The organism is Stenotrophomonas sp. AN71, assembly GCF_050435725.1.
Lineage (GTDB): Bacteria > Pseudomonadota > Gammaproteobacteria > Xanthomonadales > Xanthomonadaceae > Stenotrophomonas.
Genome location: NZ_JBNDKU010000005.1, coordinates 114983 through 297909, shown reverse-complemented (window position 1 = coordinate 297909; position 182927 = coordinate 114983). Strand labels below are relative to the sequence as shown.

At 66.5% G+C, this 182927-nt stretch carries 176 protein-coding genes, 14 tRNA genes and 1 other RNA gene (1 of these 191 cut by a window edge); 98 read left to right on the top strand and 93 right to left on the bottom strand.

Features of this window, described 5'->3' with window-relative positions:
• Window positions 1-271: 271 nt before the first annotated feature.
• A complete protein-coding gene (locus ABH900_RS11055) occupies window positions 272-3028 on the top strand; it encodes a TonB-dependent receptor (RefSeq protein WP_429622889.1) in 2757 nt (918 codons plus the stop codon).
• A gap of 310 nt (window positions 3029-3338) precedes the next feature.
• Here ABH900_RS11055 and ABH900_RS11050 read toward each other — a convergent pair whose 3' ends face one another.
• Window positions 3339-4952, bottom strand: coding sequence for an alpha-glucosidase (locus ABH900_RS11050; protein ID WP_429622888.1), 1614 nt, complete (start codon window positions 4950-4952; stop codon window positions 3339-3341).
• Between the two features lie 213 nt (window positions 4953-5165).
• Here ABH900_RS11050 and ABH900_RS11045 point away from each other — a divergent pair, with 213 nt between their 5' ends.
• Complete coding sequence (locus tag ABH900_RS11045) at window positions 5166-6164, top strand: polyprenyl synthetase family protein (protein ID WP_429622887.1); 999 nt, start codon at window positions 5166-5168, stop codon at window positions 6162-6164.
• Window positions 6165-6268: 104 nt separating this feature from the next.
• Here ABH900_RS11045 and ABH900_RS11040 read toward each other — a convergent pair whose 3' ends face one another.
• A complete protein-coding gene (locus tag ABH900_RS11040; protein ID WP_429622886.1) occupies window positions 6269-7054 on the bottom strand; it encodes a dienelactone hydrolase family protein in 786 nt (261 codons plus the stop codon).
• Between the two features lie 131 nt (window positions 7055-7185).
• Between ABH900_RS11040 and ABH900_RS11035 the strand changes: the two genes are divergently transcribed.
• Window positions 7186-7779: an SMI1/KNR4 family protein gene (locus ABH900_RS11035; protein ID WP_429622885.1), complete on the top strand. Its 594-nt coding sequence runs from the start codon at window positions 7186-7188 to the stop codon at window positions 7777-7779.
• 110 nt (window positions 7780-7889) lie between these two features.
• On the opposite strand, the gene ABH900_RS11030 is transcribed toward ABH900_RS11035, so the two are convergent.
• The 4 genes from ABH900_RS11030 to ABH900_RS11015 form a co-directional block, all read right to left on the bottom strand.
• On the bottom strand, window positions 7890-8423 hold the full coding sequence (locus ABH900_RS11030; protein WP_429622884.1) for a hypothetical protein: 534 nt from the start codon (window positions 8421-8423) through the stop codon (window positions 7890-7892).
• A gap of 127 nt (window positions 8424-8550) precedes the next feature.
• A complete protein-coding gene (gene murD / locus ABH900_RS11025; RefSeq protein ID WP_429622883.1) occupies window positions 8551-9960 on the bottom strand; it encodes a UDP-N-acetylmuramoyl-L-alanine--D-glutamate ligase in 1410 nt (469 codons plus the stop codon).
• Window positions 9941-11293 (bottom strand): UDP-N-acetyl-alpha-D-muramoyl-L-alanyl-L-glutamate epimerase, encoded by a 1353-nt coding sequence (gene murL, locus ABH900_RS11020; protein ID WP_429622882.1) that lies wholly within the window; start codon window positions 11291-11293, stop codon window positions 9941-9943. Before murL ends, murD begins: the two co-directional genes overlap by 20 nt.
• 76 nt (window positions 11294-11369) lie before the next feature.
• Window positions 11370-13964, bottom strand: a complete 2595-nt coding sequence (locus tag ABH900_RS11015) for a bifunctional aspartate kinase/diaminopimelate decarboxylase (RefSeq protein ID WP_429622881.1) — start codon at window positions 13962-13964, stop codon at window positions 11370-11372.
• A 75-nt stretch (window positions 13965-14039) separates the two neighbouring features.
• Between ABH900_RS11015 and ABH900_RS11010 the strand changes: the two genes are divergently transcribed.
• Both ABH900_RS11010 and ABH900_RS11005 read left to right on the top strand, forming a co-directional pair.
• On the top strand, window positions 14040-14912 hold the full coding sequence (locus tag ABH900_RS11010; protein WP_429622880.1) for a PhzF family phenazine biosynthesis protein: 873 nt from the start codon (window positions 14040-14042) through the stop codon (window positions 14910-14912).
• Window positions 14913-15006: 94 nt separating this feature from the next.
• Window positions 15007-15885, top strand: a complete 879-nt coding sequence (locus ABH900_RS11005; RefSeq protein WP_429622879.1) for a PhzF family phenazine biosynthesis protein — start codon at window positions 15007-15009, stop codon at window positions 15883-15885.
• Between the two features lie 89 nt (window positions 15886-15974).
• Here ABH900_RS11005 and ABH900_RS11000 read toward each other — a convergent pair whose 3' ends face one another.
• Window positions 15975-16406 (bottom strand): OsmC family protein, encoded by a 432-nt coding sequence (locus ABH900_RS11000; protein ID WP_049430047.1) that lies wholly within the window; start codon window positions 16404-16406, stop codon window positions 15975-15977.
• Window positions 16407-16778: 372 nt separating this feature from the next.
• Between ABH900_RS11000 and ABH900_RS10995 the strand changes: the two genes are divergently transcribed.
• The 4 genes from ABH900_RS10995 to ABH900_RS10980 all read left to right on the top strand — a co-directional run bounded on the left by ABH900_RS10995 (window position 16779) and on the right by ABH900_RS10980 (window position 19060).
• A complete protein-coding gene (locus ABH900_RS10995; protein ID WP_012510328.1) occupies window positions 16779-17177 on the top strand; it encodes an HU family DNA-binding protein in 399 nt (132 codons plus the stop codon).
• Between the two features lie 296 nt (window positions 17178-17473).
• Window positions 17474-17782 (top strand): DUF3861 family protein, encoded by a 309-nt coding sequence (locus ABH900_RS10990; protein ID WP_429622878.1) that lies wholly within the window; start codon window positions 17474-17476, stop codon window positions 17780-17782.
• A gap of 56 nt (window positions 17783-17838) precedes the next feature.
• A complete protein-coding gene (locus ABH900_RS10985; protein WP_429622877.1) occupies window positions 17839-18381 on the top strand; it encodes a hypothetical protein in 543 nt (180 codons plus the stop codon).
• Between the two features lie 82 nt (window positions 18382-18463).
• A complete protein-coding gene (locus tag ABH900_RS10980; protein WP_429622876.1) occupies window positions 18464-19060 on the top strand; it encodes a DUF1439 domain-containing protein in 597 nt (198 codons plus the stop codon).
• A 46-nt stretch (window positions 19061-19106) separates the two neighbouring features.
• Here the strand turns inward: ABH900_RS10980 and ABH900_RS10975 are convergent, their stop codons facing one another.
• On the bottom strand, window positions 19107-19574 hold the full coding sequence (locus ABH900_RS10975) for an SET domain-containing protein (RefSeq protein ID WP_429622875.1): 468 nt from the start codon (window positions 19572-19574) through the stop codon (window positions 19107-19109).
• A gap of 210 nt (window positions 19575-19784) precedes the next feature.
• Here ABH900_RS10975 and ABH900_RS10970 point away from each other — a divergent pair, with 210 nt between their 5' ends.
• The 18 genes from ABH900_RS10970 (at window position 19785) to ABH900_RS10885 (ending at window position 38646) form a co-directional block, all read left to right on the top strand.
• Entirely contained in the window at window positions 19785-20240 is a 456-nt protein-coding gene (locus tag ABH900_RS10970) for an SUF system Fe-S cluster assembly regulator (RefSeq protein WP_429622874.1), read from the top strand.
• A gap of 17 nt (window positions 20241-20257) precedes the next feature.
• On the top strand, window positions 20258-21733 hold the full coding sequence (gene sufB, locus ABH900_RS10965) for a Fe-S cluster assembly protein SufB (protein ID WP_429622873.1): 1476 nt from the start codon (window positions 20258-20260) through the stop codon (window positions 21731-21733).
• Window positions 21734-21806: 73 nt separating this feature from the next.
• The gene (gene sufC, locus ABH900_RS10960; RefSeq protein WP_429622872.1) at window positions 21807-22571 is read left to right on the top strand and encodes a Fe-S cluster assembly ATPase SufC; all 765 of its coding nucleotides are present in this window, start codon (window positions 21807-21809) and stop codon (window positions 22569-22571) included.
• Window positions 22571-23833 carry a Fe-S cluster assembly protein SufD gene (sufD, locus tag ABH900_RS10955; protein WP_429622871.1) on the top strand — a complete coding sequence of 421 codons (1263 nt, stop codon included), beginning with the start codon at window positions 22571-22573 and terminating at the stop codon, window positions 23831-23833. Before sufC ends, sufD begins: the two co-directional genes overlap by 1 nt.
• Window positions 23830-25086: a cysteine desulfurase gene (locus ABH900_RS10950; RefSeq protein ID WP_429622870.1), complete on the top strand. Its 1257-nt coding sequence runs from the start codon at window positions 23830-23832 to the stop codon at window positions 25084-25086. The genes sufD and ABH900_RS10950 overlap by 4 nt, the downstream gene beginning before the upstream one ends.
• A gap of 96 nt (window positions 25087-25182) precedes the next feature.
• Entirely contained in the window at window positions 25183-25722 is a 540-nt protein-coding gene (locus tag ABH900_RS10945; RefSeq protein WP_429622869.1) for a GNAT family N-acetyltransferase, read from the top strand.
• On the top strand, window positions 25719-26051 hold the full coding sequence (locus tag ABH900_RS10940) for a non-heme iron oxygenase ferredoxin subunit (RefSeq protein ID WP_429622868.1): 333 nt from the start codon (window positions 25719-25721) through the stop codon (window positions 26049-26051). The genes ABH900_RS10945 and ABH900_RS10940 overlap by 4 nt, the downstream gene beginning before the upstream one ends.
• 175 nt (window positions 26052-26226) lie before the next feature.
• Window positions 26227-26631 (top strand): hypothetical protein, encoded by a 405-nt coding sequence (locus ABH900_RS10935; RefSeq protein ID WP_429622867.1) that lies wholly within the window; start codon window positions 26227-26229, stop codon window positions 26629-26631.
• Between the two features lie 144 nt (window positions 26632-26775).
• Window positions 26776-29064: a TonB-dependent receptor gene (locus ABH900_RS10930; protein WP_429622866.1), complete on the top strand. Its 2289-nt coding sequence runs from the start codon at window positions 26776-26778 to the stop codon at window positions 29062-29064.
• A gap of 68 nt (window positions 29065-29132) precedes the next feature.
• Window positions 29133-29852: a tetratricopeptide repeat protein gene (locus ABH900_RS10925; protein WP_429622865.1), complete on the top strand. Its 720-nt coding sequence runs from the start codon at window positions 29133-29135 to the stop codon at window positions 29850-29852.
• 10 nt (window positions 29853-29862) lie between these two features.
• Window positions 29863-30540 (top strand): Fe2+-dependent dioxygenase, encoded by a 678-nt coding sequence (locus ABH900_RS10920; protein ID WP_429622864.1) that lies wholly within the window; start codon window positions 29863-29865, stop codon window positions 30538-30540.
• 164 nt (window positions 30541-30704) lie between these two features.
• Window positions 30705-31103: a hypothetical protein gene (locus ABH900_RS10915; RefSeq protein WP_429622863.1), complete on the top strand. Its 399-nt coding sequence runs from the start codon at window positions 30705-30707 to the stop codon at window positions 31101-31103.
• Between the two features lie 145 nt (window positions 31104-31248).
• Entirely contained in the window at window positions 31249-33669 is a 2421-nt protein-coding gene (locus tag ABH900_RS10910; RefSeq protein WP_429622862.1) for a TonB-dependent receptor domain-containing protein, read from the top strand.
• Window positions 33670-33914: 245 nt separating this feature from the next.
• Entirely contained in the window at window positions 33915-34553 is a 639-nt protein-coding gene (locus ABH900_RS10905) for a PepSY-associated TM helix domain-containing protein (RefSeq protein ID WP_429622861.1), read from the top strand.
• Window positions 34554-34580: 27 nt separating this feature from the next.
• Entirely contained in the window at window positions 34581-35099 is a 519-nt protein-coding gene (locus ABH900_RS10900; RefSeq protein ID WP_429622860.1) for a DUF2271 domain-containing protein, read from the top strand.
• A gap of 121 nt (window positions 35100-35220) precedes the next feature.
• A complete protein-coding gene (locus ABH900_RS10895) occupies window positions 35221-36024 on the top strand; it encodes a DUF4198 domain-containing protein (RefSeq protein ID WP_429622859.1) in 804 nt (267 codons plus the stop codon).
• Between the two features lie 52 nt (window positions 36025-36076).
• On the top strand, window positions 36077-37048 hold the full coding sequence (locus ABH900_RS10890; RefSeq protein ID WP_429622858.1) for an FAD:protein FMN transferase: 972 nt from the start codon (window positions 36077-36079) through the stop codon (window positions 37046-37048).
• Window positions 37045-38646, top strand: coding sequence for a sulfite reductase subunit alpha (locus ABH900_RS10885; RefSeq protein WP_429622857.1), 1602 nt, complete (start codon window positions 37045-37047; stop codon window positions 38644-38646). The genes ABH900_RS10890 and ABH900_RS10885 overlap by 4 nt, the downstream gene beginning before the upstream one ends.
• 219 nt (window positions 38647-38865) lie before the next feature.
• Here ABH900_RS10885 and ABH900_RS10880 read toward each other — a convergent pair whose 3' ends face one another.
• The 4 genes from ABH900_RS10880 to ABH900_RS10865 all read right to left on the bottom strand — a co-directional run bounded on the left by ABH900_RS10880 (window position 38866) and on the right by ABH900_RS10865 (window position 42006).
• Complete coding sequence (locus ABH900_RS10880; RefSeq protein WP_429622856.1) at window positions 38866-39474, bottom strand: HutD/Ves family protein; 609 nt, start codon at window positions 39472-39474, stop codon at window positions 38866-38868.
• A gap of 34 nt (window positions 39475-39508) precedes the next feature.
• On the bottom strand, window positions 39509-40234 hold the full coding sequence (locus tag ABH900_RS10875; RefSeq protein ID WP_429622855.1) for a murein L,D-transpeptidase catalytic domain family protein: 726 nt from the start codon (window positions 40232-40234) through the stop codon (window positions 39509-39511).
• An 18-nt stretch (window positions 40235-40252) separates the two neighbouring features.
• On the bottom strand, window positions 40253-41329 hold the full coding sequence (locus tag ABH900_RS10870; RefSeq protein ID WP_429622854.1) for a L,D-transpeptidase: 1077 nt from the start codon (window positions 41327-41329) through the stop codon (window positions 40253-40255).
• Between the two features lie 350 nt (window positions 41330-41679).
• Window positions 41680-42006, bottom strand: coding sequence for a ComEA family DNA-binding protein (locus tag ABH900_RS10865; RefSeq protein WP_429622853.1), 327 nt, complete (start codon window positions 42004-42006; stop codon window positions 41680-41682).
• 199 nt (window positions 42007-42205) lie between these two features.
• On the opposite strand from ABH900_RS10865, the gene ABH900_RS10860 reads away from it, so the two are divergent.
• The 4 genes from ABH900_RS10860 (at window position 42206) to murU (ending at window position 45835) form a co-directional block, all read left to right on the top strand.
• Complete coding sequence (locus ABH900_RS10860) at window positions 42206-43699, top strand: M20 family metallopeptidase (protein ID WP_429622852.1); 1494 nt, start codon at window positions 42206-42208, stop codon at window positions 43697-43699.
• 69 nt (window positions 43700-43768) lie between these two features.
• Complete coding sequence (locus tag ABH900_RS10855; protein ID WP_429622850.1) at window positions 43769-44038, top strand: GlsB/YeaQ/YmgE family stress response membrane protein; 270 nt, start codon at window positions 43769-43771, stop codon at window positions 44036-44038.
• A 64-nt stretch (window positions 44039-44102) separates the two neighbouring features.
• Window positions 44103-45128 (top strand): aminoglycoside phosphotransferase family protein, encoded by a 1026-nt coding sequence (locus ABH900_RS10850; RefSeq protein WP_429622849.1) that lies wholly within the window; start codon window positions 44103-44105, stop codon window positions 45126-45128.
• Window positions 45125-45835, top strand: a complete 711-nt coding sequence (gene murU, locus ABH900_RS10845) for an N-acetylmuramate alpha-1-phosphate uridylyltransferase MurU (RefSeq protein ID WP_429622848.1) — start codon at window positions 45125-45127, stop codon at window positions 45833-45835. Before ABH900_RS10850 ends, murU begins: the two co-directional genes overlap by 4 nt.
• A 518-nt stretch (window positions 45836-46353) precedes the next feature.
• On the opposite strand, the gene hda is transcribed toward murU, so the two are convergent.
• Genes hda through ABH900_RS10830 form a run of 3 tightly spaced genes read right to left on the bottom strand, consistent with a single transcriptional unit; the run spans window position 46354 to window position 49354 of the window.
• Complete coding sequence (hda, locus tag ABH900_RS10840) at window positions 46354-47061, bottom strand: DnaA regulatory inactivator Hda (protein ID WP_429622847.1); 708 nt, start codon at window positions 47059-47061, stop codon at window positions 46354-46356.
• A complete protein-coding gene (locus tag ABH900_RS10835; RefSeq protein WP_429622846.1) occupies window positions 47061-48230 on the bottom strand; it encodes an AI-2E family transporter in 1170 nt (389 codons plus the stop codon). The genes hda and ABH900_RS10835 overlap by 1 nt, the downstream gene beginning before the upstream one ends.
• Window positions 48227-49354: a DUF2066 domain-containing protein gene (locus ABH900_RS10830; protein ID WP_429622845.1), complete on the bottom strand. Its 1128-nt coding sequence runs from the start codon at window positions 49352-49354 to the stop codon at window positions 48227-48229. The genes ABH900_RS10835 and ABH900_RS10830 overlap by 4 nt, the downstream gene beginning before the upstream one ends.
• A gap of 112 nt (window positions 49355-49466) precedes the next feature.
• Between ABH900_RS10830 and purM the strand changes: the two genes are divergently transcribed.
• The 7 genes from purM to ABH900_RS10795 all read left to right on the top strand — a co-directional run bounded on the left by purM (window position 49467) and on the right by ABH900_RS10795 (window position 54387).
• A complete protein-coding gene (gene purM, locus ABH900_RS10825) occupies window positions 49467-50525 on the top strand; it encodes a phosphoribosylformylglycinamidine cyclo-ligase (RefSeq protein WP_429622844.1) in 1059 nt (352 codons plus the stop codon).
• A 22-nt stretch (window positions 50526-50547) separates the two neighbouring features.
• Window positions 50548-51033, top strand: coding sequence for a hypothetical protein (locus ABH900_RS10820; RefSeq protein ID WP_429622843.1), 486 nt, complete (start codon window positions 50548-50550; stop codon window positions 51031-51033).
• Window positions 51030-51452 carry a hypothetical protein gene (locus ABH900_RS10815; RefSeq protein WP_429622842.1) on the top strand — a complete coding sequence of 141 codons (423 nt, stop codon included), beginning with the start codon at window positions 51030-51032 and terminating at the stop codon, window positions 51450-51452. The genes ABH900_RS10820 and ABH900_RS10815 overlap by 4 nt, the downstream gene beginning before the upstream one ends.
• A gap of 41 nt (window positions 51453-51493) precedes the next feature.
• Entirely contained in the window at window positions 51494-52156 is a 663-nt protein-coding gene (locus ABH900_RS10810) for a DUF2238 domain-containing protein (protein WP_429622841.1), read from the top strand.
• A complete protein-coding gene (purN, locus tag ABH900_RS10805) occupies window positions 52153-52812 on the top strand; it encodes a phosphoribosylglycinamide formyltransferase (RefSeq protein WP_429622840.1) in 660 nt (219 codons plus the stop codon). The genes ABH900_RS10810 and purN overlap by 4 nt, the downstream gene beginning before the upstream one ends.
• 67 nt (window positions 52813-52879) lie before the next feature.
• Window positions 52880-53701: a DUF3108 domain-containing protein gene (locus ABH900_RS10800; RefSeq protein WP_429622839.1), complete on the top strand. Its 822-nt coding sequence runs from the start codon at window positions 52880-52882 to the stop codon at window positions 53699-53701.
• Between the two features lie 2 nt (window positions 53702-53703).
• Window positions 53704-54387, top strand: a complete 684-nt coding sequence (locus ABH900_RS10795; protein ID WP_429622838.1) for a DUF3108 domain-containing protein — start codon at window positions 53704-53706, stop codon at window positions 54385-54387.
• 151 nt (window positions 54388-54538) lie between these two features.
• On the opposite strand, the gene ABH900_RS10790 is transcribed toward ABH900_RS10795, so the two are convergent.
• From ABH900_RS10790 to ABH900_RS10780, 3 genes are read right to left on the bottom strand one after another with little or no spacing between them, the layout of a single operon-like run.
• Window positions 54539-54850 (bottom strand): EF-hand domain-containing protein, encoded by a 312-nt coding sequence (locus tag ABH900_RS10790; RefSeq protein ID WP_429622837.1) that lies wholly within the window; start codon window positions 54848-54850, stop codon window positions 54539-54541.
• Window positions 54847-56118 (bottom strand): UDP-N-acetylglucosamine 1-carboxyvinyltransferase, encoded by a 1272-nt coding sequence (gene murA, locus ABH900_RS10785; protein WP_429622836.1) that lies wholly within the window; start codon window positions 56116-56118, stop codon window positions 54847-54849. The genes ABH900_RS10790 and murA overlap by 4 nt, the downstream gene beginning before the upstream one ends.
• 21 nt (window positions 56119-56139) lie before the next feature.
• Window positions 56140-56370, bottom strand: coding sequence for a BolA family protein (locus tag ABH900_RS10780; protein ID WP_006422849.1), 231 nt, complete (start codon window positions 56368-56370; stop codon window positions 56140-56142).
• A gap of 54 nt (window positions 56371-56424) precedes the next feature.
• Between ABH900_RS10780 and ABH900_RS10775 the strand changes: the two genes are divergently transcribed.
• The 16 genes from ABH900_RS10775 (at window position 56425) to ABH900_RS10700 (ending at window position 69654) form a co-directional block, all read left to right on the top strand.
• Window positions 56425-57426: a KpsF/GutQ family sugar-phosphate isomerase gene (locus ABH900_RS10775; RefSeq protein WP_429622835.1), complete on the top strand. Its 1002-nt coding sequence runs from the start codon at window positions 56425-56427 to the stop codon at window positions 57424-57426.
• Between the two features lie 66 nt (window positions 57427-57492).
• Window positions 57493-58041: a KdsC family phosphatase gene (locus ABH900_RS10770; protein ID WP_429622834.1), complete on the top strand. Its 549-nt coding sequence runs from the start codon at window positions 57493-57495 to the stop codon at window positions 58039-58041.
• Window positions 58038-58613, top strand: coding sequence for an LPS export ABC transporter periplasmic protein LptC (lptC, locus tag ABH900_RS10765; protein WP_429622833.1), 576 nt, complete (start codon window positions 58038-58040; stop codon window positions 58611-58613). Before ABH900_RS10770 ends, lptC begins: the two co-directional genes overlap by 4 nt.
• Before the next feature lie 101 nt (window positions 58614-58714).
• Entirely contained in the window at window positions 58715-59281 is a 567-nt protein-coding gene (lptA, locus tag ABH900_RS10760) for a lipopolysaccharide transport periplasmic protein LptA (RefSeq protein ID WP_429622831.1), read from the top strand.
• Window positions 59281-60000, top strand: a complete 720-nt coding sequence (gene lptB, locus ABH900_RS10755; RefSeq protein WP_429622830.1) for an LPS export ABC transporter ATP-binding protein — start codon at window positions 59281-59283, stop codon at window positions 59998-60000. Before lptA ends, lptB begins: the two co-directional genes overlap by 1 nt.
• A gap of 40 nt (window positions 60001-60040) precedes the next feature.
• Window positions 60041-61462, top strand: coding sequence for an RNA polymerase factor sigma-54 (locus ABH900_RS10750; RefSeq protein WP_429622829.1), 1422 nt, complete (start codon window positions 60041-60043; stop codon window positions 61460-61462).
• 58 nt (window positions 61463-61520) lie between these two features.
• Complete coding sequence (hpf, locus tag ABH900_RS10745; protein ID WP_004147311.1) at window positions 61521-61838, top strand: ribosome hibernation-promoting factor, HPF/YfiA family; 318 nt, start codon at window positions 61521-61523, stop codon at window positions 61836-61838.
• 21 nt (window positions 61839-61859) lie between these two features.
• Window positions 61860-62312, top strand: a complete 453-nt coding sequence (locus tag ABH900_RS10740) for a PTS sugar transporter subunit IIA (protein ID WP_429622828.1) — start codon at window positions 61860-61862, stop codon at window positions 62310-62312.
• Complete coding sequence (hprK, locus tag ABH900_RS10735) at window positions 62309-63259, top strand: HPr(Ser) kinase/phosphatase (RefSeq protein ID WP_004147299.1); 951 nt, start codon at window positions 62309-62311, stop codon at window positions 63257-63259. The genes ABH900_RS10740 and hprK overlap by 4 nt, the downstream gene beginning before the upstream one ends.
• Window positions 63260-63286: 27 nt before the next feature.
• Window positions 63287-64171 carry an RNase adapter RapZ gene (gene rapZ, locus ABH900_RS10730; RefSeq protein WP_429622827.1) on the top strand — a complete coding sequence of 295 codons (885 nt, stop codon included), beginning with the start codon at window positions 63287-63289 and terminating at the stop codon, window positions 64169-64171.
• A 274-nt stretch (window positions 64172-64445) separates the two neighbouring features.
• Window positions 64446-64838, top strand: coding sequence for a PTS sugar transporter subunit IIA (locus tag ABH900_RS10725; protein WP_429622826.1), 393 nt, complete (start codon window positions 64446-64448; stop codon window positions 64836-64838).
• Window positions 64831-65100 (top strand): HPr family phosphocarrier protein, encoded by a 270-nt coding sequence (locus tag ABH900_RS10720; RefSeq protein WP_429622825.1) that lies wholly within the window; start codon window positions 64831-64833, stop codon window positions 65098-65100. The genes ABH900_RS10725 and ABH900_RS10720 overlap by 8 nt, the downstream gene beginning before the upstream one ends.
• A gap of 2 nt (window positions 65101-65102) precedes the next feature.
• Window positions 65103-66872 (top strand): phosphoenolpyruvate--protein phosphotransferase, encoded by a 1770-nt coding sequence (gene ptsP, locus ABH900_RS10715; protein ID WP_429622824.1) that lies wholly within the window; start codon window positions 65103-65105, stop codon window positions 66870-66872.
• A gap of 202 nt (window positions 66873-67074) precedes the next feature.
• On the top strand, window positions 67075-68436 hold the full coding sequence (gene mgtE, locus ABH900_RS10710; RefSeq protein WP_429622823.1) for a magnesium transporter: 1362 nt from the start codon (window positions 67075-67077) through the stop codon (window positions 68434-68436).
• 61 nt (window positions 68437-68497) lie between these two features.
• Window positions 68498-68764, top strand: coding sequence for a hypothetical protein (locus ABH900_RS10705; protein WP_429622822.1), 267 nt, complete (start codon window positions 68498-68500; stop codon window positions 68762-68764).
• Window positions 68765-68835: 71 nt separating this feature from the next.
• The gene (locus tag ABH900_RS10700) at window positions 68836-69654 is read left to right on the top strand and encodes a prolyl oligopeptidase family serine peptidase (protein ID WP_429622821.1); all 819 of its coding nucleotides are present in this window, start codon (window positions 68836-68838) and stop codon (window positions 69652-69654) included.
• A 300-nt stretch (window positions 69655-69954) separates the two neighbouring features.
• Here ABH900_RS10700 and ABH900_RS10695 read toward each other — a convergent pair whose 3' ends face one another.
• From ABH900_RS10695 to ABH900_RS10680, 4 genes are all read right to left on the bottom strand, one after another.
• Window positions 69955-70443, bottom strand: coding sequence for an REP-associated tyrosine transposase (locus ABH900_RS10695; protein ID WP_429622820.1), 489 nt, complete (start codon window positions 70441-70443; stop codon window positions 69955-69957).
• A gap of 175 nt (window positions 70444-70618) precedes the next feature.
• Entirely contained in the window at window positions 70619-71569 is a 951-nt protein-coding gene (locus ABH900_RS10690) for an aspartate carbamoyltransferase catalytic subunit (RefSeq protein WP_429622819.1), read from the bottom strand.
• Between the two features lie 16 nt (window positions 71570-71585).
• Complete coding sequence (ruvX, locus tag ABH900_RS10685; RefSeq protein WP_429622818.1) at window positions 71586-72053, bottom strand: Holliday junction resolvase RuvX; 468 nt, start codon at window positions 72051-72053, stop codon at window positions 71586-71588.
• A complete protein-coding gene (locus ABH900_RS10680; protein ID WP_429622817.1) occupies window positions 72046-72612 on the bottom strand; it encodes a YqgE/AlgH family protein in 567 nt (188 codons plus the stop codon). The genes ruvX and ABH900_RS10680 overlap by 8 nt, the downstream gene beginning before the upstream one ends.
• Before the next feature lie 89 nt (window positions 72613-72701).
• Between ABH900_RS10680 and ABH900_RS10675 the strand changes: the two genes are divergently transcribed.
• Window positions 72702-73247 (top strand): DNA-3-methyladenine glycosylase I, encoded by a 546-nt coding sequence (locus tag ABH900_RS10675; protein WP_429622816.1) that lies wholly within the window; start codon window positions 72702-72704, stop codon window positions 73245-73247.
• An 87-nt stretch (window positions 73248-73334) separates the two neighbouring features.
• On the opposite strand, the gene ABH900_RS10670 is transcribed toward ABH900_RS10675, so the two are convergent.
• The 3 genes from ABH900_RS10670 to ABH900_RS10660 all read right to left on the bottom strand — a co-directional run bounded on the left by ABH900_RS10670 (window position 73335) and on the right by ABH900_RS10660 (window position 74890).
• Window positions 73335-74042 carry a YitT family protein gene (locus ABH900_RS10670; protein WP_429622896.1) on the bottom strand — a complete coding sequence of 236 codons (708 nt, stop codon included), beginning with the start codon at window positions 74040-74042 and terminating at the stop codon, window positions 73335-73337.
• A 92-nt stretch (window positions 74043-74134) separates the two neighbouring features.
• Window positions 74135-74584 carry a GNAT family N-acetyltransferase gene (locus ABH900_RS10665; RefSeq protein WP_429622815.1) on the bottom strand — a complete coding sequence of 150 codons (450 nt, stop codon included), beginning with the start codon at window positions 74582-74584 and terminating at the stop codon, window positions 74135-74137.
• A gap of 96 nt (window positions 74585-74680) precedes the next feature.
• Window positions 74681-74890 carry a DUF4287 domain-containing protein gene (locus ABH900_RS10660; RefSeq protein ID WP_429622814.1) on the bottom strand — a complete coding sequence of 70 codons (210 nt, stop codon included), beginning with the start codon at window positions 74888-74890 and terminating at the stop codon, window positions 74681-74683.
• Window positions 74891-75007: 117 nt separating this feature from the next.
• Between ABH900_RS10660 and ABH900_RS10655 the strand changes: the two genes are divergently transcribed.
• Window positions 75008-75907, top strand: a complete 900-nt coding sequence (locus ABH900_RS10655) for a LysR family transcriptional regulator (RefSeq protein ID WP_429622813.1) — start codon at window positions 75008-75010, stop codon at window positions 75905-75907.
• A gap of 63 nt (window positions 75908-75970) precedes the next feature.
• On the opposite strand, the gene ABH900_RS10650 is transcribed toward ABH900_RS10655, so the two are convergent.
• The 3 genes from ABH900_RS10650 to ABH900_RS10640 all read right to left on the bottom strand — a co-directional run bounded on the left by ABH900_RS10650 (window position 75971) and on the right by ABH900_RS10640 (window position 80109).
• Window positions 75971-76954, bottom strand: a complete 984-nt coding sequence (locus ABH900_RS10650) for an aldo/keto reductase (protein WP_429622812.1) — start codon at window positions 76952-76954, stop codon at window positions 75971-75973.
• Between the two features lie 874 nt (window positions 76955-77828).
• Complete coding sequence (locus ABH900_RS10645) at window positions 77829-78992, bottom strand: PilT/PilU family type 4a pilus ATPase (RefSeq protein ID WP_135272581.1); 1164 nt, start codon at window positions 78990-78992, stop codon at window positions 77829-77831.
• A 79-nt stretch (window positions 78993-79071) separates the two neighbouring features.
• Window positions 79072-80109 (bottom strand): type IV pilus twitching motility protein PilT, encoded by a 1038-nt coding sequence (locus ABH900_RS10640; protein WP_004147099.1) that lies wholly within the window; start codon window positions 80107-80109, stop codon window positions 79072-79074.
• Between the two features lie 87 nt (window positions 80110-80196).
• Here ABH900_RS10640 and ABH900_RS10635 point away from each other — a divergent pair, with 87 nt between their 5' ends.
• Together ABH900_RS10635 and proC are read left to right on the top strand one after the other, a co-directional pair.
• Window positions 80197-80874 (top strand): YggS family pyridoxal phosphate-dependent enzyme, encoded by a 678-nt coding sequence (locus ABH900_RS10635; RefSeq protein ID WP_429622811.1) that lies wholly within the window; start codon window positions 80197-80199, stop codon window positions 80872-80874.
• Between the two features lie 16 nt (window positions 80875-80890).
• The gene (gene proC, locus ABH900_RS10630) at window positions 80891-81712 is read left to right on the top strand and encodes a pyrroline-5-carboxylate reductase (protein ID WP_429622809.1); all 822 of its coding nucleotides are present in this window, start codon (window positions 80891-80893) and stop codon (window positions 81710-81712) included.
• Between the two features lie 59 nt (window positions 81713-81771).
• On the opposite strand, the gene ABH900_RS10625 is transcribed toward proC, so the two are convergent.
• Window positions 81772-82647: a LysR family transcriptional regulator gene (locus ABH900_RS10625; protein ID WP_429622807.1), complete on the bottom strand. Its 876-nt coding sequence runs from the start codon at window positions 82645-82647 to the stop codon at window positions 81772-81774.
• Window positions 82648-82746: 99 nt separating this feature from the next.
• On the opposite strand from ABH900_RS10625, the gene ABH900_RS10620 reads away from it, so the two are divergent.
• Window positions 82747-83349, top strand: coding sequence for a short chain dehydrogenase (locus ABH900_RS10620; RefSeq protein WP_429622806.1), 603 nt, complete (start codon window positions 82747-82749; stop codon window positions 83347-83349).
• 50 nt (window positions 83350-83399) lie between these two features.
• Here the strand turns inward: ABH900_RS10620 and soxR are convergent, their stop codons facing one another.
• Window positions 83400-83834, bottom strand: a complete 435-nt coding sequence (gene soxR / locus ABH900_RS10615) for a redox-sensitive transcriptional activator SoxR (RefSeq protein WP_429622805.1) — start codon at window positions 83832-83834, stop codon at window positions 83400-83402.
• A 29-nt stretch (window positions 83835-83863) separates the two neighbouring features.
• Between soxR and ABH900_RS10610 the strand changes: the two genes are divergently transcribed.
• Entirely contained in the window at window positions 83864-85288 is a 1425-nt protein-coding gene (locus ABH900_RS10610) for an MFS transporter (RefSeq protein ID WP_429622804.1), read from the top strand.
• A gap of 88 nt (window positions 85289-85376) precedes the next feature.
• On the opposite strand, the gene ABH900_RS10605 is transcribed toward ABH900_RS10610, so the two are convergent.
• Both ABH900_RS10605 and ABH900_RS10600 read right to left on the bottom strand, forming a co-directional pair.
• Window positions 85377-87401, bottom strand: coding sequence for an esterase/lipase family protein (locus ABH900_RS10605; RefSeq protein WP_429622803.1), 2025 nt, complete (start codon window positions 87399-87401; stop codon window positions 85377-85379).
• Window positions 87401-88375: a DUF4105 domain-containing protein gene (locus tag ABH900_RS10600; protein ID WP_429622895.1), complete on the bottom strand. Its 975-nt coding sequence runs from the start codon at window positions 88373-88375 to the stop codon at window positions 87401-87403. The genes ABH900_RS10605 and ABH900_RS10600 overlap by 1 nt, the downstream gene beginning before the upstream one ends.
• Window positions 88376-88546: 171 nt before the next feature.
• On the opposite strand from ABH900_RS10600, the gene ABH900_RS10595 reads away from it, so the two are divergent.
• On the top strand, window positions 88547-88951 hold the full coding sequence (locus ABH900_RS10595; RefSeq protein ID WP_429622802.1) for a GFA family protein: 405 nt from the start codon (window positions 88547-88549) through the stop codon (window positions 88949-88951).
• Between the two features lie 324 nt (window positions 88952-89275).
• Here ABH900_RS10595 and ABH900_RS10590 read toward each other — a convergent pair whose 3' ends face one another.
• The 3 genes from ABH900_RS10590 to ABH900_RS10580 form a co-directional block, all read right to left on the bottom strand.
• Window positions 89276-90181: a LysR family transcriptional regulator gene (locus ABH900_RS10590; RefSeq protein WP_429622801.1), complete on the bottom strand. Its 906-nt coding sequence runs from the start codon at window positions 90179-90181 to the stop codon at window positions 89276-89278.
• 11 nt (window positions 90182-90192) lie between these two features.
• Entirely contained in the window at window positions 90193-91074 is an 882-nt protein-coding gene (locus ABH900_RS10585; protein WP_429622800.1) for an SDR family NAD(P)-dependent oxidoreductase, read from the bottom strand.
• Between the two features lie 156 nt (window positions 91075-91230).
• Window positions 91231-92094, bottom strand: a complete 864-nt coding sequence (locus ABH900_RS10580; protein ID WP_429622799.1) for a DMT family transporter — start codon at window positions 92092-92094, stop codon at window positions 91231-91233.
• A gap of 133 nt (window positions 92095-92227) precedes the next feature.
• Here ABH900_RS10580 and ABH900_RS10575 point away from each other — a divergent pair, with 133 nt between their 5' ends.
• The gene (locus ABH900_RS10575) at window positions 92228-93607 is read left to right on the top strand and encodes a PLP-dependent aminotransferase family protein (protein ID WP_429622798.1); all 1380 of its coding nucleotides are present in this window, start codon (window positions 92228-92230) and stop codon (window positions 93605-93607) included.
• Between the two features lie 151 nt (window positions 93608-93758).
• Window positions 93759-94433, top strand: coding sequence for a class I SAM-dependent methyltransferase (locus tag ABH900_RS10570; RefSeq protein ID WP_429622797.1), 675 nt, complete (start codon window positions 93759-93761; stop codon window positions 94431-94433).
• 3 nt (window positions 94434-94436) lie between these two features.
• Here the strand turns inward: ABH900_RS10570 and smqnr are convergent, their stop codons facing one another.
• Window positions 94437-95084, bottom strand: a complete 648-nt coding sequence (smqnr, locus tag ABH900_RS10565) for a SmQnr family pentapeptide repeat protein (protein WP_429622796.1) — start codon at window positions 95082-95084, stop codon at window positions 94437-94439.
• Window positions 95085-95241: 157 nt separating this feature from the next.
• Between smqnr and ABH900_RS10560 the strand changes: the two genes are divergently transcribed.
• Window positions 95242-96018, top strand: a complete 777-nt coding sequence (locus ABH900_RS10560; protein WP_429622795.1) for a DeoR/GlpR family DNA-binding transcription regulator — start codon at window positions 95242-95244, stop codon at window positions 96016-96018.
• A gap of 11 nt (window positions 96019-96029) precedes the next feature.
• A complete protein-coding gene (locus ABH900_RS10555; RefSeq protein ID WP_429622794.1) occupies window positions 96030-97163 on the top strand; it encodes an MFS transporter in 1134 nt (377 codons plus the stop codon).
• A 72-nt stretch (window positions 97164-97235) separates the two neighbouring features.
• Here ABH900_RS10555 and ABH900_RS10550 read toward each other — a convergent pair whose 3' ends face one another.
• From ABH900_RS10550 to ABH900_RS10530, 5 genes are all read right to left on the bottom strand, one after another.
• On the bottom strand, window positions 97236-98516 hold the full coding sequence (locus tag ABH900_RS10550) for an RICIN domain-containing protein (protein WP_429622793.1): 1281 nt from the start codon (window positions 98514-98516) through the stop codon (window positions 97236-97238).
• A gap of 165 nt (window positions 98517-98681) precedes the next feature.
• Window positions 98682-100187 (bottom strand): PepSY domain-containing protein, encoded by a 1506-nt coding sequence (locus ABH900_RS10545; RefSeq protein ID WP_429622792.1) that lies wholly within the window; start codon window positions 100185-100187, stop codon window positions 98682-98684.
• A gap of 11 nt (window positions 100188-100198) precedes the next feature.
• On the bottom strand, window positions 100199-102337 hold the full coding sequence (locus tag ABH900_RS10540; protein WP_429622791.1) for a TonB-dependent receptor: 2139 nt from the start codon (window positions 102335-102337) through the stop codon (window positions 100199-100201).
• Between the two features lie 129 nt (window positions 102338-102466).
• Window positions 102467-102853, bottom strand: a complete 387-nt coding sequence (locus ABH900_RS10535; RefSeq protein WP_429622893.1) for a DUF2946 family protein — start codon at window positions 102851-102853, stop codon at window positions 102467-102469.
• A gap of 207 nt (window positions 102854-103060) precedes the next feature.
• Window positions 103061-103441 (bottom strand): tautomerase family protein, encoded by a 381-nt coding sequence (locus ABH900_RS10530; protein ID WP_429622790.1) that lies wholly within the window; start codon window positions 103439-103441, stop codon window positions 103061-103063.
• A 565-nt stretch (window positions 103442-104006) separates the two neighbouring features.
• On the opposite strand from ABH900_RS10530, the gene ABH900_RS10525 reads away from it, so the two are divergent.
• Window positions 104007-104435, top strand: a complete 429-nt coding sequence (locus ABH900_RS10525; RefSeq protein ID WP_429622789.1) for a hypothetical protein — start codon at window positions 104007-104009, stop codon at window positions 104433-104435.
• A 54-nt stretch (window positions 104436-104489) separates the two neighbouring features.
• Here ABH900_RS10525 and ABH900_RS10520 read toward each other — a convergent pair.
• The 14 genes from ABH900_RS10520 to ABH900_RS10455 all read right to left on the bottom strand — a co-directional run bounded on the left by ABH900_RS10520 (window position 104490) and on the right by ABH900_RS10455 (window position 115852).
• Window positions 104490-104564, bottom strand: a tRNA-Val gene (locus ABH900_RS10520).
• 171 nt (window positions 104565-104735) lie between these two features.
• Window positions 104736-105089, bottom strand: a complete 354-nt coding sequence (locus ABH900_RS10515) for a PilZ domain-containing protein (RefSeq protein ID WP_429622788.1) — start codon at window positions 105087-105089, stop codon at window positions 104736-104738.
• Window positions 105086-106042 (bottom strand): DNA polymerase III subunit delta', encoded by a 957-nt coding sequence (locus ABH900_RS10510; RefSeq protein WP_429622787.1) that lies wholly within the window; start codon window positions 106040-106042, stop codon window positions 105086-105088. The genes ABH900_RS10515 and ABH900_RS10510 overlap by 4 nt, the downstream gene beginning before the upstream one ends.
• Entirely contained in the window at window positions 106039-106704 is a 666-nt protein-coding gene (gene tmk, locus ABH900_RS10505; protein ID WP_429622786.1) for a dTMP kinase, read from the bottom strand. The genes ABH900_RS10510 and tmk overlap by 4 nt, the downstream gene beginning before the upstream one ends.
• Complete coding sequence (gene mltG, locus ABH900_RS10500) at window positions 106701-107762, bottom strand: endolytic transglycosylase MltG (protein ID WP_429622785.1); 1062 nt, start codon at window positions 107760-107762, stop codon at window positions 106701-106703. Before mltG ends, tmk begins: the two co-directional genes overlap by 4 nt.
• 158 nt (window positions 107763-107920) lie before the next feature.
• Entirely contained in the window at window positions 107921-109285 is a 1365-nt protein-coding gene (locus ABH900_RS10495) for an aminodeoxychorismate synthase component I (RefSeq protein WP_429622784.1), read from the bottom strand.
• An 88-nt stretch (window positions 109286-109373) separates the two neighbouring features.
• Window positions 109374-110636, bottom strand: coding sequence for a beta-ketoacyl-ACP synthase II (gene fabF, locus ABH900_RS10490; RefSeq protein WP_429622783.1), 1263 nt, complete (start codon window positions 110634-110636; stop codon window positions 109374-109376).
• A 145-nt stretch (window positions 110637-110781) separates the two neighbouring features.
• On the bottom strand, window positions 110782-111021 hold the full coding sequence (gene acpP, locus ABH900_RS10485; protein WP_429622782.1) for an acyl carrier protein: 240 nt from the start codon (window positions 111019-111021) through the stop codon (window positions 110782-110784).
• Window positions 111022-111173: 152 nt separating this feature from the next.
• Window positions 111174-111917, bottom strand: coding sequence for a 3-oxoacyl-ACP reductase FabG (gene fabG / locus ABH900_RS10480; RefSeq protein ID WP_429622781.1), 744 nt, complete (start codon window positions 111915-111917; stop codon window positions 111174-111176).
• Window positions 111918-111998: 81 nt separating this feature from the next.
• Window positions 111999-112943, bottom strand: coding sequence for an ACP S-malonyltransferase (gene fabD, locus ABH900_RS10475; protein ID WP_429622780.1), 945 nt, complete (start codon window positions 112941-112943; stop codon window positions 111999-112001).
• 168 nt (window positions 112944-113111) lie between these two features.
• On the bottom strand, window positions 113112-113894 hold the full coding sequence (locus tag ABH900_RS10470) for a serine/threonine protein phosphatase (RefSeq protein WP_429622779.1): 783 nt from the start codon (window positions 113892-113894) through the stop codon (window positions 113112-113114).
• A 77-nt stretch (window positions 113895-113971) separates the two neighbouring features.
• A complete protein-coding gene (locus ABH900_RS10465; protein WP_429622778.1) occupies window positions 113972-114949 on the bottom strand; it encodes a beta-ketoacyl-ACP synthase III in 978 nt (325 codons plus the stop codon).
• Between the two features lie 91 nt (window positions 114950-115040).
• Entirely contained in the window at window positions 115041-115235 is a 195-nt protein-coding gene (gene rpmF / locus ABH900_RS10460; RefSeq protein ID WP_004154640.1) for a 50S ribosomal protein L32, read from the bottom strand.
• A gap of 107 nt (window positions 115236-115342) precedes the next feature.
• Window positions 115343-115852 carry a YceD family protein gene (locus tag ABH900_RS10455; RefSeq protein WP_429622777.1) on the bottom strand — a complete coding sequence of 170 codons (510 nt, stop codon included), beginning with the start codon at window positions 115850-115852 and terminating at the stop codon, window positions 115343-115345.
• A 113-nt stretch (window positions 115853-115965) separates the two neighbouring features.
• On the opposite strand from ABH900_RS10455, the gene ABH900_RS10450 reads away from it, so the two are divergent.
• The gene (locus tag ABH900_RS10450) at window positions 115966-116535 is read left to right on the top strand and encodes a Maf family protein (RefSeq protein ID WP_429622776.1); all 570 of its coding nucleotides are present in this window, start codon (window positions 115966-115968) and stop codon (window positions 116533-116535) included.
• Window positions 116536-116555: 20 nt separating this feature from the next.
• Here ABH900_RS10450 and ABH900_RS10445 read toward each other — a convergent pair whose 3' ends face one another.
• Window positions 116556-118391, bottom strand: coding sequence for a glycosyltransferase family 39 protein (locus ABH900_RS10445; RefSeq protein ID WP_429622775.1), 1836 nt, complete (start codon window positions 118389-118391; stop codon window positions 116556-116558).
• A gap of 42 nt (window positions 118392-118433) precedes the next feature.
• Between ABH900_RS10445 and ABH900_RS10440 the strand changes: the two genes are divergently transcribed.
• Genes ABH900_RS10440 through ABH900_RS10425 form a run of 4 tightly spaced genes read left to right on the top strand, consistent with a single transcriptional unit; the run spans window position 118434 to window position 122800 of the window.
• The gene (locus tag ABH900_RS10440; protein WP_429622892.1) at window positions 118434-119387 is read left to right on the top strand and encodes an AAA family ATPase; all 954 of its coding nucleotides are present in this window, start codon (window positions 118434-118436) and stop codon (window positions 119385-119387) included.
• 23 nt (window positions 119388-119410) lie between these two features.
• Window positions 119411-120334, top strand: a complete 924-nt coding sequence (locus tag ABH900_RS10435; protein ID WP_429622891.1) for a DUF58 domain-containing protein — start codon at window positions 119411-119413, stop codon at window positions 120332-120334.
• Complete coding sequence (locus ABH900_RS10430) at window positions 120327-122276, top strand: transglutaminase TgpA family protein (protein WP_429622774.1); 1950 nt, start codon at window positions 120327-120329, stop codon at window positions 122274-122276. The genes ABH900_RS10435 and ABH900_RS10430 overlap by 8 nt, the downstream gene beginning before the upstream one ends.
• The gene (locus ABH900_RS10425) at window positions 122273-122800 is read left to right on the top strand and encodes a Slp family lipoprotein (RefSeq protein WP_008265847.1); all 528 of its coding nucleotides are present in this window, start codon (window positions 122273-122275) and stop codon (window positions 122798-122800) included. The genes ABH900_RS10430 and ABH900_RS10425 overlap by 4 nt, the downstream gene beginning before the upstream one ends.
• Before the next feature lie 116 nt (window positions 122801-122916).
• Here ABH900_RS10425 and ABH900_RS10420 read toward each other — a convergent pair whose 3' ends face one another.
• From ABH900_RS10420 to dnaX, 4 genes are all read right to left on the bottom strand, one after another.
• Window positions 122917-123276 carry a histidine triad nucleotide-binding protein gene (locus ABH900_RS10420; protein WP_429622773.1) on the bottom strand — a complete coding sequence of 120 codons (360 nt, stop codon included), beginning with the start codon at window positions 123274-123276 and terminating at the stop codon, window positions 122917-122919.
• 67 nt (window positions 123277-123343) lie between these two features.
• Window positions 123344-123943 (bottom strand): recombination mediator RecR, encoded by a 600-nt coding sequence (gene recR / locus ABH900_RS10415; protein WP_429622772.1) that lies wholly within the window; start codon window positions 123941-123943, stop codon window positions 123344-123346.
• A gap of 104 nt (window positions 123944-124047) precedes the next feature.
• Complete coding sequence (locus ABH900_RS10410) at window positions 124048-124368, bottom strand: YbaB/EbfC family nucleoid-associated protein (RefSeq protein WP_004154630.1); 321 nt, start codon at window positions 124366-124368, stop codon at window positions 124048-124050.
• A gap of 6 nt (window positions 124369-124374) precedes the next feature.
• The gene (dnaX, locus tag ABH900_RS10405; RefSeq protein ID WP_429622771.1) at window positions 124375-126417 is read right to left on the bottom strand and encodes a DNA polymerase III subunit gamma/tau; all 2043 of its coding nucleotides are present in this window, start codon (window positions 126415-126417) and stop codon (window positions 124375-124377) included.
• A 142-nt stretch (window positions 126418-126559) separates the two neighbouring features.
• Here dnaX and ABH900_RS10400 point away from each other — a divergent pair.
• The 17 genes from ABH900_RS10400 to ABH900_RS10320 all read left to right on the top strand — a co-directional run bounded on the left by ABH900_RS10400 (window position 126560) and on the right by ABH900_RS10320 (window position 140764).
• Window positions 126560-126652, top strand: a tRNA-Ser gene (locus tag ABH900_RS10400).
• 339 nt (window positions 126653-126991) lie between these two features.
• Window positions 126992-127309: a hypothetical protein gene (locus ABH900_RS10395; RefSeq protein ID WP_429622770.1), complete on the top strand. Its 318-nt coding sequence runs from the start codon at window positions 126992-126994 to the stop codon at window positions 127307-127309.
• Window positions 127310-127350: 41 nt separating this feature from the next.
• Complete coding sequence (locus tag ABH900_RS10390) at window positions 127351-128358, top strand: OmpA family protein (protein ID WP_429622769.1); 1008 nt, start codon at window positions 127351-127353, stop codon at window positions 128356-128358.
• A gap of 558 nt (window positions 128359-128916) precedes the next feature.
• Entirely contained in the window at window positions 128917-129189 is a 273-nt protein-coding gene (locus ABH900_RS10385) for a pilus assembly protein (protein WP_100439467.1), read from the top strand.
• 115 nt (window positions 129190-129304) lie between these two features.
• Window positions 129305-130840, top strand: coding sequence for a pilus assembly protein TadG-related protein (locus tag ABH900_RS10380; protein ID WP_429622768.1), 1536 nt, complete (start codon window positions 129305-129307; stop codon window positions 130838-130840).
• Entirely contained in the window at window positions 130837-131622 is a 786-nt protein-coding gene (locus ABH900_RS10375) for a hypothetical protein (RefSeq protein ID WP_429622767.1), read from the top strand. Before ABH900_RS10380 ends, ABH900_RS10375 begins: the two co-directional genes overlap by 4 nt.
• 15 nt (window positions 131623-131637) lie before the next feature.
• A complete protein-coding gene (locus ABH900_RS10370) occupies window positions 131638-132453 on the top strand; it encodes a TadE family protein (protein WP_429622766.1) in 816 nt (271 codons plus the stop codon).
• Complete coding sequence (locus ABH900_RS10365; protein ID WP_429622765.1) at window positions 132437-133105, top strand: hypothetical protein; 669 nt, start codon at window positions 132437-132439, stop codon at window positions 133103-133105. Before ABH900_RS10370 ends, ABH900_RS10365 begins: the two co-directional genes overlap by 17 nt.
• A gap of 10 nt (window positions 133106-133115) precedes the next feature.
• Window positions 133116-133301: a hypothetical protein gene (locus ABH900_RS10360; protein ID WP_429622764.1), complete on the top strand. Its 186-nt coding sequence runs from the start codon at window positions 133116-133118 to the stop codon at window positions 133299-133301.
• Complete coding sequence (gene cpaB, locus ABH900_RS10355) at window positions 133298-134092, top strand: Flp pilus assembly protein CpaB (protein ID WP_429622763.1); 795 nt, start codon at window positions 133298-133300, stop codon at window positions 134090-134092. Before ABH900_RS10360 ends, cpaB begins: the two co-directional genes overlap by 4 nt.
• A complete protein-coding gene (locus ABH900_RS10350) occupies window positions 134079-135575 on the top strand; it encodes a pilus assembly protein N-terminal domain-containing protein (RefSeq protein ID WP_429622762.1) in 1497 nt (498 codons plus the stop codon). Before cpaB ends, ABH900_RS10350 begins: the two co-directional genes overlap by 14 nt.
• A gap of 13 nt (window positions 135576-135588) precedes the next feature.
• Entirely contained in the window at window positions 135589-137319 is a 1731-nt protein-coding gene (locus ABH900_RS10345; RefSeq protein ID WP_429622761.1) for an ATPase, T2SS/T4P/T4SS family, read from the top strand.
• Complete coding sequence (locus ABH900_RS10340) at window positions 137312-138166, top strand: type II secretion system F family protein (RefSeq protein ID WP_429622760.1); 855 nt, start codon at window positions 137312-137314, stop codon at window positions 138164-138166. Before ABH900_RS10345 ends, ABH900_RS10340 begins: the two co-directional genes overlap by 8 nt.
• Complete coding sequence (locus ABH900_RS10335; protein WP_429622759.1) at window positions 138163-139053, top strand: type II secretion system F family protein; 891 nt, start codon at window positions 138163-138165, stop codon at window positions 139051-139053. Before ABH900_RS10340 ends, ABH900_RS10335 begins: the two co-directional genes overlap by 4 nt.
• A gap of 25 nt (window positions 139054-139078) precedes the next feature.
• Window positions 139079-139447 (top strand): DUF192 domain-containing protein, encoded by a 369-nt coding sequence (locus ABH900_RS10330; protein WP_429622758.1) that lies wholly within the window; start codon window positions 139079-139081, stop codon window positions 139445-139447.
• A complete protein-coding gene (locus ABH900_RS10325; RefSeq protein WP_429622757.1) occupies window positions 139444-140130 on the top strand; it encodes a TadE/TadG family type IV pilus assembly protein in 687 nt (228 codons plus the stop codon). The genes ABH900_RS10330 and ABH900_RS10325 overlap by 4 nt, the downstream gene beginning before the upstream one ends.
• Window position 140131: 1 nt before the next feature.
• On the top strand, window positions 140132-140764 hold the full coding sequence (locus ABH900_RS10320; protein WP_429622756.1) for a hypothetical protein: 633 nt from the start codon (window positions 140132-140134) through the stop codon (window positions 140762-140764).
• Window positions 140765-140842: 78 nt separating this feature from the next.
• Here ABH900_RS10320 and ABH900_RS10315 read toward each other — a convergent pair whose 3' ends face one another.
• Together ABH900_RS10315 and ABH900_RS10310 are read right to left on the bottom strand one after the other, a co-directional pair.
• Complete coding sequence (locus ABH900_RS10315) at window positions 140843-151738, bottom strand: autotransporter-associated beta strand repeat-containing protein (protein ID WP_429622755.1); 10896 nt, start codon at window positions 151736-151738, stop codon at window positions 140843-140845.
• 365 nt (window positions 151739-152103) lie between these two features.
• Complete coding sequence (locus ABH900_RS10310; RefSeq protein WP_429622754.1) at window positions 152104-152421, bottom strand: DMT family transporter; 318 nt, start codon at window positions 152419-152421, stop codon at window positions 152104-152106.
• A gap of 300 nt (window positions 152422-152721) precedes the next feature.
• Between ABH900_RS10310 and ffs the strand changes: the two genes are divergently transcribed.
• Window positions 152722-152818, top strand: an RNA gene (ffs, locus tag ABH900_RS10305) — signal recognition particle sRNA small type.
• Window positions 152819-152896: 78 nt separating this feature from the next.
• On the opposite strand, the gene ABH900_RS10300 is transcribed toward ffs, so the two are convergent.
• From ABH900_RS10300 to ABH900_RS10290, 3 genes are read right to left on the bottom strand one after another with little or no spacing between them, the layout of a single operon-like run.
• On the bottom strand, window positions 152897-153286 hold the full coding sequence (locus ABH900_RS10300) for a DUF4440 domain-containing protein (protein ID WP_429622753.1): 390 nt from the start codon (window positions 153284-153286) through the stop codon (window positions 152897-152899).
• Window positions 153283-154050, bottom strand: coding sequence for an MBL fold metallo-hydrolase (locus ABH900_RS10295; protein WP_429622752.1), 768 nt, complete (start codon window positions 154048-154050; stop codon window positions 153283-153285). Before ABH900_RS10295 ends, ABH900_RS10300 begins: the two co-directional genes overlap by 4 nt.
• Complete coding sequence (locus ABH900_RS10290) at window positions 154050-154799, bottom strand: 3-deoxy-D-manno-octulosonic acid kinase (RefSeq protein ID WP_429622890.1); 750 nt, start codon at window positions 154797-154799, stop codon at window positions 154050-154052. Before ABH900_RS10290 ends, ABH900_RS10295 begins: the two co-directional genes overlap by 1 nt.
• Window positions 154800-154819: 20 nt before the next feature.
• Here ABH900_RS10290 and ABH900_RS10285 point away from each other — a divergent pair, with 20 nt between their 5' ends.
• Window positions 154820-155866 carry a glycosyltransferase family 9 protein gene (locus ABH900_RS10285; protein ID WP_429622751.1) on the top strand — a complete coding sequence of 349 codons (1047 nt, stop codon included), beginning with the start codon at window positions 154820-154822 and terminating at the stop codon, window positions 155864-155866.
• A gap of 71 nt (window positions 155867-155937) precedes the next feature.
• Here the strand turns inward: ABH900_RS10285 and ABH900_RS10280 are convergent, their stop codons facing one another.
• Together ABH900_RS10280 and ABH900_RS10275 are read right to left on the bottom strand one after the other, a co-directional pair.
• Window positions 155938-156342 (bottom strand): DUF6165 family protein, encoded by a 405-nt coding sequence (locus tag ABH900_RS10280; RefSeq protein WP_429622750.1) that lies wholly within the window; start codon window positions 156340-156342, stop codon window positions 155938-155940.
• Window positions 156343-156648: 306 nt separating this feature from the next.
• Window positions 156649-156739: transfer RNA gene (locus ABH900_RS10275), tRNA-Ser, on the bottom strand.
• Window positions 156740-156904: 165 nt separating this feature from the next.
• On the opposite strand from ABH900_RS10275, the gene ABH900_RS10270 reads away from it, so the two are divergent.
• On the top strand, window positions 156905-157609 hold the full coding sequence (locus ABH900_RS10270) for a PP2C family protein-serine/threonine phosphatase (RefSeq protein ID WP_429622749.1): 705 nt from the start codon (window positions 156905-156907) through the stop codon (window positions 157607-157609).
• 157 nt (window positions 157610-157766) lie between these two features.
• Here the strand turns inward: ABH900_RS10270 and dnaQ are convergent, their stop codons facing one another.
• From dnaQ to ABH900_RS10255, 3 genes are read right to left on the bottom strand one after another with little or no spacing between them, the layout of a single operon-like run.
• On the bottom strand, window positions 157767-158498 hold the full coding sequence (gene dnaQ / locus ABH900_RS10265) for a DNA polymerase III subunit epsilon (protein ID WP_429622748.1): 732 nt from the start codon (window positions 158496-158498) through the stop codon (window positions 157767-157769).
• Between the two features lie 4 nt (window positions 158499-158502).
• On the bottom strand, window positions 158503-158955 hold the full coding sequence (gene rnhA, locus ABH900_RS10260; protein WP_429622747.1) for a ribonuclease HI: 453 nt from the start codon (window positions 158953-158955) through the stop codon (window positions 158503-158505).
• 12 nt (window positions 158956-158967) lie between these two features.
• The gene (locus tag ABH900_RS10255) at window positions 158968-159612 is read right to left on the bottom strand and encodes a methyltransferase domain-containing protein (protein ID WP_429622746.1); all 645 of its coding nucleotides are present in this window, start codon (window positions 159610-159612) and stop codon (window positions 158968-158970) included.
• Between the two features lie 11 nt (window positions 159613-159623).
• Between ABH900_RS10255 and gloB the strand changes: the two genes are divergently transcribed.
• A complete protein-coding gene (gene gloB / locus ABH900_RS10250; RefSeq protein ID WP_429622745.1) occupies window positions 159624-160388 on the top strand; it encodes a hydroxyacylglutathione hydrolase in 765 nt (254 codons plus the stop codon).
• Complete coding sequence (locus tag ABH900_RS10245; RefSeq protein WP_429622744.1) at window positions 160385-161584, top strand: transglycosylase SLT domain-containing protein; 1200 nt, start codon at window positions 160385-160387, stop codon at window positions 161582-161584. The genes gloB and ABH900_RS10245 overlap by 4 nt, the downstream gene beginning before the upstream one ends.
• Before the next feature lie 169 nt (window positions 161585-161753).
• Here the strand turns inward: ABH900_RS10245 and ABH900_RS10240 are convergent, their stop codons facing one another.
• The 17 genes from ABH900_RS10240 to ABH900_RS10160 all read right to left on the bottom strand — a co-directional run bounded on the left by ABH900_RS10240 (window position 161754) and on the right by ABH900_RS10160 (window position 172475).
• Window positions 161754-163709, bottom strand: coding sequence for a peptidyl-prolyl cis-trans isomerase (locus ABH900_RS10240; protein ID WP_429622743.1), 1956 nt, complete (start codon window positions 163707-163709; stop codon window positions 161754-161756).
• A 177-nt stretch (window positions 163710-163886) separates the two neighbouring features.
• Window positions 163887-163963, bottom strand: a tRNA-Asp gene (locus ABH900_RS10235).
• Window positions 163964-164069: 106 nt separating this feature from the next.
• Window positions 164070-164146: transfer RNA gene (locus ABH900_RS10230), tRNA-Asp, on the bottom strand.
• 87 nt (window positions 164147-164233) lie between these two features.
• Window positions 164234-164310, bottom strand: a tRNA-Asp gene (locus ABH900_RS10225).
• An 84-nt stretch (window positions 164311-164394) separates the two neighbouring features.
• Window positions 164395-164471, bottom strand: a tRNA-Asp gene (locus ABH900_RS10220).
• A 26-nt stretch (window positions 164472-164497) separates the two neighbouring features.
• Window positions 164498-164572, bottom strand: a tRNA-Val gene (locus ABH900_RS10215).
• Window positions 164573-164583: 11 nt separating this feature from the next.
• Window positions 164584-164856 carry an HU family DNA-binding protein gene (locus ABH900_RS10210; RefSeq protein WP_004146343.1) on the bottom strand — a complete coding sequence of 91 codons (273 nt, stop codon included), beginning with the start codon at window positions 164854-164856 and terminating at the stop codon, window positions 164584-164586.
• Between the two features lie 219 nt (window positions 164857-165075).
• The gene (gene lon, locus ABH900_RS10205; protein WP_429622742.1) at window positions 165076-167529 is read right to left on the bottom strand and encodes an endopeptidase La; all 2454 of its coding nucleotides are present in this window, start codon (window positions 167527-167529) and stop codon (window positions 165076-165078) included.
• A gap of 142 nt (window positions 167530-167671) precedes the next feature.
• Entirely contained in the window at window positions 167672-168961 is a 1290-nt protein-coding gene (gene clpX / locus ABH900_RS10200) for an ATP-dependent Clp protease ATP-binding subunit ClpX (protein WP_429622741.1), read from the bottom strand.
• Between the two features lie 126 nt (window positions 168962-169087).
• Window positions 169088-169714: an ATP-dependent Clp endopeptidase proteolytic subunit ClpP gene (gene clpP / locus ABH900_RS10195; protein ID WP_004146318.1), complete on the bottom strand. Its 627-nt coding sequence runs from the start codon at window positions 169712-169714 to the stop codon at window positions 169088-169090.
• Between the two features lie 76 nt (window positions 169715-169790).
• Window positions 169791-171086 carry a trigger factor gene (gene tig, locus ABH900_RS10190; RefSeq protein WP_429622740.1) on the bottom strand — a complete coding sequence of 432 codons (1296 nt, stop codon included), beginning with the start codon at window positions 171084-171086 and terminating at the stop codon, window positions 169791-169793.
• 193 nt (window positions 171087-171279) lie between these two features.
• Window positions 171280-171364: transfer RNA gene (locus tag ABH900_RS10185), tRNA-Leu, on the bottom strand.
• Window positions 171365-171604: 240 nt separating this feature from the next.
• Window positions 171605-171680 (bottom strand) — tRNA-Lys (locus tag ABH900_RS10180).
• A 197-nt stretch (window positions 171681-171877) separates the two neighbouring features.
• Window positions 171878-171953: transfer RNA gene (locus ABH900_RS10175), tRNA-Lys, on the bottom strand.
• 79 nt (window positions 171954-172032) lie between these two features.
• Window positions 172033-172109: transfer RNA gene (locus tag ABH900_RS10170), tRNA-His, on the bottom strand.
• A gap of 173 nt (window positions 172110-172282) precedes the next feature.
• A tRNA-Arg gene (locus ABH900_RS10165) sits at window positions 172283-172359 on the bottom strand.
• Window positions 172360-172398: 39 nt separating this feature from the next.
• A tRNA-Pro gene (locus ABH900_RS10160) sits at window positions 172399-172475 on the bottom strand.
• A gap of 180 nt (window positions 172476-172655) precedes the next feature.
• Here ABH900_RS10160 and ABH900_RS10155 point away from each other — a divergent pair.
• Window positions 172656-173414: a Bax inhibitor-1/YccA family protein gene (locus ABH900_RS10155; protein WP_429622739.1), complete on the top strand. Its 759-nt coding sequence runs from the start codon at window positions 172656-172658 to the stop codon at window positions 173412-173414.
• A gap of 300 nt (window positions 173415-173714) precedes the next feature.
• Complete coding sequence (locus ABH900_RS10150) at window positions 173715-174335, top strand: flavin reductase family protein (RefSeq protein WP_429622738.1); 621 nt, start codon at window positions 173715-173717, stop codon at window positions 174333-174335.
• 3 nt (window positions 174336-174338) lie between these two features.
• On the opposite strand, the gene ABH900_RS10145 is transcribed toward ABH900_RS10150, so the two are convergent.
• From ABH900_RS10145 to grxC, 6 genes are all read right to left on the bottom strand, one after another.
• Window positions 174339-175100: a sulfite exporter TauE/SafE family protein gene (locus ABH900_RS10145; protein WP_429622737.1), complete on the bottom strand. Its 762-nt coding sequence runs from the start codon at window positions 175098-175100 to the stop codon at window positions 174339-174341.
• A 25-nt stretch (window positions 175101-175125) separates the two neighbouring features.
• The gene (locus ABH900_RS10140) at window positions 175126-176034 is read right to left on the bottom strand and encodes a LysR family transcriptional regulator (protein ID WP_429622736.1); all 909 of its coding nucleotides are present in this window, start codon (window positions 176032-176034) and stop codon (window positions 175126-175128) included.
• Between the two features lie 52 nt (window positions 176035-176086).
• The gene (locus tag ABH900_RS10135; protein WP_429622735.1) at window positions 176087-176830 is read right to left on the bottom strand and encodes a cysteine hydrolase family protein; all 744 of its coding nucleotides are present in this window, start codon (window positions 176828-176830) and stop codon (window positions 176087-176089) included.
• A gap of 264 nt (window positions 176831-177094) precedes the next feature.
• Window positions 177095-178099 carry an isocitrate dehydrogenase gene (locus ABH900_RS10130; protein WP_197584860.1) on the bottom strand — a complete coding sequence of 335 codons (1005 nt, stop codon included), beginning with the start codon at window positions 178097-178099 and terminating at the stop codon, window positions 177095-177097.
• 381 nt (window positions 178100-178480) lie between these two features.
• Window positions 178481-178873, bottom strand: a complete 393-nt coding sequence (locus ABH900_RS10125) for a carboxymuconolactone decarboxylase family protein (protein ID WP_164082272.1) — start codon at window positions 178871-178873, stop codon at window positions 178481-178483.
• Window positions 178870-179160, bottom strand: a complete 291-nt coding sequence (grxC, locus tag ABH900_RS10120; protein WP_429622734.1) for a glutaredoxin 3 — start codon at window positions 179158-179160, stop codon at window positions 178870-178872. The genes ABH900_RS10125 and grxC overlap by 4 nt, the downstream gene beginning before the upstream one ends.
• 88 nt (window positions 179161-179248) lie before the next feature.
• Between grxC and ABH900_RS10115 the strand changes: the two genes are divergently transcribed.
• The 3 genes from ABH900_RS10115 to phoR all read left to right on the top strand — a co-directional run.
• On the top strand, window positions 179249-180949 hold the full coding sequence (locus ABH900_RS10115) for a M48 family metalloprotease (protein WP_429622733.1): 1701 nt from the start codon (window positions 179249-179251) through the stop codon (window positions 180947-180949).
• A gap of 116 nt (window positions 180950-181065) precedes the next feature.
• Complete coding sequence (gene phoB, locus ABH900_RS10110) at window positions 181066-181755, top strand: phosphate regulon transcriptional regulator PhoB (protein ID WP_429622732.1); 690 nt, start codon at window positions 181066-181068, stop codon at window positions 181753-181755.
• Window positions 181756-181861: 106 nt separating this feature from the next.
• On the top strand, window positions 181862-182927 hold the 5' portion of the coding sequence (gene phoR / locus ABH900_RS10105; RefSeq protein WP_429622731.1) for a phosphate regulon sensor histidine kinase PhoR. The gene runs 266 nt beyond the window's last position; the window shows 1066 of its 1332 coding nt (coding positions 1-1066); it begins with the start codon at window positions 181862-181864; its stop codon lies off the right edge, out of view.

The window sequence follows — 182927 nt, the reverse complement described above, 5'->3', positions numbered from 1 at the left end:
CAGCGGTTCCCCGCGGCTTTGACCCCCCGGTTGGGGCGGGCGGGGGGCGGCCAACCGGGTGATCGTGATTGCCGGCCAGCGGCCGGCACTGCCACGTGTTGCCTGAAAGCGATTACACCCCTGCAGACGCCATTGAATACGTATGCAGGGTGATTCCCGCGAAGAACGCGCTGCCTACCATAGCGGCGACGACAGCGGCCACCGCGTCGCACGTCTCCGGGCACTCCGGGACGCTCACGAATCGATCTGCAACATTGCCTGGGAGGGGAAAATGTTGAACCACAAGCGCAGTGCGCTGAGTCTCGCGCTGGCCGTTGTGCTGGCACCGACGCTGGCGTCGGCACAGTCCACGCAGAACACCACCACACCGGCCGGCACCGCCGCCACCGACCTGGACACGGTGCAGGTCACCGGCATCCGCCGCGGCATCGAGAGCGCCATTGCAGTCAAGCAGGACGCCACCTCGGTGGTCGAAGCGATCTCCGCCGAAGACATCGGCAAGCTGCCCGACGTCAGCATCGCCGAGTCGATCTCGCGCCTGCCCGGCCTGGCCGCACAGCGCGTGGCCGGCCGCGCGCAGGTGATCAGCGTGCGCGGCCTGTCACCGGACTTCGCCACCACCCTGCTCAATGGCCGCGAAGTGGTCAGCACCGGCGACAACCGTGGCGTCGAGTTCGACCAGTACCCGTCCGAACTGGTCAACGGCGTGACCGTGTACAAGACCCCGGACGCGGCGCTGGTCGGCCAGGGCCTGTCGGGCACCATCGACATGCAGACCGCACGCCCGCTCAGCTTCAGCGAGCGCGTGATCGCGGTCAGCGGCCGCTACCAGAAGAGCTCGCTCGGCAAGGCAGCCAATGTCGATCCGTACGGCAACCGCTTCAGCGCCAGCTATATCGACCAGTTCCTCGACAAGACCCTGGGCATCGCCATCGGCTACGCGCACAGCGACATGCCGATCCAGGAAAACCAGGTCGGCCTGTACGAGCCATGGACCACCGAGCACACCGACAAGGGCGACCGCCCGGGTGTGGGCGCTGGCACCTACTTCTCCGATGGCATCAAGGCGCTGCGCCGCACCGGCAACAACACGCGTGACGGCGTGATGGCCACGATCCAGTTCCGGCCGAACAACAGCTGGACCAGCACCTTCGATGCGTTCCACACCGAAGCCGAGCAGATCGATACCGCCAACCAGTTCGAGCTCAACCTGAGCAACTACAACGGCGGCTACACGCCCGGCCTGCTGGTCCGCAACCCGCAGGTCAATGCCACCGGCTCGTTCACCGGCGGCACCGCCAGCGGCGTGTACCCGCTGGTGCGCGGCATGTACAACAAGCGCAAGGACAAGATCGATGCCTTCGGCTGGAACAACGAGTTCAACTTCAGCGGCGTCAAGCTGGTCGCCGACCTGAACTACTCCAAGGCCACGCGCGACGAGCTGAACCTGGAAAACAACCTGCAGCTGACCCCGATGCCGCAGCTGGATACGATCGGCGTGACGATCCGCCAGGACGGGTTCTCGCAGATCAGCCCGGGACTGAACTACTCCAACCCCGACGCACTGTTCCTGACCAACACCATCTACGGCTCCGGCTATGGCAAGGTGCCGCAGGTGGAAGACCGCCTGAAGGGCGGCAAGCTCGCCGCGACCATCGCCCTGCCCGACGCCATGGCCTCGTGGGCGCCGGATATCGACATCGGCGTGAACTATGCCGACCGCCGCAAGGTGAAGACCCAGTCCGAGGGCAACATCCTGCTCGGCGCGCAGGGCGATGCCAACATCGCCGCGGACCTGCAGTACCGTCCGGTCAATCTCGGCTTCGCCGGGCTGGGCACCATTCCGGCCTGGAACGTGCCGGCCGCCGTGGCCCGCTACATGACCTTCAACCCGGTCGACAACCTGGACTACCTGATTCCCAAGTCGTGGACGGTGCAGGAGAAGATCACCACTGCGTGGGCGCGCCTGAACATCAACACCGATATCGGCGTGGTCGGCGTGCGCGGCAACGTCGGCGTGCAGATGCAGCACACCGACCAGAGCTCGGATTCGCGCTACTGGGACAGCTCGCAGCCGGCCGGCAGCAACGTGCAGCCCTATTCGAACGGGCGCACCTACAACGACTGGCTGCCGAGCCTCAACCTGGCCTTCATGTTCCCGCACCAGCAGACGCTGCGCTTCGCTGTCGCCAAGCAGGTCGCGCGCCCGCGCGTGGACCAGATGCGTGCCGGCCTGGAGTTCGGCGTGGATACGGCCACCGGCAGGCCCGGCGGCAGCGGCGGCAATCCGCTGCTGGATCCGTGGCGGGCCACCGCGCTGGACCTGTCCTATGAGAAGTACTTCGGCGAGAAGGCCTATGTGGCCGCGGCGATCTTCTACAAGGACCTGAAGAGCTACGTCTACACGCAATCGGTGGACAACTACGACTTCACCGCACTGCTGGGCAGCTACGTACCACCGCCGGGCATGACCTCGCCGGTGCTGACCACGGGCACGTTCTCCTCGCCGCAGAACGGCAAGGGCGGCACCCTGAAGGGCCTGGAGCTGACCGCCTCGTTCCCGCTGGACATGCTCACCGAGAGCCTGCGTGGCTTCGGCGTGCAGGCCAGTGCGACGTTCAACGACAGCGACATCAAGATCCTCGACCCGGAAAGCGCCTCCAGCGTGGGTACCGATCCGATCAGCCTGCCGGGCCTGTCCAAGCGCGTGTACAACTTCACCGCCTACTACGAACGCAGCGGCTTTGAAGCACGCGTCAGCCAGCGCCGCCGCTCGGATTTCATCGGCGAGATCGGCAACTTCAACGGCAACCGCAGCCTGCGCTACGTGGTCGGCGAGAACGTGACCGATGCACAGGTCAGCTACACCTTCAGCGACAGCAGCGCGCTGCGCGGACTGACCCTGCTGCTTCAGGGCAGCAACCTGACCAACGAGCCGTACCGCACCTACGCCGGCAGCAAGGACCGTCCGCTGGAGTACATCGAGTGGGGCCGCACCTACATGCTGGGCGTGAACTACAAGTTCTGACCTGCACGGTAGTGCCGGCCGCTGGCCGGCACCCCATCGAAAACCCGCTGCGCAGGCAGCGGGTTTTCTTTTGCGCGAGTGTCGCGACGGCCTCCGGTGGGTCATCGGCAAGGCCCATCCACGCATGGCGTGGATCTACCCGGCGACGCCCCATCAGTAGATCCACGCCATGCGTGGATGCCGATCACCCCCACACGGCCCCGGTAGATCCACGCCGTGCGTGGATGCCCATTCGCCGCAACCGCGCCCACAAAAAAGGGACGGGGCACTTCGGCCCCGTCCCCGCAAGTACCGCCACCGGAGAAAACGGTCAGCTGCGTCGGGCGCAATACACCGCACGCGGCGGCAGCTGGAGTTCATTGCCCTGCACCGTGCCCGCATCCGGGCCCGGCACGGCCACCTGCTGCCAGTTGCCCGGCGGCAGTGGATGGCTCACCGCCTCGGCCGACAGGTTGAAGGCCAGCAGGAGGGTTTCATCTGCAAGCATACGCTCGAACAGCAGCACTGGCTCGGCGCTTTCGATGAATCGGATGCGACCCTGCTGCAGCACCGGCTGGGTCCGGCGCCAGGCCAGGAAGGCGCGGAATGCCGCCAGTACCGACTGCGGATCACCCTCCTGTACGGCCACTGCAGCGGCCCGGTGTTCGGCCGGGATCGGCAGCCAGGGCTGGCCGGCGGTGAACCCGGCCAGCGGCGTGTCGGTCCACGGCAGCGGGGTGCGGCAGCCGTCGCGGCCCTTGAAGTTCGGCCAGAAGGTGATGCCGTAGGGGTCCTGCAGGGCCTCGAACGGTACCTCGGCCTCGGCCAGGCCCAGCTCTTCACCCTGGTACAGGCAGACCGAACCACGCAGCGAACACAGCAGCGCCACCAGCATGCGCGCCAGGCGCGGGTCGGCCGGATGGCCGCCCCAGCGGCTGACCGCCCGCTCCACATCGTGATTGGACACCGCCCAGCACGGCCAGCCTTCGGTCATCGCCGCTTCCAGGCGCGAGACCGTGTCACGGATGTAGGCCGCGCTGTAGTCGTTCACCAGCAGCTCGAAGCTGTAGCCCATGTGCAGGCGGCCATCACGGGTGTACTCGGCGGTGGTGGCCAGCGAGTCCTCCGAGGAGATCTCACCCAGGCTGACCGCGCCCGGGTACTGATCCAGCAGCGCACGCAGGCGCTCCAGGAACGGCAGATTCTCCGGCTGGGTGTTGTTGTAGTAGTGGTACTGGTAGGCGTACGGATTGTCCGCACTGAAGCCGCGCCCCACCCGCTTCTCCGCCGGCTTGGCCGGGTTGTCACGCAGCTGCGCGTCGTGGAAGCAGAAGTTGATCGCATCCAGGCGGAAGCCATCGACACCACGGTCCAGCCAGAAACGCACGTTGTCCAGGGTGGCCTGCTGCACCTCCGGGTGATGGAAGTTCAGATCCGGCTGGTCGACCAGGAAGTTGTGCAGGTAGTACTGCTCACGGCGCGGCTCCCACTGCCACGCGCCGCCGCCGAACAGCGACAGCCAGTTGTTGGGCGGCGTGCCGTCCTCGCGCGGATCGGCCCACACGTACCAGTCAGCCTTCGGATTGGTGCGGTCCTGGCGGCTCTCGCGGAACCAGGCATGCTCGATCGAGGTGTGGCTGAGCACCTGGTCGATCATCACCTTCAGGCCCAGGCCGTGCGCCTTGGCCAGCAAGCCGTCGAAGTCGTCCAGGCTGCCGAACAGCGGGTCGACGTCGCGGTAATCGGCGATGTCATAGCCGAAATCAGCCATCGGCGATTTGAAGAACGGCGAGATCCAGATCGCATCCACGCCCAGCGCGGCGATGTGGTCCAGGCGCTGGATGATGCCCGGCAGATCGCCCACCCCATCGCCGTTGGCGTCGAGGTAGCTGCGCGGGTAGATCTGGTAGATGACGGCTCCGCGCCACCATGGATAGTGCGACATCGACAGCCCCCTCCGGGCGTGCGGGACCCGCCGGAAGCGGGCCGAAAACCAAGTCCCGCAAGCTTAGCGGGGGCCTCACGGGCATGGCGCAGCCTGCATACGTATTCACGCTGGCGGCGGCCGCTGCCGGGCCAGCGCGTCCCGGTCGCCCGCTTTGCGCCCGAATTCACGGCCAGCGCCTATAATCAAAGGTGAGCCTGAAAGCCTGATCGCATGACCATCACCGAAGACACCCGTCCCGCCCTGGGCCTGCCCCAGATCCAGTCGCTTGCCGCGGCCGACATGGCCGCCGTCGACGCCCTGATCCGGCGCCGTCTGTCCTCGGACGTCGTGCTGATCAACCAGATCGCCGACCACATCATTTCCGCCGGTGGCAAGCGCCTGCGGCCGATGCTGGTGATGCTGGCCGGCCACGCGGTCGGCAGCGCCGGCCCGGACCACCACCAGCTGGCGGCGATCATCGAGTTCATCCACACCTCCACCCTGCTGCACGATGACGTGGTGGACGAATCCAGCCTGCGGCGTGGCCGCAGCACTGCCAATGCGCTGTGGGGCAATGCACCAAGCGTGCTGGTCGGCGACTTCCTGTACTCGCGCAGCTTCCAGCTGATGGTCGAGCTGGAGCGCATGTCGGTGATGCAGATCCTGGCCGATGCCACCAACCGCATCGCCGAGGGCGAGGTGCTGCAGCTGCTGCACGTGCACAACCCGGATACCGACGAAGCCGCCTACCTGCGCGTGATCGAGCGCAAGACTGCGGTGCTGTTCGCCGCCGGCACCCGCCTGGGTGCGCTGGCCAGTGGCGTGGACGAAGCGACCCAGCAGGCCCTGTTCGACTACGGCATGCACCTGGGCTTCGCGTTCCAGATCGCCGACGACGTACTGGACTACTCGGCCAACGCCGATGAGCTGGGCAAGAACCTGGGCGACGATCTGGCCGAGGGCAAGGCGACCCTGCCGCTGATCCACGCCATGGCCCACTCCGATGACGCCACCCGCGAGCGCCTGCGCGCCATCGTGCAGGACGGTGATGCCTCGGCGATGCCGGAAGTGCTGGCGGCGATCCGCGCCACCGGCGGCCTGGAATACAGCCGCCGCCGTGCAGAGGAATACGCCGAAGCCGCCGAGCGCGCGCTCGATGGCCTGGCCGACAACGATGCCGTGGCCGCCCTGCGCGGTCTGGCCCGCTACGCGGTGCAGCGCTCGCATTGACGGGTGGAGGTGTGCCGACCAACGGTCGGCGCCCACGAGGCCGGCATTCCGGTAGGTGCCGACCGTTGGTCGGCACACCTTTAGCAGCCGAGCATGGCTCGGCTCTACTTGAACCGCTCCTCGAAGAACTCATCCAGCGCCTTCCACGCCCGCTTGGCCGCGCGTTCGTTGTACTGGCATCCCGGCGGACTGTTGGCATCGCGCTCGGCGAAGCAGTGCACCGCACCGCTGTAGTTGGTGAACTCCCAGTCCACCTTGGCCGCGCTCATTTCCTTCTGGAAACCGGCGATGTCCTCGGCGGTCACGCTCTTGTCGTCGGCACCGTTGAGCACCAGCACCGATGGGTGGGTGCCACCGGCCTGCGCCGGCAGCGGCGAACCCAATCCACCGTGCAGGCTGGCCACACCTGCAAGCGGTGCACCGGCACGGACCAGTTCCAGTACCGTCGTGCCACCGAAACAGAAGCCGACCGCGCCGATCCGGCTGGCATCCAGCGGCACCTTGCCGGCCTGCGCCTTGAGCACATTCACCGCCTCCAGCGCGCGGGCACGCAGCAACGGCCGATCGTTGCGCAGTTTGCTGGCCACTGGCCCGGCCTCGGCGTCGGTCTTGGGCCGCACGCCTTTGCCGTACACATCGGCGACCAGCACCACGTAGTCATCGCCGGCCAGCTGCTTGGCCTTCTCGACGGCCGATTCGTTCACGCCCTTCCAGTTGGGCACCATCACCAGGCCCGGACGCTTGTCATGCCCGCCATCGTCATAGACCAGCACGCCGCTGAAGGTCGTGCCCTGATGCTTCCACTCCACCGGCTGCGTCTTCATCATCGCCCATGCGGGCATCGCCGCCAGCCCCAGTACCATCGCCACGCCGCATCGCCACCTGTTCATGCACCTGCTCCAGAAAAAGGGGACGGAGGGGATTAAGCCGTATTCGCCCCTCTCGCGTCGCATTCTGCATTGGCTGCGTGACGCAGGTGTGGTTGGATACGACTTAATCCCCTCCGTCCCCTTTTTGCCGCATGACTCTTGTTGATCGTTTTCTGTCTGGCCTGATCCCCCGCCTTCCCGCTGATGATGCCCCGCAATGGGCTCACGTCCAGGGCGCCAGCGCCGAAGACCTGCAGCGCCTGCGCACGCAGTGGCCACAGGCGCCGGACAGCCTGGTCGCGCTGCTGTCGCGCGTGGATGGCACGCACTTCCGCGAGTATCCCGCCGGTGAGGTCAGCGTGCTGATGCTGGGTTCGGATGTGGAGGACGGCGGCTATCCGTATTACCTGCGCTCGGTCGCGCAGATCTTCGAGGATCATCAGCAGTGGGACGACAGCATCCGTTCCATCTACGAAGAGTGGCTGGATGACGAACCGGAGATCCTGGGTGAAGGCATCGACGCGGATCTGCCGATGAACCGCCGCCTGTGCTTCTCGCACTGCATGAACAACGGCGGCACTTCGATGTTGTATCTGGATTTTGATCCGGCGCCGGGCGGTACGGTCGGCCAGGTGGTGCGCTATCTGCACGACCCGGACAGCTACGCGGTGATCGCCCCTAGCTTCGATGCGTACCTGCAGGAGCTGATTGATCGCGATTACGCGTTCATCGACGAGGACGGATGAAGGCAGCCGAGCATGCGCTCGGCTCTACAGTAGACCTGCGGCATGCGTTGATGGACGCCGCAGCCTCCGCCCCCCCGGCAGTAGATCCACGCCATGCGTGGATGGCGGGTTCACCCGCGCTCGATCCAATGCAACGTGCCCGGCTCGAGCGCCAGCAGCTCCCCTGCGGCCAGCTGCGCCCGCGACCAGCGACGCTCGGGCGGCACCGGCTGCCGCGCCCCCACCGAACCGTCGTAATCACGCACCAGAAGCCCGATGCGCGCCGCACCCGCGCCCAGCAGGGCATCAATGCGCTGCAGCCATTGGCCGGCGTCGCCCAGGGCTTCATCCCGGCGCACCTGCTGATCCTGCTCATGCCGCGCCAACTGCTCGGCCAGTGCGCGCGCGATCTTGGCCTCGCTCCAGCCCTTCCTCCGCCAGCGCTCGGCATCGCCCTTCCACTCCGGCTCCGCACATGCCGATGCCAGCGCCGTACCGCAGTCGCAGTGGCCTGCGCTCAACCAGGGCTGCCAACCACAGCCGACGGCTGCCTGCAGGCTGGGCGATGCCTGCGCAAACAGGCGCCGGCCGCTGCGCTCCATGATCGCGGCGGCTTCAACATGCGGGAACGACGTGGGCAGGAACAGGGTGATGAACGTGCACATGCAGGTGCCGGATCCGTCCGGGGAATGCACCCATGGTAGATCCACGCCATGCGTGGATGGGTGCACAGGATCCCGCTGGGGTCAGAGCCCTTTCCTGCGGAAAGGGATCCGACCCCGACCCGGCGGATCAGGCGATGCCCAACCCCGGAATCGCGCTGATGCTGTCCGGGTCGAACCCGGCCAGTTCGGCGAAGTGGCGGCCACGGGCCACGTAATCCCGATAGGCACCGAAACTCGGCGCGCCAGGCGACAGCAATACCACCCCACCCTGCGCGCCCAACGCGCGACGCGCCAGCGCCATCGCCTCGGGCAGGTCACCCGCCGCATGCAGGCCGAAGCGGCCGGCGTCGGCCAGCGGCTGCAGCATCGCGTGGATGCGCGGACCGTTACTGCCCATCGTCACGATCTCCACCGGCGGCACATCGTGCGCCATGTGCTGCATGAAGTCGGTCCAGTCCAGGCCGCGATCATGACCGCCCACCAGCAGCGCGATGCGCTGGCCGGCGAAGCATTCCAGCGCCGCCAGGCTGGCATGCGGCGTGGTGCTGATCGAATCATTGATGTAAGTCAGGCCATCGATCACGCCAACCCGCTGCAGGCGATTCGGCAGGGGCCGGAAATCCTGCACCGCCGGTGCCAGCGCCACAGCATCCAGGCCCAAGGCTTCCAGCGCGGCCAGCACCGCGCACAGGTTGCCACGATTGTGGCGGCCCGGCAGCGGCGTGTTGCGGGTATCGAATACGGGCTGCTCGCCGCGATGCACGATGTCAGCGCGCATGTGCCAGCCCCGCGGCTGGTTGAACCAGACCACGTCGCTGTCGGGCAACGACAGCGCGGCCAGGTGCGGATCGGCTGCATTCAATACCGCGATGCGCGGCGCGGCTTCGGTCACCAGCCGCAGCTTGTCTTCGATGTAGCGCCGCTCGCTGCCGTGCCAGTCCAGGTGCTCGGGGAACAGGTTCAGTACCACCGCCACCTGCGGGTGGGCACCACTGCGCGCAACTTCGCCGGTCTGGTAGCTGGACAGCTCCACCGCCCAATAGTCAGGCGCCGGCTGCGGATCCAGCACTTCCAGCAACGGCAGGCCGATGTTGCCGACCAGGCCGGTGCGATGACCGGCCGCACGCAACAGGTGCGCAAGCAGCGCGGTGGTGGTGCTCTTGCCCTTGGTGCCGGTCACGCACACGGTGTCGTGCACGATGCCGTCGTCGGCCGCGTGTTCGGCAAACCACAGCGCGGTGCCACCGATGAAGGTGGTGCCCTGCTCCGCCGCTACCAGCGCGATCGGCTGATAGGGGCTGATGCCGGGCGACTTGATCACCACGTCGAACGCCGCCAGCGCCTCGGCCGAGGGCTCACCACGAACGTCCAGCGCGCCGTGCGTTTCCGCACGCGCTGCCTCGACTTCAGCGGCTGGGCAGAACAGGCTCAGGCCAAGCGATGGCAGGCGCGCGCGCAGCACCACAAATGCGGCACGTCCCTCACGGCCCCAGCCCCACAGCGCAACGCGCTTTCCTTCAAGCTGCGAAATCTTCACGCACCCGTTCCCACAGCGCAGACGGAATACGGTGCTCGCCCTGCAGCTGCAGCAGCGGTGCCAGTTCCAGTTCGGCGGCATCCAGCTGCGGCTGGATCTCGTTGCAGAAGCGCTTCACCAACACGTCTTCCTTCCACTCCGGGCGCTGCGCCAGGGTCGCCATCGCCGCACGCGATTCGCGGCCTTCGCCCACGCATTCGAACGGCTTGTGGTCCTGGAATTCCAGCAGCGCGTCGAAGCCACCGGCCTGCTCGATGTCGTCCAGCAGATTGCGGCCGAAGATGCGCACCAGGCGGGGTTTCGGCATGAACGGGGCCAGGGCCAGGAACACGAAGTGGCACTTCGGGCAGACGCCGCACCAGCGGTTCACCGGGCGCTCGCCAAGGATATGGAAATTGCGGTTGCAGCTGGAGAAATGCGCGTCGTAAAAATCGCTCTTGGCGAATTGCCGGGCTACCGCCAGCTCCGACATCGGCCGCAGCAGCGAGTAGTACAGCAGGTCGGCGGCTACCTGCTTCTGCAGGTACTCACCAAAGGCCTGTTCGAACGCCCAGCCCTTGGACCACTGGTGGTTCACTTCGCCGGTGCCCGGAATCTGGCTGCCGTAGCTGGCCGAACGCTCGTTGGAGAACACGACCTGGTCCACGCCCTGCAGCAGCGCGGCCAACACCATGATCGCCGAGTTCACCGCGGTGACCGGGATATGGCCGTTCCACGCGCCCTGGCGGTTGAGCTCGAACAGTTCCGGCGCCAGCGCGCGGCCCAGATTGAGCGTTGGCAGGCCAGTACGTTCGGCACAGGCACGGATCAGCTGCGAGCCACCAATCCAGGTCACCGTTTCATCCACGCCGGCACGGCGCAGCGCTTCGATGCTGACCAGCGAATCCTTGCCGCCACCGATGGCCACCAGCGCGTGCGGCTGCAGGCCCAGCACCGGTGCCTGCACCGCTTCGCCCTGCACCGGCAGGCGGAAGCGCCCGCGCAGGTTCAGGCCGTTGCGGTAGGCGAACTCGCCCAATCCGTTGAGGTAGACCGTCTCCACCAGCGCCGCCGTCCCGGCATCGATGGCATAGCTGTCGATGCTGACCGTCTCCGGCACGCCGGCCTTGTAGTAGCTGACACCGGCAATCAGGTGCAGCAGCTGCAGCGCGCGCTGCACGGCGGCGGCGCGCGCCTCGTCCAGCATGAACGGGGCGCCCGGCACGGTGACGGTTTCCACCATCTCCGGGCCATCGTCGAAGGCGTAGACCAGCTTGGCCACGCCGGTCTCCGCGGCGAACTCGCAGCGGACGAAGCGGAAGCGGGAAACCTGGTGTTTATCGAAAGCAGTCATGGTGTATCCGGTCAGGCACGGGCCCGCGCAGCTGCGCGGGGCGTGTCGGTGGGCGGGTGCAGGGCGCGCGAGGTGATCACTCGATCACGTCTTCGCGCGGCAGCGCCCGCTGGTTGTAGGTGTTGGCCATCGAGTAGCCGTAGGCGCCGGCATCGGCGATCAGCATCACATCGTCCGGCGCGGTCGACACCGGCAGCTTGCGGCGCTTGCCGAACACATCGCTGGATTCGCAGATCGGGCCGACCACATCGAACGCCGCTTCGGCGTATCCGCCCTGGCGGCTGAGGTTCTCGATGTCATGCCAGGCGTCGTACAGCGCAGGACGCATCAACGCGTTCATGCCGGCATCCAGGCCGACGCGGCGCACGCCGTCCTTCTCCACCACCTGCGTGACATGGGTCAGCAGTACGCCGGACTCGGCCACCAGGTAGCGGCCCGGTTCAATCGCCAGGCGGAACGCCGGATGCAGCGCCTTGACCTCGGCCAGGCCTTCGGCCCATGCGTCCAGGTCGAACGGTTCGTCTTCGGCGCTGTACGGAATCGGCAGGCCGCCGCCGATGTCGATGGTCTGCACGCTGCCGATGCGGCGCGCAAAACCGGCCAGCTCATCGCACATCAGGCGCCAGTGCTGCGCGGTTTCCACGCCGCTGCCCAGGTGTGCGTGCAGGCCGACCACGCGGCTGCCCAGATCGGTGGCCGCACGCACGAACTCATCCACGCGGGCGATCGGCAGGCCGAACTTGGAATCCTTGCCGCCGGTGCGGACCTTGGCATGATGGCCTTCACCACGGCCCAGATCGACGCGCAGCCACAGCTCGCGGTTGCGGAACAGGTCCGGCCAGCGCTGCAGCGCTTCCACGTTGTCGACGGTGACGGTCACGCCCAGCGCGAACGCGGCTTCGTATTCATTGCGCGGGCAGAAGCTGGGAGTGAACAGCACACGCTTGGGCGACAGCTCCGGCAGATGCTGGAACACATGCTTCAGCTCGCCGTGCGACACGCACTCCAGACCGAAACCTTCCGCCTCCAGCAACTGCAGGATGGCCGGGTGGCTGTTGGCCTTGATCGCGTAGTAGCGCTGGTCGATCGGCTTGATCGCGGCCAGCGCGCGGGCGCGGGCACGCACCGTCGGCAGGTGGTAGACGTAGCGCGGCGTACCGGCATCGGCCAGCTGCAGCAGATGCGCCCGCTGGCCACGCCACCACGGCGTACCACGCGGACGCACGGTGCCGGCAATCTCGCGCCAACGCGGGCCGAACACCTCGGTTTCTTCCACCGGCATCGCACCGCTGTCGATCAGCTCGGCATGCAGGATCGGCAGCAGGCCATCGGCATCGGCCTCGTCGATGACGAAGGTCAGGTTCAGGTCGTTGGACGACTGCGAGATCATGTGCACGCGCTCGCGGCCGAAGGTGGCCCACACGTCCGACAGCTTGTGCAGCAGCGAACGCATGCCACGGCCGACCAGCGTGATCGCCGCGCACGGCACGATCACCTTGACCTTGCAGATCTGCGACAGGTCGGCCGACAACGCCGCCAGCACATCGGTGTTGACCAGGTTCTCGGACGGGTCCAGCGACACGGTGACGTTGGTCTCGGCCGAACCGATCAGGTCCACCGACAGCCCATGCTTCTTGAACAGGTTGAACACATCGGCCAGGAAGCCGACCTGCTGCCACATGCCGATGCCTTCCATCGACACCAGCACGATGCCGTTGCGGCGACTGATCGCCTTCACCCCCGGTACCAGTGCGGCACTGCCATCGATGCTGGTACCCGGCAATTCCGGGCGCTCGGTGTCGAGGATGGCCATCGGCACGCCAGCATCACGGCACGGCTTGATCGAGCGCGGATGCAGCACCTTGGCGCCGGTGGTGGCGATTTCCTGCGCTTCGTAATAGTCCAGGCGGGTCAGCAACCGTGCGTCCGGCACGTCGCGCGGATTGGCACTGAACATGCCCGGCACATCGGTCCAGATTTCCACGCGGCTGGCGCCGAGCAGCGCACCGAAGTACGCCGCCGAGGTATCTGAACCACCGCGGCCGAGAATGGCGGTACCGCCATCGGCATGCCGCGAAATGAAGCCCTGGGTGACCAGCAGGCGGGTTGGCTGCGCGCGGAAGCGCTGCATCCATTCCGCGTCGGCACGCCACTGGCAGTTCACCGAAAGCCGCTGTGACCAGTCGCTCTGGTTCGGCTGTGGCGGCATCGCGTCCAGCCACTGGCGCGCATCCATCCAGCCCATGTCCAGGCCCGAAGCACGCAGGTAGGCCGCGCCCAGGGTCGAAGACAGCAGCTCGCCCTGGCCCAGCACTTCGGCCTGCCAGTCCAGCGGACGGGTGGCCGCACGCGCGTCGTCGAGCAGGCCCTGCAGCGCCGCCAGGCGCTCGGCCAGCACCTCGCGGCCCAGGCCCAGTTCCGCCAGGAAGCCCTCGTGGCGTTCGACCAGCGCGGCCACGCGATCGCGGCTGTCCGGCGCACCATCGGCGATCGCGGTGAGTTCGTTGGTGACCCCGGACAGCGCCGAAACCACCACCAGCACGCGCGAGCCGGTCTCTTCCGCACGTTTTTTCGCCAGCTTCCCGATCGTGTCCCAGCGATGACGACGCGACACCGAGGTGCCGCCGAACTTCAGTACGATCCAACGATCGACAAGGGGGGAAGCTGACATGGATTGGCTATGTAGAATGTGGGGAAGCCGCCCTCGGGGGCGGAACCTTTGATTCTAAGCGCAATATCCCCGTAGATGGCCGTCCTCCGTTACCTGCAGCTCGATGTCTTCGCCGCCCGCCCCGGCACCGGCAATCCTCTGGGCGTCGTACTGGACGCCAACCGGCTCTCCAGCAGCCAGATGCAGGCCCTTGCCGCCTGGCTGAACCTGTCCGAGACGGTGTTCTTCCTGCCCCCCAGCGCGCCCGGTGCCGACTACCACATCCGCATTTTCACCCCGACCCGCGAGTTGGCGTTCGCTGGCCATCCCAGCGTTGGCGCGGCCTGGGCGGCGGTGACCTGCGGTCTGGCCACGCCGCGCCACGGCACGCTGCGACAGCAGTGCGCGGCAGGGCTGTTGCCGGTACGGGCCAGCGGCGCGGCCGAGGCGCTGGAGATCCAGCTGGCCAGTCCACCGGCCCGGCAGCTGGCGACGGCGCCGGACGCGGCACCCGACGCGCTGCTGGCGCTGGCCGCCGGCGGGCAGGCACCGGAGCTGTGGGACAACGGCGCACGCTGGTGGCTGCTGCCGCTGCGCGATGCCGCCGCGGTGCGCAGCCTGGTGCCGGACATGGCCGCGCTGGCCGACTGGAGCCTCGCCACCGATGCCACCGGTGTGGCGGTGTTCGCTGACGAGGCCGGCACCGGCCACACCCGTGTGGTGCGCGCGTTCTGCCCCGCCGATGCGCCGAGCGTACCGGAGGACCCGGTCACCGGCAGCGCCAATGCCCTGATCGGCGCCTGGCTGCGCCAGCGCAATGCCCTGCCAGGCAGCGAGGGCTGCTATGTGGCCAGCCAGGGCCGCGAAGTCGGCCGCGATGGCTGCGTGCAGGTACAGGTGGACGCGCAGGGTACGGTGTGGATCGGCGGCCGGGTGCAATGCGTAATCGACGGCAACATTCATTGGTAGTAGCGCCGGGCCGTGCCCGGCAGACGCAGCACACGGACGCCGGGCATGGCGCGGCGCTACCGTATTCCCTCTCGTTTTACGGAGCTCCCCCCCTATGACCACCCGCCGCTTCCTGCAGCTCGATGTGTTCTCCCCGCGCGCCGGCGCCGGCAATCCGCTGGCCGTAGTGCTCGATGCCGAGGGCCTGGATGATGTCAGCATGCAGGCCATCGCCCGCTGGACGCGCCTGCCGGAGACCACCTTCGTGTTCCCGCCGCATGCGCCCGGTGCCAGCTATCGGTTGCGCATGTTCAGCCCACAGAAGGAGGTTCCGTTCGCCGGACACCCCAGCGTCGGCACCGCGCACGCCGTGCTGCAGGCCGGCCTGGCCTCGCCGGTCGACGGCCTGCTGGTGCAGGACGGTGTCGCCGGCACGCTGCCACTGCGGGTCAGCGGAGAGGGGACCGAGCAACGGATCGCCATCCGTACTCCGCGTGCGCAGCTGGCCGAGATCGCCGAGGCTGCCGACCCACGCCTGCAGGCCGCGTTGCAGGGGTGGCCACTGGGCGAGCTGCCACCGGCACGCATGCAGGGCGGCCGTAGCTGGTGGGTGGTGCAGGTGGCTGACGAAGCCGCATTGCGCGCCCTGCGTCCTGATTGGGACGCCGTGGCCGCGCTGGCCGAGTCCACCGACAGCATGGGCGTGTTTGCCTACGCGTTCAGCGATGGCAGCGAAGGTTTCGACCTGGCCGTGCGCGCGTTCGTCGGCAATGGCCGCCGCTTCGAGGACGCCGCTTCCGGTGCCGCCAACGCGGTACTGGCCGCGTGGCTGGACCTGCGCGATGCCCTGCCCCGTGGCCGTGCACCGTTCGAAGTCAGCCAGGGCCGCGAAGTCGGTCACGACGCGCGCCTGACCCTGCTGGTTGATGGGGACGGCGAGGTCTGGTCCGGTGGCCAGGTGCAGACCGTCATCACCGGCAGCATCGATTGGTGAACACCTTGAGGTAGAGCCGGCCGCTGGCCGGCTGCCTCCGTAATCATCAATTCATGCAGTTGCCGGCCAGCGGCCGGCACTACCTTTGCTCAGCCCAGCTCGGCTTCCAGGCTGATCGGCACCGCGCTCAGCGCCTTGGAAACCGGGCAGTTCTGCTTGGCATCATCGGCAATGGCGCGGAATTTCGCCGCGTCGATGCCCGGCACCACCGCCTTCACTTTCAGCCGGATCTGCGACAGCTGCGGGCCACCCTCCAGCGACAGATCGACCTTGGCTTCCGTATCCAGCGAGGTCGGGGTGAAACCGGCTTCGCCCAGCTTGGCCGACAGTGCCATCGTGAAACAACCGGCATGCGCGGCGGCGATCAGCTCTTCCGGGTTGGTGCCCTTTTCGTCGCCGAAACGGCTGTTGAAGCCATAACGGGTCTTGTCCAGCAGGCCACTCTGAGGCGTGCTCAACTGCCCCTTGCCCGACTTCAGATCGCCTTCCCAATGTGCCGTAGCGTGTCGCGAGATTCCCATTGTGCTGCTCCTGCATGGCGGTGATGAACGGTCACCCTGGCATGCCACGCGTTAGCCCTGCGTCGCTCCGCCGCACGCCGGGCATCGGCCCGAACGCCGTAAGCTGGACACTTCCTCACCATCAGACCGCACATTTTCCCCTTGTTTTCAGTGGTTTCGCGAGCTTTCGCGATCTGGCGACCGTGCCTGCCCGGCTCACCTTGGAACCCCCATCCCCCACCGCCAGCCATGTACTGAATCGGCCTGGATATGAAAAAACATGCACTTTCCGCGCTTCGGGCTATTGGCGGCGCCCGAGAGTTGCCCTACATTGCGCTTGCCGACGGGGTTCGGCGCCGACCAAACAACCAACCGTTCACGGAACAGGAAACCATGGCAAAGACCGCTAAGAAGGCTGCCCCGAAGAAGGCAGTAAAGAAAGTCGCGACGAAGGCAGCCGCAAAGCCGGCCGCTCCGAAGCCGATCAAGGAAGTGCTGACCAAGTCGGGCCTGGTTGCGCACATCGCTGAAGCCTCCGGCGTCATCGCCAAGGACGTCCGCGCTGTGCTGGCCTCGCTGGAAAGCGCTGTCGCCTCGTCGGTGCACAAGAAGGGCGCTGGCTCCTTCACCCTGCCGGGCCTGCTGAAGATCTCCACCGTCAATGTGCCGGCCAAGCCGAAGCGCAAGGGCATCAACCCGTTCACCAAGGAAGAGCAGTGGTTCGCTGCCAAGCCGGCCACCACCAAGCTGAAGGTGCGTCCGCTGAAGAAGCTGAAGGACGCCGCGCTGTAAGCGCGCGCCCCAACGCGGATTCCCGACGGGACGGCTCTGGCCGTCCCGTTTTTTTGTGCAGCACGCCCCGGCCGCTTCACGCCCTGTGTGGATGCGCGCCCAACCGTACCCATCGCAACACAGCGTTTCCCGGCCAGCGTTCCGACCCGCACAGGCCCGCAGCCATTGGCAACCAGCCCCGCTCCTGGCCCCGGAACGCACCGGGTGGAACACTGCGTGCAGCGCCGGCCGTCGCCGCCGGCCGCGGCCTTGCCTATGGTGGGCACATCCTCCACAGCTACGGCGAGCACCTCCTCATGGCCAGCCCCTCCACCCGCTACCGCATCTCGGTGACCCCCATCGAAAAGGACGGGGTACAGTGCACCGGGCGCTGCACCATCGAGCTCGAACACCGCGCCAGCCGCGACCTGATGCGCCTGCTGGAAGCTGCCCCGCGCACCGCCGGCCTCAGTGGTGACGAACGCGCCACCCTGGTGATCGCCAGCCAGCTGCTGCGCGATGTCGTGCAGCGCCACGCCGACACCGATGGCCACGCACTGGCGGTGATCGCCGCCCAGGTGCTGCCGGCGCTGGACGCGCTGGAACAACTTCCCTCCTCCCGCTGACACCCGCGCAGTCGATACACTGCCGCACTCAAGGTTGCCTCGGGGAGGAGGCAGACATGCGTAGCGTGCTGTTCCTGATCGCCGCTCTGGTGCTGCCGGGCTGTTCCCGGCCACCGGCACTGCCCGGTACCGCAGGTGCGCCCGCGCCCGCGCCGGGCACAAACGCCGCTTCGTCAGGCACCGATACCGGAACCGATGCCGCGACGCTGCAGGCGACCGATGTGCCACCGCTGCTGGCGGCCGTCGACGACGGCGCTGACCCACCGTCGGTGATGCTCAACCGCTACGTGGCCGCGCTGCTCAACCGCGACCGCAGCGCCAGCGACGCTGCATGGACGATCGCTCCGGGCGACCCGCGGCATGCGGACGACGCCGCGCTGCGCCAGCTGCAGGACCTGCGGACCCTGCGCCTGCACAGCGACACCCCGATCGCCCGCGACGACCTCCAGCCGCCACGGCTGCTGGAAGTCCCTGTGCAGGTCCGTGCGGTCACCGCCAACGGCACGTTCCGCTTCAACGGCTGGTACCGCGTACAGCCCAGCAGTGATGGCCGTGCCTGGCAGATCCAGTCGGCGCAACTGCGCCCAACGCTGGACTGAACCGTTGCAGCGGCATGCACCCACGATTCAGCCTGTACAGCTACTCTTTGAACCATCCATTCCATTGCCAACGGTCACCGCCATGCGCCTGCGTTCCCTGATGACCCGTTTCGCCGCCTCCACCGTGCTGATCGCCGCCGCGATCGGTGCACAGGCAGCGCCCTCCATCTCCGGCCGCGAACTATCGGTGGGTGCCAGCGATGTGCAGCAGTACCTCGATGGCAGCTTCCCGCGCACCCAGGACGCTCTGGGCGGCCTGATCGCGCTGACCATGAGCCACCCGCAGTTGAGCCTTCCGGCCGGCGAACGGTTGAACCTGGGCATGGACGTGGCGCTGGCCACTGCTGGCGGCAATCCGGCCAAGCTGGGTACGGTGAAGCTCAGCAGCGGCCTGCGCTACGACGCGCAGACCCAGGGCTTCCACCTGCAACAGCCGAGCGTGGATGACTTCACCCCGGCCAGCCAGGGCGGCCGCCTCGATTCACGCACCCGTGGCCTGCTCAATGCGTGGTTGAGCGACTACGCCCAGCGCGAACCGATCTACAAGCTGGACCCGGCGGTGGCCGGCGTGCTCGGCGCGCTGCAGGTGCAGTCGGCGCAGGTGAAGAACGGCAAGCTGGTGGTCACCTTCAACCAGAACCTGGGCAACCTGGTGCCCGCCGGGCTGCTGGGCAAGTAAGCCCCTCCAGACACGGTAGCGCCGGGCATGGCCCGGCGCTGCCAGGTCAGCGCTTGGGCTGCAGCATGGTGCCGGTGCACTTGGGCGAACCGCAGCGGCACTCCCAGATCTTCTTCAGCTTGGCCGTGTGGCGTTCGGCCAGCACGATGCCGTAGTTGTAGGTCAGCTCCTCGCCGGCGGCCACATCGCGCAGCGCCTCGATGAACACCTTGTCACCACGGCTGTCGCCGTCTTCGTCTTCCTCGATCACCGCCTCGCAGTTCGGGTCGCAGCTGTGGTTGATCCAGCGCGCGTCGTTGCCCTTGTAGTTGGCATCGATCACCCAGTCATCGTTGAGGGTGAACAGGAAGGTATGGCCGCTCTCCACATCGCCGCTGTCATCGGCATCGACGTCGCCGTGGCTGCGCAGCAGGCCCTTGTACTGGATCACGCGCTCGCCCTGCTTGATCGGGGCCACGGCGAACACGCCGTTGCCATGGATGGCGGACTTGCGGGCTTGGATCTTCTTCGGCATCGGCACGGGCTGTTTGCAGCGGATGGAGCAGGGATTCTCGCCCATTCCGGGTGATTGCGAAAATCACCCTGTTGGCGCAGCATTGCACCCCTCGCAATGGCTCCGGCGTGTGCTCCCCGCCCGGCCCCTGCGCCGGCTGAATGGCCGGGTTGGATGGCGGCGAATAAAAGCGTACAATTTCAGTCCGCTTTAAGAACCGCTCGCATCCCCATGTTGCGTGTCACCAAACTCACCGATTACGCCACCGTCGTGCTGACCGTACTCGCCGCCCGCCCGGGCGAGGTGCTCAGTGCCACCGAGCTGGCCGAATTCACCGGCCTGGAACCGCCCACCGTCAGCAAGGTGCTCAAGCCGCTGGCCCAGGCCGGCCTGGTTGAAGGACTGCGCGGCGTGCGTGGCGGCTACCGCCTGACCCGCCCGGCCATCGAGATCTCGCTGTTCGAAGTGGTCGAAGCGATGGAAGGGCCGCTGGCCCTGACCGAATGCAGCCACGACAACCACCAGTGCGGCATGGCGCCCAAGTGCGGCGCGCGCAGCAGCTGGCGGCTGATCAACGACGTGGTCTCCGAGGCCCTGCGCGATGTCACTCTCGCCCAGATCCTGCCCCCTCTCCCCCTTGCCGATGACGAACAGCGCCGCACCATCGCTGTCGACGTCGTCTCCTGATCCGTAGGCAGCCCCCCATGGCCACCGAAACCATCGAAAACGTCGCCCACGACGACACCCCCAACCGCGAGATCCACGAGCAGCTTGGCCGCAAGTATTCGGCCGGCTTCATCACCGAGATCGAATCGGACTCCCTGCCGCCGGGCCTGGACGAGGACACCATCCGTGCCCTGTCGGCCAAGAAGGAAGAGCCGGAGTGGATGACACAGTGGCGCCTGGACGCCTACCGCCATTTCCTGACCATGCCGATGCCGGACTGGGCCAAGCTGGAGATCGCTCCGATCGACCTGCAGTCGCTCAGCTACTACTCCGCGCCGAAGGGCCCGAAGTACGCCTCGCTGGATGATGTGCCCAAGGAACTGCTCGATACCTACGACAAGCTGGGCGTGCCGCTGCACGAGCGCGCCAAGCTGGCCGGCGTGGCGGTGGACGCGGTGTTCGACTCGGTGTCCGTCGGCACCACCTTCCGCAAGGAACTGGCCGAGAAGGGCGTGATCTTCTGCTCGATGTCCGAGGCCATCAAGGAACACCCGGAACTGGTACGCCAGTACCTGGGCACCGTGGTGCCGGTGGGCGACAACTACTTTGCCGCGCTCAACTCGGCGGTGTTCTCCGATGGCAGCTTCGTGTTCATCCCCAAGGGCGTGCGCTGCCCGATGGAACTGAGCACCTACTTCCGCATCAACGCCGGCCACACCGGCCAGTTCGAGCGCACCCTGATCGTGTGCGAGGACAAGGCCTATGTGTCCTACCTGGAAGGCTGCACCGCGCCGATGCGCGATGAGAACCAGCTGCATGCGGCGGTGGTCGAGCTGGTCGCACTGGAAGATGCGGAGATCAAGTACTCCACCGTGCAGAATTGGTACCCGGGCGACGAGAACGGCGTCGGCGGCATCTACAACTTCGTCACCAAGCGTGCCGAATGCCGTGGCGCGCGCAGCAAGGTCACCTGGACCCAGGTCGAGACCGGCTCGGCGATCACCTGGAAGTATCCGTCCTGCGTACTGCTGGGCGATGACTCGGTCGGTGAGTTCCACTCCGTGGCGCTGACCCACCACCGCCAGCAGGCCGACACCGGCACCAAGATGATCCACGTCGGCAAGCGCACCAAGAGCAAGATCATCAGCAAGGGCATCAGCGCCGGCCGCGGCCAGAACACCTACCGCGGCCTGGTCCGTGTGGACCGCAACGCCGATGGCGCACGCAACTACACCCAGTGCGATTCGCTGCTGATCGGCAAGCAGTGTGGTGCCCACACCTTCCCCTACATCGAGGTGAAGAACCCGGGCGCCACCGTCGAGCACGAGGCCACCACCTCCAAGATCTCCGACGACCAGCTGTTCTACTGCCGCGCCCGTGGCATCAGCCAGGAAGACGCGGTGTCGATGATCGTCGACGGCTTCTGCAAGCAGGTGTTCCGCGAACTGCCGATGGAATTCGCGGTGGAAGCCAAGAAGCTGCTGGAAGTCTCGCTGGAAGGTTCGGTGGGCTGACCGCCCGCCCCTGCCCCTCGCAAACGTATTCTCTTTATCGGCGGGCCCTGGCCCGCCCCACGGAACCCCCACCATGCTGAAGATCGAAAACCTCCACGCCCGCATCGGCGACAAGGAAATCCTCAAGGGCCTGTCGCTGGACGTGAAGCCCGGCCAGGTGCACGCCATCATGGGCCCCAACGGCGCCGGCAAGTCCACCCTGGGCAATGTCCTGGCCGGCCGTGACGGCTACGACGTGACCGAAGGCAGCGTGCAGTTCGAGGGCATCGACCTGCTCGACCAGGACCCGGAAGCGCGCGCCGCCGCCGGCCTGTTCCTGGCGTTCCAGTACCCGGTGGAAATCCCGGGCGTGAACAACACCTACTTCCTGCGCGCCGCGCTGAACGCCCAGCGCAAGGCGCGCGGCGAGGAAGAGCTCGATTCCATGCAGTTCCTCAAGCTGGTGCGGCAGAAGCTGGCCGTACTGCATCTGAAGGACGAGCTGCTGCATCGTGGCGTCAACGAAGGCTTCTCCGGTGGCGAGAAGAAGCGCAACGAGATCTTCCAGCTGGCCGTGCTGGAGCCGAAGCTGGCGATCCTGGACGAGACCGACTCGGGCCTGGACATCGACGCACTGAAGAGCGTGGCCGACGGCGTCAATGCACTGCGCGCCGCCGACCGCTCGTTCCTGGTCATCACCCACTACCAGCGCCTGCTCGACTACATCAAGCCGGACGTGGTGCACGTGCTGGCCGATGGCCGCATCGTCAAGAGCGGTGGCCCGGAACTGGCCCTGGAACTGGAAGCGCACGGCTACGATTTCCTGAAGGATCGCGTGGTGCGCGAGGCGGCGGTCTGATGAGCGCCCTGCTCGACTCGATGGCCCAGGCCTTCTGCGGCAGCGATGCGCGCCGCGAAGTGCTGGATGCGGCCCTGCGCGACGGTCTTCCCGCCGCCCGCAACGAAGCCTGGAAGTACACCTCGCTGCGCCAGCTGGAGCGCCGTGCATTCGCCGCTGCGCCACTGCACGGTCCCGCCCTGGACGCCGCACTGCTGGACGACATCCCGGCGCCGCGCCTGGTGTTCGTCAACGGCCGCCTTGATGCCGCGCTGAGCGACGTGCAGGCGCTGCCGGCCGGCGTGCAGCTGCAGCCGTTGTCGGCCGCGCTGGCCGCCGGCGAGGACGCCCTGCGTTTCCTCGGCCGCCGTTACGAACGCAGCGAAGAGATCTTCGCCCGCCTCAACGCTGCGCTGGCCGATGAAGGCGTGATGCTGCGCGTGGAGGAAGGTGTGCAGGTGGATGTGCCCCTGCAGCTGGTGTTCGCCAGCGTCGCCGGCGATACCGACCTGGCCTGGCACCACCGTCACCTGATCGAACTGCGTGCCGGTGCCAGCCTTGGTGTGGTCGAGCACCGCTTCAGCGTCGGCGACTCGGCCCACCTGGACAACACCGTGCTGCACGCTCACGTCGCCCACGATGCAGTGCTCAAGCATGCCCGTGTGCAGGTCGGCAGCGCGCGCCAGACCAGCTTCCTGCGCACCGATGCGGTGCTGGCGCGCGATGCGCAGTACCACCGCGTCGATCTGGAACTGGGCGCCGCACTCAGCCGGCATGAACTGAACGTGCGCCTGGAAGGGGACAACGCCCAGCTGACTGCCAATGGCGTGCTGCTCGGCAACGGCCGCCGCCACGTCGACACCCGCCTGGGTATCGACCACATCGCACGTGATACGAGCTGCGAACTGCTGTGGCGCGGCGTTGCCGCCAACCGCAGCCGCGTGGTGTTCCATGGTGGCATCCAGATCCGCGAAGGGGCCGACGGCACCGACGCGAACCTGTCCAACAAGAACCTGCTGCTGTCGGCCGACGCCGAGATCGATACCCAGCCCACGCTGGTGATCGATGCCGATGAAGTAAAGGCCGCACACGGCGCGACGGTCGGCCAGCTCGACGCCAATGCGCTGTTCTACCTGCGCTCGCGCGGCCTGCCGCAGGCACAGGCACAGGCCCTGCTGAGCGCGGCGTTCTGCCATGAGCCGCTGAAGGTCCTGCCGGAGGCGCTGCGCGAACAGCTGGCGCGCCGGCTGGACAAGGCGCTGGCCGAGGCGGGTGTGGCATGAACCTGTCCACGCCGCGCCCGATCGAAACGCCTGCCGGCGCCCCCGACTGGGACCGCGTCCGCCTCGACTTCCCGTTGTTGATGCGCGAAGTGCATGGCAAGCCGCTGGTCTATTTCGACAATGCCAACACCGGCCAGAAGCCGGTGCAGGTGATCGGCGCGGTGGACGAGTTCTACCGTCGCTACAACGCCAATGTCAGCCGCGCCGTGCATGCACTGGGCAGCGAGGCCACCGACGCCTACGAAGGTGCGCGCAACAAGCTCGCACGCTTCCTCAACGTGCGGCCCAGCGATCTGGTGCTGTGCAGCGGTACCACCTTCGCCATCAACCTGGTGGCCTACTCGTGGGCACTGCCACGACTGAAGTCCGGTGATGTGATCCTGGTCTCGCGAATGGAGCACCACGCCAATATCGTGCCGTGGCAGCTGGTCGCGCAGCGTACCGGCGCCACCATCCGCGTGGCCGAGATCACCCCCGATGGCGCACTGGACCTGGACGCACTGCGCGCGGCGATGACCCCCGAGGTCAAGCTGCTGGCGGTCACCCATGTGTCCAACGTGCTGGGCACGGTCAACCCGGTTCGCGAGATCTGCCGCGAAGCCCGCAAGCGCGGCATCATCACCGTGGTCGATGGCTCGCAGGCGGTGCCGCATCGCAAGGTCGACGTCACTGCGATCGGCTGTGACTTCTACGCCATCACCGGCCACAAGATGTGCGGCCCGACCGGCACCGGCGCGCTGTGGGCACGCCGCGAGCATCTGGACGCGATGCCGCCGTTCCTCGGTGGCGGCGAGATGATCAAGGAAGTCAGCTTCGACGGCACGGTCTTCAACGACGCCCCGCACAAGTTCGAAGCAGGCACCCCGAACATCGCCGGCTTCATCGGCCTGGGCGTGGCCGCCGACTACCTGCAGCAGCTCGGCCAGGACAACGTGGAAGCGCGCGAAGCCGAACTGCTGGCGCACTTCACCGAAGAACTGCGCCGCGTCGACGGCCTGCGCATCATCGGCGAAGCACCGGAGAAGGCCGCCGTAGTCTCGTTCCTGATCGACGGCGCGCATGCGCATGACCTGGCAACGCTGCTCGACCTGGAAGGCGTGGCCGTGCGTTCGGGCCAGCACTGCGCACACCCGCTGCTGCAGTATTTCGGCGTCGCAGCCACCTGCCGCGCCTCGCTGGCGTTCTACAACACCCACGCCGAGATCGAGCGCTTCATGACTGCACTGACCAAGGTACGCAAGCTGCTGGGCTGAGCCCGGCAGACGGGGTCAGATCCCTTTCGCCATGCGAAAGAGACCTGACCCCACCACCCCATTTGCGCCCGCCCACGGCCCACCTAGAATGGCGCCATGAGCACCCTGACCTTCCGCGCCGCCACGTCGGCCGACATCCCCGCCCTGATCTCCCTGGTCACCTCGGCCTACCGTGGCGACGCCAGCCGCGTCGGCTGGACCACCGAGGCCGACCTGCTGGACGGCGCCCGCATCGACGCCGAAGGCATCCAGGCCGACCTGGACCGCCCGCGCTCGACCATCCTGCTGGCCGAACGCGCAGGCCAGCTGGTGGCCTGCGCCCACGTCGCCGATGTCGACGGCAAGGGCTACTTCGGCATGTTCTCGGTCGACCCGGCCCAGCAGGGCGGCGGCGTCGGCAAGCAGCTGATGGACGCCGCCGAGGCGCACGCCGCGCGCGAATGGAGCGTGCCGGTGATACAGATGACGGTGATCGACGTGCGCGACGAGCTGATCGCCTTCTACGAGCGCCGCGGCTACCAGCGTACCGGCATCAAGAAGCCGTTCCCGTATGGCGATGAGCGCTTCGGCATCCCCAAGCGCGACGACCTGCGTTTCGAAATCCTGGAAAAGCCGCTGGCCGGAGCCTCGGCGTGAGCGAGGCCTGGACCTTTGTCTGTGCCGGCAATGAGCTGCTGCCGGGTGAAATGAAGAGCGTGTTCGATGAGGTGACTGGCACGCCGATCGTGGTGTTCAACCTCGATGGCGAGCTGTACGCGCTGGAAGACCAGTGCACCCACGAGGAGTTCGAACTGTCGTCGGGCGAGTTCAACACCGCCGAGGGCAGCATCGAATGCGTGCTGCATGGCGCGCGCTTTGATGTGCGCGATGGCCGTGCCCTGTGCGCCCCGGCCTACACCGCGGTGCCAAAGTTCCCGGTGAAGCGCGAGCACGACGCCGTCTGGACCCGCGACGACCGCGATTGAGGGCCGTCCCGCCTGAAGAGCAGCCACCCATGGGGTGGATCTACTGAAGTGCCCTGAAGGCCCTCCCCGGGGCCTTTGCGGGCCATCCAGGCGACCCGCCCCACTACGCACATGCGAATCATTATCGTTGATGTTATTCTACGTAACATCTTCGTAACGACTCCACCCTTGCGCCATGGCTTCGCCCGCGCCCACCGCCATGCTGTGCCAGCTCGCCCGCCAGGGGTGGCCGCTGCTCGTGGCCGCGCTGCTGACGCTGTTGCTGGGCTGGTCGGCGCTGAACGAAGGGCGCGGCAGCGATCCGTCCGCGTACGGTTGGCAGGCGCATGTCGACGATCTGCAGCAGGCGATGCCATTGCCGGCACCGCCTGCGGATGGCTGCCCGCAGCACGCTGCGCCGGCCCCCGAACCCCCGCTTGATGGCGAGAACGGTGCGCCGTGCACCGGCCTGGCCCCAGCGCGCGCCGCGCTGGTCGCCCACATTCCGCTGTGGCGCTCCGACGCCCTGCGCTGGCAACTGCATGACCCTTCGCTGCGGTTGAACCCCGGCCACGCTCCGCCCGCACCGCACGCCAGCTGAGGCGCCCTGCGGCCGTTGCCGTGCGCCTGTTTGCGTTCAAGGCCAGCCGAGCACGGCTCGGCTCTACAGCATCCCTCTCCTGCCTGCCGCCACGCCTGCGTGCCGGTCCGCGTCCTTTCCCGATCCGAGCCACCACCCACCGCCATGACCCACATCAAGACCCGCAAGTACGCCCCGCGCGTTTCCCTGCTCGCCACCGCCACCCTGGCCGCCGGCTTCGCGCCGTTGGCCGCACAGGCCGCCGACAGCGCCGACACCGGCGCCAACAAGGCCACCGACCTGGACAAGGTGCAGGTGCGCGGCAGCTGGTTCAATCCGTCCTCGCCGAAGTTCACCGCCGAGCTGCTGGACACCCCGAAGTCGGTGTCGATCGTCTCGCAGAAGCTGATCACCGAAACCGGTGCAACCAACCTGCAGGATGCACTGCGCATGGTGCCGGGCATCACCTTCGGTGCCGGCGAAGGCGGCAACCCGACCGGCGACCGCCCCTTCATCCGTGGCTTCGACTCGCAGAGCAACGTGTTCGTCGACGGCCTGCGCGACGTCGGTTCGCAGACCCGCGAAATCTTCGACCTGGAACAGGTGGAAGTGGTGAAGGGTCCGAGCTCGGCCTATGGCGGCCGTGACTCCGGTGGTGGCAGCCTGAACCTGGTGAGCAAGACGCCGAAGCTGACGAACGAGACCAGCGCCAGCATGGGCATCGGCACCGACAGCTACGCGCGCGGCACCGTGGATGCCAACTACGTGCTGGGCGACGGTATCGCGGCCCGACTGAACCTGATGAAGCACGAGTCGGACATCGCCGGCCGTGATGCAGCCAACGTCAGCCGTTGGGGCATCGCGCCGTCGATCGCGTTCGGCCTGAACGGCCCGGCGCAGCTGATCGCCAGCCACTACCACATGCAGAGCGATGACCTGCCCGATGCCGGTGGTTTCCCGTACGGCAACCCGAGCGGCGCACCGGCGTCGAAGTGGGTCGACGGCCGCCCGATGGTGCCGGACCGCAACAACTACTACGGCCTGGTCGACCGTGACTTCCAGCGCACCCGTGCCGACATCAGCACGCTGGATGCCAGCTACGATTTTGGCGGTCACAAGCTGCGCAACATCGCGCGCCTGGGCAACACCAGCAACGACTACCTGTGGACCCAGCCGGACGACAGCCAGGGCAATCCGAACAACTACGGCACCTTGTGGCGCCGTACCAACAGCCGCGCGGTCGACGTCAAGAGCTTCGCCGACCAGCTCGGCCTGACCGGCGCCTTCCAGACCGGCGCGCTCAAGCACAGCTACAGCGCCGGCCTTGAGTACAGCGACGAGAAGATGACCCGCGGCAGCTACCTGGTCTCCCCGGGCACCAGCAACCCGCTGACCGGCAACAGCAAGTGCCCGACCACCGGCGCAGCCACCGGTTACAACTGCACCAGTTTCGCCAACCCGAACCCGAATGATCCGTGGGCAGCCACCCATTCGGTGTATCGCAGCGACAAGGCACTGGACGTCGAGCAGCGCACCAAGACCAAGTCCGCCTACCTGTTCGACACCATCGAGCTCACTGCACAGTGGAGCTTCAATGTCGGCCTGCGCTACGACGACTACAGCACCACCCTGACCACCCCGGTGGCTGGCGCGGCACCGACCCGCGTGCGCAATGACAACGACTTCCTGAACTACCAGGCCGGCGTGGTGTTCAAGCCGGCGGCCAATGGCAGCATCTACCTGTCCTGGGGCACCTCCTCGACCCCGCCGGGCATGGACGGTGGCGACGGTTCGGACGGTCTGAGCGCGGCCGTGGCCGACCTCAAGCCGCAGGACACCAAGAACCTCGAACTGGGCACCAAGTGGGACCTGCTCGACAACCGCCTGAACCTGACCGCCGCGATCTTCCACACCGTGATGAACAACGCGCGCGTGACCATCGACAACGGCACCAGCCAGAACGCGGGCAAAAAGGAAATCAACGGCTTCGAGCTGGGCTTCAACGGCCAGCTGACCGACGCCTGGAGCCTGTACGGCGGCTACACCTACCTGGACTCGGAACTGAAGGACAACGGCTTTGTCTGCGCCGTGTCCGGCCGTACCTGCCCGTCCAACGTCTACGTTCCCTCGCCGTACAACGGCAACGTGTTCCCGAACACCGCCAAGCACAGCGCCAACCTGTGGACCACCTACCGCTTCCCGATCGGCCTGACCGTCGGTGCCGGTGCGTTCTACTCGGACAAGCAGTACGGTGACGTCGCCAACACCAAGTGGATCGCCAGCTACACCCGCTTCGACGCGATGGCCAGCTACGCGATCCAGGACAACATCAGCCTGCAGCTCAACGTGCAGAACCTGACCGACAAGACCTATTTCACCAAGGCCTATGCCTCGCACTACGCGAGCATCGCCCCGGGTCGCTCGGCCACCCTGGCACTGAACGTGAAGTTCTGATCCAGCTTCGCACCACCACGGCGGCAGGATCTCCTGCCGCCGTTTTTGTTTCCGGCGATACTCACCCCATGGTTACCCGCACTCCCATCGACAGCGACGCCCTGGCCGAGCTGCTGCAGCACGACCCGGCAGCGGCGTTCGCGCACGTTCGCGATGCCGCGCAGGCCGGCCAGGTCGACGCGCAACTGCTGCTCGCGCAGATGCACATGGAAGGCAAAGGCACCGCGCAGGACGCCTCGGCCGCACTGCTCTGGTACGAAACCGCCGCCAACAACGGCGCGCCGATGGCGATGAACATGCTCGGCCGCTGCCATGAGCTGGGCCAGGGCACCGTCGCCGACCCGACGCTGGCGGCGGTCTGGTACCGGCGCGCGGCTGACATTGGCCTGGACTGGGGCCTGTACAACCTGGCCAATCTGCTGGCCACTGGCCGCGGCGTTCGCCAGGACCGCGCGCAGGCACTGGCGCTGTACACCCGGGCCGCGCATCTGGGCCACGCCAAATCGATGAACCTGCTGGCCCGCCATCTCGAAGACGGCCTGGAGATCGAACGCGATCCGCAGGCGGCACTGGGCTGGTACCGGCGTGCGGCCGAGACTGGCGATTTCCGCGGCCAGGCCAACTACGCTTCGATCCTTCTGCAGGCCGGCCAGATCGATCAGGCCGTGCACTGGCTGCAGCTGGCACTGGCCCACGGCAGCCCAGCGTTCATGGCGCACATCGTGCCGGAGCTGGCGGCGTCCCCGCATCCGCAGGTGCGCGCGCTGGTCGCACCGCAGTCCCTCTGAGGAGTTCCGCATGCTGCTGCACATCCCCGACATCCTCAGCGCCGAGCAGGTAAGCGAGTTCCGTCGTCGCCTCGATGCCGCCGACTGGACCGATGGCCGCGAGACCGTAGGCCACCTCGGCGCACAGGCCAAGCACAACCAGCAGCTGCCGGAAACCGCGCCGCTGCGCCGCGAGCTGGGCGAGATCATCCTCGTTGCGCTGGCCCGGCATCCGCTGTTCTTCAGCGCGGCACTGCCTCTGAAGTACCTGCCCCCGCGCTTCAACCGCTACAGCGGCGGCGGCACCTATGGCTTCCACGTCGATGGTGCGGTGATGAACCTGGCCAACGGCGAGCAGCTGCGCTCGGACATCTCCTGCACCCTGTTCCTGTCCGGACCGGACGAGTATGAGGGCGGCGAGCTGATCATCAGCGATACCTACGGCGAGCATGAGGTGAAGCTGCCCGCCGGCGACCTGATCGTGTACCCGTCCAGCAGCCTGCACCAGGTCCGGCCGGTCACCGACGGCGCGCGCGTGGCCGCGTTCTTCTGGGTGCAGAGCATGATCCGCGACGATGTGCAGCGCCGCCTGCTGTGGGAAATGGACAGCTCGATCGAGCGCCTGCGGCGGACCGGCGGCGACGCCGATGCGGTGCTGCAGCTGACCGGCGTTTACCACAACCTGCTGCGGCGCTGGAGCGAAGTCTGAGCCCCACCCCGTCGGACTGCGACAGTTTGGCAATCATTCTCATTTGCAACAGCTAACAGCTCTCATTACAATCACGCCCCGTTGATGCCGGCCCCTGCCGGCGACCGCCCGGGGATTCCTGCTTGCTGCGCCCGCTCCGCCCTCGCCCGCTGCTCCATCGTCAGATGGGTACCGCCATGCGCGGTCAGCGTCCTGCGCTGGCCAGTCTGCTGGCGTGGGTAGCGATGCTGGCGTTGCTGCTGGGCACCCTGCCGCTGCTGCCGCACCCAGCGACAGCGATGACCGTGCAGGTGCCGCTGGAAGAACGCGGTGGCGAAGGCCCCCTGCAGGAAGAAGCACCGGCCAAGCTGCGCCGCTCCTCCTCTGCTCCGGTGAAGGTGACCGAGAGAGCACGCCCACCGCTGCTGGCCAGCCAGTGGCTGCGCACTGAACTCGATCTCGTACCCACCGCCCCGGCCATGGCCGGGATGCGCCCGGACTGGCCGCTGGCCGCTCCGGACACGCCCTGGGCCGACGCGCCCGGGCGTCGCCAGCAACGCGGCCAGGCGCCGCCGCTCGCCTGATCCACGGCCCGACGTGACCGCCTGCGCGGTCGCGCCCGCACGCCGCTGCCTGCTCCATCCCTGCCGCCCCTGACCGGGCTTCCCGTGCATGCCGCGCCCTTCGCGCACGGCATCGCACCTCTCTGCATCCTTCGAGGTAACTGCCATGGCCCAGCGCCATCGTGTCCGTTCGTCCCTGTCCCGTCCCCTGCTGACCAGCGCCGTGCTGGCGGCGATGTCGGCCCCTGCTTTCGCCCATGGAGAGATCGCCGGCGCCCCGCAGACGCTGGACAAGGTGGTGGTCACCGCCTCCGGCTTCGAACAGAAGGTGGTCGATGCACCGGCCAGCATCAGCGTGGTCAGCCGCGAGGAACTGAGCAAGCGCCCCTACACCAACCTGGTCGATGCACTGCGCGACGTCGAAGGCATCGACGTCGGCCTGGAGGCCACCGACAAGAACGGCCGCGCCACCATTTCCATGCGTGGCCTGCCCTCCGAGTACACCCTGGTGCTGATCGACGGCCGCCGCCAGAGCAATGTCGGCCAGCTCTACCCGAACAACTTCGGTGGTGGCCAGTTCGCCTACCTGCCGCCGCTGGATGCGATCGAGCGCATCGAAGTCGTGCGCGGTCCGATGTCCACCCTGTACGGCTCGGACGCGATGGGCGGCGTCATCAACATCATCACCCGCCGCAACCAGGACAGCTGGCATGGCGCGCTCACCCAGGGCTTCACCGTGCAGCAGGACAACCAGTTCGGCGATGCGCGCACCACCGACCTGTACCTCAGCGGCCCGCTGCTGAAGGATCGCCTGAGCCTGGCCGTGCGCGGCAGCTACTACGATGCCAAGGCATCGAACCCGGAATGGGATGCACTGCCGCTGCCCGACGGCACCCTGTGGGAGCGCAGCATCGGCTTCGGCGGCGGCGGAAAGTCGGTGGCCAACACCAACTGGAACACCGGCGTGCGCCTGGATTTCCACGTCAACGATGACCACGAACTGTGGCTGGACTACGACGTGTCGCGACAGAAGTACGACAACAGCGAAGGCCAGACCGGCACGCTGGACAGCCTGGCCAGCCTGTGGCGCGTCGGCAATGCGGTCATCCCCAACCCGAACGGGAGCGGCACCGTTACCCGCCGCGTGGTGCAGCCGCGCGTGGGCTACACCGCCTACCAGCGCTACGAGCGCGACCAGCTGTCGCTGACCCACCAGGGCCGCTACAGCTTCGGCACCTGGCAGACCTCGCTGACCCACAGCAAGAGCAGCAACCTCGGCCGCTCGCTGCCGCTGACCCTGGACGAGCGCGCCAACCTGCAGACACTGTGGAATGACGTCTGCCGCCGCACCGGCGCGGCCAGCAACTGCGCGGCCGGCCGTGGCAATGCCTTGACCGCACTCAACCCGAGCGAAATGGCACGCCTGCAGGCGTTCCTGCCGCGTCCGCTGCGCACCATGGAACTGGAAGGCTACGTGCTCGACACGATGCTGGATCTGGACTTCGGTGCGCACAAGCTGACCGTCGGCGGCCAGTACAACGACACTGACATGATCGACGGTGTGTTCGGCATGGACGGCGCCGGCTACCGCAGCAATACCAGGCAGAAGCACCGCATGTGGGCGCTGTTCGCCGAGGACAACTGGGCACTGACCGACACCCTCACCGCCACCTTCGGCCTGCGCTACGACGACCACAATGTGTTCGGCAGCCATGTCAGCCCGCGCGGTTACCTGGTGTGGAACGCCAGCGACGCCTGGACCTTCAAGGGTGGCGTCAGCACCGGCTACAAGACCCCGCGTCCGGACCAGCTGTTCCCGGGCATCACCGGCTTTGGTGGCCAGGGCGTGCTGCCGCTGGTGGGCTCGCCCAACCTGAAGCCGGAAACCAGCACCAACTACGAGCTGGCCGCGTACTACGAAGGCCAGCGCTGGGGCCTCAACGTCACCGGCTTCATCAACACGTTCGAGGACAAGATCGCCAGCGGCGGCACCTTCCCGAACTGCGAAGTGGCCCCGGCCGGCAGCGGCTACTGCGTGGACATCGGCCCGGGCTGGGCTGCACTGGGCTACAGCACCTTCACCCAGAGCGTGAACATCGAAAAGGCCGAGACCCGTGGTGCCGAACTGGCTGGCCACGTCGACCTGCTCGACACTCTGCAGCTGCGCGGCAACTACACCTGGACCCGAAGCGAGCAGACCAGCGGCCCCCAGAAGGGGTTGCCGATCACCGGCACCACCCCGGCCAGGCACATGGCCAATGCCAGCCTGAACTGGCAGCTCAACGAGGTCATCAGCCTGTCGCTGATCGGCGAAGGCCGCTACGACCGCTACCGCGACACGCTGCTCGATGCCAACGGCACCAGCCGCACCCGCTACTACGAGGACTACACCATCTTCCATCTCGGTGGCAGCTGGAAGGCCACGCCGTGGCTGACGGTCAATGCACGGGTCAACAACCTGTTCGACAAGGACTTCGTCTCGCAATCGTGCCTGCTGATCAGCCAGAGCGAATTCAACTGCGTGGACGACTACGCGACCAAGGACCAGCGCCGCAGCTACTGGATCTCGCTCAACGCGAAGTTCTGATCGCCGCGCACCGGTGGTGCCGGCCACTGGCCGGCACCCCCCTGCTCTGGTGCGTGCCTGCCTTGGTCGGCGCTTCATCCACGCATGGCGTGGATCTACCGATCAGCGGTAGCGGTAGTGCCGGCCGCTGGCCGGCAACCCCGCGATGTTTCCATTCCCCCTTCCGGGATACAGAAAGATACGCAATTGCGAGCTATTCTCATCAATGATGTAATGAGCAGTCCCCGCCTGCCTCGAACCGCGCCGTGAGCCGTCCCGTCCCTTCCACCGTGCAGCAGCAACAGAGCCGCGGCTTCTGGCTGCGTACGCTGCACCAGTGGCACTGGATCAGCTCGGCGGTCTGCCTGATCGGCATGCTGTTGTTCGCGGTGACCGGCCTGACCCTCAATCACGCCGCGAAGATCGAGGCCAAGCCACAGGTACAGAACCAGCACCTGGAACTGCCGGCCGAATTGCTGGGCCAACTGGGAACCCGTGAAGACGGCAATGCGCCGATTCCGCGCCCGGCCCGGCAGTGGCTGGACACCCAGCTGGGCGTCGCCATCGGTGGGCGCCCGGCCGAATGGTCGGCCGAGGAGATCTATCTATCACTGCCGCGCCCCGGCGGCGACGCTTGGCTGAGCATCGATCGGCAGAGCGGCGCAGTGGAATACGAATCGACCTCGCGCGGCGTGGTGTCCTACCTCAACGACCTGCACAAGGGCCGCAACGCGGGCCCGGCATGGGGCTGGTTCCTGGACCTGTTCGCCGTGGCCTGCCTGGTGTTCTGCATCACCGGCCTGTTCCTGCTGCACCTGCACGCGCGCCAGCGGCGCATGACCTGGCCGCTGGTCGGCCTGGGCCTGATGATCCCGCTGCTGATCGCCCTGCTGCTGATCCACTGACTTTTCCCTCGTTCCCGGAGCCGCCCCATGCGCGTCACCCTGACCATCGCCCTCAGTGGCCTGCTGGCCACCTCGCCGGCCTATGCCACCACCCTCGACATCAACGTCGAGGTGCCCAAGCTCAACGTGGCCGAATACCACCGCCCGTATGTGGCGGTGTGGCTGGAAGGTGCCGACCAGAAGGTCGCGGCCAACCTGTCGGTCTGGTACCAGCAGACCAGCAACAGCGAAGGCCATGGCACCAAGTGGCTGCCCGATCTGCGCCAGTGGTGGCGCAAGAGTGGCCGCACCCTGCAGGTGCCGGTGGATGGCGTGACCGGCCCGACCCGCCCGGCCGGCAAGCACGCGCTGTCGTTCACCGACAAGCAGCCGGCACTGAAGCAGCTGGCCCCCGGCAACTACACCCTGGTGGTGGAAGCGGTGCGCGAAGTCGGCGGCCGCGAACTGCTGAAGATCCCCTTCGCCTGGCCGGCCACCGCCGCGCAGAACGGCAAGGCGCAGGGCGCCACCGAACTGGGCCAGGTCACCCTGTCCGTCAAACCGTAATCGCCTGAGCCGGGGTCGGATCCCTTCCGCAGGAAGGGCTCTGACCCCATCGCCACATCCCCGGAGTCAGAGCCCTTTCCGTTGGAAAGGGACCCGATCCCATCCAACTGGAGTCTTCCGCATGAAGCGCACGCTCGTCCTCGCCGCCGCTCTGGCCGCTGCCCTTCCCTTCTCCGCCCTGGCCCACAAGGCCTGGCTGCTGCCCTCGCAGACCGTGATCGCCGGCAACGCGCCGTGGATCACCGTCGACGGTGCGGTCTCCAACGACCTGTTCTACTTCAACCACGTACCGCTGCGCCTGGAATCGCTGGTGATCACCGCCCCCGACGGCAGCACCGTGCAGCCGCAGAACGCGGCCACCGGCAAGTTCCGCAGCGTGTTCGACCTCGAACTGAAGCAACCGGGCACCTACCGCATCGCCTCGGTCAATGACGGCCTGTTCGCCACCTACGAACAGAACGGCGAGCGCAAGCGCTGGCGCGGCACCGCCGCCACCTTCGGCGAACTGCCCAAGGATGCGAAGAAGCTGGAAGTGAGCCAGTCGGTCGGCCGCGTGGAGACCTTCGTCACCAACGGCGCGCCGAATGCCGCCGCACTGAAGCCGACCAACCGCGGCATCGAACTGGTGGCTGTCGGCCACCCGAACGACTTGTTCGCTGGCGAGGAAGCGACCTTCCGCGTGCTGGTCGATGGCAAGCCGACCGCGGGCCTGGAATTCGAGATCGTGCGTGGCGCCACCCGCTACCGCAATGCGCAGGACGAGCTGAAGCTGACCAGCGACGCCAAGGGCGAGATCAAGGTGACCTGGCCGGAAGCCGGCATGTATTGGCTGGAGACCGGCACCGAAGACAACAAGACCTCGGTGAAGCAGGCCGCCAAGCGTCGCCTGAGCTATGTGGCCACGCTGGAAGTGCTGCCGCAGTGATGTGGATCGCGATGCCGGGCACGTCCCGGCATCGCGCCCGCAACGTCCCATCATGACCGATTCCCTGCTCGACATCGCCCGCCTCGGTGGCACCACCATGGGCACCACCTGGAGCGTGTCGCTGGTCGCACCGCGCCAGCGCGACCTGCACCCGCTGCACGCCGGCATCCAGGCGCGCCTGGATGAGGTGGTCTCGCAGATGAGCACCTGGGAACCAGGCTCGGACCTCAGCCGCTACAACCGCGCCGATGCCGGCCAGTGGTGCACGCTGCGGGCCGAGGCCCGCCACGTGCTGGCCTGCGCACAGGCCGTCGCCGCCGCCAGTGGTGGTGCCTTCGATCCCACCGTCGGCCCATTGGTCGCGCTGTGGGGCTTCGGTGCCCATGCCGGTGAACGCCGCCAGCCCGACACCGTCACCCTGGAAGCCACCCGTGAGCGCTGCGGCTGGCAGCGCCTGCACTGGCAGGACGATACGCTGCTGCAACCGGGCGGACTGGAGTTGGACCTGTCGGCGATCGCCAAGGGCTTCGGCGTCGATCACGTGTCCGCGTGGCTGCGCAGCCAGAGCATTACTGCCGCGTTGATCGAAGTGGGTGGCGAACTGGCCGGCTATGGCCGCAAGCCGGACGGCCAACCCTGGCGCGTGCTGGTGGAGTCCGCGCCGGAAGAAGACGCACAGGCCAATACCCCGCCACGGGTGCTGGCACTGGACGGCAAGGCCGTCGCCACCTCCGGTGACCGCTGGCACCAGTACCAGGCCCAGGGCGAGGCCTACAGCCATAGCCTCGATCCGCGTACCGGCAGACCGGTGCGTCAGGTTGCAGCGGCGGTGACCGTGGTGGCCGACGACGCCATGCACGCCGATGCCTGGGCCACCGCGCTGACCGTACTCGGTCGCGAACAGGGCATGGCACTGGCCGAACGCGAAGGGCTGGCCGCGCGCTACCTGCAGCGCGCAGCCGAGGGGCCACGCGAATTTCTCAGCAGCGCCTTCCAGCGTCTGCTCGACGAGCAGGACGCATGAGCGCACGCACCTCGCGCGCGCTGCTGGGCAACGTGCTGGTTCTGATCGCGCTGGCGCTGATCGCTTGGGCACTGCTGCGCCTGCATCTGGGCGAGGCCTGGTGGCAGGGCGCTCCGCCGGCACGGCAATCGCAGATCGCGATGCTCGCCACCGCGCTGTACGCGCTGGCCTGCACCACACTGTGGTGGCGCGGGCGACCGCGCAACGATGCTGCATCTGGCGACGTCGCGCCAATCCTGCTGGTCTGGTCCAGTCAGACCGGCTTTGCCCGCGAACTGGCCGAGCGCAGCGCCGATGCCCTGCGTGGCACCGGCCTGCCGGTGCGCGTGCGGGCTCTGCACGAAGTGGACGCCGCGCTGCTCGCTGGCAGCCAACGCGCGTTGTTCATCGCCAGCACCACCGGTGAGGGCGACCCACCCGATCACGCCCTGCCGTTCCTGCGCGGGGTGATGGCCACACCGCCTTCGCTGCAGCACCTGCACTATGGCGTGCTCGCGCTGGGCGATCGCAGCTACGGCCACTTCTGTGGATTCGGCCACCAGCTCGACCAGTGGCTGCGCCAGCACGGTGCGCATCCGCTGTTCGATGCGATTGAAGTCGACAACGCCGATCCGGCCGCACTGCGCCATTGGCAGCAGCTGCTCGGCCAGCTTGGCGGCGATGCCAGCGAGATGCCCGACTGGAGCCCGGCCGAGTACCAGCCGTGGACGCTGCTGCAGCGCGAACATTTGAACCCCGGCAGCCCGGGCGGCGCGGTGTACTGGCTGCGCCTGCAGCCGCCTGCTGCCAGTGTGCAGTGGCAGGCCGGTGACATCGCCGAAATCGGCCCGCAGCACGCGCGACCCAGCGCGCGCGCGTGGCTGGATTCGCAGCGCTTTGACGCAGACACATTGCTGGATGACGGGCAGCCACTGCTGGCGCGTGTCGAGCGCTCGCATCTTCCCTCACTGGTGCCACCGGGTGATCTGCCCGCGTTGCTGGGAGCCCTGCAGCCACTGCCGCATCGCGAATACTCGATCGCCTCGGTGATGACCGACGGTGCGGTCGAGCTGCTGCTGCGTCGGCAACTTCGCGCCGATGGCACGCCCGGCATCGGCAGCGGCTGGTTGTGCGACCACGCCGTGGTCGGCGAACCGGTACAGCTGCGCCTGCGCCGCAACGACAATTTCCATGGCGTCGCCGCCGATGTACCACTGCTGCTGATCGGCAACGGCACCGGCATCGCCGGCCTGCGGGCACATCTGCACGAACGTGCCCGCAGTGATGCGCGCCGCACCTGGCTGCTGTTCGGTGAGCGCACTGCCGCGCACGACTTCCACTTCGGTGAGGAACTGCAGGCGATGCTCGCCAGCGGCACGCTTGCGCGGCTGGATGCAGTATTCAGCCGCGATGGCGCTGCGCATCGCTACGTGCAGGACCGGTTGCTGTCCGAAGCAGCAACACTGCGGCAGTGGATCGATGAGGGCGCGACGATCCTGGTCTGCGGCAGCCTGCAGGGCATGGCCCCGGCGGTGGATGCAGTGATCGAGCAGGTGTTGGGGACTGCGGGCAAGGAAGCGCTGCTGCTGGCCGGTCGTTACCGGCGTGATGTGTATTGAGGTCGCACCATCCACGCATGGCGTGGATCTACTGGACGGCGTCGATGCGTGCGAACCGCCTCCTGGTGGGTGCGAACCTTGGTTCGCACCATGACGCGGCATCGGCGGTCGCATCCACGCATGGCGTGGATCTACTGAACGGCGTGTCCAGGCAGGATGGCAACCGCATTTCCAGTAGATCCACGCCATGCGTGGATGGTGCCCACCGGCACCAGCGAATCATCCCGCCGCCGCGCTCACCCGGATCGCCAACAACTCGCCACCGCCCTGCAACGCGTGCCGCTGCCGTTCACCCGCTGACAGCCATGCGGTATCGCCGGCCTGCAACGGTGGCAATCCACTGTCGGCACCGAACTCCGCCTGGCCGGCCAGCAGATGCAGTGCCCAGGCTACGCCCGGTTCGCAGAAGAAGAACATCGACCCCACCAGCGGCCGATGCAGCAGTTCGGCCTGCAGCAGTTCGCGCTTCCACATCAGGTTGAAGTCGTGGGTGGTGCCATCCACCAGTTCACCGTGCAGCGTTTCCTCGCCAGCAAAACGCACGCGTCCATGCGGTGGCAGCACTTCGGCCACGCGGTCATCGTCGAAGCGCAGGCGCACGCCGTTGCCCTGCAGCAGCACCAGCTCGCGCTCCACGCCAGGGAAGGCCGAGAACGCCGCATCCTGTTCGATCTCGGCCACCGACAGACGCAGCGCCCAGTCATCACCCTGTGCCGGCAGGCGCAGGATCTCGCGGGTCCAGCCCAGGCCGTTGCGCCAGCGTTCGCGGCGATAGTCCAGGCTGGAAATCACCTGGCTCGGAGTGTGCAGCAGGGAGTCGATGTTCATCGGCGCATTGCATCACGCCGCGCGCCATCGTGCATCACCGCGTGGCGAGCGTGCCCTGCCCGCCGCACTCACCGCCCAGCAGCTGCGAGTGCTTCAGCCAGTCCTGGTCGGGGTAATAGGCGAACACCATCGTGCCGCCGCGCATTGCATCGATCAGTGGTTTGGCCACCGACAGGCGCACCGCTGGGCAGCCCAGGCTGCGGCCGAGCCGTCCCTGCAGCTGCGCCGTGGCCGGATTCACGTAGGGCGCGCCATGGATGACGATCGCACGTTCGCGCGCACGGTCGTTGAAGCCCGGTTCCAGCCCGGCCAGGCGCAGCGAGTAGCCGTTGCCACCCATGTAGGTCTCCTGCGCGGTGAACGCGCCGAGACTGGACATGAAGCTGCCATCCCGGTTGGAGAAATGCTCGGTGCGGTTCTCGCCGCTGTTGCGGCCATGCGCCACCCATTCTTCGAACAGCAGGCGCTGATGGGCCAGATCGAACACCCACAGGCGTGGCTCGGTGGATGGCCGCGAATAGTCGATCACGCTGAGGCGGTCACCGTTGATGCCCAGTTCCGGCCGCTGCAGCGCGCAACGCATGGCATGCGCCGCCAGTTGCAGCACGTGGCGGTCGGCCTTGGGCGCGCTGCGCGACAGCAAGGCAGCCAGATCATCGGCAGAGGTGGCAATGGCGGGCGTCTGTGCCAGCGCCGGGGCGCTGGCCGAGGTCGCCAGCAGGCCGAACGCGGCCAGCCGGCACAGGCGGGATGCAGTCATGGGCACAAACGGGGGGACTCAGTTGCCCGTGAGGGTGGACCCTGGCGGCTCGGATTCCAAGACCGGCTGCATCCCGGATTCAGCCGGGCTTGGGCGGACGGCCGGCAGCGAGGTCACCAGCAGGGTCGTGCCAGGTACCAGTACCTGGTACAGCTGGCGGGCGAAATCGGCCGGCAGCGCCATGGGCAGCGAGGGCGTGGCCAGCAGGTCCGGCGTGGCCTGGGCACGGTCCTGGCCCAGCAACGGATAGGCGGTCCACTGGTGCAGGCGCTGGTTCAGGTCCAGCGGGCTGGGGGTATCGCTGTAGCCCTGCCCCATCACGAACAGGGTGGTGCCCTGGAACGCCGGCAGGGCGTCGGCCTTCAGCGGCGACTCGCCGATCATCACACCATCGCGCAGCACGTACAGGCGCTGGTCGTGCAGGCTGACCAGGATGCCGACCTGCCCGGCCGGGGCCGCACTGTCATCCCACCAGGCCTTGGCGGCATTGCCTTCGGTTTCCGGCAGGGCCTGGCCGCGGGCGTTCACCGGTGCCAGCACCGACGGATAGGCCAGGGTCATCGGCGAGCTCTTGGCGTCGGCCACGACCACGGTATCGCCGCGTTGGGTTTCGCTGAACAGCTTCTGCGCGAACGCCTGCGGCAGGCGTACGCAGCCGTGCGAGGCCGGATGCCCGGGCAGGCTGCCACCATGCAGGGCGATGCCGTCCCAGGTCAGCCGCTGCATGTAGGGCATCGGGGCGCTGTTGTAGAGGTTGGAGCGGTGGTCCTTGTCCTTCTGCAGGATGGTGAACACACCGGTCGGGGTCTCATGCCCGGCCTTGCCCGAGCTGATCGTGGTCAGGCCGATGGCGATGCCGTTGCGGTACACGTAGGCACGCTGCTCGTCGAGACTGACCACCAGCACGATCGGGCCGGTCGGCGAGATTTCCGGATGCCACAGATATTCGCCCGGCTTCAAATCGGTCGGCCCCCGCACGTCGGCCGCGCCGGCAGCGGCAGGCGTGGTGGCAGGCGACGGCGCCGCAGCATGGGCCAGCAGCGGCAGGGCCAGAGCAAGGGCGAGCATCAGTGTCGTGGGGCGGTGCAGAAGCATCCAGCGGTGTCCTTTCCATGCAGAGCAGCACCGTACACCATCGGCCCGTGGTGGCCGCGGCAAAACCAGGCGCCGGAAATGAAACTGCCCGGCGACACAGCCATGTGTCGTACCGGGCAATCGTTACGTCCCTGTCGGCCTGCTGCCGCCCCCTCGCATCCTGCGCTGTGGGGGTAGCGTTGCATCCTGCACGCGGCCGCGTCTGTCCTGTTTGTATCTCAGCCCCTTCCACAGGTCTGTGATGCCACCATCCTGGTGATTGGTGCCGCGTCCTGCGGCGGTCGGTGGTCACGGCCGTCCTGTCCGTGTCCGGTGAACCAGCTTCCTGCCGGTTCCGACGATTCCTGCTGTCAACGCCTGGGTACGGTCCGCACCGGTACCGATCCGGGTACCGGATCCGCTGGCAACGCCCTGTTGCCGACGGTGATCCGCTGTCGATTCCGTTCGACGATCGCTTTCCCTATCCCCTTCACCTGCGTCAGGTCCTCGACGCGATGAAATGGGCCGTGTCTGCGCCGGTGCTCGACGATCGCCTCGGCCTTGGCGGCTCCGACCATCGTCAATCCCTGCTGCAGCGCCTGGGCATCGGCGCGGTTGATGTCGATCGGTTGGGCGGCATGCGCCCCGGCGATCCCCATGACCAGCACCAGTGCCCTCAACACGACAAACCAAGGCACGACGTGTATCTCCTTGTGGTTCTGACCGTCCCGACCGGCAATCCCGTCGGTAGGAACAGTGTCCGTCACCACATGTGCACAGCCTATCGGTTTCACGGATTTTCGTAAGCCAGCCAAATACCCGATGTGATGTAGGAAAAACCCTACCCTCAGCGCAGGCGTAGAATGTGCGGATCAGCCCATGCAACCGGAGTTTCAGATGGACAGCGCCAAGCTCGGCCAATTCGTCAATGACAAGTGGGACAGCGAAATCGTCCCGCAGTTGGTCGACTACATCCGCATTCCCAACAAGTCGCCGATGTTCGACGCCAATTGGGTGCAGAACGGCTACATGGAACAGGCGGTGACCCTGATGGAGAACTGGGCCAAGGCCCAGCAGCTGCCCGGCCTGAAGGTTGAAGTGGTGCGCCTGGAAGGCCGTACCCCGCTGATCCTGCTGGAAATTCCGGCCACCGGCGCCGAGACCGGCGACGACACCATCCTGCTCTACGGTCACCTGGACAAGCAGCCGGAAATGACCGGCTGGGACGAGGACCTTGGCCCGTGGACGCCGGTCCTGCGTGGCGACAAGCTGTACGGCCGCGGCGGCGCCGACGACGGTTATGCCATCTTCGGCTCGCTGGCCGCCGTGCTGGCGCTGCAGGCCCAGGGCCTGCCGCATGCCCGCTGCGTGGTTCTGATCGAAGCCTGTGAAGAGTCGGGCAGCTACGACCTGCCCGCCTACGTCGACCATCTGGCCGACCGCATCGGCAAGCCGTCGCTGGTGGTCTGCCTGGATTCGGGCTGCGCCAACTACGACCAGCTGTGGTGCACCACCTCGCTGCGCGGCCTGACCGGCGGCAACTTCACCGTCAAGGTGCTCAATGAAGGCGTGCACTCCGGCGATGCCTCCGGCGTGATCCCGTCCAGCTTCCGCCTGCTGCGCCAGATCCTGTCGCGCATCGAGGACCAGGACACGGGCCGCATCCTGATCGACGGCATGAACGTGGACATCCCGGCCGAGCGACTGCAACAGGCCAAGCGCGCCGCCGAAGTGGTCGATACCGAGATCTTCGAGAAGTTCCCGATGGTCGACGGCCTGCGCCCGATGAACGAGGACCTGACCGAGCTGGTGCTCAACCGCACCTGGCGCCCGGCACTGTCGGTCACCGGCGTCGGTGGCATGCCGCCGCTGGAATCGGCCGGCAACGTGCTGCGCCCGCAGACCTCGGTGAAGCTGTCGCTGCGCCTGCCGCCGACCGCCGATGGCAAGACCTGCGGCGAACTGCTGAAGGAAGCCCTGCTGCGCGATCCGCCGAACGGCGCCCACGTCACTCTGGACCTGGAAAAGGCCTCCACCGGCTGGAACGCGCCGGCCATGGCGCCGTGGCTGACCCAGGCCATCGACGATGCCAGCCAGGCCTTCTTCGGCAAGCCGGCGATGTACATGGGCGAAGGCGGCTCGATTCCGTTCATGGGCATGCTGGGTGAGAAGTTCCCGGGCGCACAGTTCATGATCACCGGCGTGCTCGGTCCGCACTCCAATGCACACGGCCCGAACGAGTTCCTGCACATCCCGATGGGCAAGAAGGTCACCGCCTGCGTGTCCAAGGTGATCAGCGAGCACTACGCCGCCAGCCTGCGCGGCGAGACCAGCGGTTCGCCGGTGGCTGCCGACAGCGGCACCCGCCACGGCGACCACGGCTGCTGCTGATCCGGCACCCGTGACGGACGCAGCCTGGCCTTGCTAGGCTGCGTCCACACTCAAGCGGAATCCGCGCGCATGAATGGTCTGTTCGGCAGCAGCAGCTGGTTGTACATCCTGCTGGTCGGCTTCTTCGTCGGCCTGCTCGGGCGGTTCTTCATGCCCGGCAACAACCGCATGGGCTGCCTGCTGACCATCGTGCTGGGCATCCTCGGCGCGCTGCTGGCCGGTTGGTTCGGCCAGTACATGGGCTGGTACGCCCCTGGTGAGCCGGCCGGTTTCCTGGGTGCAGTGGTCGGCGCGGTGGCCGTGCTGGCTGTGCTGCGCCTGTTCAGCAGCCGTCGCTGACCCCGCCTCACCTTCCCTTCCTGTTCCCGACGTTGGCGCGCCCGGCGCGCCCGGATATGCCTGCATGACCGAACCCGCCTCCGATCCCCAGCGCAGCGCGCAGCGCCTGCAGTGGGCCCGTACCCAGCTTGATGATGCCAACGCGGTGGTCGAACGCGCTTCGGTTGACGCCGGCCTTCGCAGTTACTGGCGCACCACCAGCACGCGCGGCAGCCACATCGTGATGGACGCCCCGCCGGGACTGGAAGATCCGCGGCCATGGCTGCGCATGCGCGGCCTGCTGCACGACAACGGCCTGCGCGTGCCCGCACTGCTGGCCCAGGATCTGGACGCCGGCTTCCTGCTGCTTGAGGATCTCGGCGGCCCGACCCTGGCCAGGATCCTCGACGAGCGCAACGCCGATGAATGGTTCGGCCGCTCGATCGAACAGCTGCTGCGCCTGCAGGCGATCCCGGTACCGGCTGACTTCGGCCAGTTCGGCGAAGCGCTGCTGCAACGTGATGCCGGCCTGTTCGACGAATGGTTCCTGCAGCGCCACCTGCAGCTGGAGCTGGACTGCGGCGAAATCGAAGGCCTGCAGCTGGTGCATCGCCACTTGATGGACAACGCGCTGGGCCAGGCCCAGCTGATGACCCACCGCGACTACATGCCGCGCAACCTGATGCCGGTCGACAACGGCCCCGCCGTACTGGATTTCCAGGACCTGGTGCGCGGCCCGATCGCTTACGACGCGGTGAGCCTGTTCAAGGATGCCTTCCTGAGCTGGCCGTTGCAGCGCGTGGACGAGTGGCTGGCGCAGTATCACGAGCGCGCGCGCGACGCCGGCCTGCCGGTGCCTGACCGTGCCACCTTCCTGCGCGATGCCGACTGGATGGGTATCCAGCGCCACGTGAAGATCCTCGGTCTGTTCTGCCGCCTGCGCTACCGCGACAACAAGGGCCATTACCTCGACGACGCACCGCGCTTCATCGGCTATCTGGATGAAGTGCTGCCGCGCTACCGCGAACTGGCGCCGCTGCAGCAGCTGCTCGAAGACCGCATCAAACCGGCGCTGGCCGAGCTGGCCGCACCGATGCGCGTGGTCCGATGAAGGCGCTGGTCTTTGCCGCGGGCCTGGGCGAGCGCATGCGCCCGCTGACCCTGCATACGCCCAAGCCGCTGCTGGACGTGGCCGGCAAACCGCTGATCGTCTGGCACCTGGAACGCCTGGCCGCATTCGGCGTGCGCGAGGTGGTGATCAATACCGCGTGGCTGGCCGAGCAGTTCCCGGTCGTGCTGGGTGATGGCAGTCACTGGGGCCTGCGACTGCACTTCATGTACGAAGGGCAGATGCCACTGGAAACCGGCGGCGGCATCCTCAACGCGCTGCCGGTGCTGGGTGATGACTCGTTCCTGGTGGTGAACGGCGACATCTGGACCGATTTCGATTTCGCCACGCTGCCGTGCGAGCCGCAGGGCCAGGCACACCTGGTGCTGGTCGACAACCCGGCGCAACACCCGGGTGGCGATTACCGGCTGGACCCGCAGGGCCTGCTGCACCACGACCGCGAAGGCCCGTGCCTGACCTATGCCGGCATCGGCGTGTACCGGCCCTCGATCGTGGCCGACTGGCGCGCGGTGATCGGTGATGCGCCGGGCAGCGAGCGATTGCCGCCGAAGTTCTCGGTGGTGCCGCTGCAGAAGCATTTCATGGCGCAGGGGTTGATGACGGGGCAGCACCATCGCGGGCGCTGGACCGACGTTGGCACGGTGGACCGCCTGCGCGCGCTGGATGCGGAATTGGCAGCGAACGGCTGAGCCCCTCGTGGCTGGTCGCTCAAATCAAAAGCCGCGCTTGGCCGGGCGGGGTGGGTTCGCGGGGGACGCCGTGAACCCGTCCATGGGGGCTTGGCCGCGGCATCCATGCCGCGGACACCCCCGCGAACCCACCCCGCCCGGCCTCTGACAGTTTCCGTGGGCTTCCAGCCACGGAAGAAAGAAAGAAAAGCAGAAGCGGGTCGCTTCGCTACGCTTGCTCTGGTGACGACCAACGGTCGTCACCCACCACAAGCAAGACACGTGTCGACCAAGGTCGACACCCACCAACAGCAGTGCAGTACGCAGTCCCGACAGATCGCGTGAACCTGTCGAAGGCGGGGTGGCTCAGGTTGCGGGGGCGTGAGCGCCATGGATGGCGCGACCGAGGCTACATGGACGTACTTGCGCCGTCCCCCGCAACCTGAGCCACCCCGCCTCCCCTCAGGAGGCCAGCTTTTGACGTTGACGTTGCTCTGGCTTCTGCGGGTGCAGGGCGCAGCCCTGCAAAGAAACCCCAATCAGTACCGCGGCCGGCCTTCTTCCAGCACCTGACGCAGGAACGGCACGGTGATCCGCCGCTTCGCCGCCAGCGATTCGCGGTCCAGCCAATCCAGCAGCGTGATCAGCCCACCCAGTTCGCGTCCGGTATGCGACAGCAGCCACTCGATGGCCGCCTCGTCGATCGCCAGGCCCCGGCGCAGCGCGCGCTCGCGCAGCACCGCCGCACGGCCTTCTTCATCCAGCGGCTGCAGCAGCACGCGCACGCACTGGCCCAGCCGCGAACGCAGGTCCGGCAGCACCAGGCCCAGCTCGCCCGGCGCCTTCTGCGCCGTGTACAGCACCGTCACCCCCGCAGCGCGCGCACGGTTGTGGAAATCAAACAGTGCGATCTCATCCTCGCGGTTGCCTGCAACCTCGTCCAGGCCATCCAGCGCCACCAGCTCGCGCGCTTCCAGCCCGTCCAGCGCCGCACGCACGCGGCCGGCGGCACTGGCCAGCGGCACATAGGTCGGCAGGCGGCCGGCCTGCTCGGCGCTGGAACACATCGCCAATGCCTGGTGGGTCTTGCCTGTGCCCGCCGCGCCTTCCAGGTAGATCCAATCGTGGCTGGCGCCGATCGCGATCGCACGCAACTGCGCCAGCGCGCCATCCGGCGCGCCGATGAAGGTCTCCAGGCGCTGGTCCCGCGGGTAATGCAGGGCCAGCGGCAGTTGCGGCACACCCATCACTTCAGGTCGGCGCCCTTGTCATTCGGGAGGATGATATGGGGCTGGTCAACCACGCCATCAAGCACGATCGCCGGCTTCTCACCCACGTACAGCTCGCTCTGCCGGTAACGCTGATGGGCATAGCGCAGCAGCACGTTGGTCACCGCCGCCACCGGCAGCGCCAGCAGCATGCCGAGGAAACCAAACAGCTGGCCACCGGCCATCACCGCGAAGATCACCGCCACCGGATGCAGGCCGATCTTGTCGCCGACGATGCGCGGGGTCAGCACATAGCTCTCCAGCAGCTGGCCGACGGTGAACACCACGCCAACCAGGATCAGCAGCTTCAGGTCGAAGCCCTGTGCCTGTACGAGCGCGGCCACGATCGCCATCAGGATGCCGGTGGTCGCGCCCAGGTACGGGATGAAGCTGATGAGCCCGGCAATCAGGCCGATCAGCAGGCCCAGCTTGAGCCCGACCAGCGACAGGCCACCGGCGTAGATCACACCCAGCGCCAGCATCACCAGGAACTGGCCACGGATGAACGCGCCCAGCACCTCGTTGGACTCGCGCGCCAAGGCGGTGATGGTGCCGACATGGTTGCGCGGGATCACCGAGGCGACCCGCTCCACCAGTTTGTCCCAGTCACGCAGGAAGTAGAACGCCAGGATCGGCAGCAGCAGGATGTTGACCACCCAGGTCACCATCGCAAAGCCCGAGCGCGAGACATAGCCCATGAACGTGGTGGCGAATCCGCCGGCCTGCTGCCAATGGCTGCGTACCCAGTCGATCAGGCGATCCGGGTCCAGCCACTGCATCACTTCCAGGCCTGTCTTCTGCTCGAACCAGGGAATGCCGGTCTGCATCAGCCACGCCTGCGCCTGTGGGGCAACCGCGATCAAGGTGGTGATCTGGCGCTCGATCATCGGCACCAGCACCAGCAGCAACGCCACGATCACCAGCACCATCGCCGCGAACACCAGCACCACACCGGTCATGCGCGAACGGCCGGTGGCCTCGATGCGGTCCACCAGCGGGTCGCCCAGCCAGGCCAGTGCCAGGGCAAGCACGAACGGGGTCAGGATCGGCGCCAGCAACCAGACGATCCAGCCGATCAGGCCGACCAGCAGGATGTACTTCACCCGGCGCAGGAACTGCGCGATTTCAGCTTCCGGCGTCAGGTTCATCGCAGGCGGTACTCGTTGCTGGTCGGTGCCGGCACCGGCGCACCGGTGGTGTCGTCGATCGGGGCCGGCAGGGCCGGCAGCGGGGCGCTCGGCACCAGCACACCGTTGTCGCCGAGCATGCGGTTGAAGCCAGCCAGGCCGGTGGTCATCTCCAGGCTCAGCTCCAGCTGGCCAGCGCTGGCATGCAACGGGGTGACATTGCGCACCACCGGCACCTCGCGCAGGCCAGCGGCCAGGCGCAGGTAGTCATCGGCACTGTTGATGCCGGTCACCACCACGCGGTAGGTACCGGCCTGGCCGGTGGCCACGCCCGCCTTGGCATAGCGCTTGACCAGCGCGTCGGCAGCGCCATCGGCACCGGAGGCCATTGCGCGCATGGCGTTGGCGTCCTTGCTGGTCCACTTGTTCAGCTCACGGCCGTTGTCGACGAATATCCAGTCCGCCTGCCAGCCGCCATTGGCGCGGTACAGCTTGCCGATCAGCTGCATCGGCGGCGAGTAGCGCGAAGAGGCGCGGGCGACGGCGGCACTGTCCTGACGCCAGATGGCCCCGGCCAACGCCTGTTCGGCGGCACCGCCGCTGGGCAGGCCCAGCTTGTAGCCACGCTCGATGGCACGGTTCAGCAGCGGGCGCGCGGCGTTGGCCTGCTGCACGCTGACCAGACGCGGGCCGCTGCCGTCATCGACGGCCAGCCACAGCACCGGCTTCGGACGCGGCTGCGGCCACAACGGCAAGCCCAGTGCCGTCACCAGCGAATCGACGTCATCCTCGCGGAAGCGGGCCACCAGCAGGGTGCGGAAACTGGGAGCACCGCTGGCGCCCACGCTCTGGTCCTGCTTGTAGTCGTAGCTGGCCACGTAATCCTTGGCATTGCGCAACGCCTGCACCACGCCGGGGCGTGACATCACGTTGCGGTCGCCGGACAACTTGCCCAGTACCACGCTCAGTGCGCGGGCCAGGGCGCCGTTGCGATCGGCTTCGGCCTGGCTGTTGACGGGCACTTCGGCCTCGTACGCGCCGGAGGCGGTGGCGACATCGCCCTCGGTGCGCAGGCCGCTCTGGGCCATCGTGGCCACCGGCAGGCTCAGTGCAATGAGCAGGGTCAAAATCAGGCTGCGGCGCATCAGGACATCCATTGGCTCGACGAATCCGGGGGGAATTGTTGCCCGAATACGGACTTTGCGCCAATGCGGCCTGTTAAAATCGCCCGTTCAACCCCTGCCAGCGCCGACGCCCGTGACCAACACCCCGTCTTCCGCCCCCTCCCCCCTCACCTACCGCGACGCGGGTGTCGACATCGACGCCGGCAACGAGCTGGTCGAGCGGATCAAGCCCCTGGTCAAGCGCAGCTTCCGGCCGGAAGTGATGGGCGGCCTGGGCGGCTTCGGCGCCCTGTTCGACCTGTCCAACAAGTACCGCGAGCCGGTGCTGGTGTCGGGCACCGACGGCGTGGGCACCAAGCTGAAGCTGGCCCACCAGCTGAACCGCCACGATACGATCGGCATCGACCTGGTCGCCATGTGCGTGAACGACGTGCTGGTGCAGGGCGCCGAGCCGCTGTTCTTCCTGGACTACTTCGCCACCGGCAAGCTGGACATCGACACCGCCGCGGCGGTCGTGGGCGGCATCGCCAATGGCTGCACCGAGGCCGGTTGCGCCCTGATCGGCGGCGAAACCGCTGAAATGCCCGACATGTATGCCCCGGGCGAGTACGACCTGGCCGGCTTCACGGTCGCGGCGGTCGAGAAGAGCGAGCTGAAGGACGGCGCCAGCGTGGCCGCCGGCGATGTGCTGATCGGCATCGCCTCGTCCGGTCCGCACTCCAACGGTTATTCGCTGGTGCGTCGCATCTACGACCGCGCCGGCCGCCCGGCCGACCTGGAACTGGACGGCGGCGTGAAGCTGGTCGATGCGCTGATGGCGCCGACCCGCCTGTACGTCAAGCCGATCCTGTCGCTGCTGAAGTCGCACGGCGAGGCCATCCACGGTATGGCCCACATCACCGGTGGTGGCTTGACCGAGAACATCATCCGCGTGGTGCCCGAAGGCCTTGGCCTGGATATCCAGGCCTCCTCCTGGACGCTGCCGCCGGTGTTCCAGTGGCTGCAGAAGGAAGGCGCGGTGGCCGACAGCGAGATGTGGCGCACCTTCAACTGCGGCATCGGCTTCGTGCTGATCGTGGCCGCAGACCAGGTCAGCGCCGTGTCCGACGCGGTCAAGGCCCAGGGACTTGAGCACTGGACCATCGGCCAGGTGGTCACCGCCGAAGGCGCCGAACGCGTCCACATCGGCTGATCCCGGCAACCAAGGAGCCCGCATGGACGCAACGCCCCCCTTGTCGCCCACCCCGGTGCCACCTCCGGCACCGGCTCCGGCGTTCAGCGCGCAGGATGCCGACCATCTGCGCATGCTGTCGATTGCGCACTACGTGGTCGGTGGCCTGATCGCGCTGTTCTCGATGATCTTCATCGTCCACATCGTGCTGGGCATCACCGCCCTCACCGGCAATCTGCCGATGAATTCCGGTGGCCAGCCCTCGTCGCCGGCCGAACAGCGCCTGTTCGGCTGGATGTTCACCCTCATCGGCTGCGTCATCGTGTTCGGTGGCGTGACCCTGGGAGCGTTCGTCGCCTACGCCGGCCGTTGCCTGGCTCACCGCCGCCGCTACCTGTTGTGCCTGATCATGGCCGGCCTGGCCTGCCTGTTCACGCCGATCGGTACCGTGCTGGGGGTGTTCAGCCTGATCACGCTGCTGCGCCCGCAGGTCAAGGCCGCGTTCGACACCGCTGGCACGGCTGCATGACGAGCCCGGGCGCACCTCCGCCGCTGCCGCAGCAGACCCTGGCGCAGCTGCAGCTGACCAGCCACCTGCAGACGCTGAAGGTGCTGTTCTACGCGCTGGCCGGTTTCCATTGGCTGGCCGCGCTGGCCTTCACCGGTTTCATCGGCCTGGTCGCCAGCTCACGCGGGCTCGACGACGGTGCGGTGCTGGCCACCGTCTACGGCGTGACCGCCGTGCTGGCCGCCGCGCTGGGCTTCGTGCAGTTGCACACCGCCCGCCTGCTGTCGCGGCGCAGCGGGTTGGCCTGGTGCAGGCGCGCGGCGTGGCTGGCGGTGCTGGCCGGCCCACTGGGCATGGCCCTCACCGCCTATGCGTGGGTGTTCCTGTCCAAGCCGGACATGGCCGCCTTGTTCGACCGTGGCGACCATCTCAGCGTCTGAGCTTGCCGGCAGACGCCCCGCCCTTCCCTGATCGACTCCCCATGTCCGCGCCTGCCCTCCCGACGACCGCCTCGCCCACCGCCTCCCGCTTCTCGGGCCCCAAGAAGCTGGCCTTCGCCGCCGTGCTGGCGGTGTTCGCGATCAGTTGGGTCCACCCGCTATGGCCGACCGAACAGGCCCTGCACAGCACGCTGACCGTGATCGGGCTGGCCGCCCTGCTGTGGGTCGACCGTCGCGGTGGCTGGCTGGGCAACGGCGCCTTCATCGCCATCTGCGGCTTCATCGCCCTGCATTGCGTGGCGGCGCGCTGGCTGTATTCGAATGTGCCGTACGACGCCTGGGCGCAGGCGTTGACCGGCTGGTCGCCAAATGCGGCGTTCGGCTGGCAGCGCAATCATTTCGACCGGCTCATCCACTTCCTGTTCGGCGTCTGCTTCACGCCTGCGCTGCTGCAGCTGGCCCGCCATGCCTGGCCGGCACTGCGCATTGGCCAGGCCTTCACCCTGGCGGTGATGGTGGTGATGTGTTCCAGCCTGGTCTACGAATGGTTCGAGTGGGCCATCGCGCTGGCCCTGTCACCGGATGCCGCCGAGGCCTACAACGGCCAGCAGGGCGACATGTGGGACGCGCATGCCGACATGCTGATGGCCACCGTAGGCAGTCTGCTGACCTGGCCACTGATCCGCCGGAGTGTCCAGCGATGAGCGCCCCCACCCGCATCGCCGTGCTCGCCTCCGGTCGCGGCAGCAACCTGCAGGCCATCCTCGACGCCATCGGCGGTGGCCAGCTGCCCGCCAAGGTGGTCGGCGTGTTTTCCGACCGCCCCGCCGCTGAAGCCCTGCAACGTGTCGCTCCCGGCCTGCGCTGGGCGCACGCACCGAAGGAATTCAGTGACCGCGCCGCCTACGAGCTGGCGCTGGGCAATGCGCTGGCCGCCGCCACACCGGACTGGATCATCTGTGCCGGCTACATGCGCATCCTCGGCGCCGACTTCGTGCAACGCTTCGACGGCCGCCTGGTCAACATCCACCCGTCGCTGCTGCCGCTGCACAAGGGCCTGGACACGCATGCACGGGCACTGCAGGCCGGCGATGCCGAGCACGGTGCAAGCGTGCACCTGGTGGTGCCCGAGCTGGACGCCGGCGCGGTGCTGGCGCAGGCACGGGTGCCGGTGCTGCCCGGCGATGACGCACACAGCCTGGGCGAACGCGTGCTGGCGGTGGAACATCCGCTGCTGATCGCCACCCTGCAGCTGCTGTGCGCCGGCCGTCTGGCTGAACGGGACGGCCAGCCGTGGCTGGACGGTCACCCCCTGTTTAACCCCCTGGCCCTAGATTCCGCCGGGAACCTGAACCGGTAACTCGCTTGCACACGCCCCGCTGACTGCGGGGCTGGCATCCTGCCCCCTCCTGCGGTCCCTGTCCTCCATGAAGACCACGACCCTGCTGTCCACTTCACTGCTGCTGTCGCTTGCCGTGCTTCCCGGCGTGGGCTGGGGCCAGGCACAACCGCCTGCCGCTTCGCCCACACCGGCGCCTGCCGTGCAACCACCCGCCGAGCCGGCCGCGCCGATGCTGCCCGCATTGGCGTGGGAGCCACCGCCGCTGCAACCGTTCAGCGCTACCTACCAGGCCTTCTACAAGGGCAAGGAGGCCGGCGACGCCAGCATGCAGGTCACCCACACCGGCGGCAGCCAGTGGCGGGTGGACATGCAGGTGGTCGGCCGCCGCGGGTTCGCCAGCGTGCTGGGCCTGAACATCGAGCAGAGCACGGTGTTCGAGGAGCGCAGCGGCACCTATGCGCCGCTGAGCCAGAGCACGGTGCGCAAGGGCCTGTTCCTGGGCAAGAAGGCGGTCGGCACCTACAACTGGCAGGCCGGTACTGCGCAATGGACCGGCGACGTCAAGAAGGAGCGGGCGCAGCCGATCCCGCTGCAGCCCGGCGACCAGAGCGCGCTGCTGCTCAACCTGGCGATCATGCGCGATGCCCGCCCGGGTGCCGCGATGCACTACCGCTACGTGGACATGGGCAAGGTCCGCCAGCATGACTACCAGGCCGCGCCACAGACCGAGAACGTCGAAGTCGGCGACCTGTCCTACAACGCGCTGCGGGTCTACCGGACCAACGGCGGCAACAACGAAACCATTCTCTGGATCGCCAACGGTGTCCCCACCCCGGTGCGCATCCTGCAACGCGAAGACGGCGAAGACCGCGTCGACCTTCGACTGATCGAATACCAAGGAGTCTGAGCATGAGCACCCTGACCCGCCCCCTCACCTGGATCGCTGCCGCCGCCCTGTCGATGGCCAGCCTGCCGGCCATGGCCCTGCAGCCGTTCAAGGCCGATTACCTGGCCAGCTACATGGGCATGCAGGCCAATGGCAGCATGACGCTGAGCAGCGAAGGTGCAAACAAGTGGCGCTACACGCTGCAGGTGAAAAACCAGCTCGCCGACCTGAGCCAGAGCACGGTGTTCGAGGAAGTGCGTGGCCAGCTGCGCCCGCTCAGCAGCCAGGACCGCTCGGCACTGCTGGTGAAGAAGCGCAACGTGCAGGCGAACTACAACTGGACCAGCAACCAGGCCACCTGGACCGGCGACATCAAGCCGGACCGTGCCGGACCGATCGCGCTGAAGGCCGGTGACATGGATGCCCTGCTGATCAACCTGGCGATCGCCCGCGACCTCGCCGCCGGCAAGCCGCTGACCTATCGCATGGTCGACGAAGGCCGCATCAAGAACATGACCTACCGCGTGATCGGCAAGGAGTCGATCACCGTGGGCGGCAAGAGCTACGACGCCACCAAGGTCTCGCGTGCCGACGGCAACAAGGAGCTGATTGCCTGGATCGTGCCGGAGTTCCCGGTGCCGGCGCGCATGCTGCAGCGTGAGAACGACCGCGACGCGCTGGACCTGACCATCAAGGCGATGAACTGATGGCCCGGGGTCGGAGCCCTTCCCAACGGGAAGGGCTCCGACCCCGACGACGCCATCCACGCGTGGCGTGGATCTACTTCATGGCCCAGTAGATCCACGCCATGCGTGGATGGATGTCCCAGAAAAAACGCCCGCTTCCGCGGGCGTCTTCTTATTTCTTCTCGTCGGCCGGCTTGAACTCGGTGCGGCAGTCCACGCGGATCTGCTCGCCGGTGCTACGCCAGACGAAGGTGCGGCAATGGCGGCTGCCTTCCTGGCTGTCGTTCACCGACACCGCATAGAGCGACTGGATGATCTCCTCGCGCGAGACCGTGCCGTCGCCGTTCCAGTCCATGTCCTTCTGCTCGATGCCCTGGGTGATGGCGATGTTGGCGTACCAGGCATAGCCCAGCCACGCCAGCACGATCAGCACCAGCACCAGCAGCGCCTTGCGACGGGGGCTGAACTTGCCGCGCAGGATCATGGCACGCGCCGGATGGTGGCACCGAGCGAAGACAGCTTCTCTTCGATGTTCTCGTAGCCACGATCAAGGTGGTAGATGCGGTCGATGGTGGTGTCGCCGCTGGCCATCAGCCCGGCCAGGATCAGCGACGCCGACGCACGCAGGTCGGTGGCCATCACCGGCGCACCGCTCAGGTGCTCGTTGCCACGCACGATCGCGGTGTGACCTTCAACCTGGATGTCCGCGCCCAGGCGCAGCAGTTCGTTGACGTGCATGAAACGGTTCTCGAAGATCGTTTCATTGATCACGCCGACGCCATCGGCCACGCAGTTGAGCGCCATGAACTGCGCCTGCATGTCGGTCGGGAATGCAGGGTACGGCGCGGTGGTCAGGTTGACCGCCTTCGGCCGCTTGCCCTGCATGTCCAGGGTGATGGTGTCGTCGGTGGTCTCGATCTTCGCACCGGCTTCGACCAGCTTGGACAGCACCGCGTCCATGGTGTTCGGGCGCGCGCGGTTGACCGTGACCTTGCCGCCGGTCATCGCCGCAGCGACCAGGAAGGTGCCGGTCTCGATGCGGTCGGGCAGCACTTCGTGGCGGCCACCGGACAGGCGCTCGACGCCTTCGATGACCAGGCGGGCGGTACCCAGGCCTTCGATCTTCGCGCCGAGGGCGATCAGGCAGTGCGCCAGGTCGGTGACTTCCGGTTCCATCGCACAGTTGTCGAGGATGGTGGTGCCTTCGGCCAGCACCGCACCCATCAGCACGTTCTCGGTGCCGGTGACGCTGACCATGTCGAAGGTGAAGTGGCCGCCCTTCAGGCGCTTGGCCGAAGCCTTGATGAAGCCGTTCTCGACCACGATCTCCGCACCCAGTGCCTGCAGACCCTTGATGTGCTGGTCGACCGGACGCGAGCCGATCGCGCAGCCGCCGGGCAGCGACACTTCGGCCGCACCGAAGCGGGCCAGCAGCGGGCCCAGCACCAGGATCGAGGCGCGCATGGTCTTGACCAGCTCATACGGCGCCACATGCTGGTTGACCGGGCGCGGGTCGACCACGATCGCGCTGCCACGCGACAACGTGCCCTGGTCGATGGTGACCTTGGCGCCCAGTTCGCCGAGCAGCTTCACCGTGGTGACCACGTCGTGCAGGTGCGGCACGTTGGTGATCTCCACCGGCGCATCCGCCAGCAGGGTCGCGCAGAGAATGGGGAGGACGGCGTTCTTGGCGCCGGAGATGCTCACTTCACCGTGCAGCGCAGCGCCGCCGGTCACAACGATCTTGGCCATGTATTCGGGATCTTCTGCGGTTCAGCCGGCTTCGGCCGGGGTCACGGTTTTCAACGCAAGCGCGTGGATCGCGCCGCCCATCAGGTCGCCCAGGGTGGCATAGACCATCCGGTGGCGGGCCAGCGGCATCCGGCCGGCAAAGGCCTCGCAGACCACGGTCGCTTCGAAATGCACGCCATCGTCGCCACGCACGTCGGCGCGGGCGCCGGGCAGGCCGGTTTCGATCAGGTTGCGGATGGTGTCGGCGTCCAACGGGCTTTCCTAATAAAATGAGCGCTCATTCTACTTCCGCTGCGTGGCGTCCGCATGGCCGAGTCCCTCCTGCCCCCCCGTTCCGTTGATCCAGCCAGCCTGGTCGCCAGTGGCCGCCGCGTCTTCGAGATCGAACAGCAGGCCCTGGATGCGGTCGCCTCCCGACTGGGCGAGGCCTTCCAGCAGGCCTGCCAGGCGATCCTGGCCAGCCGCGGCCGGGTGGTCGCCACCGGCATGGGCAAGTCCGGCCACATCGCCCGCAAGATCGCCGCCACCCTGGCCTCGACCGGCACGCCGGCGTTCTACGTGCATCCGGGTGAGGCCGGCCACGGCGACCTGGGCATGATCACCGAGGATGACGTGGTGCTGGCCCTGTCCTATTCGGGCGAGTCCGACGAGGTGCTGATGCTGCTGCCCGTGCTCAAGCGCCAGGGCAACCTGCTGATTTCCATGACCGGCCGCCCGCAGTCGAGCCTGGCCATCGCCGCTGACGTCCACCTGGACGTCAGCGTACCGGCCGAGGCCTGCCCGCTGGCGCTGGCGCCGACCTCCAGCACCACCGCCTCGCTGGCGATGGGCGATGCGCTGGCCGTGGCCCTGCTCGATGCCCGCGGCTTCACCGCCGATGATTTCGCCCGCTCGCACCCGGCCGGCAGCCTCGGCCGCCGCCTGCTGCTGCACATCACCGACGTCATGCACACCGGCGAGGACCTGCCCAAGGTCCCGGCCGGGGCCAGCCTCAGCGAGGCACTGGTGGAAATGAGCCGCAAGCGGCTGGGCATGACCGCCGTGGTTGACGCCGATGGCGTGCTGATCGGCCTGTTCACCGATGGCGACCTGCGCCGTGCGCTGGACAGTGCGTTGGACGTTCGAACGGCGAAGATCGCCGATGTGATGACCCGCAACCCGCGCACCATCGGCGCCGACCAGCTGGCGGTGGAGGCTGCCCGGCAGATGGAAACCCAGAAAATCAACGGCCTGATCGTGGTCGATGGCCAGGGGCGCGCCGTCGGCGCCCTGAACATTCATGACCTGTTGCGGGCCCGGGTGGTTTAACCGACAGTCCGTAGACCCCATTCAGTCTGTAACGCCCTACCCGACCCTACCGAGCCTGCTGCCCTGATGCCCTGGTCCCCCCTGCCCGCCTTCCCCGCCCACCTGCATGCCGCCGCGGCCCGCATCCGCCTGGCCTGCTTCGACGTGGACGGCACCCTCACCGACGGTCAGCTGTACTACGACAAGGACGGCAACGAGAGCAAGGCGTACTTCGTGCAGGACGGCCTGGGCCTGAAACTGCTGCAGCAGCACGGCATCCACCCCGTGCTGATCACCGCGCGCAACAGCCAGTCCGCGCTGAGGCGCGGCGCCGACCTCGGCATCGATACCCAGATCGCCGTGGGCGACAAGCTGGCCAGCGTGCAGGCGCTGTGCGCGCAGCACGGCATCGGCCTGGACCAGGTGGCGTTCATGGGCGATGACCTGCCGGACCTGGCACCGCTGGGTGCGGTCGGGCTGGCGGTAGCCCCGGCCAACGCCCACCCGTGGATCGCCGAGCGCGTGCACTGGCAGACCCGCGCCGACGGCGGGCGCGGCGCGGCGCGTGAGCTGTGCGACATCCTGCTGGCCGCCCAGGGCCATGTGGACGCCGTACTGGCGAGGTTCGGCGCATGAACCTGCCAACGCTCAACTGGCGCACCGTACTCGGCATCGGCCTGCTGTTGGCGGCCCTGCTCAGCAGCTGGGCCGCACTGCGGAACCGCGACAAGGGCCCGGCCAGCGGCGGCCAGGAGATCGGCGTGGACTACATCCTGCACGACTTCCAGATCGTCGCGCTGGATGAGCACGGCAAGGAATCGACCACTCTGCGTGCGCCGCTGCTGGAGCGCCAGCGCGGCGACCAGACCATCAACATCGCCACCCCGCTGTTCGAGATGCCGGACAAGGATGGCAAGCACTGGACCCTGCGCGCCGAAACCGGCTGGCTCAGCGCCAAGGGCGATGAAATGAAGCTGCGCGGCAGCGTCGCTGGCGACAGCCCCGCCGATCCGGGCGTGGTGCCGACCACCTTCCGCACCGACCACCTAGACGTGTTCCCGAAGGAGAACCGTGCCCGCACCGATGCGCTGGTGACCATGACCCGCCCGGGCATGGAACAGTCCGGCGTCGGCTTCGAGGTGGATTCGAAGAACAACACGTATCATTTCCTCAGCCAGTCCAAGGGCCGTTACACGCCCCGACGCTGATTCCGCCGCCTGCCTGCGACGTCCCCGGACAGGCGCAAGGCCGGCAGCCCACCCACCCGCCCCCGGTCTACCGGGAGGCCCTACCGGTAGAACGGACCCCGATGAAGATTCCCTTTGCAGCCGTACTCGCGTTCGCTCTTCTTGTTCCCAGCGCCGCCTTCGCCAAGTCCACCGACCGCAACGAGAACATGAACATCGAGTCCGGCGCCCAGTCGGGCGTGTTGACGGGCGACGGCAAGACTGTGCTCTCGCAGGGCGTGACCGTCACCCAGGGCTCGCTGGACATCCGTTCGTCCGAAGCCGAGATCTACCTCAAGGATGGTGAAGCGGTACGCGCGGTGTTCACCGGCAAGCAGGCCACGATGAAGCAGCAGCTCGACGACGGCACCTGGATGGACGCAGTGGCCGATCGCATCGACTACGACATCAAGACCGAGATCATCACCCTGACCGGCAACTACAAGGTCACCAGCGCGCGCGGTACCAACGCCGGCCAGCGCATGGTCTACAACACCCGCAGCGGTGAAATGAACTCCGGTGGCGATGGCAGCCGCGTGCGCACCGTCATCCCGCCGAAGAACAAGAATCCTGCCGCGCAGCCGTCGGCGGCAGCGCCGAAGGCAGCCCCGGCCAGCACGCCGGCCAAGCCGGCCGGGAGCAAGAAGTAATGCTCGTCGCCAAGGGCCTGCGCAAGAAATACAAGCAGCGCGAAGTCGTCAAGGACTTCGGGCTGACCCTCGATGCCGGTGAAGTGGTCGGCCTGCTCGGCCCCAACGGCGCCGGCAAGACCACCTGCTTCTACATGATCGTCGGCCTGGTTGATGCCGATGCCGGCAGCATCGTGCTCGATGGCAAGGACATCACCAGCGACCCGATGTACACCCGTGCCAAGCAGGGTGTGGGCTACCTGCCGCAGGAACCGTCGGTGTTCCGCAAGCTGACCGTGGCCGACAACCTGCGCCTGGTGCTGGAACTGCGCGAAGACCTGGACGCGGCCGGCCGCGAGCGCGAATTGAACAGCCTGCTCGACGAACTGCAGCTGGGCCACGTAGCCGACCAGCTCGGCGCCAGCCTGTCCGGCGGCGAACGCCGCCGTTGCGAGATCGCCCGGGCGCTGGCCGCGCAACCGCGCCTGATCCTGCTCGACGAACCATTCGCCGGCGTCGACCCGATCTCGGTCGGTGAAATCCAGCGCATCGTCACTCATCTCAAGCAGCGTGGCATCGGCGTACTGATCACCGACCATAACGTGCGCGAGACCTTGGGAATCTGCGACCGCGCGTATATCCTCGCCGAGGGCACCGTGCTCGCCCAAGGCTCGCCGGAGGCGATCCTGGACAACGCCGACGTACGTCGCGTCTACCTTGGGGATTCCTTCAAGCTGTGACGGCAGGCGCCGGGGCCCTTTCCTTCCGTTCGGCACAGGCATGAAGACTCGGCTGCAGACATCGTTGGGACAGCAGCTGGTGCTCACGCCCCAGTTGCAGCAGGCGATCAAGCTGCTGCAGATGTCCACCACCGAGCTGGAGCTGGAGATCGCCCAGGCAGTGGAGAGCAACCCGCTGCTGGACTGGGCCGACAGCAACGATGGCAGCACCGCCAACGAAGGCGGTGACAGCAATGACGGTGAGGCCCCCACCGAACGCGCCGACAACGGCGACGACTGGGCACCGGCCGAGCTGGACTGGAGCGCTGCCGGCAGCGGCGGCAGCTTCGATGACGACGAGGAAACCGGCAGCGCGGCCGAGCGCGTGGCTGAAACCGAAACGCTGGTCGATCACCTGCTGTGGCAGCTGCACCTGTCTCACCTTTCCCTGCGTGACCGCGGCATCGGTGCCGCGCTGATCGATGCGCTGGACGACGACGGCTACCTGCGCGAACCGCTGACCACCATCGCCGAAACCCTGCTGCCGGCAGTCCATGCCGATGAGGATGAGATCCTCGCCGTGCTGCACCGCATCCAGCGCTTCGACCCGGTGGGGGTGGCTGCGCGCACGCTCGGCGAATGCCTGCAGCTGCAGTTGGACGTGCTGGGCGACGACACACCGGGGCTGGCGCTCGCGCGACAGATTGCCGCAGGCCCGCTGGAACGGCTGCCGCGCAGTGGCGTGGCCGGGCTGGCCCACGAGCTGAAACAGCCCCTGGACGAGGTCGAGACCGCAGTCACCCTGCTGCGCTCCCTGGACCCGCGTCCAGGCACGCAGATCGCGCCGCTTTCGCAGGACACCTACGTGGTACCCGACGTGGTGGTGTGGCGGCAGAACGGCATCTGGCGCGCGGCGCTGGCCGGCCATGCCGGTCCGAAAGTGGTCATCCACCGCGGCTATGAACAGTTGATCCGCCGCTGCGGCGAAGCCGATGCCAGCTACCTGCGCGCCCAGTTGCAGGAAGCACGCTGGCTGCTCAAGGGCCTGCAGCAGCGTGGAGAAACCCTGCTGCGGGTGGTGCGCAGCCTGATCCTGCAGCAGTCCGGCTTCCTCGAGTTCGGCGAGCAGGCGCTGCGCCCACTGACCCTGCGCGAGATCGCTGCAGAGTTGGGCCTGCACGAATCCACCGTGTCGCGTGCGATCGCCCGCAAGCACGTACGTACGCCGCGCGGCACCCTGCCGCTGCGGGCCTTCTTCGCTTCGGGCATCGACACCGAGGGCGGCGGCGAGGCCTCCAGCACGGCCATCCAGGCGATGATCCGGCGCCTGATCGACGACGAGAACCCGCGCAAGCCGCTTTCTGACGCCAAGCTGGCTGACCTGCTCAAATCGTCGGGAATTCCAGTGGCGCGACGCACCGTGGCGAAGTATCGTGAAGCCATGAACATCTCCGCCTCGCACGAAAGGGTCAGAATCGCTTGACGCGCCGCCGCGCCCGGCGGAGAGGTTCATTGGCACATCCGAATACAGGAGAAACCCGATGCGCATCGAAACGTTTGGCAAAGATGTCGAAGTCACCCCGGCCCTGCAGTCCTATGTAGAGGAGAAGCTGGCCCGGATCGGCAAACACTTCGACCAGCACTGCGAAGCGCGGGTGACCCTCAAGCTGCAGAAGACCGAACACCACGTCGACGCCAGCCTCAACATCCCGGGCCAGACCCTGCACGCCGAGGCCAACGCCCAGACCATGTATGCCGCGATCGACCTGCTTGCGGACAAGCTTGACCGCCTGGTCATCAAGCACAAGGAGAAAAAACAGCAGCACGCACCGCTGCCGGTGGGCGACAATGGTGGCTGATCGCCACCGTTCCCCGCAGACATGCCCCTGACTGACCTCCTGGCGGCCGTGCAGACCCAGCTCTGCACGGCCACCGACCGCGACAGCGTCCTGCAGGCCGCCGCCGGGTTGCTGGCCTGCCGCCAGGCCAATGCCGAACAGATCTATCTGAACCTGTGCCAGCGCGAAGCCCTGGGCAGCACCGCGATCGGCCACGGCATTGCCATTCCCCACGGCCGCGCGCCGACGTTGGACCGCCCCCGTGGCGCCCTGCTGCGGCTGGCCGCCCCGGTCGACTTCGGTGGCGACGAACCGGTCGACCTGGTATTTGCGATGGCCGTCCCTGCCCATTACACCCACCAGCACCTGATGCTGCTGTCCGAGCTGGCCGAGCTGTTTTCCGCGCCGGACATCCGCCAGGCGCTGCGCGAAGCCGGCGATGCACAGGCACTGCGCGAAGCGCTGGACATGACCCCACCTGCGAGTGCCGCATGAATACCAGCATCACCGCCCGTGAACTGTTCGAACAGCAGCGCGAGCGGCTGGGGCTGCGCTGGGCCGCAGGCAAATCCGGCGAGAAGCGTGAACTCGAAGCCGGCAACACGGTCTCGCGGCGCCCCTCGCTGGCCGGCTACCTCAACGCGATCTACCCCAACAAGGTGCAGATCCTCGGGACCGAGGAGCTGTCCTGGCTCGACGCGCTGGAACCGCGCCAACGCTGGGAGACCATCGAAAAGATCATGCAGTCGCATCCACTTGCGCTGGTGCTGACCCGCAACCAGCCCTGTCCGGAAGACCTGCGCGCGGCGGCCGATGAATCCGGCACGCCGCTGTGGCTGTCGCCCAAGCGCGGCCACGAACTGCTCAACCACCTGTCCTACCACCTGGCGCGCACGCTGGCGCCGCGGGTGATCCTGCATGGTGTGTTCATGGAGATCTACTCGATCGGCGTGCTGATCACCGGCGAGGCCGGGTCGGGCAAGAGCGAACTGGCGCTGGAGCTGCTCAGCCGCGGCCACCGTCTGGTCGCCGACGATGCCCCCGAATTCACCCAGATCGCCCCGGACGTGCTCGATGGCACCTGCCCGGAACTGCTGCAGGACCTGCTGGAGGTGCGCGGCCTGGGCGTGCTGAACGTGCGCGAGATGTTCGGCGACACGGCTGTAAAGAAGAACAAGTACCTTCGGCTGATCGTGCACCTGACCAAGCCGATGACCGAGCCCACGCCGCATGGCTACGAGCGCCTGACCGGCGATTCGGGCACCCGTCACGTGCTGGACCTGGACGTTCCGCTGATCACCCTGCCGGTGATGCCCGGCCGCAACCTGGCCGTGCTGACCGAGGCGGCCACCCGCCTGCACATCCTGCGCACCAAGGGCATCGACCCGGCGGCGATGTTCATCGCCCGCCACAGCAACCTGCTGGAACGGCGAACACCCTGATTCCCCTGCCCTTCGAAGAGCCTGTCCATGAGCACCGCAATTCCCACCGCCCCGACCCTGATCATCGTCAGCGGCCTGTCCGGCTCGGGTAAATCCGTCGCCCTGAAGACCTTCGAGGATCAGGACTACTACTGCTCGGACAACCTGCCGATCCATCTGCTGCCCGATTTCGTACGCAGTCTGTTGGCCAACCACGACGGCAGCGCACCGCGCCGGCTGGCGGTGGGCATCGACGTGCGTGGCCAAGCCGACCTGAGCCAGTTGGGCGACTGGCGACAGCTGGCCACCGATGCCGGCGTGGAAGTGAAGGTGCTGTTCTTCGAGGCCAGCAACGAAACCGTGCTCAAGCGTTATGCCGACACCCGTCGACGCCATCCGCTCAGCCAGCTGGGCCTGTCGCTGCCCGAGGCGATCGCCCGCGAGCGCGAACTGACAGCGCCGCTGCGCCTCGAGGCCGACGCGGTGATCGATACCAGCAACCTGAACGTGCACCAGTTGCGGCGGCGGATCATCACCGAGTTCGCGTTGGACCATGCCACCGGCCTGTCGCTGTTGTTTGAATCGTTCGCCTACAAGCGTGGCGTGCCGGCCGAAGCGGACTTCGTGTTCGACGCCCGCGTGCTGCCCAACCCGCACTGGGACCCGGACCTGCGCGCGCTCAGCGGCCGCGAGCCCGGCGTCCGCGACTACCTGGAAGCGCAGCCGGACGTGCAGCGTTACCTGACCCAGCTGATGGATTTTCTCGATACCTGGTTGCCGAAACTGGGCGATGGCACCCGCAGCTACGTGACGGTGGCCTTCGGCTGCACCGGCGGCAAGCATCGTTCGGTGTTCCTGGCCGAGCGCATGGCCCGCCATGCCCGCGAGATGGGCTGGGAAGACGTGGCGACCTATCATCGCGAACAGGATTGAACGTCAAGCGAAGACGGAACGATGAGCGTAGATCCACGCCATGCGTGGAGACCGCCCAGAGGGCGGCACAAGCGCCCGCAGCCGTACACCAGTCCACCCCCACCATGCGGCCGACGTTGATCGCCTGCCGGAGCTGCTCCCGGGCGTTTGGACCCTGCGCTCGGGGTCCTTCCACGCATGGCGTGGATCTACTGGACGGAATACATGAATACGGGACACAGTGCCCCTCTCCTGCTGCTATCGCCAATTCACCTTGACCTGTTAACGTGCAGTAATGACCTGTGGCATTCTCCTCGTAACACATCCTGGGGTCGGGGCTGCCCTGCTTGACGTGGCGACCCGGCTCCTGCGGCAATTGCCGCGCAAGACCGAAGCTTTCGAAGTACCGTTCGACGCAGACCTGGACGCCCTGCTCCCGCTCGCCTCGGCCGCCCTGCGGCGGGTCGACGGCGGTGAAGGCGTGCTGATCCTGACCGACCTGTACGGCGCCAGCCCCGCCAACCTTGCCGGGCAGCTGGCCCGGCTGGGGACCCCGGTTCGCCGGGTGTCGGCGCTGAGCCTGCCGATGTTGCTGCGGGTGATGAATTATCCGGAACAGGGACTGGATCAACTGCCCGCCACAGCCGCGGCGGGTACCCGTAATGGAGCGATAGTCGACGATGCTTGAACGAGAACTCACCGTCAGCAACCGCCTGGGCCTGCATGCCCGGGCCACCGCCAAGCTGGTGCAGACCCTGGCGCCGTTCCGCTGCAACGTGACCATGGCCGCCAAGGGCCGTGAGATCAACGCCAAGAGCATCATGGGCGTGATGCTGCTGGCCGCTGGCCAGGGCACCCCGGTCACCGTGCGCATCAACGGCGAGGACGAAGCCGTCGCGATGGAGGCGGTGGTCGATCTGTTCGAACGCCGCTTCGACGAGGACAGCTGAGCGTGCCACGTGCACGCGCCGGCCAGGTCAGTTCCGGCCAACGGCCGGTCCAGCTGCTGGCTGGGCATGGTGCCGCGCGCGGCGCGGCGATGGGGCGGGCCCGCGTGCGCCTGCCGCATGCACTGGAAGTGGCCGAGCAGCGTGTCAGCCCCAGCCAGGTCGACGCCGAACTGGCCCGCCTGCACCGTGCGGTGGACGCCGCACGCACGGAAATGCATGAGCTGCGTCAGCGCCTGCATGGTGCACTGAACCAGGAAGTGGGCGAGTTCCTCGACCTGCACGCCCTGCTGCTGGACGACCCCGAGCTGTTGTATGGGCTGGACGAACTGATCCGCAGCGGCCCGTACAGCGCCGGTTACGCGCTGCGCCTGCAGCGCGATCGCCTGGCCAAGGTCTTCGATGGCATGGACGATGCCTATCTGAAGAGCCGCATGGACGACCTCGACCATGTGATCGGCCGCATCCACGCCTTCCTGCAGCCCGAACGCCCACCGGCAGTAAAAGGCCTGGCCGGCGAGATCCTGGTCTGCGACAACATCGCCCCCTCCGAACTGGCGCAGCTGCAGTCCCAGGGCGTGGTCGGCATCGTCACCGCCGCCGGCAGCGCGCTGTCGCACAGCGCCATCCTCGCGCGCAGCCTGCACCTGCCGCTGATCGTCAACGTGCCGCAGCTGCTCAGCCGCATCGCCGATGGCGATGTGCTGATCATCGATGGCGCCGATGGCAGCATCACCGCCAACCCGCAGGCCGACAACCTGCGTGACTACCGCGCTCGGCTGAAGGAACACGCGCGCGAGCAGCGCGAACTCAGCCGCCTGCGCAGCAAGCCCAGCCGTACCCGCGACCAGGTCGACATCGCCCTGCTGGCCAATGCCGAATCGCTGGAAGACGTCACCCAGGCGCATGCGCTGGGTGCGCAGGGGCTGGGCCTGTACCGCACCGAATTCCTGTTCCTGCAGCGCAACGAACTGCCGGACGAAGAAGAACAGTTCCAGACCTACCGCGATGCCGCGCTGGGCATGAGCGGACGCCCGGTCACCATCCGCACCCTCGATCTGGGCGCGGACAAGGCCGATCGTACCGGCCTGACCTTGAGCAACGAAGAGAACCCGGCACTGGGCCTGCGCGGCGTGCGCCTGTCACTGGCGTGGCCGAAGGTGGCTGACACCCAGCTGCGCGCGATCCTGCGCGCCTCCGCCTACGGCAAGCTGCGCGTACTGGTGCCGATGATCAGTACCCGCGAGGAGCTGCTGGCGGTGCGCCGGCGCATGCTCAAGCTGACCGAACAGCTGCGCGAGGAAGGCCACATGGTCTCCGAGCACGTGCCACTGGGCGCGATGATCGAGGTACCGGCCGCAGCATTGGCACTGGAAAGCTTCATCGATCTGGTCGACTTCCTGTCGATCGGCACCAACGACCTGGTGCAGTACCTGCTGGCCGCCGATCGCAACAACGAAGCACTCGGCGAGCTGTACTCGCCGCTGCACCCAGCCGTGTTGAGGCTGTTGCAGATGGTGATCGAGACCGGTGCGCGCCACCGCATCCCGGTAGCGGTGTGCGGCGAGATGGCGGGCGATGCCCGGATGACACCGCTGCTGCTGGCGCTGGGCTTGAACGAGTTCAGCCTGCACCCCGGCACCCTGCTGGAGGTGCGCCGCGCGATCCGTGAAGCCGACCTGGCCACGCTGCGTGCGCGCGCGCCGAAGCTGCTGGCCGCACGCGATCGGCGGGGTATCGAGCGCTGGCTGGCGCTGGTGGCCGATACGCCCTGACGCGCCGACGGTAGTGCCGGCCGCTGGCCGGCAACTGCACCCGACCCAGCGAAGGTCCATGAGGTTGCCGGCCAGCGGCCGGCACTACCATCACCCGGCGGCTATGCGTTGAAACATCCCCTTGCGATAATGACGCGCTGAACACCCCAGTTGCCGCATCCTTGCCGGGATCGCGGCTTTTCTTATCCCCGCGGGAGCTGCGATGGCTGAAGCTGTACGCCACGACAAGACTGCACGCCAACTGCGGATGCTGTCCGATGCACTGGACAGCGGCCGGCTGGGGCCGGTGCGTCGGCTGGTCAACACCCTGGCCCCGGCCGAGATCGGCAACCTGCTCGAATCGCTGCCGCCGGGCAAGCGCGAGGTGGTGTGGGGCCTGGTCGACCCGGAAGATGACGGCGAGGTGCTGGTCCACGTCGGTGAAGACGTGCGCGAGAGCCTGCTCGCGGACATGGACCCGGACGAGATCATCGCCGCGGTCGAAGACCTGGACATCGACGATCTGGCCGACCTGGTCGAAGACCTGCCGGACACGGTCATCGACGAAGTCCTCAAGTCGATGGACCGCGAGAACCGCGAGCGCCTGGAACAGGTGCTGTCCTATCCCGAGGACAGTGCCGGCCGCTTGATGAACCCGGACGTGGTGACCGTGCGCGCCGACGTCAACGTCGACGTGGTGCTGCGTTACCTGCGTCTGCGCGGCGAACTGCCCGACCACACCGACCACCTGTTCGTGGTCAGCCGCCGCCATCAGTACCTGGGCCGGGTGTCGCTTGCGGCACTGGTGACCCATGAGGACACCACGCCGATCAACCGCTTGATCGACGACGAGCAACCGGCGATCGACGTCGGTGAGGGTGACCAGGAAGTGGCCCGCCAGTTCTCCGACCATGACTGGATCTCGGCGCCGGTGGTGGACGAGAACAACATCCTGGTCGGCCGCATCACCATCGATGACGTAGTCGACATCATCCGTGGCCAGGCCGAGCACCAGGCGCTGGGCGCCGCCGGCCTGGACGAGGACGAAGACCTGTTCAGCCCGGTCTGGCGCGCGATGCGCCGCCGCCTGATGTGGCTGTCGGTGAACCTGTGCACGGCGTTCCTGGCCTCCAGCGTGGTCGGCCACTTCGAGGGTACGATCGACAAGCTGGTGGCGCTGGCCGTGCTGATGCCGATCGTCGCCGGCCTGGGCGGCAACGCCGGTACCCAGGTGCTGGCGCTGATGGTGCGGGGCCTGGCCCTTGGCCAGGTGGGCGCCTCCAACGCGCGCACGCTGCTGTGGAAGGAAGTGCGGGTGGCCGCACTCAACGGCCTGTTGCTGGGCTCGGTGCTGGGCCTGATCGTGCTGGCCTGGTTCCACTCGCCCGGGCTGTCGGCGGTGATCGCCATCGCGCTGACCTGCAACCTGCTGTTCGCCGCGCTTGCTGGTGTGTTGGTGCCACTGACCCTGAAACGCTTCGGCTTCGATCCGGCCCTGGCCAGCGGCATCTTCCTGACCGCAGTGACCGATTCAATGGGCTTCTTCACCTTCCTTGGCCTGGCCACCCTGGTGCTGCTGCACTGACCGTATCAAGGGCCGGATCCCCGCCACGCGGGCTCTGGCCCCATCCCCACTGGAACACCCCATGGCAACCACGATCGACAACTACTTCCAGCCCGACTGGCGCGACCAGCAGCACACCTGCCCGGCGTGCGAATGGAAAGGCAGCTCGCGCGCCATGGTGATGGAGCTGGACGAAGACGCCACCGAGTATGACTGCCCGGTCTGCGAGAACCCGCTGCTGGTGGTGCTGCATCCGGACCTGGCCCAGGTGCAGGCCGCTGCCGCCGAGGGCAATGCCGAAGCCCAGGAGCAGCTGGACATCATCGCCAGCTTCCCGCGCCCGCAGTGACGCGGCGCATGATGCCGCGTTGACCGCCGACGGACTACGATGCAGGCGACCTCGCTGCTTCGGGAAACACCATGGCCCGTTCGATCCCGCGTTGGCTGCCGCTGCTGGCCGTTCTGATGATGACCGGCTGTGCCTCGCTCCCGGACAGCGCGCGCGGGCACTTCGAAGGCCGCGCCGTGAAGGTGGACGGAGAGACCGCCTACTACCAGGTGTTCATTCCTGCCGGGCTGCAGGCCGGCAACCTCGCAAAGCCAGGCCTCGCTACTGCCAAGGCCCCGGTCATCCTGTTCCTGCATGGTTCGGGCGAGCGTGGCGGTGATGGCACCAAGCAGACGTTTTCGGGACTAGGTCCCTATCTGCGCGAGCATCCGGACTTCCCTGCCCTGGTCGTGTTCCCGCAGGCGCCGCGGCATTCGGAATGGAGCGGCCGCAACAACCGTGTGGCGATCGCCGCGCTTGACGCGACCGTTGCCGAGTTCGACGCCGACCCAACACGCCAGTACCTGACCGGCATGTCGATGGGCGGCTACGGCAGCTGGAACATCGCGTTGGACGATCCGCAGCGCTTTGCCGCGATCGTGCCGGTCTGCGGTGCCATCCTGGCCCCGCGCGCGAAGCGGCCGACCCTGTTCGTCGAACAGGTCACCCATGAAGCGGACCCGTACGCCGTGATTGCCAAGCGCCTGCAGCACACGCCGATCTGGATCTTCCACGGCGCGCTGGACGATGTGGTGCCACCGGAGGATGACCGCAGACTGCATGCCGCGTTCCTGAGCGCCGGTGCCCACGATGTGCGCTACACCGAGTACCCGGAAGGCAACCACAACGCCTGGGATGCCACCTACGCCGACCCGGCGATGTGGGATTGGTTGTTCGCGCAGAAGCGCTGAGTCACCGTTTCCCGTAGCTGCCCACCAGGGTTGGATCCTGGTTCCGGTGGGTGCCAACCCTGGTTGGATCCTGATTTCGGTGGGTGCCAACCTTGGTTGGATCCTGGTTCCGGTGGGTGCCAACCTTGGTTGGATCCTGATTTCGGTGGGTGCCAACCCTGGTTGGATCCTGATTTCGGTGGGTGCCAACCTTGGTTGGATCCTGGTTTCGGTGGGTGCCAACCTTGGTTGGATCCTGGTTTCGGTGGGTGCCAACCTTGGTTGGATCCTGGTTTCGGTGGGTGCCAACCTTGGTTGGCACTATCTGTCCGCCCCCATGAACTCCGCCTTGGCAGAACCTCCGGGTTCCCACTGACACCACGCATGCGGGTACTCGCCAAGCTGCGTTGCCAGCCCAGCCCTGATCGGATTGGCCATCACATACATCGCGTGCCGGAACAGCGATTCATCAGAGCGGATTGCATGATCGTGATAGCAGGACTGCCAGAAGCGCCCCACCCTGCCCAGTACCCTGTTTGCGTGCACGGCCGTACGCGACTTGAAGCGCTTCATGACAACGTCGAGCGATGCCGCGCGCAGCTGCATCAACCAGTGGACGTGATCCGGCATGACCACGTAGGCAATCGAATGGGTCAGACCTTCCAGATCCAGACGCCGGAACTCCTGCACGGCGGTATCCGCAACGGCGTCGTTGGCGAACAGCGCCGCCCGGCCATGCACGTTCGTCGTGAGGATGTAGCACTGGCCGATAGTGGAGTGACGGCCTAGCAGAAGGCGGGCGCTGTTCATGCAGACGAGCATGTGCGGACGCATGTTCGCTGAACATCGGGAAATCACCTTCGTCCGGGTAGGCCAGTGCCAACCAAGGTTGGCACCCACCACAACAGCAGTGCCAACCAAGGTTGGCACCCACCACAACAGCAGTACCAACCAAGGTTGGCACCCACCATGGTGATGCGGCAGATCAGCCCAGCAGGGTTTCCAGTACGGCCATGCGCACGGCGACACCGTTGGCGACCTGGCGCAGCACCCACGACTGCGGGCCATCGGCCACGTCGTCGGTGACTTCCACACCGCGGTTGATCGGGCCTGGGTGCAGCACCGCTGCATCCTTGCCGGCGCGGGCCAGGCGTTCGTTGGTCAGGCCGTACTGCGCGTGGTACTGCTCCAGCGACGGCACCAGGCCTTCCTCCATGCGCTCGCGCTGCAGGCGCAGCATCATCAGCGCATCCACGCCTTCCAGCATCGCGTCGAAATCATCGCCGACCACGCACCCCTTGAGGGTTTCGTCGTCCGGCAGCAACGACTGCGGGCCGCACACGCGGATCTCGCCCACGCCCAGCGTGCGCAGCGCATGCAGGTCGGTGCGGGCCACGCGCGAGTGCTTCACGTCGCCGACGATCACCACCTTCATCTTCGAAAAGTCCGGCCCCTTGGCCTGGCGCAGGGTCAGCATGTCCAGCAGGCCCTGGGTCGGGTGCGCGCTGCGGCCGTCACCGGCGTTGATCAGCGCTGTGCCTTCACCGGCGGCAGCGGCCAGGGCAGCCACGGCACCATCGTCGGGATGGCGCACCACGAAGCCGCGCACGCCCATCGCTTCCAGGTTGCGCAGCGTGTCGCAGGCGGTTTCACCCTTGCGCGTGGACGAGGTCGAGGCATCGAAATTCAGCACGTCGGCGCCCAGGCGCTGCGCGGCCAGCTGGAATGAACTGCGGGTGCGCGTGGACGGTTCGAAGAACAGCGTGCACACCGCCGAACCAGCCAGCACGTGGCGCTTGTTGCCGACGCGGCCAACGGCGGCATCGCGGATCTGCCCTGCCCGATCGAGCAGCTGCAGCAGGGTTTCGCGCGGCAGGCCCTCAAGGGTCAGCAGGTGGCGCAGGCGGCCGGAGGCATCGATTTGCTGGGCGGTCATGACGGGAGTCGTGCAGTCAGGGAATGGGGGTGGCGTCGTCCGGCGACGACAGCCAGCGGTCGATGATCACCGCCGCGGCCACGGCATCGAGGGCGGCCGCATCACGGCGGCGCTTGCGCCCTTCGGCGCGCTCGACGGCGAAGCGGCGGGCGGCCTCGACCGAGCTGGAACGCTCGTCGATCATCACCACCGGCAGCTTGAAGCGTTCCCGCAGCTGGCGGGCGAAGCCCTGCGCGCGCTTGCGGTTGGGCTGGTCCTGGCCGTCCAGGGTCAGCGGATCGCCAACCACCAGGCCGTCCGGCTTCCATTCCTTGATCAGGCGCTCGACGGCGGTCCAGTCGGGACCATTGCCGTGCACGTCGACCACCGCCACCGCTCGCGCATGCGCGGCGAAGGCGCTGCCGATGGCCACACCGATCCGCCGCGAACCGACGTCGAAGCCAAGCACGGTGCCATCGCGGCGGATCACGGCCGGCTCAGACATGGCCGCTGTAGTCCGTCAGCCGGAACAGGTCCACGCCGATACGCGAGGCTGCGCCCTGCCAGCGTTGCTCGAGCGGCAGCTGGAACACCAGCTCGGCATCGGCCGGTACGGTCAGCCAGCTGTTCTCGGACAGTTCGCTTTCCAGTTGGCCCGCACCCCAGCCCGCGCAGCCCAGGGTGACCACAGCGTTGGCCGGGCCTTCGCCGCGCGCCATCGCTTCGAGGATGTCGCGCGAGGTGGTCAGGTACAGGCCATCGCCCACGGTCAGGCTGGAATCCCACGCCCGTGCATCGTCGTGGATGACGAAGCCGCGTTCGGGATGCACCGGGCCACCGTTGAGCACCATGCGCGCCTGCAGGGCGCCGTCACCGGTGCTGATGTCCATCTGCGCGAGCACTTCGCCCAGCGTGTATTCGGACGGTTGGTTGACCAGCACGCCCATCGCCCCGCTCTCGTCGTGCTGGCAGATCAGCGCCACGCTGCGGGCAAAGGTCGCATCGAGCAGCGACGGCAGCGCGACGAGCAGGTGATCGGCAAGGGAGGTCGGCGTTACAGACATGGCTGCCATTCTAACGGCTGGCTGCGCCGGGCGCCTCCACCCGGCGGTCACGGCGCGCATAATGGCCGCCCGTACCGCAGGAGTTCGACGTGTCCGGTTACTGCCTCATCGCGCCCGGTCACCCGGTGCACGACTTTTACCACGCCAACGAGTACGGCTTCCCGCAGCGCGAGGAGCGCGAACTGTTCGAGCGGCTGCTGCTGGAAATCAACCAGGCCGGCCTGAGCTGGGAGACCATCCTGAAGAAGCGCGAGGGCTTCCGCGCGGCCTATGACGGTTTCGACGTGGACCGCGTGGCCGGCTACGCCGAGCAGGACATCGAACGGCTGCTGTCGGACCCAGGGATCATCCGCAACCGGCTGAAGGTGCTGGCGGCGATCCACAACGCGCAGGTGATCCAGCAGCTGCGCGCCAGCCACGGCAGCTTCGCCGGCTGGTTGGATGCGCATCACCCGCGCGACAAGGCTGATTGGGTGAAGCTGTTCAAGAAGACATTCCGCTTCACCGGCGGCGAGATCACCGGCGAGTTCCTGATGAGCCTGGGCTACCTGCCCGGTGCGCACGCCGCGGACTGCCCAGTACACGCGCGGCTGCTGACGCTGTCGCCACCGTGGTTGCAGGCCTCCGCCCGCTGATGGACATCCGCCGGGCGGGGTCCCCGGCGCGACCACGCGTTGGTTCCGGTAGCGCCGGGCGATGCCCGGCGAACGCGGAACGCGCGATCACACGCCCATGTAGCGGCCCGGGCGGTGGTTGAACATCAGCACCAGGCTGAGCACCACCGCGCCGATGGCCGAATACAGCACCTTCGACGGTGACAGTACGAAGAACGCGGCCACCATCAGGCAGGCGTCATAGGACATCTGCACCTTGCCCGCACTCCAGCCGCGGGTGCGCTGCAGGTACACCGCCAGGATACCGATGCCGCCGAGGCTGGCCCGGTGACGGATGAAGAACAGGATGCCCAGGCCGGACAGCGCACCGCCGACGATCGCCGAATACAGCGGATGGATGTGCGAGAAGTCGACCCAGCGCGGCAGCAGGTCGGTCAGCACGCCACAGGCCGTGACCGCAGCGAAGGTCTTCAGGGTGAATTCCCAGCCCATGCGCCGCAGCGCCACCCAGTAGAACGGCAGGTTGACCAGCACGAACACCAGGCCGAAGTTCCAACCCATGGTGTAATGCAGGAGGAAGGCCATGCCGGCCATGCCACCGATCATCAGCCCGCTCTTGGCGAAGATGGCCAGGCCCAGCGAGGCCACCATGGTGGCCAGCACCATGCCCTGCACGTCCTCGGCGATCGAATGGCGCAGCGCTTTCTGATCGGCAGTGGTGCCGGCGCTGTCCGGCGGCGGGGTCAACGGACCGGCGGTGACCAGGTGGCCGTCAGCGTCGTCGCACGGCGCGGGGCCATGGGAAGGAAGGGACATGCGGGTGGGGAACAGCGGGTGGGGAGCGGTATTAGACACGATCTGCATGACAGTTGCAGATGAAATCGTTCAGCCATCCCAGCCCATTCAGGTTATTTCGTCGAGGACACGGGCAGCACGGCCAGCATGTCCTCGCCGTCGTCATCCATGCCGGTCTCGACGAAGCCGAAGCTGCTGTAGAAGCCTCCGGCCACCGGATTGCGGGGGTTGTAGCAGATCTCGATCTCGGCCAGCCCGGGGGTACTGCGGATCTGCGCCAGCGCCCGTTCCAGTGCGCGACGGCCGATCCCCCGCCCCTGCCAGCGTTGATCGACCATGAAACGCCAGATCGAGATGCGCTGCGGTGTCTCCGGCACCCACATGAAGAACCCCACGAGGTTCCCGTCGGCGTGGACTGCACGGGTCTGGTATTCGGGATGGAACGCAGCCTGCACCAGCGACCAGGTGTTGCCGGCCACATAGTCCTGCTGCGCCTCGCTGACCTCGAGGTCGCACACAGCTTCGTAGTTGTTGACGGTGATCGCTTCCAGCGTGACCTGCATGTGGCTGTCCTGCCTCGGGATGAAGGCCCAGTCTGCCCCACACCGTGCGCGGTGTGCCGGGGCAGGTGCTGGGCCGTTCAGCGCGGCGTTGACGACTCAGCCCTTGCCGGCCAGATGGTGCGCCACCAGTGCATTGGCGTGGCCGTGGCCCAATCCGTGCTCGCGCTTCAGGAAACTGACCAGCTCCATGTGCTTGAGCCCCTTGTTTGCTGCCAGCAGGCCGAACCAGTGTGCCACGGGGTGGCCGTAGGTCTTCTCGATGGACGGGAAGTACGAGGCCGGACCCTTGGGCGATTCAGTGCTCATGCGGAAGCTCCTTGCGATGGATGTACAGGTACGACGAACCGGGAGGCCGGGGATCGACATCATCGGCATCCCGGACGTCCGCCGCCGCGGCCCGTTGCGGCGCCGTATCATTCCAGCATGCCCCGCGAAAATCTCAACGACCTGCAGGCCTTCGTCCATGTCGCCCGCGAGGGCAGCTTCACCAAGGCCGCCGCCCAGTTGGGCGTGTCCCAGTCCGCGCTCAGCCATGCCATGCGTGGCCTGGAACATCGCCTGGGGGTTCCGCTGCTGACCCGCACCACCCGCAGCGTGTCCACCACCGAGGCCGGCGCCCGCCTGCTCGAGACGCTCGCCCCGCGCCTGGCCGAGATCGAGGACGGACTGGCCGCGCTGGCCGAATACCGCGAACGCCCGGCCGGCACCATCCGCATCAACGCCACCGGCCATGCCGCCGAGTACATCGCCTGGCCGCGACTGGCACCGCTGCTGCAACGGTACCCGGACCTGAAGGTGGAACTGGCCGCCGACTACGGGCTGGCCGACATCGTCGCCGAGCGCTACGACATCGGCATCCGCCTCGGCGAACGGCTGGCGCGCGACATGATCGCCGTGCCGATCAGCCCGCCGCTGCGCATGCGCGTGGTCGGCGCACCCAGCTACTTCCGCCAGCATGTGGTGCCTCGGCACCCGGATGACCTGGCCGCACACAACTGCGTGACCCTGCGCCTGCCCACCCATGGCGGGCTGATGCCGTGGGATTTCGGCCAGGACGGCAACGAACTGAGCGTTCGCGTGAGCGGTCAGTGGATCTTCAACAGCATGGGCATGACCCGTGCCGCCGCGCTGGCCGGCAGCGGCCTGGCCTGGTTGCCGGAAGACCAGGTGCAGCCGATGCTGGACGAGGGTCGCCTGCAGTCGGTGCTGGACGACTGGTGCCCGCACTTCGATGGCTACTACGCGTATTACCCGTCGCGCCGCCACGTCACCGTGGCGATGCGCACCGTGCTTGATGCGCTGCGCGGGCCAATGGCGGGCTGAGGAGTGCGGACCAACGGTCCGCACCCACCAACGGTCCACGCCCACCACCGGTAGCTCAGCCGGTCAACCCTTGGCCTGCGCCGCACGCTGCGCGTTGTAGCGCTCTCCGACGATCGACACTTCCTCCAGCGCCTGCGCGATGCGCTGCCGTTCTTCCGGCGCCAGTTGCAGCGCGGCCGCCCCCAGGTTTTCTTCCAGGCGATGAAGCTTGGTGGTGCCCGGAATCGGTACGATCCACGGTGCCTGCGCCAGCAGCCAGGCCAGTGCTACCTGGGCCGGGGTCGCGCCACGGGCTGCGGCAATCGTGCTGATGCGATCCACCAGCGCCTGGTTGGCACGACGTGCTTCAACTTCGAAGCGCGGCACGGTGTTGCGGAAATCGTTGGCGTCGAAAGTGGTGTCGGCATTGATCGCGCCGGTCAGGAAGCCACGACCCAGCGGACTGAACGGCACAAAGCCGATGCCCAGTTCCTGCAGGGTGGGCAGCAGTTCGTGCTCCGGCTCACGCCACCACAGCGAGTACTCGCTCTGCACGGCGGTGACCGGCTGCACCGCATGCGCGCGGCGTACCGTCGCGGCGCTGGCCTCGGACAGGCCGAAGTGGCCGACCTTGCCCTCGGCGATCAGGTCGCGCACGGTGCCGGCCACATCCTCGATCGGCACGTTCGGGTCCACACGATGCTGGTAGAACAGGTCGATATGGTCGGTGCGCAGGCGCTTGAGACTGGCCTCGGCCACTGCGCGGATGTTTTCCGGGCGGCTGTCCAGGCCGGTATCGACGCGCGCATCCTTGAAGCCGAACTTGGTGGCGATGACCAGTTTGTCGCGGTACGGCGCCAGCGCCTCGCCCAGCAGGTCTTCGTTGGTGTACGGCCCGTACACTTCGGCAGTGTCGAAGAAGGTCACGCCGCGTTCGACGGCGGCCTGCAACAGGGCGATGCCCTGGCTGCGCTCGACCGGCTGGCCGTAGCCATGGCTCAGGCCCATGCAGCCCAGGCCCAGGGCGGAAACCTTCAGGCCACTGCGGCCGAGTTCACGTGTCTGCATCGTCGTGCTCCAGAGGGGGAGCGCTGACGATACGCCTGCGATGGCGAAGGATTGAACCGACCGGATGGCAGTCGGTCATGACTGGAATTCATCAATCTGCAGCGGTGCCCGTCATTCCATCGCCTGCAGGGTGTCGGAGCATCCGCCAGCTCCACCATCATCCTGCCAGCATTGCGGAACGTCGGATCCTGCGGCACCCATCGCGCGAACCAGCGCTGCTCGCCGTCCACCACAGACTCGAAAATCCACGATGAGCCATCAAGTCCAGCGCTCGAATCTTCGCCCTGCAACAGCGCAAACGCGGCAGCGATGGCCCTCCATTCCTGCGTACTCAGCGCGCGAGGTGGAGGACACGTCCCGCCCTTGATGAGGGTGGCAGGGCGTCCGGACGGCGATGCGGGAATCTCGAAATCGCGTGCACTGCGCCCGACGATCCACGCCTGGCCCGTTGCGTTGCGCTGCGCGCGTATGACCACACCTGGGAAGAACGCGGGTTCCCAGACGAAACGATATGCCTGGGCCGGTACGCTGCCACAGCGGAATGACGGCTCCGGCAAGCCATCGAGATCCCGCAACCGGTCACTGTAGGACGTCCTCGCAAACCCGGTGAAATCGACGAACGGAAGCGGGCCCCTGCTGCGCCTCTGCGCGGGCGGTGGCAGCAGATACCAGGCGTGCGCCTGCGGATCGTCGCAGCCTTCGGCCGGGGCAGCCGGTTCGGGGGTACGCGCACAGCCAGCCTGAAGCAGCACGGCGATGCCCAGTATCACTCTCGCAGTCGCACGCATGCAGGCCTCCCAGGTAGGTTCGCACCGGCGTGCATCCGACGTTGCGGTCATCCCGAAGTAGAGGGCGCCCACAGGCGCCCTTGCGGTCACCGGATCTCGGAGATCTCCACGCCATCCAGCCCCTGCGACAGGGTACGCGCGTCGCCGCCCTGGCTGAGCTTGATGCGCAAGCGCACCTCGTTCTGCGAGTCGGCGTAGCGCAGCGCGTCCTCGTAGCTGATCTCGCCGGCCTGGTACAGCTCGAACAGGCTCTGGTCGAAGGTCTTCATGCCCAGCTGGACCGAGTCCTTCATCACTTCCTTCAGCTTGTGGATCTCACCGTCGCGGATGTAGTCCTGCACAAGCGGCGTGCCGAGCAGGATCTCCATGGCCACCTTGCGCGAGCGGCCATCGGGCGACGGCACCAGCTGCTGTGCGACCACGCCCTTGAGGTTCAGCGACAGGTCCATCAGCAGCTGGTTGCGGCGGTCTTCCGGGAAGAAGTTGACGATGCGGTCCATCGCCTGGTTGGCGTTGTTGGCGTGCAGCGTGCACAGCACCAGGTGGCCGGTTTCGGCGAAGGCGATGGCGTGGTCCATGCCCTCGCGGGTACGCACCTCGCCGATCATGATCACGTCCGGCGCCTGGCGCAGGGTGTTCTTCAGAGCGGCCTCCCAGCTGTCGGTATCGATGCCGACTTCACGCTGGGTGATGATGCAGCCCTCGTGCTTATGCACGAATTCGATCGGGTCTTCGATGGTGATGATGTGGCCGGTCGAATTGTGGTTGCGGTAGCCGATCATCGCCGCCAGCGAGGTCGACTTGCCGGTGCCGGTGGCACCCACGAACAGGATGATGCCGCGCTTGGTCATCGCCAGCGTCTTGATGATCGGCGGCAGGCTCAGCTCTTCCACGGTCGGGATGCGCGTCTCGATGCGACGCAGCACCATGCCAACCTGGTTGCGCTGGTAGAAGCAGCTGACACGGAAGCGGCCGACACCGGACAGGCCGATGGCGAAGTTGCATTCGTGGGTCTTCTCGAACTCCTCGCGCTGCGCCGGGGTCATCACGTTGAGGACCAGGTCACGGCTCTGCTGCGGGGTCAGCGGCGTCTGCGTGATCGGCGAGATCTTGCCGTTGACCTTCATCGCCGGCGGCATGCCGGCGGTGATGAACAGGTCCGAGGCGCGCTGGTGCGCCATCAGCTTGAGGAACGAAGTGAAATCGATGGTGGTCGCGGTGGTGTTCACGGCGGGCTCCCAATGGGGCATGTACCAGAAAACGGTCGGTGGAGGAACCAACACGGGAACGACGGCGCTCTGGCGCGCACCGTCCCGTCGATGCCCCGCCTTACTCGAACAGGCGCTTGTCCTTGGCGTATTCGCGGGCCTGGTTGCGGGTGATCAGGCTGCGCTTGACCAGGTCCTGCAGATGCTGGTCCAGGGTCATCATGCCGTACTGCTGGCCGGTCTGGATCGCCGAATACATCTGCGCCACCTTGTCCTCGCGGATCAGGTTGCGGATGGCCGGGGTGCCGACCATGATTTCCCACGCAGCAGTTCGACCGCCGCCGACCTTCTTCAACAGCGCCTGCGAGATCACTGCACGCAGCGATTCGGACAGCATCGAGCGCACCATCGGCTTTTCGCCGGCCGGGAACACGTCGATGATGCGGTCGATGGTCTTGGCCGCCGAGCTGGTGTGCAGGGTGCCGAATACCAGGTGGCCGGTTTCGGCCGCGGTCAGTGCCAGGCGGATGGTTTCCAGGTCACGCAACTCGCCGACCAGGATGATGTCCGGGTCTTCACGCAGCGCCGAGCGCAGGGCCTCGTTGAAGCCATGCGTGTCGCGGTGCACTTCGCGCTGGTTGATCAGGCATTTCTGCGAGGTATGCACGAATTCGATCGGATCCTCGACGGTGAGGATGTGGCCGTATTCGTTCTTGTTGATGTAGTCGATCATCGCCGCCAGCGTGGTCGACTTGCCCGAACCGGTCGGGCCGGTCACCAGGATCAGGCCCTGCGGCTGCTGGATCACCTCGCGGAACAGCGGCGGGCAGGCCAGGTCTTCCAGGGTCAGCACTTCGGACGGAATGGTACGGAATACCGCACCGGCGCCGCGGTTCTGGTTGAACGCATTCACACGGAAGCGCGCCAGCGACGGGATCTCGAAGGAGAAGTCCACTTCGAGGAATTCCTCGTAGTCGCGGCGCTGCTTGTCGGACATGATGTCGTACACCAGCGCATGGACCTGCTTGTGGTCCAGGGCTGGAATGTTGATCCGGCGAACATCACCGTCCACGCGGATCATCGGCGGCAGGCCTGCGGACAGGTGCAGGTCGGACGCTTTGTTCTTTACGGAAAACGCCAGCAGTTCGGCGATGTCCATGAGCGGCTACTCCCCAATAACGGCTTCGACTGGAAGGATCTTTCCCCGGGCGGCAGTATAGCCTCCTGATTCAACGGAACGCGTTACGTGGCCACTCCCCTGCCCCAGATCCTGAGCAACCTGCATGCCGCCGCCGCATCCGTCGGCAGGCCCGACCCACGCCTGTTGGCGGTATCCAAGACCCAACCGGCCGAAGCCGTGGCCGCGCTGGCCGCACAGGGCCAGCAGGCGTTCGGTGAGAACTACGTGCAGGAAGCACTGGCCAAGATGCAGGCGCTGCAGCATCTGGGTCTGGAGTGGCACCTGATCGGCCACCTGCAGTCGAACAAGGCCGATGCGGTCGCCGCGCATTTCGACTGGGTGCAGAGCGTGGACCGACCCAAGCTGGTGACCGCGCTGGCGCGCCATCGCCCGGCCGCTCGTGGCCCGCTGAACGTGCTGATCCAGGTCAACATCGACGATGAATCGAGCAAGCATGGCTGCGCACCGGAGGACGTGGAGGCGCTGGCTGCTGCGATTGTTGCCGAGCCGGGCCTGTGCCTGCGCGGGTTGATGGCGATTCCTGCGCCGTGGCCGGACGCCGAGCGCCGTCGGGAAGCGTTCGTGCGCATGCGCACACTTTTCCAGATGCTGTCGGCCCAGTACCCGCAGGTCGATACCCTGTCGATGGGGATGAGCAGCGACTACACCGACGCCATCGCCGAGGGTGCCACCCTGGTGCGCATCGGCACCGCCCTGTTCGGCGCCCGTCCGCGCCCGGCCTGACCCCAAGGAGATTTCCATGGCAGTTGATTCCATCACCTTCATCGGCGGTGGCAACATGGCCCGCAGCCTGATCGCCGGCCTGATCCGCCAGGGCGTACCGGCCTCGCACATCCATGTCGCCGAACCCGTGGCCGAACTGCGCAGCGCGCTGGCCGCCGACTTCGGCGTGCAGGTGCATGACAACGCCGCCGACGCCGCCGCACAGGGCAGTACCTGGCTGCTGGCGGTGAAGCCGCAGGTACTGCGCGAGGTCTGCCAGTCGCTGCTGGGCCTGGCACAGGCGAACCGGCCGCTGGTGGTGTCGATCGCCGCCGGCATCACCAGCGCCCAGCTGGAACGCTGGTTGGGCGGCAACCTGCCAGTGGTGCGGGCGATGCCCAATACCCCTGCCCTGCTCGGCGCCGGTGTGACCGGCCTGTACGCCACGCCGTCGGTGGATGCGCAGCAGCACGCGCAGGCCGAACAGGTGCTGGCCAGTGCCGGGCGTACGATATGGATCGACAGCGAATCGCTGATGGATTCGGTCACCGCCGTGTCCGGCAGCGGGCCGGCCTACGTGTTCCTGCTGGCTGAAGCGATGGAAGCGGCGGGTATCGCGCAGGGGTTGCCGGCCGAGGCCGCACGCACGCTGGTGGTGCAGACCTTGCTGGGCGCCTCGCGCATGCTCGATGAAGCCGGTGAAAGCCCGGCCGAGCTCCGCCGCCGTGTGACCTCGCCGAACGGTACCACCCAGGCTGCGATCGAGAGTTTCCAGGCCGGTGGCTTCGAGGCATTGGTGGGCACGGCACTGCGTGCGGCGCAGGTACGGGGGCAGGAGTTGTCTGCGGCGAACGATTGATCCCGGTGTGTGCCGACCAACGGTCGGCACCTACCGTCATCCACACATGGCGTGGATGCTCATTGCCCCAACGTGGTCATGACGAAATCGACGAAGCACTGCAATCGCGGGCGTGGCCTGCGATCAGGCAGGTAGATCAGGTGCATCGGCCGCGGCTCGGGCAGGTAGTCGCGCAGCAGCGGCTTCAACCGCCCTGCCGCGATCTCCCCCGCCAGCAGCGCGGTGGGCTGCAGTATCAGCCCCGCCCCGGCCACGGCAGCTTCGCGCAGCGCGACGCCATCATTGCAGGTCAAGCGGGCCTCCCAGTCCACCTGTTCGCCGTTGGCCAGCTGCCAGCCATGGCCACCCCGCCACGCCAGATGGCTCAGGCAGTCATGCCCTGCCAGATCCGCAGGCGTACGCGGCGTGCCGCGCCGGCGCAGGTACGACGGCGCCGCGCACAGGCTCATCGCATACGGTGGCAGCGGGCGCGCCACCACCTCCTGCGATGGCAGCGGCCCGACCCGGATCGCAACGTCGTAGCCATCCTCGATCAGGTCCATACGGCGGTTACTCAGGTCCAGTTCGATGTTCAGCTGCGGCTGCGCCCGCAGCAGGCCGGCCAGCTTCGGTGCCAGCACACAGCTGCCCCAGGTACTGGGCGCGCTGACCCGCAGCAGGCCGCGCGGCTGAAGTTGCAGGCCGGCCACATCGGCCTCGACCTGCTGCACCTGCTCCAACACCTGCCGGCATCCGGCCAGGTAGGCGCCGCCGGCTTCGGTCAAGCGCTGGCGGCGGGTGTTCCGTTGCAGCAACGCCGTGCCCAGGTGCACCTCCAGTTGCTGGATGTACTTGCCCACCATCACCGCCGACACCTGCAGCTGCTCGGCAGCCCCCGCAAAGCTTCCGCGCTCGGCCACGGCGACGAAGGCCTGCATGCAGCGAAGGGTATCCATTGCTAATCCATAGTTAGGAATCTGCGAATCATACGCCGCTTACCTAACCGCACCGTGACGGCGCAGACTGCGCTCATTCTCCCTACGCAAGGAACGGCCATGAAGATCCTCCTCGTCGGTGCCAGCGGCACCCTCGGCCAGGCAGTCGCTCGTCAGCTCGGCCAGCAGCACCAGATCCTCGCTGCCGGCCGCCACAGCGGCGAGCTGCGCGTGGACCTGACCGACGACGCCAGCGTCGCCGAACTGTTCGCGCGTACCGGCCCGATCGATGCGGTGATCTCCACCACCGGCTCGGTGCACTTCGGCCCGCTGCAGGACATGACGCCGGCACAGTTCAACATCGGCCTGCAGGACAAACTGCTGGGACAGGTGCGGCTGGCGCTGGCCGCCCAGCACCACCTCAATGCCGGTGGCTCGATCACCCTGACCAGCGGCATCATCAGCGCACAGCCGATCCGCGACGGCGTCAACGCCACCGCCGTGAATGCCGGGCTGGAAGGTTTCGTGCGCGCAGCCGCACTGGAGCTGCTGCCGCGCGGCCTGCGCATCAACGTGGTCAGCCCGAATGTGCTGGTCGAGTCGATGGCGGCCTACGGCCCCTACTTCCCGGGCTTCGAAGCGGTGACCGCGCAGCGCGCGGCACTGGCCTTCCAGCGCGCGGTGGAAGGCATCCAGAGCGGCGAGACGATCACCGTCTGGTGATCCGCCGGGCATGGCCCGGCGCTACTGACAGCCGCGCCCTCTTCTGTGCGTCACTCCCAGCGCATCGGGCCGTCGCCGCGCTCACCGAGGATGTCCTCGGGATTGGCCAGGCGGCAGCGCTTCAGCGACAGGCAGCCACAGCCGATACAACCGGTCAGCTCATCGCGCAGCAGCTGCAGCATGTGGATGCGTTCCTCCAGCTCGGTGCGCCAGCGCGCGGACAGCCTGGCCCAGTCTGCCTTGGTCGGCGCTCGCCCTTCGGGAAGGCTCTCGAAGGCACGTGCCACCGCGTCCAACGGCATGCCCACCCGTTGCGCCACGCGGATCACTGCCAGACGACGCAGCACGTCGCGGCTGTAACGGCGCTGGTTGCCCGACGTGCGCAGGCTGCTGATCAGGCCCTTGCGCTCGTAGAAGTGCAGCGCGGAAATGGCCACGCCACTACGTTGCGATACCTCACCAACGCTCATCTCCGGGGACACCATCGCTTGACCTCAACTGCAGTTGAGGTGTCATGCTGCTGTCTTCGCCGCCCATTGACAAGTGCGGCCCGCATCCGGCCTGTATGAACACGACTCATTCTCCTTCTGCCGACACCCCCTTGCCGGCCGACACTTCAATTCTGTCCGCGCGCTATCGCGCCACCACCATCGGCATGGTCGCCCTGGTCGCATTGCATGCCTTCGAGGCATTGGCCGTGGCCGCCGCCATGCCGACCGTGGCCGAAGCACTCGATGGCCTGCGCCTGTACGCACTGGCCTTTGGCGGCACACTGGCCACCAGCGTGATCGGCATGACCCTGGCCGGGCGCTGGGCCGACCGCCACGGGCCGGCGCGGCCTCTGTGGTACGGCCTCGCTTGCTTCGTGCTGGGCCTGCTGCTGGCAGGCTTCGCGATGCGCATGGGCATGCTGGTCGCCGGGCGCCTGCTGCAGGGCCTGGGTGCAGGCGCGATTTCGGTCTCGCTGTATGTGATGGTCGGCCGCAGCTACCCCGAGCATCTGCGGCCAAAGGTGTTCGCGGCGTTTTCCGCAGGCTGGGTGGTGCCGTCGATGGTCGGCCCCGCATTGAGCGGCCTGATCGTGCAGCATCTGGGCTGGCGCTGGGTGTTCCTGGCGGTGCCCTTGCTGGCGGTGCCGGCGGCATTGCTGCTGCGCCCGGCGCTGGCACGCATGCAGTCCACCAACGCTGGCAGCACCGACGATGGACGTGGCAGCGTGGTGCGCTGGGCCAGTGGCGCTTCGCTGGCTGCGCTGCTGCTGTACTTCGGCGGGCAGCAACGCGGGATGGCCGCGCTGTTGTGCATCGGTGTGGCGATGCTGGCGCTGCTGTTCTGCGTACACCGGCTGCTGCCGACCGGCACGCTCATCCTGCGCCGTGGCCTGCCCAGCGTGATCGCACTGCGCGGCATTGCTGCCGCTGCGTTCTTCGCCTGCGAGGCCTATCTGCCACTGCTGCTGCAACGTGAGCGCGGGCTCTCACCCAGCTGGGCAGGTGCAGTGCTCAGTCTCGGTGCGCTGGGCTGGTTCGCCGGTTCGTGGCTGCAGGGCCATCAGCAGCGCGGCTGGTCACGCCAGCAGCTGCTGCGCGTAGGCTCCACCCTGATGACCGTCGGCATCATGGCAACACTGGCGGTGCTGTTCGCTGCGGTGCCGCTGCCAGTGGCACTGGTTGGCTGGGCCGTGACCGGCTTCGGCATGGGCATGATCTACGCCAGCTTGTCGGTGCTGACATTGTCGTTGTCGGCGCCGCACGAACAGGGTGCCAATACCTCGGCCCTGCAGTTGAGCGAAGCGCTGTCGGTGACCACTGCGCTGGCAGTGTCCGGTGCGCTGTTCGCCCTGTACGTGGACACTGCACCGCACACCGGCTATCTGCTGTGCCTGGTGATCACCTGCGGGCTGGCGGTGTTGGCCGCAGTGATCGCGCGACGGGTGTAACGCCACCGGACGGATTCCGCCGGGCGTGGCCCGGCGCTACCCTGCGCGCCCTTCGGTAGCGCCGGGCCACGCCCGGCGAACGCAGCGGTCAGGGCGTCTTGCCGGTGCCCACATCATCGATGTCACGGTGCAGGATGCGGCGTACTTCCAGCACCGCCTGAGGACTCTCCTGCACGCTGTGCCCGGAGATGATCACCTTCTCCGACAGCGCGCCCGGCAGGTGCGCGCTCCAGTACGGCACCAGTCCGTCATCGGATTTTTCCACCGGCAGTTCCGGCTTGCGCTGGGCGATGATCGAGTGGTATTTCAGGCCCGCTTCGATCGGCAGCTGTGCGGCGGCCTTCACGAACGGATCGCTGGCCTTGAGGTTGTCGATGCTGTTGGGAATCTTCGGCTTGGCGGTGCCATCGACCTGCTGCTCGGCCTGTGCCAGCGCCAGGAACACATCCTCGAACTTGCCGAGGATGGTCAGCGGCAGGCGCACCAGGCGACCGATCAGGCGGCCAACCTTGTTGCCGGCAATATCCGTTCCCTGATGAGGTGCGGCGATGAAGATGGCGCGCTCCACGTTCGGCTGCGCCTTGAAGTGCAGCAGCGGGCCCAGCTTGGACTGCACACGTTTCAGGCGCTCGCCCTTCAGGTCGTAGTTGGCCAGCAGGTCATTCCACAGCACGTCACCGGAATCGCTCACCAGCAGGCGCGCCAGCACGCCGCCCATGCTGTGGCCGATGTAGACCATGTCCTTCGACGCGCGCGTGCTGCCATTGGGATCGAAGTGCTTCAACGTGTCGTTGAACGCGTTGGCGATCTCGTAGCGGTTCAACGCGATCGGTGCATTGGTGGGGTAATAGACCTGCCACACCTGGAACTGCTGGCGCAGCTCGGGGTCGCCCATGATCTCGTTGGCCAGGTTCACCCAGGCTTCCGGGCTGCTGGCCAGGCCATGCAGCATGAAGATGATGCGGCGGTTCGGGTCCCACGGCTGCATCAGATAGATATGCGGTTCGCCGATACCCTCGCTCATGCCGAACAGGGTGCGCAGCGACTGTCGCGCGAAACCACTCTGTGCCAGCCACAGGCCATAGGCCGCGGTGAAGTTGCCGGCCAGCGGCACCTGCTCGCCATGCAGGGTGATGCGCTCGGTGGCTTCGGGCGAATAGGCATCCAGTTCGACCCGGCGCGTACGCATCACGTCATCCAGGCTGCTGCCCTCGAACCGCAGCAGCGCGGTGACATTGATCGAGGACATCTCGCTGAACTCGGGCACCGAGTCGTCATGTCGATGGCGCCGACCACGGCGCGCCTCGTCCTCATCGTCCTGCGTGGTATCGGCCTTCGGGCCATCCGGTGCGATCACCGGGGCGACCAGCTTGGGCGGGTCCATCACCATCACCAGCTCGGCGCCGAAGCCATCACGGCGATAGGTGCTGCGCAGGCCGACGAAGCTGACCGTACCGGCCGGCACCAGCTGCGCTGGAATGCTCTTCAGGCCCAGCTGCTGGTAGTTGGAGGCCAGCGACCAGCTGCCGACCGAGATCGGCTTCGTGTAGTCCTCGCCGGCCAGGGCCGCCGCACGCGCACGCACGAACAGCACCACGGCGGCTTTCTCGGCTGCATAGTTGTAGTAGTCGCGTACCTGCGTCTGCCGGTCCTCGAACGCCCGGTCGGACGGTGAGCGACCGCTGTAGAACAGGTACGCATAGGCGTAGCGCGCGGCTTCCAGCCAGGCATCCAACGCGGCATCGCTCATCGGCGGATCGCCGGCGGCGGTCTTCTTCGGTGTCAGCGCCAGGGCGGCCTTCACCCACAGTTCGGACAGTGCCGACAGTCGCTGTTCGACATTGAGGTCGTCGGTCATCAGCAGCGTGCTGCGGCAGACCAGGAAATCCTTGTCGCACTGCGACTCATCCAGGCCCGCCGCACTGAGTGTTTCGCGCGCCGCCGGGCTGAGCTTGCCGGTGTTGAGCACATCGGCGCGCTTGTTGAGCAGTGAATCGCTGGACGTGACCTGCTTGACGGTGACCATCGCGCAACCGCTGCTGCCCAGCAGCAGGAAGGTGGCGAACAACACCGGCAGCAATCGCTGCCAGCGGGACAGGAAGAACTGAGTCATTACGGCGGGTCCTGCTCGGTGCCGGGCACGCCCTGGCGGATCACGGTGGAGAAGTGGTCGCCGCTGCCCAGGTCCAACGCACGCTGGGTGATGCGGCCCTTGTCATGCAGCTCGGCATACGGCACGCCCGGGGTCAGCGCACCGACCTCCTGCGCGTACTCGGCCAGGTAGCCGGACAGCAGCAGGCGGTAGTCCAGCGGCAGCCGCGGCGCGATGTGGCGGGCCAGGTCGAACACGATGGTGGTGCAGTTGCTGGTCAGTGTGTTGTAGAAGCCCGGCGCCGCATCCAGTTCGCGCGCCTGTTCGATGTAGGCTGCGAACAGTTCCTTCAGCTGCGCGCGGTCCATGCCATGCAGGCGGTACAGATAGACGTCCTCGCCACGCGCATTGGTGCGGGTGCGGATGATGTCGGTCTCTTCCGAGGCCACCAGGGTCATCTCGAACTTGCGGAAAAAGCCGCCCAGCGCCGAGAACGATTCGCCGCGCTCCTTGCGGATCTCCAGCGAGAACACTAGATGGCGGCCATCGTCGAAGCCGAATGAGATCAGGGTGTGGGCGATCGCAGGGCCCATCCAGTACGACAGCACCAGATCGGCCGAGCGCAGCTGGTCCAGGTCGTAGTCGCGGCGTACCCAGCGCGCGTCGTAGTCGGTTTCGCTGCGCCAGCTGAAATCGCGCACATTGTCCAGCACCACATGGCGCCCGTCGAAGGACACCACGTGCAGGCGCTGCGCCACGTCATCGGCCCATACGCGATCCTGGCGTGGGGTCAGCAGCAGCCACCACAGGCCGGCCAGCGCCAACGATGCGCCGAAGGCCATGCCCAGACGACGGTCGCCTCGGCCGCGCGCGACCCGCCACGACGCCCACAGCGCAGCCAGCAGCCACAGCACGGCAACGCCGTTCGCCAGCCAGCCCGGCCCCGGCAGCTGATAGGCCAGCAGCCCGGTCACCCACAGCGCGGCCAGCGCCATGGCACTCCCTGTCATCCAACGTCCTGCGGCTCTCACTGGCATCCTGTCACGGTTCCGAAGCCGCATAGTTAGCCACAAGCCGGTTCACCGTGACATCTACGGCCCGTTCAGGCACGCCGGCGCACCGTCTGCGGCGGCCTCCGTGGCCAGGTACACCACACAGGAGCAACGATGGGCATCACGTCCGTGGCCGGCGTTCCGGTCCAACCCCAGCACCGCGCCACCTGCCACTGCGGCACGGTCGAACTGCTGCTGGACCTGCCCGATGGCATCGTCGACCCGCGCCGCTGCGACTGCTCGATGTGCCGGCGCCGTGGCGCCATCGCCGCCAGCGTCACCCGCGAGGGCCTGAAGGTCGTGCGTGGGCAGAATCACCTGCAGCGGTACCAGTTCAACACTCATGTGGCCGAGCACTACTTCTGCGGTGTGTGCGGGATCTACACCCATCATCGGCGCCGCTCCAACCCCGACCAGTACGGCTACAACGTGGCCTGCCTGGAGGGCATCGACCCGTTCGCGCTGGGCACCATTGCGGTCAACGACGGGGTCAACCACCCGGCCGACCGCAACGCTTAGTGGCGCGTGCGACGTGGCGGTGCGGCGACCTTCTGCCAGGGCGCCATGCCGCTGCGGCCGGCCCGCGCGGGCCGTTTCAGCCAGGGCCGGCGGGGCACTGCCTGCGGCTCGGCAGCCGTGTCCGGGGGAGTAAGAGCTCTACGGCCAGGCCAGAAATGGTCGATCAGCCACATGGCAGGTCTCCGTGGGGGACGGGGACGATCAAGGCTAGGCCTGGGCCGGCATAGGCGGTGTGAGCGGGAAACGACATCGGGATGACGGTGAACGCGGGATTGGGGACTTCCTCGACCGGCGGCGCTGCGACGTGCGGATTCACAGGCAACCTCAGCCGCCGGCCGCAGTCTCCAGGAAATTGCGCAGCACCGGCGACGGTGCTTCGGGGCGCGTGCAGAACTGAAGGGCGAAGCGCGCTGCATCGCCCTCCAGCAGCCGGTAGACGATCTCCTGCGGACGGAAGCTGGCCATGCTGGCCGGCACGATTGCCACGCCGGCGTCCACCGCTACCAGAGACAGCACCGCGTGCATGCCCTGCGCTTCCTGCACCACGTGAGGCGTGAACCCCGCCGCAGTACACAGACCCAGCACCTGGGCATGGAAGCCGATGCCCTCGCCCGCCGGCCAGGACACGAACGGCTCATCGGCCAGCATCGCCACGCTGATATCCGCCGCGACCGCCAGAGCATGTGCACGCGGCAGCGCGATGGCCAGGTGGTCATGATCGAAGTCGTGCAATACCAGCTCGGCCGCCGGGATCGGGGGAATCAGCACGCCCACGTCGATGCGCTGCTCGCGCAGCCATCGCTGCTGCTGGTGTGAGGTGGCCTCCTGCAGATGCAGCTGCACCTGCGGATACTGCTGGCGAAAGCTTCGGATCAGGCCTGGCAGGCGACCGTACAGCGCACTGCCCACATAGCCCACGTGCAGGCTGCCGCTCTGCCCCGCTGCGGCTTCACGTGTACGCTGCAGCGCCTGCTCGGCCTGTTGCAGCGTCGCCCGCGCTTCCACCAGCAACGTTTGCCCGGCCACGGTCAGGCCCAACGTGCGATTGCCGCGTACGATCAGTTCGCTGCCCAGCCCATCCTCCAGGCGTCGGATCGCCGCCGTCAGCGGAGGCTGCGACATGTGCAGGCGGGCGGCGGCGCGGTGGAAATGCAGCTCTTCGGCCACGGCCACGAACTGGCGAAGCAGGCGCAGGTCGATCATCTCGGTGCAGGCAATGGGTACCTGCACAGGGTACGCCCTCAGCTGCGCACGTCCACGCTGGCGCGTGCGATGGCCGGCCACTGCAGGGCCACCGATTCGATACTGTCGGCACTGACGGCACGCAGATCCCGCGGATAGGCCACATGCTCGGCCTCCTGCAGGCGCAGCGCATGGAACTGCCCGTTGCTCGCACGCAGTGCCCAGCCACCGTGCTGGCAACGCTGCGATGCCAGGTAAGCCACACCGTGCGCGACGGCCTCCGGATGCAGCTCGTCCGGCTCACCCTCGATGCCCCACATGCGTGTCTTTGCCACGGGTGAAACCGCGTTGACCACGATGCCGTGCTCGGCACCTTCCAGCGCCAGCACATTGACCAGACCGAGCGCGGCCAGCTTGCCCATCGCGTAGGCGGACAAACCGCGCTGCGCATACTGCGGATACAGCGCGCGATCGGAGGTGGTGATGACAATGCGGCCGCCACCGGCGTTGCGCATCGCCGGCCACGCGGCCTGCGCCAACCACAAGGGGGTCTTCGCCGCCAGGCACAGCATCTGCTCCAGCGCCTCATCCGTGATCGCTTCCAGCGCCTGGTACGCCACCCAACCGGCGTTGTGGATCAGGAAATCGATGCGGCCATGTTGCTGCAGCAGGTCGTTCACCAGTGCCTGACAGCCCAGGCGGTGATCGATGGGATCACTGGCGGCCTGCACCGACAGTCCCTGCGCCTGCAGTGACTCGGCGGTGCGCAGAATGCGCTGCGGGTCCTGCCCGCGGCCATCGGTGCCGGCACCGACGTCATGCATCACCACATGCGCACCACGCTGGGCCAGCAGGCGACTGTAGGCCAGGCCCAGACCACCGGCGGCGCCGGTCACCAGGCCCACCTGGCCTGCAAAGGAAATACGCGAGATCGGCTTCATCGGCCCAGCTTCGGCCAAAGGCGGTCGCGCCGGCCAATACCGTTGGCCACACCCCACGATACGCCCGCGCTATCACCAACAAAGGGGACGGAGGGGATTAAGTCGCTTCAGGCACACATGGGACAGATGCGACTTAATCCCCTCCGTCCCCTTTTTCTAGCGGCTGAAGCGGCGGGCGCCGGCGACACAGGCGACGGCGATCATCGTCACCAGCACCATGCTGGCGCTGACCGATTCGTGCAGCAGCAGCGCTGCCAGGGCCAGACCGAAGAACGGCTGCAGCAACTGCAGTTGGCCGACCGCGGCGATTCCGCCCAGGGCCAGGCCCCGGTACCAGAACAGGAAGCCGACCAGCGTGCTGAACACGGCCACATAACCCAACGCCCACCAGGCCGATGCCGCCACTGCACTGAACGAGACCGGCCGCATCAGCACCGTCAGCGGCAGCATCACCGGCAACGCCAGCAGCAGCGCCCAGCTGATCACCTGCCAGCCGCCCAGATGGCGCGCCAGCCGCCCACCTTCGGCGTAGCCCAGGCCGCACACCACGATCGCCGCCAGCATCAACAGATCGGCCTGCAGTGACGCCTCGATGCCATTGCGCGCTGCATAGCCGATCACGCAGGCACTGCCCAGCAGCGAGAACAGCCAGAACGCCGGGCGCGGCCGATCACCACCGCGCAGAACCCCGAATACCGCCGTGCTCAGCGGCAACAGGCCAAGAAAAACGATGGCGTGCGCCGACGAAGCATGGCGCAGGGCCAAGGCCGTCAGCAGCGGGAATCCCACCACGACGCCCAGCCCCACCATCGCCAGGCCCGGTAGGTCGCCACGCCGCGGCCGTGGCTGGCGCAGCAGCAGCAACAGGCCCAGGCCGAGCACGGCAGCGATCGTGGCACGCGCGGCGGTGACGAATCCGGCGTCCAATTGCAGGACCGCCAGGCGGGTGGCCGGCAACGAGCCCGCGAAGATCACCACACCGATGAATCCATTGATCCAACCACTTGCCGACCGTTCCACGCCTGAGCTCCGATGCGGCCGGGCGGCGCCCGGCAGGAGCTGCCATGGAATCACTCCGCGCGGTGGGGCCCCAGCTACAATCCAATACAGTGAAAAGTAACTGTACTGCCCACACTTCCATTACGGTTCCGTCATGTCACCTCCCGTCACCCGCATCGAATCGGTCATCCAGGCCGTGCGCTCCCGGATCAATGCACGCGTCGACGGTCCCGGCTCACGCCTGCCTTCGGTGCGCGCACAGGCAGCAACGATGGGGGTTTCGGTCTCCACCGTGGTCGAGGCCTACGAGCGGCTGGCTGCCGAAGGTGTGATCAACGCACGGGCGGGCTCGGGCTTCTATGTCAGCGGCCCCGTCGCGCCGCTGGCATTGGCCGAGCGGGAGCCACGGCTGGACCGTGCAGTGGATCCGCTGTGGGTGTCACGGCAGTCGCTGGAAACCCCTGCCGGCCACCTCAAACCCGGATGCGGCTGGATGCCCAGCGACTGGCTGTACCAGGACGGCATGCGTCGCGGCCTGCGAAGGTTGGCACGGGTTGATGCTCCTAATCTGGTGGACTATGCCAGCCCGCTGGGACTGCCGGCGCTGCGCCAGCTGTTGCAGCGGCGTGCTGCTGTGCTGGGCATCGATGCACCGATGGAGCAGATCCTGCTGACCGAATCCGGTACGCATGCGGTCGACCTGATCTGCCGCTTCCTGCTCAAGCCCGGCGACTGCGTGCTGGTCGACGACCCGAGCTACTTCAACTATCACGCACTGCTGAAGGCGCACCAGGTGCAGGCGGTGGGCGTGCCGTACACACACACCGGGCCGGACCTTGAGGCATTCGCGGAGGCACTGCAGGCGCATTCGCCGCGGCTGTACATCACCAATTCCGGCCTGCACAACCCGACCGGTGCAGTGCTGTCGGCCAGCACCGCGCATCGCCTGCTGGGCCTGGCCGAGCGCAGCGAACTGATCATTGTCGAGGACGACATCTTCGCCGACTTCGAACTGCAGCCGGCGCCCCGCCTGGCTGCGCTCGATGGACTGTCGCGGGTGATCCACGTCGGCAGCTTCTCCAAGACGCTGTCGGCCGCCTCGCGCTGCGGCTACATCGCCGCGCGCCGCGAGTGGATCGAGGCGCTGACCGACCTGAAGCTCGCCACCAGTTTCGGCGGCGGTCATCTGGCTGCACAGTTGATGCACATCGCCCTGACCGACAGCGGCTACCGCCGGCACATGCAGGCGGTGCGTTCGCGCCTGGCCGATGCACGCAGGCACACGCTGCGCCGGCTGCACACGCTGGGCATCACCCCATGGCTGCAACCGGAAGCCGGCCTGTTCCTGTGGTGCCAGCTGCCCGATGGCCGCGACGCCGCTGCACTGGCCCGGCACTGCCTGCGCGAGGGCATCGTGCTGGCGCCGGGCAATGCCTTCAGTCAGTCGCAGCGGGCCGCCGACTATCTACGCTTCAACGTATCGCAGTGCCAGGATCCACGGATCTGGCAGGTGCTGGCACGGGCGCAGCGATAGGCGCGATGTGGGAGCGGTAGCGTCGACTGACAGTCGACCCTACCTTCCGTCAGCAGTCCAGACCTCACCCACCGACGCCGGCTTCCCCGGCGCGCAGCCCCGCTTGCACGCCGCGCTACAGTGGTATGTCCCCTGCTGCAGGAATCCGCACATGTCTACGTTCTCCGATCCGCAGGCGGTGGCCCGCTACGCCGAAGGTCCGTTACGCCAGGTGCCTGGCTTCCTGGCCCTGCAGCAGATGAGCCGCCTGTTGCTGGCCGAGCGCGTTCCCGAACAGGGACGTGTGCTGGTGCTCGGTGCCGGCGGCGGCCTGGAACTGAAGGCCTTTGCCGAAGCACAGCCGGGCTGGCAGTTGCTGGGCGTGGATCCGGCCGCGCCGATGCTCGCGCTGGCCGAGCAGACACTGGGCCCGTTGATGACGCGCGTGCAGCTGCTGGAAGGCTACATCGACGATGCCCCGGACGTGCGCTTCGACGGCGCCAGCTGCCTGCTGACCCTGCACTTCCTCGATGCCGCGCAACGACTGCATACGCTGCGCGAACTGCACAAGCGCCTGCACCAGGGTGCTCCTCTGGTGGTGGCACACCACAGCGTGCCACAGGATCCGGACGGGAAACGGCGCTGGCTGCAGCGCTACGCCGCGTTCGCCGAGGCCTCTGGCGTAGCTCGCGCCGACGCCCAGCGCGCGATCGAGGCCATTGCCGAGCGGCTGCCGTTGCTGGCACCCGAACAGGAGGTCGCGCTGCTGCAGGAGGCTGGTTTCGACGGCGTGGAGCTGTTCTATGCAGGCTTCAGCTTCAAGGGCTGGGTCGCCTACGCCAGGTGATGCCTACGGCACCACTGTGATGCCGATGCGCTGCATCAGCAGCGCCACCTGCTGCACGTCCAGCGTGGCGCCGCGCAGGTTGGTGCTGCGCAGGTCCAGCTCACCCAGCTCGGAGTTGGTCAGGTTGCAATCGGTGAAATTGGCGCTGTTCCAGTCGATGCCCTCGAACTGGCCCCCGGAAAGATCCGAACCGGCGAAGCTGGCACCGCTCACGTTGGCGCCGTCCCAGCGGTTCTCCCAGAGTTCGCACTTCTCCAGCGTCACCCGGGAAAAGTTGGCGTAGCGCAGATTCGACTTCTTGATGAACGCGCTGCAGAACCAACTCCGCGTGGTGATCTGGTTCATGAAGCTGGCGTTGCTGAAATCCGCACCCTGCGCGCGGCATTCGCTGATCTCAAGGCCCAGCGCCTTGATGAAACTGAAGTGGCACATGCTGATGTCGCAGCTGCGGAAGCTGGCTTCCTTCAGCGTGGCACCGTTGAAGCGGCAACCACTGCGGCTGTCGGGGTCGTAGAAGCTGCAGTTGATGAACTCGGTGGCGGTCAGGTCGATGCCGGAGAAGTCGCAGTCGTGGAACCGCTGGTCGACCACTTTCTGGCCGGTGTACTGGTCCGCGCCGATGCGCAGCGTGCGGTGAACGGTGGGGGACATCGGGGATTCCATGCCAAGAGCCCTGCCATGATGACCGGCCGCCGCCGCAATCCAAAGAGCCCATGCGGTCAGCTTCACCGGCAGCCCGGCGCGCAGTGCCGGCGCGACCGATTCTCACGTTATTGCACATTAATGCACGAACATGCACACTTTGGGCATGAGCTCCGATCCCAGCCCCCTCCCCGCCGAACGCCCGCAGCAGATCCTCGAGGAGCTGCGCCAGCAGGGCCGCGTGGTCGCCGCCGAGCTGGCGCGCCGCTATGCCGTTTCCGAAGATTCGATCCGCCGCGACCTGCGCGAGCTGGCCGCCCAGGGCCTATGCCAGCGGGTCTATGGCGGCGCCGTGTTGCCACCGCCGAAGGAACGCCCGCTGCGCGAGCGCTTGACCCGCGACCGTGGCGACAAGGCCGAACTGGCTGCGCGCGTCTGCACCCTGCTGCAGCCCGGTCAGGTGGTGCTGCTTGATGCCGGCTCGACCAACCTGGCCATCGCCCAGCAGCTGCCCACTACGCTCGGGTTGACGGTGATCACCAACGCCCCGCAGATCGCCACGGCCGCCGGCCTCCATGAAGGCGTGTCCGTGCAGCTGATCGGCGGCCGCCTGGCCAGCGGTGGCGGTGCGGTCGGCGCCGAAGCACTGGCCCAGGTGCAGCGCCTGCGTGCCGACGTGTATCTGCCCGGCCCGTGCGCGGTGGACGGCGACACCGGGGTGTGGGCGATGGATGCCGAAGAAGCGACACTGAAGCGCGCCATGGTGGCCTGCAGCAGCCGCATCATTGTCGCCGCCACCACCGAAAAACTGGGTGCCCGCGGCCACTGGCAGATCGCCAGCCTGGACGAAATCGACGACCTGGTGCTGACTACCTCGGCGCCGCCCGCGTTGGCCGCACGTTTCCGCGCCGCCGGCATCGCGGTACACCCCACTCCGCCCTGACCATTCCGCTCATGTCCCTTGCCAACCGCGCGCGTGCCGAACAGCACGCGACCCGCGCCGCATTCTTCATCCCCGGATTCGCCACCGCGCTGTGGGCCACCCTGGTGCCATTCGCCAAAGCGCGCACCGAGATCAACGACGCCACGCTGGGGATGGTGCTGCTCTGCCTCGGTGCCGGTTCGCTGCTGGCGATGCCGTTGTCCGGCGTGCTGGCCGCGCGCCTCGGCTGCCGCCGGGTGATGGTAGCCAGCAGCCTGCTGATCTGCCTGACCGTGCCCGGCCTGGCGCTGGCCGGTTCGGCCTGGACACTGGGGCTGGTCCTGTTCGTATTCGGTGCCGCCGTCGGTGCGATGGACTGCACCATGAACGTGCAGGCCGTGGTGGTCGAGCGTGACGCACAACGGGTGATGATGTCCGGCTTCCATGCCTTCTTCAGCATCGGCGGTTTTCTTGGCGCGGCGACGATGACCGTGTTGCTGTCCGCACAACTGCCCCCGTTGGCGGCGGTGCTGATCGGCGTGGGTGCCATGCTGCTGGTGATGCTGTTGTCGGCCTCGTACTGGCACAGCGAACGCATGCCGCACGACACACCGATGCTGGCCCTGCCGCACGGCATCGTGCTGTTCATCGGCGTGCTGGCGTTCGTCGCTTTCCTCGGCGAAGGCGCGATGCTCGACTGGAGCGCAGTGTTTCTCAGCGATGTGCGTCGCGTCGATGCCAGCCTCGCCGGGATCGGCTATGTGACCTTCACCCTGACCATGACGGTCGCGCGCCTGTTCGGCGATGCACTGGTGGCACGCGTGGGCCGCCAGCGCGCGATCGTATTCGGGGCCCTGCTGGCCGCCAGCGGCGTGCTTGTGCTGACCCTGGTCACCCCCTGGCAAGCGTCACTGGCGGGCTATGTACTGGTCGGCCTGGGCTGCGCCAACATCGCACCGGCGCTGTTCTCGCTGGCCGGCCACCAGACCCGCATGCCCGGTGCGCTGGCGATCACCGCGGTGTCCACGCTGGGCTTTGCGGGCATCCTTGCGGGCCCGGCGCTGATTGGTTTTGCTGCCAATCACTTCGGCCTGATCGCCGCGTTCATCGGTGTGGCGGTGGCGCTGTTGCTGGTGGCGGTGTCGACGCGCTGGCTGCGGGTGTAAAGCCCGGCGCTGTAAAGAACCGCGCACCCGAAGGCGCGCGGTTCAACAACGTTGCGTCAGCTGCTGCAGACCTCAGTACGAGGAGAACTCCCAACGCTGGTTGTCGCCACCGTGGCACATCCACATATGCACCTTGGAGCCGTTGGTGTTGCCCAGGCCCGGGTCATCCAGGCACATGTTGGTCTGCGGATTGCGGATCTCGCCAACCAGTCGCCAGGACTGGTGCGCCCCGCCATTGCACGACCACATGCGGATCGCATTGCCGTCATGGCTCGCGCCATCTGCTGCCTCCAGGCACTTCCCGCCCAGACCACGGATCGATCCATCCGGACCCAGCTCGAAACGCTGCTGCGGCACGCCCGAGCAATCCCACAGCTGCACACGGGTACCGTCTGCCGTGTTGGCACCTTCCACGTCCAGGCACTTGCCGCCGACACCGACAATTGTGCCGTTGGCCGGGTTGAACTCCCACTTCTGGTTGCTGGTCAGTGCGTTGCTGTAGAGCTGGATCTTGGTGCCGTTGGCACTGGACGCACCGATGGCATCGAGCACCTTGTCGCCCACGCCGACGATGGAGGTATTGGTGAACTTCCACGACTGGTTCCAGTCACCGTGCGCGTCGTACAACTGCAGACGGCTGCCATTGCTGGTGCCATAGCCGACGATGTCGAGCACGCGGTTGCTGGGTACGCCGGTGATGGTCGAAGTATTGGGCTTCACCGTCCACAGCTGCTGTGGGGTGCCCGGCGTGCAATCCCATACCTGGATGGCGGTGCCCGGGCCGGTGTTGGACCCTTCGGCGTCCAGGCACTTGTTGCCCGCGCCGCGAATCTCGCCGAACGTCGGGATGTTGCGCAGGTTGATCGGCGCTGACACCGAGCCTTGCGTGAACTGTCCGTCACCACTGAATGTCGCGGTGATCGACGCAGTCGTGAAGCCTGCCGGAACCGTGTAATTGACCGAGACCTTGGCCGGGCTGCCATACGCATAACGGTGCGTACAGAACTGGACGTCGCCCGTGGCCCCATAGCACGCCTGATCAAGCTGGGATACCAGGCCCACCATCGGCGTGTTGGCGGTGCTGACCTGCACCTTGCCCACTGCCTGGCCATTCACTTTGAACTCGACGAACCCGCCGATCTGCTCATTGCCCGGGATGTGATAGAGCCCCAGCGCCTGCCCGCTGACCTGTGCGGAAAGCTGGATCACCTGTCCCGGAGCCGGCAGCGCGTTGGACACCGAAGCCGTCGTCGTAGTCGGGAAGTTATAGAGGCGCGGCAACGATTTGGCCTGCACGCCGGAGGACGCAACAGCAATTCCAATTGCGAGAACACCCATCGAAACGTAATTCATCCTTGCTCCATTTACGCTGTGTGGAAATCCTATCCAGGGACTACCATTGAAACGCTGCAAGTACGGTGTCCCTGCACTCCCTGGCCATCGACATCGACTGTGGGCCGCGGCCTTCATGACCAGGAACTCCGGATAGTCTCACAGCCTGCGCGCGAACGGCAGGTGCTACGACCGCCGACGCCGGTACTTCATCCGCAATCGCCGATAGCCGATCACCGTGGCCGTGGAACACAGCGCGGTGCCAGCAATGCTCAGCAGCAGCAGCACGCCCAATCGCGCGGTGTCCTGGCGCAGCATCGCCGGTAGATCCCAGCTGTGCAGGAAGTAGAACAGCCAGCGTCCGACCCGTTCCCGATGGCCCATCGTCAGCAACGGGTCGCCGGTGGCCAGATCGACATAGACGCGCGTCATCTCGGCATCGCCGAAGTCCACGGTCACCACCGGGAAGCGACGCACCGCCGCGCCGTTCATGGCCTCCGGCGCGCGCGCATAGAAGTAGGCATCCGGCGCATGCAGGAGGCCAAAGCCCCTTACCGGTGCATCGGACATCGCACGCACCTTGCGCTGCAGCCATGCGTCGGGCAATACGCGCGCGACCTGCAGCCGCCCTTCGGCATGGGACACGATGCGGGTGTCGCCCTCCCCATCCAGCAGTACCGCGAACAGTTCACCGCCGATGCGCCGCCACTGGATCTCCACCGGCTTGAAGCGCGTCTGATCGATCGCGGCCAGCAGCGCAACCGGCTCAGCGAGTGCGCCCTCCACCGCCACGATGCCACCACGATAACGCGCGGTATCGATCGCCTCGCGCGTGCTGCTGAACACGCCCAGCGGGTTCATCGACATCAGCCCGCTGAAGATCCAGCTGAACACGAAAGCGGCAGCCATCAGCCCGATCAGATGGTGCAAGCGCATCCACGGCTCGGCATAGGGCGTCTTCGCACCCGACCGATAATGCCCGCGGAAACGCCAGCGCCACACACCGACCACGATGCCGCTGACCGCCGCCAGCGTGCACAGCGCCGACAGCACGATCACCGTCCACGTCCAGGCCGGGTCCACTGACTGCATGCGCAGGAAGTACAGCCAGTGCAGCCACGCACCGACGTAGTTCCAGTGCTGCTGCACGTGCGGTGCGTCCAGCACCACTTCGCCGGTGCGCGAAGACACGTACACGTCTCCCGGCCGCGCACCGCCCACCTCTACGCGATACAGCGGCCGGTGCGCATCCAATGCACGCGAATGCGTCCAGCGGTCCTCGTCCACACGCATCGCGCCGACGAAGGCCTGGCCACCGGCGAACTGTGCAGCGGATGCCTCGGCGCGCTGTGCCGATACCGGCAACAGGGCCTGCCCGGTCCGTGCCGACCAGGCGCCCACGTTGCTGCCGCTGCGCACCACATAGGCAGGCTCGCCACGCAGCGTGGTCAGCGCCACGCTTTCCGGCTCAGCCTGCACAGCCGCCGGCAACGCCGACAATCCAAGCAGCCCGTGCGCATCGCCCAGCACCGGCAACGCCGCCAGTCGCTCGCCCGGCGTCAGCTTCGGGTAGCCGACGAACAGCATCACCATGCCGCTGACGAACCACAGCAGCATCAGCAGGCATCCGCCGATGCCCAGCCAACGATGCACCAGGTAGGTCCAGCGCTTTGCGGTGGATCGCAGCGACATGGCCGGTGTCCTCAGAAGCGGTGGTCGACAGTGAGCTCGACGCGGCGGTCCGCGCCCAGCAGCCACTGTGTGCTGGTGTAGTACGCCGTCGCGTAGTACGCCTTGTCGAACACGTTGAACAGGCGCGCGCTCACCCGCGTGCGCGGTGCCGCCTGCCAGCTCAGTGCCAGGTCGGTGGTGCTGTAGCCGGGCAGCTCCAGCGTGTTGGCGTTGTCGGCGTAGCGCTTGCCGACGTAACGCGCGCCGCCGGCCACGGTCCAGTCGGGCAGGAACTGCCAGCTCAGCCACACATTGGCCAGGCGCTCGGCCACGTTCGGCGGCACATTGCCATCGCGCGAGACCAGCACTGCCGGCGAACCGGTGGTTTCCAGGAAGTCCTCGAACTCGGCCTTCAATACCGTGGCATTCGCATCCAGCGACCACTGCGGCGCGAAGGTCCAGTTCAACGATGCTTCAATGCCACGCGAGGTCTGCGCGCCCACCTGCACCCGGCGATCCGGCACCAGCGGATCGCGGCTGAGCAGGCCGGTCTTGCGGATGCGATACGCCGCCAGCGTCCACTCGCCGCCGTCGAAGGCCTGCTTCAGGCCCACCTCGATCTGTCGCCCCTTGGCCAGATCGAAGGCACCGTTGGCCGGGCTGATCATCAACAGGCCACTGACCGGGTCCGCCGCCTGCGAATACTGCGCGTACAGGCTCAGCGTCGGCCGCAGCGCGAACACCGTACCCGCGCGCCAGCCGGTGCTGCTGTAGGTCTTTGAAAACGCCGCCGCTCCGCTGATCAGATCGGTGCGATCAATGCGCGCGCGATCGTGGCGCAGCCCTCCCAGCACCGACCAGCGCTCGCTCAGTGTCAGGTGGTCTTCCACGAACAGCGCGTACTGCTCGGCACTGTTCCGGTAGCGCGGCAGGTTCGGCGCATCGCTGACGAACTGGCCCGGTACCGGATCAATTGGATCGACCGGGCCCGAGCTGCCGGCATAGGTGTTGTTGGTGTGCTTGAAATGCGCGCGGTTGGCATCCAGGCCCACCGCGAAACTGTTTGCCAGGCCGCCCACATTGCCTTGCACGCGCAGCGTCGAGGTCAGCCCGGTCTGGTCCTGGTTGTGGGTGATCTGGGTGTTGCCCGAGCGGTCGATCAGGCCGGTACGCGGGTTGTAGACATAGGCCTCGGCGTTGCGCCAATCGCGCTGGCTGTCGATCTGGTAGATGCGCGTGCGCCATTCGACGCTGGCATTAGGCGTCCACAGCGCATCCAACTGCGTCCAGCGGTCGCGGAAGCGGATATCAGCGTCGGACACGTTGTAGTTGCGGTGGCGCAGGGCCTCCAGCTGGCGGCCCTCGACCAGCGGGGTACCGAAATAGCGCATCGGGTTCTGCCGGCCCTGGGCATGGGTGAAGGTCAGCTGCAGATCCGGGCGCGGCTGCCACAACACTGCACCAGAGAAGGTCGCGTCACTGTTGCGGCCGCGGTCGACCCAGCCGCCGCTGTAGTTGCCACTCACATCCAGCCGATAGGCCAGCTCGGGCGTCAACGCGCCGCCGCTGCCGAAACCAAGACGCGCGGTGTCCTCGCTGCCCACGGTCACACTGATCTCGTTCTCGATGGCATCGCGCGAAGGCTTCTTCGGCACGATGTTGATCACCCCGCCGATCGCACCGTCGCCATGGATCACCGAGGCCGGCCCGCGCAGCACTTCAATGCGCTCGATCGACCAGGTATCGAACGGGAAAGTGATGCCCACGCCACCGTACTGGCGCAGCCCGTCGTACAGGCGCATCACCGAAGCACCGTCGGTGAAGCCGCGGCTGGACAGCGCACTCAGCCCATTGCCCGGATGCGGCATGGCACTGATCGCGCCCGCCCGGCTGATCGCATCGTTGAGGTTCGTGTCGCCGCGCTGCTCCAGCTGTTCGCGCGAAATCACCGTCAGGCTGGCCGGTGTCTGCAGCACGCTCAGGCCCAGCGCGGAGCCGGTGCTGGCGGTGGATGACAGCTCGCCGCTGCGGGTATCGATCACGCGCACGGTATCCAGCGTGGTCGGCGGTGCCGCGTCGGCAGCAAGGGCGGGCGCGGCGTGCAGGAAGGACGCACACAGAACGGGCAGCGCCGCCCGGCGCAGGCGCGCGGAGTTGGGGTTCGTTTTCATTTATTCACGGCATGCAAGGGCCACCCCGCAACGCGCGGCAGCTCAAGGAGATCGGGGAACGCGCACGCAGTAGTGCCAGGCCATGCCTGGCAACTCGGGGAAATCAATCAAAAGGCGTGCGCGCAGGGCTCAGGCGGCCATCAAGGCCGGAGGCCCACGCGCTCCCAATGTGCCGCTGACCCGCTGCGGCAACGCCTGCACTGCACCACGTAGCGCACGGCACGGTGGCGCCATCAGTGCCAACAGCAGCAACGCCGCCACCAGCAAGGTAAACAGCCGTGCGGCAATCAGGCAGTAGTCGCAGTCCACGCCCATTTCATGATCGGCGTGCGGATCGGCGGGCGGCTTCGTTGCGACCTCGCCGTGCTGCATCGCCATCGCATGGTGGTCGTGATGGCCTTCCATTGCGTGCTGGACATGCAGGGAATGATCCATCGCCGCCACCGGCGCAGCGGCAGCCACGTGACCGTGCGCCAACCAGCGGCTCACCAGCGGGGCGAGCAGCACCAGCAGCATGGCGAGCCATGCCAGGGCCTGGAACCGGCGGTGGAAGACAGATTGACGCACCCGGCCATTCTACGGGCCCGCTGCCAACCTTGGACCCCGTTCAGGGTTTGGCCCCTGCGACACGGTGACGCAGGCCTGTGCTGCCGGCCAGCTCGATGGGCATGCCCTGCCCCAGCGCTCTGTAGATCCACGCCATGCGTGGACACGCCTCGCCCATCAACTCACGTACTGCGCCACACCATTACCGAATGACCAGTTTTCCTTCTTCACTTCCACCAGATTGATGAACACATCTTCGAGGCGGATGCCCACTGCCGCATGCAGGCCCTCGGCAATGCCCAGGTACAACGCCTTCTTCTGCTCCAGCGTGCGTCCTTCGTTCCAGGTGATCTGGATGCAGATGAAATCGTCGGTACGGTCCACGCCCAGGTAGCCGGGATCGTAGATCAGCGTGCCGGGCGCGTGTTCCTGGAATATCTGGAAGCGATCGTTTTCCGGCACGCCTACCGCGCGCATGGCCTGGTAGATGGTTTCGCCGACGCGTTGCAGGTAGTCGGCGGATTTACCTTTGCGAAGATCGATGCGGGCGAGCGGCATGGTGGCACTCCAGAGTGGGGGCACGGCAACAGGCTGAGACTACGCCTGCCCGGGGCGGTGGGATAGCGCAGCGATGGAACCTTCTGCCTCCATCCGTGACACATTCCCGCGCGCGTTGCGCGGGGTGACGCGATTGCCGTGGCTGCATCCCTCCGGAGTCGTCATATGCACGGTCGGCATGGGTGGCGATGTGCGCCATCAGTGATGGGCCGCACTACTCGCGCGTGTCGAACGGCACACATCGGACAACGTCTGGCCTGCCTAGGGACAGTTGAGAACTTTCCTTACAGACCGATGTGATTGCCCGGCTTGAAGATCGCCGCGCCGAGGCAAAAACGCCTTGGCCGGGATTGGCGTCTCGAATAAACGAACAGGCTTCAAGGACTGCGAGAGCAATCGCAGTTGAGAGAATGCATCGACAGCCCTCAATGGCGGGCGGTGTGTGGGGATCGCAAGATCCGCCAGGCGTTCTTCTCCCTTGAAGCTTGTTTGCCTCGGTACGCCAACCCGCACCGCCCGCCACCTTCGCTCCGGAAGGTGGCCCTACGCCAGTGAGGGTTTCGCCATGACCAACCGAACCGCCATCCATCCCCGCCTACACGCCCTGATCGGCGACGTCGCTGCCGACGTGCCCGAAGACCTCGCGCGCGAAATCGAATGCACTCTGGCAGAGCGACAGCTGCCGCCATCACGGCCGGTGTTCCTTTCCTGCCTCGATGCGATCCGCACCGGTGACGACCAGGCGGGACGCGCGTGCACCCCGCAGACACTCAGCGCCGCAGGCTTCGGCTCACTCGACCGCTCGCTGGCCGCATTGAATGCCGTACTGGATCTCCTGCATGCCGCCGAACGTGCACGCGTGGAAGGCGATCCGCAAGATCAGCTCGGTGACTTCCATCGGGACGGATTGATCATCGCAGCGCGCCAGATCGCGCGCGCTGCGCATGACGGGCTGGGCGACGCCATGGCGCCCGCTGGAGGAAGACTGCGCTGATGCGCAGGCAACAAAAAAGCCCCCATTGCTGGAGGCTTCTTTCGTTCTGCAACATGGTGGGCGGTACAGGGATCGAACCTGTGACCCTTGCCGTGTGAAGGCAATGCTCTACCGCTGAGCTAACCGCCCGGTGTTGCTGAGCCGCTCATTATAGGGGCTTTTCAGAGAGCGTCAACACTTTTTCACATTCGTGTTCACGGGTGTTTCGGGGTGCGCAGCCGAGCATGGCTCGGCTCTGCAGAACAGCGGGTTCACGCGTGTTTCCGTGGTTCCGCCGGGCATAGCCCGGCGCTACCGGAATCACATCGTATGGGTCGGCTTGTCCGAACTGGTCAGGCCGGCCAGGATCGTCTCGATCTTGTTGCGCACGCCCTCGCCTTCGGCACCATCGGCTAACTGCACGCCGATACCGGCGGTGCGGTTGCCCTGTGCGCCGGCCGGGGTCACCCAGATCACCTTGCCGGCCACCGGCAGGCGCTCGCTGGAATCGGGCAGGGTCAGCAGCAGGAACACCTCGTCGCCCAGGAAGTAGCGCTTGGGCGTGGGCACGAAGATGCCGCCGTTCTTCACGAACGGCATGTACGCGCTGTACAGCGCGGCTTTGTCCTTCACAGCCAGGGACAGGATGCCCTGGCGGGCGTTGCTGGCACTCATCGATTTCCCCTTGCGGCAGGCCGCTCGTTCACCTTGTTCCAGGCCAGCAGCAACTCGACCACCGCAAGGTCTGCACGCACCGTGGTGCGCAGCAGGTCGCGGGTGCGGTTGGCCGCGTCGAACCAGGCTGCAAGCTTGTGCAATCGCTCCGGCGCGGTCAAGGCATCGGTGCTGGCCTGGGCCAGCGCCAGGTCAGCGGCGAAGCGCAGGCGCAGCGCGGCGTTGTCATCGCCACACCACTTCTGTGCCAGTTCCACCGCACCGGTCTTGCCGGCGGCCAGCTGTTCCAGCTCGCGGCCCACTTCGCGGCGCAGGCTCAGGCCATCTTCGCGCAGCCAGTTGTCGGCCTGGCCTGGATGGCCGCGCGCCGCCTCCAGCGCCTCACGCGCCGACGCCTCGCTGTGTCCCTGCTGCTGCAGCCAGGCCAGTGCTTCCTCACGCGGCGGCAGCTTGAATTCCAGGCGCTGGCAGCGGCTGCGCACGGTCTGCGGCAGTCGCGCCGGATCGCTGCTGATCAACCACAGGTAGCGGCCCGGCTGCGGTTCTTCCAGGGTCTTCAGCAACGCATTGGCCGCCGAGCGGTTGATCGCGTCGGCCGGGTCCACGATCACCACCTGCGCCACGCCGTACTGCGGGGTCAGCGCCAGCTTGTTGGTGATCTCGCGCACCTGCTCGATCACGATCTCGGTGCGCAGTTTGTCGCCACTCTTGTTCGGAATGAAGCTGATCAGCTGCAGGTCTGGATGGGTGCCGGCGGCGATCAGCTGGCGCGTGCGCGTGGCATGCGCGGCATCGCCACGCGCCAGCACGTGGTCGGCCAGTGCCAGCGCCACCTCACGCTTGCCCAGCCCGGCCGGGCCGCAGATCAGCAGGCCATGGCCCAGCCGATCCGCATCCAACGCGGCCACGGTCTGCTCGAACGCACGCTGCTGCCATGGCGAAAACGTGCTCATGCGCCCTCCCCGTCCTGCAGCCAGCGTTCGACGTGCGCAACCACGTCGGCGGCCACGCGCGCCTGCGCCTGGCCGGCGTCGATCAACGCGAAGCGCCGTGGGTCCTGCTGCGCACGATCGCGGAACACGGCACGCACGCGCTGGAAGAAATCGTCCTGTTCGCTCTCGATGCGGTCCGGCCACAGGTCACGACCGTTGGCGCGCGCGCGGCCCACGGCCACGTCCACGTCCAGCAACAGGGTCAGGCCCGGCAGCAGGCCGACGGCGCGACGTTCCAGATCGGCGATCCACTGCGGATCAAGCCCGCGGCCACCGCCCTGGTAGGCATAGCTGGAATCAGTGAAGCGATCACTCAGCACATAGGCACCACGCTGCAGTGCCGGTTGGATCACCTGGCGCACATGCTGCGCGCGCGCGGCGAACACCAGCAGCAGTTCGGCTTCGGCGCTCAGTGGTTCGGCAGCGATCTCGGCGTCGGGCTTCAGCACCAGGCCGCGGATACGCTCGGCCAGCGGTGTACCGCCTGGCTCGCGGGTCAGCACCACCTCGTGGCCGTGGCTGCGCAGGCAATCGCGGATGGCGTTGATGGCAGTGGTCTTGCCCGCGCCCTCGCCGCCTTCCAGGCTGACGAAACGGGGATGGCGAAGCAGCGCGGGACTCATTGCGCCGGGTTCTCCTTGGTACGTTGCTGGCGCAGCTGCTGCAGGTAGCGGGCCACTGCGGCGTTGTGCTGGTCCAGGCTCGGCGAGAATACGTGCGCACCGCTACCATCGCCCACGGCGACGAAGTACAGCGCATCACCGGACAGCGGCTGTGCGGCGGCCATCAGTGCATCGCGGCTGGGCATGGCGATCGGGGTCGGGGTCAGGCCGGCACGGGTATAGGTGTTGTAGGGCGTATCGGTGGTCAGGTCGCGGCGGCGGATGTTGCCGTCGTAGGCCGCACCGATGCCGTAGATCACGGTCGGATCGGTCTGCAGGCGCATGCCGATCTTCAGGCGGCGCATGAACACCCCGGCAATCTGCGGGCGCTCGCTGGCCAGCGCGGTTTCCTTTTCGATGATCGAGGCCATCGTCAACAGTTCGTAGGGCGTGTTGATCGGCAGGTCCGGCGCGCGGCTTTCCCACGCTTCGTCCAGTGCCTTCTCCATCGCGCCATGAGCGCGCTTGAGCACATCGAGGTCACTGTCGCCGCGCTGGTAGACGTAGGTTTCCGGCAGGAAGCGGCCTTCCGGGTGCTGGCCGCCGAATCCGAGGCGCTGCATCAGTGCGGCGTCATCGAGGCTGTCGGTGGTGTGCAGCAACGGTTCGGCGCGCTTGAGCGCGGCACGCAGCTGGCGGATGTTCCAGCCCTCAACAATCGTGACGCGATGCTGCAGCACCTTGCCGGCGCGCATGCGCAGCAGCAGTTCGCGCGGGGTCAGCGCGTTGCTGAGTGCGTACTCGCCCACCTTCAACTTGCCGGCGGCATCGAGCTGCCGTGCCAGCAGCTGCCACTGCGCGTCCTGGCCTTCGTCCACGCCGGCGTCGCGCAGCTTGCGCAGCACGCTGTTCATGCCATCGCCACTGGCGATGACCATGCTCTCGGCAGTCGGAGTGATCGGGGCATCGGCGAACCGGGTCTGCTGGTAGAAGAACCACGCGCCCGCACCGGCCACGATGGCGCCCAGCACCACCACCAGCGTTACCACGAACAGACACCCGCGCTTGGCTCCCGCCATGGACTACCTCTGAACTCGATTCCGTCGTGCAGGATACCGTGCCGGTGGATTGGGGTCATGACCGGGGGCATGTGCCCGTGCCGACCAACGGTCGGCACCCACCACAATCCATGTCCGGCGCATCCGTGCGCCGGGCCATGCCCGGCGCGGGCCGTCGATCAGCCCTGCTGGCCCAGCGCGCGCAGCAGGCCGCGGGCCTTGGCGCGGGTCTCGTCCAGTTCCTTGTCCGGGTCCGAATCGACCACGATGCCGGCGCCGGTGCGGAAGCTGACCTCATGGTCGTCCACTTCGGCGGTACGGATCAGGATGTTCAGGTCCAGGTCGCCATCGCGGTTCAGCCAGCCGAACGCACCGGTATAGGCGCCGCGCGGCACCTGCTCCAGTTCGCTGATGATCTGCATGCAGCGCACCTTGGGGCAGCCGGTGATGGTGCCGCCAGGGAACGTCGCGGCGATCACTTCGCCGGGGGTGACCTCCGGGCGCAGATGGCCACTGACGTTGCTGACGATGTGGTGCACATGGGCGTAGCTCTCCACGGTCATCAGCTCATCGACCACCACGGTGCCTGGCAGGCAGATGCGGCCCAGGTCGTTGCGCTCCAGGTCGATCAGCATCACGTGCTCGGCACGCTCCTTCGGGTGGCCGACCAGCTCCTGGATGCGCGCGGCGTCATCATCACCCTCGAAGCGCGGCCGCGTGCCGGCAATCGGACGCGTCTGCGCATGGCCGGCATGCACCGACACCAGCCGCTCCGGCGAGGAACTGACCACGTGGCGGCCGTGCGCGCTGAACAGCCCGGCGAACGGTGCCGGGTTGGCACGGCGCAGCTGCGCATACAGCGCCTGCGGGCTGACCGGCGCGGCGAACTGCGCGCTCCAGCGCCGCGACAGGTTCACCTGGAACACGTCGCCGGCACGCAGGTACTCGATCACCCGGCGCACGCCGTCGGTGAAGCGCTGCGGCGCGTCTTCGCCTACCGACTGCGGCGGCTGCCAGCCCTGCCCGGCTTCGGGCAACACGGATGAAGCCTGTGCCACCAGTGCATCCAGCAGCGCCTGCTCGTCCGCTTCGGCGATGACGAAGCTGGCGTCCTGCTCATGGTCATGCAGCACCGCCGCCGGGCAGCGCAGCGCCAGCGCGGTCGGGCGACCATCGTCGCGCGCACGCGCCGGCAGCACCGGTTCAATCTGGCTGGCCACTTCGTAATCGAGCATCAACGCCCAGCCGCCACGGAACGGCAGGCTGTGGCTGCCGTCGTGCGGCAGACGTTCGGCCTGCCACGCGCGGTCCAGCACCTGCAGGAAGCTGCCGGCGTGCACGGCGTCGTGCTGGTCGCGCACCTGGCCATCGGCATCCAGCCGCAGGCAATCGCCCTGTGCGGCCAGCAGCAGGCTCCAGCGGCCCTGGGCGGTACCCGAAGCGGTGGATTCCATCAGCAGCGGGAAGCGCGCCGGGTCGTGCTGCTGCAGGGCCAGCAGGTCGATCGGGTGCGGCAGCGGGTGGATCAGCGGTGCGTGGGTCATGGCAGCCAGTTCGGGGGTTCAGATGCACGGAAGCCGCCTTGCGGCGGCCCCGTGGTGCACGGCATTGATCCGGATACCCGGATGCCGGTCAGACGCGCTTGAAGATCAGCGTGCCGTTGGTGCCGCCAAAGCCGAAGCCATTGGACATCACCACATCGACCTTGGCCTGGCGTGCTTCGTTGGGCACGTAGTCCAGGTCGCAGCCTTCGCCCGGCTGTTCCAGGTTGATGGTCGGCGGAATGATGTTGTCCTGCAGCGCCATCACCGAGAAGATCGCTTCCACGCCGCCGGCCGCGCCGAGCAGGTGGCCGGTCATCGACTTGGTGGAGCTGACCATCATCTTGTAGGCGTGGTCGCCGAAGGCGGTCTTCATCGCCATGGTTTCGCCCAGGTCGCCCAGCGGCGTGGAGGTGCCGTGTGCGTTGAGGTAGCCCACCTGTTCCGGGGTGACGCCGGCGTCCTTCATGGCCATGACCATGCAGCGCGCGGCGCCTTCGCCGTTCTCGCTCGGTGCGGTCATGTGGTACGCGTCGGAGCTGGCGCCGAAGCCGGCCAGTTCGCAGTAGATCTTCGCGCCACGCGCCTTGGCGTGCTCGTACTCTTCCAGGATCAGGATGCCGGCGCCGTCACCCAGCACGAAGCCATCGCGGTCCTTGTCCCACGGGCGCGAGGCCTGTTCCGGGGCGTCGTTGCGGGTGCTCATGGCCTTCATCGCACAGAAGCCGCCCAGCGCGGTCGGCGACGAGCCACGCTCCGCGCCACCCACCACCATCACGTCGGCATCGCCGTACTGGATCATGCGCATCGCGGTGCCGATCGAATGGTTCGACGTCGCGCACGCCGATACCGCCGAGAACGACGGGCCCTTCAGGCCGCTGATGATGCTCAGCTGGCCCGGCAGCATGTTGATGATGGTCTTGGGCACGTAGAAGGGCGAGATCTTCTTGCCCTCGTGGAACTCGATGGTCTGCTCTTCGATGCCGAGCAGGCCGCCGATGCCGGCGCCGACGATGGCGCCGATGCGCTCGGCATTGGCGTCGGTGATCTCAAGGCCCGAGTCGTGCAGGGCCATGAAGGAGGCGCCGAGGCCGTAATGGATGAACGGGTCCATCTTCTTGGCATCCTTGCCGCTGACCCGATACTTGCCGAACAGTGCGTTGTCGGCGGTGATGTCAAATCCTTTGACCTCACCTGCAATCTTGGTGGTGAACCGATCCAGATAGGCATCAGAAACGTTGGTCAGCGGACCGATGCCCGAACGACCGTGGGTGATGCCTTCCCAGCTGCTGGCCAGATCATTGCCCAACGGCGAGACGATACCCAGGCCGGTTACGACGACGCGACGCTTCATTGCTGATTCTCCTGACCCGAACGTTCTTTACGGGTAACTCGGTTTGCTTCGGTGTGATGCTCAAACACACAGGGCCGCAAACAGCGGCCCCATGGGGGTGCGGTGCGCGGCGAGCGGTGGCCCGCACGCGCACAGCCTTCCTGCATCAGGCCTTGACGTGGGCCGTGATGTAGGTGATCGCAGCCTGCACGGTGCTGATCTTCTCGGCTTCTTCGTCCGGGATCTCGCACTCGAATTCTTCTTCCAGCGCCATCACCAGCTCGACGGTGTCCAGCGAGTCAGCGCCCAGGTCATCGACGAACGATGCGCTGTTGGTGACTTCTTCTTCCTTGACGCCAAGCTGTTCGACGACGATTTTCTTGACGCGTTCTTCGATGGTGCTCATGGGATCTCGCTCCAGATGGAGTTGTGGTTCAAAAGTGGTCGCCATCAATGGCGATGGCCGTGGGATAGTGTAGTGGAAACCGGCGCGACCTTGCATTGCAGCAAAAATCCACGCAGATCAACCACTTGCGGCGCAATCCCTGCGCCCCTTGCTTACGGCATGTACATGCCACCGTTCACATGGAGGGTTTCGCCGGTGATGTAACCGGCAGCCGGGCTGGCCAGGAAGGCCACCGCATGGGCGATGTCCTCCGGCGAACCCAAGCGTTCGAGGGCGATGTCGTTGATCAGCGCGGTACGCGCTTCCTCCGGCAACGCCTTGGTCATGTCGGTGTCGATGAAGCCAGGTGCGACAACATTGACGGTGACACCGCGCGAACCGATTTCCTTGGCCAGCGACTTGCTGAAGCCGATGATGCCGGCCTTGGCCGCGGCGTAGTTGGCCTGGCCGGCGTTGCCGGTCACGCCCACCACCGAGGCGATGTTGATGATGCGGCCCTTGCGCGCCTTCATCATGCCGCGCAGGACCGCCTTGCTGGTGCGGAACACGCTGGTCAGGTTGGTGTCGATGATCGACGCCCAGTCCTCGTCCTTCATGCGCATCAGCAGGTTGTCACGGGTGATGCCGGCATTGTTGACCAGGATCGAGATCGCACCGAACTCCTTGGCGATGCCGTCCAGCACGCTGTCCAGTGCGGCGGCGTCGGTGACGTTCAGCGCACGGCCGTGACCTCCGAGGGCGGCCAGGCGCTCACCGATCGCGGCAGCGCCGGATTCAGTGGTGGCGGTGCCGATGACGGTGGCGCCCTGGGCGGCCAGCAGATCGGCGATGGCGGCACCAATGCCACGGCTGGCGCCGGTGACCAGTGCGATTTCACCCTGCAGGGGCTTGCTCATGATGTTTTCCTCAGGCTGGGGCGGCCGCCGCACCCGTGCCGCTTGCAGCGGCCACCGGCACGGTCGGCAGGAACGGGGGAATCAGGCCGACCATGCCTCGCGGGCGGTTTCGAAGTCGCCCGGGGTGGCCAGGGAACGGCCGTCGATGGCCTTGTCGATGCGCTTGGTCAGACCGGTCAGTACCTTGCCCGGGCCGCACTCGGCGATCCGGGTGACACCACGGGCGGCCAGCGCCTGCACGCAACCGGTCCACTGCACCGGCTGGTACAGCTGCTGCACCAGCGCGGTGCGGATCGCGTCGAGACCGGCATGCACCTGCGCATCGACGTTCTGCACCACCGGCAGCTGCGGGGCGTGCCAGGACAGGCCGGCCATCACTTCGGCCAGGCGATTGGCGGCTTCACGCATCAGCGGAGTATGCGAGGGCACGCTGACAACCAGCTTGACCGCCTTGCGCACGCCCTTTTCGGCCAGCAGCGCCAGCGCACGGTCAACAGCGTCAGCGTCGCCGCCGATCACGATCTGGCCCGGCGAGTTGAAGTTGGCCGGAACGACCACCTGGCTGCCGGCGGCTTCGGCGCAGACGTCCAGCACCAGCTGGTCTTCGGCGCCGAGCACGGCGGCCATCGCGCCGACACCGGCCGGAGCGGCTTCCTGCATCAGCTGACCGCGCAGGCGCACCAGGTGCGCACCGTCGTACAGGCTGAGGGCGCCAGCGGCGACCAGGGCGGTGTACTCACCCAGGCTGTGACCAGCCAGAACCGACGGACGCGGGCCGCCCACGGCGGTCCAGGCGCGCCACACGCCGATGCTTGCGGCCAGCAGCGCCGGCTGGGTGTATTCAGTGCGGTTGAGCATTTCCTCCGGGCCACCCTGGGACAGCGCCCACAGGTCGACGCCGGCACCATCGGATGCTTCGGTGAAGGCCTCACGTACCTGCGGGTGCAGTTCGGCCAGCTCGGCCACCATGCCCACAGACTGCGAGCCCTGGCCGGGGAAGACAAAAGCGAGGGTGGATACGGTCACGCGGTCATCCGCTTGTTGCAATCGAAGCGGGCCATGATAAGGGGGAACATGCCGTGTCGTCTGTACGTGCGCGTATGCACGCGTATGGTGAATGGCTGTCGCAAGGCACTGGAGATCCAGGGTCAGATCCCTTTTCCATGGGAAAAGGGATCTGACCCCAGCCGACGATCAGCAGAACAGTTCCAGCACGTCCAGATGGCCGTCGGCCAGGAAATCCACGCACAGGCCCACCAGCATCACCACACCGGTGGTGGTGGCGCCATGGGTGATGAAGATCGAGTGGGCCAGCGCACGCGCTGAACGGCCCAGCTTCATGCACACCCGGGCCAGGCTGCGCAGGCGGCCACTGACCGCGTGCACGTGCTCGCGCACCGGTGCCTGGATATCGCCCATCGCCTCGGCCATCATCGCCTGCAGGTGCTCAGGGCGGTCGGCGTAGTACTTGGCCACGCCATAGCCGAACATCAGCCAGTCACGCGCCTGTGCCTCGGCCAGGTCCATCACTTCCAGCGGATCTTCCTCGAAATCGATGAAGCCCACCTTCTCGCCGTCCCAGGTGAGGTTGCGCGGCAGCGGCTGGCCGAAATAGGCGCCACGGGCATGCGCTTCGGCAAGGGCGTGCATGGCCGCCATCACCAGCCGATCGCGACCAGCGTCGTCAGCTTCGCGCAGACAGGTATTGAACGAACTGCCGTTGTCGCCGATCACCAGCGCGGCATGGCCCGTACCCAGCACCTCGGGCACGTTCACGCCCTGTGCCTGCAGTTCTGCCAGGCGACGGGCTTCGGTTTCGCGCGCCGCCTCGCCGCCGCGATGCGGTGGCGGACGCAGGGCATCCAGATGGAAACGGCGGGCAACAAAATTGAGCAGGCCCAGGGCCATTGCTCGGCTTCCCTTGCCGTACTGCTTCAGCCAGGCACGTTGCCCTTCGATGACGATGGGCTCAACCATGACAGGTCCTCCTTAAACGCGTTACGGCCCCAGAGGGGCCGCAACGACAAAACTTCACATTGTCGTAACTAGCACTATCAATAGCGCAGCAGGGCCGAACCCCACGTGAAGCCGCCGCCGAAGGCTTCCAGCAGCAGCAGCTGGCCGCGCTCGACCTTGCCCGAACGCACCGCAGCGTCCAGCGCCAACGGCACCGAGGCCGACGACGTATTGCCGTGCTTGTCGACGGTGACCACGACCTGATCCATCGACATGTCCAGGCGCTTGGCCGTGGCTTCGATGATGCGCAGGTTGGCCTGGTGCGGGATCAGCCAATCCAGGTGCGACTTGTCCAGGCCGTTGGCGGCCAGGGTCTCGTCCACGACCGAGTCCAGCGCCTTGACGGCGTACTTGAACACGTCGTTGCCCTTCATGTTGATGGTGCCGCCGCCGTTGGCGCCGTCCTTGAAACCGGTCGAGACACCGACCGGGTTCCACAGCAATTCTTTCTTGCTGCCATCGGAATGCAGGTGGGTGCTGAGGATACCGGTCTCTTCGTCGGCCTTGAGCACGACGGCGCCGGCGCCATCACCGAACAGCACGCAGGTGGTGCGATCGTTCCAGTCCACCATGCGGGTCAGCGTCTCGGTGCCGATCACCAGCACATGCCTGCAGTCGCCGGAGCGGATGAACTTGTCGGCCACGCCCAGCGCGAACACGAAGCCCGAACAGGCCGCATTGACGTCGAAGGCAGGGCACCCCGCCACACCGAGCTTGGCCTGGATCAGGCACGCGGTGGACGGAAAAATGAGGTCAGGCGTGGTCGTACCGACCACGATCATGTCGAGCTGCGAAGCGTCGATACCGGCCGCTTCAAGCGCACGCAGGGCAGCGTTGTAGCCGAGGTCGCTGGTGGTTTCGCCTTCGGCCGCGATGTGCCGTTCACGAATGCCGGTGCGCGACTGGATCCACTCATCCGAGGTTTCGACCATCTTTTCCAGGTCGGCGTTGGTCAGGACTTTTTCCGGCAAATAGCTACCGGTGCCCGCGATCCTCGAATAGATCCGCTTGCTCATCATGTTTCCTGTTGCGCGGGTCGCCGATCACCGGCACACCCGGGAAGAAAGGCGAAGGCCGCTGCCCGGAGGCAGCGGCCTTCCCGGCACATCAATCTTCTTCGACGGCCGAGGTCTTGGTCTGGATGACCTTCTTGCCGCGGTAGAAACCATCGGCAGTGATGTGGTGACGCAGGTGCACTTCGCCCGTGGTCGGGTCGGTCGACAGCTGCTTGGCGCTCAGGGCGTCATGCGCACGACGCATGCCGCGGCGGGACGGGGTGACACGGGATTTCTGCACAGCCATGGGATTGCTCCAAACTCGGTTCGTTTTGCTTCGTCGTATCGTCGCGCAGGACGCCAGCGCCCAGCACACTTTCGCTTTCGCCGCAGCCGCCGACGACAATCCGGCTGCTATTGTTTCTTCAATGCCGCCAACGCCGCGAACGGGTTGGCCTTCTTCGTTTCTTCGTCGCTCGGCGCCCAGTCCTTGTCGACTGCCTCACCGTCAGGCGACAACGGCACCACCGGCACCGCCAGCACCAGCTCGTCTTCGACCAGGTCCAACGGACGCAGCTGGCCATCTTCCGGCACCAGCAACGCCTCGTATTCCTCGGGCAAGGACGATTCCTCGTCCTCATCGCGGATCAGGCCAAGCCTTTGGGTCATCTTCACCGGCAACAGGAATCGCTGCATGCTGCGCTGACAGGTCAGCGGCAACGCGGTATCGATGGTCAGTTCCACATAGGATACCCGCAAGACGTCGTCGCGACCGAATTCAAGCGAGTAGGCACACTCGCCGTCGGTATCTGCGACCAACCCTTGCAGGCGGGTCAATTCAGCCAGGGAGACCTGACCGTCGAAGCGCCTTCGCGCTACAACCATCCGCCAGGCATCCAGCGTTTCGGGCACGTTCGCGGACATAAGCCGCTGAATACTAAGGATCGAGGCGACTGCTGTCAAATGCCCGCCATACAGGACTTGCTGCTGGCGCTGCGGACGGGCCAGACTGCCGCGCCCTGCCCCGGTATTGTCGCATGTCACTGGTCCTGGCCTCCACCTCCCGCTACCGCCGAGAACTGCTGCAACGGCTGGCCCTGCCCTTCGACTGCGCACGCCCGGACGTGGATGAAACGGCGTTGAACGGCGAGGCACCGCTGGCCCTGGCCATCCGCCTGGCCGCCGCCAAGGCCGCCGACGTGGCCGCTCGCCACCCTGGTGCCTGGGTGATCGGCTCGGACCAGGTAGCCGACCTGAACGGCCAGCCGCTGGGCAAGCCGGGCACGGTCGATGCGGCCTGCGCGCAGCTGGCGGCGATGGCCGGGCAGACGGTGCGCTTCCATACGGCGATCAGTCTCATGCGTGATGGAGAATCCCTCGCCGCTGTGGACCTGACCGAAGTGCGTTTCCGCACGTTGGGCCAGCAGGAGATCGCCCGCTACGTCACTGCTGAACAGCCACTGGACTGCGCCGGCAGCTTCAAATGCGAAGGCCTGGGCATCAGCCTGTTCGAAGCGATCGACAACCGCGATCCGACCGCACTGATCGGCCTGCCATTGATTGCCCTGTGCGGACTGCTTCGGCAGGCGGGGTTCGCGGTGCCGTGAGTTGTAGCGTCGAGCGACGCTCAACGCACCTCGAACGGCTGCTCCTGCCACTCCTCCACGCTGCCATCGCGCCCATGCAGGCGCAGGCCCAGCCAGTGCCGGCCCGGTGCCAGCGTAGCGGTCTCCAGTGATGCGTCGAAGCCCACCGCAGGATGCTGCGGATCGGTGCTGTCCGGCCACGCCTGGCGGATATCGAACACGCGCCCGTACTGGGCATCACCGATCGAGCGGCCATCCACCAGTACTTCAACGCGCGCCAGACCGACGCCATCCTTGAAGGCCCAGCCCTTGATGGCGAATGTGCCGGAAACCGCCTGGCCATTGGACGGTGCATCCAGCCAGGCCATCGCCGGTGTCACGCATGGCCCTTGCGTGCGTTGCGCCGGCAGGCGGAACAACAGGAAGCGCTGGAAGCCATGATCGCTGCTGACCACGCGCGGCGCGGGCAGCGGGCCCACCTGCTCGCAGATGATGTGGTAGCGCGCCAGCAGATCGCGATAACGCTGGTCACTGGGCGCCAGCACCAGCAGTGTCGGTGCATTGCGCGGACCTTCGTGCAACAGGTCCCACTGCGCCAGCTGTGCGGTTCGCCCGTGCTTGTCATTGAGTGGATGCGGCAGCACGTCGACATCGCCGTTGCCCAGCTGGAAGCCCAGCTCGGCCCCTACCTTGAAGTTGCCGGCCAGCACACGCGTGCCCGCTGGCATCTGCCGCAACTCATCACGCACCGCCACTGCCAGCGGCTGCCATCCGGCAAAGTTGCGCGGGTAGTACTTGCTGCCGGCCATCTGCTCGCGCAGCGCCGGCGTGGAGGCCATCAGGTAGTAGCCGAAGGCAAGCACGGTACCGGCCCCAGCCAGCCACCAACCGGTACGGCGCATCCAGCGCGGCCAGCCGTTGAGCACCACCGGCACCGCCACCAGCAGCGCCAGGTAGCCCGGCAGGGGCCAATGGAAACTGATCCGTTCGACATCGGTGAAGAAGCCCAGCAGGAAGATGCCCAGCGTTGATACGCCGCCCACCAGGCCGAAGTAGCGCCACTGCACGCGCGCACCACCGCCACTGCGGGTACCGGCCAGCGCCACCTTCCACATCGCAATGCACAGGATCGGCGTCACCAGCATCGGCTGGATCACCAGGAACCACAGCCCATTCCACTCGAAGGCCCAGGGATGACGCTCGACCACCTGGAACTTCAAGCCGGCATCGTGGTTGTCCGCATTCCAGGCCAGCAACGGCAGCCAGGCCAGCACGCCGACGGCCAGCGCCACCCACACACGCGGATCGGCCAGCATGCGCCGGCCCTGCGGCAATGCCAGCAGCGCAATGAAACCCACACCGATGACACCGATGAAGCGGTAGTGGCTGAGCGCACCTATCAGCAGGCCCAGCGCCAGCTTCATCGCCGAAGAGGCGTCCACGCTGTGCAGAAGGCGCGCACCGGCATGCAGACAGATCACCGCGGCCAGTGCCATCGGCACATCCGGCACCGCCAGCAGGCCCAGCGTAGCCGACAACGGCATCAACAGGGTCAGGCTGCCGGCCTGCCAACCAGCCACATTGCCGAACCAACGCGTGGCAGTGCGCACCACCAGCAGCGGCAGCAGCGCACCGATGGCAAGGAACGGCAGGCGCAGCGCGAGCACGTGATGGCCGCCGATCTCAACGCCCAGGCGTGCCAGCCAGGCGGTCAGCCCGGGAAGATCGGAGTAGGCGGCGGCCAGATGCTGGCCTTCCTGCCAATAGAACGCCTCATCGACGAACAGCGGCAGACGCGCGGCCACCACCAGCTTGGCCGCTGTGACCAGCGTCCACAACCAGAGAAAAATCGTTCGCGCGCGCTGTTCGCCTTGCATTGCTCTATGGATAATCGAATGGATTCCAGACCTGAGACGATCATGCCAGCCTCGTCCCCCAATCCCAGCATGCTAACCGATCACCTGCGCCAAGCTCTGCGGGAGGCACAGGATCAGGTGAACGCTCTGGTGCTGGGCAAGGTGCCGGAAGTCCGGTTGGCCTTTGTTGCACTGCTTTCCGGCGGCCACCTGCTGATCGAGGATCTGCCCGGCCTGGGCAAGACCACGTTGGCGCATGCGTTGGCCAGCAGTCTCGGCCTCAGCTTCCAGCGCGTGCAGTTCACCTCCGACCTGTTGCCGGCGGACGTGCTGGGCGTGTCGGTGTACGAGGCCGGCAGCCGCCAGTTCCAGTTCCACCCCGGGCCGGTGTTCACCCACGTGCTGCTGGCCGACGAGATCAACCGCGCACCGCCGCGCACGCAGAGTGCTCTGCTGGAGGCGATGGCCGAACAACAGGTCACCCTGGACGGGCAGACGCATCCCCTGCCCGCCCCCTTCTTCGTGATCGCCACGCAGAATCCGGTCGACCTGTCCGGCACCTTTCCGCTGCCGGATTCGCAGCTGGATCGCTTCCTGCTGCGCCTGGCCATGGGATACCCGAGCGCACAGGCCGAACGTGAACTGCTGCGCGGCGCCGATCGCCGCGACCTGATCGCACGCGCGGTGCCGAAGCTGGACGACACCCAGGTGCGCGCGCTGCGCGACGCAGTGGGCCAGGTGCATGCCAGCGACGCGCTCATCGACTACGTGCAGGCCCTGCTGACCCGCAGCCGGCAGCACGCCGGCGTCCGCGTAGGCCTGTCACCGCGTGCCGGGCTGGCCCTGCTGCGCGCCGCCCGGGCCCATGCGCTGCTGCTTGGCCGCAACCATGTGGTGCCCGAGGACGTGCAGACCCTGTTCGTGGCAGTGGCCGGCCATCGCCTGGTGGCGGAAGCCGAATCCAGCTCCGGCCCCGCGCTGGCACGAGCGATCCTGCAGACCGTCGCGGTGGATTGAGGGTGGCCACACGCTGGGCACGCATGCAGCTGCTGGCACGCCCGCGCAGGCCTGAAGCCTTGCCACAGCGGCTGGACCGCCATCGCATCTATGTACTGCCGACCCGCTTCGGCCTGTTTGTGGCCACGTTGCTGTCGGCGATGCTGCTGGGCGCGTTGAACTACAACAACAATCCAGCCCTGCTGCTGGCCCTGCTGTTGGCCGCAGCGGCGATCGCCAGTGCCATCGCCGCGCACCTGCAGCTGTCCGGCGTGCAGATCGACGCGATCTCCGCCGAACCGGTTGCGGCGGGGCAGCCATTGCGCCTGCGCGTGGACCTGTCACTGCGCGACCCGCGCGCGCGCCACGGGCTGCACCTGCAGCTGGGCGGCAGCGAGGCGTGGGTTTCGCTGCCTGCACACGGCCGTGGCGAAGTGGAGCTGGACATCCCCAGCGAACGCCGCGGCTGGCTGGAACTGCCCCGCATCCGCCTGTCCAGCACCCAGCCGCTGGGACTGGTTCGGGCGTGGTCGTGGGTGTGGCCCGAGCAGCCACTGCTGGTCTACCCGCTGGCCGAAGCGCTGGCGCCGGCGCTGCCCGAGAGTGGCAGCGATCCGCTGCACACCCGCGCCCATGCCAGTGGCGAAGAGCTTCACCAGCTGCGTCCCTACCGTGCCGGCGACGCGCCACGCAGCATCGCCTGGAAGCACTCGGCACGCCGTGACAGCCTACTGGTGCGCGAGTATGAGAAGCCGGTCGGCATCGAAGTGGCGCTGGACTGGCGCATGCTGGCGCCGCTGGGTCACGAAGCACGCATCGCGCGGCTGACGCGCTGGGTCGCCATGGCCGAGCGCGAAGGCCGCCGCTACACCCTGCTGTTGCCCGCACATCCGCCGTTCGGGCCCGGCCAGGGCGCCGCCCACCACCACCTGTGCCTGCGTGCACTGGCGTTGATGCCCCATGACTGAGCCTGCCGCACTGCTTGATCGCAACGCCCGCAGCTGGACCCTGGCCAGCGCCGCGCTGGCGCTGCTGCCGCTGCTGCTGCAGCTGCCGCCCGTGCTGGCGATGGTGATCGCGATCGCAGCGGTGCTGACCGCAGCACTGTCATGGCGACGCGTGCTGCCAATGCCGGTCCGCCTGCTGCTGGTACTGGGCATGCTCGCCGCCATTGTCTGGCAGATGGGCATGGTGCGGCCTGGCCGGGACACCGGCTGTGCGCTGCTGGCGGCCATGCTGGCGATCAAATCCAGCGAACTGCGCAGCCTGCGTGACGCACGCAGCCTGCTGGGCTTCGCCCTGTTCGCCCCCTTCGCCGCCTTCCTGCTTGACCAGGGGCCGCTGACCACCGGGTTGGCGGCACTGGCCGCGGTCGCTGCGCTGCTGGCGTTGCAGCGCCTTGCCCAAGACGAAGGGCATGCGCAGCGCCTGCCACTGCGCGGACAACTGCACAGCGTGGGCCGGCTGCTGATGATCGGCCTGCCGCTGGCACTGGCCTGTTTCTGGCTGTTCCCCCGGCTTTCCTCGCCACTGTGGGGCGTACCCGAGCGCGCGGTCGGTACTCCTGGCCTCTCTGACAGCATGGCGCCGGACCAATGGCTCGACCTGATGGCCGATGACACTCCGGCCCTGCGCGTGCAGTTCTTCGGCGCGGTGCCGGAGCCCGCCCAGCGCTATTGGCGCGGCCCGGTGCTGACGTCCTTCGATGGCCACCGCTGGACCCGCGACGCCGCCAGCGCGCGACGGGCCGCCCCGGTGATCGAAGCCACTGCGCAGGGCTGGGACTATCAGATCGATTACGAACCCACCGATCGCCGCGTGCTGGTGGCGCTGGACCTGCCCAGCCGGGCACCGGAAGGCAGCAGCTTCGATGCGGACATGAGCCTGCGCAGCGACCGCACGCTGTCAGCCCTTACCCGTTGGCGGCTGCATTCGGCACCGCCACAGCGCTTCCAGAGCGAGCTGCCGCCCGCGCTGCGCCGTGCCGCCCTGCGGCTCCCCGCCGGATTCAACCCGCGCACCGCCCAGCTTGCCCAGCAATGGCGGCAGCAGGCCGGCAACGACGATGAGGCCATCGTCCGCCAAGCCCTGCAGTGGATCACCCGTGACTTTTCCTACACCCTGGAAACACCGATGGCGGGGCGCGACCCGGTCGACGATTTCCTGTTCAACTACAAGGCGGGCTTCTGCCAGCACTTCAGCTCGGCGTTCGTGGTGCTGATGCGCAACGCTGGCATCCCGGCGCGGGTGGTGACCGGCTTTGCCGGCGGTACCCGCAACCGCATTGGCGACTACTGGGTGGTGCGGCGCATGGATGCCCATGCCTGGGCCGAGGTCTGGTTGCCGCACCGCGGCTGGGTCCGGGTCGACCCCACGGCAGCCGTGGCACCCGAACGCATCCTGGACACGTTGGATGATCGCCTGCAGGCTGGCGCGGAAACTCCGCTGCAGCAGCGCTGGCTGCAGCTGGGGCAGATGGGCGATTGGCTGCGCCGCGGCTGGAACGACCTGGTACTGTCCTTCGACGCGCGCCGACAGCAGCAGCTGCTCAAGCCGTTCGGGCTGGATGATCTGGGGCCCGCGCAGCTGATTGCCGGCTTCGTGGCCGCCGCATTGCTGGCGCTGGCATGGATGGCCTGGCTGTTGGCCCGGGGCGAGCGCGAGCGCGACCCGCTGCTGCGCGCCTGGCACCGCCTGGGCCGACGCTACACCCGCCTCGGCCTGGCCCGCGAACCCCACGAGACCGCACGCGACTGGGCACAGCGGGTGCACGCCCGGCACCCCGATCCGGCCCTGCTCGCACTCAGCCAGCGTTTCGCCGACGCGCGCTACGCTGGAACTTGCACCGACCTCGCTTCATTATTGCGGGACCTGCGCAGGCATCGCCCGACTTCCGGAGCCTCCCCATGAACACCAAGTTTCTCCTCACCGCTGTGGCCACGCTGGCCCTGTCGGCCTGCGCCACGGCCCCCAAGCCGCTGCAGGGACAGTTCAGCCTGGTTTCCCCCCGCGACTCGGTCGCCACCCAGCAGGTCGGCACACCGGTCCGTTGGGGCGGTCGCATCATCGAAACCAAGCCCGGCCAGGGCGAGACCTGTTTCCAGATGATCTCGCGCCCGCTCAACGCCAGTGGCCGCCCGAACACCACCTCGTCCGATGCCAGCGACGGTCGCTTCATTGCCTGCCGTGCCGGCTTCTACGACCCGGCCGTGTTCGAGGCCGGTCGTGACGTGACCTTCATCGGCAAGATCGATGGCTACCAGAACACCCGCATTGGCGATTACGACTATCGCCTGCCGAAGCTGTCGGCCGATGTGATCTACCTGTGGCCGGAACAGCGCCAGGTCGATGTGGTGCCCTACCCCTATGGCCCGTGGGGCCCGGGTCCGTATGGCCCGTACTGGGGCGGCTATGGTCGCTGGGGTTGGTGGTGATCGCCAGCCGGCACGCGTGACGGAAAAGGCCGCCCTCGGGCGGCCTTTTTCATCCATGCATGGCGTGGATCTACTGCAGGGCAATGGCAGATCCACGCCATGCGTGGATAGCGGCATCAACGCCCCGGTGCGCCGAAATGCCCCAGCTGCCCACCGGCCAACAGGTGCATGTGGATGTGGAATACGGTCTGCCCGGCGTCCTCGCGGCAGTTCATCACAATGCGGTAACCGTCCTGCGCGAATCCCTCACGGCGCGCGTACTCGGCGGCAGCCAGGGCCAGCTTGCCGATCAGATGCGCCTGCGACGGCTGCAGGTCGTCCAGGGTCGGTATGATCTCGTTCTTCGGAATGAACAGTACGTGCACCGGCGCCTGCGGCGCGATGTCCTTGAAGCCCAGCACCTGCTCATCCTCGTAGACGATGGTGGCCGGGATCTCGCGACGGATGATCTTGCTGAAGAGGGTTTCGTTGCTCATGGTCGGCCTCGGCGGGAATGTCGTCCGCATTGTAGGCCGGCCACGCCGGGCGATGCCCGGCCTGCAATCAATCGCGGAACTCGCTGCGCGTTCCGAACGCGTGCGACAACGTGCCGCGATCAACATATTCCAGCTCACCGCCCAGCGGCAGGCCCTGCGCCAGTCGGCTGGGCTGCACGACACGCGCACGCGCCAGCTGAGCCAGGTAGTGCGCGGTGGCTTCACCCTCCACGGTGGCACTGGTGGCGATGATCAGCTCCTGCACCTCGCCTTCGGCCAGGCGTTGCTCCAGTTGTTCCAGGCCCAGCTCACGCGGGCCGACGCCATCGAGCGGCGACAGCCGACCCTGCAGCACGAAGTAGACACCGCGGAAGCCGGTGGCGTTCTCGATGGCGAGGCGGTCAGCCGGTGATTCGACCACGCACAGCTGGCTGCGCTCGCGACTGCTGTTGGCACAGGTCGGGCACAGTTCGGTTTCACTGAAGTCGCGGCACTGCGCGCAGTGGCCGATACGCTCCACCGCCAATGCCAACGTTTCAGCCAGGCGCTGCCCACCTTCGCGCTCGCGCTCGAGCAGGTGGTAGGCCATGCGCTGCGCCGTCTTCTGACCGACGCCAGGCAGCACCCGCAATGCATCGATCAGTTGTTCAAGCAGGGGTGCGGACACGGTGGGGCGCTTTCATGGTGCCGGGCATGCCCGGCGGAGACTTGTAGAGTCGAGCTCGCTCGACTGCTGTTCGTAAAGTCGAGCAAGCTCGACTCTACCCGCCATCAGAACGGCAGCTTCATGCCCGGCGGCAGCTGCATGCCGGCGGTGGCCGAACCCATCTTCGACTTCGACTCGGCATCGATCTTGTTCGACGCATCGTTGAAGGCGGCGGCGATCAGGTCTTCCAGCATCTCCGGGTCACTGGCCAACGACGGGTCGATGCGCACCTTGCGGCACTCCTTGGCACCGGTCAGGGTCACGCTGACCATGCCGCCGCCGGCGCTGCCGGTCACCTCGATCTTGGCGATTTCTTCCTGGGCCTTCTGCAGGTTCTCCTGCATCTTCTGGGCCTGCTGCATCAGTTGGGCGATGTTTCCGCGCATGGTGTCTTACTCGTCAAAAGAACGGATGGAATCGGAAACAACCCGGGCGCCGTGCTGCTGGATCAGCACCTGCACTTCCGGATCGTCCATGAAAACGGCTTCTGCCACCTGCTGCCGCTCGCCACGCTGGCGATCGGCACGCTGATGCAGGGTTTCGGCCGGAACGTGTTCGGTTTCCACGGTCTCGACCACGATCTTCGGCGCCTGGCCAAGCGCGCGTTCAAGCATCTCGCCCAGGGCGGTCAGCGCGCGCTCCGAGCGCAGGTATTCAAATCCGGGCGAAAGGCCCAGTTTCAAGGTCCCACGCTGGCAGCTGATGAACGCGGCATTGGCAGCCAGCTGCCGAGACGGGCCGCTCAGGCCGCTGTTGGCGACCAGATCCAGCCAGTCCTCAGCGGTCGCGAGCTCGCTGATGCCGTCCTGCGGCGCCGGCTCGGCCGGGGCGATGGCAATGCCCTCGGCACGGAACGGACGCTCCAGCCCGGCAGGCATGGCTTCGGCAGGCACAGCGGCCGGGACAGGCGGCTCATGCCAGGGCGCGATCATCGCGGCCTCCGGGCCGGCCATTTCGGCCGCCAGTGCCTCGTCGCGGGCCTCGGATTCGTTAGTGGCCCACGGCGGCAGATCGTCGGCCGCAGCGGGGTTCGCGACCGCAGGTGCAGCCTCGGCCTTCACCGGCGGCGGCTGTTCCGGCTCTTCCACCGGAACCGGTTCGGGCTCCGGTGTCGGCTCAGGTTCAGGTTGCGGGGCCGGCTCAGGTTCCGGTTCGGGCTCGCGCGGCGCAGCCTGTACGGGCGCTGCCGCGTCCACCGCCATGGCCGGACTGGCTGACGCAGCGGCCGCCTTTGGAGTCACGTCATGGCTGCCGGCACCGGCCCCGCCTCCGGCAGCATTGCCGCCCTGGGTTCCGCCCACAGCACCTTCCACCACCTTCGGCACCGGCGGCACCGTTGCAGCCGGACGGAACGCCAGCATGCGCAGCACGGCCATTTCAAAGCCCGCGCGGGGGCTTGGCGCCAACGGCAGGTCGCGACGACCGTTCAAGGCCATCTGGTACCAGAGCTGCACGACTTCCGGACGCAGGCGGTCAGCAAACGCCGCCGCGTCCAGCCCTTCGGCAGCCGGGGCGGCACCCGGCACCAGCTGCTGCACCTGGATGCGATGCAGCCCTTCGGCCAGCGCTTCCAGTACGCCACTCCAGTCCGGCGAGAATTCGGCCAGCGCGGCCACCACCTGCAGCAGGCGCGGGCCATCGCCCTCGGCCAGGGCGTCGAGCATTGCCGCCACCTGGGTGCGGTCGACCGTACCGAGCATCGTGCGCACCACGTCCTCGCGCAGCGCGCCGCCGGCATAGGCGATCGCCTGGTCCAACAGCGACAGCCCGTCACGCAGGCTGCCATCGGCGGCCTTGGCCAACTGCACGATCGCGCTGTCGTCGGCTTCGATCTCCTCGGCAGCGAGGATGCGGGTCATCTGGCCCTGGATCTGGTCTTCATCCAGCCGCTTGAGGTTGAACTGCAGGCAGCGGCTGAGCACGGTGACCGGCAACTTCTGCGGGTCGGTGGTGGCCAGCAGGAACTTCACGTGTTCCGGCGGCTCTTCCAGGGTCTTCAGCAACGCGTTGAACGCTGCCTTGGACAGCATGTGCACTTCGTCGATCAGGTAGACCTTGTACTTGCCGCGCGAAGGCATGTACTGCGCGTTCTCGATCACCTCGCGCACGTCGTCCACACCGGTATTGGACGCGGCGTCGATCTCCAGCAGGTCGATGTAACGACCCGCATCGATATCCAGGCAGGCCGCGCACTGACCACACGGATCGGCGCTGGTGCCCTGTTCGCAGTTCAACGACTTGGCGAAAATACGCGCGATCGTGGTCTTGCCGACGCCTCGGGTGCCGGTGAACAGGAACGCATGGTGGACCCGGCCGCTGTCCAGCGCATTGCTGAGCGCACGGACCACGTGCTCCTGGCCTACCAGCTCGGCAAAACGCTTCGGACGCCACTTGCGGGCAAGGACGAGATAGGACATCAGGCCACCGTCTTCCATCGGATGTTCCATTGTGCCACGCCTGTCCAGCCCCCTCGCCTCCAATGCCCCCGACAGGCGGCTGATCGGGGTGCTTGTGTCTGGCCGCGCAGCCCGCTAGAATCTGCGCCCCTGCTGAGGCGTTTGCCGATGGCAGGGATCCGGAGAGGTGTCCGAGTGGTTGAAGGAGCACGCCTGGAAAGTGTGTAAGCGTCTAAACCGCGCTTCGGGGGTTCGAATCCCCCTCTCTCCGCCAGATAAATGAAGAAGCCGCCCACTGGGCGGCTTTTTTATTTGGCGGGCTGGCAGACGCGAAGTGCGCTGCGCGCTTCGTTCCCCTCGGGGCCGCCCCTCAACAGAGTGGCTTGTCCTCCAGATCCATCAGTAGGTCCACGCCATGCGTGGATACCCTGCCAACCGCCCCTCCTGGGTTCGTCTGTCCTCCCCCGGCCACCGACGTTGCACTACTGTGTCGAGGCGATGCCACGACACGCTGGCACTCATCCCGTGTTGCTATGCTCGGGGCACAGGGGATTGATGCCCGCTATCGGGCCGGATGAGGAACATCAACATGCGGTATGTCAGGACGAAGTTAGTGATCACCACGGCCCTGCTGATCGGCAGCGGCGCCGCCACCGCACAAGGCGGCGGTACGGCACAGTTCGGTGCATTGGGGGGCACGCATGCGGGCAACGCCCTGGCATGCGGTGCGACCGCGGCACAGGCAGATAAGCTGCGCGCAAGCCACAAGGCGCAGGCAAAAACCATATTCGGTAGCGAAGCGGGCTTCGACAGAACCTACGACACCGCCGAAGCGCAGACGCAGAAGAAGATCACCGACGCCTGGAAGAAGGGGCAGTACAAGCCCAGCACCGAAGTCTGCAGCGAACTGATGAGGCAGGTGCGTTCATGATGCGGACACCCGGATCGACACGGCCAGAACTACGCGTATGCGTGCTGGTGACCGGCCTCGTATTGGCATTGGCTGCCTGCAAGCGTTCGGCCGACGTACCGGCTGCGAGTGACGCGTCCCCTGCTCCGCCCGGCGCCACCGCCCGGCCTTCGACGCCGGCGCCCTCGGCCGCCGGCGAGAGCCAGAAGGCCCATTCCTTCAATGCCGCCGACCTGCCCGTATCGCAATCTGCGTTGGGAAGTTTCCCCTATCTCGGACTGCCGCAAGGCTATACCGGCCAGGACGTTGTACAGAGCGAGTTCGACCGCGTGCCATTCTGGACCGGCGATCGTGTGGAATGGATCGAAGGCAAGATCTACTCTTCGGTCCTGCAGAGCGGCAGCGATCACCCGTACTCGCAACTGGAACTCAGCCGCAATGTGCAGAGCCTGGTCGAGGCACTCGGCGGCAAGCGCATTTTCTCCGGCACCATTCCTGCCGATGCCTCGCGTGACATCGGCAACAGCAAGGCCGCGATCACCTATGTCGGCGGTATCGGCGATATCTACAACGAACCTGCAGAAACCTATGTCATCCATCGCGAGGATCGCGACATCTGGATCCATCTGGGTTCCGGTGGAAGCGCAGGTGGCCTGCTCGTTGCGGAAACAAAACCGGTGCAGATCACTGCCAAGCTGATCCAGGCCGATGCCCTGAAGCAAGCGCTGGACAGCAGCGGCAAGGTTTCCATCCATGTCAATTTCGCAACCGATGCTGCCCAGATCCTGCCTGACTCCGAACCACAGATTGCGCAGGTCACCCAACTGCTGAAAGCCGATGAACAGCTCCGGTTGTCGGTGGAAGGCCATACCGACAACAGCGGCAGTCAATCGCACAACCAGCAGCTCTCACAGGCGCGTGCTGAAGCGGTACGCAATCGATTGGTTGGTGATGGAATCGCGGCTGATCGTTTGACCGCCAAGGGCTATGGCCAGAGCCAACCGGTCGCAGACAATGCAACCGAAGGCGGTCGTCGAGAGAACCGTCGTGTGGAACTGGTCAAACGCTGAAACTACGTCCGCATTACGGTCCGTTTCCTGAAAAAAGCACATGCATCGCATGTGCTTTTTTTTATGACGCCAAACTTCCTTGCAGCATGTTTCCGATCGGAACATGACCGCCATTGAACGCGGCAAACCCTTCCTTCAGTCATCGCGTATGCGTTGCCCGGGGCGTTCAGAACACGACCTTTCCGACCCGTCGAATCTCCGACGCACGCGCACCCGCGCGAAGATCCAAATGTCATAAATATGACAATTTAATGTTAATTTTTTCTACTTTACGCGCGCATCTAGCTCAATTTTGGCGCGAAAATGTGCAGGCAATTGTTAATCCGTGCCCCGCGTCACATTTCGACACATTTCACTACAATTCAGGAAAACCTGACTTGTAACGTCAATTTTCTGTCGATAGGCTGACCCCGTTCTCGAACTAGCGACAGATTTTCGACGAACCAGGGTGTGTGCTTCCTGTCTTTACCTCGCCCTGCCATTAATCAGGATCTCCCACAGCGGGTAAATCCATACCCCGCATCTCCGGGAATAATCCTGCCATCAAGGAGGAAATACATGGAACGCAGCCGTCGTCACATCCGTTTTTCCCGTAAGCAGGCCGGTCAGGGCATGACCGAGTACATCATCATCACCGCACTGATCGCCATTGCCGCGATCGCGGCCGTTACCTTCTTCGGAGGCACGGTTCGCAGCCAGGTGGCGGGCATGTCGAAAGAACTGTCCGGCCAGAGCGCGACGCAGTCGATCAACCGCGCCAAGAACCAGTCCAACAGCGCCCAGCAGGAAGCTGACAAGACCAAGGGCATGGACGCGTACAACAACAAGTAATACCCCTGCCCTGGCGGCATGACGCCGCCAGGGCCCCTCCCTGCATTATCTCCCTGCGTGCACCGCACTCGGCGCGCGACGGTCACCCATGGCCTGAAAAGCCCAGGAAACAGATATGCGCAGCGCATTGGCATTGGCATTGGCACGAAGCCGTGCGGCCCGGGGCGTTTCCAGCCACCGCACGGTCGCCGGTCAGGCAATGGTTCTCGGGCTGGCACTCATCCTGGTCCTGTGCATCGGAATTGTCCTGTTGTTCAACACCGGGCAGGTGGTGAACAAGAAGGTCGAACTGGTCAACGCCGCGGACGCCGCCGCCTACAGCGTCGCGATCCAGCAGGCACGCGCACTGAACTACGCGGCCTACATGAACCGTGCCCGCGTTGCCAACGAAGTGGCCGTGGCGCAGACGATCAGCCTCTATTCGTGGCTGAACCAGATGCACACCACATCGATCGTGATCCGCACCACGCTGGATGTGCTCTCCGCCATCCCCTACATCGGTGTGGTGTTCAAGGCACTGGCAACGGCCTTCAAGGTTGCCGAACGCATTCTCAAGGTCACCCGCCAGGCCTTCCAGCCTGTCGCCCAGGCAGCCGTCATTGCCATCGACAAGCTCAACATGATGTTCGCCGCGTCGGTACAGCTCGTCATCGAGGGTGTATCGCGACTGGACAGCTACACCATCGCCAAGGATGTCCTGCAGCGCAACTCGCCGCAGGCCCAATTGGGCACCATCGGCACGGCGGTGCTCGGCACGCAGTTGGCCACGGCCGAAAACCGCCTGCTGCAGCGCTATAGCATTCCCCGCACCGCCAATGGCGGATCGGCCACGCAACGCCAGGGCGCTGATCGCTTCCGCAATGTGGTGATGCAGTCCCGCGATGGCTTCAGCAAGAGCCGCAGCGATGATTTCCTCGGGTTCCTGGTGCAGTCCGGTGGTACCGACATGGTCGACTACAACCGTTGGGCCGCGCTGGACACCATGGCCGTGGAGCTCCCGCTGCCATGGCCGATTCCCAATATCGACATCCCGGTCGGCTGGGGTGGTTCACAAGCCGTGGAAAGCTATCGCAACCAACGCTTCCTCAACGGCTTCGGCAACGGCAACGGCTGGTACTCGGACTGGGACCGCCGCCGCTATCGTCCCTACGGTGAAGCCGTACGCCGCAACCGTGGCGCAGCATGGATCGTCGACCGCAGCCAGGATGCCAACGTCCGCTTCGCCAATGGCCAGCACCGCAGAGCTTTCTTCACCGGCTACAACGGCCTGCGCGACTATCACGACGTCAAGAGCGGCCAGGCACTGCAGCCCTATGCCGACAATGATCGCGACCGCGACAAGGTGGGCCCGGTCTTCACCATCTACGCCGAAACCGCGGCGGCCAGCGCGCGCACCACGACGGGCGCCGGCATCGGCAGTCCCGCCGGTTCGCAGATGGAGCTGCCGGACAAGATGGCCAACGACAAGATTGCCGCGCTCTCTTCTGCACAGGTGTTCTTCGACCGCCCGGTGCAACTGCGCATGTTCAGTCGTGACGACCGCAAGCGTGAGACCGGCAATCTCTTCAGCCCGTACTGGCAGGCGCGACTGGTCAAGACCGACGCCACCACCAAGGCTGCCTTGGCGGCAGCCGGAGCCTTGATGCCATGACCTTTGTTGTATTCAACCGCCTGCACCTGTCGATCGCCGCGCTGCTGCTCAGCGGATGCGGCAACGCCAACGACAACGGCGGCCCCACCGCGGCCAGCAACATGCCCAGCATCCATCTCGACCAGCGTGCCGAGACCCTGGTGGATGGTCGCAACGCCGCACGTACCAGCTACCAGCAGGCACTGAGCGACTGCCAGGCAGCAGGGCTGCCGACGCGTGCGCTGAGCGATGCCGACGTCGCCCGCCTGGGCACCATCCGCTATGAAGCCTGGCTTTCCAGCGATGAGGAAGTCTTCCGTACCCGCGAGTGGCGCCTGCTCAACGATGGCCCCTCGACCAGTTGCCAGTTCCGGCTGGAAACCACTGGCCTGCAGGAAGCACAGAGCGCATCAGGTCTGGAACAGGTCGATCTGGCAACGGGAGAACACAGCCGCTCACCCGCCGACAGCGATGGGCTCGCGCGCTTTGCTGCCGATGCGGACGAAGCCAGTGCATCCCCCGGCTTCCGGCGCGCGGGCAACCGCAAGGTCGCCGGTCAGCCCTGCAACGAGTGGAATGACGAGAACGGGCGCTTCCGCCAGTGCGTCTGGTCGGCCGGTGCCCCCTGGGGCTTCACGCCCGGTGCGCTCAACGACTATCGCCCAAGCCGCTACGCCATTGTGCTGGAGCAGGAACCCCTGGACGGCAATGGCATCCGTCTGACCACGCAGCGCATGACCGTGGGCCAGCCCTTCGAGCGCAGCGAGCTTGCGGTGCCGCGCGAACCTTCCTCCCAACAATGACCTGCTGAGGTAGCCATGGACAGGGAACGCCCATTCCGCAGCTCGCGCCAGCAGCGCGGCCAAAGCCTCACCGAAGTGGCGGTGCTCTGCGCTGTGCTGGTGCCGATCTTTCTGCTGATCCCGATCCTGGCCAAGTACATCCATGCCCGCCAGGCCACCCAGCAGGCCGCACGCGCGATCGCATGGGAAGCCACGGTATCACCGGACTACAAGCTGCCGGCAAGCGGCCGCCAACGCGACCTCGCCGTCGACCGCTACTTCGGACGCGCCGACGATCCGATCGTCAGCCAACCGCAGACCGGCGCACGCGATGCCGCGGTCGGTGACGTGCTGATGAACACCTTCTCCAACCAGCCGCTGGTGCGGCGCGGCGACCTCGCCCTGGTGTCCTACACCAGCACGTCGGCAGGCGGCATGATGAAGAAGATCAGCGACGTGACCTCGATGTTCGGTTCGTTCCCGCCCAACCGCAATGGCCTGACCCAGGCCCAGCTGCGGCTGGACGTGCAGGACCTGAAGAGTGCCAATGGCAGTGCGGCCGCGTACCTGGAACCTTTCGACTCGCTGGGCCTGAAGCTGCAGGCAACTCATGTGGTGCTGGCCGATCCGTGGAATGCAGCGGGCTCCGGACTCAAGGTCAACTCACCGCGCTCGGTGATCGCGCAGGTCAAGCCGCTGGTCCCGTCCCAGCACATGGCCGGCATCGCCAAGGCCTTCGATGGCCTCTCCGGCATCCCGATGATCGGAACGCTGAGCAGGCTTGATCCCGGCTACATCGCTCCGGACGTGGTTCCTGTCGACAAGTTGCCTGCCTATGCGCCGTCGCGTTGATCTCTTCGCGGCACTGGCCGCCCTGTTGCTTGCCGGCCCCACCCTGGCAGCCTCGTGGCCGGACGTTCCCGAGCCCGATGGCGTGCAGAGCGAATGGGTCTCCAAGGACATGATCTACAACGGCCTGCCCATGCGCATCTCCCGTTTCACGTCATCGCTGCCGGTGTCGTCGATCGTCAGCTACTACAACCGCGAATGGCCAGGACAGACCGTGATCAACGAGGTCGGCGGCAAGACAGTGATCGGTCATGCGCAGGGCGAGCACTACGTGACCGTTGAGGTATCGACCAAGGGCAGCGGCAGCCAAGCGCAGATCGGCATCACCCGCCTGCTCAAGCGCAAGCCCGACACCGCCGCCGGCGCTGACTTCCCGAAACCGACCGGGACCCAGGTGATCAATGACATCACCTACCTGGACACGCCCGGGCGCAGTCTGTCCATGGAAAGCACGCTTTCTCCATTCCAGACCGATGCCTTCTATGCCAGCCGCCTTCCCTCCGAAGGATGGAGCCGAAGTTCAGGCCCCGCGGGATGTTCGATGATCGCGCTGCAGTGCGTGGTCCGCTACAGCAAGGGGAAGCAGGAAATGACCATGACCTTCAACCGACACGAGCAAGGTACCTCGATTGTCGTCAACCAGACGCAGCACTGAGACCGTCGCCATGAGAAAACCCATTCCTCCGTCCCTGCGCCGCCAGCGCGGGGCCGCCCTGATCGAGTACGCGGTGGTCGCTTCGGTAGGCGTGCTCGTGCTCGTTGCCGAGCCGAACATCGTGCTTGAGCTGATCGACTCGCTGCGCAAGGCCTATCAGGGGTTCACCTACATGCTTTCGATGGGAGTCGTATGAAGGCGCTTCCGCTGAAAGCCAACCGCAACGTGGTCTTCATCGTCGTCGCCCTCGCTCTGGGTCTGGTGGCTGCGCTGGTCGCTGTGCGCTATGTGCAGAAGGCGGTCAATGAGCGCGCGGCACCGCCGGTGGAAACCGTGCCGGTGGCGGTGCCCAAGACCGACATGGAACCGGGGAGCATCGTCACCGTGGCCGATCTTGCGGTGCGTGAAGTCCCCGCCGACCTGCCTCCCGCCGATGCCATCACACCGGACAACGTATCCGAGTACAGCGGGCGCATGCTGCGTGCCCCGATCCGCGAAGGTGCTCCACTGGGCGCCAGCGCGCTGGTTCCGCTGTACGACCAGTTCTCCCGGGTCATCGCCAAGGGCAATGTGGGCTACACCCTGCAGGTGGACGAGACCAACTCGATCTCCGGCATGATCGCGCCCGGTGACCACGTCGACATCCTGTTGACCGTCGAGCAGGAAAAGACCGGCGCCAGGGTGCTGCCCCTGCTTGAGGACATCAACGTGCTGGCTACCGGCAACCGTGTCGGTGAGACACCGGCCTCCGAAGACCAGCAGGGCTATTCGAACATCACCCTGGAACTGACGCCGGCCCAGGCGCAACGACTCACGGTCGCGGCCAAGGCCGGGTCGATGCGCGTGATGCTCCGCCAGGTGGAGGATCGCGGCGCGTTCGGCCTCAATGGCATGACGCAGAGGGAACTGCTCGGCACCAGCACCCAGAGCGGTGCCGGTGTGCAATTCATCATCGGGGGAAAAGGGTCGACGAATGCGCAGGAATAACGGAATCCGCAGCTTCATCGCAGCCACTGCGGCCATCGCCGTTGCAACGGCACCATTACTGGCCACGGCGCAGAGCACCGGCACACAGCTGACACCCGTGCCGGTCACCGCTGCACCACGCACCGTCGTACCCGCGCAGCCGCAGGCGACCGCCAACCACGCCCCGGTCCCCGGAGGCCGCAATACCTTCCCGTCGCCGGTGCCCGACCCGGCTTACCGCACCAGCGCTACAGCCATGCCCGCCGTTCCACTGCCGACCCGCGCCCGCATCTACGCCGGCCAGGCTGCTGTGTACACGCTGCCCAGCCCACTCAAGCGTGTGGCCGTGGGTAGCGGTGAGATGCTCGAAGTCACCAATGTCGGCCCGCGCGATCTGATCATGATGGGCATGAAGGCCGGCTCCACCACGGTGCACCTGTGGCTGCAGAACGGAAAGCAACTGCAGGTGCAGGTGGACATTTCCGAGAACGATGCCGTTAGCCTGGCCGACACCATCCGTACCCTGCTGGCCGACGTGGAAAAGATCAGCGTGCATGCCGTTGCCGACCGCGTCGTCATCACCGGCCAGGACATCAACCCGGGTGTCGGCAGCCGCATCGACGCGATTCAGAAGATCTATCCGACGGTGTTGAACTTCACCACCGCCGATCCGGTGGGCATGCGCCCGATGGTGCAGATGGACGTGAGGATCATGGAGTTCGACAGCAACGCGCTGGAAGAACTCGGCATCCAGTGGGACAACGTCATCCGCGGCCCGGTGGCAGGCGTCGTCAAGGATTTCACCAACAACAACTACTACCGGATGACGCCCGAGCAGAGCCCGGCCAATGGCGTGCTGCTGCCCAACAAGCTGAAGGGAACGCAGGCGTTCTTCGGCATCGCCACTCAGATCGGCTCGGCGATCAACCTGATGATGAACAAGGGCAAGGCGTTCCTGCTCGCCTCGCCCCAGCTCAGTGCCCGCAGCGGCGGCCAGGCAAAGTTCCTGGCCGGTGGCGAAGTCCCGATTCCGGTGCCGCAGGGCTTTGGCCAGGTCACGGTGGACTACAAGGAATACGGCATCAAGCTCGACATCGAGCCTTTGGTCAACCTCAACCAGGACATCTCCACGCGCATCCTGGCCGAGGTCAGCCGCATCGATCCGACCGTGCAGGTGCAGGGTGTGCCGGGCTTCACCACCCGTCGCACGGAGTCGGAGATCAATGTCCACGCCGGCGAAACCATCGTGATCTCTGGCCTGATCGACTCCACCGCGCAGCAGGATGCCAAGCGTCTTCCGCTGCTGGGTGACATCCCGGTGCTTGGAAAGCTGTTCCGCTCCGACGGCTTCCGCGGCAACCGCACAGAGCTGGTGATGTTCGTCACCCCACGCATCGTGACGCCTGGCTCGCAGGAGAACCTCGACGGCCTGGAGCGGGGGCGGCAGATCCAGGAGCGTGGCCAGGAGGCCATGCCGCGCAGGAACAAGAATTTCGTGCAGTAACCGGAGCCGGCGCATGTTCAACATCCTCATCGATACGCCCAATCGCGACCAGCGCCGCGTCCGATGCCTGCACCGCGAGTGCGGAATCGGCCGCGGTGATGGCAACCTGGTAGTCCTGCAGGGCTGGAGCATCGGTCAGCGCCATGCGGCGCTGAAGCGCGAGGACCAGGGCATCTTCATCGAGAGCCTTGGCGGTCGCTCACCGGTGCTGGTCAATGGCGAACAGGTCAAGGGCAGCCATGGCCCGCTCACCAGCCGCGATCGCGTGCAGATTGGTGACTATCTGCTGCAGGTGGTGGACGACGACCCGCCACCCGATAGCGCCGCCAACGCGGGCAACTTCAATGCCGGCGGAGCGAGCGATGCGCCAGCGGCGTCCAGCCCTGCGCCGGCAGCCGCACCTGCCCCGGCACCGCAATCCGCCGAACGCCAGCTCGCGCGGCCGGAGGAGTTGCCGCCGGACATGGCGGTCTATCGCGCGAAGCTGCATGCCTCCCTGGTCAAGCAGATGGACCTGCGCCGACTGGACGTGCGGAGCATGGACGATGAGTCGCTGCGCAACGCCACGATCAAACTGATCGACGAAGTGATGCAGCGCGAGTTCGCGGAGCTGCCGAAGACCATCAATCCCCGCCGGCTGGCCAAGGAAGTGCTGGATGAGGCCATTGGACTGGGCCCGCTTGAAGACTTGATCGACGATGCCACGGTGACGGAAATCATGGTCAACGCACACGACCAGATCTTCATTGAACGCGCCGGCCGCATTGAACGGTCGCCCATTGTCTTCACCAGTGATCGCGCGGTCCTGTCGGCCATCGAGCGCATCGTGACGCCGCTCGGTCGGCGCATTGACGAAAGTTCGCCGATGGTCGATGCGCGACTGAAGGATGGCTCCCGCGTCAACGCCATCATTCCACCGGTCGCGTTGCGTGGCCCCAGCATCAGCATCCGAAAGTTCGCCAAGCGCAAGCTGGAGGGAACGGACCTGCTCACCTTCGGGTCCCTCAGCCAACCGATGCTGGAATTCCTCATCGTGGCCGTACGCGAACGGCGCAACATCGTGGTGACCGGCGGCACGGGCTCCGGCAAGACGACCCTGCTCAACATTCTCTCCAACTTCATTCCCGATACCGACCGTATCGTCACCATCGAGGACGCGGCCGAACTGAAGCTCGTCCAGCCCAACCTGGTCGCCCTGGAAGCACGTCCCCCCAACATGGAAGGCAAGGGCCACATTTCCATCCGCGATCTGGTACGCAACGCCCTTCGCATGCGCCCTGACCGCATCGTGGTGGGCGAGTGCCGTGGTGGCGAGGCGCTGGACATGCTGCAGGCCATGAACACCGGTCACGAAGGATCGCTTACCACTGCCCACGCCAACAATCCCCGCGAGGCGCTTTCACGCCTGGAGGTGATGGTGATGATGTCCGGCATGGAACTGCCGATGACGGTCGTGCGTGAGCAGATCTCGTCGGCCGTTGATCTGATCGTCCATCAGAAGCGCTTCCCCTGCGGCTCGCGCAAGGTCAGTCACATCACCGAACTGACCGGCATGGAAAGCGGAACCATCCAGCTGCAGGACGTCTTCCTGTTCAAGGCGCGCTCCAGTGCCGGGCGCGATGGCAAGGTGGTGGGTGAGTTCATCGCAACCGGCGCTGTGCCGGAGTTCTACGAGGAGCTTGCCGAACGCGGCGTGTCGGTGGACCTGGACATCTTCCGCACCGGGGGACGGCGGCATGAGTGACATCCTGCTGGTCGCCCTGCTGTGCTTTGCCTGCGTGACGGTCTCGGTGCTGTTGCTGGCGCGTGCCAGCACCGGATTCCTGGACCGTTACCGCGCCAACTTCATGGACCAGGCCCGCATCAATCTGGCCGACATGTTTCTCTTCGTCGACCCACGCGTGCTGTTCAGGACCAATGCGGTGATGCTGCTGGCGATCCCATTGCTGCTGTGGATCGTCACCGGAGGCAATCTGCTGCTGCCAATCCTCGCATTGGTGCTGCTGGCCGTGGCGCCGCGCAAGATCTACCTGTGGCTGAAGCAGCGCCGTCTCGACCAGATCCAGCAGCAGCTGCCGGATGGCCTGCTGATGCTCTCCGGCAGCCTCAAGGCCGGTGTCGGCTTCAATCCCGCACTGGAGGCACTTGCCCATGATGGCCTGCCTCCTCTGGCACAGGAGCTGGCCCTGGTCCTGCGCGAGCAGCACATGGGAGTGCGTACCGAGGAGGCGCTGGACAACTTTGCCGCCCGCGTGCCCATTGCCGATGTGAAACTGTTCGTGGCCGCCGTGAGCATTTCGCGCGAGGTCGGCGGCAATCTCGCCGAAAGCCTGTCCACGCTTGCCGAGACGCTGCGACGCAAGCTCATCATGGAAGGCAAGGTCAAGGCACTGACCGCACAGGGACGCCTGCAGGGAATCGTCATGGCGATGCTGCCGGCCGGCCTTGTCGGTTTCCTTGTGTTGTTCTACCCGGAAACGATGAACCCCATGTTCCACACCTTCATCGGCTGGTGCGTCATGGGCCTGATCGCGGTGCTCGAGTATCTGGGCTACCGCATGTGCCGCAAAATCATGACGATCGACATATGAACCCGCTGCTCATCCTCGTCGCATTGCTTGCTGCCGCCGCGGTGGGCCTGCTGGCCTTTGCACTGCGCGGGCTGGTGCAGTCGGTGGAAGTGGACCAGCGCAACTACCAGGATCCGCTGCCGCTGCTGCTCCGCGTGCTGTGGCCCTTGATCACCGTCGCCACGCGCCTGGCTGGACCCCGCTTGTCTTCCGCGCAGCTGGAACGGGCGCACCGCAGCCTGCAGTCGGCTGGCCAGGACTTCGTGCTGTCACCGGAGGAATTGTATGGCGCGCGCATTGTGTCCGCCGCCGTTGCCAGTACCTTCCTGTTGCTCACCATCATCCTGCTGGGAAAGTTCGGCTTCGGCTCTGTGCTGATGGCGCTGGCGTTCGGTGCGCCGTTCGGTTGGATGTATCCCACACTGTGGCTGGGCGAAAGGCGCAAGGCACGCTCCAAGCACGTGGTCCGTGACCTGCCGATTTTTCTCGACTTCATCACCATGGCCGTCGAGGCAGGCCTGAACATCACCGGCGCGATCGAACAGTCGGTCGACAAGGGTCCCCCAGGCCCGCTTTCGCAGGAATTCTCGCGCATGCTGCGCGACCTGCGCGCCGGCCTGCCGCGCGCCGAAGCCCTGCGCCGCATGTCTGATCGCGCCGACATCTCGCAGTTGACCAGCTTCACCAGCGCGTTGATCCAGGCCGACCGGGTCGGAGCCAGCCTGAGCGACACGCTGCGCTCGCAGGCCATGCAGCGCCGCGAAGAACGCTTCCTGCGGGCCGAGAAACTGGCGCTGGAAGCCCCGGTGAAGATGATGCTTCCACTGGTATTGTTCTTCTTCCCACTGATCTTCGTCGTCCTGGCCTACTTCATCTTCCTGCAGATGAAGCAGCAGGGAATCCTGTGAGGGCGCGCGCGTGAGAACCGGCGTGATGATCCGCGGCGACCAGCAGCTGCTCAGCTGCGTCTGGCATGCCGACCGCTGGTACCAGCGATTGCAGGGGCTGTTGCTGCGCGCGCCCCTGCAGGCCGGGCAGGGCCTGCTGATAACCCCCTGTTCAAGCGTCCACACGTTGGCGATGGGCTACCCGCTGGACCTGTTGTTCCTGGACCACGGACAGCGCGTCGTTGGCTGGCGCGAAGCCGTACGGCCATGGCGCGGTGCCTGGTGCCGCGGTGCCCACTCCACGCTGGAAATGCCGGTCGACAGCCTGCAGCGTATTGCTCCCATGCAGGGCGAGCAGTTCCAATGGTGCCCTTCGCCATCTGTGGCACCGCCATCCCCGAGGGCGTTGCAATGAAGCACATCCGCACAGCCGTACGTCGCCAGCGTGGCCAGTCGCTGATTGAGTTCTGCGTGGTGGTCCCGGCGTTCATTTTCCTCATACTGGTCATCTTCCAGTTCGTACTGATCTATCGCGCCAAGTCGCTGTTGGATTTCGCCACACTGCAAGCAGCGCGCGCCGGCGCAGTGAGTGGCGTCAATCATTCCGAAATGCGCAGCGCGCTGGAAATGGCCATGGCGCCCCTGTATGCGACATCACCCGATGCCGCGGGTGCCATTGCCGCCCGCGCCAAGGTCGCCCTGCTCTGGAAGAACCCATTGCTGTCGCCGAAGATCGAGGTCATCTCACCCAGCCGCGCGGCCTACAACGAATTCCGCGAGCGCCAGTTCGATGGCCGCTACGCATTGCCGAATGACAACCTTGCGTTCCGGGATGCACGGGTCGGTGGCAGCCGGGTAAGCGTGCAGGACGCCAACGTTCTGAAGATCAAGGTTACCTACCCGATGCCGCTGATTGTCCCGTTCGCCGATCGTGTAATCGCAGGGCTGTCCGATCTGGTCACCGAAGGCGACAGCTACCGGCCCGCTTCGATGTTGATCGAGGACCCGATCACCGGCCACCGCCGCATGCCGATCGAGTCCTATGCCATCGTCCGCATGCAGAGCCCGGTACATGACAGCAACAACCTGGCTCGCTGACATGCGTGTGCTGCTGGCCGCTGCGTTGATGGCAGTGACCAGCGCGCCATCCGCGCACGCAGCGAACGACGTGGACAGCGAGCCGCCGCAGGCGCGGCTGCTGGCCCGTGCCTATGGCCTGGGGACACTAGGGCCACGTGCCGCCGGCGACGACGTCGAGGTAGAGATCCGTCTGCGCGGGCCCGCCATCCGCATCGATTTCCGCGGCAGCAATGCGCCCGATGCGTGGTTGACGACCCAGGGGCAACGCGGCCGAGCATGGCTGGTCAGCGAGAGTGGCAACTACACGCTGCCGGTCGCCGATGCCAGCGGTCCCTACTGGTACGATCCTGCGGCCCCGTGCCAGACGATTGGCGGGCGCTGCTCGCCCGCACCCGGCGAATTCATCCTGGGCCGCCTTGCCGCCGGCTGGCGCTATGACAACGCGCATGGTCCCGACGGAACGACCTCGGGCACATTGTGGATCGACACCCGCACCGGCTTGCTGCTGGGCTACCGTGGCCGCACTGGCAACCGCCGTTCCGAGCGCGGCCTGCGTGTCACCGATGTCTCATTCGGCGACGTGCCTGCGAGCCTTTTCGATCCACCCGCCGGGCTGCGTCGCCGGAATCAGGATCAGGATGCGGTGAACTGAATGACGGGAGCGGAGGGATAGCCCTCCGCTCCGCCCAGGATCCACGCAGGGCGTGGATCCACAGCTGGCCTACTCCCCTCAGAAGCCCACGCGCAGGTTGATCTGCCCGCCGACATCGCGGCGGCCATCACCATGCTGGCCCTGCACGAACATCGACAGCTGGCTGTTGCGACCGAGGCCGACTGCCACGCCGACCTGGCTGACCAGCGCATTGCGCGCCATCACCGCACTGTAGACATCGAAGGCGTCGCCTCCGACCGCGAAGCGGTTGCGGCTGGCCACATCGGTGTCACCCGAGGCATGCTGCCAACCCAGGCCGACGGTCAGCTGCGCCGGGAAGCGCTCGCCACTGCCCACGTCCCAGCGGCCACGCACGCCCACGGTGCTGACATTGAGCGTGTCCTTGCCGCCTTCCAGCACCAGCGCGGCACTGCCACCCTGTTCCACTGCATGATCGCTGTCGACCCAGTGACGGGTGAACTGCACGTACGGCTGCAGCTGGGTCCGGCCATGGGTCCAGGTCCAGCTGCCTTCCACCTGGGCGATGGTCACGTCCGAATCCTGGCGGCTGTACAGGGTCTGGCCAAGCAGCGGCACCTCACGGGTCGTGCGCGTGCGGTAGTCACCGCGCGACACGCTGCCACCCACCGCGAAGCCGTTGTTCCATTCGCCCTGCGCATACAGGCCGAAGGTGTTGCCACGCAGGCGGGCCCGCGAGCTGCGATCGTACAGGCGGGTATCGAGGCGTTCGTTGCCGGCGGCCGCACCCAGCACCACATGCTCGCCCAGCTTCCAATCCACGCCAGCCATCACCGCATTGCGGTTGGACCGGATCTCATCGCCGTTGCCATCACCATCCTGCTTGAATACCTTGCCGCTGCCGGCCAGCCAGGCCGAAGCGTGTTCGCCACGTACGGTCGGCAGTTCGCTGCCCAGACGCTGGCGGATACCCTCCTCCAGGTAGTTGTCGTACAGCAGCACCGCACGGCTGGCTGCGTGCACTTCACCGGAGAGCTGATCGAACGCCCTGCGCGCGGTGGCTGCGTCATACATCAGCACCGTGTTGTACAGGCCCAGTGCCGAACCACTCTGCGGCAGGCTGTCCAGCGCCGCAGCGGTGTTGAACTGGTTGCGGCTGTTGGCCACGGTGGTGAACGCTGCAGTCTGCGCCACATCGATCTTCAGGTTGGCGGTGTTGGCGGTATACACCGGCGTGATGGTCAGGAACGCGGAGGGCGACGTGGCCGATGCGAACTGCCCGCTCACCCCACCGGGCGCATTGACCACCGTGTACTGCTGGCCCTGCTGGTAGCTGGTGCTGGGCGAGATCGTGTTCACCTTTACGGTGCTGCCACCCACCGTCGCGCTGCCGCCCACCTGCACGGTATCGCTGCCGGTGGCGCCGAGATCGATGCCCAGCGTGCTGCCCGGCGACAGGGTCAGGTTGCCACCCACGGTGATCGTGCCGGTACCGTTGCCGGCCCCGCTGCCGTTGCCCGGGCCATTGCCCGGCGACAGTACGCCACCGCTGGACACCGTTACGCCGCCGCCGGTACCACCGATCGTGCCCGTGCCCGACAAGGTGGTGCCGCTGCCGATGGTCCACTGTCCACCGATGGTGCCGGTGACATTCAGGCCACCGCCGGTGACCTGGCCGGTACCGCTGAACCCGCCGCTGTTGCCACCGAGGTTCAGGCCGCCCGGCCCCGCCTGCACGATGCTGCCATTGCCGCTGATGCTGCCACCCAACGTGGTGGTGCCACCGGTGTTGATGACCAGGCCACCGTTGTTGGTGATGTTGCCGGTGATCGAACCACTGGCGCCGCCGTTGCCGACCTGCACAGTGCCACCGGCGTTGATGGTGGTACCACCGGTGTAGGTGTTGTTGCCGGTGAGGGTAACCGTGCCGCTGCCGGCCTGGGTCAATCCGCCACTGCCGCTGATGGTGCCACCGACGGTGGTGTTGCCGCCGACGTTGAACACCAGGCTGCCGTTGTTGCTGACGTTGCCGGTGATCGAACCACTGGCGCCGCCGTTGCCGACCTGCACAGTGCCACCGGCGTTGATGGTGGTGCCGCCGGTATAGGTGTTGTTGCCAGTCAGCGTGACCGTGCCGCTGCCGGCCTGGGTCAGCCCACCGGTACCGTTGATGGTGCCGCCCACGGTCGTGTTGCCGCCGACGTTGAACACCAGGCTGCCGTTGTTGGTGATGCTGCCGGCGATCGCACCGGTCGCGCCGCCATTGCCCACCTGCACGGTACCACCGGCATTGATGGTGGTCGGGCCGGTATAGGTGTTGTTGCCGGTCAGGGTCAGCGTGCCACTGCCCGCCTGGGTCAGGCCACCACTGCCACTGATGGTGCCACCGAGCGTGGTGCTGCCCGCCACGTTGGAAACCAGCGAACCGTTGTTGGTGACGTCGCCGATGATCGAACCGGTCGTACCGCCATTGCCCAGCTGCAGCGTGCCGCCGGCATTGATGGTGGTACCGCCGCTGTAGGTATTGGTGCCGATCAGCAGCAACGTGCCGCTGCCGGCCTGGGTCAGGCCACCGCTGCCGCTGATGGTGCCGCCCAGCTGCGTGTTGCCGGCCACGTTGGAGATCAGCGCGCCATTGTTGGTGATGTCGCCGCTGATCGAGCCGGTGGCGCCGCCATTGCCGACCTGCAGCGTGCCACCGGCATTGATGGTGGTGCCACCGGTGTAGCTGTTGTTGCCGACAAGGGTCAGCACGCCAGCGCCGGCCTGGGTCAGTGCGCCAGTGCCACTGATCGCTCCGCCCACGGTGGTGTTGCCGGCCACGTCGAACACCAGGCTGCCGTTGTTGGCGACGTTGCCGGTGATCGCACCGGTCGCACCGCCATTGCCCACCTGCAGCGTGCCACCGGTATTGATCGTGGTACCACCGGTGTAGGTGTTGTTGCCGGTCAAGGTCAGTGTGCCGGCGCCGGCCTGGGTCAGGCCGCCGCTGCCGCTGATGGTGCCGCCCAGTGAGGTATTGCCGGCTACGTTGGACACCAGCGCGCCGTTGTTGGTGATGTCACCGACGATCGCACCGGTTGCGCCGCCATTGCCGACCTGCAGCGTGCCGCCGGCGTTGATGGTGGTACCGCCGGTGTAGGTGTTGTTGCCGGTCAGCACCAGCGTGCCGCTACCGGCCTGGGCCAGGCCACCTGTGCCACTGACCACGCCCCCCACCGTTGCAGTGGTGCCGAGGTTGTAGACCAGGCTGCCGTTGTTGGTGATGTCACCCAGCACCGAACCGGTGCTGCCGCCGTTGCCGATCTGCAGCGTGCTGCCACCGTTGATGGTGGTACCACCGGTATAGGTGTTGTCGCCACTCAGGGTCAACGTGCCGGTACCGCTCTGCACCAGGCCGCCGGTGCCGCCGAGGATGCCGGCGAACGTGGTGCTGGCGTTGTTGCCGCCGGTGGTCAGCGTTGCACCGCCCAGTGCCACCGTGCTGCCGGCAACGCCGGCCAGGCCGCCGATGTTCTGGTTGCCACCGGCGCTGATGTCCAGCGTACCGGTGCCGGCCAGGTTCACCGTGCTGGCACCGGACAGGTTGCCGCCCGCGCCCACCGCCAGCGTACCGCTGTTGATGGTGGTGGTACCGGCATAGGTGCTGGCGCCGGTCAGAGTCAGCGTGGACGCGCCATCCTTGGTCAACCCGCCAGCACCGGAGATCGCGCCCGCCAGGGTCAGGTCGTTGCTGCCCAGCACGTCGAGGGTGGCGCCGGCCCCGAGCGCGACGCTGTTGGCCAGGGTCACCGGCGCGTTGGCATCCAGCGTGCCGCCGCCGGCCACCGTCAGTGCACCACTGCCCAGGGCATCATTGTTGCCGACCACCAACCCGCCCGCGTTGAGGGTGACACCACCACTGAACGTATTCGCACCACCCAGTGTCTGCACGCCTGCGCCGTTCTTGATCAACGCGCCCGTGCCGCCGATGCTGCCATTGAACGCGGTGTTGCCGATACCACCAAGGGTGAGCGTGTTGCCACCCAGGGACACATTCGAGCCCGTCACACCGGCCAGCGAACCGATGCTCTGGTTGCCACCGGCACTGATGTCGAAGCCGGTGCCGGCATTGGCCAGGGTGACCGCACCGATTGCCGCCAGGCTGCCGCCGGCGCCGAGCGCCAGCGTGCCGGCGTTGATGGTGGTGCCGCCGGTGAACGTATTGGCACCGGTCAGGGTCTCGGTGCCGGAGCCTTCCTTGATCAGGCCACCGGTGCCGGCAATCGAACCGCTGAAGGTACCGTTGCTGGCATCGCCGATGGTCAGCGTATTCGCGCCCAGGTTCACCGTACCGTTGCCGACCAGCGTGCCGAACACCTGCGTACCGGCACCGGCCGACAGATCGAAGGTCGCGCCGGTGGCCAGGTTGACGATGCCATTGGCATGCAGGCTGGCCCCCGCGCCGAGCGCCAGCGTACCGGCGTTGATGTTGGTACCACCGGTGTAGGTGTTGGTGCCATTCAAGGTCAGCGTGGCCAGGCCTTCCTTGGTGAGGAAACCGGTGCCGCTGAGGTTGCCGTTGAGGATCAGGTCGTTGCTGCCCAGCACGGTCAGGCCGGCATTGAGGGTGAAGTTGTTGCCCAGCGTGATCGCGCTGTTGGAATCGAGCGAGGCATTGCCACCCACGGTCACCGTACCGGTACCGAGCGCGGCATTGTTGCCCACCACCAGGCCACCGGCGTTGAGCGTGACGCCACCACTGAAGGTGTTGGCACCGGTCAGCGTCTGCACGCCGGCGCCATTCTTGATCAGCCCGCCGCTGCCATTGATCACACCGTCGTACGTGCTGTCGGCGACGCCGCCCAGGGTCAGCGAGTTGCCGCCCAGCGCCACAGTGCTGCCGGCCACGCCAGCCAGCGAACCGATGCTCTGGCTGCCGCCGCCGGAGATATCCAGCGTACCGGCACCGGCAAGATTCACCGCCCCCGTGGAAGCCAGGCTGCCACCGGCACCAATCGCCAGCGTGCCGTTGTTGATGATGGTGCCGCCGGTATAGGTGTTGGCGCCGGTCAGGGTCACCGTGGCCGCGCCGTTCTTCACCAGCCCGCCACCGCCGCTGATGACGCCGCCCAAGGTCAGCGCATTGCTGCCGAGCAGGGTCAGGTTGGCACCCGCAGTGAGCCCGATGGCGTTGCCCAGCGTGACGGCCAGGCTGCTGTCCAGCGTCGCATCGACGCCGACATTCAGCGCTCCCGTACCCAGTGCACCGTTGTTGCCGACCACCAGCCCACCACCATTCAGTGCAACGCCACCGCTGAACAGGTTGGCGCCGCCCAAGGTGAGAATGCCGGCGCCGTTCTTCACCAGTCCGCCGGTACCGGAAATCGCACCGTTGAAGGTACTGCTGCTGGCGCCCGCCAGGATCAGCGCGTTGGCTCCCAGACTCACCGTCGAACCGGCCACGCCGGACAGCGAACCGATGGTCTGGTTGGCGCCGGATGCGGAGATGTCGAAGCCGGCACCGGCGCCTGCCACGTTCACTGCGCCGGTCGGGGACAGACTGCCGCCGAGACCGATCGCCAGCGTGCCGGCGTTGATGGTGGTGCCACCGGTATAGGTGTTGGTTCCGGTCAACGTTTCAGTACCGGTGCCGACCTTGGTCAGGCCACCGGTGCCGGCGATCGAACCACTGAAGGTGCCATTGGCCGCGCTGCCCACTTCGATGTTGTTGGCCCCCAGGTTGACCGTACCGTTGCCGACCAGCGTGCCGAACACCTGCGTGCCGTTGCCGGCCGACAGGTCCAGCGTGGCACCGGTGGCGAGATTGACGGTACCGCTTGCGGCCAGGCTGGCACCGGCGCCGAGTGCCAGCGTACCGGCGTTGATGTTGGTACCGCCGGTGTAAGTGTTGATGCCGTTCAAGGTCAGCGTTGCGCCACCATTCTTGGTCAGGCTGCCGGTGCCGGAGAGCACTCCGTTGAGCGTGAGCGCATTGGTACCCAGAACGGTCAACCCGGCATTGAGCGCGATGTTGTTGGCCAGTGTCGCCAGCCCGGTGGTATCCAGCGTGGCCGCGCCACCAACAGTAAGTGCGCCCGTCCCCAGTGCCGCATCGTTGCCCAGCACCAGACCACCGGCATTGAGCGTGACCCCGCCGCTGAAGGTATTGGCGCCGGACAGGGTCTGCACGCCTGCTCCCACCTTCACCAGGCCACCGCCACCACTGATCACACCGTCGAAAACACCATTGGCCGCGGTGCCGAAGGTCAGCGAATTGCCGCCCAGGGTCAGCGAAGTACCGGCCACACCGTTGAGTGCACCGATGGTCTGGCTGCTGCCTGCTCCGGAAATGTCGAAACCTGCACCGGCATTGCCGAGTGTGACGTCCCCTGCGGCGGCAAGGCTGCCACCGAGGCCCAGCGCCAGCGTGCCGGCGTTGATGGTGGTACCACCGCTGTAGGTATTGGCCCCTGCCAGCGTCAGCGTGGCGCTGCCATTCTTGATCAGGCTGCCGTTGCCGGTCACGCCACCGGTCAGGCTCAGCGCATTGCTGCCCGGCACGGTCAGTGCGACGCCCGAGCCGAGACTCACTGCGTTGCCGAGCGTCACCGCAGCGCCGGCATCCAGCGAGGCACTGCTGTTCACCGCCAAGGTGCCGGTACCCAGTGCACCGTTGGCACCCACCACCAGGCTGCCACCGTTCAAGGTCAGGCCGCCACCGAAGGTGTTGGTATTGTTGAGGGTCAGCAGGCCTGTGCCGTTCTTGACCAGACTGCCGTTGCCACTCAGCACGCCTCCCAGAGCGACGTCATTGCTGCCACCGAGAGTCAGCTGGGTGCCCGCGCCGAAGTTCACCGCGTTGGCCAGGTTCAACGCCACCGAGCTGTCGAGGCTGACGTTTCCACCGACGCCGAGCGGTCCGCTACCCAGTGCACCGGCATTGCCCAGCTGCAGGCCACCGCCATTGAGTGCCAGGCCACCACTGAACGTATTGGCGCCGGACAACGTCTGGATGCCGGTACCGGTCTTGACCAACCCGCCCGTGCCACTGATCACGCCATCAAACGTGGCATTGGCATTGGTGCCGAAGGTCAGCGAATTGCCGCCCAGCGTCAGCGAGGTCCCGGCCACACCGTTCAGTGCACCCACGGTCTGGTTGCCGCCGGCGGCGGAAATATCAAAACCCGCACCGGTATTGCCAAGGGTGACATCGCCGGCCGCGGCCAGGCTGCCACCGGCGCCCAATGCCAGCGTGCCGTTGTTGATGGTGGTGCCACCGGTGTAGGTATTGGCACCACTCAGGGTCAGGCGTGCCGCGCCGTCCTTGATCAGCCCGCCGACACCGAATACTGGCGCGGTGAGTGTCAGGTCGTTGCTGCCCAGCAGGGTCAGGTTGGCACCGGCGGCGACACCAATGGAATTGGCGACATTGAACACGCCGGTGGTATCCAGCGAGGCATTGCCACCCACGTTCAACGCACCGGTACCCAGCCCCTGTGCACTGCCAAGCTGCAGGCTGCCCGCGTTCAGGCCGACGCCACCGGTGAAGGTATTGGCACCATTCAACGCCAGCGTCGAACTACCGTTCTTGACCAGCTCGCCAGCGCCGGCGATGACCCCGCCCAGCGTCACATTCTGGCTGCCGAGAAGGTCCAGCACCGAACCGCCCGCGAGGTTCACGCCATTGCCCAGGTTGAGCGCAACGCTGCTGTCGAGGGTGGCACTGCCACCGACATTCAACGCACCCGTACCGAGCGCCCCCGCATTACCCAGCAGCAGGCCACCGGCGTTGAGTGCCAGCCCGCCAGTGAAGGTGTTGGCACCGTTGAGCGTCAGCGTGCTGGCACCGTTCTTGATCAGGCTGCCAGCACCGGACACCACGCCACCCAGCAGGGTCGACTGCGTACCCGGCAACGCCAGCGACGCGCCGGCGCCCAGTGCGATGTTGTTACCCAGGCTGAGCGCCGTCATTCCATCCAGCGTCGCCGCACCATTGACGTTCAGCGCACCGCTGCCCAGCGAGGCGCTGCTGCCCAACACCAGGCTGCCGGCGTTGAGCGAAAGCCCACCGCTGAACGTGTTGTTGCCGGTCAACGTCAGCACCGACGCACCGTTCTTGACCAGGCTTCCGGTACCGTCGATCACGCCGCCCAGGATCACGTTCTGGCCACCCAGCAGATTCAGTGAGCCGGTGAGGTTCACCGCATTGCCCAGGTTCAGCGCGGTGGTGCCATCCAGCGAGCCGTTGCCGCTGACGGTCAGCGCACCAGTGCCGATGGCGCCGTTGTTGCCCAGCAGCAGCCCGCCCGCCGCCAGGTTCAGGCCACCGCTGAACGTGTTGGCGGCCGTCAACGTCTGCGTGCCCGCTCCCTGCTTGACCAGGCCACCCGTGCCGGTGATGGCACTGGCAAGGGTCTGGTTGGTGGCATCACCGAAGGTGAGTGTGTTCCCTCCCAGCGACACGGTGCTACCGAGCACGCCGCTCAGCGCACCCACGGTCTGGTTGCCACCTGCGGAGAGATCGAGCACCGCACCGAGGCCGGCGAGACTGACCGCACCGGTGGCGGCGAGGCTGCCCCCGCTGCCGATCGCCAAGGTGCCGGCATTGATGGCCGTTCCGCCGGTATAGGTGTTGGCCCCGGTCAGGGTCAGCGTGGCCGCACCACTCTTCACCAGGCTGCCGGTACCGGCGATGGTGCCACCCAGCGTCAGTGCGTTGCCGCCGAGCACGTTGAGCGAACCGCCAACGCCCAGGTTGATGCCATTGCCAACGCTCAGTGCCGAACCGGCATCGAGCGTCACCGCCCCACCGACGTTCAATGCACCGGTGCCCAGCGCACCGCCATTGCCCAGCATCAGGCCACCGGCATTGAGCGCGAGGCCGCCTGCGAAGGTGTTGGGGCCATTGAGCGTGAGCAGCGCCGAACCGCTCTTGACCAGGCCGCCTGTCCCACTGATCACACCGCCGAGCGTCAGCGCCTGGTTGCCCAGCAGGTTCAGGCTGCTACCGCCACCGAGATTGACCGCATTGGCCAGCGACAGGCCAAGGGTGCCGTCGAGCGTGACATTGCCACCGACACTGAGCGCACCGGTACCCAACGCAGCGTTGTTGCCCAGCAACAGGCCACCAGCATTGAGCGCTACGCCACCAGAAAGAGTGTTGACGCCGGACAGGGTCTGCACGCCACTGCCAAGCTTGATCAGGCTGCCCGTGCCCGGGCCGAACGTTCCGCTGTAGGTGGTGTTGCCCAGCCCGCCCAAGGTCAATGTGTGGCTGCCCAGGTTGACCACGCCGCCGAGGCCAGCCAATGAACCGATGCTCTGGTTGGCTGCTGCCGTCAGGTCCAGCGTGGTACCAACGCCCAGCGTCATCGCACCCGTGGGTGACAGGCTGCCGCCCGCGCCGAGCGCGAGCGAGCCCCCGGCGAGGTTGAAGCTGCCGGTCAGCGAATTGACACCGTTCAAGGTGAGGGTATTGGCTCCATTCTTGACCAGGTTGCCGGCACCGGAAATCGCGCCGTTCAAGGACAGCGCATTGTTGCCCAGCAGGTTCAGCGTGCCGCCAGCATTGACCACGAGGTTGTTGACCAGATTGAAGTTGGCCGTCGTATCCAGCGAGGCACTGCCACCGACGGTCAGGTTGCCGCTGCCGAGTGCGCCGGCATTGCCCAGCACCAGGCCACCGCTATTGAGGTTGACACCGCCACTGAACAGATTGGCGCCGCCCAGTGTCACCACGCCAGTGTTATTGACGGTCAGCCCGCCGGCGCCGGACAACACACCACTCAGGCCAAACGCATTGGTTCCCGACAGCTGCAGGTTTCCACCCAGGCCGAAGTTGTTGCCCAGCGTGAGGCCCGCAGTGCTGGCGGCGATCGCACCACCGTTGGCGGTGAACAGGCCACTGCCAAACGCAGTCGCATTGTTGAAGTTGACCAGGCCGTCATTGAGTGTCGTGGCACCGGTCCAGGCACCCTGCAGGTTCCAGGTACCGCTGTTGACGGTGAGCCTCTGGAAGTTGAGGTACTCGTTCCAGTTCACCGACGTCACCGCCCCGCCGGTGCCCGACCCCGGCCCAGAAGCACTGTTCTGCAGCACCAGCGCGTTGTTGGACGCACCTGCACCGGTGCCGGCGTCGACGGTTCCTGCGGCTGCAACCTTTACCCCGGTAACACCGGTAATCACGCCGGCAAGGGCGGTGCCGCCGCCGGCCACAACGCTGGAACCCGACACTGCGGTGAAGGTATTGCCTCCGGTCGAATCGCCCAGGTGCACGCTGCCGCTGACCGCCCCCGCATTGAGGAATGCATTACCGCCGGAAGCGCCCAGGCCGACGCGCCCGTCGATGGTGCCGGTATTGGTCACATTGGCTGCCGCGCCACCATAGGTCACCACTGTGGTCGCATCGGAAACACTGCCAACGCCAATCAACGACGTGCTGATCAGGCCGGCGTTGTTGATGGTGGTGGTGCCGTTGACATTCTGTGCCACCAGTGCCTGTCCACCGAAACCCAGCAGCGTTGCGATGTTGACGACACCCTTGATCTGGCCGCCGGCATTGTTGTTGACGACTATCGCGCTGTTGTTGGCCAAACCATTGCCGACGACCAGGCCGGGCGAGGCGAGGATGATCGAGCTCGGATCGATCGTGCCACTGTTGTTGACCGTCACGTTGTCGCCGCTCAACGTCGCCGCATTGCCACCACCGATAATCGGAGGCGTGCGCAGCGTAGCCCCCGCCAGGACATTCAGCGTAATACCGGACGTGGCGTTGCTGTAGTTGTTGACCGTCGTGCCCGGGTCGCAGGTAATGACTGCGCCCACCGTGTTGCATGCCGCGAATGCCGAACCACTGGCCAGCGTGGCGGCCAGGGCCACCGCCAGTTGATGCGCCCGCAATCGAGGCAACCGTGCCGGAGTAACCGCGCTTCCACCGGGATTCTGGGTGACCTCCGAAGCAACCTGCATTACGCCGAGGGCGCGATTGAAAACCAGACGATAAATGCGGTTCATCGGTAAATCTCCATGAAATGACCGGACGACACAGCGGGCAGGATTTTTTCAAGGCGATGCCATCCATCCCTGCTCCATTTCGGGAACAAGGGCTACGGCATTAACTTCTGAAAATCTTCACATCTTCACGCGATCGCGCTCGACAGAAGGCGCGCCGGCGTACCCGTCAGGGCGAAAACTCCCCGGTTTCGCCTGACGAATGGCGGCACTGTGCGATGAGCGGCGCCAGTGCCGCGTGAATCATCCACATAATTTTTATGACGTACGTCAAATAAAATATGTGAAGAAAATGGTTTTGCCGAATATGCGCATTGTCCTTTCACGGAAAACAGGGCGGAGCATTAATCCCCGCCCCGTATAAACCCTCAGCTGCTCGAGAGTTTCATCAGAACCAGTCCGGAAACGATCAACGCTGCCGCGCCGATCCGCATCGGGCTGACCTGTTCGCCGAGGAACACGATGCCGACCACGAACGCGCCGACCGCGCCGATGCCGGTCCAGATCGTATAGGCGGTACCCAACGGCAGGCTGCGCATGGCCACGGCCAGCAGCCAGAAACTGGCGACCATGCCGACGAGGGTGACCACGGTAGGGGTGAGCTTGGTGAAGCCTTCGGACTGCTTCATGGACACGGCCCAGACAATTTCCAGCAGGCCGGCGAACAACAGATAGATCCAGGCCATGACAGCCCTCCTCTTGGTAGGGCCAGGCCGTCCTGGTCATTGATTCCCGATGTGGGGGAGGTCGTTCCTCCTGGCCGGCATTCTAGCAACGGGGGTTGGGCCGGGCCGCCACGGCCGGGAACGGGTTACAGCCGATTCAGCGCGTGAAGCTGGCGTCGATGCACCTGCCTGCGCTAGAATGCGCGTCTGCCATCGGCCAGCCGATGCGCAGTCCGGCTGTGGTCTCCGGCGCGACGCGCGCTGCTTCCCCTGTTCCGTGAACTGGCCGCCCTGTGGGCGGCCAACGTCTCTATGGTGGCCCCGTCGGCCCCTCGCGACGCTAGGTCGAAAATCCCGCCAGGGCCGGAAGGCAGCAACGGTATCGATCGACGCGGGCGCCGAGGTCAGCCGGCGGGGCCACCGCCTTTTCCGGCGATGCGCGCTCCCTGGTAGCTGCCAACCCTGGTTGGCGCCCCACGCCGGGCATGACCCGGCGCTACCGCGCCTCGGGTGTGCCCTGGTGGAACAGCATCCGCCAACCCTGTGCATGCCGGCGCCACAGCGAACTGCGCAGCACCCAGCGTTGCGCCTGCCCATCGACGTGATAACGGCTGCGGTAGCGCACCTGGGCCAGGTCATCGGCCAACAGCCGCACCGCGTACTGATCCGACTCGATCAGCACCTGCGCCCGCTCCTGTGGAATCTCCCCCAGCGCTGCATCACGGCCATGGCACTGCCCGGAACTGCCGATCTCGCTGAAATCCTCGTCCAGCAATGCGGCAAGGTGCTCACGGTCGGCACGCACCTGTGGTGCGTGCAGCGCGCGTTCCAGCGCCTCCAGTTCGGCGGCCAGCGCCGCATCGGCGAGCCGGCCGGCTCCGCTCACGGGGGGTCCTGTGCCAGCACGTGCGGTGCGGTCGGGTTGGCCAGCGCCACGCACTGGCCCGGCTGCGCCACGCGGTGTCCGCGTGCGGCCAAGGCTTCACCATCGGCCACGCTGGCGTAGTGGTAGAGCATCATCCGTGCCTGCAGTTCAGCGCTGTACTCGCGCTCCAGGTCGTCCACACCGGTATGCGACGGATTGCCGTGCAGCCCACAGTCGTGGGCAATCAATTCGTTGTCATTGGCGAAGCGCGCCAGCATCTCCGGAATCGGCCGGGTATCGCCGCTCCAGGTCAACGCGCCCTGCAGACGCAGGCCATAGGCCGTCTCCGGCCAGTGGTGGCGTGCCGGAAACACTTCCAGGCGCACGCCCTCGTGCCAGAACGCGTCGCCCACCACGATCAGCTGGAACGCGTCCCAGAAGTTCGCGCCGCCCTCGGCCAGTACATTCGGATAATCACCGATGCGCTTGTGCAGCAGCGGCACCACCGTGGCCGGTACGTACAGGCGCACCTTGCCGCGCCGGTGCGCACTGAAGAAGGTATCCACGAACAGCCGCTCGAACCCGGCCACATGGTCCAGGTGCACATGGGTAACGAACAGTGCCTGCGGCATGTGCCCGTAATGGGCCTTGAACGCGGTCAGGCCTTCACCACCGCAGTCGATGGTCAGCCACGGGCGCCCATCCCGCTCGATCACCGACATCGGCGACCCCAACTCGACCGCCGACGCATTGCCGACGCCGAGGAAACGCAACGACCAGTCCATCAGGTGCCCCGGTTCCAGGCCATGTCGTAGGCGCGGCGCAGCCGCGCATAATCCTTCTGCACATCTTCCACGCTGCGCTCGCCGCGCAGCTTGACCAGCGAGCGCAGCAGCCGCTTGAGATTGCGCTCGCGCCAGGCGGTGGCAGGGATGCGGATCACCCCACGGTCGAAGTCGATCAGCCAGCCATGGCCATTGCCATCGAACAGGATGTTGTGCGCGTTGAGGTCGGCATGGTCCAGGCCGGCACGATGGAAACGGGCAATCAGCCGCCCGGTCTCCTCCCATGGCGCGCCCCGGCCGGCGACCAGCGCGCGGTCGGCCAGCGAGCGAACCCCCTCGATCCGCTCCATCAGGATCGCGGCCCGGTAGCGCAGACCCTCGCGCATGTAGAACGCAGCAATCGGCCGCGGCACCGGCAGCTTCTTCTCGCGCAGCGCGCGCATCAAGCGGAATTCAGCGAAGCTGCGGGTCCGGTCCGAGCCACGCCAGAGGTACTGGTCGTGGCTGATCCGGGCCGCCATGCCGCCGCGCAGGTAGTGGCGCAGCACGCTGGCGCCAAATGGCGCATCGACGAACCAGGCACTGCCGCGGCCGCCCTCGCCCACCGGCCGGGCCCTGCTGCCCCAGTGCTGGGGCGAGAACAGGCCGACCTCGGCTTGCCGCAGGCGCTCGCGGTCGAACAGAATGGCCCCGATGCCGCGACCCTCGCGGCATGGCGTCAGCGCTTCATTGGCGTCGAATGCGACCATTTCATTGAGTCTAACAACACATGGCATCAGCGTCCTCCTCCTTGTGCCTCCTGCGCCTGTCCGCACTCGGCGATGTCACCCATGTGGTGCCCGTGGTGCGCACGCTGCAAGCCGCGCGTCCGGACACGCCGATCCACTGGATCATCGATAAGGTCGGCCAGAAACTGCTCGACGGCCTGCCTGGCGTCACCTTCCATGCCTACGACAAGAAGAGCGGCATGGCCGGGGTCAAGGAACTGCGCAAACAGCTGCCAGCGGGGCGTTTCGAAGCGCTGCTGCAGATGCAGGTCGCCTTCCGCGCCAACCTGCTGTCGGCCTTCATTCCGGCCGAGCGCCGCATCGGCTACGACCGCAGCCGCTCCAAGGACCTGCACGGACTCTTCATCAACGAGCGCATTCCCGACCGCCCGGGCATCCATGTACTGGATGCCATCGGCAGCTTCTGCGAGCCGCTGGGACTGCGCCAGACCGAGGTCAGCTGGGATCTGGCCGTGCCGCAGGCCGCCTATGCGTGGGCCGCCGCGCAGTGGCAGGATGATGGCTGCCCGGTGCTGATGATCTCGCCCTGCTCCAGCCACGTGCGCCGCAACTGGTACGCCGACCGCTACGCCGCCGTCGCCAACCATGCCGTCCAGCGCGGCTGGCAGGTGGTGCTATGCGGCGGCCGCAGCGAACTGGAGCGCAGCATGGCCGACGCCATCCAGGCGCAGCTGCACGCGCCGGCACTGGACCTGGTCGGCAAGGACACGCTCAAGCAGCTGCCCGCCCTGCTCGCCCGCGCCAACCTGGTAATGACCCCCGACTCGGGCCCGATGCATATCGCCAACGCGATGGGCACCAAGGTGCTGGGCCTGCATGCGGCCAGCAATCCGAACCGCAGCGGCCCGTACTCGGACCGGCGCTACTGCGTGGACCGTTACGACGATGCCGCGCGCAAGTACCTGGCCAAGCAGGCGGCCGATCTGAAGTGGGGCACCAAGATCGAGTTCGACGATGTGATGGAACTGATCACCGTCGAAGACGGCATCGCCGCCTTCGAGCGCTACGTGGCCGACCATCTTGGCTGAGTGGGCAGACTGAGTGACCGGGCAGCCCCATCCACGCGTGGCATGGATCTACTGCTTCGCAATGCCGGGGATTACGCGCGCTGCGTGTAATCCTGGTAGGACTTCTCTTCCACGTACGCCGAGCCCAGCGCCAGATTGATCGCCTTCTTGATGCGCGCACGTTCGTCGTTGCGCAGGTAGACGCTGCGGGCAAGGTCGATGAAGCCCTGGTCGAACGCCTGCGCCTTCTCCTTCAACCGGATGTCATCCTCGATGTCCCACAGCTGTTCGTTGACCGCCTTCAGCTCGGCACGCAGCGTGGCGATGTCCTTCACCGCCGCCGGGTGTGCCATCCAGGTCTGGTCGAGTGCCGACAGCTCCCTGCGCACATTGGCCAGCTTGCCCTCGTCACTGATGCGCTCGGACTTGATCTGCAGGATCGAGATCTTGTCCAGCAGCTCACCGAAAGAAACGGGAACAAGGATTTCAGCGGTCATCAGGAAAAGCTCCAGCAGGTGATGCAGTCAGTTTAACCCGCAGCTCGCGATGGAATGGGTAGGTCCACGCCATGCGTGGATGGTCCAGCTCGGCAGGAAGCATCCATGCATGGCGTGGATCTACTGATGCATCCGGGGGAACAAGCCCTTCTGTCGCGGGCTGCCCCGACAGGGGCGGGGAGCGGCCGGCAAAGGGAGGGGCCCACGCGTTGCGCAGCAACGTGTGGGGCGACGCGCAGAGCGCGTCGCGTCCCGCGCCAGATAAAAGAAAAAGGGCTGCCTTTCGGCAGCCCTTTTTCTTTTATCTGGCGGAGAGGGGGGGATTCGAACCCCCGAGGCGCTATAAACGCCTGCCTGATTTCGAGTCAGGTACATTCAACCACTCTGCCACCTCTCCGGGTGGCCCCGGCGAACCGGGGACGCGCATCATACGAGGAAGTGAGGCCGACGACAAGTCATTCCGGCCGACGAAGTGAAAATTTCCTGAGTGCATGCCTTGCCGGATGCCCGCGCGCCCCCGATGATGCCTGTCTCCCCGGCAATACCCCATCCGCTACCCACCATGATCGAATTCGGACACCTCACCCATCCCGGCCTGCGCCGCGAGCTCAACGAGGACACCTACTACGGTGACAGCGAGCTGGCCCTGTGGCTGGTGGCCGATGGCATGGGCGGCCACGCCTGCGGCGAGGTGGCCAGCGCGCTGGCGCGCGAGACCATCGTCCGTGAGATCCGCCGTGGCGCGCCGCTGGCGCAGGCCATCCGTACCGCCGACGAGGAAATCATCCGTGCCTCGCGCCGGCGCAACGACACGCTGCCAATGGGCACCACCGTCGTCGCCGCGCGCGTGCTCGGCAACCGCTATGAAGTAGCGTGGGTGGGCGACAGCCGCGCCTACCTCTGGCGCGATGGCCAGCTGGCGCAGCTCAGCCAGGACCACAGCGTGGTGCAGGAACTGGTCGCGCAGGGCAACCTGACCGCCGAGCAGGCGCGTGCGCATCCGCATCGCAATGTGGTCACCCAGGCGCTGGGCGTCACCGACCCGGCACATCTGAATGTCGCCACCACCAGCGGCGAACTGCGCCCGGGCATGCAGCTGCTGCTGTGCAGCGACGGCCTGACCGAGGAGGTGGACGAACCTGGCATCGCCCGCACCCTGGCGTTCGAGGATGCCAGCGCACAGGAATGTGTGGATACGCTGGTGGCCGCGGCGCTTGATGGCGGCGGCCGCGACAACATCAGCGTGATCCTGGTGCGCTGCCACTGAGCCTGATGCATGGGCCGAGCACGGGCTCGGCTCTACAGTAGATCCACGCCATGCGTGGATACGGCAATAGCGTGATCCCGGTGCGCTGCCAGTGAGCCTGACGCACGAGCCGAACACGGGCTCGGCTCCACAGTAGATCCACGCCATGCGTGGATGTTTACGCGCTGGCGGGCGCTTCCAGCTTGGGCCCGTCCCACAACGCGTGACCGGCCTTCTTGCGCAGCCGTTCCAACCGCGCGGTGTGCGCTTCCAGTTCCGAAGCCGTGGCCACCACGCGCGGGCGCGGCAGCAGCGTGCTGGTATCGAACGCCTGCAGCGCCGCACCGGCACCGCCACCCTCCTCATCCCCCAGACCAAAGCCGATCTCTTCCTGGCCCGACGTCAGCGCGATGTAGACATCACCCAGGATCTGCGCATCAAGCAGGCCGCCGTGCAGCGCACGGTGCGAATTGTCCACGCCCAGCCGCCTGCACAGCGCATCCAGCGAGTTGCGCTGGCCCGGGAAGCGCTCGCGCGCCATCGCCAGGGTATCAATCACCGTGCAGCGGTCGGTGATCTTCCCGTACTGCGGGCCCAGCAAGGAAAGCTCGTTGTCGAGGAAGCCCAGATCGAACGCCGCGTTGTGGATGATCAGTTCGGCGCCATCGATGAACGCCAGGAACTCCTCGGCGATCTGGGCGAACTCCGGCTTGTCATCGAGGAACTCCAGGGTCAGGCCGGTGACTTCCTGCGCGCCCTGTTCGAATTCGCAGTCCGGCTTGATGTACTGGTGGTAGTTGTTGCCGGTCGGGCGGCGTTTGAACAACTCCACGCAGCCGATTTCGACGATGCGGTTGCCCTTCTTCCACTCCAGGCCGGTGGTTTCGGTATCGAGGATGATCTGACGCATGGGCTCAGTTTACCGGGCTGGAGTCGCGGACCTGGATCGCCGCATTGCGGGCCAGGGTATCCACCCGCTCATTGTCCGGGTCACCGGAGTGGCCCTTCACCCAACGCCAGTCGATCTGGTGCCGCAGCGTGGCCGCATGCAGGCGCTCCCACAGCTCGCGGTTCTTCACCGGGTCGCCGCCGGCCGTCTTCCAGTTCTTGCGGATCCAGCCGGCCATCCACTGGGTCAGTCCCTGCCGCACGTACTGCGAATCGGTGTACAGCACGATATCGCAGGGCTCGGTCAGCGCTTCCAGGCCGGAAATGGCCGCCATCAACTCCATCCGGTTGTTGGTGGTATGCGCTTCGCCGCCACTGAGTTCGCGCTCGTGGTCCTTGTAGCGCAGCAGCGCGGCCCAGCCGCCAGGGCCGGGATTGCCAAGGCAGGAACCGTCGGTGTGGATTTCGATGGTTTTCAATACAACTCCAGATCAGGTAGCGACGGTGCCGTGCCAGCGTACCGGCAACGGTTTCGGCCCAGGCAGGGCCAGCGTGCGTTTTTCAGCGTGGAACAGGCAGGCCGCGCGAAGGGGCGCCCAGCCCCCGGGGCCACGACTGCCGGCGCCGCGCCAGAGTGGGCCGAGGTAACGCATATCGTCACACTCCAGACCGTGGCGGCCGAGCAGCAGGCGGATCCGCTGCGGCGTGCGCACCACCAGCCCATGCTGGCGCCAGCGCGTGCGGTAGGGACTGAACGGATTGAGACTGCTCAGCCACAGATGGCCTCCGGGCATCAGCACGCGCTCGCATTCGTCGAGCAGCCGATCAGCATCGGCAGCGGTGACATGCTGCAGGACGATCGCGTTGACACTCTCGTTGGCCAACGGCAGCGGCAAGGCACAGCGGCTGTCGCCGGCATAGCCCTGCCCCTGCCGGAACAGGCGCAGACCGCGCCCGCCCAGTTGCGCATCTTCCAGCCAGGCCGCACTCGGCGCGATCCACAACCAGGGCTGCGTGGGCAGCACCGACAGCTGCGGCAGCAGCAACTGTCGTTCCAGAACGCGCAAGGCCACCGCCGGTTCGCTGTCGAACCACGGGGCCTGGCTCGCTTGACGGGTGCTCTGCAGCGCGGGCATGGTCCAATTCTATGCGACTGACCGCCCTGCCCGCATTTGCGGATAACTACATCTGGACGCTGATCGACGACGAAGGCGCCGCCGTGGTCGTCGATCCCGGCGACGCTGCGCCGGTACTCGCCCTGGCCGCCCAAGGCCTGCGCGTGGATACGATCCTGCTCACCCACCACCACGACGACCACATCGGAGGCGTACCTGCACTGCAGGCGCATTTCCCTGGCGTGCGGGTGGTGGCGCCGGAAGAGGAACGCATCCCGACCGCCACCGAGCGGGTCGGCGAAGGTGAACGCGTTCAGGCACTGGGCCGGACGTTCCACGTACTATCCGTGCCCGGGCATACCCGCAGCCACATCGCGTTTCACACCGCTGAACATCTTTTCAGCGGAGATTCGTTGTTCAGCCTGGGCTGTGGACGCCTGTTCGAAGGTACGCCGTCCCAGCTTCTGGCATCGATGCGCAAGCTGGGTACCTTGCCCGCGCAACTGCTGCTTTGTTGCGCTCACGAGTACACCGTGTCAAATGCCGTCTTCGCGCGGCATGTCGACCCCGCCAACGCTGCCCTGTGGCAGCGCCAAGAGGAGGCTTTGGCCATGCGCCGCGATGACCGTTCCACCCTGCCGGTAACCCTGGCCAACGAATTCGACTGCAATCCGTTCCTGCGTGTGCACACCGCGCCAATCCGCGCGGCGGTGTCGGCGCACCTGGGCCGCGACGTCGTTGACGACGTCGACGTCATGGCCGGTCTCCGGCACTGGAAAGACGGCTTCCGCGCATGATGCGCCGAAGTCTGCCGCTGGCCCTGGGCCTCGCCCTGGGGTTGGCAGGAACCGCCGGTGCACAGTCGCTGGGCGCCGGCATCAGCCAGAACCTGACCGCCGCCGCGGCCCTGCCGCTGGATGCGGCGGCACTGCCGGCCGCCTCCGTGCGCAATGGCCAGGAGATCTTCACCAGCTTCCGCGACGGCCTGGCCGAGCCCAGCTGCGACGCCGAGGCGACCAGCCCGCGCTGGCAGAAGCAGTTCGCCCACGCCCCCTCGCGCCTGGCCAACCAGGATGACGATGCACTGGTGCTGTTCGGGTATGTGGTCGAAGAGCTGCGCAAGGCCAACCTGCCTACCGAATTTGCGCTGATTCCCTTCGTGGAAAGCGGCTACCGCCCCAACGCCCGCAATGGCAGCGGCCCGACCGGCCTGTGGCAGTTCATCGCCACTACCGCGCGCAACCACCGCGTGCCGATGGCCAACGGCTACGACGGCCGCCTGTCGGCGGTCGATTCGACCCAGGCCGCGGTGCGTTACCTGAAGACGCTGCACGGCATGTTCGGCGGCGACTGGCGCCTGGCCACCATGGCCTACAACGCCGGCGAGTACCGCGTGCTGCAGTCCATGCGCAAGGCCGGCATGAACGCGCAGAACGCCAAGCCGTCGGCGCTGCCCGGCCTGTCGCCGGTCACCCATGCCTACGTCGAGAAGCTGCATGCCCTGGCCTGCGTGCTGGAAGACGTGGAAGACCAGCCTGGCGTGATGGCCTCGCTGGACCGCACCGTGCCGGTGCTGAAGGACCACACCCTCCCCGCCGGCACCAGCGTCCAACAGTGGGCCGCACAGCGCGCCCTGGACCCGGCCAGGATCGCCCGCCTCAACCCCGCGCTGGCCTCCGGCGGCCGCGCTTCGGGCACCACCCGCGTGCTGGCGCCGGTCTCGGCTGCCAATGCGACGGTCGTGGAGACGGCAACCGCCCTGGTCGCCAGCGCCGCACCGGTTGCCGCCGCAGCGCCGGCACCGCAGGTCGCCAAGACCGTCGCGGCAATCGCCGATCGTCCGCGCAGTCGCCGCCACACCGTGCGTGATGGCGAGTCGGCCTGGACCATCGCCCGCCGCTACGGCATGCCGGTGAAGGCCCTGCTGTCGCTGAACGGCCTGAGCGGCAGCAGCGTGCTGAAGCCGGGCGCCGTGCTGCGCGTGGAAGACTGACGCACACGCCAGGCGCTGCATCCAAAGCCGAGCCATGCTCGGCTTTTTTCTTATCCCGTCCGGCTGCTTCGCAACACCGCCCGTAGCGTCGAGCAGGCTCGACGCTACGTGGCGACCACAAAAAAGGCCCGGCGATGCCGGGCCTTTTCGTTCCTGCTTGTCGCGAGGCTTACAGGTTCGCTTCGGTGGTCTGGATCACGAACTTCTTGCGCATCGTCTCGATGTAGCCCTTCGCAGCAGCCATGCCATCGATCTGGCTCAGCTGGTCCTTCAGCTGCTTCTGCTGCTCGGCCGTCACTTCCTTGATGTCGCCCGGGTTGACCTTGTTCACCGCGAACAGCAATGCATGGCCGTTGACGTCAACCTTGCCATAGCTCGGCTTGCCCTCGGCCGGCGCCGGCGCACTGAAGATCGCGCGGTTGATTTCCGGGGTCGGCACCGGCTGGCTGCGCGGCAGGCCCGGCATCGGGCTCAGCTGCAGCTTTTCCGTGGCCGCCAGCGACTGCAGGGTGGCACCACCCTTCAGCTTGGCCAGTACGGCATCGGCAGCCTTGTCGCTGGCCTGGCGCTGGCGATCGGCGCGGATCGCGGCGATCACCGACTCACGGGCCTTGTCCAGCGGCAGCGCCTGTTCCGGGGTATGCGCGGCCACGCGGATCACCACGCTGTGGTTGGTGGCGCCGCCCAGGGCAATCGGGTCGCTGGCAGTACCGTCCTGCACCAGCACGTCGGAGAACGCAGCGCGCAGCACGGCCGGATCAGCGGCAATGCCACTGGCGGTGGCACGGGTGATCGGGCCCAGGGTCTGCAGCGGCAGGTTCACTTCCTTGGCGGCAGCGGTCAGGTCGCTCGGGCTCTTGTTGATGGCATCGACCAGACGGCCGGCCAGCTCGTTGAAGCCACGCTCGCCATCGGCCTTCAGCTGCTCGGCAGCCAGCGTGTCACGCACTTCCTCGAACGACTTGCCCTGGCCGCCGCGCACCGCCGCCACCTTGATGATGTGGTAACCGAAGTCGGTCTTCACCGGGCCGATCACCTCGCCCGCCTTCGCGGCAAACAGCGCGTCCTCGAACGGCTTCACCATCGCACCGCGCTCGACCCAGCCCAGGTCACCGCCCTGGTCCTTCGAGCCCGGATCTTCCGAATTGGCCTTGGCCAATGCGGCGAAATCAGCGCCCGCCGCCTTCGCCTCGGTGGCGAGCTTGGCCGCCTTGGCTTCGGCACCGTCGCCGGTGATCAGGATGTGCGAAGCCTGGCGCTGCTCCGGCGAGGTGAACTTCGCCTTCTCGTCTTCATAGCGCTTGCGCAGGGTGGCTTCGTCGGCCGCGGTCGGCGCCGGCAGGTTGGCACCATTGATCTCGACGTACTCCAGCGACACGGTTTCGGCCTGGCGGAAATCCTTGCCATGGCTGTCGTACCACTGCTTGATCTGCGCGTCGGTGACCGGCGCGGTATCGGCTGGCACGGGCGGCAGCGCGGCCAGTTCGACGTCGCGGGTTTCGCCGAGCAGCTTCAGCAGGCGCTCGGTCTCGGCCTGGGTGACGAAGCCGGAGTTCTGCAGGCCCGCCGGAATCACCGATTGCTGCAGGCTCTCGCGCACCAGCTCCTGGAACTGGCTCGGCGTACGCGGCGGGTTGCCACCGGCCAGGGCCAGGCGGTAGTTGTTCTCATTGAACTTGCCGTTCGAATCAAGGAAGGCCGGCATGGTCGCGATGTACTCGCGCACCGCGCCATCACCGATCACCACGCCTGCCTGTTCACCGACCAGGCGCACGACCTGCTCGTCGATCAGCTGATCGAGAACGGCCATCTTGTTTTCGTTGCTTTCGAACGCGCGCGGGTCGAAGTTGTCGCCCTGCTGCTGGCGCTCGCGCATGCGCTCCTGCTCAAAACGGGTACGGAAATCCTGCGCGCTGATCTCGTGGTGCTGCCACAGCATGCGCACCGGCCACCACGACGGCGCCGAACGCCACCAGGTCGGCGGAGCGGAAACCTTGGCCACGTTCTGAGCGCCAACGCCACCGAGGTAGCTGTTGTCGATCACGAACAGGAACGGAATCATCAGCAGCCCCAGGATCACGGTGACGATCCAGCCTGAGGTCTTGTCGCGGAGTTTCTGCAGCATAGTGAGGAGTCACAAGGCCTGATTGGCGAGCCCGGCAGTGTAACCCGCTTCGCCGCAGGGACCAAAAGCAGCGCCGGCGCGGCCTGCGCGCGTTCCGGCAGCGTGCGCCGCGGTCATCGCGGTCATGCCGATGACGCAAAGAAAAAGCCCCCGGCTTGCGCCGAGGGCTTTTAAAGTTGGCGGAGCGGACGGGACTCGAACCCGCGACCTCCGGCGTGACAGGCCAGCATTCTAACCAGCTGAACTACCGCTCCGCACTGAAACTTTGCAGGTGTCCAGTATATCCGAAGACTCTCTGGAAACCCAGCCCGATGAACACTTTTTTCAAAGTTTTTTCACAGGGACTTAAGAATTCTGCAATGGCGGAGCGGACGGGACTCGAACCCGCGACCTCCGGCGTGACAGGCCAGCATTCTAACCAGCTGAACTACCGCTCCGTTCTTGCAAAAACCTTTTCGTCTTCGCCCCACAACCTCCGGGGAGAAGACAAGGCCCCCAGCTTTGGACCGGGGGCCTCGATGTAGTGGCGGAGCGGACGGGACTCGAACCCGCGACCTCCGGCGTGACAGGCCAGCATTCTAACCAGCTGAACTACCGCTCCGCGTTGTTACCGCTTTTGTTTCCTGCCGGCCTGGACCGGTGAGAAAACAAAGCCTCCAGCTTTTGGCCGGAGGCCTCGTTGAAGTGGCGGAGCGGACGGGACTCGAACCCGCGACCTCCGGCGTGACAGGCCAGCATTCTAACCAGCTGAACTACCGCTCCACACTCAAACTTTTACCGTGGTGCTGTGGTGGGTGCTGAGGGTTTCGAACCCCCGACCCTCTCCGTGTAAAGGAGACGCTCTACCGCTGAGCTAAGCACCCCAGCGAGCCGCTTAGTTTACAGCATCCTTCAGGGCCTTACCAGCCTTGAACGACGGATTCTTCGAAGCAGCGATCTTGATGGTGTCGCCGGTCTTCGGGTTGCGGCCGGTGCGGGCAGCACGGTCGCGGACCTGGAAAGTACCGAAGCCAACCAGGGTGACCGCATCGCCGTCCTTCAGCGCCTTGGTGACGGCAGCAACGACGGCATCGACAGCGCGGCTGGACTCGGCCTTGGTCAGGTCGGCAGCTTCAGCAACGGCATCGATCAATTCGGTCTTGTTCATTCTCTACAACTCCTTTGGCGGTGGGTTCCGCGTATTCGACAGGGAAGCAACCGCACGCGATCTGCGTGCGGCCGCCATGTGGAAACGGTTCGCCGAATTCAGTGATCGCCAGACTGCGATCACTCATTCGCGAGTGCTGCTTTTATACCAGCGGCCCTACCCCCACGCAAGCTGGAAAGCCAGCAACGACGCGGGTTTCAGGCCATTGGACAGCGCGCGTCAATGCTTGACGCGCGCGTTTCCACTCGGTTTGGCCTTGCTGCGCACCGTGACACGTTGCGCACTCTTGCGCGCCTTCTTCGGTGCCAACGGACGCTCAAGCGCCAGGTCCAGGACCTCTTCAATGTACTTCACCGGCACGATCTTCAGATCGCGGGTGACGTTGGCCGGGATGTCGGCCAGGTCCTTGCGGTTCTCTTCCGGGATGATGACCGTGCGGATGCCGCCACGCAGTGCAGCCAGCAGCTTTTCCTTCAGACCACCGATGGCGGTGACGCGGCCACGCAGCGTGATCTCACCGGTCATCGCCACCTCGGCACGCACCGGCACCTTGGTCAGCATCGACACCAGCGAGGTGACCATGGCCGCACCCGCACTCGGGCCGTCCTTCGGCGTGGCGCCATCGGGCACGTGCAGGTGCACGTCGTGCTTCTGCAGGAACTCCGGGTCGATACCAAAGCCGACCGCACGCGAACGCACCACCGACAACGCCGCCGACGCCGATTCCTTCATCACGTTGCCAAGCTGACCGGTCAGGATCAGCTGGCCCTTGCCCGGCACCAACGTCGATTCGATCTGCAGCAGATCGCCACCCACTTCAGTCCACGCCAGGCCGGTGACCAGGCCGATCTCGTTCTCTTCCTCGGCACGACCGAAGTCGAAGCGACGCACGCCCAGGTACTTGTCCAGGTTCTTGCCGGACACGCTGACCAGCGCCTTGGCCTTCTTCGCGCCCTTCTTCGCTTTCACTGCCGGCTGCGGGCCGGCCAGCGCGATTTCCTTCACCACCTTGCGGCAGATCTTGGCGATCTCGCGTTCCAGGTTGCGCACGCCCGATTCGCGCGTGTAGTAACGCACGATGTCCTGGATGGCATCGCCGCCGATCTCCAGCTCTTCCGGCTTCAGGCCGTTGGCCTTGATCTGCTTGGGCACCAGGTAGCGCGTGGCGATGTTGAGCTTCTCATCCTCGGTGTAGCCCGGGATGCGGATCACTTCCATGCGGTCCAGCAGCGGGCCCGGGATGTTGAGCGAGTTCGAAGTGGCCACGAACATCACTTCGGACAGGTCAAGGTCCACTTCCAGGTAATGATCGTTGAAGGCGTTGTTCTGCTCCGGGTCGAGCACTTCCAGCAACGCCGACGACGGATCGCCACGGAAGTCCATCGACATCTTGTCGATCTCGTCGAGCACGAACAGCGGGTTCTTGCTGCCGACCTTGTTGAGGTTCTGCACGATGCGGCCCGGCATGGAACCGACGTAGGTGCGGCGATGGCCACGGATCTCGGCCTCGTCGCGCACGCCACCCAGCGACATGCGCACGAACTTGCGGTTGGTCGCCTTGGCGATGGACTGGCCCAGCGAGGTCTTGCCCACGCCCGGCGGCCCGACCAGGCACAGGATCGGGCCCTTCATCTGCTTCACGCGCGACTGCACTGCCAGGTACTCAAGGATGCGCTCCTTGACCTTCTCCAGGCCGTAGTGATCGGCATCGAGCGTGTCCTGCGCGGCCTTCAGGTCCTTGCGCACCTTGCTGCGCTTCTTCCACGGCACGCCCAGCAGCCACTCCAGGTAGTTGCGCACGACCGCCGCCTCGGCCGACATCGGCGACATCTGCTTGAGCTTGTTCAGTTCGTTGCGCGCCTTGGCTTCGACGGGCTTCGGCATGCCGGCCTCGGCGATCTTGCGGGCCAGCTCTTCCAGCTCGCCCGGCGCGTCGTCCAGGTCACCCAGTTCCTTCTGGATGGCCTTCATCTGTTCGTTGAGGTAGTACTCGCGCTGGCTCTTCTCCATCTGCGACTTCACGCGGCCGCGGATGCGCTTTTCCATCTGCTGCACATCGATCTCGCCGTCGACCAGGCCGACCAGCATTTCCAGGCGATCGCTCACCGCCAGCGTTTCCAGCAGGCGCTGCTTGTCGGCCAGGCGCACGCTGATGTGCGCAGCGATGGTGTCGGCCAGACGTGCCGGCTCGTCGATGCCGGACAGGGTCTGCAACAGCTCCGGCGGCAGCTTGCGGTTGGTCTTTACGTACTGCTCGAACAACGACATCAGCGAACGGGCGATCGCCTCGACCTCACGCGCTTCGCGTTCGTCGGTCGCATCGATCTCCACGGCCTGGCCGTGCAGCGAGCCGTTGCGCTCGTCGACGTGGGTGACCTGCACGCGCGACAGGCCTTCGACCAGCACCTTGATCGTGCCATCGGGCAGCTTCAGCAGCTGCAGCACCTGCGCCAGCGTACCGACCTGGTAGAGATCGGCCGCATGCGGGTCGTCGGTCTCGGCCGACTTCTGCGCCAGCAGCAGGATGCGCTTGTCCGCTTCCATTGCCTGTTCGAGCGCGTGCATGGACTTGTCACGGCCGACGAACAGCGGGATGACCATGTGCGGGAACACCACTACGTCGCGCAGCGGCAGGACCGGCAGGTCGAGGGTTTCACTTGGGGAACGGGCCATGGGGGCTCCAGGGAAGGGGAAAACCGCCTCCGGGAGGGCATCTTCCGGAGACAAAAAAAGCCGATGGCCCCGTTATGGGGCCATCGGCTTTCAGATGCAAGGCATTCCTTGAAAATCCTTTCCAATCAACAACCTGGAAGGATCACTCGGCGCCTGCGGCCTTCTGTTCAGGGGCCGCCGGGGTCTGGTAGATCAGGTACGGCTCGGACTTGTGCTCGATCACCGATTCGTCCACCACCACCTTGCTGACGTTTTCCTGCGACGGCAGGTCGTACATGGTGTCCAGCAGGACCGATTCGACGATGGTGCGCAGGCCACGGGCACCGGTCTTGCGCTTGAGCGCCTTCTTGGCAATGGCCGACAGCGCGTCCGGACGGAACTCCAGCTCGACGTTCTCCATCTCGAACAGCTTCTTGAACTGCTTGGTGATGGCGTTCTTCGGCTCGGTCAGGATCCGGATCAGGGCCGGCTCGTCCAGCTCCTCCAGGGTCGCCACCACCGGCAGGCGGCCGACGAACTCGGGGATCAGGCCGAACTTGATCAGGTCTTCCGGCTCGACTTCGGCCAGCACCTTGCCCACTTCCTGCTTGCGCTCGCTACTCTTCACCTTGGCGCCGAAGCCGATGCTGCCAACGTCGGTGGAGCGGGCCTGGATCACCTTGTCCAGCCCGGCGAACGCGCCGCCGCAGATGAACAGGATGTTCTTGGTGTCCACCTGCAGGAATTCCTGCTGCGGGTGCTTGCGGCCACCCTGCGGCGGAACGCTGGCCACGGTGCCTTCGATCAGCTTCAGCAGGGCCTGCTGCACGCCTTCGCCGGACACATCGCGGGTGATCGACGGGTTCTCGCTCTTGCGCGAGATCTTGTCGATCTCATCGATATAGACGATGCCCTGCTGCGCCTTCTCGACGTCGTAGTCGCACTTCTGCAGCAGCTTCTGGATGATGTTCTCCACGTCCTCGCCCACGTAACCGGCCTCGGTCAGCGTGGTGGCGTCGGCCATGGTGAACGGCACGTTGAGCAGGCGGGCCAGGGTCTCGGCCAGCAGGGTCTTGCCCGAACCGGTCGGGCCGACCAGCAGGATGTTCGACTTCGCCAGTTCGACGTCGTCGTTCTTCTGCCGGCTCTCGATGCGCTTGTAGTGGTTGTACACGGCCACGGCCAATGTGCGCTTGGCGCGGTTCTGGCCGATCACGTACTGGTCGAGGACCTCGAGGATCTCGCGCGGCTTGGGCAGCGAGCTGCGCGCCGACTGCGCCTTTTCCTCAAGTTCTTCACGGATGATGTCGTTGCACAGCTCCACGCATTCATCGCAGATGAATACGCTCGGACCCGCAATCAGCTTGCGCACTTCATGCTGGCTCTTGCCGCAGAAAGAGCAGTAGAGGATCTTGCCGGTGTCCGTGGAACGACCTTGGCGGTCTTCGCTCATGCTTCGCTTACCCAGTTACCCCACCCGCTGAACGGGGGTTCGATTCGAGAATAGCACAGGGCCGAGGGGACACCAGTCCCGCCCGACCCTGCAGGAACGGGGCCTCCATGGCCCCGTGAAGGCCGGTCAGCCAGCCTGGATCGACTCATCCGGACGACGCTCCAGGACCTGGTCGACCAGACCATAGGCCTGCGCCTCGAAGGCGCTCTTGAAGTTGTCGCGTTCGGTATCGCGGGCGATCGTCTCCAGCGACTGGCCGGTGTGCTTGGCCAGCACCTCGTTCAGGCGCGAGCGCAGCGTCAGGATCTCACGCGCATGGATGTCGATGTCGGTGGCCTGGCCCTGGTAGCCGCCCAGCGGCTGGTGGATCATCACGCGCGAATTCGGCAGCGCGTAGCGCTTGCCGGCTTCACCCGCGGCCAGCAGCAGGGCGCCCATCGAGGCGGCCTGGCCGATGCAGGTGGTGCTCACGTTCGGCTTGATGTACTGCATGGTGTCGTAGATCGCCATACCGGCGGTGACCACGCCACCCGGCGAGTTGATGTAGATGTTGATGTCCTTTTCCGGATTTTCCGATTCCAGGAACAGCAACTGCGCCACCACCACGTTGGCCATGTGATCGTCGATCGGGCCCACCAGGAAGATCAGGCGCTCCTTCAACAGGCGCGAATAGATGTCGTAGGCACGCTCGCCGCGGCTGGTCTGCTCGACCACCATCGGAACCAGGTTCAGGGCTTTGGTTCGGTTGTCCATTACGTGAGGTACCTATCTTGGGGGGAAACAACCCCGCGCCGGCAAAGGCGCGGGGAATGCGGTGATCCGCCCGGACTTACTGGCGGATCGCGTCCTGGAAGGACAGCTTCTCTTCGGTGTGCTGGGCGCGCTCGGCAATCCAGTCGATCACCTGCTCTTCCATCACGCGGTTCTGCAGGCCAGACATCAGCTGGGGGTCGTTGCGGTACATCTCAATGACCTGCTCCGGCTCTTCGTAGGTCGAAGCGATCAGGCGCATCGTTTCGTTCAGGCGCTTGGCTTCCAGGCGCAGGTCGTTGGTGCGGGCCACTTCACCGACCACCAGGCCGACCAGCACGCGCTTGGCGGCGGCATCCTTGAAGCCTTCATGGGCATCGGCCGGGATTTCGCCGACGTTCTGGCCATTGCGGCGGATCTGCTCGACCTGCTGGGCCAGCATGGCACGGGCTTCGTTCTCGACCAGGCGCGGCGGCATTTCCACCGAGGCGTAAGCCGCGATCAGCTGCTCGCCGACTTCGCGGCGCAGGCGGTTCATCAGGGCGCCCTTCAGCTCACGCTCCAGGTTGGCGCGGATGTCGCTGCGGAACTGCTCCACATCGCCACCCTTCACGCCGAAGCTCTTGATGAAGGCTTCGTCGACCGCCGGCACGACCGGCTCGGACACTTCGACCACCTTGACGGTGACCTGCACGGTCCTGCCGGCCAGCACCGGCACGCGCCAGTCCGCCGGGAACTCGACGTCCAGGGTCTTCTCTTCACCCTTGGCCAGGCCGACCAGGCCCTTTTCGATGGTGTCGAACATCATGCCCTGGCCGAGCACGATCGACCCCTTCTCGGTGCCTTCGGCCGGCAGGCGCTCTTCGCCGGCCTGCGACCAGGTTTCCACCGCGACCAGATCACCGTCCTGAGCGCCACGGCTGACCGGGGCCCAGGTACGACGCTGGTTCTGCAGGTTTTCGATCATCTGGTCGATGTCGGCATCGTTGATCTCGGCGCTGTGGCGCACGACGGTCAGCTTGCTGACGTCGATGTCACCGAAGTCCGGCACCACTTCCACGGTGGCCACGAAGGAGAACTCGCCCTCGTCACCCTTGTCGATGCGCGGGCTGCCGACGATGCGCAGGTCGTGCTCGCGCACGGCGGCATCGAAGGTCTCGCGCAGCAGGCCGTCCAGCGCCTCGCCACGGACCTGCGCGCCGAAGCGCTGCTCGATCACCTTGGCCGGCACCTTGCCCGGACGGAAACCCTTGATGCGGGTGGTACGGGCGATTTCGCCCAGGCGGCCGACGATGTGGCTCTGCAGACGGTCTTCCGGCAGCGAGAAGCTCAGGCGGCGTTCCAGGTTGCCGGTGGATTCGATCGAAGCTTGCATGTTGACTCCTGCCACCGGTGGCCCAGGCCCCCGGCTCGATGATTGGAATGAAACGGTTGTGTTGTAAGGACACGACGTCTGGGACGCGCCTGCTTGCCGCAGCCCTTTAGTTTCGCCCAATTCGGCCTGCACTGCCAGCGCGTGCCGGTCAAGGGGGCGCAGAGGGCCCATCAGGGTGGGGACAGGCCGGCACTGGTGCGAAAGGGGGGACTCGAACCCCCACGCCTTACGGCACTGGAACCTAAATCCAGGGCGTCTACCAATTCCGCCACTTTCGCGTGGCCGGCACAGGCGTTCATTGTCGCAGGCGGGCGCGGGAAGCGAAAGTCCTGCACAAAGCTGAATCCGATGAACTGCGCACACCCCTGACACCGCGCCGCCTACAGATGGATGCCCGCTGCGCCAGATCATCGTCATGCCTGGACGATGCCCACCCATCAGTAGATCCACGCCATGCGTGGATTTCGCCGACACCCAGGCAAGAAAAAAGCCACTTGGCGAACCAAGTGGCTTTCGTCTGGTGGGCTGTCAAGGATTCGAACCTTGGACCTATTGATTAAGAGTCAACTGCTCTACCAACTGAGCTAACAGCCCGAAATCGGGGCGCGAATTATGACCCGATCCGCTCGGTGGGCGCAAGCACTTTTTTCAACATCGTTGAAACCAGCATTGCGGTCCCGCTACCGCCGCAGGCCCATGAAAAACAGGGCTCCGCTGCGCGTGATCCATCGAAACGAAGGAGTCACACTTATAAGAAAAAAGCCACCTGGCGCGCCAGGTGGCTTCTGTCTTGGTGGGCCGTCAAGGATTCGAACCTTGGACCTATTGATTAAGAGTCAACTGCTCTACCAACTGAGCTAACGGCCCGTGAAACTCAGACGCACATTGTAGCGTGCTTTCTGTTTATTGCAATACCGTGTCGGCAGTGCCGATGCGGTTGAATCAGTGGGGTGGCTGAGGGGATTCGAACCCCCGACCACCGGAATCACAATCCGGTACTCTAACCAACTGAGCTACAGCCACCACTGAAACTTTCGCCCCTTCGCCGATGCCGCCGCGCAGGGACTTCAAACCATTGCCTGGGGACTGTCACCGAAGTTCCGGTCCGCCGAAGCTAGTCCGATATTCTGGTGGAGTCCTTGCGCATTTGCAAGCACTTCTTCACATCCGCAGATGCGACCCCGGTGCCTCGCCGATGGCGCGCCCGACAGGAATCGAACCTGTAACCGCCGGCTTAGAAGGCCGGTGCTCTATCCAGTTGAGCTACGGGCGCCCGAACCGGAACGGTGTCCAATCCGACGTGGCGTGGGATTGGTCGGGGTAGAGGGATTCGAACCCCCGACATCCTGCTCCCAAAGCAGGCGCGCTACCAGACTGCGCTATACCCCGTTCTTGCAATCCCCTCGGGCCGAGCCCGCGGAGCTGGTCATTGTCGCCAAGCGCATCATGAACTGTCAACGCAAGCGCCTCGAACCTGACGCCTGCCACGGCACCGCGCATAGTCATCGGCTATGCTCGCGGTCATCGGCCGGATGGCCGTCCCGACCCTCATCCGCACGGAGAACACGCATGCGCAGCGGCAACCCGGCTCTTTCCGAGTCGACCTTCCTCGATCTCGCCAGCGGTTCGGTGGTGACCAGCCCCGACCAGGTGATGACCCTCAACGGCACCGCCAACAAGACCGGCATCCTGCTGCTGTTGACCGTGCTGACCGCGGCGTTCGCCTGGAGCCAGTCGGTCGACGAGTACGGCCAGGTCATGGCCGCGGCCAAGTTTTACGCCATGGGGGGCGCGATCGGCGGCCTGGTGCTGGCGCTGATCACCATCTTCAAGAAGGAATGGTCGCCGGTCACCGCGCCGATGTACGCGCTGGTCGAAGGCCTGTTCCTGGGCGCCGTGTCGGCACTGTTCAACATGAAGTACCCGGGCATCGTGTTCCAGGCCGTGCTGCTGACCTTCGGCACCCTGGCCGCACTGCTGTTCGCATACCGCAGCGGCGTGATCAAGGCCACCGAGAACTTCAAGATGGGCCTGGTGGCCGCCACCGGTGGCATCGCCCTACTCTACCTGGCTTCGTTCGTGCTCGGCTTCTTCAACATCAATGTGCCGGTGATCCACGACGCCAGCTGGCTGGGCATCGCTTTCAGCCTGTTCGTGGTGGTGGTGGCTGCACTGAACCTGGTGCTGGATTTCGACTTCATCGAAACCGGCGTGGCCCAGCGCGCGCCGAAGTACATGGAGTGGTATGGCGCATTCGGCCTGATGGTGACCCTGGTCTGGCTGTATGTGGAGTTCCTGCGACTGCTGTCGAAGATCCAGCAGCGCTGAGTCCAGCCGCGCCGTAAACGACAAGCCGCGATCCGCGAGGGTCGCGGCTTTTTTGTGGGTCGCGCCTGCTCGGCTGTTTCAGACGGTAGAGTCGAGGGGGGGGGGGGGGGGGGGGGGGCGGGGGGGGGGGGGGGGGGGGCGCGGGGGGGGGGGGGGGGGGGGGGGGGTGGGGTGGGGGGTGCACCAGCACCGGGGGGGGCGGGGGGGGGGGCGCGCCCCCCCCCCCCCCCCCCCCCCGCGCCCCCCCCCCCCGGGCCCCCCCCCCCCCCCCCCCCCCCGACTCCACGGAACAAGACTCCCATGCCCGACACTTTCCACAGCTACCGCCCGGCAGAGGGCCACCGCCTGCCGCATGACCCGTTCAACGCCATCATCGGCCCACGCCCGATCGGCTGGATCTCCAGCCTCGATGCCGAAGGCACGTTGAACCTGGCGCCCTACAGCTTCTTCAACGCCTTCAACTACACCCCACCGATCATCGGCTTCTCCAGCCAGGGGCGCAAAGACTCGCTGCGCAACATCGAAGCCACCGGTGAGTTCGTCTGGAACCTGGCCACCTTCGAGCTGGCCGAAGCCATGAATGAAAGCTGCCGCGCCGTGGCGCCGGAGGTCGATGAGTTCGCCCTCGCCGGCCTGACCCCGCTGGCATCCACGCAGGTCGCGCCACCCCGTGTGGCACAGAGCCCGGTGAGCATGGAATGCCGCTGCACCCAGATCGTGCGACTGCGCGACGCCGCCGGCCAGGACACCAACGGCTGGCTGGTGCTGGGCGAAGTGGTCGCGGTGCATATCGATGCACGGCTGCTGGTCGATGGCATTTACGACACCGCGGCCGCTGCCCCGATCCTGCGTGGCGGCGGCCCCGCCGACTATTTCCGCATCGGTGCCGAGCAGCGCTTCCGCATGTTCCGACCGGCCTGAGCCTCAGCCCGCGACAGGTCGCGCCAGCAACACCGGCAGCGACGAAGCCAGCAACGCGATACCCGAGGCGGTCAACAGGCTCAGCACAAGCTGCCGGAAACGTGCCTCGCTGATGCCGATGTAGACGCGTGCGCCCAGCAGGGTCGGCACCAGCATCGCCGGCGCCACGATGGCGAAATACGGCAGCATCTGCCACTCCACCAGACCACTGCCGACGTAGATGGCCATGGTCACGGCCAGCATCGCCAGGTTGAAGTTCTGGATGACCGCGCGCTGCTCGTCCTTGGCGAAGCCGCGCAGCGTGCTCCACAGCGTCGGCACTGGCCCGGCGAAGCCGCCGATGCCACTGAGCACACCACCGGCCATGCCGGCGATGGCATCGCCGACACGCCCCCCGACCGTGATCGGTGGCAATGAGCGCGCCATCAACATCACCGGGCACCACAGCGCCAGGAAGCCCCCCAGCAGCGCCTTGAACCAGTCCATGTCCAGCTGCGGCAACACCATCACGCCCAGAGGAATACCGGCCAGGCCGCCCAGCACGAACGGCAGCAGCAAGCGCAGATTGAAACCGCGGCGCACGGTGAACACCGCAACCAGCTGTCCGACCAGCGCGCCGAACACCGACAGCGTGGCGGCCAGCCGCGGCTCCAGCCCCCACGCCCAGAACGACATCGCCACCATGCCAAAGGCGAAGCCGGACAGACCCTGCACGAATCCGGCAACGATCGCGCCGAGCGCGACCAGCAGATACACCGACTCCATCACCACCCTCGCTTTGGCCGCGCGGCTACCCTGTCGCGCCGACCTGCGCAGCGTAGTGCGCGGCGAGGTGATCGACCAGCGCACGCACCTTCGGTGCCAGCGCGCGGGCATGCGGATACAGCGCGAAATAGCAGCGTTGGCCGGCATGCCAGGCTGGCAGCACGCGGATCAGGCGACCGGCCCGCAAATCCTCCTGCACGGTGAGCGCGGTGAACAGACTGATGCCCATTCCCGCCAACGCAGCCGCATACAGCGCCGGCGTAGCATCCACACGCAGGCGCTGTCCTGCTTCGATACTCGCGTTGGCGCCGCGCGGACCTTGCAGCTGCCATGGCGACATCGCCACGGTGGGACTGAAGCCCAGCAATGTGTGCTGCAGCAGATCCACGGCCTGCCGTGGCAAGCCGTGCTGGGCCAGGTAGGCTGGCGCCGCCACCAGGATGCGCGGGCAACGCGCCAGTTCGCGCGCGACCAGCTGGCTGTCCGGCAACGATGGCGCAATGCGCAGGGCCAGGTCGAATCCCCCTCCGACCACATCGACCAGCTGGTCATCGGCGGACAGGTCCAGCGCCACCTGCGGGTAGCGCTGCAGGAAAGACGGCAGCCAATGCGGCAGTTCCTGGCTGGCCACCACCTGCGGCACGCTGATCCGCACGGTACCGCTGGGCTGTGCCTGTCCGGCGCGGGCGCGGTCATCGGCTCCCTGCAGGCGGTCCAACAGCAAAGCGGCTTCGCGGTAGTAGCCGCGCCCGGCTTCAGTCAGTGACAGCCGGCGGCTGTTGCGATCGAGCAGGCGCACCTGCAGGTGCTCTTCCAGCTGGCGCAGCTGCCGCGACATCGCCGAATGCGTGGTACCCATGCGTTCTGCGGCAGCGGTGAAACTGCCGGTGTCGACGATGGCGCGCAGCGCACGCAGGGCGGCGAAGTGATCCATCGGCGGCGACTCCACGTGGCGGGGCCCACGGCGCGCGGGCCCCGCCAGCTTATCAAGCGCCGTCGCCAGCCTTGCGCACCGGCAGCGCCAGGATCGCATCGGTGCTCATGACATCGCCGAAGGCATCCTCGATCTGCGCCAGCGAGGCGTCATGCAGCGCACGATGGCCGATGCGGCCGCCACCGGCCAGGTCCAGGTCTCGGCTGGCGCTGGCATCGGAGACGACGACCACCCGATAGCCGCGGGGTGCGGCCGCCGCATCGCGTGCGGCACCCGCCACGCAGGCATGGGTCTGCAGGCCGGTGACGATCAGGGTGTCGATGCCGGCGTCCTTCAGCACCGTGTCGAGCACGGCTGCCGAAGCACCGGCGAACACACTGACATTGTCCTTCTGCACCACGGTTTCGCCCTGGCGCGGCTGCAGGTCACGATGGAAAGCGGCATTGACGCTGCCCTGCGCGAACAGCGGCGCACCGGCCGGCAGCACGTGCTGCACGTGGATCACGCGGATGCCATGGGCATCGGCGAACTCGACCACACGCTTGGCCTGGCGCAGGGCGGCCATGCCATCGGGAATGACCATGCGGCCACCGGCAAAGCCTGGTGCGGCCTTGGCATCGAAATACTCGTTCTGGAAGTCGATCACCAGCACGGCGGTCTTCGCCACATCCAGCGAGGCGGTGACCGGCGCGCCGGCCATGTGGCGGATGGTGGGATGGGCCGGCTCGGCGGCGGCAACCGGGATGGTGGTGGCCATGCCGATCAGGCCGGCCAGGCCAAAGGCGGTGAGGTTCATGTTCGAGTTCCTGTGCAGTGGATGTGGGGCACAGGATGCGGAGCGCGGTGCGCACGAACCAGCCGCTTTGAAGCACATGATCTGTGCAGAATTCGCACAGATCGCGCCCTGTAGAGCCACCCCATGGATGGCTGCGGGCCGAGAGGCTCCGTCATCCACGCATGGCGTGGATCTACCGAATCATTCACCCATTGTGTGGACCCGCAACGCAACGGGGCGCCCGAAGGCGCCCCGCTGTGGATCCAACCGAGGTCGATCCGCCGCTTACAGGCGGGTGGCGATGGCCTTGGCGAAGCTCATGGTGGTGCCGGTGCCACCCAGATCGCCGGTCAGCGAATCCTTGGCTTCCATGGTCGCCACGATGGCCTTGCGCAGGCGCTCGGCGTTTTCCGGCTGGCCGACATGGTCCAGCATCTGCGCGGCCGCCAGCAGCAGCGCGCACGGATTGGCCTTGCCCTGACCGGCGATGTCCGGCGCGGTGCCATGCACGGCTTCGAAAATCGCCGCATCCTTGCCGATGTTGGCACCCGGGGCCAGGCCCAGGCCGCCGACCAGGCCGGCGCACAGGTCGGAGATGATGTCGCCGAACAGGTTGGTGGTGACGATCACATCGAACTGTTCCGGACGCATCACCAGCTGCATGCAGCAGTTGTCGACGATCATTTCCTGGAACTCGATGTCCGGGTACTGCGCGGCCACTTCACGGGCGACGTTCAGGAACAGGCCCGAGGTCGACTTGATGATGTTGGCCTTGTGCACGGCGGTGACCTTCTTGCGGCCGACGCTGCGGGCCAGCTCGAAGGCATAGCGCACGATGCGCTCGGAGCCCTTGCGGGTGATGCGGGTACCGGAGAAGGCGGTCTCGCCATCGGCGGACACTTCCTGGCCTTCGGCAAGGTACGCACCTTCGGTGTTCTCACGAACGGTGATCAGGTCGACGTTGTCGAAACGCGACTTGGTGTTCGGGAAGGTGTGGGCCGGACGCACGTTGGCGTACAGGTCGAAGTGGCGGCGCAGGCTGACGTTGATCGAGGTGAAGCCACCACCAACCGGCGTGGTCAGCGGGCTCTTCAGCGCGACCTTGTTGCGCGCGATCGATTCCAGGGTCACTGCCGGCATCAGATCGCCGTGCTTCTCCAGGGCCACCAGGCCGGCGTCGGCGTCTTCGTACTCCAGGCCAGTCTTGAGCTGGTCGAGCACGAACAGGGTAGCGTCCATGATTTCCGGGCCAATGCCGTCGCCGCGGATGACCGTAATTTTCTGCGTCATTGATCGATGTTCCGAACAGGGGGAAAAACGCCGTCCGGACGTGCCCGGAAACGCCGGCGCAAAGGAAGTTTCACCGGCAATTATGCCTGAGCCGGGGCCGAGGTCCCAAATAGACCATGGTCCCAGTCCCCGGCTCAGGCAGAATTGCCCGCGCATTCCTCCTCTACCCCCGCCTGTCGGCGCGCCCCTGCAAATCGCTCTGCGGCTTGCCCGCGCATTCCACCTTATCCCCGCGCCTACCGGCGCGCCCTTGAACAACAAGGGGGCTATTGGTCAGGGAGATCGCGGGGAAGGCCTGGCGGTAGTGCCGGCCGCTGGCCGGCAACCCCGGCCAGGTCGGGTTCAGGCGATGCCGGCCAGCGGCCGGCACTACCGGAGCACTCAGTGCTCGTGCGCTTCCGGGGCGGCGGCGCCGCCTTCGAGCTGGTCGAGGAAGTCGACCGCGCGGCGCAGGTGCGGGATCACGATCGAGCCGCCGACCACCAGGCCGACCGAGAAGGTTTCGAAGAACTCCTCGCGGGTCACCCCGGCATCCTTGCACTGGGCCACGTGGTAGCTGATGCAGTCGTCGCAGCGCAGCACCATCGACGCCACCAGGCCCAGCAGCTCCTTGGTCTTCACGTCCAGCGCGCCAGCCTGGTAGGTCTGCGTGTCCAGCGCGAAGAAGCGGCGCACTACCTGGTTCGGCTCACCCAGGATGCGTTCGTTCATGCGCTTGCGGAACTCGGTGAACTCGGCGATGCGGTCCTTGCTGCCGTCATCGGCCGCGCTCATGCCTGACCCTGCCCGGCCAGCAGCGGCTCGAGCTTGCCTTCGCGATGCAGCGCCATCATGTCGTCGTAGCCGCCGACGTGAACGTCGCCGACGAAGATCTGCGGCACGCTGGTGCGGCGGGTCAGCGCCACCATCTTCTCGCGCTCGGCCGGGTCCAGGTCGATGCGGACCTCGGTCCACTGCTGGCCCTTGCTCTTCAGGAAGTTCTTGGCGGCCACGCAGTACGGGCAGACGGCGGTGGAATAGAGGGTGATGGCGGGGGCACCGCCGGCGGTCTGGGCTGTCACGGGAAACTCCACGATGGATCGACGGTCTACATATGGTACCGGTGCGCTGGAATTTCCACGCCACGGCCGCAACACTGTGGGTTAACGAATGGTTGCCCCCCGCCCTGCCACGCTTGGCGCGCCCCGCCCGAGGACCTTCTGCTTGCGAGCCCTGCTGCTGACTACCGCCGTCACCCTGGCCCTGGCCATGCCGCTGGCCCAGGCCCAGGAGAAGCTGCCCGACATCGGCTCCTCGGCCGGCGAGCTGCTGACCCCGGCCCGCCAGGCCGAGTACGGCGCGATGATGCTGCGCGAGCTTCGCAACTACGGCTACCTGCTGGACGATCCGCTGGTCAACGACTGGCTGCAGACCATGGGAACCCGGCTCGGCTCCAACAGCGATCAGCCTCGGCAGCCGTACACGTTCTTCGTGATGAAGGACCGCCAGATCAACGCCTTCGCCACTCTGGGCGGCTATGTCGGGGTCAACGCCGGCCTGGTGCTGACCGCCGAGCGCGAAGACGAGGTGGCCGCGGTGCTGTCGCACGAAATCGCCCACGTCACCCAGCAGCACGTGCTGCGCGGGGTCGAGCGCGCCCAGCGTGACCAGATCCCGATCCTGCTGGGCATGCTGGCGGCGGTGGTGGCCGCCCAGGCCAGCAACAGCACCTCATCCGGCAACGCGACCATGGCCGCGATCAGCTCGGGCATGGGCCTGATGCAGCAGCGGCAGATCAACTACACCCGCTCCAACGAGTCCGAGGCCGACCGTCTCGGCATCCGCACGCTGTCGCGCAGCGGCTACGACGTGGATGCCATGGCCGGCTTCTTCGAACGGATGTCGGCGGCGATGCGCGGCAACGAGGGCGGCTACAGCGTGCCCGAGTTCCTGCGCACCCACCCGGTCAACATCACCCGCATCAGCGAGGCCAAGGCACGCGCCGAGCAGATGAAGAAGGACACGGTGCTGCTGACCACGCGCACCCCCACCGGCGAACGCAAGGAACGGGTGGACCCGGCCGATCCCAGCCTGTCCGAACCGCTGCTGCGCGGCAACAACCCGCTGCTGCCCAGCAGCGTGCTGCGCATCCCGATGGGGCAGCTCAGCCGTGGCGCCAGCGGTGACTTCGACTGGGCACGCGAGCGCCTGCGGGTGCTAAGCGCCGATTCCACCCCCGAGCTGGAACGCGAGTATGCCGATCTGGCCAAGCGCCAGAAGGACGGCCTCAACGATGCACAACGCTATGGCCAGGCGCTGGCAGTGATGCGCGGTGGCCGCGCCGGCGCCGGCCAGGCCCGGCAGACCCTGACCGGCCTGCTGCAGACCCACCCCGCAAACCTGTGGCTGGCACTGGGCCTGGGCGAGGCCGAATCGCGGGCCGGCCAGGCCACCCAGGCCAACAGCCGCTTCGAGCAGCTGCTGCGCGAGCACCCCAACAGCCGCCCGGTGGCGTTGACCTATGCCGAGATCCTGAACGAACAGGGCAACCGCGAGGCCGGCCAGCGCGCGCAGGCCATGCTGCGGCCGCTGCTGTCGCAAAGCGGTAACGATCCGGTCTTCCAGCAGCGCTACGCCCGTGCCAGCGAGCTGGCCGGCGACAGCGTGCGCGCCAGCGAAGCCTACGCCGAGGCGGCCTTCCTCAGCGGCCGGCCGGAACAGGCCCTGATGCAGCTGCAGGCACTCAAGCGCAACCCGGCGCTGGACTACATCGGCCGGGCGCGGGTGGATGCGCGCATCGAGTCGATCACCCCGACCGTGCTGGAACTGCGCCGCCAGGGCGTACAGGACCCTGACCTGGACCGCCGCTGAGCGCTGCATGACCGGTCGATGGCAATCCCGGCCGGTTCCGGCCAGGTAGTCACAAACATGTCATCAAACCGTAGTCTACTGGCACCACTCCAGTAACCGAGCCCTACGGTGTCCTCGTGCAGAAACGCATCCTGATCGTCGATGACGAACCCGCGATCCGTGAAATGGTCGCCTTCGCCCTTCGCAAGGGTGACTACGAGCCGGTCCACGCCGGCGACGCCCGTGAAGCCCAGACCGCGATCGCCGACCGCGTCCCCGACCTGATCCTGCTGGACTGGATGCTGCCCGGCACCAGCGGCCTGGACCTGGCCCGCCGCTGGCGCAAGGAAACCCTGACCCGCGAAGTGCCGATCATCATGCTGACCGCCCGCGGCGAAGAGAACGATCGCGTCGGTGGCCTCGAAGCCGGTGTGGACGACTATGTCGTCAAGCCGTTCTCGGCGCGCGAACTGCTGGCCCGCATCCGGGCGGTCATGCGCCGTGCCCGTGACGACGACGAGGACGGCAGCGTGGCCGTTGGCCCGATCCGCATCGACGGCGCCGCCCATCGCGTGTTCGCCAACGACCAGCCGGTGCCGATCGGCCCGACCGAGTACCGGCTGCTGCACTTCTTCATGACCCACCCCGAGCGCGTCTATACCCGCGCCCAGCTGCTGGACCATGTGTGGGGCGGCAGCGTGTACGTGGAAGAGCGCACCATCGACGTGCATATCCGCCGCCTGCGCAAGACGCTTGAACCGTTTGCTGCCGAGAACATGGTGCAGACCGTGCGCGGCGCCGGCTACCGCTTCTCCACCGCCACCTGAGTCTCGTCGTGCCGGCGCCGCGCACCCGCGGGTGCCGGTGCCGGCAACTCTGCTATAACCCTCGGTTCACCCCAGTGAACCGCCGCACCTCAACGACGAGATCGCAATGCCCCGCCACATCCGCTCTGCCTGGTTGAAGACCCTGGCCACCGTTGCCGCGGTACTGCTGTTCGCCGGACTGGTGGGGTGGTTCACAGGCCATCTGTGGCTGTGCATCGCGCTGGGCGCGCTGGCCACCCTGGCCTGGCATTACTGGCGCCTGCGCACCGTGCTGCGTCGCCTGACCGCACGCCAGCGTTGGGACACCGCCGAGGAAGGCACCGGCGTCTGGAACGAACTGGACCGACTGCTGTATCGCAACCAGGTGGAAATGCGCGTGCGCAAGCGCCGCCTGCTGGACATGCTGCGCAGCTACCGCGCCGCCGCCGCCGCCCTGCCCGATGCCGTCGTGGTGCTGGACCGCAACAGCCAGCGCGTGCAGTGGTTCAACGAAGCCGCCACGGCCCTGCTCGGCCTGCACCATCCCGGCGACCTCGGCGAGGCCCTGGTCGAGCGCCTGCAGCCGATGCCGCTGGCGCATTGGCTGGCCGGTGGCCGCAATGCCGAACCGATCCTGGACGTACCTTCACCGGTCGATCCGGCGATCCGCCTGAACCTGCGACTGATTCCCTATTCGTCGGACTACTGGCTGCTGATCGCCCGCGACGTCAGCAAGTTGCTGCGCCTGGAACAGGTGCGCCGCGATTTCGTGGCCAACGTTTCACATGAGCTGCGCACACCGCTCACCGTGGTGCACGGTTATCTGGACATGATGGACCCGGAGGATTTCCCGGGGACCGGACCGATGCTGGAAGAAATGCGCAAGCAGAGCCAGCGCATGGCCCAGCTGGTGGAAGACCTGCTGACCCTGTCGCGGCTGGAATCGCAGGAACACAGCGAGGACGAGACCGTGGCCATGCAGCCGATGCTGGCCACCCTGCGCCGCGAGGCGGAAGCTCACAGCCAGGGCCGCCACCAGATCAGCATCGACGATCTGGCCGGCGTCGACCTGCAGGGTTCCACCAAGGAACTGCACAGCGCGTTCTCCAACCTGGTCACCAACGCGGTGCGCTACACCCCGGCCGGTGGCCGCATCGCGGTGCAGTTCCGCCGCGAAGGCGACGGCGCGGTGC

Excerpts from the sequence above, each read along its gene's own strand:
- ABH900_RS11055 (WP_429622889.1), top strand. The coding sequence starts at position 272 with ATGTTGAACCACAAGCGCAGTGCGCTGAGTCTCGCGCTGGCCGTTGTG.
- ABH900_RS11050 (WP_429622888.1), bottom strand. The coding sequence starts at position 4,952 with ATGTCGCACTATCCATGGTGGCGCGGAGCCGTCATCTACCAGATCTAC.
- ABH900_RS11045 (WP_429622887.1), top strand. The coding sequence starts at position 5,166 with ATGACCATCACCGAAGACACCCGTCCCGCCCTGGGCCTGCCCCAGATC.
- ABH900_RS11040 (WP_429622886.1), bottom strand. The coding sequence starts at position 7,054 with ATGAACAGGTGGCGATGCGGCGTGGCGATGGTACTGGGGCTGGCGGCG.
- ABH900_RS11035 (WP_429622885.1), top strand. The coding sequence starts at position 7,186 with ATGACTCTTGTTGATCGTTTTCTGTCTGGCCTGATCCCCCGCCTTCCC.
- ABH900_RS11030 (WP_429622884.1), bottom strand. The coding sequence starts at position 8,423 with ATGTGCACGTTCATCACCCTGTTCCTGCCCACGTCGTTCCCGCATGTT.
- murL (WP_429622882.1), bottom strand. The coding sequence starts at position 11,293 with ATGACTGCTTTCGATAAACACCAGGTTTCCCGCTTCCGCTTCGTCCGC.
- ABH900_RS11015 (WP_429622881.1), bottom strand. The coding sequence starts at position 13,964 with ATGTCAGCTTCCCCCCTTGTCGATCGTTGGATCGTACTGAAGTTCGGC.
- ABH900_RS11010 (WP_429622880.1), top strand. The coding sequence starts at position 14,040 with ATGGCCGTCCTCCGTTACCTGCAGCTCGATGTCTTCGCCGCCCGCCCC.
- ABH900_RS11005 (WP_429622879.1), top strand. The coding sequence starts at position 15,007 with ATGACCACCCGCCGCTTCCTGCAGCTCGATGTGTTCTCCCCGCGCGCC.
- ABH900_RS11000 (WP_049430047.1), bottom strand. The coding sequence starts at position 16,406 with ATGGGAATCTCGCGACACGCTACGGCACATTGGGAAGGCGATCTGAAG.
- ABH900_RS10995 (WP_012510328.1), top strand. The coding sequence starts at position 16,779 with ATGGCAAAGACCGCTAAGAAGGCTGCCCCGAAGAAGGCAGTAAAGAAA.
- ABH900_RS10990 (WP_429622878.1), top strand. The coding sequence starts at position 17,474 with ATGGCCAGCCCCTCCACCCGCTACCGCATCTCGGTGACCCCCATCGAA.
- ABH900_RS10985 (WP_429622877.1), top strand. The coding sequence starts at position 17,839 with ATGCGTAGCGTGCTGTTCCTGATCGCCGCTCTGGTGCTGCCGGGCTGT.
- ABH900_RS10980 (WP_429622876.1), top strand. The coding sequence starts at position 18,464 with ATGCGCCTGCGTTCCCTGATGACCCGTTTCGCCGCCTCCACCGTGCTG.
- ABH900_RS10975 (WP_429622875.1), bottom strand. The coding sequence starts at position 19,574 with ATGCCGAAGAAGATCCAAGCCCGCAAGTCCGCCATCCATGGCAACGGC.
- ABH900_RS10970 (WP_429622874.1), top strand. The coding sequence starts at position 19,785 with ATGTTGCGTGTCACCAAACTCACCGATTACGCCACCGTCGTGCTGACC.
- sufB (WP_429622873.1), top strand. The coding sequence starts at position 20,258 with ATGGCCACCGAAACCATCGAAAACGTCGCCCACGACGACACCCCCAAC.
- sufC (WP_429622872.1), top strand. The coding sequence starts at position 21,807 with ATGCTGAAGATCGAAAACCTCCACGCCCGCATCGGCGACAAGGAAATC.
- sufD (WP_429622871.1), top strand. The coding sequence starts at position 22,571 with ATGAGCGCCCTGCTCGACTCGATGGCCCAGGCCTTCTGCGGCAGCGAT.
- ABH900_RS10950 (WP_429622870.1), top strand. The coding sequence starts at position 23,830 with ATGAACCTGTCCACGCCGCGCCCGATCGAAACGCCTGCCGGCGCCCCC.
- ABH900_RS10945 (WP_429622869.1), top strand. The coding sequence starts at position 25,183 with ATGAGCACCCTGACCTTCCGCGCCGCCACGTCGGCCGACATCCCCGCC.
- ABH900_RS10935 (WP_429622867.1), top strand. The coding sequence starts at position 26,227 with ATGGCTTCGCCCGCGCCCACCGCCATGCTGTGCCAGCTCGCCCGCCAG.
- ABH900_RS10930 (WP_429622866.1), top strand. The coding sequence starts at position 26,776 with ATGACCCACATCAAGACCCGCAAGTACGCCCCGCGCGTTTCCCTGCTC.
- ABH900_RS10925 (WP_429622865.1), top strand. The coding sequence starts at position 29,133 with ATGGTTACCCGCACTCCCATCGACAGCGACGCCCTGGCCGAGCTGCTG.
- ABH900_RS10920 (WP_429622864.1), top strand. The coding sequence starts at position 29,863 with ATGCTGCTGCACATCCCCGACATCCTCAGCGCCGAGCAGGTAAGCGAG.
- ABH900_RS10915 (WP_429622863.1), top strand. The coding sequence starts at position 30,705 with ATGGGTACCGCCATGCGCGGTCAGCGTCCTGCGCTGGCCAGTCTGCTG.
- ABH900_RS10910 (WP_429622862.1), top strand. The coding sequence starts at position 31,249 with ATGGCCCAGCGCCATCGTGTCCGTTCGTCCCTGTCCCGTCCCCTGCTG.
- ABH900_RS10900 (WP_429622860.1), top strand. The coding sequence starts at position 34,581 with ATGCGCGTCACCCTGACCATCGCCCTCAGTGGCCTGCTGGCCACCTCG.
- ABH900_RS10895 (WP_429622859.1), top strand. The coding sequence starts at position 35,221 with ATGAAGCGCACGCTCGTCCTCGCCGCCGCTCTGGCCGCTGCCCTTCCC.
- ABH900_RS10890 (WP_429622858.1), top strand. The coding sequence starts at position 36,077 with ATGACCGATTCCCTGCTCGACATCGCCCGCCTCGGTGGCACCACCATG.
- ABH900_RS10885 (WP_429622857.1), top strand. The coding sequence starts at position 37,045 with ATGAGCGCACGCACCTCGCGCGCGCTGCTGGGCAACGTGCTGGTTCTG.
- ABH900_RS10880 (WP_429622856.1), bottom strand. The coding sequence starts at position 39,474 with ATGAACATCGACTCCCTGCTGCACACTCCGAGCCAGGTGATTTCCAGC.
- ABH900_RS10875 (WP_429622855.1), bottom strand. The coding sequence starts at position 40,234 with ATGACTGCATCCCGCCTGTGCCGGCTGGCCGCGTTCGGCCTGCTGGCG.
- ABH900_RS10870 (WP_429622854.1), bottom strand. The coding sequence starts at position 41,329 with ATGCTTCTGCACCGCCCCACGACACTGATGCTCGCCCTTGCTCTGGCC.
- ABH900_RS10860 (WP_429622852.1), top strand. The coding sequence starts at position 42,206 with ATGGACAGCGCCAAGCTCGGCCAATTCGTCAATGACAAGTGGGACAGC.
- ABH900_RS10855 (WP_429622850.1), top strand. The coding sequence starts at position 43,769 with ATGAATGGTCTGTTCGGCAGCAGCAGCTGGTTGTACATCCTGCTGGTC.
- ABH900_RS10850 (WP_429622849.1), top strand. The coding sequence starts at position 44,103 with ATGACCGAACCCGCCTCCGATCCCCAGCGCAGCGCGCAGCGCCTGCAG.
- murU (WP_429622848.1), top strand. The coding sequence starts at position 45,125 with ATGAAGGCGCTGGTCTTTGCCGCGGGCCTGGGCGAGCGCATGCGCCCG.
- hda (WP_429622847.1), bottom strand. The coding sequence starts at position 47,061 with ATGGGTGTGCCGCAACTGCCGCTGGCCCTGCATTACCCGCGGGACCAG.
- ABH900_RS10835 (WP_429622846.1), bottom strand. The coding sequence starts at position 48,230 with ATGAACCTGACGCCGGAAGCTGAAATCGCGCAGTTCCTGCGCCGGGTG.
- ABH900_RS10830 (WP_429622845.1), bottom strand. The coding sequence starts at position 49,354 with ATGCGCCGCAGCCTGATTTTGACCCTGCTCATTGCACTGAGCCTGCCG.
- ABH900_RS10820 (WP_429622843.1), top strand. The coding sequence starts at position 50,548 with ATGGACGCAACGCCCCCCTTGTCGCCCACCCCGGTGCCACCTCCGGCA.
- ABH900_RS10815 (WP_429622842.1), top strand. The coding sequence starts at position 51,030 with ATGACGAGCCCGGGCGCACCTCCGCCGCTGCCGCAGCAGACCCTGGCG.
- ABH900_RS10810 (WP_429622841.1), top strand. The coding sequence starts at position 51,494 with ATGTCCGCGCCTGCCCTCCCGACGACCGCCTCGCCCACCGCCTCCCGC.
- purN (WP_429622840.1), top strand. The coding sequence starts at position 52,153 with ATGAGCGCCCCCACCCGCATCGCCGTGCTCGCCTCCGGTCGCGGCAGC.
- ABH900_RS10800 (WP_429622839.1), top strand. The coding sequence starts at position 52,880 with ATGAAGACCACGACCCTGCTGTCCACTTCACTGCTGCTGTCGCTTGCC.
- ABH900_RS10795 (WP_429622838.1), top strand. The coding sequence starts at position 53,704 with ATGAGCACCCTGACCCGCCCCCTCACCTGGATCGCTGCCGCCGCCCTG.
- ABH900_RS10790 (WP_429622837.1), bottom strand. The coding sequence starts at position 54,850 with ATGATCCTGCGCGGCAAGTTCAGCCCCCGTCGCAAGGCGCTGCTGGTG.
- murA (WP_429622836.1), bottom strand. The coding sequence starts at position 56,118 with ATGGCCAAGATCGTTGTGACCGGCGGCGCTGCGCTGCACGGTGAAGTG.
- ABH900_RS10775 (WP_429622835.1), top strand. The coding sequence starts at position 56,425 with ATGGCCGAGTCCCTCCTGCCCCCCCGTTCCGTTGATCCAGCCAGCCTG.
- ABH900_RS10770 (WP_429622834.1), top strand. The coding sequence starts at position 57,493 with ATGCCCTGGTCCCCCCTGCCCGCCTTCCCCGCCCACCTGCATGCCGCC.
- lptC (WP_429622833.1), top strand. The coding sequence starts at position 58,038 with ATGAACCTGCCAACGCTCAACTGGCGCACCGTACTCGGCATCGGCCTG.
- lptA (WP_429622831.1), top strand. The coding sequence starts at position 58,715 with ATGAAGATTCCCTTTGCAGCCGTACTCGCGTTCGCTCTTCTTGTTCCC.
- lptB (WP_429622830.1), top strand. The coding sequence starts at position 59,281 with ATGCTCGTCGCCAAGGGCCTGCGCAAGAAATACAAGCAGCGCGAAGTC.
- ABH900_RS10750 (WP_429622829.1), top strand. The coding sequence starts at position 60,041 with ATGAAGACTCGGCTGCAGACATCGTTGGGACAGCAGCTGGTGCTCACG.
- hpf (WP_004147311.1), top strand. The coding sequence starts at position 61,521 with ATGCGCATCGAAACGTTTGGCAAAGATGTCGAAGTCACCCCGGCCCTG.
- ABH900_RS10740 (WP_429622828.1), top strand. The coding sequence starts at position 61,860 with ATGCCCCTGACTGACCTCCTGGCGGCCGTGCAGACCCAGCTCTGCACG.
- hprK (WP_004147299.1), top strand. The coding sequence starts at position 62,309 with ATGAATACCAGCATCACCGCCCGTGAACTGTTCGAACAGCAGCGCGAG.
- rapZ (WP_429622827.1), top strand. The coding sequence starts at position 63,287 with ATGAGCACCGCAATTCCCACCGCCCCGACCCTGATCATCGTCAGCGGC.
- ABH900_RS10725 (WP_429622826.1), top strand. The coding sequence starts at position 64,446 with ATGACCTGTGGCATTCTCCTCGTAACACATCCTGGGGTCGGGGCTGCC.
- ABH900_RS10720 (WP_429622825.1), top strand. The coding sequence starts at position 64,831 with ATGCTTGAACGAGAACTCACCGTCAGCAACCGCCTGGGCCTGCATGCC.
- mgtE (WP_429622823.1), top strand. The coding sequence starts at position 67,075 with ATGGCTGAAGCTGTACGCCACGACAAGACTGCACGCCAACTGCGGATG.
- ABH900_RS10705 (WP_429622822.1), top strand. The coding sequence starts at position 68,498 with ATGGCAACCACGATCGACAACTACTTCCAGCCCGACTGGCGCGACCAG.
- ABH900_RS10700 (WP_429622821.1), top strand. The coding sequence starts at position 68,836 with ATGGCCCGTTCGATCCCGCGTTGGCTGCCGCTGCTGGCCGTTCTGATG.
- ABH900_RS10695 (WP_429622820.1), bottom strand. The coding sequence starts at position 70,443 with ATGAACAGCGCCCGCCTTCTGCTAGGCCGTCACTCCACTATCGGCCAG.
- ABH900_RS10690 (WP_429622819.1), bottom strand. The coding sequence starts at position 71,569 with ATGACCGCCCAGCAAATCGATGCCTCCGGCCGCCTGCGCCACCTGCTG.
- ruvX (WP_429622818.1), bottom strand. The coding sequence starts at position 72,053 with ATGTCTGAGCCGGCCGTGATCCGCCGCGATGGCACCGTGCTTGGCTTC.
- ABH900_RS10680 (WP_429622817.1), bottom strand. The coding sequence starts at position 72,612 with ATGTCTGTAACGCCGACCTCCCTTGCCGATCACCTGCTCGTCGCGCTG.
- ABH900_RS10670 (WP_429622896.1), bottom strand. The coding sequence starts at position 74,042 with ATGTCCCTTCCTTCCCATGGCCCCGCGCCGTGCGACGACGCTGACGGC.
- ABH900_RS10665 (WP_429622815.1), bottom strand. The coding sequence starts at position 74,584 with ATGCAGGTCACGCTGGAAGCGATCACCGTCAACAACTACGAAGCTGTG.
- ABH900_RS10660 (WP_429622814.1), bottom strand. The coding sequence starts at position 74,890 with ATGAGCACTGAATCGCCCAAGGGTCCGGCCTCGTACTTCCCGTCCATC.
- ABH900_RS10655 (WP_429622813.1), top strand. The coding sequence starts at position 75,008 with ATGCCCCGCGAAAATCTCAACGACCTGCAGGCCTTCGTCCATGTCGCC.
- ABH900_RS10650 (WP_429622812.1), bottom strand. The coding sequence starts at position 76,954 with ATGCAGACACGTGAACTCGGCCGCAGTGGCCTGAAGGTTTCCGCCCTG.
- ABH900_RS10645 (WP_135272581.1), bottom strand. The coding sequence starts at position 78,992 with ATGCCCCATTGGGAGCCCGCCGTGAACACCACCGCGACCACCATCGAT.
- ABH900_RS10640 (WP_004147099.1), bottom strand. The coding sequence starts at position 80,109 with ATGGACATCGCCGAACTGCTGGCGTTTTCCGTAAAGAACAAAGCGTCC.
- proC (WP_429622809.1), top strand. The coding sequence starts at position 80,891 with ATGGCAGTTGATTCCATCACCTTCATCGGCGGTGGCAACATGGCCCGC.
- ABH900_RS10625 (WP_429622807.1), bottom strand. The coding sequence starts at position 82,647 with ATGGATACCCTTCGCTGCATGCAGGCCTTCGTCGCCGTGGCCGAGCGC.
- ABH900_RS10620 (WP_429622806.1), top strand. The coding sequence starts at position 82,747 with ATGAAGATCCTCCTCGTCGGTGCCAGCGGCACCCTCGGCCAGGCAGTC.
- soxR (WP_429622805.1), bottom strand. The coding sequence starts at position 83,834 with ATGGTGTCCCCGGAGATGAGCGTTGGTGAGGTATCGCAACGTAGTGGC.
- ABH900_RS10610 (WP_429622804.1), top strand. The coding sequence starts at position 83,864 with ATGCTGCTGTCTTCGCCGCCCATTGACAAGTGCGGCCCGCATCCGGCC.
- ABH900_RS10605 (WP_429622803.1), bottom strand. The coding sequence starts at position 87,401 with ATGACTCAGTTCTTCCTGTCCCGCTGGCAGCGATTGCTGCCGGTGTTG.
- ABH900_RS10600 (WP_429622895.1), bottom strand. The coding sequence starts at position 88,375 with ATGGCGCTGGCCGCGCTGTGGGTGACCGGGCTGCTGGCCTATCAGCTG.
- ABH900_RS10595 (WP_429622802.1), top strand. The coding sequence starts at position 88,547 with ATGGGCATCACGTCCGTGGCCGGCGTTCCGGTCCAACCCCAGCACCGC.
- ABH900_RS10585 (WP_429622800.1), bottom strand. The coding sequence starts at position 91,074 with ATGAAGCCGATCTCGCGTATTTCCTTTGCAGGCCAGGTGGGCCTGGTG.
- ABH900_RS10575 (WP_429622798.1), top strand. The coding sequence starts at position 92,228 with ATGTCACCTCCCGTCACCCGCATCGAATCGGTCATCCAGGCCGTGCGC.
- ABH900_RS10570 (WP_429622797.1), top strand. The coding sequence starts at position 93,759 with ATGTCTACGTTCTCCGATCCGCAGGCGGTGGCCCGCTACGCCGAAGGT.
- smqnr (WP_429622796.1), bottom strand. The coding sequence starts at position 95,084 with ATGTCCCCCACCGTTCACCGCACGCTGCGCATCGGCGCGGACCAGTAC.
- ABH900_RS10560 (WP_429622795.1), top strand. The coding sequence starts at position 95,242 with ATGAGCTCCGATCCCAGCCCCCTCCCCGCCGAACGCCCGCAGCAGATC.
- ABH900_RS10555 (WP_429622794.1), top strand. The coding sequence starts at position 96,030 with ATGTCCCTTGCCAACCGCGCGCGTGCCGAACAGCACGCGACCCGCGCC.
- ABH900_RS10550 (WP_429622793.1), bottom strand. The coding sequence starts at position 98,516 with ATGAATTACGTTTCGATGGGTGTTCTCGCAATTGGAATTGCTGTTGCG.
- ABH900_RS10545 (WP_429622792.1), bottom strand. The coding sequence starts at position 100,187 with ATGTCGCTGCGATCCACCGCAAAGCGCTGGACCTACCTGGTGCATCGT.
- ABH900_RS10540 (WP_429622791.1), bottom strand. The coding sequence starts at position 102,337 with ATGAAAACGAACCCCAACTCCGCGCGCCTGCGCCGGGCGGCGCTGCCC.
- ABH900_RS10535 (WP_429622893.1), bottom strand. The coding sequence starts at position 102,853 with ATGCTGCTGGTGCTGCTCGCCCCGCTGGTGAGCCGCTGGTTGGCGCAC.
- ABH900_RS10530 (WP_429622790.1), bottom strand. The coding sequence starts at position 103,441 with ATGCCGCTCGCCCGCATCGATCTTCGCAAAGGTAAATCCGCCGACTAC.
- ABH900_RS10525 (WP_429622789.1), top strand. The coding sequence starts at position 104,007 with ATGACCAACCGAACCGCCATCCATCCCCGCCTACACGCCCTGATCGGC.
- ABH900_RS10515 (WP_429622788.1), bottom strand. The coding sequence starts at position 105,089 with ATGAGTGCCAGCAACGCCCGCCAGGGCATCCTGTCCCTGGCTGTGAAG.
- ABH900_RS10510 (WP_429622787.1), bottom strand. The coding sequence starts at position 106,042 with ATGAGCACGTTTTCGCCATGGCAGCAGCGTGCGTTCGAGCAGACCGTG.
- tmk (WP_429622786.1), bottom strand. The coding sequence starts at position 106,704 with ATGAGTCCCGCGCTGCTTCGCCATCCCCGTTTCGTCAGCCTGGAAGGC.
- mltG (WP_429622785.1), bottom strand. The coding sequence starts at position 107,762 with ATGGCGGGAGCCAAGCGCGGGTGTCTGTTCGTGGTAACGCTGGTGGTG.
- ABH900_RS10495 (WP_429622784.1), bottom strand. The coding sequence starts at position 109,285 with ATGACCCACGCACCGCTGATCCACCCGCTGCCGCACCCGATCGACCTG.
- fabF (WP_429622783.1), bottom strand. The coding sequence starts at position 110,636 with ATGAAGCGTCGCGTCGTCGTAACCGGCCTGGGTATCGTCTCGCCGTTG.
- acpP (WP_429622782.1), bottom strand. The coding sequence starts at position 111,021 with ATGAGCACCATCGAAGAACGCGTCAAGAAAATCGTCGTCGAACAGCTT.
- fabG (WP_429622781.1), bottom strand. The coding sequence starts at position 111,917 with ATGAGCAAGCCCCTGCAGGGTGAAATCGCACTGGTCACCGGCGCCAGC.
- ABH900_RS10470 (WP_429622779.1), bottom strand. The coding sequence starts at position 113,894 with ATGGTTGAGCCCATCGTCATCGAAGGGCAACGTGCCTGGCTGAAGCAG.
- ABH900_RS10465 (WP_429622778.1), bottom strand. The coding sequence starts at position 114,949 with ATGAGCAAGCGGATCTATTCGAGGATCGCGGGCACCGGTAGCTATTTG.
- rpmF (WP_004154640.1), bottom strand. The coding sequence starts at position 115,235 with ATGGCTGTGCAGAAATCCCGTGTCACCCCGTCCCGCCGCGGCATGCGT.
- ABH900_RS10455 (WP_429622777.1), bottom strand. The coding sequence starts at position 115,852 with ATGTCCGCGAACGTGCCCGAAACGCTGGATGCCTGGCGGATGGTTGTA.
- ABH900_RS10450 (WP_429622776.1), top strand. The coding sequence starts at position 115,966 with ATGTCACTGGTCCTGGCCTCCACCTCCCGCTACCGCCGAGAACTGCTG.
- ABH900_RS10445 (WP_429622775.1), bottom strand. The coding sequence starts at position 118,391 with ATGCAAGGCGAACAGCGCGCGCGAACGATTTTTCTCTGGTTGTGGACG.
- ABH900_RS10440 (WP_429622892.1), top strand. The coding sequence starts at position 118,434 with ATGCCAGCCTCGTCCCCCAATCCCAGCATGCTAACCGATCACCTGCGC.
- ABH900_RS10435 (WP_429622891.1), top strand. The coding sequence starts at position 119,411 with ATGCAGCTGCTGGCACGCCCGCGCAGGCCTGAAGCCTTGCCACAGCGG.
- ABH900_RS10430 (WP_429622774.1), top strand. The coding sequence starts at position 120,327 with ATGACTGAGCCTGCCGCACTGCTTGATCGCAACGCCCGCAGCTGGACC.
- ABH900_RS10425 (WP_008265847.1), top strand. The coding sequence starts at position 122,273 with ATGAACACCAAGTTTCTCCTCACCGCTGTGGCCACGCTGGCCCTGTCG.
- ABH900_RS10420 (WP_429622773.1), bottom strand. The coding sequence starts at position 123,276 with ATGAGCAACGAAACCCTCTTCAGCAAGATCATCCGTCGCGAGATCCCG.
- ABH900_RS10410 (WP_004154630.1), bottom strand. The coding sequence starts at position 124,368 with ATGCGCGGAAACATCGCCCAACTGATGCAGCAGGCCCAGAAGATGCAG.
- dnaX (WP_429622771.1), bottom strand. The coding sequence starts at position 126,417 with ATGGAAGACGGTGGCCTGATGTCCTATCTCGTCCTTGCCCGCAAGTGG.
- ABH900_RS10385 (WP_100439467.1), top strand. The coding sequence starts at position 128,917 with ATGGAACGCAGCCGTCGTCACATCCGTTTTTCCCGTAAGCAGGCCGGT.
- ABH900_RS10380 (WP_429622768.1), top strand. The coding sequence starts at position 129,305 with ATGCGCAGCGCATTGGCATTGGCATTGGCACGAAGCCGTGCGGCCCGG.
- ABH900_RS10375 (WP_429622767.1), top strand. The coding sequence starts at position 130,837 with ATGACCTTTGTTGTATTCAACCGCCTGCACCTGTCGATCGCCGCGCTG.
- ABH900_RS10370 (WP_429622766.1), top strand. The coding sequence starts at position 131,638 with ATGGACAGGGAACGCCCATTCCGCAGCTCGCGCCAGCAGCGCGGCCAA.
- ABH900_RS10365 (WP_429622765.1), top strand. The coding sequence starts at position 132,437 with ATGCGCCGTCGCGTTGATCTCTTCGCGGCACTGGCCGCCCTGTTGCTT.
- ABH900_RS10360 (WP_429622764.1), top strand. The coding sequence starts at position 133,116 with ATGAGAAAACCCATTCCTCCGTCCCTGCGCCGCCAGCGCGGGGCCGCC.
- cpaB (WP_429622763.1), top strand. The coding sequence starts at position 133,298 with ATGAAGGCGCTTCCGCTGAAAGCCAACCGCAACGTGGTCTTCATCGTC.
- ABH900_RS10350 (WP_429622762.1), top strand. The coding sequence starts at position 134,079 with ATGCGCAGGAATAACGGAATCCGCAGCTTCATCGCAGCCACTGCGGCC.
- ABH900_RS10345 (WP_429622761.1), top strand. The coding sequence starts at position 135,589 with ATGTTCAACATCCTCATCGATACGCCCAATCGCGACCAGCGCCGCGTC.
- ABH900_RS10340 (WP_429622760.1), top strand. The coding sequence starts at position 137,312 with ATGAGTGACATCCTGCTGGTCGCCCTGCTGTGCTTTGCCTGCGTGACG.
- ABH900_RS10335 (WP_429622759.1), top strand. The coding sequence starts at position 138,163 with ATGAACCCGCTGCTCATCCTCGTCGCATTGCTTGCTGCCGCCGCGGTG.
- ABH900_RS10330 (WP_429622758.1), top strand. The coding sequence starts at position 139,079 with ATGATCCGCGGCGACCAGCAGCTGCTCAGCTGCGTCTGGCATGCCGAC.
- ABH900_RS10325 (WP_429622757.1), top strand. The coding sequence starts at position 139,444 with ATGAAGCACATCCGCACAGCCGTACGTCGCCAGCGTGGCCAGTCGCTG.
- ABH900_RS10320 (WP_429622756.1), top strand. The coding sequence starts at position 140,132 with ATGCGTGTGCTGCTGGCCGCTGCGTTGATGGCAGTGACCAGCGCGCCA.
- ABH900_RS10315 (WP_429622755.1), bottom strand. The coding sequence starts at position 151,738 with ATGAACCGCATTTATCGTCTGGTTTTCAATCGCGCCCTCGGCGTAATG.
- ABH900_RS10310 (WP_429622754.1), bottom strand. The coding sequence starts at position 152,421 with ATGGCCTGGATCTATCTGTTGTTCGCCGGCCTGCTGGAAATTGTCTGG.
- ABH900_RS10295 (WP_429622752.1), bottom strand. The coding sequence starts at position 154,050 with ATGGACTGGTCGTTGCGTTTCCTCGGCGTCGGCAATGCGTCGGCGGTC.
- ABH900_RS10290 (WP_429622890.1), bottom strand. The coding sequence starts at position 154,799 with ATGGTCGCATTCGACGCCAATGAAGCGCTGACGCCATGCCGCGAGGGT.
- ABH900_RS10285 (WP_429622751.1), top strand. The coding sequence starts at position 154,820 with ATGGCATCAGCGTCCTCCTCCTTGTGCCTCCTGCGCCTGTCCGCACTC.
- ABH900_RS10280 (WP_429622750.1), bottom strand. The coding sequence starts at position 156,342 with ATGACCGCTGAAATCCTTGTTCCCGTTTCTTTCGGTGAGCTGCTGGAC.
- ABH900_RS10270 (WP_429622749.1), top strand. The coding sequence starts at position 156,905 with ATGATCGAATTCGGACACCTCACCCATCCCGGCCTGCGCCGCGAGCTC.
- dnaQ (WP_429622748.1), bottom strand. The coding sequence starts at position 158,498 with ATGCGTCAGATCATCCTCGATACCGAAACCACCGGCCTGGAGTGGAAG.
- ABH900_RS10255 (WP_429622746.1), bottom strand. The coding sequence starts at position 159,612 with ATGCCCGCGCTGCAGAGCACCCGTCAAGCGAGCCAGGCCCCGTGGTTC.
- gloB (WP_429622745.1), top strand. The coding sequence starts at position 159,624 with ATGCGACTGACCGCCCTGCCCGCATTTGCGGATAACTACATCTGGACG.
- ABH900_RS10245 (WP_429622744.1), top strand. The coding sequence starts at position 160,385 with ATGATGCGCCGAAGTCTGCCGCTGGCCCTGGGCCTCGCCCTGGGGTTG.
- ABH900_RS10240 (WP_429622743.1), bottom strand. The coding sequence starts at position 163,709 with ATGCTGCAGAAACTCCGCGACAAGACCTCAGGCTGGATCGTCACCGTG.
- ABH900_RS10210 (WP_004146343.1), bottom strand. The coding sequence starts at position 164,856 with ATGAACAAGACCGAATTGATCGATGCCGTTGCTGAAGCTGCCGACCTG.
- lon (WP_429622742.1), bottom strand. The coding sequence starts at position 167,529 with ATGGCCCGTTCCCCAAGTGAAACCCTCGACCTGCCGGTCCTGCCGCTG.
- clpX (WP_429622741.1), bottom strand. The coding sequence starts at position 168,961 with ATGAGCGAAGACCGCCAAGGTCGTTCCACGGACACCGGCAAGATCCTC.
- clpP (WP_004146318.1), bottom strand. The coding sequence starts at position 169,714 with ATGGACAACCGAACCAAAGCCCTGAACCTGGTTCCGATGGTGGTCGAG.
- tig (WP_429622740.1), bottom strand. The coding sequence starts at position 171,086 with ATGCAAGCTTCGATCGAATCCACCGGCAACCTGGAACGCCGCCTGAGC.
- ABH900_RS10155 (WP_429622739.1), top strand. The coding sequence starts at position 172,656 with ATGCGCAGCGGCAACCCGGCTCTTTCCGAGTCGACCTTCCTCGATCTC.
- ABH900_RS10150 (WP_429622738.1), top strand. The coding sequence starts at position 173,715 with ATGCCCGACACTTTCCACAGCTACCGCCCGGCAGAGGGCCACCGCCTG.
- ABH900_RS10145 (WP_429622737.1), bottom strand. The coding sequence starts at position 175,100 with ATGGAGTCGGTGTATCTGCTGGTCGCGCTCGGCGCGATCGTTGCCGGA.
- ABH900_RS10140 (WP_429622736.1), bottom strand. The coding sequence starts at position 176,034 with ATGGATCACTTCGCCGCCCTGCGTGCGCTGCGCGCCATCGTCGACACC.
- ABH900_RS10135 (WP_429622735.1), bottom strand. The coding sequence starts at position 176,830 with ATGAACCTCACCGCCTTTGGCCTGGCCGGCCTGATCGGCATGGCCACC.
- ABH900_RS10130 (WP_197584860.1), bottom strand. The coding sequence starts at position 178,099 with ATGACGCAGAAAATTACGGTCATCCGCGGCGACGGCATTGGCCCGGAA.
- ABH900_RS10125 (WP_164082272.1), bottom strand. The coding sequence starts at position 178,873 with ATGAGCGCGGCCGATGACGGCAGCAAGGACCGCATCGCCGAGTTCACC.
- ABH900_RS10115 (WP_429622733.1), top strand. The coding sequence starts at position 179,249 with ATGGTTGCCCCCCGCCCTGCCACGCTTGGCGCGCCCCGCCCGAGGACC.